A 230,686-nucleotide genomic window follows, 5' to 3' on the forward strand; every position below is an offset into this window, starting at 1 on the left:
GCAGGAGCCCATGACAACCGCGATCTGCGGCACGCCATTGGCCGACAAGGTGGCCTGATTATAGAAGATGCGGCCAAAATGGTCGCGGTCTGGGAAAACTTCGTCCTGGTTAGGCAGGTTCGCCCCGCCACTATCGACCAGATAGACGCAGGGGAGGTTATTCTCCCGCGCGATATCCTGCGCCCGCAGATGCTTCTTCACCGTCAGCGGGTAGTAGGTGCCGCCCTTCACTGTGGCGTCATTGGCCACCACCACGCATTCCTGACCATTGACGCGACCGATGCCGGTGATGATGCCGGCAGCGGGCACGTCATCGGCATAGACCTGATAGGCGGCCAACTGGCTGAATTCCAGGAACGGCGTGCCGGGGTCCAGCAGGGTGCGCACGCGGTCGCGGGGGCTGAGCTTGCCACGGGCCAGATGCTTGGCCATGGCCTTCTCCCCGCCGCCCAGGCTGATCCGCCCGATGGTGGCGCGCAGGTCATCCACCTGCGCCTTCATGGAAGCTGCGTTCTCGGCAAAGGCCGGGCTGCGCGGGTCGATATTGGTGGGAAGGACGGGCATGGGTGCCTCGCGATCGTTTCTCCCCCCATTCCCGTCATCCCGGCGAAAGCCGGGACCCAGGGGCCTAGCGCCCGACATACTGGCGGCGCCGCGCATGGCAAGGGGAAATGGTGGTGCCTGGGACCCCTGGGTCCCGGCTTTCGCCGGGATGACGACAGGGAGAGGAGACGAGCAAGAAAGCGCTTACGCCGTTTCCTTGAACAGCTCACGCCCGATCAGCATACGGCGGATTTCGCTGGTACCGGCGCCGATCTCGTACAGCTTGGCGTCGCGCAGCAGGCGGCCCGTCGGGTATTCGTTGATATAGCCGTTGCCGCCCAGGATCTGGATGGCGTCAAGCGCCAGCTGCGTCGCCTTTTCGGCGGCCAGCAGGATGGCACCGGCGGCGTCCTTGCGGGTGATCTTCTTGGCGTCCGCCGCCCGGCCCACAGCGTAAACGTAAGCGCGGCAGGAATTCAGGGCGACATACATGTCCGCCACCTTGCCCTGGATCAGCTGGAATTCGCCAATCGACTGGCCGAACTGCTTGCGCTCATGGATATAGGGCACAACGATATCCATCGCGGCCTGCATGATGCCCAGCGGGCCAGCGGCCAGCACCGCACGCTCATAATCCAGGCCGGACATCAACACGCCGACGCCGCCATTGACGCGGCCCAGCACATTTTCTTCCGGGATTTCGCAATCCTCGAACACCAGTTCGCCTGTGTGGCTGCCGCGCATGCCCAGCTTGTCCAGCTTTTGCGCGACGGAGAAGCCCTTGAAATCCTTTTCCACCAGGAAGGCGGTGATGCCGCGCGGGCCGGCATCCAGGTCAGTCTTGGCATAGACCACCAGCACATCGGCATCCGGGCCATTTGTGATCCACATCTTGGTGCCGTTCAGGACGTAGCGATCCCCGCGCTTGTCGGCACGCAGGCGCATGGACACCACATCCGACCCGGCACCCGGCTCACTCATCGCCAGCGCACCAACGAAATCCCCGCTGACCAGCTTAGGCAGGAAGCGCTGCTTCTGGTCCTCATTGCCGTTCAGGCGGATCTGATTGACGCACAAGTTGGAATGGGCGCCGTAGCTGAGGCCCACCGAAGCACTGGCACGGGAGATTTCCTCCATCGCCACCATATGCTCGACATAGCCCATACCGGCACCGCCATATTCCTCTCCCACCGTGACGCCAAGCACGCCCAGGTTGCCCATCTTCTTCCACAGGTCCATGGGGAACTGATCGGTGCGGTCGATCTCTGCCGCGCGGGGCGCGATCTCATCCGCCGAAAAGGATGCCACGGCATCGCGCAGCGCGTTCGCCGTCTCACCAAGGCCGAAATCGAACATGGGCAGGCTGTTGCGCAGCATCGCGGGCGTCCTCCATTGGTTTACCAGCCCCACTCAGGGGTCTTTATAGAAACGGTCATACGTTTTTTTATTGGTCATTTCAACAAGGAATCCTGCGGGTCTTGCTGCATGGCGCATGCACGAATTCCGGTTGACGGCACCCCCTTCCCAGCCGCAGTTTGCGCGGAAGATGATTCTGTCAATGAAGAGAGGCCGCTGATGGCCCGTACCGCCGGCAGCCATGGGCCGAAAACCATGGAGGCGATCCGCAAGGCGGCGCTGACCCTGATCTACCGCAAAGGCTATGAGGCGATCACGCTGCGTCAGCTGGCCGATGCTGTCGGCATCCAGCCGGGGTCGCTCTACAACCATGTCCGCAACAAGCAGGACATCCTGTTCGATCTGGTCCATGACCATATGACCACCCTGCTGGCCGAGGTGGATGAGGCCGTGCCAGCCGACGCCGCACCGCGGGCACAGCTTGAAGCCTTCATCGCCTTCCATGTCGGCTACCATATCACCCGGCGGGAGCAGGTGTTCATCGCCAATTCGGAATTGCGCAGCCTGGAAGCCCCCAACCATTCGCTGATCGTGGGGATGCGCAAACAATATGAAGGCGTGCTGATCGACATCCTGCATCGGGGGGGAGAGGACGGCACCCTGCGCGTGGATGAGCCGACCATCGCCGCCTATGCCATCCTGTCCATGCTGACCGGCATCTGCTCCTGGTATCAGCCCTCAGGCCGCAAATCCGCCGAGCAAGTGGCCACCCTGCACCGCGACCTGATCCTGCGCGGCATCGTCGCATGAAAAAGGCCGCGACCCGAAGGTCGCGGCCTGAAGAATAGAAGCGGGGGGCAGCGTGGGTCCGCCCCCGCCCCGTCTGCTTAGAACTTCACATTCACGCCAGCATAGAAGAACCGGCCGCGATTGTCCCAGTTGCCGGACGTCGTGTTGCCCGTGCCCTGATAAACCGTCGGGTGGTTCGGCGGACGATCATTCATCACGTTCTGCACGCCGGCGCGCAGAACCAGATCCTGCGAGACCTTATAAAGCACGCGGACATCATGGTACCAGACGTCGCCCGTATAGAACGGGATACGCGGCAGCGGCTGGCCCTCGGTGATCGGCAAAAGGGTCTCGTCTGCGACCTGATTATCCTCAAACCGGGTCGTCCAGGCGAAGGTGAAGACATCGTCAGAATAGCTGGCGGTACCCGACAGCTTCCAGGACGGGGTGCCGGCGGTACCCGCATACTTGCGTGCCGCCTGCCCAGCCTGGGCAACGAAGTCGTACTGCAGCAGGTGCGTGCCCTGCAGGCTCAGGTCGAGGCGGCTGTCATCCTTGGCAAAATCCACCATATCCTTCAGATCAAAACCATAGGCGACCGAGAAGTCGATACCACGGTTCTTGAAGGAGGCGATATTGGCCTGGGTCAGGGTGACAAAGTCGATACCGCCAGCCGTACCGGTCTTGGCACCCGTGGCGTCACGCGTGATCAGCTGGCAGAGCGAGCTGCCACCCGCCGTGTCATAGCAGGCCTGGAACACGCCCGAAAGCGCCGGCAGGTTGATCGCGTCCTTGATGTCGATATCATAATAATCAACGGTGGCCGCAAAGCCGTCCAGGAAGGTCGGCTGAATAACGGCACCAACCGTGAAGGTCTCTGCCGTTTCCTCGTTCAGGTTGACGTTGCCACCCTGCAGAAGGCGCAGAGAGCCGCGGCCTGTGCCGATATTGCTGTCGAACGTCGCCGGGTTATAGCCGGTGATGTCGCGCGAACAATTGGCGACGCGGATGCTGCGGGCCTCACCGGTCAGCGAGGCGACACGGGAACGATCGCAGGGGTCCTGCTGCGTACCCGTGAAGTTCTCACCCGTCGGTGCGTACAGTTCAATGATGTTCGGCGCGCGAACCGACTCAGAATAGGTGCCGCGGAAACGGATGTCATTGATGGGGGTGTAGTCCAGGCCCACCTTCCACTGGCTGACACCACCCACCGTGCTGTAATCGGCCCAACGGTAAGCACCGTCCAGGGTCAGTTCCTTGACAAGGAACATGTCGGACAGCAGAGGCACCAGGGCTTCGGCATAATATTCGGCAACGTCATACGCACCCTTACGGCGCGGAATGGCGTTGGTGAACAGCAGGCCTTGCGCTGTGGCGCTGTCGGTTTCCTGGTCAGACTTCTCCTCGCGATACTCCGCACCGACCGCGATGCCCAGCGGGCCCGCCGGAAGGTCGAACAGGTCGGTCGTCACATTGAACGCGGCAACCTGCTGGGTCGCCTGACCGATAGTGACCGACGTCGCCTTGGCATAGTCGATCGCGGCCTGGCTCGGACCATTCAGCCAGTCATAGGGGATACAGCCAGCGGCGGCGGCGCGCACGCCCGCGTCGGTCGACAGCAGATCACGGCAGGTCGCACGACCCGTTGCGGGATCGATGACCGCGTCCAGCTGACGGGCATGACGTTCACGGTTGAACTGACCGCGGTTCAGCGACTTACCATCCAGTTGGCCATACTGATAATAGGTATCCCACTTGACGGTGCGATCCGCCGCCTCGAAGTCGCCCTCAAAGCCGATGACAGTGCGGATCATGTCGCGCTGCTGTTCAATCACGCGTTGACCGAATTCCTCGGTGAAACGGTACAGTTCGGCAGTGGCAGTCGGTGCCGTCAGACCGTTGGCGTCGAAAATACGGCGCAGTTCGGCGGCATTGGTGCCAGTCCCAGCCAGGTAGGCATTGTCACGACGGACCAACTGACGGAACGTCGTGCTAGTGAATGCCGGCTGCGCACGCGGGTTCACGCTATCGACACTGGCGGCACCAATTTCCGCAGTCAGCTTGACATAATCGTTCAGCTGGTACGATCCATAGGCGCGGCCCAGAAGACGCTCGCTCTCACCCTGCAGGGTCGTATAGATGGAGGTGTAGTCCAGCGAAGGGTCGTCGCAGAGCGGCGTTGAGGCGTTCGGGTTGTTGCGCGGGTTAAGGCAGTTGGCGTTCAGCCCCTGAACTGACCGCGTCTCAAAATCAATCGATACGCCAGCCGGTGCATTCGCAGCCAGCGGACCCGCACCCGGATTGGCGACCAGCGTGCGGAACACGCCGGCGCGGCCGGTACGGCTCTTCGGATTCTGGACGGACGTGTTGGGCGTTACCAGCGTATTGAAGGTGATGCCAGGGCTGGCCCACTTGCGATCATCAGCCAGGACGCTGTCAACCTTTGTATATTCCACGCCAGCCAGGATATAGCCCTTGCCATCGTCGAACTTGGCACCGAACACGGCGCTGTGCTGCATCTCCTGCCCATCACCATATTCGGTGATGCCATAGGAGCTGTCGACTTCCACACCCTGGAAGTCCTTGCGCAGCAGGACGTTAACCACGCCGGCCACAGCTTCGGAACCGTACACGGCGGAAGCGCCGCCCGTGATGATTTCCGTGCGCTGCACCATGCTGGTCGGGATGGTGTTCAGATCGACGGCGGCGCTGTCGAGAGCGCCCGTGATATGGCGCTTGCCATCAACCAGCACCAGCGTGCGGTTGGTACCCAGGCCACGCAGATCGACGCGACTCTGACCGCCAACGAACAGGAAGCCACCCGACGACTGACCATTCAGGGCCGGCGCCAGCTGGGGGGCGGCGGACACGGCATCGGCCAGATTGGTGAAGCCAGCGAAGCGAATCTCCGTTTCGCCCACCACATTCAACGGCACCGTTGAATTCAGATTGGTGCGCGCGATGCGCGAACCGGTAACGACGATCTCTTCCAGCTGCTCCTGTGCCACGGCCGTGCCCGTCAGGCCGACCGCCGCCCCCAGCATCAAAAGTCCGCGCAGGGCGCGTATGGTCTTGCTGTCCGTCTTTGTCATTGCATGCCTCTCCGTTTGCGCCGCGCCGGTTTTTCTTTGGCGAAGGCGGCTTGAGGCGGCGATTGAGACATCGCTCAGGCATGATGATCAAATAATAATCGTCGTTAAAGAATCCAAATTAAGTGGTCGTGTTATATTTAACACCATTAATTTCATTTTTGCAAAAAAATTAGCAACAATAAGCCAAAGATCATTTATATAAATATATGTTAACTTTTCATTAACCACAGATTCTTATCCATCTCAAAATAGTAAATTTCAATGTATATTTTAGTGGCTATATCTGCCGCCAAAAAGAAAACGGCGGGTCCCGAGGAGCCCGCCGCGAAGTGATGAAGCAGAGATGACGACCGGGATCAGAACTTGACCGAGGTCGAGATAAAGAACCGCTGCCCCAGCGCGTCATACGTGTTGGTGAAGCTGTTCTGCTGGGAACCGATCATGGTGTCGGGCAGCATCGGCGGCTGCTTGTCGAACAGGTTGGTGACGCCGGCCGACACGGAGACACCCTCGACAACCTCATACGAACCGGACAGATCGAACAGGTTGTAGGAACCCACCTTCGGATAGACCAGCGTGGTGGGGTTGGTACCGAACAGGATGGCGTCGTTCTTCCAGGAACCGATATAGTTCCACTGCACCGTCGCCGTCAGCGGGCCGCTCTGATAGGTGAAGGTCGTGGTGGCCTTCCATTCCGGGATCGGCTCGCCGCAAATGTTCTGACCGCCATAGCCAGCGCACTTGTAGATCGTGCCGTTGACAGCCGGCTGCACATCGAACTTGTCACGCCAGGCAACATCCGTCTTCACGCGGAACTGACCATCACCATCGATGGTCAGGCTTTCGGGCAGATCCTGGCGCCAGGTCAGCCCGATATCAACACCGGAGGTCTTCAGACCGGCATTGTTGACCGTCGGGACCTGCACGATGGCCAGATAGCCATCGCCAGTACGGGTGATGGCTTGGCAGGTGGCGCTCTGCAGGTTCTTATTGACGAAGCAGTCGCGAACCACACCGGCAGCGCCGCCACCGAAGCCGCCGATGGCGTCTTCCAGCTTGATCTGCCACCAGTCAACCGTGGCGGTCAGTTCCGGCAGGAACTGCGGCTGCAGGACGGCACCGATGGTCCAGGTCTTGGACTGTTCCTCGGTCAGATTAAAGCCCGCGACGGCCGCACCCTGTGTCAGCTGCTGGAACTGGGTCGGACGGGCATTGTTGAAGGCCGTGGTCCCAACGCTGGCCGCCGGAACACCCTGGCTGCGGCAGAAGGCCGCGTCATAGTTCGAAGCCGTGGAGAGCAGGCAGGGGTCAACCGTGGAATTCAGGGTCGGGAAGCCAACGGCACCACCCTGATACAGCTCCAGAACGTTCGGCGCACGGATAGCCGACTGGAACTGACCGCGGAAGCCGACATCCTTGATCGGCGACCATTCAAGGCCGGCCTTCCAGGTCTGGACGGCACCGACGGAGGAATAGTCAGAGTAGCGGACAGCGGCTTCCGCCGACAGGTTCTCAAAGAACGGCTGATCGGTCACGAGCGGAATATAGGTTTCGGCGAAACCTTCCCAGACGTCGAACGAACCGGCGGACGACAGGGCCGGGTTGAAGCCCAAAATGTCGCCCGTGCGGATGCTGTCATCCACGCGGTCGGAATACTTGTTCTTGCGCCATTCACCACCGAACGCCACACCCACATCACCGGCCGGCAGCTCGAACAGGTTACCGCTGATAGCACCGTTCCAGACCTGCTGCTCAAATTCCTGCACGCGATTGGTATCGGTGCGGATGTACTTGGCGGCGGCTTCGCTGATGCGGCCCGGACCGAAGATATCGATGGGCACGCAACCGGCGGCACGGGCCGTGGCGTCAACGCAGATCGCGGCACCGGAAGCATCGCGGGTAGCATTCAGGGCCTGACGCAAGCGGGCCGACGAGACGTCGTTGCGGACAACCACGTCGCGGGTCACGCGACCGAACGTGAAATAGGTGTCATAGGTGAAGCCAGCGAACAGATCGCCCTTGATACCGGTCGTGCTGTTGAAGGCGTTCTGGTTGTTGTCCTGCTGACGGGCACCCAGTTCCATCATACGGCGGGACAGGGCGTTGGCCGTCGTGATGCTGGCATAGTCGTTGGCGGTAAAGCCGGCCGGTGCCACAAAGGTCGGGTCGGCCGAAGCCGGATACAGGGCACGCAACTGGGCGACTGTCTGGGCCGTCAGCAGCGGGTTGGTCAGGTTGATGCGGATCGGCGGCACGCCGGGACGCGGCTGCGGGATAACAGCCGGCGTTTCAGCCAGCTGCAGCGGCACGCGGTTGGTGACGAAGTTGAACTCTTCGTAAACCTTGAAGTTCTCATTGAACTCATGGTTACCCAACGCGAACAGCGACAGGCGCTCCTGCGGGACGCGCAGATAGTTCACGGGCGAGAAATTGTACAGGTCACCGGCGCTGGTGGCAGTACGGGTGCTGTCGAACGGACGCGGCACACCATTGCTGTCCCAGGTGAGAACCGTCGTGCCACGGGCCAGACGGCCACCCGGTGCCGTGGACGAACCGCTGAACAGGATGGTGGGTACGCCATTGACGACGCCTTCGGTGATCGCTTGCTTGGAATAGTCACGATCGCCGGCCATGACCTCGTCGCGCTTATTATATTCAGCGAACAGGGTCAGGTTGGACTTTCCGTCTTCAGAACCCGTACCAATGGTCAGGTTAACGTTGCGCTCCTTGCCGTCGCCTTCCTTGGTGACGCCGTAGCGGGCGCTGGCCTGCGCACCACGGAAATCATCCTTGAGGATGAAGTTCACGACGCCGGCGATGGCGTCCGAACCGTACACGGCCGACGCGCCACCGGTCAGGACCTGCACCTGCTTAATCAGCGATGCCGGAACGTTGTTCAGATCGACGGTGCCCTGACCGTTAGTGGGAATATAGCGGCGGCCATTCACAAGCACCAGGGTGCGGGTGGCACCGATACCACGCAGATCGACGGTGGCCGAACCGTTACCACCATTGTTGGAGAAGGCACCAAGCGCCGGAATGATCTGCGGCAGTTCGTTCAGCACGCTGTCAACAGTGGCGGCACCGGCCTGCTCAAAGGCAGCGGCATCGACGACCGTGACGGGGCTGGAGCTGGTCAGTTCCGGGCGCGCGATGCGCGAACCGGTCACAACGATTTCCTCAAGCTGCAGTTCCTGTGCGCCGGCGATGCCGGTCGCGGCCAGACCAATGGCGGCACCCAACAGCAGGCCCCGCTGGAAACGGCGCGACGCACGCCCTTGAACCATCTTCATCGTTAATCCCTCTCCGGATTGCTGGGGCCTGCCGTCTTATGTCTATCGGCATAGACCCAATGGACTTCGCAACATGGCGCACCCATTCGACAGTGCAATAGCCGGCAAGACGTGTAACTATTTTGTAGATTTCATGTTGCACAGAAGCAACTTAACTTGATATTGAATAGTTAATATTTATTAACACTTCAAATACTATCTTAAATATTTCAATGTTTCTTTTTGGAATTTTTATATTTTTCTAGGAAACACTTTAAAAGACAGAAGCGTATTTCCAAAAAAATCACTATAAAATTTTCATTGATACATTTTGATACATTTTGGAAAAACTATACAAACGCTTTGGGATAGATCCCCTAGCATAGGCCATTTGATTGAGCTCAATTAGGATTTGTTAATAATTCATTTCATATTTGTAACGGCGATGGATGGGGCACTCGTGCTGCGTCCACATCTGACTTCTGCAGATCTCTCCCGATCAACGCTACCACCTATCCCAAATCCCAACATGTCTGCAGATTGATGCGAATCATCATGGGCAACGCGCGTCCACCGCATGCATAGGAACGAATAAGGGCGGCCTACCAAAGGCCGCCCTTCAAACCGCTGAATATATAGTAATCCCCTTACTTCGGGGCCATGCGAATGGCGCCATCCAGGCGAATGGTCTCGCCATTGATCATGCTGTTGGCAATGATGTGAAGGGCCAGGGAAGCATACTCTTCCGGCTTGCCGAGACGGGACGGGAACGGCACCTGTTTGCCTAGACTATCCTGCGCCTCCTGCGGCAGACCCAGCATCATCGGCGTCAGGAAGATGCCGGGCGCAATGGTGACGACACGAATGCCACTGCGGGCCAGTTCGCGGGCGGCTGGCAGGGTCAGGGCATGAACGCCGCCCTTGGAAGCGCCATAAGCCGCCTGCCCGATCTGCCCGTCAAAGGCCGCAACCGATGCGGTGTTGATGATCACGCCACGTTCACCATCCGCGGTCACCGGCTCCAGACCCTGCATGCCAGCAGCAGCCAGACGCAACATGTTGAAAGTGCCGATCAGGTTGACCTCGATCACCTTGCGGAACAGGTCCAGGTCGTGCGGGCCATCTCGACCGACAATCTTGGCGGGCGGTGCGATGCCGGCACAGTTGACAGCGATACGGGCCGGGCCGTGGGCAGCAGCAGCAGTAGCGACGGCAGCCTGCGCGCTGTCGGCGCTGGTCACATCACACTTGACCGCGATGCCGCCAATCTCCGTCGCGACAGCATTGGCTGCATCCAGATTGACATCCAGCAGCGCCACCTTGGCGCCACCTGCCGCCAACGCGCGTGCCGTTGCGGCCCCCAGGCCGGAACCACCGCCGCTGATGATCGCGGATACGCCCTTGATGTCCATCTCTTCACTCCCTTGCCATCTTTCGGGGCCGACCTGCCCGCTTATCGGATCACGCACTATCCCAGTGCAAAGCCGCACGGGCAATTTGGAACTTCGAACAGTGGAGGTGCATGAATCCCCGCACCTCTAGAGCAGGCGACAGAATCAAAAAGGGGCGACCCTTTACAGGACCGCCCCTCTTCTGTCTAAAACAGATCGCAACCGGATCAGGCGCCGGGTGCCGCCTGACTGGCACGGTCGGAATAGATGTAGAGCGGCTTGGCGCGGCCCTCCACCACTTCTTTATTGACAACAATCTCCTCAACACCCGTCAGGCCCGGCAGGTCATACATGGGATCAAGCAGAATGCTCTCCATGATGGACCGCAGACCACGCGCACCGGTCTTACGCTCGATCGCCTTGCGCGAGATGGCGCGCAACGCCTCCTCATGCACGGTCAGCTTCACGTCTTCCATCTCGAACAGACGCTGATACTGCTTGACCAGGGCGTTCTTCGGCTTGGACAGGATCTCGATCAGGGCGGCTTCGTCCAGATCGTGCAGCGTCGCCAGGACCGGCAGACGACCCACGAATTCGGGAATCAGACCGAACTTCAGCAGATCTTCCGGTTCCACCTCGCGCAGGACGTCGCCCATGCGGCGTTCATCGGGGCCACGGACATCGGCACCGAAGCCAATGGACGTACCCTTGCCGCGCGCAGCAATGATCTTCTCCAGGCCGGCAAAGGCACCGCCGCAGATGAACAGGATGTTTGTCGTGTCCACCTGCAGGAATTCCTGCTGCGGATGCTTACGCCCGCCCTGCGGTGGCACGGAGGCGACCGTTCCTTCCATGATCTTCAGCAGGGCCTGCTGCACGCCCTCACCCGACACGTCACGGGTGATGGACGGGTTGTCAGACTTGCGGCTGATCTTGTCGACCTCGTCGATATAAACGATCCCGCGCTGCGCCCGTTCGACATTGTAGTCGGCGGACTGAAGCAGCTTCAGAATAATGTTCTCGACGTCCTCGCCCACATAACCGGCTTCGGTCAGGGTCGTGGCGTCGGCCATGGTGAAGGGCACGTCGATGATACGGGCCAGCGTCTGGGCCAGCAGCGTCTTGCCCGAACCGGTCGGACCGACCAGCAGGATGTTCGACTTGGCCAGTTCCACATCATTGTGCTTCGCGCCATGCGCCAAGCGCTTGTAGTGATTATGCACGGCCACGGACAGCACGCGTTTGGCATGCTCCTGACCGATCACATAATCATCCAGCACCGTGCTGATATCGCGCGGGGACGGCACACCGTCGCGGGACTTCACCAGCGTGGTCTTGTTTTCCTCGCGGATGATGTCCATGCACAGCTCGACGCATTCATCGCAGATGAACACGGTGGGGCCGGCAATGAGCTTGCGCACCTCGTGCTGGCTCTTTCCGCAGAAGGAGCAGTAGAGGGTATTCTTGCTGTCGCCGCCGGTCGACTTGGTCATTTGCGCTCCGTACATCACCGGATGGCGCATGGAAGGTGGCCCGGCTGGCCCCCGACCGATACGCCCCAACACCCCCTGCGGGATGCCTGCTTCAGGGGGCGTCCTTGCCTTCTCCGGTTCCCGGCACATCCCAGCAACGGGAGGCGGAACCCCAGGGCTGACAATGACGCCCTCTCACACCTATTCAACAACAGCAGAAGCGGCGGGATCAATATATACTTGTTCGCCACCGCCTCCGCTTTAAGCCACCTGGGTAAGACCACCCGGACGGCCAGCGATCACCTCATCGATGATCCCGAAGGCCTTGGCCTCCTCCGGGCTCATGAACTTGTCACGTTCCACAGCCTTTTCAATGACATCCAGGCTCTGGCCCGTGTGCTTCACGAAAATATCGTTCAGCGTTTCACGCAGGCGGAGGATTTCCTGGGCCTGAATCTCAATGTCAGCAGCCTGACCCTGCGCACCGCCCGAGGGCTGGTGGATCATGATTCGGCTGTTGGGCAGCGAGAAACGCTTGCCCTTGGCACCACCGGCCAGCAGCAGGGCACCCATGGAAGAGGCCTGGCCCATACAGATGGTCGCCACGGGGCAGCGGATATACTGCATCGTGTCATAAATCGCCAACCCGGCCGTCACGTAACCACCCGGCGAGTTGATGTAGAAGGAGATTTCCTTGGTCGGATTCTCCGCTTCCAGGAACAGAAGCTGGGCACAGACCAAGCTGGCCACGGCATCGTTCACGCCACCGACCAGGAAAATGATCCGTTCCTTCAGGAGGCGGGAGTAGATGTCGTATGCCCGTTCGCCGCGGTTGGTCTGCTCGACCACCATGGGAACCAGCGCGTTCATCTGCGGTTCAATCATGATCCCTGCTTCGCTCCTAACCAGAAGCCGCGGGGTCCTGGATTGGCCCCCGCGGTACTTTATGACTGCCTCAGGCGGCGGCCACTTCGTCTTCGTCCGGATCGCGCATCAGCTCTTCAACCGACACGGTCACTTCGTTCACCTTAACGGTTCCGAGGACGAAGTCGACAACCTTATCCTCGTAAATCGGCGCGCGGAGGCTTTCAACGGCCTGCGGGTTCTTCTGGAAGAACTCGAAAACCTGCTGCTCCTGGCCCGGATAACGACGAACCTCGTCGAACATTGCCTTCTGCAGCTCCTCACGCGTAACAGTGATATTGTTACGACGACCGATTTCGGAAAGGAGCAAGCCCAGACGAACACGCCGGACAGCAATGTCGCGATACTCGGCCTTCAGGTCGTCCTCGCTCTTGCCTTCGTCCTCGGCGTCCGCACCACCGCGGGCCAGTTCTTCCTGCAAACGCTTCCAGATCTGCTCGAACTCGATCTCGACCATGCCGACCGGGACGTCGAAACTGTGCAGCTCGGCCAGCTTGTCCAGCAGGGCGCGCTTGGCGCGCAGACGCGACGTCTGGCCATATTCGCCTTCGGTGCGCTCCTTGATGGCGGCCTTCAGGGCTTCCATATCGTCAAAGCCGAAGGTCTTGGCCAGATCGTCATTCAGCTCCGCATCCTTACCGACGCGGATTTCCTTGACCTTGACCTCGAAGACAGCGGCCTTACCGGCCAGCTCGGCAGCGTGATATTCAGCCGGGAACGAGACATTGACGGTGACATCGCTGCCGGCCTTGGCACCGACCAGCTGGTCCTCGAAGCCGGGGATGAAGGAACCGGAGCCCAGCTCCAGCTCGTAATCGTCACCCTTCATGCCGGGGCGCTTCTCGCCATCGACGGAACCGTCGAAATCGATCAGCAGGATATCGCCGGTAACGGCAGCGCGGTCTTCATCGACCTTCTCGGTCGTGCGGCGGCCCTTGGACAGACGGCCCAGGGCTTCCGTCACGGTGTCGTCGGCGACGGCGGCCACCGGCTTCTCAATCTCGACGGCGGACAAGTCCGCCGGCTCGATCTCGGGCAGCAGCTCAACCTGCACGGCGAATTCCAGGTCCTGACCCGGATCGAACTTCAGCACTTCAATCTTGGGCTGCAGGGCCGGACGCAGGTTGTTGTCGGAGACGGCCTGCTGGGCGCCGTCATTGACTGCGGCTTCCAGAACTTCGCCCATGACCGACTGGCCATAGCGCTGCTTCAGGATCGGCATCGGGACCTTGCCGGGACGGAAGCCCGGGATCTTCACGGTCTTGCCGACCTCGGTCAGCCGGGTCTGCACCCGCGATTCGATATCCTGGGCCGTGATGACGACCTTGAAGTCGCGGCGGAGGCCTTCAGCGCTGGTCTCGGTGATCTGCATGGGACGAAATGCCTGTCTTCTGTCTGTTCGCCCCAGCCCCCTCTGCCATTACAGGGACCGAAGCTCCCGCGGGTGGGCCGGATTTCCGGCTTCCGCGGTGGGTTGCGGGTCAAAACTCAAAACTCATGGTGCGGGCGAAGGGACTTGAACCCCCACGTCTTTCGACACTGGAACCTAAATCCAGCGCGTCTACCATTCCGCCACGCCCGCCCGTCAGGCAAACCGTCAGGCCGCCCGTGGGAGCGCACCGTATAGCAAGCTGATTGAGGCTCGCCAAGCCCGGAATCTGCCGGGGCAGTCGTGCCGGCAACAAAGGTGCTCCGGCTATTCCAGCAGCACCCGCGCAGCGGCGTCGACAATGGCGTCAGCATCCAGGCGCAGAGCAGCGTAAAGGTCGGGCAGGTCGCCTGATTGACCGAACGTCTCCACCCCCAACGCTGCCACCTTATGCCCCTTCACCCCGCCCAGCCAGGACAGGGCGGACGGGTGACCATCGGTGATGGTGACCAGCCGTGCCGTCGCCGAAAGCGCCGACAACAACCGTTCCACCGGCGCAACAGCCCCCTGCCCCGCCTGCCGTGCCCGCCGGGCCGCCATCCAGCCCTGATACAGTCGGTCCGCCGAAGTGATAGCCAGCAGACCTGCCCCCGGCACATCCTCCAGCAGCTGCGCATGTGCGGCGAGCGCTTCAGGTGCCAGGGCGCCCATATAGATAAGGCTGAGGTCGGCATCGGGAGCCGGCGGGCGCAGCCAATAGCCGCCATCGACGACCGCAACGTGGTCCAGCGTCCGGGACGGCTGCTCCAGGGTGCGCGTGGACAGGCGCAGATAGAGGCTGCCGCCGTCGGGCTTCTGCATATGCTCAAAGCCCCAACGCATGATGGCGGTCAGTTCATCGACATAGGCAGGTTCGAAGCTGGACAGCTTCGGGAGGCCCATACCGATCAGCGGCGTGGCGATGGATTGATGCGCCCCGCCCTCAGGCGCCAAGGTCACGCCGCTGGGGGTGGCCACCAGCATGAAGCGCGAATCCTGGTAAAGCGCGTAGTTGAAAGCATCCAGCCCGCGCATCACGAACGGATCATAAAGCGTACCCACCGGCAGCAGGCGGGCGCCGAACAGATCATGGCTGAGGCCCAGGGCCGCCAGCATCAGGAACAGATTATGTTCGGCGATCCCCAGTTCGATATGCTGGCCCTGCGGATCGCCCTGCCAGCGTTGCGCTGACACCACCTTCTGTTCCTTGAAGGTGTCGTGCCGCTCATGCCGGTCAAACAGGCCCCGCCGGTTGACCCACGCGCCCAGATTGGTCGATACGGTGACATCGGGACTGGTTGTAACGATGCGTGACGCCAGTTCTGTATCACCCTTGGCCAGTTCGGCCAGGACCTTGCCAAACCCTTCCTGTGTACTCATCCGTTCCGTGATCGAAACGTCCAATCGTTCCGGTATCGGTACAAACCCAGCGGACAGGCGACGTGTTGGGGTGAAGGTGAAGGGCACCTCCTCCGCCAGGAAGCGCTTCAGGTCGTCAATATCCACATCCAGGCCCGCAAACGGTTCCCATTCCTGGCCATCGCTGATGCCGCATTGCGCCTTGAAGGCCGCCATCTGGTCCAGGTTCATCAGGCCGGAATGATTATCCTTGTGCCCCTGGAACGGCAGCCCCATGCCCTTCACCGTATAGGCCACGAAACAGGCCGGGCGTTCGGCATCCGGGTCGTTGGCGGCGGCATGGAATGTATCCAGGATCGTGGGCAGATCATGGCCCGCCAGATTGGTCATCAACCGCGCCAGCATCGCATCATCATGACTGTCCAGCAGCCCCCGGATGCCGCTGGTCGTGCCCAGATCGCGGATCAGCGCCTCACGCCATGCCGCCCCACCCTTGAAGCACAGGGCGGCATAGAGCTGGTTCGGACAGGTGTCGATCCAATGGCGCAGCGCCTCACCGCCCGGTTCCCTGAACGCCGCCTCCAGCAGGCGGCCATATTTCATGATCACCACATTCCAGTCGAGCGACCGGAACATGCCGGTGATCGGCTCCCACAGCTTGTCGGAAACAACGCTATCGAGGCTCTGCCGGTTATAATCAATGATCCACCAGGCATTACGCAGGTCATGCTTCCAGCCCTCCAGCATGGCCTCGAAGACATTGCCCTCGTCCATTTCGGCATCGCCGACCAGCGCCACCATGCGGCCTTCCGGCTGATCCGACAGGCCCTTCAGGCGCACATAATCCTGCACCATGCTGGCAAAGGCCGTGACCGCCACGCCCAGGCCGACGGAACCGGTGGAGAAATCCACATCGTCCGTGTCCTTGGTGCGCGACGGGTAGGATTGGGCGCCACCCAAAGCCCGGAACCGTTCCATCTTCTCCCGCGTCTGACGGCCCATCAGATAGTGGATGGCGTGGAAGACGGGGCTGGCATGGGGCTTCACCGCAACCCGGTCCTGCGGGCGCAGCACATCGAAGAACAAAGCCGTCATCAGGCTGACCATCGAGGCGCTGGACGCCTGATGCCCACCCACCTTCAACCCGTCGCGCGACGGACGCAGATGGTTGGCGTTGTGGATCATCCAGGTGGACAGCCATAGCGCCTTCTTCTCCAGCGCGCGCAGATGCGCCAGACGGCGGTCATCGCGGGCGGCACCGGGGGCGGCGGGGCGGATATCGGGCATGGTGGACGTGTCCCTGGCAGAAGGCATCTGGCCGCCCGCCGCCACCCGCCCGGCAAAAGCCGGCCAAAAGGAAAAGCGCCGACGGAAGACCCGCCCGCGTTTATATCAGCAAACTCGTCTCAGGTGAAACGATCAGCCTGCACATGGACTGCCGAACAGCCGCGTGAAACTATCAACGGTCAGGGTGCGCACCGCCCCCTTGTCGCGGCGCAGGCCGTGCGGGTCTGGGCCATCCACCACGTCATTGCGCGCCACATAGCGCACATGGGGCAGCGGAAAACCGTCCTGTGTTACAGACAATACGCGGGCTGTTTCCACCGTGTTAAAAATCACCCGCTGATAGACGGCACCCGGAACAGGCGCCGCCATTGGTTTGGAACGCTTGAACAACGAAACGCTCATCGCAACGCCCCCCATTTCGGTTCGCCTCGGACTTAAGCCTGCTGCTGGCTGTCCGTTTCCCAAAAGTGGTACCGCCTTTCCGGCATATGGAAATTAACGCATTCATTTTAAGGGCGCAATAAGATGTCACAGAATTTTGCGACTATGTTCCCAGGAATTGTCCGGGATTTTAGGCAAATCAACGAAACTTCATCATCATATTACGGCGCGGATAGGACATCATTCTGGCTATACTGGGCGGCAAAATTAACCGTAGACGTTGCCAACGCGAAACTCAGGAGACGCCCCACAGCCTTCCCTTGCTGACGGCAACAACATTACCGGTCTGATTTTCAAAGATTATTCTGTCGTAGAACAGCAGGCATCGCCTCTGTCAGATCTTCCGCGATCAGGCCCCGGCCGCAATAAAGGCCAGCCGCCCCATGCAGCCAGGCACCGGCGCTGGCGGCATCGAACGGGTCCATTCCCTGCGCCAGCAAAGCCAGGATCAAACCCGCCAGCACATCACCGCTGCCGGCGGTAGCCAGATCGGGCGGGGCATTGTGGTTGATACGAACCCGCCCATCGGGATGGGCGATCACTGTATCCGGTCCTTTCAGCAGGATCACCGCCCCCGACTCCGCCGCCGCACGACGCACACGGTCCAGGCGGGAACCGGGCAACGTGCCGAACAGCCGCACGAACTCCCCCTCATGCGGGGTCAGCACCCAACGGTGATTGAGGCCGGCCTGACGGAGTGTCGGAAGGTCACCCGCAAAACTGCTGAAAACATCGGCATCAAGCACGCCCGCCTTCCCGGCGCGCAGGCTGGCCAGCACGGCGACGTGCAACAGCGGCCCCGTCCCGGCACCCGGCCCCAGCAGAACCGCATTGCGGCGCGGATCGGCCAGCAGTTCCGCAAAGCCGCCCGCATCTGCAATGGGCTGCACAATCAGGCTGGGCATGGACAGGCTGTAGACCAGTTGCGCCGCCGGCTCACAAGCCAGCGTCACCAGCCCGCCACCCATGCGCAGAGCGGCGCGCGCCGACAGCCGTGCCGCCCCCGTCATCACCGTCCCGCCCAGTAACAGGGCATGGCCGCGCTGATACTTGTGTCCGGTGACAGAGGGTCTGGGGAATTGTGACCGCCACAGAATTGGGTGATTAGCCTCGATGGTCGGACGGATACCGGTCAGAACCGTGTCCGGGATGCCAATATCGGCAATGGCCAGCCGCCCAACATGGCCGCGTGCCGGATAAAGGTAATGGGCGGGTTTGGGCCGGAAGAAGCTGACGGTGACGTCTGCGACCGGTGCCGCACCCAGAATCACCCCATCATCGCCATTGATGCCGCTGGGCACATCCACGGCCAGGACCGGTGCGCCCTGCCCCGCCATTGCTTGTGCCAGCGCCCCTGCCTGACCGTCCAATGGACGGTTCAAGCCGGCCCCGAACATCGCATCGATCACCAGGCCGGCACCGGACAGCAGATCCGGCGTTGCCGTCTCAACCGCCCCCGTCCAGGTTTCCGCCGCCCAGGCCGCATCGCCGCGCAGCGCCGAACGGTCACCCAACAGCCCGATTTGAACCGGCCAGCCGGCGGCGGACAGATGCCGGGCCGCCACGAACCCATCGCCCCCATTATTGCCGGGACCGCACAGGACCACGACAGGCCGGGGCCGCCCGCCACACAGAATAATGGCCTCACGCGCCACAGCCACGCCCGCGCGTTCCATCAGCAGGGGGCCGGGAATGCCGGCCTGCATGGCGGCGCGGTCGGCCGCATACATCTGTGCTACGGTCAGGATTTCCTGCGCCATGCCCTGTCTTCCACCTTGGGAGAATGCATGGAACTATTCTGCGCCAGAGCGGCAAAGGCCCGGAAATGAAAAAGGCCGCCCGCAGGCAGCCTTTTTTCCAGTTTCTCCGCAAGCGGAGAATGGGGCGATGGACGGGACTCGAACCCGCGACCACTCGGACCACAACCGAGAGCTCTACCAACTGAGCTACCACCGCCGCCGGAGGCCGCCTTATGCAACAACAGCCCCAGGGCGTCAAGCATTCCTTTCACAAAAAATCGCAAGCCCGCCTTGCTTCGAACAAGCCCTGTAAAGAAGCATCATTCTGCCACCGAACCGGGCGCTTCGCTTGGTTAATGCGCAGATTTTTTGCCTGATGGTTAAAAAATAATCACATATCCGCTTATAAATTAATCAGTTCTCGTAAAAACATGGTCAAATACCAGCGATCCCATGCCCGTCCGAACTGGCATGGGGTATGCTTATAGTATGGCCGCGCCGGTCAAGCAGGTATCAGCACGACCGATGCCGAAATTTGGAGCTGCGGGACGCGATGAAGAAGATTGAAGCGATCATCAAGCCCTTCAAGCTGGATGAGGTGAAGGAAGCCCTCCACGAAGTGGGGATCAAGGGCATCACCGTGACCGAAGCCAAGGGCTTTGGCCGCCAGAAGGGCCATACCGAACTCTACCGGGGGGCCGAATATGTCGTCGACTTCCTGCCCAAGGTGAAGATTGAGGTCGTCATGGATGACAGTCTGGTGGAGCGCGCCGTCGAGGCGATCCAGCAGGCCGCCCATACGGGCCGCATCGGCGACGGCAAGATCTTTGTGACCCCGGTGGAAGAGGTTATCCGCATCCGCACCGGCGAACGCGGCCCCGACGCCATCTGACGTTTTTTTCGGGCATCTCGGCAACATCCGAAGCACCCGAAACCAGGGTACAGAATTTTCTTTCAAATGGTCCTTGGATGGAGTAACGCCACCAACCGGCGGCCCCCCAAGCCCGGGACCGGTTCCTTCCACGACAAACCTCAAACCACGGAAGCAGAGGCTATGTCTGATTTGGCCACGTTCTTCGACCTGATCAAGGAAAACGACGTCAAGTATGTCGATTTCCGCTTCACCGACATCAAGGGGAAGGTTCACCACGTTTCCCAGCATATCTGCACCGTCGATGAAGATCTGCTGACCGACGGCGTCATGTTCGACGGTTCGTCCATCGCCGGCTGGAAGGCGATCAACGAGTCCGACATGACCCTGCTGCCGGACCTGTCGACGGCCGTCATGGACCCGTTCTCGGCCCAGCCGCTGCTGACCGTTCTATGCGACGTGCTGGAGCCGTCCACCCGTCAGCCCTACAGCCGCGACCCGCGCTCCATCGCCAAGGCCGCTGAGCGATACATGGCCTCGGCCGGCATCGGCGACACCGCCTATTTCGGTCCGGAAGCTGAGTTCTTCGTGTTCGACGACGTCAAGTTCGAAGTCTCGATGAACAAGGTCATGTACGAGTTCGACAGTGAAGAAGGTCCGTACAATTCGGGCCGTTCCTACGAAGGCGGCAACCTGGGTCATCGTCCAGCCGTCAAGGGCGGCTATTTCCCGGTGGGTCCGGTCGACAGCGCACAGGATCTGCGCGCCGAGATGCTGACCGTTCTGGCGGAAATGGGCGTCGAGGTGGAGAAGCACCACCACGAAGTGGCCGCTTCGCAGCATGAGCTGGGCGTGAAGTTCGGCACGCTGGTCAAGATGGCCGACGGCATGCAGCTGTTCAAGTATGTGGTCCACAATGTGGCCCATCAGTACGGCAAGACCGCGACCTTCATGCCGAAGCCGGTGTTCGGCGACAATGGTTCGGGCATGCACTGCCACCAGTCGATCTGGAAGGACGGCAAGCCGCTGTTCGCCGGCAACCAGTATGCCGACCTGTCGGAAACCGCCCTGTTCTATATCGGCGGCATCATCAAGCATGCCCGCGCCCTGAACGCCTTCACCAACCCGCTGACCAACAGCTACAAGCGTCTGGTCCCGGGCTATGAGGCGCCGGTGCTGCTGGCCTATTCCAGCCGTAACCGTTCGGCCTCCTGCCGTATCCCGCACGTGTCGAGCCCGAAGGGCAAGCGCGTCGAGGTCCGCTTCCCCGATCCGGGCGCGAACCCCTACCTGGCCTTTGCCGCCATGCTGATGGCCGGTCTGGATGGTATCCAGAACAAGATCCATCCGGGCGAAGCCATGGATAAGAACCTGTACGATCTGCCGCCGGAAGAACTGAAGGAAATCCCGACGGTTTGCCGCTCGCTGCGCGAAGCCCTGGAAAGCCTGAATGCCGACCGTGACTTCCTGAAGAAGGGCGACGTCTTCACCGACGACATGATCGACAGCTTCATTGAACTGAAGATGGAAGAAGTGCTGGCGTTCGAAACCTCGCCGCACCCGATCGAATACAAGATGTACTACAGCGTCTGATGCGTTCGGCTCGGTAACGGGCCGGCACTCAGCGACGCTCAGCAGACCCCCGCCGGGCAACCGGCGGGGGTTTCGCATTTCCGGACGGTGCGCTACTCTCCCGTCCGCAATGCAGAACCCGACCACCCTTCCCGATCAAGCCCTTTCCGCCCCTGGCCTCCTGGGCGGATCGCCCCGGCGCATCATGGGCATGGTGATGCGCAACTGGTTCCTGATCCGGCAAAGCTGGCCGCGTGTGCTGGAACTTTGCTACTGGCCCACGGTACAGCTGCTGGTCTGGGGGTTCATGTCGCAGTTTTTGCGTGGTCAGACATCAGCGCTGGCGGGTGCCGCCGGCGTGCTGATCTCCGCCGTGCTGTTGTGGGAAGTGCTGGTCCGCACCCAGATCGGGATGAGCATCACCTTCCTGGAGGAACTATGGTCCCGCAACCTGGGCAACCTGTTCGTCAGCCCGCTGCGCCCCTGGGAATGGGTGGTGTCGCTGGTGGTGATGGGGTTCATCCGCGTCATTCTCGGCGTAGCACCACCGGCCGTGCTGGCCCTTATCTTCTTCGACATCTCCATCTTCGACCTGGGCCTGCCGCTGGCTGGATTCTTCGCCAATCTGATGATGCTGGGCGTGGCGGTCGGCCTGCTGACGACCGGCATCATCCTGCGCCATGGGCTGGGAGCGGAGTCGCTGTGCTGGATGGCGGTGTTCGTGCTGGCCCCCTTCTCCGCCGTCTATTACCCACTCTCTTCCCTGCCGCCGGCGGTGCAGTATTTCTCCATGGCCCTGCCATCAACCCATGTGTTCGAGGGGATGCGCGCCGTCCTGTTCCATGGAACGATGGAATGGCGGATGCTGGGGCTGGCCGTCATTCTTAATCTTTTATATCTGGGGCTGGCTTCCCTATATTTCCTGCGGGCGTTCCGCAATGCGCGGCTGCGCGGCGCGCTGTTGCAGGCGGGCGAGTAGGGTTGGGGCATCACGTGGCGGAACGGAAATACGCGATTCAGCGGCCCAAAGGGGCGAAATGGGAAACCCTTTCCCTGGTCGATGATCTGGGTCAGGGCAAGATGGAATTCCGCAATGCCGTGAACCTGCATGGCACCGGCCCCGTCCGACTGATCCAGGTTGATTTCGTCAGCGATGAGGCCCTGGCTGATTTCGACTGGCGCCTGATCGAACTGCACGACCCGCGCAAGGGCGACCGTCCCAAGCCGACGGTTGTCGCCGGCAGCGAACGCGCGAAACCCAAAACTCAACCCGCTAAAGGCAAGGGCAAAAGCGCTGGCAAAGGCCGCGGCCCCGCTGGCCAGGATGAGAAGGTGCCCGTGCCGGTGAAGACCTATATGCTGGCCTTCCTGTTCGGGGCGGTTTCCCTGGCCGTCTGGGCGTTGTTTTACAGGACCTGAAGCCATGTCCATGCCACGTATCGCGATTGTCGGGGCGGGTGCCATCGGCACCGTTATTGCAGCCCGCCTATCGGCCCGTGGCGGTCTGGATGTAAACCTGTGCCTGCGCAGCGGTGGGTTCAACAGCCTGGAGGTCCAGGGGCCGGATGGCACCGTCGTCGCCACACCAACCCTTTATTCCAATCCGGCCCAGGCCCGCCCCGTCGATTGGGTGATTGCCACCACCAAGGCCTATGACAGCGCCACCATCGCCCGCACCTGGCTGCCCACCCTGATGGGGCCTGACACGCGGCTGGCCGTATTGCAGAACGGGGTGGAGCATGTGGCGAACTTCGCGGCCCATGTCGATCCGACCCATATCCTGCCCGTGATGCTTGACATTCCCGCCGAACGCCTGGGGCCAGGCCGCGTCCTGCAACGTGCATCGGGGATCATGGTTGTGCCCGACGGGCCGGACAGTGCCGACTTCATCACCCTGTTCGATGGCACCAGCATCACCGTAACGGCAGATGCCGATTTCACCAGCGTTGTCTGGCGCAAACTCTGCCTGAATGCCGCCGGTGCTGTCTCGGCCCTGCTGCGCCAACCGGCGGGCATCGTCCATCATGCGGGGGCAGAGCCTGTGATGCGCGCCCTGGTAGCTGAATGCGTCGCCGTCGCCCGCGCCGAAGGGGCGAAGCTGGACGACAATACGGTGGATCAGGTGATGGATGCCTGCCGCGCGGCGGCACCGGCGGGGATCAATTCCCTGCTGGCCGACCGGATGGCTGGGCGACCCATGGAACTGGGTGCCCGCAACGGCGTCATCATCAGGCGTGGTGCGGCCCATGGTATTCCGACACCTGTCAATCAGACCGTCCATGACCTCATCCTGGCCGCCATATCAGCGGAACAGGGTCAACGGTAAAGGCGCGGCACCTCGATCATCGGGCAGCGGTCCATGATCACGGTGCTGCCCAGCGCTTCTGCCCTGGCTGCCGCCGCATCATTGCGAATGCCCAGTTGCATCCAGATGAAGGGGATGCCGCGTTGGGCCGCGTCCACGGCCACCTCTCCCGCCGCATCCGCCCGACGGAAGATATCCACCATGTCGGGCCGTTCCGGCAGGTCGGCCAGACTGGCATAAGCGGTCTGCCCCAGCACGGTGCGCCCCGCCAGCGCGGGGTTCACCGGGATCACCCGGTGACCGCGATCGTGCAGATACTTCATCACGTAAAAGCTGGGCTTGGCCGGATCCGCCGTCGCGCCCACCACCGCAATGATGCGGGCACTATCCAGGACATGGCGGATCAGGACGTCGGGGTAATGATCATGGTTCATCGGTTCGGCTCCATGAGGTAAGGCTTCTGAAGCCGGTTGGCTGCGGCGATGACTGATCCATTCCATGGGCAACCCGATCAGGTCGCCCATGTCACGGGCACCTAAGCCAGCCCCTCCAGCGGGTGAGCCAAAATCATTCCGCCTTCTTCGGCACAGGACCCAGGGCCATCGGCGCTTCCGCCGCCAGCCAGGCAAAGCTGGCAAAGGCCGCCGTGGCCTGGTCCAGCTTCTTTGGGTCGACCTTGTCCAGCGTGTCATCAGCCGTGTGGTGGTAATCGAAATAGTCGGTTCCATCCAGGCCCAAGCCACCCGTCGGCACGCCCTGTGCCGCCAGCGGACCGATATCGGGCCCGCCATGGCTGGACCCGCGTCCCGGCACAATGCCCAGCGGGGCCAGTGCCTTTCCGATGGCGTCAGCCACGGGCTTTGCTTCTGGCCGGAAGTTGGCATTGAAGGTGATGACGGGACCGGCCCCGAAATCCGCTTCCGTACCGGCCTGATGCTTGGGCAGTTCGGCAGCATGCTGCTTGGCATAGGCGTAGGCACCGATCAGCCCCACCTCCTCCGCCCCGAACAGGACGAAGCGGATGGTGCGGCGCGGGGCCTGCGGCATAGATTTGATGATCTTGGCCGCCGCCAGCACAATGCCAACGCCGGCCCCGTCATCCAGCGCGCCGGTACCCAGATCCCAGCTGTCCAGATGCGCGCCGATCACCACGATCTCGTCGGGCAGTTCACGGCCCTTGATCTCCGCCATCACATTGGCATCCGACAGGGGACCCATGGCCTGACTGGAAAGAACCATCTTCACCGAGACCGGCTGCCCCAGCGCCAGCACGCGGTTCAACTGATCGGCGTCCGGGTTGGACAGGGCACCGGCGGGGATGGCCGTCACCCCCTCGGCATAGCGGGTGATACCGGTATGCGGAAAACGGTGGCTGTCGGTACCGATGGACCGGATCAGCAGACCGACCGCGCCCTTACGCGCCGCTGCCTCCGGCCCCTTGCCGCGCACGCCGACGGCTTCACCATAGCCGCCGCCATCCTGCAGGCGGTTCATCTTCTTGTCCACAAAGGCGATCTTGCCCTTCAGGCTGCCTTCGGGTGCGGCTTCCAGGTCTTCCAGCGTATCGAACCGCACGATTGGGGCCGTGATGCCTTCCGGTGGGGTCGTCACGGAATGGCCCAGCGCCGCCACATGCAGATGATGGGCAACAGGGGCGATGATCGACACATCCTCGATCCCGCGTTCCCAACCGTCGACGGTGAAGGGCTCCACCTTGATATTGCTCAGGCCCAGTTCCTTGAACCGCGCTTCTGCCCATTGATGCGACAGTTTGGCGGCGGGCGACCCCGCCAGACGCGGGCCGACCCGCACCGTCAATGATTCGACAAACCCATAGGCGCCAGAGCCGGCCAGGGCCTTGGCCTGGATCTCGCTATTGGCCTTCAGGGTGGCGGCGGTGAAGACATTGGCATCGGCGGCAAACGCCGTCTGCCCCAGGGCCAGCAACGCCACACCGGCGGCCAGCAACAAACCGAAACGCTTCAAGGCACAGGCTCCTTCGACGGACGGCGGGGATGGCAAGCACCCCGGATGCTCAGAAGGGTAACCCAGCATACCCTTGGGGAAACAAGGGATTTGTTACAGGTACAATCGGCGACGCCACCATTGATGGCGTAACAGCTCGCCCGTGCAGGTTCCGCCCTGTCGTGACCTTTGGGATAGGGTACGAAGGTACCCCACAAAAACGCTTGACGCCCATGCGCAACAGGCGCACCATCAAATCGTAACAAAGACACGGAGGGTGATTTTGATGGTACAGACGCCCCCTACGCAGTGGGCGGCCGAATAGAATCGGCGATCGACTGCGCTCCGTAGCCTGGGAGGGTGTGTAGAAACATGACCCCACCGCAGCATAATTTGGCGATTACTTGATATATCGCAGCACCCATCCCGAAACTACGCTTTGACATAGGTCCTTGTAGTTTCGGAATTGAGAAGACCCCCGTAGGCGCATCCAGCTACGGGGGTTTTCTTTTTTTTGATCTTGAGCCTCTCACCATGCCGACACGCCGCCGATGCCTGTGCGGAAATGGGCACGGCAGCACGCCAAGACTGGATCACACACCGTCCAGATTTCACATTCCATTGTATGTCAATTCCTGAAACCTCAGCCCCCTGAAAAGGCTGACGGAACCGGAAGGCACAATGGATTTGGCCGTTACTTCTGCTATCATCGCTTCTGTGATGTTGGGAAGGACCGCCGTATCTTGAATTCATGCGGACCCTTGAAGAGAAGCCGGGACAGCCTCTGCTGGTTCCTTTGCTTACTCTTTAACTGCCTTGTCCTTTCCCTTTCATCCTGGCCAGCGCGGGCGGAACGCTGGGATGCGCTGGCCGATACAGTCTTTCAGAATTATGGCCGATATCAGGGCCTGCCCCATATTGTGCCCACGACTCTGGTGCAGGATCGCCAGGGATTTATCTGGATCGGCACCCAGGGCGGGCTGGCGCGTTGGGACGGGTACAGATTTCACAGCTACCGCGCTGACCCTTCACGCCCGGGCAGCCTGCCGGACGATTGGATACAACGGCTGTTCGTCGATGCGGGCGGGCGTCTGTGGGTCGGCGGCTCCGCGGGTGGCCTGTCGCGCTTTGATGGCGCCACGGACCAGTTCGTACCCATCCCCCTGAAACCACCCGGCCAGCGTACCCATATCGGCGCTTTGGCCAATGATGGCAGTGGCGGCCTGTGGATCGGCACCGATCTGGGGCTGCATCACCTGAACGGACAGAGCGGTGAAATCAGCCATCTGACGGGGGACCGGGCGACCGGCATCGGGCTGCCGGCCGGACGCGTCCTCTCCCTGCTTTACGATGACGGCGGCACGCTGTGGGTGGGCAACGCCCAGGGGCTTGCGCGCAGCCTGGACGGCGGCCGCACCTTCACCGCGTTCCCCATGCAGGGCGAAACTGGCGGCGTCTCCACATTGTTACGTGATGAACAGGGGCGGTTGTGGATCGGTACAAGGCGCGGCGGCCTGTTCATCCTCGCCCCTGGCGACCGCGCGCCACGCCCTGTCGATGCCGGCAGCATGGTCGGACCGGCACGGGGCGTATCATCCCTGTGCCTTGTCCGGCCTGATGAACTCTGGGTGGGGTTGCGCGGCGGCGGCATCTGGGCGGTTGATCTGCGCAGCATGGATATACGCCCCATCCGCCATGATCGCACCTTGCCCAACAGTCTGGTTCATGACGATGTCTGGTCCCTGCTGCGCGACGATGCCGGGTCGGTCTGGGTCGGCACAACAGGGGGCCTCTCCTACCGGCCTTTCGACAGCGGCGTCGTCTCCACCATTTTCGGCGCCACCATGCGTCCGCACGCCCCACGTGGCAGTGATGTCTCCGTCGTGCGTCCAACGCGCGATGGGCGGTTCTGGCTGGGTTACCTGACCGGAGGCGCGGATCTGATTGATCCGGTCAAGGGGCTGATTGAAACCATCACGCCGGAACAGGACAATCCCGAAACCGGCCTGCCCCAGGATGCCATGTTCGCCATCGCGGAGGATGCGGAAGGCCGCATCTATTTCGCGACCCGGCGAGGCCTCTACATCCGAGAACCGGGACGAAAGGATTTGCGTCTGGCCCAAATCCCCGGCCGCAATCGCCACGCGGCGGTGACCACCCTGTCATTCGAGAGCGGGGTGCTATGGATCGGCGGGGAGGATGATGGCATCTGGGGCATCGTTCCCGGTGGCGGTGATACCGCGGGCACCCTGGTGCTGGGACGCTCCGACAATCTGCAATTACCGGATCCGGGTGTGATGATCATACGGCGCGGTAAAGGGGATGATCTCTGGGTCGGCACCCGCAACGGGCTAGTCCTTGTCAACCTTGCCGCCCGCACGACCAGCCTGATCCCCGCCGCGCCCACCGACCCCTCGGGATTGCCGGCACGCTACGTGTCCTGTCTGCTGTTTGATCAGCAGGGGCAGCTATGGGTCGGCACTTTTGGCGGCGGGCTGGCCATGATGACGGGGCGCGATGCTGACGGGCAGCCCCGTTTCCGCCGTCTGGGCACTGCCGACGGCTTGCCCCATGCCAATGTCGACAGTTTGCAGATGGACGGGGCCGGCATGATCTGGGCCGGCACCGATGATGGTCTGGCCCTGGTCGATCCGGTCGCCATGAAGGTCCGCCCCGTGCGCCGGGCCGATGGCGCGCCGCTGGTGGACTATTTCGTGGGGGCGGGGGCTACCAGCCTGCAAGGCGAAGGCCTGTTCGGTGCCAAGGGCGGGATCACGGTGACAAGGCCTGGCACCTTGCCCCCCTGGCGGTTCCGCCCGCCCATCGTCGTCACCGATCTGCGCGTCGGCGGTACGCCTTTGCCGGTCGCCCCCTTCAACCATCCCGCAACACAGGCGCCGCCGGTCATGATCACGCCGGAAGCCAACAGTCTGGCGGTGGAGTTCGCAGCGCTCGACTATACGTCGCCGGAACGCAACCTCTATGCCTACCGTCTGGAAGGCTATGACCGCGACTGGATTACGACCGACGCCAGCCGCCGGCTGGCTGTCTATGCCAACCTGTCGCCCGGTACCTATACGCTGCAACTGCGCGGCAGCAACCGTGAGGGCCTTTGGACCGATCAGACCCTGGCCCTGACCATCCGTGTCCTGCCGGCCTGGTATCAGCTTATTTGGGTACGCTTGCTGGCGCTGCTGGCCCTGATGGCTGGCGTGGCAGGTCTGGTGGGCTGGCGTACCGCCTATCTGCGGCAGAAACAGACGGAGTTGGAACAGCAGATCGCCGACCGCACGGCCGATCTGCGGTCCGCCAATGAAATGCTGGAACAGCTGGTCATGACCGATCCGCTGACCGGCTGCGCCAACCGCCGTCACTTCATGGAACGCGCCGGCCAGACGATCGATCTGGCGCAACGACATGGCACCCCCTTGTCACTGGCGGTGCTGGATCTGGATGAGTTCAAGCGGGTCAACGACACTTATGGTCATCCGGGCGGTGATGCGGCCTTGGCCATGGCCGGCAAGCTGTTGGCGGGCCACATGCGCGGCACCGACCTGATCGGCCGTATCGGGGGAGAGGAATTCGCCCTGTTGATGCCGCACACCAACATCACGGGCGCGGTGCCGCTGGCCGAACGGCTGCGTCAGGCCATTGAACAGGGCGAGGTCGTCGCCGATGGTCGGATGATCCGTGTGACTGCCAGCCTGGGCATCGCCGAGCTGCGTCCGGGGGAAGATTTCGACGGGCTGTACGCCCGCGCCGACTACGCGCTTTATGCCGCCAAGCAGGGCGGGCGGAACCGCGTGGAACGGGCGGGCGGGGACTAGCAGGCTGCGGAAAATCTATCGTCGCGGGCCGCTTCCCCACCGGCCAGGATTTCCCTTAAAGAACAGGCGTCGCCAGTGTCTCTGCCTCGGCCTGGCACCGGGCCGCATCCGGTGTGGTGCCGGCGGCAAGGGCGGATAGTTCCGCCTTCGCGGCGACCATATCCGCCTGGAAGGCAGGGGACGAACGCATGCGCGTCAAGGAAAGTGTGGCCGACAGGCGCCCCGCCTCCACCGCACTGGCATTGTGGACACCGCAGACAATGCGGCTTTCCCCATAGGCGCGGCCACGGGCCAGAATGGCCGACGCCCGTTCCGGCATCAACTCCGCCAGAATCAGCGCCCAGGTCCAGCCATGCGTGGTGTGACCTGACGGGTAGTCAAAGCTCATCACCTCAATCTTGGACTGACAGGTGGGACCGTCATCATATTTGAAGGGCCGCTGCCGCTGAAACTTCTTCTTCACGGCCCGGTTGGCGTCCGACGCACCGTCCGCCGCTGTTTCCAGAAGATGGGTCAGCCTAGGCACTATGGCCTCAGTCAGGTCCCGGCCCATGGAACAGGCATAACCCCGATACATGTCCGCCGGCTGCTCGCTGATATCGCCCATTGCCAGTGTCCAGCGAGGGGTGTTTTCCAGCTTGCGCGTGGCGCGGAAAATGGCGCGGTCGGCCTCGGCCCGTGCGTCGCTCTCCTTGGGGGCGGCTGGCAACACCGACAGCAAGTCAATATCGCCTTCCTTCATATAGGAAGGGGCACCCTCCCGCGCGCCGACCGACGGTATCGCCGCGATCAGGGCACAGGCGAACCCGGCCGCGATAAAACCCTTGCGCATCATCATCATATCCCCGACTGACCATCCACCGCGCCGACGATATCATCATGACGGCACCGTCGGGGTAGGGAAATCAGCCGCGAGAACAGCACTGGCGCAGGCTGGGGATCACCCAACCCGCGACAGTACCGCTTCTCACTCCGCCGCCGCACTGACCGGCGACACCGGACGACGCCAACGGCCCAACAGCTCCGCTTCCTCCGCCTTGGCCTTGTGCAGGTGTTCTTCCTTCACATGACCAAAGCCACGGATTTTTTCCGGAATGCTGGCGATATCCACGGCCAGATGTGTGTTGGCGGGCGACAGGCCGGCCAGCAACTCCTCCACCACCGCGATATAGTCCGTGATCAGCTGCCGCTCCATCACGCGTTCCGGGTTGCGGCCGAAAATGTCCAGGCTGCCACCGCGCAGGCCTTTCATCTTAGCCAGCATCTTGAAGCCCAGCATCATGGCGGGGCCAAATTCCTGCTTCTTCAGATGGCCGGTCACCGGATCACGCGGGGACGTAGCCGGCGGGGCCAGATGGAATTTCAGCTTGTAGTCGCCCTCAAACTGGCTCGCCACCTGCGCCTGGAACCGGCCATCGCTGTAAAGGCGCGCCACCTCATATTCGTCCTTATAGGACATCAGCTTGAACAGGTAGCGGGCGACCGCGCGGGACAGGGCGTCACGACCGGGCGTGCGCTCGGCCTCAACGGCCTGCACCCGGTCCACCACGGCCTTGTAGCGACCGGCATAGGCGGCATCCTGATAGTCGGTCAGGTAGGCGACACGGCGTTCCACCATCTCCGCCAGTGTTTCCGACGCACGACGATGGCCAAACGCACCCGCCTTTTCCTGCTTCGGAATAGCGGCATCAACAACACGGCCCAGATCGATGGCAGCGCGGCGGCCCCAGCGGAAAGCATCGGTGTTCATCTTCACCGCCGCCCCGTTCAGCTCGATCGCCTTTTCAATCGCGGTGGCCGAGGTGGGGACCAGCCCCTGCTGATAGGCATAGCCCAGCATGAACATGTTGGTGGCGATGCTGTCCCCGCACAGGGCCGTAGCGATCTTCTGCGCGTCAATAGCGGAGACGGCATCTGCCCCACCCACGCCCGACGCAATGGTGCGGGTCAGGCTGCCCGACGGTACGGTTGCATCGGCATTGCCGATGAAGGCCGCCGTCATCGTCTCAGCCGTATTCACCACCGCACGGGTGCGGCCCGGTGCCATCTTGGACAGGGCGTCGGCATTGGCCGCCACCACAATGTCGCAGGCCAGGACCAGATCGGCCCCACCCGCCACGATGCGGTTGGCGTGGATGTCGCCGGGCCGTTCGGCAATGCGCAGATGGCTGGTCACCGATCCGCCCTTCTGCGCCAAACCGGCCATGTCCATGGCCGTAAAGCCACGGCCTTCCAGGTGGGTGGCCATGCCCAGGATGGCCCCGATGGTAACCACGCCAGTGCCACCAATGCCCGTGACCAGGATGTTCCAGGGCTTTTCCAGGGTCTGAATCACCGGTTCCGACAGCGCACCCCAATCATCACCCTTGGCCGCCGCCGGCTTCGGCTTCTTCAGGCTCCCGCCTTCGACCGTCACGAAGCTGGGGCAGAAGCCCTTCAGGCAGCTGAAATCCTTGTTGCAGGAAGACTGGTCAATCTGCCGCTTGCGCCCGAACTCCGTCTCTACCGGCACCACGGACAGGCAAGAGGATTTGGCAGAGCAGTCGCCGCAGCCTTCGCAGACCAGCTCGTTGATCACCACGCGCTTTGCGGGATCGGGATACTTATTGCGCTTGCGGCGACGGCGCTTTTCGGCGGCACAGGTCTGTTCATAGATAATGACCGTGACGCCCTTTTCCTGGCGCAGGTCGCGCTGTACCTGATCCAGTTCGTCGCGGTGGAAAATCTTGGTGCCATGCGGCAGGCCCCGGCCCAGGCCATACTTTTCCGGCCCGTCGCTGACCACCACGATGCGCTTGACGCCCTCGGCGTCCAGCTGCTGGGCGATGTCATACACCGACAGGGTGCCGTCCACCGGTTGCCCACCTGTCATGGCGACGGCGTCGTTATAAAGGATCTTGTAGGTCATGTTGACCTTGGCCGACACGGCGGCACGCACCGCCAGCAGGCCGGAATGGAAATAGGTGCCATCTCCCAGATTGGCGAAGACATGCTCTTCACCGGAAAACGGCGACTGCCCGATCCACTGCACCCCTTCGCCGCCCATCTGGCTGAACACTTCCGTGTTGCGGCCCATCCAGGTCACCATGTAGTGGCAACCGATGCCGGCTAGGCCCCGGCTGCCATCGGGCAGGCGGGTGGAGGTATTGTGCGGACAGCCAGAGCAGAAGAAGGGTGTACGCACCGTGGTCGATGACGGCGTGTTCTGCCGCACCCGGTGCTCCATACGGGCCAACCGCTCCGACACGTAGTCGTTCGGGCCGAAAGACAGGATACGCCCGGCCAAAACGCGGGCAATATCCACGGGGTTCAGTTCCGCCTTCTCCGTGAACAGCGGCTTGCCCGTATGGTCGGTCTTGCCCAGCACGCGCGGGCGGCGATCCCAATGGAATAGCTGCTCCTTGATCTGGCTTTCCAGGACGGAGCGCTTTTCCTCCACCACCAGCAATTCTTCGGTGGTCTGGGCAAAGGCGCGCATGCCCTGCGGCTCCAGGGGCCAGGCCATGGCGACCTTATAGATACCCAGGCCCCATTCCCGCGCCATATCCTCGCTGATTTCCAGCTCGTCCAGGGCTTGGCGCACATCCAGGTACGACTTGCCGATAGTGACCAGACCCAGGCGCGGGGCAGTATGCCCGAACACCACCTTGTCCAACCGGTTGGCGCGCGCGAACGCACGGGCGGCGTCCAGCTTCCAATCGATCATGCGCGCTTCCTGAATCAACGGCGTGTCGTGCAGCCGGATATTCAGCCCACCGGGCGGCAGTTCAAAATCGGTCGGCTCCTGAATGATGATGCGGGCTGGGTCGATATCGACGATGGCCGTGGTATCGATCGTGTCGGCGATACAGGTGAAGCCCACCCAGGCACCGGAATAGCGCGACAGGGCAAAGCCGATCAGCCCCAGATCCAGGAATTCCTGTACGCCCGCCGGGTTGATGGTCGGCATGAAGGCATGGATGAAGGCCTGATCCGACTGGTGCGGCAGGGTAGAGGATTTGCAGCTATGGTCGTCACCGGCAAAGGCCAGGACGCCCCCATGCCGGCTTGTGCCCGCGAAATTTGCGTGCTTGATGGCGTCGATGGACCGGTCCACGCCCGGTCCCTTGCCGTACCAGATGCCGAACACGCCATCGACCTTGGCACCCTGCCACAGGTTCACCTGCTGGCTGCCCCACACGGCGGTAGCGCCCAGTTCTTCGTTCACACCGGGCTGAAAATGGATATCGCCCTTGACCAGGAACTTCCGGGCTTGCCACAGCGCCTGATCATAGGCACCCAGCGGCGAGCCGCGATAGCCGGAGATAAAACCCGCCGTCTTCAGGCCTGCCGCCTGATCCCGCTGTCGTTGCAGCATGGGCAGACGCACCAGCGCCTGGGTACCGGTCATGAAGGCCCGGCCCTGCTGGAGGGTGTATTTATCGTCGAGTGCGACGGTCGCAAGCGTGCGGGCGGCGTTGGCCATTCTTAATACCCTCCCCTATCGGACCGTTAGATTAAGCCCGATTATTGACCCTGTCCTGTGCAGACCGTAACCGGGAAAATAGGTCAATGCTACTGACTTATTTTCGATCTGAATTCGGTGCTTTGACGGGTGGATTCGTGCATGGATTTCGCGGGTTTCAGGCGCATTATTACTGCTGCAATGCGGCATCGCATTGCGTCAGACAAAGCCCGATTCGCGGTTAACGCAAAGGCACGGATCAGTCCCTCCGATCTATGCTTTCGGCCATGGGAATCGAACAGGCTGTTAACCGTCATTCGTGGTAATCAGATTTCCATATGGGCATGAATGGCAACCTTGCAGGGAAAGGACAGTGGTGGCGGATTTCGACCTTCAGCAGTCGCTGACCCTGCATCAGCGCTTTCTGGAAGGACGCCCAGGCGGCAAGCGGCTGGAGCTGAAATCCCAGGATTTGCGGGGGGCCAGCCTGCCCAATGCCGATATGCGCAATGCATTGTTGAGCGGCGTGAACCTGGAAGATGCCGTCCTGCGCGTCGCCAACCTGGACGGGACGGATCTGTTCGGGGCCAATTTGGCACGCGCCGACATGGTGGGGGCCAGCCTGGTCAGCGCCGATCTGCGCGGCATCAATCTGGCCGGTGCCAATTTGCGCGGCGCCTGTTTCGACCGGGCCGACCTGCGTCAGGGACAGTTGGTCGTCTGGGTCGGTAAGATCAAGCAAAAGGTGGTGCAGACGGCCAATCTGGCCGGGGCCGACATGTCGAACGCATCCCTTGCCGGGGCCGATCTGTCTGGGGCCGATCTGCGCAATGTCAATCTGGCCGGAGCCAACCTGTCGGGGGCACATCTGTTCGCTGCCAACCTGTCCGGGGCGGACCTGCGCGGCACCAGCTTCGCCGACGCCAAGATGAAGGCAGCGATCCTGGATAATGCACAGGTGACGGGGGCCGATTTCGCGCGCGCCGACCTGCGTGATGCGAGGCTGCGCAATGTCCCGCCCGATGCCGCCAACTTCAAGGCCGCCTACACCGACGGTGCCGTGTTCAGCGCCGATCACGGCAAACTGGCACCCGAGGTGCGTGAAGCCATTGCCCAGCATCAGCGCTGGATCATCAGCAATGGCCGCGAGGGCATGCGTATGGTGTTGCTGAAGCCGGACCTGTCGGGGGCCGACCTCACCGGCTGCGACCTGTCTGGGTCGGAAATCACCTATGGCCGCTTCGACAAGGCGAACCTGCGCGGCTCCATGTGGCGCATGGCCAAACTGACGGGTTCCAGCTTCCGGGGGGCGGAACTGCGCGATGCCGTCTTCGACGGGGCCAATCTGTCGCGCGCCGATCTGCGGGAAGCTAGCCTTCTGGACACTCAGTTCGGACCCGTTCCCCTGCGCGGGGCCGATGGTCAATCCACGGGCCGCGACTGGCCCGCCGATCTGCGGGAGGCCAATCTGGCCGGGGCTGATGCGCGCGGGGCCAATCTGCGCGGTGCCCGGTTGAACAGCGTCAACTTCAGCGACGGCAATTTCGCCGCCGCTGACCTGCGTGGGGCCAGCCTGGACCCCAATGCCGCCAATGCGCCGGAACTGCGCCGCGCCCGCTGGCAATGATGCATCGCGGCAGGTGACGCCGGCCCCGTGGCTGGGCTAGGCTGTGCGCCAACGAATGACAGCGATCCAAAGACCGGAAAATGGCGAAGCACAAGCCCGATCCCAGCACCCTGCCCTACCGTCCCTGCGTCGGCATCATGCTGATCAACAAAGATGGTCATATTTTCGTGGCAAAGCGCACGGACACGCCCAACGCTTGGCAGATGCCGCAGGGCGGCATTGACGAAGGCGAAAGCCCCGCCCAGGCCGCCCTGCGCGAACTGGAGGAAGAAATCGGCACCGCCAAAGCGACGATCCTCGCCGAAAGCGGCCAGTGGCTTTCCTATGATCTGCCGTCGCATCTGGTGGGAAAGGTCTGGGGTGGCCGCTACAGGGGCCAGACCCAGAAATGGGTGGCTTGCCGCTTCACCGGGTACGATGCCGACATCAACATTGAAACCGAGCATCCCGAATTCGACGCCTGGCAATGGGTGCCGATGAACAAGCTGACATCTCTGATCGTACCGTTCAAGCGCGCCACCTATGAACAGGTGGTGGCGGAACTGGGCCATCTGGCTGTTCCGGGATGACGGACAAGCGGGCCGCTGGCCCGCCCCCTTAATCCTGCTGATAGAAGCTGCGCATCGCGCTGGTCGCGGCGCGCACCATGTCCCGCTCCGCCCTTGAAAGCAGCGGATTCCAGACGTCGAAGATCAAAACCACCCGCAACAGGTCACTGTCGTTGCGGGCTTCATGTTCAATCGTGTCATCGAAGACAAGAATCTTGCCCTCGTGCCACTGCCGCCGCTCATACCCTACGCGATAGAGGCAGTTATCGGGGATGATCAGGGGCAGGTGGGCCACCAGACGGGCATTGGTTTCACCATGATGCGGGGGAATGGCGGTGTGCGGGGCCAGGGCGGAATACATGGCATTGGGGCAAAGTCCGCCGATATCCGCCATTTCAACCGCCGCCAGGGCCGCCGCCGTAACGGGGCAGCGGGCCAGATGCTCCGCCACAGGCTCACCCGACCGCCAGAGGGAATAGCTGCTCCACCGGCTGGAATGGTTCAATTCCTGCCACTGGTTCACCGGTTGCCCATCGCGGTACTGGATATAGGGGGCGAAATCCTGGCCGTGACCGCGCATGGCCCCCACAAACTCCTCCCGTATCTGGTCGGTGGCGGCCTCCAGTGCCTCCACCCACGGGAACAATTCGGTATTGAAGAACGGGATGGCCGGCAGGCGCGGCACCTGTAACTGGTTGGCGACGGAGGGATAGGGGGTGCTTTTCCCGGACAGGATGGATACGGCCTCATCCCACCGCTCTAGAACGCCCACCTCCAGCGCCTCACGGCTGCTGCCCAAACTGTCGCGCAGATAGGCGGCGAGTTCTTCCATATGCCGGTCCACCGCCTGCTGCGCCGCAGTCAACGGTGCGCGCAGCCACTCGGGGCAGCGGGCGGGTGGTGGGGCAATCTTCAGGGCATTGCGGAACATCGCTGCCGCCGCGCGCCTCTTGCCCTGCCGCTCCAGGATCTGCCCCTGTCCAAGCAGGGCCGGCATGAAATAGGCATCAATGGCGAGGGCTTTTTGCAGGCAATCCCACTCCCCCTGTTCATCGCCCGCGAGCCGGCAGGCATTGGACAGTTGCAGAAGGATCAGCGGTTCCTTGGGATCTGCCGCGTGGGCTGCCCGCAACATGTCAATGGCGGTCGCCGCGTCCCCCTGGTCCAGAGCCATCTTACCCAGGTTGTAAAGCGCGTCGACATTGCCGGGATGCAGGCGCCGGATGTCAGTCCAGAGTTGGTAGGCTTCCCGCAGACGTCCTTTGGCGGTCGCTTCACCTGCACGGGCAACCAAGGCCTGAAGATTGGGACCAAACAACACGCATCTCCCCGACGCAAATACCAGTCATGTTTGGTTAAGAGAACCTTAATATCGAACTTGGCAAGTAGAAAACGGCGGGCACGTATAGGCCCCTGCCAATCGGTAACCGCCGTCAGGGCAGATGACGGCACCCCAACGGCTGGGGTAGTGTGCAATCCCTACCGGCGATAGCGACCGACAGAACGACCCATGGTACAGAACAGGCCTGATCCCGTAACACATGGCGGCGGCGCATGACGGGCCTGATGGGGTCCGGGGCGCAGCGTATCGGGCAGTTGCTGCAAGCCGGGCTGGCCGCACAGAAGGCCGGGCGGGCGGCACAGGCCGAACAGGCCTATTCTCAGGTCCTGGCCATTGACCCCCGTAATCCCGACGCGTGGCAGCTTTTGGGCCTGCTGGCCAAAAACAATGGCCGGCCTGACCTCGCGATCGATCATATGCGCCGATCTCTGGATGCCAACCCGCGCCAGCCGGGGGTATGGAGCAATCTGGGCAACCTGTACCTGGGCGAACAACGGCCGGCCGACGCTCTGATCTGCTATGATCGCGCCATCGCCCTGATGCCCGGCAATGCAGAGTTCCATTACCATCGGGCCAAGGCGTTGCACGATCTGCGACGCCCGGACGAAGCGGTAAAGGCCTGCACGGCCGCCCTGAAGCTCTCCCCGCAACATGTACCCAGCCTGTTGATGCTGGGCTTGATCCATGGCGATGGTGGGCAACTGGGCGAAGCCGAGACCGTCCTGCGCCGGGCGCAGGCGCTGGCACCCGACCACCCGCTGGTTTTGATCAACCTTGCCTCCATTCTGCGGCGTCTGCATCGCTATGCCGACGCGGAACCATTGGTCCGTCGTGCATTGCAGGCGGCACCGCAGTCAAAGGATGCCTGGCTGTTGCTGGGCAATCTGATGGGGGACCTCAGCCAGCATGAGGAAAGCATCGCAGCTTTTCAGACGACGATTCAACATGACCCGCTGAACCGCGACGCCCACCGCAATCTGGCCCGTCGTCTCTGGACCCTGGGCCGGCTGGACGATGTCTTCACGGCCATCTACGCCGTCATGCGCGCCCATCCGCAATCGGCCCGCGCGCTGGACATAGCGGCGGAGCTGCAGGCCGAATTCGGCTTTGTTGATGCGGCGATGCAGAACTGTGTCCTGGCCCTGGCTCTGGCGCCGAACGACCCTTCCGTCCTGCGTCGGCAATCGGCCTTGCTGCTGCGCGCTGACCGGCCTGCGGAAGCGGTACCGCTGCTGCAACAGCTATCGTCGGACCATCCCGACAATCTGGCCGTGCGCAACGATCTGGCCCTGGCGCTGTTGCGGTCAGGTGATCGGTTGGCGGCACGGCAAGTGGCACTGCGGACGTTGACAACCTTCCCGCAGGACCAGTATGCCCTGGCCTTGCTGGGCACGCTGGATCGGTTGGACGGCGTGGAGAACCATGGCGAGATCGACGCCTGTGTAGCGGTCTTCGATCTTCCTCCGCCTGAGGGCTGGACCGATCAGCAGAGTTTCATCCGCGATTGTCTGGCCGTTCTGGATCGGCTGCACGACACCGTCAATGAACCGATCCACCTGACCCTGCGCAAGGGTACACAGACCAGTGCCAACCTGTTCGCCCAACGCGACGACGCGCCGCTTACCGCTCTGCGGGGGCAGATTTTGGCGGCGGTACGCGGCTATGTCGATGCCATGCCGGCAGACCCGCGCCATCCCTATTTCGGTCGGCGGAGCAAGGGACTGACCTTTGCGGGTTCCTGGTCATCACGGCTGCGCGACGGCGGTTTCCACACGCACCATATCCACCCCGAAGGCTGGATCAGCGGCGTTTATTACCTGCAGGTGCCACCCGCCGCCGACGCCGGTGATCAGTCGGGCTGGCTGACCTTCGGCGTTCCCAATCTGGGACCGGAGACCAGTTTGCCTGCCCTGCATGCGGTACAGCCCAGACCGGGCCGGCTGGTGTTGTTCCCCTCGTATTTTTGGCACGGCACGGTGCCGTTTCAGGACGAGGTTCCACGCATCACTATCGCCTTTGATCTGGTCCCGGGCTGAGATCAGCGGCGACGCCCGATCTCAACGTCCAGCACCAGCGACGGACCCCGGCCATAGTCGCGATAGATGATTGCAGCCGGCGGGCGCGGTGGCGGCGCATAGTAATAGTAATGCACCGGGGGGGGCGGCGGGGGCCGGTGATAATGGTGGTGGTGACGGCCACCACGATGATCATAGCCGCGATCATAATAATGGTGGTGATGGTGGTGCCGGTCACGGTCGTGACGGCCACCAGCCAGCGCGTCCCCAACCGAGGCCAGAGACATCAGCACTGCCGCCAGGGCGGTCAGGGCAAGCATGCGTTTCATCTTCATGTCCTCCTATCCACTGCCATGGACATGAAGACAGGCTGACGCCATATCGCGGCTGGAATGGGGCGGCGGGGCGGCAGGAAAGCGCCAATCCCTGTGACCTTTGCTGACCATTGCCCCCAAAATGAAAATGGCGGGGCTTCGGCCCCGCCATTCCCATACTCACGTCCAAAGAGGACCAGATCAGAACTTGACCTGGGCGCCCATGAACACGTAACGGCCCAGGGAGTCGTAGACGCCCGGATAGGTGTTGCCGTTGCCGACGACAGCGGCCAGCGCGCCAGACAGCGGCGGGTCCTTGTCGAAGACGTTGTTCACACCGGCCGAGAAGGACAGGTTTTCGATCGGGCTGTAGGTGGCGGCCAGATCGAAGTAGTTGAAGGAGTCGAACTTGCGGTTCAGCGCCGCCACGTTGCCCGTCAGGAGCGGGTTGGCAGAAGTGCCTTCCGCATTGATCGAGTCGATGTAGCGCCAGGACATGGAGATGTTGGCATCCCACGGCGTGGCCCAGGTGGCGCGCAGACGGTGACGCCATTCAGGCGTCGGGACGCCGCAGTTGGCACCATGCAGGCCCACGCAGTCATACTTGCCTTCGCCCGGCAGCGGCTCGTCGATGGCCTTGTCCATCCAGGTGCCGACCAGGTTGAACGACAGGGAACCCATCTCGTTCAGACCAACATCGTCCAGGTCGAAGCGATAAGCCAGATCGACGTCGATACCCGAACGGGAACGCGACGCAATGTTGACGTTGGTCGCCAGAACCTGGGCGGTGGTGCCCAGCCACAGCGAACCGGTGACCGGATCACGGGTGATCAGATCGCAGAACGCGCGGTTGCCGGTCGTGCCGCAACGGTTGACGGCCAGGGCCGACGGCACCGTGTCGATCACGTCCTTGATGTCGATCTTGAAGTAATCGACGGTCAGGGTCAGGCCTTCGATAACCGACGGGGTCGCCACGAAGCCGATCGAGTAGGTGTCGGAGGTTTCCGGCTTCAGGTTCGGGTTACCACCATCCAGCGAGTTATACTGGCCAGCGGTGTTGTCGATGATGCGGCCATACTGGGCGGCAGTCACGCCCATATTGGCGCACTGGGCCGCCGTGAAGGTCGGCGTCGCACCGGCGCAGGGATCCTCGTCCATGTTGAACAGGCCCAGACCTTGCGGCGTGAACAGTTCCTGGACGTTCGGCGCGCGGACGGCGCGGTTGTAGCTGCCGCGGAAGCGGAAGTCATCAATCGGTGCCCAGTCACCGGCGATCTTATAGGTGTCGGTACCGCCGAAGTTGGAATAATCGGAGTAACGATAACCCAGGTCCAGGGTCAGCTGCTTGACGAACGGGGCGTCTTCAACCAGCGGAACGCGCAGTTCGCCGAACAGTTCCGTAACATCGAAGCCACCGGCCACGCCCAGCGTCGGGCCGCCCTGACCGGCCAGGTCGCCAGAGGCAAAGGCGGTATCGACAGTACGCTGCAGGAACTCTTCACGATATTCGGCACCCAAAGCGACCGCGATACCGGTGGAAGCGGTCGGCAGGGTCAGACCATAGTCACCCAGGTCCTTCGAGATGCTGCCCGAAGCGATCTTCTGCTCGGTGAAACCGCGCTGGAAGCCCGGCGTCTGCAGGAAGGCCAGAGCCTCCGGCGTCACACCACCCGGCGTAAAGATGTTGTACGGGGCGCAACCATTGGACTCGTCACGGCAGACGATCTGACCAGCGGCGTTGCGGACAGCGTCCAGAGCCTGCGTACCACGGCTGATGGAGAAGTCGTTGTAGTAGGTCTGGGCGAAGTTGACGCGGGCATACTGGCCGAACACGTCATAGTCCCAACCGCCGACATCGCCCTTGAAGCCGCCAACCATGCGCCAGGAGGTGTGCTGCAGATCGGACTGACGACCACCACCTTCGACGTTACGACGCAGCAGCGTCATACCGACAGTGTTGCTGGTGCCGGCGAGCGTACCGCAATAGGCCGTGCGCTGGGCAGCGGTCAGCATGGGGTTATCGCAACGGATGTTGGCGGAGACGCCGAACAGGCCCGACGGGGCGATCTGGGCAACCGTCTGGTTGTCCATGAACATCAGCTGCGTGTAGGCGGTGATGTTCTCGTTGATTTCGTACTTGCCGAACGCACCCAGGGTGTAGCGCTCATCGGGACGCTGATAATAGTTCAGCGGACCGAAATTATAGGCACCGGTCGCGGACGAATAGGCCGAGACGGAGCCGTCAGCGCGGACCTGCGCATCGCCAGGGGCCGTGCCGCCACCAATGGCAGTCGCCAGGATACGGGTCGGGAAGGTCGTGCCGGAACCGGAGCAGTTCCAGACGCCATTCCCAGCGGCAACGGTACAGGCGGAATAGTCACGCTCGGACTGCAGGATGGCGTCGATCTTACGGTAGCCGGCATACAGGGTCACATTGCCCTTGCCGTCTTCCGTGGAGGCACCCATCACGACGGTGCTGTCGCGGGTGAAGCCGTCCGTCACGCTGTCGTCGGGCAGCGGGTAGTTACGTGCGCGAACGGTGTTCTGCACGAAGTCGTTGTCGTTATTGTGCTGGTAGAAGCTGAACTGATAGTCGAAGGCGATGCCTTCGAAGTCGTCCTTCATGATGAAGTTCACGACGCCAGCGACGGCATCCGAACCATACACGGCCGACGCACCACCGGTGGCCAGTTCCACGCGCTCAATCAGCGCGCCGGGGATCTGGTTGATGTCGGGGGCGGAGCCACCCGAACCAGGGGAGCCCGGCGGCAGACGACGACCGTCGACCAGAACCAGCGTACGGGACGGGCCCAGGTTACGCAGGTCGATGGTGGCGGTACCGGTCGAGCCGTTGGACACCTGGCTGCTCTGCGCGGCGAAAGCCTGCGGCAGGCTGTTGACCAGGTCTTCGACGCGGGTCGTGCCTTGGTACTTGATTTCGTCCTGACCGACCACGGTGATCGGGGAGGTCGCGACCAGGTTCGGCGACGCAATGCGCGAGCCGGTCACAACGATCTCTTCAATCTCCTGGGCCATGGCCGGAGCGGCGGTCATGGCGACGGCGCTCACAGCGGCACCGGCCATAAGAAGGCCGCGGATCGACCGCGCGGAATATACGGACTGCTTCATCTATCTCTTTCCCTTTTCCAGGTGCCCGTTGGTGAACACCGATTGGGTTGCCCCAGATTCCAGGCCCCCGTTCAGGGCCGGAACCACCCACCGCTTCCGTCAGGTCAAAGACCAAGGTCCCGATGGGCCGCATAGCTGCTGCCCGCAAATAACAATCTATTCTCTCGCGCTTGCAATAGGTGTTTCACATTGGTGACTCAACATTGCTAAGGACCGTTGCATCTTTGCACTTGCATAGGCCGAAAGGCAGAGATTCCGCGCCTCAGCAACTCAGATCGGTGTGACAGGGCGGCACCGCCGTGTAACAGGCGGGTTTCAAGGGTTCAGAACGCTTACAAAGGGCCTTTCAGGTCATTTTGCGACGCAAAAATCGTTGCCAGCGAAACGTTCAGCATTTCGCGGCCGGACTGTTCGGCATTTGTAATCAATCCCGCCGTATCCGCGGCCCAGCCGGTATCCAGCCGCTCTACCATGGCATTCTCACCACGAATCGCGAGGTCGAGCGCCAGCCGCAGATCGGCCAAGGTAGCGCGGTTCAAATCGCGCGAAACCATCCAGGCACCCCGTCCCGACCGGTCGACCCAATTGGATTTGCGCAAGGATTCCAGCATGTCATCAATGACGGCACCACCCACTGGCACCCGCCGCGCCAGCGCCTCGCGTTTCAATCCCACCCCGTGGCGGCTTGCCTGATACAGCGCGTCGAGAATGGCGAGCGCCACCATCAGGCGCTGTCCCGTGGCCAGCCCCCCCTCCTCTCCGTTCAGACGCCCGGCCCGCCATTCGGGCAGTGACGCCGCCAGTTCCGCACCGAACAGCACAACGGACCAGAGCAGGTAGAGCCACAGCAGGAAAGTGGGGATCACCGACAAGGCGCCATAGATCGCCTCATATGTCGGAAACAGGGTCAGGTAGAAGGAGAAGCCGGTCTTGGCCAGTTCCGTCGCCAGCCCGGCCACGGCCCCGCCGGCCAGCGCGTCTTTCCACGCCACCTCCCGGTTGGGGATGGCCACATACATCAGCGTAAACGCAGCCGTCTCGAACAGGAACGGCACCAGGGACAGGGCGAAGGCCAACCCCGGATCGCCGTCGGCCTTCATCCGGGCTAAGGCACCCAGGCCCAGCGACAGACTGGCCCCCAGCAGCAGCGGTGCCATGGTCAGCACAGCCCAGAAGGATAAGAGCCGCGTCAGCAAGGGGCGTGGTTCAGCCGCCCGCCAGATGGAGTTCAGCGCGCCTTCGATGGCGAAGAACAGCAGAATAGCCGTGATCGTCAGACCAATCACCCCCAGCCCCGTCAAGGCTCCGGCCTTAGCCACGAAGGTGCCGGCATAGGACTGGATCTGATCGCCCACCTGCGGCACCAGGCTCTGGAACAACAAGGTTTCCGCCTGCTGTTTCAAGCGCCGGAAGGCGGGAAAGGCTGTGAAGATGGCAAATATCACTGTCAGCAGCGGCACCAGCGCCAGCAGCGTCGTGTAGGTCAGGGCCGACGCCGACACAAAACCTTTGTCCCGCGCGAACCGACGTGCAGCATGGGCCAGGATAGTGTGTCCGTCGCGCAGCAGCCGCAACAGGTTGCGCATCCTTGTCCCTGAAAACCCTGACCCGCCTGCCATGCGTTTGACCCTCGATTTCGTTCGTGTAGGATGCGCCCCGATTTATGGCCGACCGGCCATGGCGGAGAGAAGAGAATGACGAACAGCGCCACCACCCAGATCAGCAGCGGCCTGATGGCCGGCAAGCGCGGCCTCATCATGGGTGTCGCCAATGACCGTTCCATCGCCTGGGGCATCGCCCAGGTCGCGGCCCAGCATGGCGCCCAGTTGGCCTTCACCTATCAGGGCGATGCGCTGCTGAAGCGCGTGAAGCCGCTGGCGGAACAGGTTGGTTCCGACATCCTGCTGCCCTGTGACGTGACGGATGAGGCCAGCATCGATGCTGCCTTCGAAACGATCAAGGAAAAGTGGGGCGGCCTGGATTTCGTGGTGCATGCCATCGCCTTTTCCGACAAGAACGAGCTGGACGGGCTGTACCTCAATACCACGCGCGGCAACTTCCTGAAGAGCCTGGATATTTCCTGCTACTCCTTCACCGCCGTCGCCCAGCGCGCCGTGCCCCTGATGAAGGAAGGTGGCAGCCTGCTGACCCTGTCCTATTACGGGGCGGAAAAGGTGATGCCGCATTATAATGTCATGGGCGTGGCCAAGGCGGCGCTGGAAGCCAGCGTCAAGTATCTGGCCAACGACCTGGGTCCGCAGGGCATCCGCGTCAATTCCATTTCCGCCGGTCCGATCAAGACGCTCGCCGCCAGCGGTATTGGCGATTTCCGCTATATCCTGAAATGGAATGAGCTGAATTCGCCGCTGCGCCGCAACGTCACGATCAATGAGGTCGGGAATGCCGGCCTGTTCCTGCTGTCCGACCTCGGCAGCGGCGTGACGGGTGAGAACCTGCATGTCGACAGCGGTTACCACACGGTCGGCATGGTGCAGGTCGATGCCGCCGTGGAGACCGGTAAGCTGCTGGCCGGCATGGGCGAGGGCTGATTTCAAAATGGCGGGCAACAGCTTCGGTACCCTGTTCCGGTTCACCACCTTCGGCGAGAGCCATGGCCCCGCCATCGGCTGCATCGTGGATGGGGTGCCGTCGCGCCTGCCCCTGGATGAGGCGTTCATCCAAACCTTTCTGGACAAGCGCAAGCCCGGCCAGAGCAAATATGTGACGCAGCGGCGCGAGTCGGACAGCGTACAGATCAAATCCGGCGTGTTCGAGGGCCTGACCACCGGCACGCCGATCATGCTGTTCATCGAGAACGAGGATCAGCGGTCCAAGGATTACGGGGACATCAAGGACAAGTTCCGCCCCGGTCACGCCGACTTCACCTATGATGCCAAATACGGCATCCGCGATTATCGCGGCGGCGGCCGTTCATCCGCCCGCGAAACGGCCAGCCGCGTGGCCGCCGGCGCCGTCGCCCGCCGTGTCCTGGAAACTGCCCCTGGCGGCGGGATCAGCATCCGCGCCGCCATGGTACAGATGGGACCGCTGAAGGTTGACCGGTCGCGCTGGGATTGGACCCAGGTCGATCAGAACCCGTTCTTCTGTCCCGATCCTGTGATGTCCGAACAATGGGCAGAGTATCTGGACGGTATCCGCAAGGCCGGCTCCTCCGTCGGTGCGGTGATCGAGGTCGTGGTCAGCGGCGTGCCCGCCGGGTGGGGGGAGCCGATCTATGACAAGCTGGACAGCGATCTGGCCCAGGCCATGATGACTATCAATGCCGTCAAGGGCGTGGAAATCGGCGCTGGCTTCGATGCTGCCTCCCTGACCGGTGAGGAGAATGCCGACCAGATGCGGATCGGCCCCGACGGCAAGCCGCACTTCCTGTCCAACCATGCTGGCGGCATCCTAGGCGGTATCTCTACCGGCCAGGATATCGTGGTTCGTTTCGCTGTCAAACCGACCTCCTCCATCCTGACCCCGCGTCAGACGGTGGATCGTTTCGGTAACGAAGCAGATATCCTGACCAAGGGCCGCCACGATCCCTGCGTCGGCATCCGCGCCGTGCCCGTGGGCGAGGCGATGATGGCCACCGTCCTGGCCGACCATTTCCTGCGCGCCCGCGCCCTGGGGCAATGAACATGCCACACCTGACCCAAGACCAGATCGATGCCTATCACCGCGACGGATTTCTGGTATTGCCGGGCTTCGCGTCTGACACGGATTGCGATGCGCTGATGGCGCAGGCGGCCCGGCTGGTCGATGGGTTTGATGCCGAGGCCCATGCATCGGTTTTCTCTACCGTGAACCAGCAGAAGACGTCCGACGATTATTTCATGTCGTCGGGCGACCAGATCCGCTTCTTCTTCGAGGAAGAGGCGTTTGATGCGGCGGGCCGTCTGCGTCAGGAAAAACATCTGTCGATCAACAAGATCGGCCATGCTATGCATGACCGCGACCCTGTGTTCGACCGCTTTTCCCGTGATGCCCGCCTGGGCGCCGTCGCCGGCGATATCGGCATGGAAAAGCCCCTGCTGATGCAGTCCATGTACATCTTCAAGCAGCCGCATATCGGTGGCGAGGTCGTGTGCCATCAGGACAGCACCTTCCTTTACACCGAACCGATGAGCGTCGTTGGTTTCTGGTTCGCGGTGCAGGATGCGACCCTGGAGAATGGCTGCATGTGGGCCCTGCCCGGCGGGCACAAGGCCGGTCTCAAAAAACGGTTCAACCGCAATGCCGACGGCGGCGTTTCGATGGAGGTGCTGGATGACAGCCCCTGGCCCGCCTGCACACCCGAAAATGGCTATGTCCCGCTGCCGGCCAAGCGCGGCACCCTGATCCTGCTGCACGGCCTGCTGCCGCATCTGTCGGGACCGAACCGGTCCGACAGATCGCGCCATGCCTACACGATCCATGTGGTTGATGGTGCCTGCGACTATCCGGCCAGCAACTGGCTGCAACGCCCCGCCCACGACCCGGCACGCGGCTTCGCCTGACCTCTTGCCACTTTGAGAGGGGCGCTTCACAGCCCCCTTGACTCGCACCCAAATATGTAACCTACTGGTTACCTATGAAGGACGATCTGTACCAGCTTGACGAGGCGGCAACCGATGCGGTGTTCCAGGCTCTGGCCAGCCGGGAACGGCGGCGGCTGCTTGACCTGATCCGGGGCAATCCCGGCTGCATCGTCGCCGATCTTCTGTCGGCATTCGAGATGAGCCGAATTGGCGTGCTGAAGCATCTGCGCGTGCTGGAGGAGGCGGATCTGGTCGTGTCGGAAAAGGCGGGGCGGGAGCGGCGGCTGTATGTCAACACCCTGCCGCTACGCGCCATCCACCGTCGTTGGTCGGATGAGTTCGATGATTTCTGGGCCGGCAAACTGCTGGACCTGAAGGAAAAGATCGAAGCGGGTTCATGACAGGGGGATATAATGGGGAATGACAACAAGAAGGTCTTCCGTACCAACATTAAAGGCTCGGTGGAGGCCATCTGGCGCGAACTGACAAAGACCGACAGTCCGCAGCAGGCAGTGTTCAACGCGCTGATGGTCAATACCGGCTTTCACACCGGTGCGGCGGTACAGATGCGCACCGCCGACCGCCGCCGTACCCTGGTGGTGGGGGAGGTACTGGAGTTTGATCCACCCCGCCGCTTCGCCCACACATTCCGCTTCACGCAGTTCGACGACGCCCCCTGCACCGTCATCTATGAGCTGTTTCCGCAAGCCGATGGTGTGGTCGAAGTGACCCTGACGGTGGAGAACATCCCGCACGGCACCCGCACCGCCAAGGAAATGGATCAGGGTGGCACCAACATCCTGGCGAACCTGAAATCTGTGGTGGAGACGGGCACGGTGCCATTCGGCACCCGCCTTATGTACGCGATGTTCGGCGTGATGGGCTTTGTCCTGCCCAAGCGCACGCTGGCGGAAAACTGGCCCTTGCAGGACCGCGACGCCGGCTGAAAGCTTCAACAGACCAAGACAGGGAGAGTGAAGAATGACCATGCGCAACTGGCTGGCGGCCATCGGCCTCATGCTCACCGTGCTGCTGGGAATGACCCCGGCACAGGCGGCGGATGCCGACCCGTTCGCCGATATTGCCGGCATTGTCGGCAAAAGCTGGCGCGGCGAGGGCACCGGCCCCGATGGCAAGCCGATGGTGGATCAGTCCCGCTGGGAATGGGCCCTGGGCGGCAAGGCCGTGCGCATCACCCATATCCTGGGCGATCTGTCCTATGGCGGGGAAACCCTGGTCTTCTGGGACAAGCCGCGTAAGACAATGATCTATCACTATTTCACGACCGCCGGCTTTCACACCCAGGGCGTGATGCGCGCCGATGGTCCGGGCAAGCTGGTGGCCGAGGAAGACGTGGCCGGGCATCCGAAGATCAGCAAGGTGCGCTCCACCCTGACCTTGAAGGACGGCGTCCTGACCAATCAGGCGGAGTTCCTGTCCGACGGCCAATGGGCGCCGGGCCACACCATCACCTATCGCGAGGCGACGACGGCAGAGCTGCCACCCTTCCCCAAGGCGCGGTGAGAGCACGTTACCGGCTGTCGAGCTTCAACTCGATCCGGCGGTTCAACGCCAGGGAGGCCGGGCTGTTGCCCGGCTCCAGCGGTTGAAATTCACCAAAGCCCGTGGCGGCCAGCCGTTCCGGCGGCACACCCATCTGCACCAGGAAGTTCACGACGGAGATGGCGCGCGCCGTCGATAGTTCCCAATTGCTGGCCCAGCGACCGGATTTGATGGGCACCACATCCGTGTGCCCGTCGACGCGCAGGATCCAGTTGATCTCCGGCGGCATCTGCGCCGCCAGTTCCAGTAGGGTCTTGGCCAGCCGACCCAACTGCACCTGTCCCGCTTCGCCCAACTCTGCCGAGCCGCTGTCGAACAGCACTTCCGACTGGAACACGAACCGGTCGCCGACGATGCGCACATCATCCCGGTTGCCCAGAATCTCGCGCAGCCGGCCAAAGAATTCGGACCGGAACCGCGCCAGTTCCGCCACTTTGCCGGCCAGCGCTGCGTTCAGGCGCTTGCCCAGCTCCGCGATCTGCACCTCCTGCTCCTTGGCCTTAGCTTCTGAGGCGTCCAGGCTGGTCACCAGTTGCTGAAGCTGGGCGCGCAGGGCGGCGATCTGCTGGTTCAACAACACCGCATCATTGCGGGCCGCCGCACTGATTCTGCGTTCTTCCTCCAGATCCCTGGTCAGGCCGGCGACCCGTTCATCCGCCGTGGCCGCTGCATCCGCCGTCCCGCCCATGGCATCAAGACGGGCCTGCAGCGCTTCCTTTTCCGCCAGGGTCGCGCGCAGCCGGTCGGTCAACTGCCCGAAATCGGCCTGCATGCGGGCATTACTGTCGCGTTCAAGGGCCAGGGCATCGGCCAGCTGTGCCACCCGGCTTTGCAGATCGGCCAGTTGCCGGTCGCGGCCTTGCAAGGCGCTGGTCAGATAGAACTGGCCCAGCACGAAGACCATCAGCAGGAAGATGACCACCATGGTCAGGCTGGACAGCGCGTCCACCCAGCCGGGCCAGATATCGACCTTCTCCCCCCGTGACCCGCGCCGCCGGACATAGGCCATGGATCAACGCTCCGTATCGCCCAGTGCGGCGACGGTCCGGGCCAGTATCTTGATCTCGCTGCGCAATTCCTGGGTGGATTGGATGCGCCCCTGCGTCGTCTCTTCCAACAGGCGGGCAGTATAAAGTTCCAGATTGCGGATATGGGCGCGCGTCGCCTCGTCAAGGCCCAGGCCGCCCCCATTGGACAGGCTCTCGGCCAGACGCAGCATCACCTGCTGATCGCTACGCATCTGGTCGGTCAGGGCGGCGATGCGTTCGGTCAGCTGCACTAGCTGCTGGTTCTGGAGCTTCCGCCCCTCCTCCGCACCGGCCATGGTGAATTGCAGCCGTTCGATATTCTCCGCCGTCTGTTCCAGAAGAGCCTGGATATAGACCGGTACAGAAGCGCCAACGCCAGCGACACCGCCCGCATCCCCATCGCCCAGCGCGCCACTGGACAGCCGCGTGATGCCAGCCAACCAATCCTCCAGCTCTGTATAGAACCGGTTCTGCGCCTGTCCCGCCTGTAATTCTAGAAATCCCAGGACCAGCGATCCCGCCAGCCCGAACAGGGAGGAGGAGAACGCCATACCCATGCCCGACAGCGGTGCCGACAGGCCGGCCTGCAGGTTCCCGAACACGCCGGCCACATCGGCATTGTCGAAACTGAGGCCGGAAATGACGGAGCCGATGGAAGATACGGTCTGCAAAAGGCCCCAGAAGGTGCCCAGAAGGCCGAGAAAGATCAGCAGGCCGATCAGATACTTCGATATCTCGCGGCCTTCATCCAGGCGCGTGCCGACCCCGTCCAGCAAGGACCGGCTGGCCACCGCCGACAGGGTGAAGCGTCCGCCCTGCCGTTCACCCAGCATGCGGGCCATGGGGGCCAGCAGGCGTGGTTGCCCATCCGCCGCACGGTTTGCGGTGAAGGCCTCCAGCCACGCTACCTCCGGCCCCAGCATGGTCACCTGCCGGAAAATGAACCAGATGCCCAGCAGCAGGGTGAACAGAATCAGGCCGTTCAGCGCCGGATTCGCCATGAAGGCCAGAGCCAGGGACGGCAGCAGCACCGCCGCGATCATCGCCACGGCCAATGTAAACAGGGCCATGCGGGTCAGGAACCGGCGCGGTGGGCTGGCCGGCGGCTCAGCCACGGGCGGTCGTTCCGGCGTTGTCAGGCGGCGGTCGGCGGACAGTGTCATGGGCGGATCACCAGATCGACGCGGTCAGCGGCGGCAACCGGTGCGGCGGCCCCGTCGGCCACCGTCATCCCCTCGGCAAAAACCAGAAGCCGCAGCGGGTCTAGGCCCAGTTGCACCAGCCGGTCGCGCAGGGCCCGGGCGCGCAGCAGCGCCATGCGGCGCGCATCTGTCGGACGGTTGTTCTTGGCACTGGCATAGGCGCGCAATTCAAGCCGTTCCGCGGGATGCGCCTTCAACCGCGCCACGACATCGGCCAGCACCGCATCGGTGCCTGGGGGCAGAACCTCCGCATCCGGTGGATAAAGCAAAGTGCTGCGTTCGGCTGGCATACGGGCCGGCTCTGGACCGGTCACGGATCCGGGAAAGCGGGATGCTGGAAGCTCCGTGACCGGTGACGCTGGAATGTCGCCTTGGTCCGGCGCTGCTGGCGTGGGCGGCAGGACCAGATCGGGCGTGGATGGCACGGCGATGGGTGCGCGTGCCGCCGACGGCGGCGGGCTGGCCGGCAGGGGGCCGATGCTGTTCTGCGCACCAGCACCCGAGATCGGGCCGAGAGCCAGAAACAGCGACAGAAGGGACAAGGAGGGGAAGCGCATGATCATGCCGACCAGGAAAACGGAAGATTATGGCCGCGCCATGTCACAGCAACGGGCCACCGCCGGAACGATAGCGGACAGCGGCGGGTCCGGCCACTCTTGTTGCGGGTCAACCACCGTTGGGCGGCGGCGGCGATGATCCGGCATGGGCGGGTGCCACCTGCTTCACTAACCCGCCGGCCAGTTCCAACAGCCGGTCCGTGGGCGCGCCATCCTTGATGGCCTGATGCAGAACGATCACGTCACCCGCCATGGTCAGCTTATGCTGTTCCACCCGATGATCGGCCTTGGCGCGGGCAATGGCCTCATTGGCGGCAGCCGTATCGGCAGCACCGCCCTTGAACATGGCCTGCACCGTCTCTACCAGCCTTTGCAGCACAGAATTCACCATGCTGGCCGAATAGCCACCCAGCAGGGCCAACAGGGGCTTGCCCAGCGTGGCTGTGCTGCCCGTGGGATTGCCCTGGGCGTCCAACGCCTCCGGCCCGCCCAGCGGCACCAGTTGCGAAATCAGAAGGCCGGCGATGATGCCCAGCACGATCCTAATCCAATAGGAACTATCCAGCCTGGGATCATAGGTGCCGGCCTGGATGAACCAGTAGGCGGTTGATAAAGCGTTGAAACAGGCCCCCAGCCCCGCCGCACTCATCAGGAAGATCAGCACATGCAGCAGATGCTCTGAATCGATTGTGTAAATATCCTGCCTGATGGTGGTGGCGTTGATATGCTCCGAAAGGCTGGCGAAGATGAAGCAGGCCAGGAAGAATATGGCGGCCAGCAGCAGCCGGCGGATATTCGGCAGCGGCCCGAAACTAGACCAGAAACGCCCGGCGAACGGATCATCGGCCAGCAGACGGATGGTGCGTGGGCTGGCCGGTGCCACCAGAGCTGCCAACTGATTATGCAGCTTTGCCAGATCCGCCAGCGGCGGCGGCGCCTCACCATCCAGGATCGACAAACGGGCAATGATATCGGCCGGCACCGGCGTGCCAGCACCAAGGGCATAGCGGATCATTGCGTCCACCTCCCGGCGCAATGACATGCTGATATCCGCCGCCATCCGTGCCGGCACCGCCGTGCCATCCCCATCCGTCATCACGTCCCCCATCCGAAGATAGGACAATCTAACTGTTTAGTTGCAAGCCAGGAAGCAAAACACACAGCCTTTGATACACGATGGAGAAATGACTGAAGTAGGTCAGGGTTGCTTGAACAGGCTTTTCGGATCGACATAGTTCTTCAATTGCCGCTGGCGTTCCCGTTCTTCCCACGCCTGATGCTTCTCGCGCTCACGGCGCTCAATGGCCTCCCAGGTTTGACGCCTTTCCGCCAGAAACTCATTCACTTCCTTGTTGCGCCGGTCCATCTCCCGTTGCCTTTTGCTGGGTTTGTCCCGTTCATAGTCGCAATTGTCGTAATAGCTGTAGTGTTGGTAGCCGCCATATCCCGATCCGTTGAACGCGGAGAGATCTGTTATGCAGCCGCCGCTCAGCATCACGGTGGCAAACGACAGAATGATCGGAACGGCACGCATGGCTGGCTACCTCCAACAGGATCGCCGCTGATTTGGCATACTCCTATTGGACCGTCGGCCTGTGGCGGAATGGCGTCCGAAATCGTCAAAATTAGGGATATCGTGAGCGACATCCCAATCATTCACGCAAAAAGGGCGATGGAAAAATCCATCGCCCCTCATTGCGCATAAAACAGCTTATGCGTCGCCTTCAGGGAATCTGGGTCTCAACACCGGTCTGGTTACGCGGTGGCGGCGGCGCTTCGCGTTCACGCCGTGCCTCCTCCTGTGCCTGACGACGCTGTTCCTGCATCCGGCGAGCATTCTCTTCCGCTGCCTCACGGCGATCATCATCTGCGCGCCGGCGGGCGTCTTCCTCGGCCTGTCGCCTTTGGTCCTGCATACGGCGCTCGTTTTCCTCGGCGGCGCGGCGACGGTCATTATCCGCCTGACGACGTGCCTCACTCTCAGCCTGGCGGCGCTGCTCCTCCATCCGACGGGCACCTTCCTCAGCAGCGCGGCGGCGATCATCATCCGCCTGACGACGCGCCTCACTCTGGGCCTGGCGGCGCTGCTCCTCCATCCGACGGGCGTTTTCCTCAGCAGCGCGGCGGCGGTCATCATCCGCCTGACGACGCGCCTCGCCCTCGGCCTGACGACGCTGCTCTTCAAGGCGACGACCGGCCTCCTCCGCCTCACGGCTGCGGTCATTATCGCGGCGTACTTCCTCCTGCGCACGGCGGCGCTGCTCCTGAAGGCGGCGGGCGGCGTCTTCGGCCTCCCGGCGACGGCGCATATCCTCATCCGACGGGCGCGGCGGTGGCTGCACGATGGGTGGCCGTTCATAACGGCGGCGCTCCTCCTCCGCACGGCGACGATCTTCCTCGGCGCGGCGGCGGGCATCTTCCGCGCGGCGGCGATCCTGCTCGGCGCGTGCCCGGTCACGATCGCGCTCGCGTTCCCATCGGGCGCGATCCCGCTCCCACTCGCGGCGGCGGCGCTCATGCTCCCAGTAAAGTTCGCGACGGCGCTGTTCCCAGAGATAGGCATCCCACCGCGCCCGGTCGCGTTCCATCTCCCAGATCATCCGGTCATAATCCGGATCGCGATAGGTTTCCTCGTAGTAGCCGCCACCGCCGCCACTGGTGCCGCTGTCGCTCCAGATGATGGCACCGCCCGATCCTCCGCCGCTGCCGCGCACAGCCGGAAGGGTGGCCGGCGTGCTGACCATCAGGGACAGCAACTCCTTGCGTTCCTCTGCGGTCAGGGCGCGGGCCGGGGTATTGGTGGCGGGGTCGCCAGCACAGATACGGCGGAACTCCTCCACACGCGGGCTCGACAGGGGGACATTGGGCCAGACATCCGGGGCCAGCGACGACAGTTCAAGGACAAGCCGCAGTTGTTCCGTCGCCTCATCCGCCGTCAGGGCACGACCCGGCACCCCGGCATCGGGATTGCCCATGCAGATCAGGCGCAGTTCGGAGAGGCGCCAGGAACCGGCGGCAATCTGCCGGTTCCGCATCTCCCCCTCCTTGATGGCGGGATTGGCAGCGCAGGCGCCAAGGCCCAACAACAGGGCAGCGGCGAATGAAACGGGCAGGAAACGGCTTCGCATGATTATTGGCCCCGGAAGGCAGTCACCGGCGCTCTCCGCCGGCTACTCCATTTGGCGTGCCACGGATGGCGGAATTGAGACGGAACAGCAGCGTTTCTAAGACGCCGCAAGATGGGTCACGGCGTGAGCAGGCGAATACCCAAATAGACCGCTTCCATCAACAGGATAGCTGCCCCCATCAACCGCAAGGCATTGGCATTTCGCTGCCATGGATAGGCATGGTAGGAGCGCTGCTCACCCAGATAGCGGTCATATCCTTCGCGCATCCGAGCCTCAATGCGCCTGATCTGCCATTGCGGGGCAAACAGACCGAAAAGGGCCGTAATCGTCGACGGAATAAGCAGAGCCAAGTGGGTGTCCATGCGGCACTCCTTGTGGTTGGAAACAGTCCAACAGGCTATCAACACCCGTCGGCGTCCACAGCTTACATATGGGAAAGGGCTATTGCTGCAAACATCATTGCCGCGCCTGTCAATCCACGACGGAAAACTCCCGGGGTCGAACTGCAACAGGCCAGAAGATGGAAGATTTGCCACAACTTGGCAGATTGCCTGCCGGTGTTACAACAATCTTCTACCGCGCAACGGCATAATCTGCTGTTAACGCCCACATGTCTGAATTTGCCGTTTCTATGTCATTCAGGACATGACGAATTAGGCCTATTCTTCCCCCATCACCCCCTGACGGGGCGTATCGGAGAAGAAAATGAGCACGCAGAATTCCAAGGGCACGGCCCTTGTCACGGGCGCATCCGCCGGTATCGGCGCCACCTATGCCGACCGTCTGGCCCGCCGCGGTTATGATCTGATCCTGGTGGCACGCGATGCTGCCCGGCTGGAAGCGCTGGCCTTGCGCCTGCGGGCGGAAACCGGACGCGCGATCGATGTCCTGCCTGGCGATCTGGGCAACGCTGCCGGCCAGGATATCGTTGCCAAACGGCTGGTCAGCGATGCCACCATCACCTTGATTGTGAACAATGCCGGCCTGGGCCCCAATGGCCCGGCACTGTCCAGCGCGCCCACCGCCTATGACGCCATGCTGGCCCTCAATGTCGCGGCATTGCAGCGCCTGACCCTGACCGCCGCCCATGTGTTTGCGGCCAAGGGGGCCGGCACCATCATCAATATCGCGTCTGCAGTCGCCATGCTGCCGGAACGGTTCAATGGCCCCTATGTGGCGACCAAGGCCTTCGTTCTGGCCCTGACACAGGCCCTGGCCGCCGAAACCGCCGGCAAGGGCGTAACCTTCCAGGCCGTCCTGCCCGGCTATACCAGGACGGAGATTTTCGAACGCGCCGGCATCGACCCGTCCGTCCTGCCCCAGGACATGGTGATGGAAGTGGGCGATCTGGTGGATGCCGCCCTGTCCGGGCTGGATCAGGGTGAGTTGGTCACCATCCCCTCCCTGCCCGACCCTGCCGATTGGCAGGCGTTTGAGGCCGCGCGGATGAAGATCGCCGGCAATGCCTCTCGCAACAAGCCTGCCGTCCGCTTCGGTGTGGCGAGCACTTAAGCTGTTCCCACATTCCGTTCATGATCGGCCAGCCGTCGCATCATCTGCGGCGGCTGGCCGAAGCTGCGCAGGAAGGCGCGACGCATGCGTTCGCGGTCGGCAAAGCCGGTCTCGCGCGCGATGATCTCCATCGGCAAGCGGCCTTCCTCCATCATGGCGCGCGCCGCCTCCAGCCGAAGGTTCTCAACGGCTTTCGCGGGCGACTGCCCCGTCTCCTGCCGGAAGACGCGGCTGAACTGCCGGGGTGACAGGCTGGCAGCGTCGGCCAGTTCCTCCACCGACAGCTCGTTGCGCAGATTCTCCTTGGCATAGGTCAGGGCGCGGCGCACCCGGTCTGATTTCGGCTCCAGTTCCAGCAGGGTGGAGAACTGCGATTGCCCGCCGGGCCGGCGCAGATAGACCACCATGGCCCGCGCCACCGACCGCGCCATCTCCCGGCCCAGATCTTCCTCAAGCAGAGCCAGGGCAAGGTCGATCCCCGCACTCATCCCGGCGGAGGTCCAGAGATTGCCGTCCTGGATGAAAATCCGGTCCTCCTCCACGCGAACCTTGGGAAACCGCGTGGCCAGCGACCGTGCATGGCCCCAATGGGTGGTGGCTCGCCTGCCATCCAGCAGCCCAGCCTCGGCCAGCAGGAAGGCGCCAGTACAGATGCCCGCCACCCGCCGCGACCGCGTCGATGCTGTCCGCAGGTAATCCAGCAACGCCGATGGTGCCGACTTAGCCAGCAGTGATCCCGTCGTGATGGTCGTGTCATGGAACACGTCACCCACCGCCGCCGTCTCGATCCCGAAACCCAGGGAATTGCGCACGCGTCCCCCGGTATCCGACAGCATATGGATGTCATAATGGGCCTTGCCGCCCAGCAGATTCGCCAGTTCGAACACCGACAGGGCGGCCAGCCCCATCACCTGGAACCCATCGAACACCAGGAACCCGACAGAACGCATGACCTGAAATCCATATAAACAACAAATCAGGTCATAAATAACCCTGCGCCGCCTTTCCTGTCAACCGACCGCTGCGACCCAGCACCCGGATGACCAGGATCGCCAACGCGATCCCCAGACCCAGCCAATAGACCGGCCCCTGCCCCACGCGCTTGCCCATGGAGACGGTGAAGGCCGTCCAGACGTACCAGCCGCCGATCAGATGCAGCCAACCCCAGGCCTTTGGCCCCAGCAGTGCCATCATCCGGTCAAAGGATGTCAGCGTCATCAGCAGGATCATGACATAGGCCCCGCCGCCGGCCACCACCGTCATCCGGTTGGTCAATTGCAGGAACAGCACATAGTCGAGGTTCATCAGGGCCAGGATGCCCACCAGGTGGATCAGATGCGATACGGCGAACGACACGCCCAGATAGCGACGCTGCCGCCGCAGCCAGCGCGTGGTGGGGGATGGCAACAGCCGCACCAGGCTTGACGCGGTGAAGGCCAGCCCGAATAGCAGCAGCGATGTCCAGGCTGTCAGCTGGATCACCCAGCGCGCTTGATGAACCGGATCGGGCGCGGCCAGCACTGCCCCACCGGACAGCAGCAGAAGCAGGACGGCAATCAAGCCCGTCAGCCCCCATCCGTTCAAAGGCGATCCGTTACTCAAGAGCATGTGGGCCTTCCCCCTTGTTCTTTCCGTTATGACGCCGGCAAGTCAGCGCGGAAACGGAGAAGACTTCTATCAGCACTCATTAATTGTTAACTATGTCTTCCCGATGGCGTTACCCCGGTTGATACGCATGACCACGAACAGCCCTGCTCTTGAAATTCGCAGATTGCGCAAGTCCTACGGCGAGAAGGAGGCGGTCAAGGGCATCGATCTGACAATCCAGCCGGGCGAATTCTATGGTCTGCTGGGGCCCAACGGGGCCGGCAAGACCACAACCCTGAAAATGGTGGTCGGTCTGCTGACCCCGACATCGGGCAGCATCGTTGTGTTCGGCGTGGATAACCAGACCAATCCCGTTGCCGCCAAGCGGCAGATCGCCTGGCTGCCGGATGAGCCGATGCTCTATGACAAGCTGACGCCCCTGGAATATCTGGAATTCGTGGCAGGCCTCTGGGGCATTGACGCCCGCACCGCTGCGTCACGCGCGGAGGAGCTGCTGACCCGGCTGGAGTTGTATGATCATCGCAATGAACGCTGCGAAGGCTTCTCGCGCGGCATGAAGCAGAAGGCGGCCCTGGCCGGTGCCCTGATCCATGATCCCCGCCTGCTGATCCTGGACGAACCCCTGACGGGCCTGGACGCCGCCATCGCGCGCCAGGTGAAGGACCTGCTGGCCGAACGGGCCAGGGCTGGCTGCACCATCATCCTGACCACCCATATCATGGAGGTGGCGGAACGTCTGGTTGACCGTATCGGCATCATCCAGCACGGACAATTGCTGGCCGAGGGCACTCTGGCGGAGCTGCGGCAGCGGCACGGCCGCGACGGCGCTTCGCTGGAGGAACTGTTCCTTGATCTGGTCTCCGGCAAGGCGGTGGCCGCATGATCGCCCTGACACCGGGCAGCATGCCCTGGCTGCTGCGGCATGAACTGCGACTGGCCTTCAGGACGAAGAAGACGGGCCCCTGGGCTTGGGCCATTCTGATTGTCGGTATCCTGTTCATGCATGGCGTCGGTTTCCTTTCCGCCTTCGGGTTCGGAAAGATGAAGCTGTCGTCGGAGAATGTGCAGATGATCTTTGGCGGCATGGGCCTGTTCAGCATGGCGATCATGCTGTCCGTCTCCATGCAATTGACGGTCAATTCCATCTACACACGCGGCGATATGGACCTGCTTTTGTCCTCGCCGATGCGACCGGGGGCGATCCTGCCCATCCGCCTGCTGGCCATCGCCCTGGCGGTGATGGGCACGACGCTGGCTATGGCGGCATGTTTTATGAACCCAAGCGCCATTATGGTCTCGGCCCGCTGGCTGATCGGCTATATCACCCTGCCTGCGCTCTGCCTGCTGGCCGTCACGGTCTCCTTCCTGATCGTTCTAGGTCTGGTGAAGATGATCGGGGCGCGGCGGGCGCGGACCGTAGCCCAGGTGCTGGGTGGCGTTATCGGCATCGGTGCGGCCCTGGCCGCCCAGATCCCCAACATGAACAATGCCGCCGACAAGGCGACAAAGGCCAAGAACTTCCAGGCCATGGCCGAATTGGCTGACAATCCTGCCCTGATGCCGCTGCGCTGGTTCGGCGCTGCCGTGACAGGGGAGCCGGGGCCGCTGCTGCTGCTGGTCCTGCTGTCCTTCGGCGGCTTTCTGCTGGTGACCATCTTGCTGGGTCCGGCTTTCGTGCGCAGCGTGAATGCCGCCGCCGGCACCGACCTGACGGCCCGCCCCAAGCGCGAAACCAAATCTGTTCCCCTGTCCATGCGCGTTCGTGGCGTGACCGGTTCCATTCTCTGGAAGGAATGGCGCCTGATCCTGCGCGACCCCAGCCTGCTTACCCAGGTTGCCTCTATCCTGCTGGTCGCCGCCCCCATCGTGCTGCCCAGCATGGGCAAAAGCATCAGCACCGCGTCCGGTGAGGTCATGGCGCTGGGTTGGATGGGTATTGTTCCCGTGGCGGGCCTGCTGGCCGGCGCGCTGGTCTGGCTGGCTTTCGCGGGTGAAGATGCGCCCGACCTTCTGGGCACCGCCCCGGTCGGCGCGCGGCGCATGCTGCGCGACCGGCTGCTGGCCGCCGCCGTCCCGTCCCTGATCATCGCCACGGGGGTCAGCTTCTATGTGATCACACAGACGCCCTGGTCCGGCCTGATCCTCTGGCTGGTCTGTCTGCTGTCGATCAGCCTCTATCTGCTGATGGACATGCGGCAGGGCCCGGTGCTGGGCGGGCGCAAGGCGTTTCAGAAACGCTACCAAAGCAACATGGTCGCCCTGTTCGGTGAGATGCTGCTGGGTTTCGCTCTGTTCGGCCTGGGCTGGCTGGCCCTGAAATTCCTGGCCCCGCTTTGGGCGATCCCACTGCTTCTGGCCGCAAACGGGGGTGCGCTGGCCGGATTGCTGCTGCAAAAACGCGGAGAAGATTGATAAATGGCGGGCGGTGCCTTACTGGCCCGCCCGCCATCCCCGTCACAGGTTCCGCGCGATCACCAGTCGCTGAATATCGCTGGTCCCCTCATAAATCTGACAGACGCGGACATCCCGATAGATGCGTTCCACCGGGAAATCCTCGACATAGCCATAGCCGCCGAAGGTCTGGATGGCGTCGGAACAGACGCGTTCGGCCATTTCCGATGCGAACAGCTTTGCCATCGATGCTTCCTTCAGACAGGGCTGCCCCGCCCCGCGCAGGCTCGCCGCATGCAGCACCAGCTGGCGCGCCGCCTCGATCCGCGTTGCCATATCGGCCAGACGGAAAGACACGGCCTGATGCTCAATGATGGCGACACCCATTGAGGTCCGGTCACGGGCGTAATCGCGCGCCGCCTCGAACGCCGCCTGCGCCATGCCGACGGCCTGTGACGCGATGCCGATGCGCCCGCCTTCCAGGTTGGCCAGCGCGATGCGGTAGCCTTCCCCCGGATTGCCCAGCATGGAAGATGCCGGCACACGCGCATCCTCCAGCAGGATTTGCGCTGTGTCGGAACTGCGCTGGCCCAGCTTGTGCTCCAGCCGCGCCACCTTGTATCCCGGATTGTCGGTGGGCACCAGGAAGGCGGAAATCCCCTTCTTGCCCGCCGCCGGATCGGTGACGGCAAAGACCAGGGCCACGCCCGCATGCTGACCATTGGTGATGAACTGCTTGGCACCGTTCAGCACATAGTGATCGCCATCCTTCACGGCCCGCGTCTTCAGGGCCGATGCGTCCGACCCCGCCTGCGGCTCCGTCAGGCAGAAAGCACCCAGCATCTGCCCCGCCGCCATGGGGCGCAGATAGCGTTCCTTCTGCGCCGTGTTACCGAACTTCAGGATAGGGGCGCAGCCGACGGAATTATGCACGCTCATGATGGTGGAGATGGCACCATCGCCCGCCGCGATTTCCTCAATCGCCAGGGCGTAGGACACGGCATCGGCCCCGGCCCCGCCCCATTCCTCGGGCACCACCATGCCCAGAAGGCCCAGTTCACCCATCTCTCGCAGCTCTTCTGCGGGAAAACGGCTGTCCCGGTCACGCTCGGCGGCACCGGGGGCCAGCCGTTCGCGGGCGAACTGCCGTGCCATGTCGCGGATCATGGCCTGTTCTTCGGTGAGGATCATGTTCGTTTCCCGCCCTGGCCGCTGCCGTTACACCAGTTCGACCGCCATGGCCGTCGCCTCACCGCCGCCGATGCACAGCGAACCGACGCCGCGCTTCAGCCCGTGCTTCTTCAGCGCATGCAGCAAGGTTACCAGGATACGCGCACCCGACGCACCGATCGGGTGCCCCAGGGCACAGGCTCCACCATGCACGTTCACCTTCTCATGCGGCAGGTCCAGTTCCTTCATGGCCGCCATGGCAACCACGGCAAAGGCCTCATTGATCTCAAACAGGTCCACATCTTTGGCGGTCCAGCCGGTCTTGGCGAACAGGGACTGCATGGCACCAACCGGGGCCGTCGTGAACCAGGCCGGAGCCCGGGCGTGGCTGGCATGACCCACGATGCGGGCCAGCGGCGACAGGCCGCGTTTATCCGCTTCCGACGCGCGCATCAGCACCAGGGCGGCCGCTCCATCGCTGATGGAGCTGCTGTTGGCCGCCGTGACGGTGCCGTCCTTGCGGAAGGCGGGCTTCAGCGTCGGGATCTTGTCCGGACGGCCCTTGCCGGGCTGTTCGTCACGCGACACGATACTGTCACCGCCCCGGCCCTTGACCGTGACCGGAACCACCTCCTTATCGAAGGTGCCATCCTCCACGGCGGCTTTTGCACGGCGCAGGCTTTCCAGGGCATAGGCGTCCTGTGCCTCCCGGGTAAAGCCGAAATGCGCCGCCGTATCCTCGGCATAGGTGCCCATGGCGCGCCCGCGCTCATAGGCGTCTTCCAGACCGTCCAGCGCCATATGGTCATACATGGTGGCATGGCCGTAACGATAGCCGCCGCGCGCCCGGTCCAGAAGGTAAGGCGCGTTCGACATGCTTTCCATGCCCGCCGCCACCACGATATCCGCACTGCCGGCCAGGATCAGATCATGGGCCAGCATGGTGGTCTTCATGCCGCTGCCGCACATCTTGTTGAGCGTGGAGCAGGTGACAGACAAAGGCAGGCCGGCACCCAATGCCGCCTGACGGCCCGGTGCCTGGCCCTGGCCCGCCTGCAGCACATTGCCCATCAGCAGTTCCTGCACGCTGTCGCCGGAAATCCCAGCCCGTTCCACCGCTGCCTTCACGGCAACAGCGCCCAACTGGGCCGCCGTCAGGCCGGACAGGTCGCCCATCATCCCGCCCATGGCGGTACGGGCGGCGGACACGATCACGATGGGGTCGGTCATGGCATTCCTCTGGCGTCGATATTGATTGGTTGGGCACAGCGTAGACTTGTCGCTTCCGATCAGCCATAACCGTTGCGATCAAATTTCCTGATCACTTATGTCAATATTGAATAGGTTGGTAAGGTGGATAAGGGCAGTGTTTCCATCCATTTCGTGGCGGGCGCCCTGCAAGGGGTTATCGCACGTGGAATGGCGGTGGAACCGATCCTGCGCAAGGCAGGGATCGACCCTGCCTTGTTATCCCAGCCCACGGCCCGCGTGCCGGTCCATGCCCATGCCGCCCTGCTGCGCATCCTGGCGCAGGTGCTGGACGATGAATTCTTCGGCCAGGACAGCCGCCGCATGAAGGTCGGCAGTTTCGCACTCTCCTGCCTGCTGGCGTTGGAGGGTGGTGGCGATGTCGGGGGTGCCCTGGGCCTGCTTTGCCGTGCCTATAACACTTTCTTCGATGATCTGCGGGTATCCGTGCGGCGCGACGGGCGACGGGCCGCCCTGGAAATCGCGCCCACCCGGCCGGGCCACACACTTTCGGTCTTCGCCGTCGAAACCCTGTTTGTGTATATGCACGGCATCGCCTGCTGGCTGGCCCGCCGCCGCATCGCGATTGAAGAGGCGATCTTCCCTTTCCCAGAACCGCCGCATGGCTCGGAATATTTCGTGCTATTCAGCACGCAACTGCGCTTTTCACAGGATCATTGCCGCCTGTGGTTTGATGCGGGCATCCTGTCCCTGCCCGTGGCGCAGGACCGGCGATCGGCCAAGAGCTTCCTCAATCAGGCCCCCGAGAGTTTCCTGGTAAAGTACCGCAACCCGGACGGTTTCGGCCGGCGCGTCGCCAATCTGCTGCGCCGCCGCCCCCCCACCGACTGGCCGGGGGCGGATGAAGCGGCGGGACTGCTGCGCTGTTCGCCCGCCACCCTGCGCCGCATGCTGCGCCAGGAGGGCACGTCGTATCAGGCCATCAAGGACCGGCTGCGCCTCGATCTGGCGCGTCAGGCCCTGGCCCGCCCCGAACTGTCCATCGCCGATATCACGGCCCAACTGGGCTTCGCCGAACCCGCCGCCTTCAACCGGGCCTTCCGGCAATGGACAGGGACGACACCGGCGCGGTATCGGCGGGGAGCTTAGATTTCGACGTGACCGCCCAGTTCCACCACGCGGTTCAGCGGCAGGTGGAAGAAGTCGGCGGTGGTGGTGGCGCTGCGCATCAGGAAGGCGAACAGCTCCTCCCGCCACGGGGCCATGCCCGGCTCCGCCGACGGCACCACCGTCTCGCGCGTCAGGAAGTAGGAGAAGCGCAGCGGTTCATAGTCGAAGCCCAGGTCCGTGCGCTTGGCATTGGCAAGGGCCTTGGGCACGTCGGGGTCATCCATGAAACCGCAGAACATGGTGACGCGGAACACGTCGTCGCGCAGCTTCTCCGACACGATCCGTTCGCCGATGGGTACGCGCGGCCGTTCCACCACCTTCACCGTCATCACCACCACCCGCTCATGCAGCACGTGGTTGTGCTTCAGGTTATGCAGCATGGCCAACGGGACGCCGTCCGGGTCGGACGTCAGGAACACGGACGTGCCGGGCACGCGGGAGATGCGGGACGACAGGGTGCCCAGGAATTCCTGTAGGGGCATGGCGCTGTCGCGCAGCTTGGCATGCAGCAGCTTGCGCCCCATCTTCCAAGTGGTCATCAGCGTGAAGGCCAGAAGGCCGGCGGCCAGCGGAAACCAGCCGCCATGCGTGATCTTGGTCGCCGTCGCCAAGAAATAGGCCATATCCACGGCCAGCAACAGCACAAAGAACCCGACCGCGAACTTGCCGTTCCAGCCCCAGCGGTTGAAGGCCAGCAGCGCCACCAGGGTGGTGGTGATCATCATGGTGCCGGTCACGGCCACGCCATAGGCCGAGGCCAGATTGGTCGAACTGCCGAACCCCAGGACCAGCGCCACCACGGCCAGCATCAGCGCCCAGTTGATGAAGGGCATGTAGATCTGCCCCATCTCTTTCTCGGACGTATGGATGATGTTCATGCGCGGCAGATAGCCCAGCTGGATAGCCTGCCGCGTCACGGAGAAGGCGCCCGAAATCACCGCCTGGCTGGCGATGATGGTGGCGAGTGTTGCCAGCATGACCATGGGCATGGCCGACCAGGCCGGCCCCATGAAGAAGAACGGGTTGGACGCCGCCTCCGGGTTGGTCAGCAGCAACGCGCCTTGTCCGAAATAATTCAGCATCAGGGCCGGCCAGACCAGCATGTACCAGGCCAGACGGATCGGCCCGCGCCCGAAATGGCCCATATCGGCGTAAAGCGCCTCCGCCCCCGTCACCGACAGTACCACGGACCCCAGAGCCAGGAACCCGATCCAGCCGTCGTGGGCCAGGAAGGCGACGGCGTAATGCGGCGACAGGGCCGCCAGTACCCCCGGTGCCTTGCCAATATTGCTGATGCCCAGGAATGCCAGCACCAAGAACCAAACCATCATGATAACGCCGAACGCCCCGCCCAGCGCCGCCGAACCTTTTGACTGGATCGCGAACAGGGCCACCAGGATTGCGATGGCGATGGGCACGGTCCACGGGGCCAGATTGGGGGCCGCCACCTGCAGGCCCTCCACCGCCGACAGAACCGAAATGGCGGGCGTAATGGCGCTGTCGCCATAGAACAGGGCCGCTGCGAACACGCCCAGCGTGCCGGCCAGGGCCGTCATCTGTGGGTTGCTGGACAAAGCCTTCTGCAACAGCGCCAGCAGGGCGAACGAACTGCCCTCGCCCTCATTGTCGGCGCGCATGATGATGGCGACATACTTGATCGACACCACCAGCATGACCGTCCAGAAGACCAGCGACAGCACACCCAACACATGCATCCGATCCACCGGCAACGGATGCGGGCCGGCGAAGGCTTCTTTCATCGCGTAAAGCGGGCTGGTGCCGATATCGCCGAACACCACGCCGATCGCAGATAAAAACAGGGCGCCGAAGGAGGAACGCGGCGCGTCATGCGCCGCACTGGCCGAATGCCCCACGGTGAATTACCCCTGTCCCCGTCATGCTGCGCTGCGAACGCTACCCGTTTTGGCATCGCGGCGCAAGAAATCGGCGTCATTGGTTAACAAATGCTTTATAAATTGCGCACAAGAACAGGGGGATAACGGCCATGACCACAGGGGATGATCTGCGGCGGCTGGCGCTGGCGCTGCCGGGGGTGGAGGAACATCCGCACATGGACCGCGCCGCCTTCCGCGTCGCACGTATCTTCGTGACCCTGGGGCCCGACGGGCGAGCCGCGAATTTCAAGTTCACGCCGGAAGAACAGGAACTGAAATGCATGGTGGCGTCTGACGCGTTCGCTGCCATCCCCAATGGCTGGGGCCGGCAGGGCTGGACCCAGGCCACGCTGGGCAACCTGACCGAACCGGAACTGGACGCCGCCCTGCGTATGGCCTGGGCGCATGCCCAACCCACACGGCGTAAGCGCTGAGGGCGTCTGGACGGGCCAGAGCAGGCGGCGTAAGAAAAGGGCATGACGACTGCGCCCTTCCGCCCTGCCCTGTCGCGCCGCGCCCTGTGGGGTCTGGCGGCGGGCGGCCTATGTCTGACCGCTGCACCTGCCCGCGCCTTCACCCTGGCTGGCACGATCTGGGAGGAGACGGGGCGGCTGGCGCAGCTGGACCCCTATCTGCTTTACGCCGTGTCCTATGTTGAAAGCCGGCAGGACCGGAAGGGACGCACGGGCCCCTGGCCCTATGCGGTGCGCACCAAGGCCGAGTCCTATTACCCAGAGGATTTCACGGCGGCCATGGACCTGATCCACCGCCTGCCCGCCGAGGAGGTGAAGGATGCCGATCTGGGCTGGATGCAGGTGAATGTGCGCTGGCACGGCCACCGCGTTGCCGATATCAGCCACCTGCTGCATCCCGGTATCAATCTGCGTATCGGGGCCGGCATCCTGCGCGAGGCGCTGGACAGCCTGCCCGGCGACACGGCCCGCGCCATCGGCCGCTACCATACCTGGATGGATGAGGCCCGGGGCCGCAATTACGGCGAGCGCGTCCTGGCCCTGCGTGAACAATTGCGCCAAGCATAGGTCAGAACAGCGATAATTGCTTCACCGGCGCATCCGGCACCCTGAATCGCGAACAATCCATGTCCCAGCTCCGGCGATCCAGACCCAGCCGCTTGATGGCCAGCCGGAACCGGCTACGCAGCAATTCGGCATAGGCCCCCGTTCCCTTCATACGGGTGGCAAAGTCCGACCGGTACAGCGCCCCTTCCCGCGTCTGCCGGACCAGCGACAGCACCCGTTCCGCCCGGTCGGGATAATGTTCACGCAGCCATTCCCCAAACAGATCGGCGATCTCCAGCGGCAGGCGCAGCAGGATGTAGCTGGCCGCCGTCGCCCCCGCTTCCGCCGCTGCTTCCAGGATCGCCTCCATCTCATGGTCGTTCAGAGCGGGGATCATGGGGCTGGTCAACACCGCAACCGGCACCCCCGCCCCCGACAGCGCCCGCACGGCATCCAAGCGCCTGCCCGGCGTACTGGCGCGCGGTTCCATGGTCCGGGCCAGATCGCGGTCAAGCGTGGTGATGGACATGGCCACCCGCGCCAGCCCCTGCGCCGCCATGGGTGCCAGGATGTCCAGGTCGCGCAGCACATTGGCCGATTTGGTAATGATGCTGACCGGCTGGTTGAAATCACGACAGACGCTCAGGATTTCCCGCGTGATCCCTTCCTCCCGTTCCACCGGCTGATAGGGATCGGTATTGGCACCCAATGCCAGCGGCTTGCAGACATAGGATCGGGAGCGCAATTCACGGGCCAGCAGGGCCGCCGCATCGCGCTTGGCAAACAGCCGCGTCTCAAAATCCAGCCCCGGCGACAGGCCCAGATAGGCATGGGTAGGCCGGGCAAAGCAGTAGACACACCCATGCTCACACCCGCGATACGGGTTGACGGAGCTTTCAAACGGCACATCGGGGCTGTCATTGCGGCTGATGATGCTGCGCGCCGTGTCGGCCATGACAATGGTCCGCACCTTTTCCGGCAGACCGCCATCACAGCCCCAGCCATCATCGACCCGCACCCGTTGTTCCCGGTCAAACCGGGAACCCTGGTTGCTGACCGCCGCCCTGCCCTTCAACGCCTGTGGAGCCAGAACATCCACGGCCATCCGCCCGCTCATGATTGGAACGTATCATGAACATAACAGACATGGGTTGTTTGGCAAGGGTCGCTGACGACCCTGTCCTCAGTTATTGATGCGTGCGAATTCGCGGAAGGTGACGGCGATCTTGTCTTCGACAATCGTCACCTCGCCCCGCGCCACCATGCGGCCGGAAACGACGATGTCGGACAGGTCGTCAATCTTGCGATCCAGTTCCACGATAGCGCCACGGCCCAGCTTCAGCAGGTCACGCACGCGGATGTTGGAGGTGCCAAGCACGACACTCATCTCCACTTCCGTGTCATAGACCGCGGAGATTTCCTGCTGTTCGGGAAGCGAGCGAACGGAACCGCCGCTGGCCATTTCGCCGAACATGGCATCGATATCGTCCTGATCGGGCATGTCCATCTTCCCTGAAAGCAAACTGTTGAACAGATTCTAGCACGCAGAAAAGGGTTCAGCCAATGCCCGTCGCGGCCAAAGCGCGACGGGCCTCTACAAACGCCGCCACCGCCATCCACGGCCCGACGTCAAAGCTGGCTCGCGCCTGTCCCGATGGCGACGGCAACACGAACAGGGCGATCCCTTCCCAGTCGACCGGCTGCCGTCCCCATGGAATCATCGCCTTAGGCCCCAGGAACAGGCGCGCGCCGTTCTTGCTGGTAAAGGCGATGGCGGCGGGGCGGTGAAACCGCATCTTCGCCATGAAGCCCGGAATGTCGAACCCGTCCGGCGTCAGATCGACATCATTCCCGATCTCCACCTTGTTCAGGTCGGTCAGGCCCAGGCCCAATTCGTTCATGCGCACGAAGTCAGCGGCCCGCCAGCCATCCGGCACCAAGCCGATGCGGGCCAGCGTGGGCCAGAAGGCGTTGCCAGGATTGGCATAGTAGGCGCCTTTGGCGGCGGACACGCGCGACGGGGCCGTTCCGCAAAAGACAAGGTGAAGGCCAGGGCACAGGATATCGGGCAGGATCATGATCCCGGCATTATTTGCCGCCCCCTCTACCAGCGCAACCGGAAAGGGCGGATTTCCGCCACTTCCCCAGACTTGGCACGCCCTTTGCTTTTAATTCTGGCAAGCAACGGCCACTGGCCAGCATAAGGAATTCGAGCGATGGAAAATTCACTCTACATCACCCTGTCCCGCCAGGAAGCCCTGCGCCGGCAGTTGGACGTGGTGTCGAATAACATCGCGAACATGAACACCACCGGCTTCAAGTCGCAGCGCATGCTGTTCCTGGAATATCTGGAGCGTCCCGACCGTCAGGGCGACCGGATGAGCTTCGTTCAGGATTTCGGTCTGCAGCGCAACATCGAAGCTGGCCCCATCACCGTGACCAACAATGAACTGGATGTCGCCTTGCGCGGCGACGGTTATTTCGCTGTCGAAACGCTGACCGGCCCCCGCTATACTCGTGGCGGTGCCTTTCAGCTGAACACCAACCGCGAGATCGTGGATCGTTCAGGTCTGCCCGTGCTGGACACAAACAACCAGCGCATCGTCATCCCCGCCGACGCCACCCAGATCCATATCGCCGGCAACGGCGCTGTCTCCACGGAGCAGGGTCAGTTGGGTCAGTTGAAGGTCGTGACCTTCGCGGATGAGCAGCGGATGATGGAACTGGGCGGTGGTCTGTATGAAGCCAACCAGGAAGAAATTGCCGTCGAACAGCCCCAGATCAGCCAGGGCGCCATCGAAGGCAGCAATGTTCAGAGCGTGGTGGAGATGACGCAGATGATCGATGTCCTGCGCACCTACCAGAGCGTCCAGAAGATGATCGACACCGAACATGAACGCATCCGCGGCGCCATCGGCAAGCTCGCCCGCGTTCAGTAATCCAGCCAGCAAGAAGGATTGAGACCATGCGCAGCCTCTCCATTGGTTCCACCGGCATGCTGGCCCAGCAGCTGAATGTCGAAACCATCTCCAACAACATCGCCAACATGACGACGACCGGTTACAAGCGTCAGCGGGCCGAATTCCAGGACCTGCTGTACCAGAACCAGCGTCGTGTCGGCTCCACCTCGTCTGACGCAGGCACCATCGTTCCGTCGGGCATCCAGGTGGGTCTGGGCGTCAAGGCCGCCGCCATCTACCGCATCAACGAACAGGGCAATATCAACCCGACCGGCAACACGCTGGACGTGGCCATCAACGGCCAAGGTTACTTCCAGGTGCAGCTGCCCAACGGCGAAACCGCCTATACCCGCGCCGGTTCCTTCCAGCTGAACGCCGAAGGCACGCTGGTCACCGCCGATGGTTATCAGGTGCAGCCCGGCATCGTGGTGCCGCAGAACACCGTGGATATCACCATCAACCCGAATGGCGAGGTTCTGGCCAAGATCGACGGTCAGACCGTGCCGCAGAATGTGGGCCAGATCCAGCTGGCGGCCTTCCCCAACACCGCCGGCCTGGAAGCCATCGGCGACAACCTGCTGCTGGAAACCCCGGCCTCCGGTCAGGCCATCACCGGCAATCCCGGCGGTCCCGGCTTTGGCCGCGTGATGCAGGGCGCTTTGGAGACCTCCAACGTCAATATCGTGGCCGAGATCACCCAGCTGATCACCGCCCAGCGCGCTTATGAAATGAATTCCCGCGTCATCTCCACCACGGACCAGATGATGCAGTCGGTCAGCCAGCTGCGCTGATCTAAGTTTAGTCACCGCCGGAGCCTGACGGCTCAACTAGGTCATTTCTGCCCACCCCGCTTTCGGAGCCTTCGTCATGACCCGCTTCGCCGCTCTGATGCTCGCCGCCGCCCTGCTGTCCGGCAATGCCGTGCAGGCCGCAACGCTGAAGCCGGCCGCCAGTGTGGCCGATGGGCAAATTCTGCTGGGCGACCTGTTCGACGGGCTGGAACCCGATGTCGCGACCCGTGCAGTGATGGCCGCCCCCGTTCCGGGCCGCCGCGCCAATCTGGACGCCCCCACCCTGTCGCGCATCGCCGCCAGTAATGGCATCGACTGGCGTGCGTCGGGCGGTGCCGACCGGATCGTGGTGGAACGCGCCTCGGTGCAGGTGACGAACGAAGCCATCGTCGATGGGCTGCGTCAGGCGCTGCGCGAAGCTGGGGTTGGTGATCAGGCCGATGTGCTGCTGGATAACCGCACGCTCAGCCTGTTCCTGCCCGCCGGCAACGATGCCTCCGTGCGTGTGGAAAATCTTGCCTATGACGCGGCGCGTGGCCGTGTCACGGCGGAAATCATTGCCCCCGCTTCCGGGCCGGAGGTGGTGCGGCAGAATATCGGCGCCCGTGTCATGGATATGGTGGAACTGCCCGTCCTGGCCCGCCGCATGGCGATGGGCGAGGTGATCAGCGATGGTGACATCACCTATCTGCGGCAGCCGCGCGACCGTGTGCAGGCCGGTGCCGTCATCGAAGCCTCTGAAATGATTGGTAAAACCCTGCGTCGGGCCGTGGCCCCGAACCAGGCGGTGAATGCCCGCGACGTGCGGGAGCCGGTTGTGGTGGGCAAGGGTCAGGCCGTCACCATCCTTCTGCAAAGCACGACAATGACCCTGACGGCATCGGGAAAAGCACTTTCTGATGGTGGCATGGGCGAGTTGGTACGGATTGTGAATACGTCCTCTAACAGAGTGATCGAGGCCGTGGTGGCCGGTCCCAATCTGGTGACCGTCAACCCGTCCAACCCGGTCATCGCCCCTGTCAGCCAAGTGTCGGGCCCCTCCAAGAAGGCGGCCCGGTAAGGAGAACCGAGATGTCCGCCCGTACCCTGACCACCCGCCGTTCCATCCGCACCGCCCTGTTGCTGTCACTGACCGTGCTGCCGCTGACCGGCTGCGTCACGGACAAGCTGGCGGCGGTCGGACAGACCCCGGCCCTGTCGGGTATTGAAGACCCGTCGCGTGATCCCAATTACCGCCCCGTGCGCCTGCCGATGCCGGAAGCGCCGGTGCAGGAACGTCAGGCCAATTCCCTGTGGCGGGCCGGTGCCCGCGCCTTCTTCAAGGATCAGCGCGCGGCCCGTGTCGGCGACATCATGACGGTGACGATCCAGATCAATGACCGCGCCCAGATGCAGAACAACACGACCCGCACCCGGGACGGCAGCGACAGCATCGGCATCCCGAACCTGTTCGGCCTGGAATCCTCAACCAACAACATCCTGCCCAACGCCGTCGATCCCGCCAGCCTGGTCAGCACCACCGGCACCTCCAGCAGCAACGGCACCGGTCAGATTCAGCGTCAGGAACAGATCAACCTGCAAGTGGCGGCCCTGATCGTGCAGGTTCTGCCCAATGGCAACATGGTGGTGAATGGCAAGCAGGAGGTGCGCGTCAATAATGAGGTGCGCGAACTGACCCTGACCGGCATCATCCGGCCCGAAGACATCACGTCCGCCAACACCATCTCCTACGAAAAGATTGCCGAGGCCCGCATCTCCTACGGCGGCCGTGGTCACATCACCGATGTGCAGGCCCCCCGTTGGGGTCAGCAGGTGCTGGAAGCCATCAGCCCGTTCTGATACGGCGGCGATACCGGGCATGACAGAGAACGCCCCCGGATGGGAAACCGTCCGGGGGCTTTGTCATAAAGGGTGGGCCAATGGTCGCATTTGCGCGCGCCAACCGCCCGGCGCATAGTGCTCCCGGATCATTCGGGAGGGTAATGGTGAAGGCGCCGCAGATCGAAGCCGCCTGGAGAGGTGCCGCCGCCTGCCATAGTTGTGGCGTGCGCCATCTGGTGCTGTTCGCCGATTTGCAGGCGGAGGATTTTGCCCATATCCACACGCCGATTGAGGAGGTGCATGTCGAGCCGGGGACCCAGCTTTACGGCATGGGCGATACTGCCGGCTCCATCCTGACCATACGGCGCGGATTGGTAAAGCTGGTCACCCTGTTGCCCGACGGAACCCAGCGCATCGTGCGGCTGGTGCGCGTGGGCGGCGTCGCGGGGCTGGAGGCCTTGGTGAAGTCCAGTTATGACCATATGGCGGTTGCCTTGCAGCCGGTCGAATATTGCCGCATCCCCGTCGCCACCGTGAACCAGCTTCAGGCCCGCACCCCGCGCCTGCATCAGCGCCTGATGGAAAAATGGCATGAGGCGTTAAGCACGGCAGACGGGTTCCTGGCCAATCTTTCAACCGGCAATGCCCGGCAGCGCGTGGCCCGCCTGCTGCTCCTGCTGGCCGATGAAACACCCTATGGGCCCGTGCGCCTGTTCACACGGGAGGATATGGGGGCCATCCTGGCCATCACCCTGGAAACCGCCAGCCGCACCATCTCCGATTTCAAACGCAGCGGCGCCATCCGTGATATCGGCCAGGGTCAAGCCGTCTGCGACACCGACGCCCTGACCCTGATCGCGGATGAGGGCTGATGCTCACACCTCATCCCGGATCAACAGCCGGCGCAGCGCCTTCTCCGTCTCCGCCGGTACGTCCTCAAACCCGACATGCAGGCCGGCGTCGCTGACGGCGCGCACACAGGCCCTGACTGGACCCACCCCATCCAGGTGTAGATTGCCCGCAGTGCCAGGCGCACAATCCACCGTGACGCCATGCAGCAGACAGCCCTCGACCGACAGATCCAAGGTGCGCCCCGTCAGGCGGCTGTCGCCGAATGCCGCTTCGAACCCGATGGACAGGGGAAGGCGCGCGCTGCGTCGTCGGTCACCGGCGGTGGAGGCGCGCAGCACCTCCGTCACGCGGCGGCGCAGACCGGACAGCATGTCATTCACGCCGGCGGCCATGGACCGCACCTCCGCCGCCGTATCCCCCGTCATGCGGGCATGGTCCAGCATCCCACCCGCCCGGTCGGCCAGACGCCGGGCCTGATCGGCGGCTGACAGCGCCCCACGGGAGATTTCAGCCGTCGCCTGACGCTGCTGATCCGTGGCATCGCGGACCTGCCCTGAAATGGCATCGACGCGCCTTATATCTTTCACCATGCCATCCACCGACCGGCCGGTGGCATCGGTGGCCGCCCTGATGTCGCCCGCCTGGACATTGACGGTCCCGATGGCTTCCTCCGTTTGGCGAGCCAGATTTTTCACCTCGCCTGCGACCACGGCAAATCCCCGCCCGGCATCGCCCGCCCGCGCCGCCTCAATATTGGCGTTAAGCGCCAGCAGTTTGGTCTGTGCCGCAATAGCTTGAACCAGCTTCACTACATTGCTGATCCGGGATGTGGCATCCGACAGGCCGGACACGATGGTAGCCGCGTCGCCGGCTTGCCGGGCAACGGTGTCGGTAACATCGGCGCTTTGCGCCACCTGCTCAGCGATGGCACGACTGGCCGCCTCCAATTGCTCCGTCGCGCTCGCGACCGCCTGCACATCCGACAGGGCGTTGGCGGCGGCCTCGGCCATGGCGGCGGCGGCATCATGCAGGTCGCTGGCAATGGCGCCCAAGCGGTCGGCACTTTCGGCCATATGTCCCGCATGTTCGGCCACACCCGACACCGTTTCCTCAATGTCGCGCTCAATCCGGTCCGTCAGTTGCAGCAGTTCCTGCTTGATGCGGGCCGCCTCACCGCTCTGGGCATAGGCGGAAATGGCCAGCTCCATGTCCAGCAGCGTGGCCCGCATCACCGCCGACAGGGCGTCGCGGGTCCGTTCCTTGGGCCAGCGACGGTCCAGCAGGACGGCGAAGATATCGTCCAGGAAATGCGCATAGGCCCCGACATACCAGCGCGGTTCCAACCCGATCCGGTCATGGGCCATGCCGATGCGCCGGGCGCGCGCGAAGTAACTCTCATCGAACCGCCCCTCAAACAATTCACCCCAATGATCGACCTGCGACGAGGTGAGACGGGGAACCTTGCCCTTGGCGGCAATCATCGGGGCCAGACGGGGGATCGTGGCCAGCCGGGCATAGAAGCCGGCAGCCATGTCAGGCAGCGCCGGCATCAGCACCTGACGCACATCGCGCAGGGCCGTGCGGGCCACACCATCCAGACGGAAAAACGCCAGACGCTCTTCAACATTGGGGGTATCGGATGCGCAATCCTTGGGCATGATGGTCGGGCTCTGGCACGGGGTCGGGGAACAATACGCACCATAATCGCCGCCGCGGGGACGGCATTGACCCACCTCAATTGAGTAAACGCTGATGAAAACCTGACATCGTTATCTGATGCTTGCCAAGCGACTGGTTTCCGTGAAATTTGGGGGCCGGGTCGCCGACCTCTGGCCGCCTTCATGCACAGGTGTTCCATCGTGGCAGATCGCAAGCCGACGATCATTGATGTGGCCCGCGCCGCCGGCGCGTCGATCAAGACCGTTTCCCGCGTCATGAACAATGAACGCTATGTCAGCGCGGAAACGCGCGAGCGTGTTCAGCGGGTGATGGCGGAGTTGCAGTTCCAGCCCAACAAGTCGGCGCAGAGCCTGAAGGGCGACAAGTCCTACCTGATCGCCCATGTCTATGGCGATCCCGGCGGCTATTACACGGGCCAGATCCAGATGGGCCTGCTGACGCGTCTGCGCGAACAGGGCTACCATCTGCTAATCGAGGAAATCGATTATCGCGGCGACGATGTGGAGGAGCGTGTCAGCAAGCTGGTCAACCAACTGAACCTGGACGCTGTCGTCGTAACTGCGCCCGTCACCGACAATGATACTGTGATCGGCGTCATCGAACGGGCCAACATTCCCTATGTCCGCGTCACGCCACAGCATGAACGCGACGGTGGATCATCCGTGCGTATCGATGAACGCGCGGCCAGCAATGACATCGCGCTGCATCTCCTGGCTTTCGGCCATCGTCGCATCGGCTTCATCAAGGGGCCGGAACATCATGCTGGCACGCGCCTGCGTTATTCCGGCTTTTGTGACGCCCTACGCGAATATGGGCTGGAACCCGACCCGGAGATCATTGAGCAGGGAGGCTTCACCTACCGTTCCGCCCTGCCCTGCGCCCGCCGCTTGCTGTCTTTGCCGGAACCGCCGACGGCCATCATCGCGTCAAACGATGAAATGGCCGCCGCGGTCCTGTCGGTGGCCCATGACCGGGGCCTGTCGCTGCCGGGTGACCTGTCGGTGGTCGGGTTCGATGATATCGAGCTTGCGGAGATGGTCTGGCCGCCGCTGACCACGGTGAAACAGCCGATCCAGGAACTGGCCGATGCCGCCGCCGAAATCCTGGTCAATATCCTGACGCGTAAGAAGCAGGCGGGCGAACCTGCCCCCATCGCCCACCGCGTCCTGTCCCATCAGATCGTCATCCGCCGGTCCACCGCCCCGCCCGCGCGGCGGTGAACCGGCTTCTCCTACCTCAAAAATCGCGTTCCGCGCGACAATGATCGCGCAGGAACTGCGCGTGGCTGGGCAGGCCCGCAACCTGCGCCTTCAGCAGCGGGGCCGAACGGTCCAGCGTTTCAATAATCACGCTCATCGGAACCTTGTCCACGAACGGCTGATACCGCGCCGGCCGCACGCCCATGCCTTCATAGACCGACTGCCAGCTGGCGGCCCCGAACAATTCCTCCAGCCCCTGACGCAGGATGCCTGTCGCCTTGAACAGATCCATCCGGGCACGCAGGGATGCGGGGATCGGCGTGCGCTGGGCCGCGCGCCAGAACGGCGTATCATCGCGCTGCGTCGTGCAGTAATGCAGGACAATGAAATCGCGCACTTCTTCATATTCTGCCGCCACGCGCCGGTTGAATTCCGCCTGCAGCGACGGATCGACATCGGCGTCGGGGAAGAAGCGGAACAGGTAATCAACGGCGCGATAGACCAGATGGATGGCCGTTGATTCCAGCGGCTCAATGAAGCCGGCAGCCAACCCCAGCGCCACACAGTTCTTCTCCCACATCTTGGCACGCATACCGGTCTTGAAGGGGATGACATTCGGTTCAATCAGGGGGCGACCCTTCACCTGCCGCATCAGGGTCGCCACCGCCTCGTCATCCGACAGGAAACGGCTGGAATAGACATAGCCATTGCCCGCCCGGTGCTGCAGCGGGATACGCCAGCGCCAGCCACAATCCTGTGCCTGGGACAGCGTGTAGGGATGCACATCGGCATCATCCTCGGTGTTTTCCGTCTGCACCGCCACGGCCCGGTCGCACAGCAGCTCATCGGCCCAGCTGACATAGCCCACGCCCAGCGTCTGGCCGATCAGCAGCGCGCGGAAGCCCGTACAATCGATGAAAAAATCGCCATCCACCACCTTGCCATTGGCCAGGTCCAGCCCAGCAATGGACCCGTCGGGATGGGTACGCACCCGGTTGATGCGCCCTTCTGTCCGCGTCACACTACGCTCTTCGGCATAACGGCGCAGATATTGTGCCACCCGCTTGGCATCGACATGCAGCGCATAGGATGCGGACGCGATCATGGTGCGCGGTGCCTTGAAGGGCAGCAGGAACTTCATCTGATCGGCCATCACCGTGGCCGCCGCGAAATCCTGCAACTCCGACGGATGACCCGCTGCCTTGGCCCGCAGCCAGCACTGATAGAATTCGTGATTGTCGATCAGCCCACCCAGCGTGCCGAACGGATGGTAATAATGTTGGTTCTTCTTGAACCAATCCTCGAACCGAATGGCCAGCTTGAAACTAGCATTGGTCGACTTGATAAAATCCTGCTCGTCGATGCCCAGGCTGCGCAACAGCACCACGAAGGGCGGAATGGTACTCTCACCCACGCCGATGGTGCCGATCTCATCGGACTCCACCAGTTCCACACTGGTTGCAGTGCCCTTCGTCATGAAGGCCAGCATGGCAGCGGTGATCCAGCCAGCCGTACCGCCCCCGGCGATGACGATCTTGTTCAACGGCTTCATGACGTTTCCTCTTGTCCGATTATTCTTCGGTTACAGAACGACCTTGGCGTAACGGTCGATGAATTCCTGATGTGTGGGGCAATCGGCCACGGTGTCGGCGATGGCCTTGCGCATCCCGGCCAGCCCGCGCGACAGGCTGGGGATGTCGAACCCGTCCAGGGCCGGGTCATAGCCATCGGGCAGGAAATCGAACCCGGCATAGATGGCAAGCCAGCTGGCCGGCTGGAACATCTCCCAGCGGTAGCGGACCATGTGACCCCGCCGTTTCCACATCTCCACCTTGCGGGTCAGCGTATCGGGCAAGGCGATGGCGCGGCAATCACGCCAGAAGGCGGTATCCTCGCGCCGGTTCAGCCAGTAATGCAGGATGATGAAGTCGCGCACCCGCTCCATCTCCCGCCGGCTCCAGTCATTATACTCGTCGACCAGCAGCGGATCGATGTCCCGCTGCGGAAACAGCTGCTTCAGCTTGTCGATCCCCGTTTCGATCAGGGCGATGGACGTGCTTTCCAGCGGTTCCAGGAACCCCGAAGACAGGCCGATGGCGACACAGTTTCCCTTCCAGGCTTGGCGACGGCGGCCCGGTTTGAAGGCGATGCGGCGCGGTGCCATCTTCAGATCGCTACCTACGGCGGCCAGCAGCTCCGCCTCTGCGTCACTGTCGCTGATATGCCGGCTGGAATAGACATAACCGTGACCGGTCCGGTGCTGAAGCGGGATGGTCCAGCGCCAGCCGGCATTATGTGCCGTCACACGCGTAAAGGGCGGCGGCGGCGTGATGGCATGGCCCTGTGCCGCCAGCGCGCGGTCGCAGAGCAGCCATTGGCTCCAGTCCTCATACCCCGCCTTCATCGCCCCTTCGATCAGCAACCCGTGAAAACCGGAGCAATCGACAAAAAGGTCACCCGCAACCGTGTTGCCGCTGTCCAGCAGCAGCCCCGTGATATGGCCGTTCTCCGGGTTCAGATCGACCTTCTCGATCCTGGCGTCGATCCGTTGAACACCCAGCTTCTCCGCCGTCTGGCGCATCAGCTGCGCAAACAGGCCGGCATCAAAATGCAAGGCCCAGTCAAAGACGGACAGGGTGGAGGGCGGGTTGGGCGACGGGGTCGTGAAGCGCCCGCCACGGGCCAGCGCCACCGCCAGCGAATAATCGCCCAGGTCCGCGTTGTCACCGGCGGCGCGCAGGCGCAGCCAATATTGGTGGAAGGGGATGTCGCGCAGATCCTGGCCATAGACGCCGAACGGATGGATGAAGCTGCTGTCCTTATGCAACCAGCCATCAAACCGGATGCCCAGCTTCACCGTGCCATGCGTGGCCTTCAGCACATCCAGATCGCGTAGACCCAACGCCTGATAGAAACGGCGGATGGTGGGGATCGTCGCCTCCCCCACGCCGATGGTGCCGATGGCGGAGCTTTCGATCAGGGTGATTTTCAGCCCCGTTCCCTGGAAATGGTGCGCCAGCGAGGCGGCCGTCATCCAGCCGGCTGTACCGCCGCCGACAATGACCAGTTCACGGATGCGGTTATCGCTGGGCATCGACATTCTTCCAGGCAAATCTGTTGGGATTGTACAGATGAATGACAAAGAAAAAAGGGCGCCGCCTTGACGTGGATCACGTCCCGGCGGCGCCCCTTACTCAAGCTACACGGCCATTACCACTTGAAGCGGACACCGACGGTGTAGCGGCTTTCATACTCGTTCTGCCAGGCGTACTGGGTGGTGCCGGGCGCGAACTCCACGAAGTAATCCTCGATCTCGCCGGTGATGTTGGAACCGTTGGCGTAAATCGTGATCTTTTCGTTGATGTTGTAGCTCAGGTTCACGTCAACGAACTGCGTGCTGTCCTGATAGACGGGGAAGTCCTTGAACGTATTTTCCAGACGCTTGCTGCGGAAGTTGTACGCAATACGTGCCTGGAAATTATCGTCCTGGTACCAGCCGATCAGGTTGTACTGATGCTTGGAATTGTCAGCGAACGGCAGCTTCTTGCCCGACGACAGGGTCTGTTCGGAGGGCGAGTAGGTGTAGTTCGTGTCGACACCGAAGTTGGAGATGAAGCTGTCATTGTCCAGGAAGTCCTTGAAGGACAGCTTGGCGCCAACTTCAACACCTTCGACGCGGCCACCTTCACCCTGCTGCGGACGGGTCACGTTGACCGTCCGGCGGATCACGCCGTCCTGGTCAGGGTAGCGACCGTCGGCGGTGGTGCGGGTAACGACGTAGCTTTCGATGTTCATGCGGAACACGGCCAAGTTCAGCATGCTGGCATCGCCGATGTAATATTCGACGGCCGCATCCCAGTTGTCCGCACGCCACGGATCCAGATCAGGATTGCCGTTGGCTTCGGCGCTGGTCACGACGCGAATACCCAGGCCCGGATCATCAGCCGTGTTGATCTTCAGAGCGCCACCATACTTCAGCAGGTCCAGCGGCTGCATGGTCTTGCTGTAGCTGAAGCGCAGACGCAGATCGTCAGTGACGTCATACGAGGCGTTCACAGCCGGCAGGTAGTCGTAATAGCTGCGCTTGGAAACAACGTCACCGGCGTCGATGTTCGTGTCGCCATAGTTCAGGGTGTCGCCGGTGATGTTCTGGCGAACCTGCAGCTCGGTGCGGATGATCTTCAGGCCGGCAGTACCGGACAGGCGACCATACTCGAACGTGGTGTTCAGATAGCCGCTGTCTTCCGTCAGATCGACGGCATAGGACTGGCCGGGGATGATGGCGCGGTCGGCACCACCGAACACCTTCTTGTGGAAGGCTTCCGGATCGTCAAAGTCGCGCGGGTCGATAGCCCAGAAGCCGGGCACGCCCTTGGTGATGGAGCCCATATTGTCCACCCAGATCACGTTGTTATACGTGTCGAGGCGGGTCGGGGCATTGACGGTATAGCCCTGGAAAACCTGCTGACCGGTCACCGGGTCGCGAACGAATTCGCCGGCCTGGCACTGGTTCTGGTTCATGACGACGTCGATGGCCTTCCACTGGGCGGAGCAGCCCGACGTATTCGGCTGACCGGCGGCGTTCACGCCCTTGCCCTGGTAGAAGTTCGAGAACAGGTGGAACTGTTCGATCGACACGGAACGATCGCTGCGGCGGATACCCACGTCGATCTTGTTGAGGAAACCACCCAGCGGCTCCTCAAAGTCGTAATGGGTGTCGATGCGATAGACGTTCAGGTCAGACTTCGCCTCGTTATTGCCTTCCGACGAGAAAGCGCCAATGGCGTAGCTGTCCTTATTGGCCATGTAATCGGTCAGCGTCTTGCCAGCGCCCAGGCCACCGGAAATGACGCGATCAAAGCCCGACCAGACCGGGCTGTTGCCCGAGATGTCGTAATGCAGCTGCGGGTTCTGGCCATAGCCCAGCGGGTTCGGGTCGACATAACGACCGCCCAGGCTGCCAACGACATTGTTGGTATAGCGCGAGGCAGGGAAGGTCGAGGCGATGGACGCCGGGTAGAAGGTGCCGCGGGTACGGTCATTGGCGTCGCGGAACAGCGTGAAGCGGCCCGGCGCATAACGCCAGTTCGACAGATCGCCCTGTGCCTGACCATTCATCGACAGACGGTCAGCATCCGAGCGCATGGCCCGAGCTTCCATCTTGAACGGGCCGCCATTGTCGTACTTCAGCTCGGCATTGTAGTTCTTGGACTCGGACTTGTTGACGCGGTTGACCGAGAAGGAGTTCACCCACCAGGCGTCAATGTCGTACTCGTCCACGGCCAGCCAGTTGCTGCCGCTGACCGGCGTGCTGTCGGTCGGCTTGGTCCAGATGCCGAAGGCATCGCCCGACCAGCGGTTGGAGATGTTGAGACCAGCGGCGCGGTTATACTCGTCCATCTTGGTGTAGAAGCCTTCGGCCAGGAAGGTGAAGCCTTCCCCCAGATCGGCTTCAAACGCACCGGACACGGACAGACGATCGCGCTCCGTTTCCTTCTTGAAGCTTTCAAAGCCGTGCGGCGAGATGAACTGATTGGGGGCGGTGCCACCCCAGTCATTGTTGCCGGACAGACCGCCGGTGCCAGGCCCAGGCGCCACACCAGAGTAGTTGTTGCCCAGGTTGGACTGGCTGCCAGCGGCAGACACCAGCACGCCGATGCGGTCGCCGCGATAGGCAACCAAACCGTTGGCCAGGTAATCCTTTTCCTTCGTATCCTTGCCCGTCTGGCCTTCCACAGCGCCCGAGGCCGAGAAGCCGTAGGGCATGTCGGACGGACGACGGGTGCGCAGATCGATCGTGCCGGAAATGCCGGACAGGGCGTTCTTGGTCTCGGTGCTCTTATAGACCACCACCGCGTTCATCAGCTGGGCCGGAACGTCGGTCAGGTTCGGCTTGGCTTCACCCTGGTTGCCGGCGGACAAGTACTGTTCGCCGTTCAGCATGGTGATGACCTGCGGCAGACCGCGGACATTCACCGTGGAGCCTTCGCCGGCATCGCGGCGGATCTGAATGCCAGGGACGCGCTGCAAGCTGTCCGCGATGGTCACGTCCGGCAGCTTGCCGATATCTTCGGACGAGATGGCATCGACGATGGCCGTCTGGTTGCGCTTGACATCGACCGAGCGCTGCTGCGAAGCGCGCACGCCGGTGACAATGATTTCGTCAAGCGTATCGGTGGCTGCCGGTGCGGCCTGGGCCATGGCTGTCGACGCCAGCGCGAAAGGCGACGCGCCTGCCAGCAGGGCCACGGCGAAGCCGCGACCAAGCATTGAATGCATCCCTGTCAAGAGATCCTCCCTCAGAGCAAAGTTTTACGTGTGATTTTTGGCGCCGGAATGCGCGGGGTCATTCGCAGAACACCATGGTATGGCGCCTGACGTCTGACATTTTCCTTCGGGCTATTGAATTAGCCGCTCGGTTTGTTTCCCCACCCATTCGGCGTGTTTCGCCACACGCTCCCATCCTTAGTGGTTCTGAATTTACGACAGGCCGGTTTGATGTCAAGCGCTATATGTCATCGTTGTCATACAAAGTGACAGCGCAGACATGGCCTGTCCGTGATATAAACGCAAAATCTGCATATGATGCGCTTTTTGAAAATTTCCGCGACTGCGAGACGCAAATGCCCAAACCGCAGGATTTCAAGCCTTTCGCAGGGTCATGTCCGGCTCGCGGTGAGCCCAACCTGTCCATTGTTGCCAGGATGTCACGCTGGACAGGTGATTTACGATGGCGTGGCCGGACAGAAACCAGACAACGTTGTCTGTTTTCGCTGGCATGCCGCCACACCGGTGCTAGTATGTTGACCGAACCACCCGCAATCAATGCCGGGGGAACACCTTTTGGGAGGCTCAGCGGAACGCCGATAGGGGCGCTACCGTCATTCTGCCCTGACATAAGGTAACAAACTGACGCGGGAGGGCGCTGGATCATCCGATCCTCGGCCTGTGCCATAAACGACGAAAGAGAAACGCCGATGAATAACAGGAAGATGCGGGCCTTCATGTCCACCCTGCTGCTGGCCACGGCTCTGTCCGCTGGCACCGCGCGGGCCGCCGAAAGCGCGGCACCGGCCACTGCCACCACGGCCCCAGCCGCCCGTCCCTGGATGGACACTTCCCTTTCCGCCGACGCGCGCGCTGATCTGCTGCTGCGCGAAATGACGGTGGACGAGAAGAAGTTGCTGGTCTTCGGCTATTTCGGATCGCCGTTTAAGGAACGTAATTATGTCCCGCCCGCCGGCATCCGCATGGGGTCGGCCGGCTATATCCCCGGCATTGATCGCCTGGGCATCCCAGCGCAGTGGCAGACCGATGCCGGCGTCGGCGTGGCAACCCAGCGGGACTCGAGCGAGCCGATGCGCGAGCGCACCTCCCTGCCCGCCGGCATCGCGACGGTCGCCACCTGGAATCCCGCCCTGGCCCGTCAGGGTGGCGCCATGATCGGCAAGGAGGCCCGGCTGTCGGGTTTCAACATCATGCTGGCCGGCGGCATCAATCTGGTGCGTGAACCCCGCAATGGCCGCAATTTCGAATATGGAACAGAGGACCCACTGCTGGCCGGCATCATGGTCGGCGCACAGATCAGCGGTATCCAGTCCAACAACATCGTCTCCACCATCAAGCATTACGCCCTGAATGCGCAGGAGACGGGCCGTTTCGTTCTGTCCGCCAATATTGATGAGGCGGGTGCGCGCGTGTCGGACCTGCTGGCCTTTGAGATTGCCATGGAGCGGTCGAACCCCGGCTCCGTGATGTGCGCCTATAACCGCTATAATGGCGATTATGCCTGCGAGAACGACTTCCTCCTGAACAAGGTGCTGAAGGGCGACTGGGGCTACAAGGGCTATGTCATGTCCGACTGGGGTGCTGTCCATAGCACCGCCAAGGCTGCCAATAACGGGTTGGATCAGGAGTCTGGCTATATCTTCGATAAGGAGATGTTCTTCGGCGCCGATCTGCTGGGCAAGGCGCTGGCCGATGGCTCCGTGCCCATGGCCCGTCTGGACGACATGAACCGCCGCATTCTGCGCGCGCTCTTCGATCATGGGGTCATGGATAAACCTGTTACGGTCGAAGACCACAAGATCGACTATGACGCCCATGCCAAGATCACGCGCGCCGACGCAGAGGAAGGCATCGTTCTGCTGAAGAATCAGGGCGATCTGCTGCCGCTGGCGGCGAGTGCGAGAAAGATTGCGGTCATCGGCGGCCATGCCGACAAGGGCGTGATGTCGGGTGGCGGCTCCTCCACCGTGTTCGGGCGCGGCGGCAATCCGGTACCCGGCACAGGGCCGAAGAATTTCCCCGGTCCCATCGTCTATCACGCCAACCCACCGCTGGCCGCGATCCAGGCCCGCGCCGCCGGTCAGGTCGCGTTCGATGCCGGCACCGACCCGGCTGCCGCCGCGAAGCTGGCCGCCGACAGCGATCTGGCCATTGTCTTTGTCAACCAATGGACGGGGGAGGCGATGGATTTCGCCCTGACCCTGCCCGACAATCAGGACGCGTTGGTCGCCGCCGTCGCCAAGGCCAACAAGCGCACCATCGTGGTGGTGCAATCGGGCGGTCCTGTCTTCATGCCCTGGCTGAAGGATGTGGGCGCGGTTCTGGCCGCCTGGTATCCTGGCACCGCCGGGGGCGAGGCGATTGCCCGCGTAATCTATGGCGAGGTGGATGCCAGCGGTCGCCTGCCCGTCACCTTCCCCGCCAGCCTGGAACAGCTGCCGCGTCCCAAGCTGGATGGCGAAGGTCTGCCCGACGGCACCAAGTTCGACGTCTCCTACATGGAAGGGGGCACCGTCGGCTATAAATGGTTCGACCAGAAGGGCCACAAGCCACTGTTCCCCTTCGGTTACGGCCTGTCCTACACCGATTTCAGCTATAGCGGCTTGAAGGCAGAGGTCGGTTCTGACGGCACCCTGACGCTGTCCGGCTCCGTCACCAATAAGGGGGCGCGCGTCGGCAAGGCCGTGCCGCAGCTTTATATCGGCCCCGTCGGCGGTGGTTGGGAAGCACCCAAGCGTCTGGCCGGCTGGCAGAAGCTGGAACTGGCCCCCGGTGCCAGCAGCCGCTTCTCCGTTCCGGTTGACGCCCGCCTGCTGGCGACCTTCGACGTGGCGAAAAAGGAGTGGGTGGTAAAGCCCGGCCGTTACAAGGTTTGGCTGGGCGCATCGGCGACTGACCTGCCGGTGACCACGGAGGTCACGCTGAAAGGCAGCAGTTTCAGCGCCGTGAAGGCAAAGTAACCAGCATCAAGGGCCGCCCCACCGGGCGGCCCTTTTTCTTTTTCCCTATTACGCCACAGGTAATCGCGCCGCCCGCACCGGCGCATCATCATCCCCCCATCACAACGCCAAATGATGGAGATGATCATGGGTATCGGTCCCCTCACCCGCCAGCTTCTGCTGATCGACGCCGCCACCTGTCTGGCCTCCGGACTGCTGCTGACCTTTGGTGCCGGCCTGCTGGAGCCGTTGTTGGGCCTGCCCTCCTGGCTGCTGCTGGAAGCGGGCATCATCCTGTTCCCTTGCACCCTGTTCGCGGCCTGGGCCGGGCGGCGGGTGGGCGTCTCGGCGGGTCCCGCCAAGGTGATGATCGCGTTGAACCTGTTCTGGGTCGCGGGCAGCGTCGGTCTGCTGGCGCTGGGCTGGACCACGCCGCTGGGCACCGGCTTCGTCCTGGTACAGGCCGTCGCCGTCGCCGGGATCAGTGCTGCGCAGATCTTCAGCCTGCGCGCCCGCACCACACTGGCGGCGGCCTGATCAAAGCGGTTAGATGGGGCGGCGCTGTCCGCCCCATCGACCGGAGTTTTCATGCCCACCCTCGCCTGCCTGCTGCGCGGCATTAATGTCGGCGGCAATAAGATCGTGAAGATGGCCCTGTGGAAGCAGCTTTATGAGGAATTGGGCTTCACCAATGTCCGCACCCTGCTGCAATCCGGCAACCTGCTGTTCGACACGACCATCGACGAACCCCGCGACGCGCTGCAAGCCCGGCTGGAGACCGCGTTTGCTGCACGGTTCGGCTTTACCGCCGACCATATCCTGCGCGACGCGGCACAGGTGCAGGCCGCCATCGCCGGAAACCCCTTCCCCGACGCCGCCGCCAACGCCCCCAACCATCTGCTGATCTTCTTCCTGTCCAAGGCCCCAGACGCGGCGGGCGCCGCAAAACTGTCGGCCCTGGAAACCGGTCCCGACCGTCTGCACCTGTCCGGCGACCTGCTCTACATGCATTTCATCAACGGGGCTGGCAAGGCCGCCACCGACCCGGTGAAGCTGCTGCGCCTGGCCGGCGTCACCGGCACGTCACGCAACTGGACGACGTTGAATAAGCTGGCGGCGATGATGGTGAGCTGAGGTTCAGCCCCCAAACGCCGCCTTGTGCTGCTCCCGCAGGGCCGCTTTTTGCACCTTGCCCATCTGGTTGCGCGGCAACTCATCCACGAACCAGACCCGCTTGGGCACTTTGAAATTGGCCAATTCGCCCTTCACATGCGCGATGATCGACGCCTCATTCACATCCTCGCGCCCCGGCTTCTTCTGAATGATAGCGGCCACCGCCTCACCGAAATCCGGGTGCGGCAGACCGATGACGGCACTTTCTACGACGCCGTCAATGGCGTCCAGCACCGTCTCAATCTCCTTCGGGTAGACATTGAACCCGCCGCAGATCACCAGATCCTTGGCCCGGCCTACGATATGAACGTATCCGCGTGTATCAATCTTCCCCACATCGCCCGTGATGAAGAACCCATCGGCGCGCATATCCTCCGCCGTCTTTTCCGGCTTGTTCCAGTAACCTTTGAACAGGTTGGGGCCTTTGATCTCGATCTGCCCGATCTCATCGGTGCCCAGCAACACCCCCTTCTCATCCGCGATGCGCAGCGACACGCCCGGCAGGGGAAAGCCGACCGTGCCCGGCACGCGCTCCCCATTCAACGGATTGGACGTGATCATCCCCGCTTCTGTCATGCCATAACGCTCCAGAATGGCGTGGCCGGTCCGGGCAGAGAACTCTGTATGCGTATCGGCCAGCAGCGGGGCGGAACCGCTGATGAACAGCCGCATATGGGCCACCCGTTCCCGCGTGAAACCGGTATGGGTCAGCAGGCGGGTATAGAAGGTGGGCACACCCATCAGGACGGTCGCTTGCCCCAACAGCTCCACCACCCGGTCCGCATCGAATTTCGACAGGAACAGCATGTGCCCGCCATTCAGCAGGGTGGTGTTGGTGGCGACAAACAGCCCATGCACATGGAAGATGGGCAGGGCATGCAGCAGCACATCGCCCGGCACAAAGCCCCACAGCTGATGCAGGGTCAGGGCATTGCTGGCCAGATTGCCATGGCTGGTCATCGCCCCCTTCGACCGGCCTGTGGTGCCGGAGGTGTAGAGGATGGCCGCCAGCTCATCCTCGCCCAACACCACCGTGTCGAACTCATGGCTGAGGTTCAGGGCCATATCTGGCAGGCTGCCATCCGCCGCAATGCCCAAGGTCGCCACCGCCGGCACGCCGCAGCGCGCCGCCAGCTCCTTCATCCCCGCCTCATCCTCCGGCCGGCAGACGAACAAAGCGGGTGCGGCATCTTCCAGGAAGTAACTGACCTCCCCCTTCTGATAGGCGGTATTCAGCGGCAGATAGACCGCCCCCATCCGCAGAGTGGCCAGATAGAGGAACAGGTTCTCCGCGCTCTTCTCCACCTGCACCGCCACGCGGTCACCGCGCTTGACGCCCAGGGCCGCCATGGCATGGGCAAAGCGGGCGGAGATGGAGGCGACGTCGGCGTAGCTATACCAGACGCCCTGGCGCGGCCCGTCCATCAGGGTGATGAAACGGGCCGTGGAATCGGCGGGAAAACGGCTTTCAAACAGATGGTAGAGATTGCCGCTTTCAACGCCCGTCATGTCATTTCCCCTGCAACATCTTCACGATGGCGGAGAAGTCGAGAGCCCCGTTCCCCGCCGCTGAGAACAGCTGATACAGCGCTGCGGCCTGCGCGCCAAGGGGGGTGCTGGCCCCGCTGCTGGATGCTGCCTGCTGCGCCAGCTTCAGATCCTTCAGCATCATGTCCACCGCAAAGCCCGGCGCATAATCGCGGTTGGCGGGCGATGTCGGCACCGGCCCCGGCACCGGGCAATAGCTGGTGAGCGACCAGCACTGCCCAGACGAGGTGCTGGAAATATCAAACAGCTTCTGCCGCTCCAAACCCAGCTTGTCGGCCAACGCAAACGCCTCCGACACGGCGATCATGGAAATGCCCAGCACCATGTTATTGCAGATCTTGGCCGCCTGGCCCGTGCCCGGCCCGCCCGCATGCACGATATTCTTGCCCATCAGCTCCAGATAGGGCTTGGCCTTGGCGAAGGCTGCATCAGCCCCGCCAACCATGAAGGTCAGCGTACCCGCCGCCGCCCCCCCCGTGCCGCCCGACACGGGCGCATCCACCATCAGGTGCCCGGCCTTTTCGGCCTGCGCGATCACGGCGCGGGCACTGTCCACATCGATGGTGGAACTGTCGATGAACAAGGTGCCGGGCCGCGCCCGCTCGATCACCCCGCCCGCATTGCCATAAACGGCGCGTACATGCGGCCCGGCGGGCAGCATGGAGACGACGACATCCGCCACCGCCGCCGCATCCCCCGCCGCCTTCGACGTGTCGATCCCCGCCTCATTGGCCACCGCGATATTGGCGGGCGCCAGATCGACGCCCAGCACTGTATGTCCGCCCCTCAGAAGGTTCTTGGCCATGGGCAGCCCCATATTGCCCAGCCCGATGAACGCAATGGTCGCCATGGTCATTTCCTCCACAGGTTATTGTTTTAGAACGTCAGGTCTCCGCCCGCCGGCACCGCGAAGTAGCGCGCGACATCTGCCGCCGGGACATCGGCCAGTTTGGCCGGGTTCCATTTCGGGCTCTTATCCTTGTCCACCAGAACGGCGCGGATGCCTTCAAAGAAGTCATTGCCGTCCATCACCGCCTGGGTCATGCGGAATTCCAGGCGCATGCAATCATCAAATTCCAGTTCCGCCCCACGCCGCAGCTGCTCGAACGTCACTTTCAGGCTGGTGGGCGACATGGACAGGATGGTCTCCGCCACCTTGTCGGCCCAGCCAGTTCCCTGGGAGATCAGGCCCGCCACAATCCCTTCGACATCATCCGCTTCAAACGCCGCATCGATGGCTGGCCGCAGTGCCGCCAACGGCGCGTCGCTCACAGGGGCGACATGAGCCGCCAACACCGCATCCACATCCTGCCCCTCGGCCAGCGCCGCCTCGATGGCATCCAGCAAAGCCGACGGCACATGATGCGTGCCGATTCCGGTATAGATCAGGTCCGGCGCATGCACCCTGGCACCCGTCAGGCCGAGATACAGGCCCAGCTTGCCCGGCACACGCGGCAGGAAATACGTCCCGCCCACATCCGGGAACAGGCCGATGCCGGTTTCCGGCATAGCCAGCAGGGTCTTTTCCGTCACCACCCGGTGGCTGCCATGCACCGACAGGCCGACACCGCCGCCCATGGTGATGCCATCCATCAGGGCGATATAGGACTTGGGGAAGCGCTTGATCTGCCGGTTCAGGCGATATTCCCCGCCAAAGAAGGCGGCGGTCAGGGCACCGGTGCCCTGACCGCGCTTACGCTCCCACCCGGCATCCCAGACGGCGCGAACATCACCCCCGGCGCAGAAGGCCCGGTCACCGGCCCCCCGGATCACCACCGCTTTGATGGCGGGATCAGCAGCCCAGGCCTCCAGCGCCGGCGCCATCACCTCCACCATGCCCAGCGTCAGGGCGTTCAGCGCCTTGGGCCGGTTCAGCAGAATATGGCCTATGGCACCCTTGACGGTGCAGATGACATCCTCGCTCAAAACCCATCCTCCCTTTCAATCGCCCTGACAGGGGCTGCAACCCGCCCTCTTATACATCGCCACGGCGACGAATTCCGCATCTCAACCAGTACCATTGCGGACATCCGCACATCCATGCGAAGTTCCTCGCCGTTATTGTGCGCAAACTCGCATGGGGTGGGCATGGCCAGCCGGTTTGACTGGGACGATCTGCAATCCTTCCTGGCGGTGGCGCGATCGGGCCGGCTGACCCTGGCCGCCAAGCGCATGGGGGTGGATCACACGACCCTGGGCCGCCGCCTAACCGGCCTGGAACAGGCGCTGGGCACCACACTGTTCGAACGCCACGCCACGGGATACAGCCTGACCCAGGCGGGTGAGACGCTGCTGCAAAGTGCAGAGGTGATGGAGGGCATGGCGCTCACCATCCAGGAGGAATTGTCGGGTGCCGGGGCCAAGCTGTCGGGTGCGGTGCGCATCGGCACACCCGACGGTTTCGGCAGCTTCTTCCTGGCCCCGCGCATCGGCCACCTGGGCGCGCTGCATCCGGACCTGGAGGTGCAGCTGGTCGCCATGCCGCGCCTGTTCAGCCTGTCCAAGCGCGAAGCCGACATCGCGGTGACGCTGGCACAGCCGGAGGCGGGCCGTCTGCATGCCCGCAAGCTGACCGATTATGAGCTGGGGCTTTACGCCTCACGCACTTACTTGGAGACGGCGCCGCCCATCGACGGGCCAGGCGATCTGGCCGCCCACCGCTTCATCTCCTATATTGATGATCTGCTCTATACGCCGGAACTGGATTACGTCCCGCTGGTCTCCCGCGATATCCGCCCTTACTTGAAAAGCGCCAGTCTGGTGGCGCAGTTCCGGGCGGTGCAGGCCGGCAGCGGTGTTGCCATCCTGCCCTGCTTCATGACGGCGGGGGAGAAGGACCTCGTCCGGCTGCTGCCGGCTGAGGTGAAGCTGGTCCGCAGCTTCTGGCTGGTCATGCATTCCGACGTGCGCCACCTCTCCCGCATCCGCGTCACGGCGGAATTCATCGCGGAGGAGGTCAAGCGCAACGCACGGCTGTTCCAGGGATAGGTTTGTCGCATGCAGCTTAAACAGCCTTATGCGACAAAAACCGCAATCAAAACGGCATCTTGAACCCCGGCGGCAGCTTCAGACCGCCCATCATGGCGTTGGTCTGTTCTGCCGTGAAGGCCTCGATCTTGCCCTTGGCGTCGTTATAGGCTGCGGTGATCAGGTCTTCCAGGACCTCGACATCCTCGGGATCGACGATGGACTTGTCGATCTTTAGGCCACGCAGGTCGCCCTTGCCGTTCAGGGTCAGCTTGACCATGCCGCCACCGGACACGCCTGTGGCCTCATGTTCCTGCATCTTGGCCTGCATCTCAGCCATCTTGGACTGCATCTGCTGGGCCTGCTTCATCATCTGGCCGATATTCTTCATGGCTCAGAAGTCTCCTTCATAATCGCCCTCATCCATGGGCGGTGGTGCATCGAAATAAGGGCTGTCGGCCATCTCGTCACCCCCAAAAGCGTCCATCGCTTCGGGAATTTCGGGTTCAACCATGGGAGGCGGGGCCAGGGCCACCTGACTCTGGTCGATGATCTTGTCGATCTTCGCACCCGGAAACGCCTCCAGCACGGCCCTGACCAGCGGATGTTCGGCGGCTTCCGCGCGCTGGCGAAGCTCTGCCTCGCGCTCCTGCTCGGCAATGGTCGGCTCTCCGGCGGCACCAGAAACCGATACGACCCAGCGTTTGCCCGTCCATTCGGTCAGCAGCTGTCCCACCTTGCCGGGCAGGTTCTGCGGACAGGCCGGCAGCATGCGCAGCTCGATCATTCCGCTTTCAAAACGAACCAGATGGACCGACGCACGCAGCATGCCGGCCAGCACGCCTTCCCGCTTGTCAAGAAACAGGTCGGCCACCGCACGGAAACTGGTTGGTTCCGGTACCGTATCGACCTTGCCGACCGGCTGAAGTGCCGCCACGGGAGCCGGTGCCGGGGCGCCGGCAAGGGCCCTGCCGCCCGCCACCATGGCCATGGGCGCACCCTGGGTCGGGGCCGCATGCACCATTGGGCCTGGGCCACCGCCACCGGCGAACCCACCGCCCCCGCCGGGATTGTTCCCGTGCAGGGCACGCGCCGCCGCCTCCACGCCCCCGGCCTCATTGATCTTCCGGATCAGGTCGGCCGGGCTGGGCAGTTCGGACGCATAGGACAGGCGGATCAGCACCATTTCCAATGCCTGCATCGGCACCGGCGCATGCTGAATCTCGCCAAGCCCCTTCAACAGAATCTGCCAGGCCCGCGACAGCGACGCCATGCCCAGCTTCTGGGCCAGCGCCACACCGCGCGTGCGCTCATCCTCTGGGATCGACACATCCTCGGCCGTGCCGGGGATGACGCGCGCACGGGTCAGGAAATGCGCAAAATCCAGCAGGTCCTGGGTGATGACAATCGGATCGGCACCGCAACGATGCAGGTCAGTCAGGATGTCCAGCGCGTCCGCCGGCTTGCCCGTCATGGTCGCCTCGAACAGGTCGATGACGCGGGTGCGGTCGGCCAGGCCCAGCATGTCGCGCACCTGCGCCAGGGTGACGTTGCCACCGCCCAGAGCGATGGCCTGATCCAGCAGCGACAACCCGTCACGCACCGACCCGTCGGCAGCCCGCGCGATCTGCGCGATGGCATCGGGTTCGACCGGCACGCCTTCCTTGCCCGCCACGCGCGTGAAATGGCCCACCAGGGTCGGGTGGTCCACGCGGCGCAGGTCGAATCGCTGGCACCGCGACAGCACCGTCACCGGCACCTTCCTGATCTCGGTCGTGGCGAACACGAATTTCACATGTGGCGGCGGTTCTTCCAGCGTCTTCAGCAGCGCGTTGAAGGCGCTTTTCGACAGCATGTGCACTTCGTCGATGATGTAGAGCTTGTAGCGCGCGGCGGACGGCGCATAGCGCACACCCTCAATGATCTCGCGCACATTATCGACGCCGGTATTGGAGGCGGCGTCCATCTCGATCACATCGACATTGCGATCGGCGGCGATAGACACGCACATCTCGCACACACCACAGGGGCTGATGGTCGGCCCACCCTGCCCGTCCGGCCCGATGCAGTTCAGGGCGCGCGCAATGATGCGCGCCGTCGTCGTCTTGCCCACCCCGCGCACACCGGTCAGCATATAGGCCTGATGGATACGCCCCGACTGGATGGCATTGCGCAGTGTCCGCACCAGCGCGTCCTGCCCCACCAGCTCATCAAAATTCTGCGGCCGGTATTTGCGCGCCAGCACACGATAGGCGGCACCGGCGGCGGAATGGCTGTTCGTCTCGTCGGTCACGGGGCGTCTCGGGTCTACGGCAATAACGGAGGAGAGTTTAGTGATGCCGGCGCACAGACGCCACGGTTTTACGCTACCGCTTTTCGAAAGCAGGCGTCCTGGCAAGAAATATCGGTTGAAGGTGGGAGGCTGGACGAACGACCCGAGCCGAAACTCGTTACGGCTGCTTCCTTCCGGACCTGACCGGGTTGGCGAGGGACCCGCCCGTTGCCAACCTCCCGGTGCCTATATCGGCGAGTGTCGCGGGAAAGACAAGGGAGAAATCCGCCGGGTCCGCCTTGACGCTTGCGCATTGGCGACATGATGTCAGTCATGTCACGGTCGCGAAACCATGATGAGACTGAATTTCTATGCCGGTTCCGGCCTGGATAGGGCCGCCCACCGGCGCAAGGATGAGGACTGGCTTGCCGCCCGTCTGCGCCACCCCCAGGCTGCCCGGATCATCCCGTGGTGGCGGGGTCGGCATCTGGTGGCCGGGGCGGACGATGCGCCACTGCCGGCCTATTTGCCTGTTACCGCCGACTGGTGGGGGTGGCATCTGGCCATGCCACCCATCTATCTGGGCGATGATGGTGGCCATTCCTACTTCGCGGTCGATCTTTCGCCGCTGGAGGATGTCGACACCCACGCCGAGGTGGCGAAGCTGGGCCGGTTCGTGGAGCTAAGGTCGTTGGGCACGCGCATCGGGCAAAGGGCGGGCGGCATGTATGCCTATACCCGCGCCCTGATGCTGTGGCACGGCAAGCATAAATTCTGCGGCACCTGTGGTTCCCCGACCGCTGCCGAGGAGGCGGGCCACAGCCGGCGCTGCACCAATCCCGACTGCGCGGCCCAACATTTTCCCCGCCATGACCCGGCGGTGATCATGCTGGTCCATGATGGCGGCGACCGCTGCCTGCTGGGCCGGCAGGCGCGCTTCCCGCCCGGCATGTATTCCACGCTCGCCGGATTCGTGGAGCCGGGCGAAAGCCTGGAGGAGACGGTGATGCGCGAATGCTTCGAAGAGGCAGGTGTGCGCGTCACCGACGTGAAGTACCATTCCAGCCAGCCCTGGCCCTTCCCCTCCTCCCTGATGCTGGGCTTCCACGCCCGCGCCACCACGCTGGACGTGAAGGCGGATGAGGAGGAACTGGAGGATGTGCGCTGGTTCAGCCGCGATTTCATCCGCAAGCACCAGAATGGTGAGAATTTCCGTCTGCCGCCGTTCGACAGCATTTCCAGACAGTTGATTGAGGCCTGGCTGCGCGGCTAAACGGGCGATCCTTGCCCGTTTAGCCGCGCCCTGCCATTCTGCCCATTGATACTGAACCTGACGGAGCCATCGTCCAAATGTCAGACCTGTCCCTGCCCGCCACCAATGTCGTGGCGGCGGAACTGTCCACGGTGCGTGATTTCATCCGCTATGCCGTCAGCCGCTTCAACCGTGCCGGGCTGGTGCATGGGCACGGGGCCGTCACCGCCTATGATGAGGCGGCGTTCATCGTACTGGAAACGCTCAAGCTGCCGGTGGATCAGCTGGAACCCTATTTCGACGCGAAACTGATCCCGGCCGAACGGCTGGCACTGGCGGAAATCATCCATCAGCGGGTGACCACCCGCAAACCCGCCGCCTATCTGACCAAGCGCACCTATATTCAGGGCGTGCCCTTCTATGTCGATGACCGTGTGATCGTCCCCCGCTCCTTCATCGGGGAGCTGCTGTTTGGTGAGTTGTTCGGCGGCGAGCAGGACTTCACCCTGGTCGATGACGTGACCGACGTGGAAAAGGTGCTGGACCTCTGCACCGGTTCCGGCTGCCTCGCCATCCTGGCCGCCAGCATCTTCCCGCTGGCCGATGTCGACGCCGTGGACCTGTCGCCCGATGCACTGGAAGTGGCGAAGATCAATGTCGGCGACCATGGCCTGGAAGAGCGCGTGAAGCTGTTCCATGGCGACCTGTTCAAGCCGTTGAAGGGCAAGAAATACGACCTGATCATCTCCAACCCCCCCTATGTCGATAAGGAAGCGATGGACAATCTGCCTCCCGAATATCAGGCGGAGCCGCGCATGGCACTGGTCGGCGGCGATGATGACGGCATGGCCATCGTCCACCGCATCCTGAAGGAAGCGCCCAAGTACCTGAACGCGGAAGGTGGCCTGCTGGTGGAGGTCGGCACCGGTCGTGCGGCCCTGGAAGAGGCCTACCCCGACGCGGAGTTCCTGTGGCTGGAAACCGAACATTCCTTCGGCGAGGTATTCTGGATCACGCGCGAACAGCTTTTGGAACTGTAATTGTATCAGGTCGTGGGGGGCGTCACCCCCCCCGGCTCTCACGAATGCGTCAGGATCACATCCAGGAAATATTCGCCATAGCGTTCCAGCTTGCGGGCGCCCACGCCCTGCAACGTGCCCAACTCATCCAGGTCGGTCGGCCTCTCCCGCACCATCTCCATCAGTGTGGCGTCATGGAAGATGACATAGGGCGGAACCCCCTGTTCGCGCGCCAGTTCCAGGCGCAGCGCCTTCAGCGCATGCCACAGCGTATCGTCGGCGGGGGACAGGTCGGCGGTGGAGGTTTTGGGCTTGGAAGCCCCCCCACTGCCCGACCAGGACGCCTTGCCCTTCCCCTTGGCCTCCGTCGCCGGGTCCCGGCGCAGGCGCACCACTTCCTGGCCTTTCAGGACGGCGGGTGCTGTCTCCGTCAGGATCAGGCCGCCATGCCCCTCCGGGTCGGCACAAAGCAGGCCATTGGCGACCAGCTGCCGAAAGACGCTGTGCCATTCCTGCTTGCCCAGTTCGGTGCCGCAGCCAAAGGTTTTCAGCTTGTCATGGCCCTTTTCGGTCACCTTGTCGGTGGCAACCCCGCGCAGCACATCAACCAGATGGCCGACGCCGAACCGCTGCCCCGTGCGGTACACGGCTGACAGCGCCTTCTGGGCAACGACCGTCCCGTCATAGGTTTCGACAGGCTGGAAGCAGGTGTCGCACTTGCCGCAGGGCTTTGGATAATCTTCGTCAAAATAGGTCAGCAGCGTCTGCCGCCGGCACCGCGCCGTCTCGCAGAAGCCCAGCAGCGCCTCCAGCTTCTGCCGTTCGGTGCGTTTGAAGGCGGGCGGGCTGTCGGACCCTTCCACCATCATCTGCATCTGCACCACGTCCGCGAAGCCGTAAAGCATCAGCGCTTCCGCCGGCAGACCGTCGCGTCCCGCACGACCTGTTTCCTGGTAATAGGCCTCCAGGGATCGCGGCGGGTCCATATGCACCACGAACCGCACGTTCGGCTTGTCGATACCCATGCCAAAGGCGACCGTGGCAACCATCACCACGCCTTCGCCCTTGATGAACCGGTCCTGGTTGGCCTGCCGCGTGGCGGGGTCCAGTCCGGCATGATAGGGCAGCGCATCCACCCCCTGTTCGGCCAGATATTGCGCTATGGCATCGACCTTGCCGCGTGACAGGCAATAGACGACACCCGCATCCTCTGGTCGGCGGCGCAGGAAATCCAGCAACTGCCGGCGCTCCTGATCCTTGGGCAGGATGCGGTAGGTGATATTGGGCCGGTCAAAACTGGCCAGGAACAGGCGCGCATCCCCCAGCCCCAGACGCGCCGCGATGTCCGTGCGCGTCTGCGCGTCTGCCGTCGCCGTCAGGGCCACGCGCGGCACGTCCGGGAATTTTTCATGCAGGATGGAAAGCTGAAGATATTCGGGGCGGAAATCATGGCCCCATTGGCTGACGCAGTGCGCCTCATCGAGCGCGAACAGGGCGATGCGCGACCGGTCCAGCAATTCCAGGAAACGTGGCGTCACCAGCCGTTCGGGCGCCACATACAACAGGTCCAGATCACCCCGCTCACACGCCCGCTCCACCTCTTGCGCCTCCCGCCAGTCCAGCGTGGAGTTGAGATAGGCGGCACGCACGCCCAGCTGGCGCAGAGCGTCGACCTGATCGCGCATCAGGGCGATCAGGGGCGAAACGACGATGCCCACCCCCGGCCGCACCAGTGCCGGGATCTGATAGCAAAGTGATTTACCCCCGCCCGTCGGCATCAGCACCAGGGCATCGCCCCCGGCCACCACATGCTCAACAATATCGGCCTGCATGCCGCGAAAGGCGGGATAGCCCCAGACCTTGCGCAACGCATCCTGGGCCGCCTCCAGCGGCGACAGGGCGAAAGTCTCGGCAAGGGCGTCGGGCATGGCGCTACGGCTTGGGGTTATAGATGTTCAAGGCCACCAGATGCGGGAGCCGCCGACAGGTTTACGGCTTTGCAGGCGGCGGGTCCAGGGCTTTGGTGCCGCGTGGCGGTCCTACCGCCCCAGCCAGGCCGCCAGCGCCTTGCGCAAAAGCGGCAGCGGCACCGAATGGCCGCCGTCAAACGGCTCATAGGTCACGGCAAACCCCCTCCGGCGCAAGGCGGGCACGGTATAATCGGCGGTGACCTTTTCCGGCAGAATTCGGTCGGCCCGGCCATGGGTAATGTAAATCTCCGCCCCCGGACCCCGCACAACCTTCGGAATGGTGCTGGGCGCCACGATGAACAGGCGCACGAACAGTTCGGGATTGCGGATGCCAAGGTCCAGACCGAAGGTCGCGCCATCGGAAAAGCCCAGCAGGGCGATGCGTTTCACATCCACCGGCAACAGGGCGAATGTCCGCTCCAGGGCGCGATCGATCCGCCCGACATCGGGGCCGCTGCCCGGCTTTACCCGCGACCCGCTCTGCTGCCGCGTCGGATTCAACCAGTCCCAGGTTCGCCCGCCAGAATCCGGTGCCAGGATGACGATGCCCAGGGCATCCGCCAGACCGGTCAGCATGCCGGCCATCGCCGCCCCACCCTGCCCCGCGCCATGCAGCGCCAGGATCAGCGTCGCGGGCGTATCCATGGGCAGTCCGGGCGGGACATAGACCACACCCAGGTCACCCAACCGCCGCATGCCCGGCTTTACCGCCCCGGCTGGCGGTATGGCCGGCGGGCGGGCCACCAATTCACCTTGCAGGGCAAAGGCTGGCGCACCGGCGGCCACCACCAAAAGGGCCGCCGCCGGCAGGGTCAGCAATTGGCGGCGTGTGGGGCCGCCCATGGATCAGTGATGCCCGTGCCCGCCATGATGGCCATGCCCATGCCCGCCATCGCCCTCCGGGGCCTTTATGGCAGCGATGCAGATCACGGCCAGGACGCTGGCGGCGAAGAACAGGCCAATACCGACGAAGCTCATGTCAAATCCTCCAAACCGAATTCCGGCGGCACAGTAGCGGTGCTGTACGTTGGACGCAACCGGGCCATCACCCCAACAGCCATTCCCGCATCAACCCCGTCACCCGTTCCGGCCGCTCCAGCGGGGCCAGATGGCCGCAGCGGGGCAGCACATGCAGGCTGGCACCCGGCACCGCCGCCGCAATCTCTTCCGAACGGTCGGGCGGCGTCTGCCCGTCATCCGCCCCGACAATGACCAGGGTCGGGACCCTGATGGCGGCAAGTCCGGGGCGGCTGTCGGGCCGCGACAGGATGGCGGCCTGCTGCCGACAGAAGGCGTCGCGTCCCACCCGCTCGGTCATGGCCAGCACAACGCCACCAATCTCCGGCACCGCGACATGGTCGGGATGCACCTGGGTGGACAGGAGACGCGGCGACATGCCCCGGAACTTGCCGATGCGCGCCAGCTTCAGCATCGCCTCCCGCCGCTGCCGCTGTTCCACCGTGTCGGGCCGCGCGGAGCTGTCCACCAGGCACAGGCGCGTCACCCGTTCCGGTGCCTGGCGCAGAATTTCGAACGCCACATAGCCGCCCATCGACAGGCCCGCCAACGCAAACCGGTCCGGCGCCTGGGCCAGAACACTGTTCGCCAATGCGTCCATCGAGTCTGCCTGTGTCAGGTCGGCGACGGTGCAATCGGCAACGTCAGACAGGTTACGGACCTGATGCGCCCACAAGGCTTCGTCGCACAATAGGCCCGGCAACAGAAAGAGGGGCTGCCTTGCGTGCGGCGTGGGGGGTGTCATCGCCCGAAATCCTTGCTCTCAAAGGCCGAAATTGATATCGAAGGCGCGACCGTAATCTATTGTGTTCCGACTGTTCAATTGCAGGGGATGCAGGGTTGCCAGCGGTCGATCCATTATCGCCGCCGACGTCACGGTGTGTTTGTTCGACGTCGCCTCCAGAATGATGAAGGCCTAATGCTGTTCTCGGAACTTGGACTCGGGTCCGAAGTCCTTCGCGCTGTTGAAGAAGTCGGCTATACCACGCCGACGCCGATCCAGGAAAAAGCCATCCCGTGGGTCCTGCAGGGCCGGGATGTGCTGGGCTGTGCCCAGACCGGTACGGGTAAGACCGCCTCCTTTACCCTTCCCATGATCGAGATCCTGGGGCGCGGTCGTGCCAAAGCCCGCATGCCCCGGTCGCTGATCCTGGAGCCGACGCGCGAACTCGCCGCCCAGGTGGCGGAGAATTTTGAGCTGTATGGCAAGTACCACAAGCTGAACATGGCCCTGCTGATCGGCGGCGAGAGCTTCGGCGATCAGATCAAGAAACTGGAACGCGGCGTTGACGTGCTGATCGCCACGCCGGGCCGCATGATGGACCTGTTTGATCGCGGTAACATCCTGCTGACCGACATCAAGGTCCTGGTAATCGACGAGGCGGACCGCATGCTCGACATGGGGTTCATCCCCGATATCGAACGCATCGTCAGCCTGCTGCCGAAGAAGCGTCAGACCCTGTTCTTCAGCGCCACCATGCCGCCGGAGATCAAGCGTCTGGCTGATAAGTTCCTGACGTCGCCGGAAGAGGTGACGGTCAGCGCGCCGGCCAGCACCGCCACCACCGTGGCACAGCATCTGCTGGTCGTGGATGAGCAGGATAAGCGGGAAGCGCTACGCCGCCTGATCGCGACCGACGATGTGAAGAACGCCTTCATCTTCTGCAATCGCAAGAAGGACATCGCTGTCGTCCATGGCTCGCTGGTCAAGCATGGCTTCAATGCCGGGGCCTTGCATGGCGACATGGTGCAGTCCAAGCGCACCGAGACGCTGGAGGCATTCAAGGCCGGCAGCATTGACCTGCTGGTCTGTTCTGACGTGGCGGCGCGCGGCATCGACATTTCCAATGTCAGCCACGTGTTCAATTTCGACACGCCGCACCATTCCGAAGATTACGTCCACCGTATCGGTCGCACGGGCCGCGCGGGCAAGACGGGCCGCGCCTTCACCATCGCCACGCCGGACGATGGCAAGCTGGTCCAGGCCATTGAAAAGCTGATCGGCAAGGAAATCCCTCGCTTCACCATCGAGGGGATCGAGACCGCCGAACTGTCCTTCGACGCCGATCCGCGCCGTCGTGGCCGGGGTGGCCCGAAGAAGGAAGATGGCCGTCGTGGTGGCCGCGACCGGGGTGAGCGTGGCGAGCGCGCGCCCAAGGCTGAACGTCCCGCGCACGTCCATGTGCAGCCGGAAGCTGCCGAGGCAGCCATTGAGGCGCATCAGCAGAAGCGGGAACGTCCCGACAACCGGGGTGAGCGTCACGAGCACCGGGGCGAGCGCAGCCGCGACCGCTATGAAAACAGGGGTGAAAATCGCGGTGAAGCGCGCGGTGAGAACCGTGGCGAAGCACGCGGTGACAACCGGTTCGAAAACCGGGGCGACGGCCGCAGTGAGGGTCGGGGTGAATTCCGCCGCGATGAGCATCGTCGCGATGATTTCCGCCGTGACGAATTCCGTCGCGACCGTCGCCCCCGCCGGGACGAGGATGATGACCGTGGCCCGCCCGTCGTCGGCTTTGGCGATGACGTGCCCGCCTTCATCCTGCGCGCCGCACGCCCGCCCAAGGCACCGGCGGTTGAGGTTGCGGAAGCATCGGAAGACTGAGCCATGCAGACGATCTTCATCATGGTCAAATGCGATCTCGGCCGCGCCTATGACGTGGCCGACCTCGCGGTGCAGAGCGTGCCGGAAGTGTCGGAAGTGCATTCCGTCTCCGGACAGTATGACCTGATGATGAAATGCTTTCTGGAGGATGGGGAGGATATCGGCCATTTCGTAACGGGCCAGATCCAGACCCTGGAAGGGGTGAAGGACACCTTCACCATCATCACCTTCAAGGCGTTCACCTGACGTCTTACGGCAGCAGCTAAAAAGGGGCGGTCCTCAACGGGGACCGCCCCTTTTTCATTTCAGGAACGCTATCCGCTCAGGCCCGCTGTTTCAGCAGGTCCAGCGCCACATCGACGATCATGTCCTCCTGACCGCCCACCATCTTGCGCCGGCCCAGTTCCACCAGGATGGCGCGGGTGTCGATACCATATTCGTTGGCGGCCTTTTCGGCATGGCGCAGGAAGCTGGAATAAACCCCGGCATAGCCCAGGGCCAAGGTCTCCCGGTCCACGCGCACGGGCCGGTCCTGCAGGGGCCGCACCAGATCCTCCGCTGCGTCCATCAGGGCATTGACATCACAGCCATGGTTCCAGCCCTTGCGGTCGGCGGCGGCGATGAACACTTCCAGCGGCGCATTGCCCGCCCCCGCCCCCATGCCCGTCAGGCTGGCATCAATACGCACCGCGCCTTCCTGTGCCGCGACGATGGAGTTCGCCACACCCAGCGACAGATTATGGTGGGCATGGATGCCGCGCTGCGTCTCAGGCTTCAGCACCTTGTCATAGGCGCGAAGCCGCTCACGCACCCCATCCATGTCCAGCGCCCCGCCACTGTCGGTGACATAGACACATTGCGCGCCATAGCTTTCCATCAGCTTGGCTTGCCCTGCCAGCCGCTCCGGCTCGATCATATGGCTCATCATCAGGAAGCCGGCGACATCCATGCCCAGATCGCGGGCGATGCCGATATGCTGCTTGGAGACGTCCGCCTCGGTACAGTGCGTTGCCACCCGCACCGACCGCACGCCCAGATCATAGGCGCGGCGCAGCTCGTCCGCCGTGCCCACACCCGGCAGGATCAGGGTGGTCAGGACGGACCGGGTCAGGACCGACGCCACCGCCTCCAGCCATTCCCAATCCGTATGCGCGCCGAAGCCATAATTGAAGCTGGCGCCCGACAGGCCGTCACCATGCGCCACCTCGATGGCGTCAACGCCGGCCCGGTCCAGCGCCTGGGCAATGGCCTTCACATGATCCAGCCCGTACATATGGCGGATGGCGTGCATGCCGTCGCGCAGGGTGACGTCCTGGATATAAAGCTTGTCCGTCTGGGGGTTGAAGCCGTTCATGCTGCGTTCCTCCGCGCGGTGATCTGACGGGCCAGCATATCGCCCGTCGCCTTGGCCGCCGCCGTCATGATGTCCAGATTGCCGGAATATGTGGCCAGATAGTCGCCGGCCCCTTCCACCTCCAGGAAGATGGAGGTCTTCAGGCCCGTGAACTCGCCCTGGCCGGGGATTTTCAGGCGGTTATTGTCGCCAAAGCGCTCGAACTGCACTTCCTGCTTCAACCGGTATCCCGGCACATAGGCGCGCACCTTCTCCACCATGGCCTGCACGGCGGCGCGGATCGTGTCCTCATCCGCCCCTTCCGACAGGGTGAAGATTGTGTCGCGCATGATCATGGGTGGCTCGGCCGGGTTCAGGATGATGATGGCCTTGCCGCGTACAGCCCCGCCGACCTGTTCGATGGCCCGCGCCGTGGTGCGTGTGAACTCATCGATATTGGCGCGCGTGCCGGGGCCAGCGGATTTGGAGGCGACCGAGGCCACGATCTCCGCATAATGCACCTTGGCGACGCTGGACACGGCGGCCACCATGGGAATGGTCGCCTGCCCACCACAGGTCACCATGTTCATGTTGCTCTGTTCCAGATGTGCATCCAGGTTCACGGGCGGCACCACGAAGGGGCCGATGGCGGCGGGCGTCAGGTCGATCACCTTCTTGCCATCGGCACGGAGCGCCGCATCATGCACCTTGTGCGCATAGGCCGAGGTGGCATCAAACACGATGTCGATCTCGGGATAGCAAGGCAACGCCTTCAGCCCCTCCAGCCCCTCATGCGTGGTCATGACACCGCGTTCGCGCGCCATGGCCAGCCCTTCGGATGCGGCATCAATGCCGACAACCGCCGCCAGTTCCATGTCCTTGGGATATTTCACCATTTTGATCATCAGATCGGTGCCGATATTGCCCGACCCGATGATCGCAGCCTTCACCTTGCCCACGAGGCTTCTCCCTCTGCGATACGGGGGTTCCTGGGCAGGAGGGCGCCTCCCCTGTCCGATAAGCAGACGATAGGGCGGATAGGGATCGTGGGCAAATTTATGAGACCCACCAACTGCCACTGAGTAGCAATTGAGTCCACACAAACAAAAACGCCGGGTCCCATCAGGACCCGGCGTTCGATACAGAACAGACCCGTCAGCAGGGTTCAGATGGCGACAACGTGCCGCCAGCCATGGGCGTCATCCGCCTGCCCACGCTGAATGGCCGTCAGGCCGGCGCGCAGCTTGGTGGTCACCGGCCCCTCGACAGCGCCGCTGATGGTGAATTCACCACCCTTGTGGCGCACGGTGCCGATGGCTGACACGACGGCGGCGGTGCCGCAGGCGAACACTTCGCGCAAGGCACCCGACGCCGCATCTTCCTGCCACTGCTGGAAGGAATAGGGGCCTTCGACCACATTCATGCCCTGCGACCGGGCCAGCGTGATGATGCTGTCACGCGTGATACCGGGCAGGATGGTGCCGGTCAGGCCCGGCGTGCGCACGCGGCCATCCTCGAACACGAAGAAGACATTCATGCCGCCCAGTTCCTCGACCCAGCGCTTCTCGGCCGCGTCCAGGAACACGACCTGATCACAGCCATTGCGGATGGCCTCGGCCTGCGCGATCAGGCTGGCGGCATAATTGCCACCACACTTGGCAGCACCAGTGCCGCCCGCCGCCGCGCGGGTGTAATCCTGGGAGGCCCAGACGGAGACCGGCTTGGCCCCACCCTTGAAGTACGCTCCCACCGGGCAGGCGATGACGCAGAAAATGTAGCTGCCGGCCGGCTTCACGCCCAGGAAGCTTTCATCGGCGAACATGAAGGGGCGCAGATACAGGCTGGCGCCATCGCCACCGGGGATCCAATCCACATCGGCGCGCACCAGGGTTTCCACCGCGTCCAGGAAAATTTCTTCCGGCAGTATGGGCATGGCCATGCGTTCGGCCGAACGCTGGAACCGGCGGGCATTTTCCAGCGGACGGAACAGCAGGACCTGACCATCGGCACCGCGATAGGCCTTCATGCCTTCGAAGATTTCCTGGGCGTAGTGCAAAACGGCGGCGGCGGGATCGAGCGTGAAGGCCTCCCGCGCGCGCAGCTGCGCATCGTGCCAGCCCCTTTCCGCCGACCAGCGTACCGTGACCATATGGTCGGAGAAGATCTTGCCGAAACCGGGATCGGCGATCAGCTTCGCCCGGACATCGGCGGGCGTCGGTGCGGGGTGCGGGACGGAACGGATTTCGATGCTGGCACTCATTTGCCCTTATTCTCCGAAATCTGGGAAGGCGCTAGGGGGAAGGCCGCAGAATGGACCGAACCTGTCCCCGGGTCCATCCCCAGCGCAATCTTTGGGCATGACGCCGTCGCCACCCTGCCATCCGGTGGTGGTAATCGCTATTTCGGAAAGATAATTGCGGTACCCGCAACGATCCCGCCGCGACTCGCCAAAGGGTCGGGGTGAACAGCGGGCAGGACGCGCATCGCCTCACTCCCCCGCGGCGATGCTGGCGCTGCCAGACTTTAACCCCTCACCGGTCACGGTGACCGTGATCTTCCCCTTATCGGCCGTCGCCCGCACCATCACCAGTGCCCGCCCGTTCCAGGCATTGCGCTTGGGGGAGGCAAAGGCCGTGTGATCGGTGGGCGAGCCATTGTCAAAGGCGGTCAGAACGCCCGCCCCCTCCACCCGTACTGACAAGGCATGCGCAGCATCGGGTACACGCACCCCCTTGGTGTCCACCACTTCCACGCGGATAAAGCCGACATGGTCGAAGCCGGGCAGCAGGCGCTTTTGTTCGGGCACCAGCCGCACCGACGCCGGCTTGCCAGCGGTGCGCAACTCATGCTCCGCCACCTTGCGCCCCGCCGTGTCATAGCCGACGGCCCGCAGGCTACCCGGCGCGAATGGCACGTCGAAGCGGATGGCGCTGTCATCTCCATTGCGTGGCTTGCGCCCAAGCGACGTGCCGTTCAGGAACAGTTCGACCAATGGCGTATTGGCCACTACCTCCACCTTCTCCACCTGTCCCGCCTGCTGCGCGGGGGTCCAGTCCTCCAGCACGCCCGGCCCCTTGGGCTGCGGCATGGCGACCCCGACCATGGTGGGCAATTCGGATGTGTCCACCTGTTCCGTCACCCGTCGGCCCAACCGGATCATGGGTGTGTCCAACCACCAGGATGCCCGCTCCCATCCGATGGGCTTCACGATATCGGTGCGGTCCACCAGACCGGACGGATTGGAAATGAAGGGCCAACCGGCCCTGTCCGCCTCACCCAGATAATCGGCCCCCGTCCACAGGAACATGCCGGCATAGGGCGCGTAATCACGCACCGCCAGCCAGGACCCCCGGTTCTTGGAATTCTCCGTGCCGATGATCATGCGCGACGGCTTATCCTTGTGCGCCTGGGTCAGTTCCGCCTCACGGTAATTCTGCCCTACCACATCCAGAAGATCCGCAAGACCGTTCTTATAGTCGCCCGTGGTATTGGGCCGGAACAGGGCCATGGTCACGGGCCGTGTCGGGTCCTCCGCATGGAAAATGGCCTTCAGCCGTTCGATGATCGATTTCGCGACCACGGGATAGGGCGTGTCGTGGATTTCATTGCCGATGGACCAAATGGCTACCGAAGGGTGGTTCCGGTCACGCTTCACAAAGTCGCGCGCATCCAACGACGACCAGTCGGTGAAGAACAGATGGTAATCCTGCGGGTTCTTCGCCACCGTCCACATATCGAACGCTTCATTCATGACCACCAGGCCCAGCCGGTCGCACAGGTCCAGGAATTCCGGGCCAAACGGGTGATGGGCGGTGCGCACGGCATTGACGCCCAACGCCATCATGCCGCGCAGTCGTCGTTCGTAGAAGGATAGCGGCACCGCCATCCCAAAGGCACCGCCATCGGCATGGATGGCCACACCTTTCAGCTTCACATTGCGGCCATTGATCCAAAAGCCGCTATCGGCCTTGAACGCCATCTCCCGCACGCCAAACCGGGCGTTATCGGTCTCCAGAACGCTGCCATCATCGCCGATGATCCGAAGGTCCGCCTTGTACAGGTTCCCCTGACCGATATCCCAGCGGACCGGGTTGGTGATGCGGGCCTGGGCCGAAAGTTTCACAGGCCTGCCCGTCGGCAGGGTCACCGCGTCGCCCCGGCTGGTCGAAACAATCTGCCCGTCCGGCCCCGTGATGGTGACGGCCAGATAGGCCTGCCGGTCCGCCTTGCCCCGGTTAATGATGGCGCTTTCCACGGCCACATCGGCGGCACCTGGCGTGATAACCGGCGTCGATACCCGTGTGCCCCAGCCATCGAGATGCACATCCCCGGTCAGCAGCAGCCGGACATGGCGATAGATGCCACCGCCCGCATACCAGCGCGACGCCGGCTGGTGCGAGGTGTCGGCCCGCACCGCAATGACGTTCTCGCCCTCGAAATTCAGATGGTCGGTGATCTCGTACCGCACGCTGGAATAGCCATTGGGGCGGTGGCCCACATGCTGGCCATTGATCCAGACGCCGCCGCGATCCATCACCCCGTCCAGTTCGATGAAAACCCGTTTGCCCTTGTCCGATGAAGCCAGGGTGAAGCCCTTGCGATACCAGACGACACCGGTGGGCAGGAACCCGCCCGAACCCGTGGCCGGTGCGTACTGGTCGAACGGCCCGGCAATGGCCCAATCATGTGGCAGGTCCACCTTGGTCCAGTCGGCGGCGGCTCCCTCCCGGCTTTCGGCCCCGGCAATGTCGCCCTGGGCAAAGTGCCAGTCGGCGTCAAACACCCGCATCTCGCCTGCGCCAGCGCTGGCAATGCTTAAAACCGCCAGCAAAACGGCCGTTCCGGCCCCCATCAACGTTCCGCGCATTTCCAATCCCCAAGCTATCGGCCGTGCAGATGCCTGCCAGCCCTTATTGTCGTCGTCCCGGACCCGACGGTCAGGGCGTAAGGACCGCACCTCACACATGACAGACGGCCCTGCACTTCCGTCTCACGCATGCGTTGTCGCCCTTGACAGCTCATACTATATGATATTACATCGCACAATATGGGATGTAATGATAAATCATACTAAACCCACCAGCGCCGGAAATGCCGGCTGTCACTAGCATCCCAGTCAGACGCCGACCGAATCCAAGAAAGAACGACCCGGTGGCCCCACCTTCTCCACAACAGACACCGGTATCAAAAACGAAGGAGAGTTGATGGTTCGCGCGCCGCCCCACGCGGCCGCCAGAGACCACCGCCCGCCATCATCGGGCGGCGATGGATCGGAGTGAAAGCCGGAAAGAACAAGCCGAACAAGGTCCCGGTCAAGGGACCACCTGAAGGAACTTTCATAGGGAAAATGGAAATGCTCAAGCACCGTGCCTTCAAGTCCCACTGCCTGGAAGCCTCGCTTCTGGCAATGACAGTCGCCATGGCGGCGGCCCTGCCGGCGACAGCGCAAACCGCACCTGCGCCTGCTACAGACAGTTTGGAAGAAGTTGTCGTCACCGGTTTCCGCGCCTCGCTGAACAGCGCGCTGAACCTGAAACGCAACGAGGCGGCGGCGGTTGACGCCATCGTTGCTGAAGATATCGGCAAGTTCCCCGACAGCAATCTAGCCGAAAGCATGCAGCGCGTGCCCGGCGTGGCCCTGGCGCGCGGCGATGGCGGCGAAGGCCGCAACATCTCGGTGCGCGGCTTGGGCGCCGGCTTCACCCGCGTGCGCGTTAACGGCATGGAAGGCACGTCGCAGACCGGCTCGTCCGACATCTACGGTGCCGGTAATGCCGGCCGTTCCTTCGACTTCAACGTCTTCTCGACCGAGATTTTCTCGGCCCTGGCTGTGCGCAAGACGCCGTCCGCCGATGTGGAGGAAGGGTCGCTGGGCGCCACGGTCGATCTGAGCGCGCCCAAGCCGTTCGATTTCAGACAGGACAGCGTCCTCACCGCCACGGCCAAGGGCGTCTATAATGGCGTTTCCAAGAAGGTGGACCCGCGCGGATCGGTGCTCATCTCGCAGAAGTTCGGGGATGAGGGACAGTTCGGCGTCCTGGGTTCCCTCTCCTATCAGCAGCGCAATATCCGCGAGGTCGGCTATTCCGCCGTGGACCTGCTGTCGGCCAGCGCCAATGGCCTGTTCTGCGCGCCCATCGGCGTCACGCCCGTCTATCCCGCCGTCTCTGCCGCCAAGGGCACAACGGATACGATGTGCTCCACCAACAATCCGCGCACCGGCACCTTGGCCGCCTGGAATACCATCCAGGCCCTGCGCCGCGCGGATCAGCCCAACACGCCCGGTTCCGGCGCCTTCCTGCCGCGCCTGCCACGTTATCTGAATTCCACCCAGGATCAGGAACGCGTCGGTGCCAGCCTGACTTTCCAGTACAAGCCCGATGAAGATACCGATATCTCCATCGATACGCTCTATTCCCGCTTCGACGTGACGCGCCGCGACAATTACATCGCCGCCGTCTCCTTCGCCCGCTCCATCACCAATAATGGCCAGCCCATGGTGTCGGTGCGCGATATCCAGTTCGATCAGAACGGCTCGCTGGTCTATGGCCTGTTTGACGGCGTCGATGTCCGCTCCGAAGGTCTGGTCGATCATTTCGTGTCCAGTTTCAAGCAGGCCAATCTCGATTTCGAACATCGCTTCGGCGACAGTTTCGAAGTGTCGGGCCTGGTCGGCTTCAACCGGTCGGAACTAGACGGCAAGCGCCGGTTCCAGACCTTCATGGACGCCATCGACACCGATAATTTCTCCATCGATTTCCGCGATGGCAGCACCACACCCAAGCTGGGCTTCGGTTTCGACGTCTCCAACCCCGCCAACTTCACCTACGCCCCGTCACAGGCCGACGGCACCGTTCTGGGCGGGTTCAGCCCGCAGGGCCGCCCGTTGATGCAGCGCACCGACAATCTGACCACAGAGCTGAATTTCGCCTGGACCGTCGCCGATGGTTTCGTGATCAAAACGGGCGGCCAGTTCCGTGAAAGTGATTACAACCTCACCTCGCTGCGTGAATATCCGGCCGATGTGACGGTAAGGGCGCTGCCCACGGGCACCAGCCTGTCCTCCATAACCAGGAGCATCAATGGTCTGGACGGTCTGTGGGGCGATAACGCGCCCAATAGCTGGGCCGCCATCGACCCTGCCAAGTTCGCCGATCTGTTCGACACCGACAGCATCCGCACCTGCGACTACACCTGTGGCGGCGTCAACAGCCGGGTGCGCGAACGGGTGAAGAGCGCCTATCTGATGGGCACCTTCGATCTATACAACAGCGCGGACCTGCCGATCCGTGGCGATGCCGGTCTTCGCTATGTGAAGACCAATATGCTGGCGTCCGGCTACATCGCCGTCGCCCCGCCGGCCGGCACCACCTCGCCCACCAATCTGATTGGCCGCTTCTCCGAAGCCAAGAACAGCTATGATGACTGGCTGCCGTCGGCCAATGTCGTATATGAGGCCAGCGATGATCTGCTGCTGCGCCTGTCGGGGGCCAAGGTGCTGGCTCGCCCCGAACTGGGTGTACTGACGCCGACCAGCGGCGTGAACCCGGTCACCCGCATCGGCAATGTCAACAACCCGTTCCTGGACCCGATACGCGCCAATACGTTCGATGTGGCCGCCGAATGGTATTTCCGCCCCGGCTCCCTGCTCTCGGTCGCCTATTTCTATAAGGATATCAAGAGCTTCATCCAGTCGGTCAGCTCCCAGGTGCCCTTCACCGATCTGGGCCTGCCCGACGCGCTGCTGGCCGGGTCCAATACCGCGCCGACGGAAATTTTCACCGTCTCGCGCCCCTTCAACACGCCGGGCGGCCCGCTGAAGGGCTTTGAAATCAACGCGCAGATCCCCTTCACCTTCCTGGACGGTGTCTGGGCCAATTTCGGTGTGCTGGCCAACTACACGCGCGTCACGTCCAAGATCAATTACATCCTGGCGTCCGCTGGCGGTGTGCCCACCGTGACCACGACGGCAGACCTGATCGGCCTGTCCAAGAACACCATGTCGGGCACGCTTTATTACGAGGATGAGGATTTCTCGATCCGCACCACGGCCAATTACCGCGATCGCTTCATCCGCGGCATCCCGGCCTCTCCGGGCAGCGATCTCCAGGGTAACGCCCCCACCCTCTATGTCGATGCCGCCGCGTCCTACAATGTGACGCCGGAGATCAAGCTGATCCTGGAGGCCCAGAACCTGACCGATGAACAGAACCGCCTGTATATCGACAGCAAGCGCCAGGACACCCTGTTCGAAACCAAAATCGGCCGCACCGTCACCGCCGGTGTGAACGTCCGCTTCTGACCGCTCCAATAACTCAACAAAAAATGCCGCCGGCATCACTGCCGGCGGCATTTCTCTTTTCAATGCGTGATCGGTCACATCGCCTTGAACCGTATCGCGACACCACCGCCCGGTGCCATGTCCAGGTCCAGGCTGTCCTTCGACGTCACCACCCGCTTTTCCACCTTCAACGCGGTCGGGTTGGTCTTGTAATCGGCCCCCGCCCCATCGGCATAGATCTGCGCCTCATACCGCTTGCCCGGCGTCAGGAAATCCAGCTTCTGGGTCAGTTTGCGGGCCTCCTCATCGGTGACGCCGCCCAGGAACCAGTCCTTGCCGCCGCGCGGCTGCCGGGCCACCACGACATAATCGCCAACTTCCGCCTGCAGGGTGCGTGACGTTTCCCAGTCCGCCGCGACATCGCGGATGAACTGAAACGCATCGGGCCGGGCCTCGTAATTTTCCGGCAGGTCGGCGGCCATCTGCACGGGGCTGTACAGCACGACATAAAGCGCCAGCTGCGTGGCCAGCGTGGACTGTACCCGTGCCTCCAGCTTGTCCTTGCCATGCACGACATCGAAGATGCCGGGCGTGTAATCCATCGGTCCGGCCAGCATGCGGGTGAAGGGCAGGATGGTCACATGCTCTGGCGGGTTGGTGGGCTTGCCCCAGGCGTTGAATTCCTGACCCCGCGCGCCTTCGCGGCTGACCCAGTTGGGATAGGTGCGGCGCAGGCCTGTATCCTTCACCGGTTCATGTGCATTCACGGCGATCTTGTGCCGGGCTGCCGTCTCCACGACCTTCAGATGGTGGCGCACCATATACTGGCCGGCAAACCATTGCTGGCCGCCCGCTTCGTCCAAGATGGTGCCGCTATGTTTGACATAGCCGGTCTTCACCCGGTCTACGCCCACCTTCTGATACAGCGCCATGGCATCGTCCAACTGACGCTCATAATTGACCACGGCGCCCGCCGTCTCATGATGCCCGATCAGGCCCGCCCCCTTTGCCTTGCCATAGGCGGCGAGCGCTGGCAGGTCGAAATCAGGATAGGCCTGGGTGAAGCTGAACTGGTCGCCATTTGCGATCCAGTCACCGTCCCAGCCCTTGTTCCAGCCCTCCACCAGCACGCCGGTGAACCCGTACTTGGCCGCGAAATCCATATAGCGCTTCACATTGGCGTTATTGGCGCCATGGATCGGCCCGCTGCCCCAGGTCGACTTGTTCAGATGCATCTCCCACCAGATGCCGACATATTTGCCGGGCTTGAACCAGGACACATCGCCCAGCTTGTTGGGTTCATTCAGGTTCAAGGTGATGCGGCTGTCGGCCAGCGCCGCCGCACTGTCGCCGATCAGGACGGTGCGCCAGGGCGTGGTGAACGGCCCCGTCTTGCGGGCCAGAACCCCGTCGGGCCAGGGCATCAGCTTGGCGGTCAGGGTCCCTGCCCCGTCACCCGACAGCAGCATGGAGGGGAAGTCCACCAACGCCGCCTCATGGATCGACAGGTGCAAGCCATTGTCACCCTTCAGGGTCAGGGGCGTTTCGGCGGTGGTGATGCGGCGCGCGTCGGTCTTGGTATAAAGATACTCGTCCCGCTCCTCACCCTGCGCCTGATACCACCAGGCGACCTGATTGCCCACGGGCCGGAACTGCGTGCGCTCGCCCACCACCTCCACGGCCTGGCCCACCGGAATGGCGCTGTAATCATAACGGAAGCCGATACCATCATCGAACAGGCGGAAGCTGACATTGACACTGGCGTTCAGCGCGGTATCCCCTGCCAGCGTCACCGTCATTTCCGTATGATTATCGCGGACCAGCCGCTGTTCGCCCCAGGGCTGTTCCCAGCTTGTGTCCGATGCCGCCCGCTTCACGCCCTTGATGGCGCTGTACCGGACCGGTGCCTCCCCCTTGAAACCCAGGCCCAGTGCGCCGGGTGCCAGCACAGGCGTGCCCTTGCGGCTGACCTCATAGAAGGCCTGCCCCTCCTTCACGAAGACGCACAGCTCAATCAGCTTGCCCGGCGACTGTGCGCATTCACGGTCAGCGGCCAGCGCCGGGTTTGCGGCCCCCAGGGCAACAAGCGAGGAAAACAGCGTCAAGGAACGAAAATGCATCAGGGGGGCCTCTTTGCTGGCATGAAAACTGTCGAAACGCACGTCGTTAACCATTGATCAGATAGGCGTCATGGGTGGGCTGGCGCAAGACCTGGGTCTTCACAAAGCCCAGCATGGCGCGCAGCCTCGCCTTCAACTCCTCCGCCGGGAGCAGATCCAGGGCGGGCGGATAGGTATCAGGCACCAGACCGTGCCCGGCAAAGAAGGCGCGCCAACTGTCGGGGGCCAGGTCATCCTCATCCCACGGGGCCAGTTCACCCCGCGCCCGGAACAGCGACAGGCGATGGAACAGGTCGGGGGACAAAGGCAGGTCGCGCGCCGCATCCCAAAACGGGCCGGTATGGCGCGCCAGATGGTAATGCATCGCCTGGAAATCCCGCAGATGCGTGAAATGCGCCCGCGTCAGCCGGTTATACTCGGCCTGTGCCGCACGGAAGCCGCCATGCCGGGGAAAATGCGCGAGCAGATGCAGCAACCCCTGTTGCAAGGCCAGCAGATCCAGATCATGCAGCGGGTCCAGCCGCACGGCCGCCTGCCCCAGCGCCACGCAGTTCCCGTCCCAGGTGCTGGCGCGCAATCCGGGCGCACTGCCCCGCCCCACCGCATCCTCCGGTGCGAAACCGCAGAGCAGCGGCACGCGGCGGAGCACATCCGCCTCTCCCGGTCCGGACCGCCAGACCGCCGTCAGATAAGTGCCCGACTGTGCCGGGCGCAGCGCGATCCAGCCCTGGTTGAAGCCCCGCACTTCCGCATAGGGCGGTAGCACCTTCATACGCGGTCCCCGCGCCGTCAGCACGCGGTCGGCCGGGAAGTCCCAGGGCTCCAGCCCATTCTTCGGCCCGGCGATCAACTGCGCATCGCTGCCCGTGACATCCAGATAGAAATCCCCTTCGACGCGCTGCCCATCCTCCAGCATCAGGCCGGTGATCAAACCGCCCTCGCGCACCACAGACAGGCCATGCGTCGGTATCACCGCAGCGCCGGCACGAGCGGCCAACTCCTTCAGAACCGCCGCATAGGCCAGTGCTGGCAGGTGATAGCCGTAGTCGCTGCGGCCATATTCCTCGCTCTCCGCGTCGGGAATGAACAGCCGCCCCTGCCGGGCCGCCGCCGCTGTCAGGCTGAAATCTTCCAGCGGCACCGACAAGCCATGGCGGCGGGCGCGCAGCCAATGGGCGAAGAAATCCTGACCCCCGATGGGGGAGCCCAACGCGCCGAACGGGTGCAGGAAGGGTGGAACGGAACCCAGCGCATCGGCGAAGTTCCAGCCCAGCGTATAGCCCCCCCCCACCCGCGCCAGCAGCCCCTTTTCATTCAACCGCAACTGATGGTGCAGGGCCTCCAACGCCGGCAGGCTGGCATGCAGGTCGCCCGGCCCCGCCTTGGCCGGCAGTTCGACAATGGTGATCCGCAGGCCGGACGGCGACAGCGCGCGGGCCAGCGTCGCTGCCGTCAGCCACAGGGGCGCGTCGCGTCCGGCGATGACCAGATGATTGATGGGCTGGTTCATGCGGCATTCCCCCGTGATCCGGCATGATCAGGTGCCGCGCAATGGCGGGCGATGAAATCGGCATGGGCCGGCATGCCCGACAGCCCGTCGCGGATGCGCCCGCGCAAATCAGACAACCGCCTTTCCAGTTCCGGCAATGGCAAATGGTCGGCCAGCCTTGCATAAGCCGTCGGCATCACCCCCTGCCCCTCGAACACCGAAAGCCAGCTGTCGCGCGAAAACAGGCCCAGCTTGTAATCGGGCGCTGCCGCCCCGTCGCGGAACAGGTCCAGCTTGTGCATCAGGCTGTCCGGCATCTCCATGCTGCGCACATGGTCCCACAACGGTTCCCCGTGCCGGCTGTTGGCCATGTAATGCAGGACCAGGAAGTCGCGCACCCGGTCGTAATGGATTTCGAACAGGCGGTTGAACTCCGCCGCCAGACGCGGATCAATCCCGCCACCGGGCCGGGGCATCAGCCCGACCAGATCGAACATCGCCGCCTGGATCAGGAAGATCGACGTGCTTTCCAGCGGTTCCAGGAAGCCGCTGGAAAGTCCCGCCGCAACGCAATTGCCCTCCCAGGCCCGCGCCCGTCGCCCGGCGGCGAAACGCAACAGGCGTGGTTCGGCCAGCGCCGGGCCGGCCAGCGCCGACAGCAACGTCTCCCGCGCCTCCTCCTCCCCGCACCAGCGGCTAGCGAAGACATAGCCATTGCCGATCCGGTGCTGCAACGGGATGCGCCAGGTCCAACCCGCCTTGCGGGCGGTGGCACGGGTGTAGGGGGTCAGCGGCGTAACCGACCCCGACGGCACCGCCAGCGCCCGGTCGCAGGGCAGCCAGTGCGACCAGTCGCACCAGGGCACCTGCATCGCCCCGCCGACCAGCAGGGAGCGGAAGCCACTGCAATCGACAAAGAAATCCCCCTCGATCCCATCGCCCGATGCCAGAGTCAGGCGGGTGACATGCCCGCTCTCCCCGTCGCGCACCACGTCAGTGATCCGCCCCTCCACCCGCGTCACGCCGCGCGCGATGGCCCAAGCACGAAGGAATTCGGCGTATAATCCGGCATCGAAATGATAAGCGTAGGAGAAACTTGATCGTATCGATTGCGTATCGACTACGGGATGATCGAACAAACCAGCCCGGCACAGGGCCACGGCGAAGGAATAATCCTGCAAGGACCCGGCATCGATGCCGGACAGGCGGGCGCGGGCCCAGTGATGCTGAAAATCCACCCCTGCCCAGGGTTCCCCGAACACGCCGAACGGGTGGATGTATCGGTCGCTGGGCTGGTTCCAGCCGACAAACTCAATCCCCAGCTTGATGGTAGCACCGGTGGCGCGCATGAATTCGGCTTCGTCAATGCCCAGCCGGTCATTGAACAGCTTGATATGGGGCAGCGTCGCCTCTCCCACCCCGACCGTCCCGATCTCATCGCTTTCGATCAGGGTCAGGTCATAGGCATCAGCGGGCAACAGCTTGGCCAGACCGGACGCCACCATCCAGCCCGCCGTGCCACCGCCGACAATCACCACCCGCAGGCGCTTTGCCGCTTGTACCCGCATCCGATGACGCTCCGTGCCCCGCCGGGTGATGTATCGCATCAACCGGCCACAATAAAAAAGGGGGCGCCGCGGAGGGAGTGAGAAGCGGCGCCCCTGGGGAGGATCAGAACTTCACGCGGGCACCAACCTGGAACCGGCGGTCGGCCTTGCCCCAGTTGGCATCCTTATAGACAGGCTTGGCCCCTGGCGTGACGGCGCTGTCGCCAAAGATCTGCTGCTGATAGATCGTCTTGGTATCCAGCAGGTTGGTGCCTTCCAGGGCGATTTCCAGGTTCTCGGAAATCGAGTACCGGATGGAGCCGTCCAGGAAGCCCGCCGCCTTCTGGAACACCGGCAAGCCGATGCAGCAATCCAGATTGTTGGTCAGGAAGCGCGACCGCCAGTTATAGGCAAGGCGCAGACCGATCGGCCCCTGCTCATACAGGCCGACAATATTGTAGGTGTGCTTGGAAATCCCGGCCAGCTTGTGGCTATCGATCACCGCGCCGCGCCCACCCGACACGTCCAGACCGGCACCAAAGCCGCCCGTACCGCCGGCATCCAGCGCACCCTGCGTCACCAAATTGGAGTTGCTGATGCCGGATTGTTCGACATAGGTGTAGTTCACCTGCATGCCCAGCCCGTTCCAGAAATCGGGCAGGAAGTCGAAGAAGGTCTGGTACGAGGTTTCGAACCCATACAGTTCGCCCCCGCCCTTCTGGTTGCGCGGCCCCCGCATGATCACGGTCTGGGTGGAGCTGCCATTGGTGAATTCACGCACGAACTCACCGTATGAGATGGAGTTGCGCAGCTTCTTGTAGAAGCCGCCGACAGAGAACAGGCCGCTCTTGCCGATATAATATTCGTAACCCAGGTCGAACTGATCAGCCTTCAGCGGCTTCAGGCCTGCATAGCCGGATTCAGCCCGGAAGACGAAATTATACCCGGTCACCTGTCCCGAAGCGTTCTTCACCAGATAGGGGGAGCTGGCGGTGGTGTCGATCACCGGCGACTGGATGGAGACGAAGTTGCGCAGCAGGCCGAAATCCGGCCGCGCCATGGCGCGGGACGCCGCGAAGCGGATATACTGATCGTCATCCAGACCGAAGCGGACATTGAAGCTGGGAAGGACGTTGGTGTAATCGGTCTTGAAATCATTTTCCGTGCCTGCCCCGTTGGCAAAGGCCAGGATGGCCGGCGTCAGGGAACAGGCCGGATTGACGACAGCGCCCGGCGGAAGGGTCGATCCGCAAGGCGTGCCTTGCAGGGCGCGCAGGGCGGTATCGGTGGGGAAGCCCACGGAACCCTGGCTGTTGATCTTGGTTTCCACGATGCGGGCACCGATATTGCCGTCGACCGTGATGCCGTTGAAAATCGTCATGTCGCCGCCGCCAAAACGCAGCATGGCATAGCCGGCATTGGTCTTTTCCTGCACATGCATCACTTCGGACGGCAGGAAGCAACTGCCCGACGGCAGGCCCGGACGGTCGCAGATCGGCACCCAACCCGGCGAGACGGGGTTGTTGGTGTTGGGACCGGACAGCGACTTCACCAGCCGGTCACGATCCTTCAGGACGTCCCGGCTGAGATAGACCAGATCGCCATTGGGATAGACCTCGCCATTGAAGAAATCATCACCGAGATTGACCGTATCCCAGATGCCGGTGCCATAGCCCTTGAAGGGCTGGCCATTGCCGCAGCCGGCGGGATAGGTGCCGCCCGTGCTGTCGGCATTGAAGCCGGGGCCGTTGCAGTTCCAGCTGGCGGCGACGGGCGTCCAGTTGAAGGTGGAATAGCGCACGGTCTGCTTGCGGTCGGCATGGCGCACACCGACCTTCAACGAATTCAGCCAGCCATCGCCCGCATCCAGATCATAGGTCGCGTCGCCCCGGACGGCCGTCTCCTTGGCCTCATTATCCTCCAGGTGCGCCTGGATGAAGGGGATCCAGTAATTATGCGGGTTGGACAGGCCGCCCGGCGCATAATTCACGTTGGAGCCCGGCTTCATCACAACATTCGGCACCCCGTCCTTGCCGACCGAATATTGCATATCGGCCATGGAACCGGTGGCGACCAGGATATCGTCATTGGTGGTGGACGCCGTGATCCGCTGCACATCGAAGCTGGTGTGCAGGCGATCATTCACATCCCACTTCACATTGAAGGACAGGTCCTTGGTGCCTTCACGATGGTCGAAATTCCGCGCCTCATTCTGGAAATAGAGGCCGTCCTGCAGGGTGGTGCTGCTGCAGGCACCGTTGCCGCAATAATTCACGAACGGTTTGCCGGGCACGGCGGAACCGGTATTGATCGCGTCCTGCAAACTGTCCCACGACCCGCGCCAGCTGCCGTGACCCTGGGTCAGCAGCCCGCTTTCCAGCATGCCATCGGCACCGAATTTCAGGGCCGGTGACCCCGTGGCCGGGCCGATGACGCTGGTGTCGCGCACCCGGAAGGCGGACGAACCATAGGCATTGCCGTCCAGGATCACGTGGCTGGCATTTTCCAGCCAGGCATTATGGTACTTGGAATGGTTATACTGAACAGTGGCCTGGAAGCTGCCATCGTCATTCTCATACTGCCCGGCCAGCGAGGTGCCGCGCCGCGTGCGGTCATAATCGACCAGCGAATAACGGATGCCGTCGGGCATATAGGCCCAGCCGGTGCCCCCGAACGGGTTGCGGGTACAGCCCACCGCGCCGTCGGCCCCGATGATGGCCTTGCCCGAGGCATCGACGGCCCCGGCGGAACAATAGGTGTCGATCTTGTCCATGATGACGCTTTCGGTCCGCGTCACGACATGGGACCGCGCCAGGTTGGCCAGCAGACCGAACTTGCCGGCATTGGTCTCCCAGACATTGCTGATCATGCCGGAATATTCACCCGTCCATTTCTTGGACCGGTCACCGTATGAACCCTTGACGTTGCCGGCAATGGCCAGACCGTCGCTGTCGAACGGCAGGCGCGTGCGCAGATTGACCGTGCCGGCGATGCCGCCTTCGATCATGTCCGCCGTCTGGTTTTTGTAGCTGTCGACGCCGGCCATCAGCTCGGGCGAGACGTCGTTGAAGTTCAGGCCGCGATAGCTGTCGGCGGAGAAACTGTCACGCCCGTTGAATTCGGTGCGAACCTGGGTCAGGCCGCGGATCAGGACGGACGTCCCCTCCCCCGACGGATGCGTGCTGTCATCCGATGATTGCAGGCGGGACACGGTGATGCCCGGCACACGCTGCAGCGCTTCCGACACGGACTTGTCGGGGAAGGCACCGATATCGGTGGCGGTGATGCTATCCACTACCGTGCCGGCATTACGCTTGATGTCGAGCGCGCTTTCCAGGGCGGCGCGCACGCCGACCACGACGATTTCTTCCAGAACCGGGGCCGCTTCGGTCTTGGGTTCTGCGGCGGTCTGGGCCTGGGCGCCATGCGCGCCGACCAGGGCCAGCGCCAGCAGCGACACGCCGCTGCGCAGCCACAGCGCGCGGCTGTGGTTGGTCTTCACATCCTTCACTTCCTGTTTCCTCCCCTTTTCGGATTTTTCCGCCGCCCTTCGCTCCGGCGCATCCAGCGCGCCGACCCGCGATCCTTCCGGACAGCAACCGTCTTGTTTGCGTAATTTTGCGCAAACTTGCGTAAGGCGCAAGCGCAAATTTTCAAGGGCAAAGGATTATTGATAAATAATTGATTTAAATGATATTTTTTAACCAAGAACTCCAGAAAGCCTCAGGATCAAACCTATAATCTGCCTTCAACAATCCCCCAAATCCTTCAATATCAATGCAAATTTTGCGTAAGCAGATGCAGCAAAATCCTGTAGATCAGGCTAGGCTGAAGCCAAGCCCTGACAGCAGAAGCTTTCAATCGATATCGGCCAGGACGCGGCTTCCGCTCATTCCTCGGGAACGAAGACCATGCACAAGGCGGCGATGGCCAGGGAGGCGGCAGCCAGGGTCAGGGCATGGATGGCCTGACCGCCGAACAGGGTGCCCACCAGCGGCCCCAGGATCGTGGCGGCCACCAGCTGCGGCAGGACCAGGAAAATATTGTGGATGCCCATATAGACCCCGGCCTTTTGCGCCGGTACCGCACCCGCCAGCAGGGCATAGGGGATGGAGAGGATCGCCGCCCAGGCACAGCCGATGGCGACCGACGGCAGCCACAGCCAGACCGGATCATCCACCCAGGCGAATCCGGCCAAGCCCAGCGCGCCCAGCAGCAGACAGACGGCATGACAGGCCCGCCGCCCCACCCGCGCCGCCAGGGCCGGCAGCACCAGGGCCGCCAGGGCCGCCACGCCGTTATACCCGGCGAACAGCACGCCGACCCAGTCGGCCCCCTGGTTATAGGCGACGGAGGTGGCATCGCCGTTGCCGAAATGCCGGGCCGCGACGGCGGGGACCGTATAAATCCACATGGCGAACAGCCCGAACCATGTGAAGAACTGCACAAGCGCCAGCCGTCGCAGCAGGCGCGGCATATGCAGGATATCCTCCACGATCTCCAGCATGCCCAGGGACGCCGCCCCCCGCCCGCGCAAGATGGCGGCGGCCACCTGCGCCAGGCCAAAACCGATGGCGATGATGGCGATCAGGTGGATTTCCCGTTCCTGCCCGGTGCCCAGCGCGAACCCGGTCAGCCCCGCCCCACCCAGCGCCCACAGCGCCCCGCTGCGCAAAAGGCCCAGTCCGCCACCGCGTCCAGCCGCCCTGACCGGCACCGGGCCTAACGCCATGTCCAGCGCCTCCGGTTCCGTCGTCGTCACCACGGTCCACAGCACTGCCAGCAGCAGGCACCCCGCCCCGACATAGAAGGCCGCCCGCACCGATGGCGGCAGCGCCTGCCCATCACCGGCCAGATTGACGCCCAGCCCATGGGCCATCAGCCAGGGCAGGATGGAGGCGAAGACGGCCCCCGCACCGATGAAGAACACCTGCACCGCAAAGCCCTTAGTGCGCTGATCATCCGGCAACCGGTCGGCCACCAGGGCGCGGAACGGCTCCATGGCGATATTGATGGAAGCCGTCAGCAGCCACAGCGTCGCCGAACAGGCCCAAAGGGTCCCGGCATTGGGCATGATGCATAAGGCCAGCGCCGACAGCAGGCCACCGGCAATCAGATAAGGCCGCCGCCGGCCCAGCGGCGACCGTGTCCGGTCCGACAGATAACCCACGATGGGCTGTACCAGCAGCCCCGCGATGGGGGCCGCGATCCACAGGATGGGCAGGTCGGCGATCTGCACGCCCAGCGCCTGAAAGATGCGGCTGGTATTGACATTATGCAGGCCCCAGACGATCTGCACGCCGAACAGGCCGGCGCACATATTCCATATCTGGCGGTTGGAAAGGGGCAAGCGGGCGGCGGGCTGGGGGTCGGCGTCGGACGGCGTCACCGCCATCCCCTTTTCACTTGCTTGCAATTTCCCCCCTCCCGTGCGCTATGCTGCGGCACCTTCTTCCCGCCAGCTTCTAACGCGATGGTCGTGTCCAGCAACTCCAAAACCACGCTTGAGGATCTGGCAAAGCTGGCAGGCGTGTCGGTGGCGACCGTTTCGCGCGCGCTAAACGACCATCCTACCATCAGCACGCGCACCAAGCAGCGCATCTGGGCGCTGGCGCGCGAACATGATTATCCGTTCCGCCACTATATGCCGGCCAGCCCCATCGGTGCCGAAGGGTCGATTGTCATCGTCACCCCCTTCGTCCATGGCCGCGCCCTGCCCCTGTCCCACCCGTTCTTCCTGGAACTGCTGGCCAATATCGGAGAGGCGGCGCGCGCCCGCGACTGCGACTTCACCGTCAGTCATGTCGCCCCTGCCGGCTATGACGACCTTGTCGCCACCGTCACCACCAGCCGGGCCAGCGGCGTGATCTTCTTAGGCCAAGGCACCCTGCATGAGGCGTTCAACCGCCTTGCCGCCACGCCCGCCCGCTTCGCCGTCTGGGGGGCGCAACTGCCGGGGCAGGATTACTGCACCATCGGGTCGGACAATCTGCAGGGCGGACGCCGCGCCACCCTGCATCTGGCCCGCCTGGGCCGTCAGCGCATCCTGTTCATCGGCGGGAACGACCCGGAGGCGATGCAGCGCCGCCGCGGCTACTGGGACGCGCTGGCCGAAAGCAACCTGACCGCTGATCCCAAACTGAACATCGCGGCGGAGTTTGAGCTGGAATCGGCGGAGGCCGCCATCGGCCGCCTGCTGCGCAGCGGCGTGAAGTTCGACGGGGTGGTCGCCGCCTCCGACCTGATCGCGCTTGGTGCCATGCGGGCCCTGCGCCGGGCTGGCCTGTCGGTGCCGCGCGACGTCTCTGTGGTTGGTTATGACGACATGCTGTTGGCCCGCCTCTCCACCCCTGCCCTGACCACGGTGCGTCAGGACACGGCGGAGGCGGGGCGCAAGCTGGTCTCCCAGATCCTGGACCCGCTGACCGACCACCGGCCCGAACAGCTGCCCACCGAACTGATCGTGCGGGAAAGCTGCGGGGCCTGAACATCTGTTACGGATTGTGCAGATAGCTGGAAATGGCGTCGGTCAGGCTTTCTGCGCGGGCGACATTGTCGCGGTTGGACAGCATCATGGCCGTCACGAGCGTTTCCACCATCAGCACCGCCGCCGCCATGCTGCTGGACAGAACCGGATGTGCACTGTCGGCCAGCAGCACCGTATCCGCCCGCTGCGCCAGGGGTGAAACCCGGCTGTCGGTGATGGCCACGACATGCGCCTTACGCGACTTGGCGAAGCTGCTCAAATGCAGCGCCGCCTGGGCATAGCGGGGAAAGGCTATGGCGATGACGACATCGCCTTCGCCCAGGTTCATCAACCGCCCCGCCGCGACCTCCGTGCCGCCAAATTCCACGACGTTCACCAGATTGGCGCAGAAGGGCTGCAAGCCCAGGGTCAGCAGCCCCGCCACATGCGCCGACAGGCCGAAACCCATGACATAGATGGTGCGCGCCGCGTTCAGCCGGGTGACCAGTTCCGATAGCTGCGTTCCCCCCGCCAACTGATCGGCCACCCGCGACAGGTGCGACAGCGTCGCCTCCAGCCCTTCATTAATCGCAGCCTGGGTCGGGTCGGCCCGATCGAAACTGCTGCGTAGCTTCTCAACGGGCCGCAACACCGTCTGCAACGTCTCCGCCATCCCGGCCCGCAGGTCGGGATATCCGGCATAGCCGACCGCGCGGGCAAACCGGCTTAAGGTGGCGTTCGACACGCCGATGGCGCTTGCCAGATCCTCAATGCTCCACGCCGTGATCCGCACAGGATTGCGCAGCAGATGCTCGGCAATCGTTCGGTTCGACGCCGTCCCATCCGCCATCACGGCCATCAGTCGGAGGCCCAGGTCGGTATCGGCAAAGGCCACCTCGGTGGAGGGGGCGGATTGGCTTTGCGCGTCGCCCTGGCCCGGGGCGTGAAAATCAGCCTGAGAGGATTTTTTCATGTATTGATCTTATGAAAATTCCGTGTCATTGTCCATTTTATCGAGCCGATCATTGCGAAACGTGCCGGAAGCCAGTTGCCATGATGCGTCTTATGTCCCTGACGGCGGGGTTCGCCGCAAGTCTGTTGCTTCTGACCACAACTGCCGATGCGCAGAACGCCCGCATGCGGGTGGGGGTGGAAGGCAATTATCCGCCCTTTTCGGTGATCGGCCCGGACGGCAAACTGTCTGGCTTTGATATCGACATCGCCAACGCGCTTTGTGCGGAAATGAAGGTCGATTGCACCCTGGTGCAGCAGGAATGGGACGGGATGATCCCGGCGCTCAATACCCGCAAGTTCGACATGATCGTCGCCTCCATGACGATCACCGCCGACCGGGCGAAAATCGTCGATTTCTCCGACGTCTATTATGATGTCCCCTCCCGCTGGGTCGCCAAACAGGGTGCCTTTACGGAGCCTACGCCGGACGCGCTAAAGGGCAAGACGATTATCGTCCTGCGTAACAGCCCCCGCGCCAAACATGCTAAGGAAAAATACCCCGACAGCCGCCTGTTGCTGGTCGCCAAGGAGACGGATGTCTACCTGGAACTGCGCGCGGGGCGCGGGGATATTGCCCTGGGATCGTCGGTCATCGCGGAAGGCCTGTTCCTGAAGCGGCCGGAGGGTGCGGGCTTTGCCACCGTGGGCGAGCCCCTGCGCCTGAAAGGCGACAGTGATGTCGGCATTGCCGTTCGCAAGGGCGACACGGGCTTGCGTGACAAGATCAACGCCGCGCTGAAGGCCATCAAGGCCGATGGCCGGTATCAGCAGATTGCCCAACGTTATTTCACGTTTGATGTCTCTGGCGGGAACTCTTGAGGAATAGGGCGGTCATCCCGCCCTGATCCCTCCCCGCCCATCTCGCCTCTGCCCCTTCTCTTCCATCCCTGGCCCCGCCGGGGGTGAACGCCGGTTGCATGCCCATGCTGATCGAGTATCTGCCTATCCTGCTTGACGGACTTCTGACGACGCTGTCGGTGTCGCTGGTCTCGCTTGCCATCGCTTCGCTGTTCGGTCTGGCGGGCGCACTGGCCAAGCTGTCCTCGGGCCGTGTCGCGCAGGGTTTGGCCGGCACCTACACCACCCTGATCCGTTCCATCCCTGATCTGGTGCTGATGCTGGCCCTGTTCTATGGCGGTCAGGCGCTGGTCAATGATATCGGCCTGCGTCTGGGCTGGGATTATGTCGATGTCGATCCGTTTCTGGCCGGCAGCCTGACCCTGGGCTTCATCTATGGTGCCTACCTGACGGAAACCTTCCGGGGTGCCTTCCTTGCCATCCCCAAGGGGCAGGCAGAGGCAGGCCTTGCCTATGGGATGAGCGTGTTTCAGGTCCTCTGGCACATCACCCTGCCACAGATGATCCGCCACGCCATCCCCGGTTTCGCCAATAACTGGCTGGTCATGGTCAAGGCCTCGGCTCTGGTGTCGATCATCGGTCTGGACGACATGGTCCACCGCGCCAGTCTGGCCACCGCCGCCACGGCCCAGCCCTTCACCTTCTACGCCGCCGTCGCCGCCATTTATCTGACGGTGACGACCGTGTCGATCCTGGCGCTCGGCCAACTGGAAAAGCGTGTGTCTCTGGGCGTTCGCAAGGCGGTGCTGTGATGATCGATCTTCAGATTATCCAGGACAATCTGCCCGCCTTCCTGGACGGTGCGCGCGTCACAATCCTGTTGCTGCTGGCCTCCGCCGCTGCCGGTCTGTCCCTGTCGCTGCCGCTGGCGGTGGCGCGGGTGTCGGCCAACCCGTTCCTGTCGCGGCCCGTCTTCCTGTTCACCTATGTGCTGCGGGGCACGCCGCTGCTGGTACAGCTTTTCATGGTCTATTTCGGACTGGCGCAGTTCGATATGGTCCGGGAAAGCAGCCTGTGGCCGCTGCTGCGTGAACCCTGGTTCTGCGCCTGGATCGCCTTCACGCTGAACACGGCCGCCTACACGACCGAAATGCTGGCCGGCGCGCTGCGCGCCACCCCGGCGGGAGAGGTAGAGGCGGCGCGCAGCCTGGGTATGACCGGCTTTGACATTTACACCCGCATCCTGATCCCGGGCGCAGTCCGCCGCGCCCTGCCGCAATATGGCAATGAGCTGGTGATGCTGATGCACGCCACCTCCATCGCCAGCGCGGTGACCCTGGTGGAGATCACCCGCGTGGCCCGCGACGTCCATGCCAACACCCTGTTGGCGGTGGAAGCGTTCGGGACGGCGGCGCTGTTCTATCTCGCCCTGACCCTGTGCATCACCGGCCTGTTCCGGCTGCTGGAACGCCGCCTGCTGCGGCATCTGGCGCGCCCGGCCGGTGCCTCTTGAGGAGCGGCACCATCGTGCGATCTGAAACCCTGTCCCTACCCGGCACGACCCAAGGCACCCACCGTACCGTGACGGTGCAGCGCTTCGGCACGCCCGGCGGACGCCCCCGCGTGCATATCCAGGCCAGCCTCCATGCCGATGAAATCCCGGCCATGCTGGTCGCCGACAAGCTGCGCCGCCACCTGACGCAGCTGGAGGCAGAAGGCAGGCTAGTGGGTGAGGTGGTGCTGGTCCCCATCGCCAACCCGATCGGCCTGTCCCAGGCGGTGCTGGGCGACATGCTGGGCCGTTTCGATCTGACCGATGGCCGCAATTTCAACCGCGATTTCCCCTGGCTGGCCCCGGCTGCCGCTGCCCGTGTCCAGGGCAGGCTGGGCGATGATCCAGCCGCCAATACGGCCTTGATCCGTGCGGCCCTGGCCGATGCCCTGTCGGAAATGCGCCCGCAATCCCCGGCCCAGCACCTGAAGGTGCTGCTGATGTCGCTGGCGGTGGGTGCCGACTGGGTGCTGGACCTGCATTGCGACCATGAGGCCGTGATGCATCTCTACACTCTGACGCCGCTGGCCGCAGAAATGGAGCCCTTGGCCCGCCTGCTGGGTGCGCAAGCCCTGCTGACGGCGGATGAAAGCGGCGATCACCCGTTTGACGAGGCGGTGAGCCGTCCCTGGACCACCCTGCAAAGACGCTTCCCCGATCATCCCATCCCACTGGCCTGCCGGTCGGTGACCGTGGAACTGCGCGGTCAGGCTGATGTCGACCATGATCTGGCCGACCGTGACGCGCGCGCCCTGGTCGATTTCCTGGCCCATGCTGGCGTTCTGGCCGGCCCTTCCCCTGCCCTGCCGCCGGCACTCTGCGCCTCGACACCGCTGGAAGGGGTGGAACCGCTGATCGCCCCCGCCGCCGGTGTCCTGGTCTATCGCCGCCCCCTGGGGGCGGCGGTGGAGGAAGGGGAGATCGTGGCCGACATCATCGACCCAGTCAGCGGTCAGGCCGTGCCCGTCATCAGCCAGGGCGGCGGCCTGCTGTTCGCCCGTATCGCCACCCGCATGGCCTTCCCCGGCAACCGCCTGGGCAAGCTGGCCGGCACGCGTCTGCGCCGTTCCGGCAACCTGTTGAGCCCGTGAGTCATCCCATGGAAATCAAGCTGCAAGCCGACAATATCGCAAAACGTTACGGCAGCATCGATGTGCTGCATGATGTCTCGCTTCAGGCCAGGGCCGGCGATGTCATCGCCCTGATCGGCGCATCCGGGTCCGGCAAAAGCACCCTGCTGCGCTGCCTGAACCTGCTGGAACGCCCCAATGCCGGTCGCCTGACGGTGGCAGGCGAATGTCTGGCCCTGGCACCCGACCGCACGGGCGAACTGTCCCCCACCGACCCGGCACAGCTGCGCCGTCTGCGCGCCCGCCTGTCGATGGTGTTTCAGCAGTTCAATCTCTGGGGCCACATGACGGTGTTGCGCAACGTTATCGAGGCGCCGATCCGCGTCAACGGCCTGTCCAAGGCAGAGGCGATTGAACGCGCCGACCATTATCTGGCCCGTGTCGGCGTCCTGCACCGCCGCGACGCCTATCCGGCCCATCTGTCGGGTGGTGAGCAGCAGCGCGTTGCCATTGCCCGCGCACTGGCCATGGAACCCGACGTGATGCTGTTCGATGAACCGACCAGCGCGCTCGACCCCGAACTGGTGGGCGAGGTGCTGCGCGTCATGCGCGGTCTGGCGGAAGAAGGGCGGACCATGGTGGTCGTGACCCACGAAATGGCCTTCGCCCGCGATGTCGGCAGTCAGCTTGTCTTCCTGCACAAGGGCCGGATTGAGGAACAGGGAACCCCTGTCGACCTGATGACCAACCCGCAGAGCGACCGCCTGCGCACCTTCCTGGCCAGCAGCCTGCACCGCGCCGGCCACGCCTGACCCTATCGGAACAGCCACCACCAACAGCGATCGGCGCCAGACCCGGAAAACGGGCAGCGCCAACCAGAACACCGGGAGACTTCACGTGAGGGATTTGACCATGAACACCAAGCATCTGCTGGTCACCACCACCGCGCTCGCCCTGCTGGCCGGTCCCGCCCTGGCACAGGACAGCGGGCTGCTGGAAGAGATTGTCGTGACCGGTTCGCGCATCGCGCGCCCGGCCGAACAAAGCCCCGTACCCGTGACGGCACTGGGGGAGGCTGAACTGTCCTCACGCGGCATCACCAGCATTTCTGACGCGTTGAGCCGCCTGCCCGCCCTGCAGAACACCCGCTCGTCGGATCAGCTGTCGTCGGCCTCCCCCGTCCCCACCGCCAACCTGCGCGGTCTGGGTGCGGCCCGCACGCTGGTGCTGGTCAATGGCCGCCGCCATGTAGCCGGCATCGCTGGTGAGGCGTCGGTGGATATCTCCACCATCCCGTCGGCCCTGGTCGAACGCGTGGATGTCCTGACCGGCGGCGCTTCCGCCGTTTACGGTTCCGATGCCGTGACCGGCGTCGTGAACTTCGTCCTGAAGAAGGATTTCGAAGGCCAGGACCTGACCGCGCAATACGGCCTTTCCGAAAAGGGCGATGCCGACCGTCGCTATGTCGCCGCCACGATTGGCCGCAACTTTGATGACGGCAAGGGCAACATCACTCTGTCCCTGTCCTCTGTCGATCAGAAGCCACTGGAATTCGGTGACCGCAAATGGTCACGCAACAATGGCGTCGCAGATGACACGGCCAACCCGGAGCTGTTCATTCAAGAAGCCGATCTGACCCCGGCCCTGCGCGCCGCTGGTGTCACGGCGGGCGCCCGCATCCTGTCCCTGTCCACCGCCAATCAGGCCATCGCCGGTCAGACCCTGATCGCCCGCGCCACGAATGCCAAAGCCCGTGCCTTCGGCACGAACCAGCGTTTTGGCCTGTCGTCGATCTACGGCATCATCGGCTTTGACCCGCGCGGCACGGGCTTCCCCGTGTCGGGCACCAACAGCCGCGCGCCCAACATCGACCTGGATAATAACGGCACCCGCGATTGCGTGCAGAATTATCCGGGCCGCCGTGGTTATGGCTGTCTGGTCATTGATCCCACGACGGGCCGTATCCGCCCGTTCCAGGATGGCATCTTCGCCAATAATGATCAGTTCGGCGGCGACGGCACGCCCGATTACTTGGACCGCGCCACCCTGGTCGGCGATCTGTCCACGCAGACGGCCAATCTGAACGCCCGCTATGAAGTCAGCCCCTACTTCAAGCCGTTCGTAGAGGCCAAATACGTCCGCAATACCAGCCGTCAGGTCGAAAGCATCCGCACCTTCGACGACAGCATTCGCATCAAGCTGGACAATCCCTTCATCCCGCAGCAGCTGCGCGACATTGCCAACGCCCAGATCGCGGCAGAACCCGCCCTGGCCAGCACCTATCAGTTCATCATCACCCGCGACCATGCCGATGTCGTCGATCCCGTCGTGCGCAACACCCGTGACACCTATCGCGGGGTGCTGGGCTTTGAGGGTGAATTCGATAATGGCTGGGCCTATGAGGCGTCGTACAATTACGGTCGCACCGACGCCACCGACAAGCGCCCGACCCGCCTTAATGACCGGTTCTTTGCGGCCATCGACGCGGTGCGGGCACCCAACGGTCAGATCGTCTGCCGCTCTGACCTGAACCCCACCTCGGTCCCCTCGGTATCGGACTTCCCGGTCTTCTCCTGGTCCGGTTACAACACGTTCAAGGCCGGTGACGGCTCGTGCAAGCCCTTGAACCTGTTCGGTCTGGGTGCCCCGTCGGAAGCGGCACAGGATTTCGTCACCTATGACAATCCGGTGAAGTCCACCATCAAGCAGCAAGTCTGGAACGCCAGCATCACGGGCGATCTGGGCGAAACCCTGTCGCTGCCCGGCGGCCCCATCGGCTTTGCCGCGGGTCTGGAACACCGCAAGGAAGACAGCCGCTTTGAAGTGACAGAATGGGAGCGTCTGAACTATACCGACCGTGGCGGTCGCCAGAATGTGGTCGGCGGGTTTGACGTCACCGAAGGCTTCGTGGAACTGAACACCCCACTGCTGGCCGACCTGCCGGGCGTCGAGCTGCTGTCGCTGGACGGTGCCTATCGCTATGGCGATTACAGCACGGTCGGTGGCGTGAATACCTGGAAGGTGGGCGGCGTCTATGCCCCGGTGAAGGATATCCGCGCTCGCGGCGGTTACTCCCGCACGATCCGCGCCCCCAACATTCAGGAACTGTTTGCCCCGCGTTCGTCCACCCTGTTCTCCGTCGTCGATCCCTGCGATGCCGGTCAGATCGGCACCGGCCCCAACCCCGCCAACCGCCGCGCCAATTGCGCCGCCGATGGCATCCCCAATGGCTGGCTGGACACCCGCACGGCCCGCGTACCGGGCTTCACGGGCGGCAACCCGGATCTGGACCCGGAAACCTCCACCAGCTACACGGTCGGTGCTGTGCTGACGCCGACCTTCCTGCCGCGCTTCTCGCTGGCTGTCGATTACTGGAACATCAAGATCGAGGATGCGATCAGCCAGGTCACCGGCCAGAACATCCTGAACGCCTGCTATGACGCGCCCAGCCGGGATAATCCCTTCTGCTCGCAGGTGGGCCGTAACCGCACCAGCACCTCACCCACCTTCCTGGCCGTCAATTCCCTGAACCAGACGACAATCAATTTCGCCCGGTTTGAGGCCAGCGGCATCGATTTCGATCTGGTCTACCCCGTGGAACTGGAGGAAGTGGGCCTGGGTGAGAATGGCCGCGTCACCTTCGGCCTGACGGGCACCTGGAACGAAAAGAACCGTACCTTCCAGACCCCCAGCAACAGCAGCGCCGCCAACAACGCCCTGGGCGAGCGTCTGTTCCCCGAATGGAACCTGAACCCGTCCGTATCGTGGAGCGACGATGTCTGGACGGTCGGCTGGTACGGCTTCTACCAGTCACGCCAGACCCTGACGGGCGTGGAAACGGAAACGGCCAGCACCTTTGTTCAGGCCTATGCGCCCGCCGCCTGGGTGCATGATGCCACCGTGTCCTATCAGGTGACGGACGAAGTGCGGGTGACCGCTGGCGTCAATAACCTGACCAACAAGGGCCAGTTCTATGGCGATATCGGCCGCCCGGCCTCCGCCATCGGCCGGTCCTACTATCTGCGCACCCGTCTGGTCTTCTGATCTGCCGGTTGAGCGCTGCTGCGGTCTTGCGGGAGGGGCACATTTCCCGCAAGACCGCCTTCTATTTTCAATACCCCACCTGGATACGCCCATGCGCCGCCTTATCCTGTGTCTGCTTGCCTTCATCGCCACCGCCCTCCCGACGTTGGCGGAACCGGTGAAGGGATCGCTGCTGATCGCAGGTGGGGATTTCCGGCTGGATAATCCCGGCTGGCCCCGGCTGGTGGAATTGGCTGGCGGCAAGGGAGCCACAATCCTGGTCCTGCCTACAGGCAGCGGCGACCCCGTCGGCAGCGGCGGGCGCATTGTGGACCATCTGCGCAGGTTGGGTGCCAACGCCACCTTGCTGCCCTTGGCCGAAAAGGGCTTCGACCGGCCTGCGGCAGAGATCGTGACCGACCCCGTCTGGATCGACCGCGCCCGCCATGCCGGCGGCTTCTTCCTGGTGGGCGGGGATCAATCGCGCTACACCGCCGCCCTGCTGCGGTCCGATGGCTCCGATACACCGCTGCTGGCCGCGATCCGCACGGCCCACGCCAACGGTGCCGTCATTGCCGGTTCGTCCGCCGGGGCCGCCATTATGTCCGCCACCATGATCAAGGACGCGCCCGAAACGCTGGACCTGTTGGCCGCCGGCCCCATCGCGGGCCGCACCCTGGGTCCCGGCCTGGGCTTCATCGGCCCCGACTGGTTCGTGGATCAGCATTTCCTGGCGCGCGGTCGCTTTGCCCGCACCCTGGTCGCCATGGATGCCGCCGGCTATACGCGCGGCCTGGGTGTCGATGAAAACACCGCCATCATTATCCGCGAACGCAAGATGGCGGAAGTGGTGGGGGTTAGTGGCGTCGTCCTGATCGACGCACGACATGCCAGCCGCCGCCCCGGCTGGCCCTTTGCGCAGACGGGCATCACCGTCTCCCTGCTGCGCGATGGTGACCGGCTAGACCTTTCCAGCCTCGCCGTCACCCCCGCCCCTCACCGCGCGGCACAGGCGATCACACCGGACAGCCCCGGTTTCGAACCCGATCCCGAACTGCCTTCAATCCTGGCGACGGGCGACATCCTGGCCCCGTGGCAGTTTGGCCGCCTGATGGCGCAGATTCTGGAAAGCCGTCAGGGCATCGCCACCGGCCTCGCCTTCGACGCGGCTTCCCCGGCCACTCGCCCCGCCTTCCGCATGCGGCTGACGCGCCAGCCTGACAGCATGGGCTGGGCCGGCGATGGCCTGACGGTATCGCGCTTGAGACTGGATGTCGAACCCGTCCGTATGGCCGATATCCTGGCCAGTACAACGGGTCAATAAAGCGGTTTCCAGTTTATTTGGAAACCTCTCAACCATCCCAAAGAATTGGTTACACCCCGCAGACTACCCTGGCGGCCCCGCCCCGGCGATCACCGGGACTGGGCCGCCGCATAAGGGCAGGAACAGGGGTCAGGTCAGCTTACCCCAGGGCCTCAGTCAGTTCCGGGACGATCTTGAACAGGTCGCCGACGATGCCGTAATCGGCCACCTGGAACATGGGGGCCTCTTCGTCCTTGTTGATGGCGACGATGACCTTGCTGTCCTTCATGCCGGCCAGATGCTGGATAGCGCCCGAGATGCCGACGGCGATGTACAGTTCCGGGGCCACGATCTTGCCGGTCTGGCCGACCTGATAATCGTTGGGCACGAACCCGGCATCGACCGCCGCGCGGGATGCCCCCACCGCCGCCCCCAGCTTGTCCGCCAGCTTGTCCAGCATCGGGAAATTGTCGCCCGACTGCATGCCGCGCCCGCCCGAGACGATGACGCGGGCAGAGGTCAGCTCCGGGCGCTCCGACTTGGTCAGCTCAGCGCTGACAAAGCTGGACAGACCCGCCTCACCCGTGGCGCTCAGCGTCTCGACCACACCGGCCCCACCGGTCTCGCCCGCCGCCTCAAACGCCGTGCCGCGCACGGTAATCACCTTGATGGCGTCCGACGACTTCACCGTGGCGATGGCATTGCCGGCATAGATCGGGCGTTCGAACGTGTCGGCATCGACCACGCCGCTGATCTCGCTGATCTGCTGCACATCCAGCAGGGCCGCCACGCGCGGGGCCAGGTTCTTGCCAAAGGTCGTGGCGGTGAACAGCACATGGCTGTACCCACCGGCCTTCACGGCCGCCACCACCAGCGGCGCGAAATTCTCGGCCAGCGGGTTGGCATATTCGGCACCTTCGGCCACCAGCGCCTTGGCCACGCCGGCGGCAGAGGCGGCCGCCTTCGCGGCCTCGCCCACGCCCGAACCGGCGACCAGCACATGCGTCTGCCCACCGATCTTGGCGGCCGCGCCCAGCGTGGTCAGCGTCGGCTTCTTCACCGCACCCGTGGAGGGCTCGGCAACAACCAGAATGCTCATGTTGCGTATCCTTGGAATGCGTTGCAGATCAGATGACGCGCGCTTCGTCGCGCAGCTTGGCGACCAGCTCAGCCACAGAGGCGACCTTGACGCCGCCCTTGCGCTTGGCCGGCTCCGTCACCTTCAGCGTGGTCAGGCGCGGGGTGATATCCACGCCCAGCGCGTCCGGTGCCACCACCTCGATCGGCTTCTTCTTGGCCTTCATGATGTTGGGCAGCGAGGCATAGCGCGGCTCGTTCAGGCGCAGGTCGGTGGTCACCACCGCCGGCAGCTTCAGCGACAAAGTCTCCAGCCCGCCATCAATCTCCCGCGTCACGGCCACGGCACCGTCGCCCGGCACGACCTTGGACGCAAACGTGCCCTGGCCCCAGCCCAGCAATGCTGCCAGCGCCTGACCCGTCTGGTTGCTGTCATCATCGATGGCCTGCTTACCCAGGATCACCAGATCCGGCGCTTCCTTGGCCACCACGGCCTTCAGCAGCTTGGCCACGGCCAGCGGCTGCACCTCGGCATCGGTCTGCACCAGAACGCCGCGGTCGCCACCCATGGCCAGTGCGGTACGGATCGTCTCCTGCGCCGCCGTCGGGCCGATCGACACGACCACGATCTCCGTCGCCTTACCCGCTTCCTTCAACCGCACGGCTTCCTCAACCGCGATCTCGTCAAACGGGTTCATCGACATCTTCACATTCGCAAGCTCGACACCGCTCTCGTCGGGCTTAACGCGGATCTTGACGTTGTAGTCAACAACACGCTTAACGGCGACTAGGACTTTCATGTCTGGTTCTTCGGCTTTGATGCACAAGGGTGCCAAAGATCAAACAGGACCGATATGATCGTCCATACCGATTCCGGTCAAATGTCCTGATCGGTTTTGACAAAACTGGCCGCAAAAAAGAAACCCCCGCCTATGGAATGGGCGGGGGTTTTGTGAAGTTGCAGCGGTGGGTTTCACGCTGCCGGGAGTAAAGATTACCGGGCCAGCCAGCCGCCATCCACGGGCAGGGTAATGCCATGGACATAGTCGGCAGCGGCAGAGGCCAGGAACACGGCGGCCCCGCCCAGGTCCGACGGCGAACCCCAGCGCGCGGCCGGGATGCGGGCTAGGATGTCGCGGTTGCGGTTCTCGTCGGCGCGCAGCGCCTCGGTATTGTTGGTGGCAAAGTAACCGGGGGCAATGGCATTCACATTGATGCCCTTGGCCGCCCATTCATTGGCCAGCAGCTTGGTCACGCCGGCGATCCCGCTCTTGGATGCCGTATAGGACACGACGCGGATGCCGCCCTGGAAGGACAGCATGCTGGCGATATTGATGATCTTGCCGCCGGACCCTTGCGCGATAAACTTCTTCGCGACCGCCTGGGCCAGGAAGAAGGGCGTCTTCAGATTGACGTCCAGGACATCGTCCCAGTCGGTTTCCGAAAATTCCAGCGCATCGGCACGGCGGATGGTCCCGGCATTATTGACCAGGATGTCGATACGGCCGAAGGCGGCGGCCACCTTCTCCACAATCTCCGCCACCGGCGCGCCGGTGCCCAGATCGGCGGACACAAAGGCGAATTTCGCGCCTGCGGCCTCCACGGCGGCCTGCGTGTCGGTGGGGGTGGACCGGCCCACCGCCACGATGCTGGCCCCGGCCTGGGCCAGCGCCACGGCGATGCCCTGCCCGATGCCGGTATTGGCACCGGTTACCAGGGCCACCTTGCCGGAAAGGTCGAAGGGATTGCTCATGATGGGGTTCCTCTTGGCCGTTCGGCGTTATCTTGGATAGAAGCATTCCATCCATTTTCCGTCACCCCCGCGAAAGCGGGGGCCCAGCGCAAGGCGCGATAGCGCCGATATGACTCTGTCATGTCGCGGCAGACGCCGCTTATGCTGGGTCCCGGCTCAACAAGGGGATGACAGAAGAAATGGAAGAAAGCGGCGGCGCCTCTCACCGCAACTGGCAGATATCGATCACCTTCATATCGGTGTAATCGAGGTTCTCACCGCCCATGGCCCAGATGAAGGAATAGTTGGCCGTACCGCTGCCCATATGGATCGACCAGGGCGGGGACATCACCGCCTCGCCATCGGCCACCACGATGTGGCGGGCCGCCTCCGGCTCGCCCATGAAATGGAAGACGCGGTTATCGCCGGCCAGATCGCAGTACAGATACACTTCCGACCGGCGGTCATGCAGATGCGGCGGCATGGTGTTCCACACCGAACCGGGCTTCAGCATGGTCAGGCCCAGCAGAAGCTGCGCCGACTGGCACGTCGCCGGTACGATATACTGATAGATCGTGCGCTCATTGCTGGTTTCCAGCGCACCGCGCTCCAGCGCCACCGCATCCTTCAGGCCGATCTTCTTGTTGGGGAAGCTGGCATGGGCGGGGGTGGAAACCAGATAGAACTTGGCAGGAGCAGCGGCATCGGCGGACGCGAAGGTCACATCCTTCGCCCCCATGCCGACATACAGGCCGTCCTTGTTGCCCAGCTCATAGACGGTGCCATCCACCGTCACCGAACCCGCACCGCCGATATTGACAATGCCCAGTTCGCGCCGCTCCAGGAACGGGTGACCGGCGGCGGAAGCTGGCTCGGTCTGGTGCGGCAGCACCACCGCACCCGCCACCGGCGTGGCACCGCCCACGACAAAACGCTCATTATGGCTGTAATTCAGCACCACCTGATCGGCCACGAAAAGGCCAGTCATCAGATAACGATTGCGCAGATCGTCATTGCTGGCGCCCTGCATCATGACTGGGTGGGTGGCGTGATAGGTCTTCGCGAACATATTGGAACTCCCCGATTTTTACGTGTCAGCCCGGAATGCCGGTCCTGTTGGCCCCGACTGCGCCGATCACAGTTTATAGGCTTTCTTGGGCAAGTTGTATGACAAATCTACAGCCACTTCGGCTGCGCCATCCTCATCCATGCGATGTTCGGCCACCATGCGCGCCAGGAAGGCGCAGTCCACACGCCGCGCCACATCATGGCGGGCCGGGATGGACAAGAAGGCGCGGGTATCATCATTGAACCCGACGGTATTGTAGAAACCCGCCGTCTCCGTCACCTGCTCGCGGAACCGCATCATGCCTTCCGGGCTGTCATGGAACCACCAGGCGGGGCCCAGCGTCAGGGTCGGGTAATGTCCGGCCAGCGGCGCCAGTTCGCGGGCATAGGTCGTCTCATCCAGGGTGAACAGGATGATCGACAGGCGCTTGTCATTGCCATACCGGTCCAGCAGCGGCTTCAGCGCGCGGATATAGTCGGTGCGCGACGGCACATCCGCCCCCTTGTCGCGCCCGAACCGCTCGAACACCTGACCATTATGGTTGCGGAAGGCACCGGGATGGATCTGCATGACCAGACCATCCTCAATACTCATGCCGGCCATTTCGGTCAGCATCTGGCCCCGGAATGTCTCGGCATCCGCCGCGCTAACATCGCCCTTCAATACCTTCTGGAACAGCTTTTCGGCGTCGGCGGGCGACAGGTTGGCGGTATTGGCCGTGATATGGCCATGGTCGCTGCTGGTCGTGCCGACCTTCATGAAATCCTGGCGGCGCTTGCGGTGCGCGTTCAGATAGCCTTTCCAGCTATAGACATCCTCGCCCGTCACCTCGGCAAAGGCGCGCATGGCCGTGGGGAATTGTTCATGTTCGGGGTCGATCACCGCGTCGGGGCGATAGGCGGAAATGACCCGCCCGCCTTTCCAACCGCTTTCCAGCACCTTGTGATGATGGTCCAGCGTGTCGGTCGGCCCCTCCGTCGTCGCGATCAACTCAATATTGAACCGTTCGAACAGGGCGCGGGGGCGAAACGCCTCCGTCTTCAGCGCTTCATCGATGGTGTCATAGTAATGGTCAGCGGTGTCAGCCGACAGCGCGACATCAATGCCGAACACCTTCGTGAACACGAAATTCATCCACAGCCAGCTGGGCGTGGCGCGGAACAAGTGGAAGTTCGACGCGAAAATCCGCCACGCGGCACGCGGATCGGCCTTGGACGGGCCGGACCGGTCGCCCACGCCCACATCCCCCATGGCAATGCCCTGGCTATAGAGCATGCGGTAAACATAATGGTCAGGCGCCAGCAGCAATTCGGTCGGATTGCCGAAATTGGCATTGCCCGCAAACCAGGACGGGTCTGTATGACCATGCGGGCTGATGATCGGCAGGCCCTTCACCAGCTGATATAGCCGCCGCGCAATGGCGCGCGTGCCGGGCTCAGCGGGAAACAGACGGTCATCATGCAGGGCCAGGGGCTTGGACATCGATAACACCTTAAGGGCGTCAAAATACCGATTTGGTTGCGCTCCCATTAGGTAACCGGTGTCATTAAAGAAGGCAACAAGATTGTCACGCGGGCTGAAGGATTTTTCCCAAGCACCGGTCGCAAAACCAATTTCAAAGGGGAGGATCACCTAACCGTATTGGGTACTCGCCGGACCCAAGCCCTTATTCTGTCACCTCCAGGGCAAGAGAACTGAAGGACCTCAAGAGCGAAGATCGGGGCCTTGGAATGGTTGGGCACTTTCAAGAAATGCCCAACCATCTCCAGTACACATCTCTGATCCCGACAATCAGATACCGCCGCCCATCTGCTGCTGTTCGCGGCGGAAGGGATGGGCCGGATAGACGCCCAGGAACTTGACCTCGCTGGCGAAGAAACCCAGCTCCTCCATGGCCAGCCGCAGGGACCGTTCCTCCGGGTGGCCTTCGACGTCAATATAGAACTGCGCCGCCGTGAAGCGGCCGTCGACCAGATAGCTTTCCAGCTTGGTGATGTTCACGCCATTGGTTGCAAAGCCTCCCAATGCCTTATAAAGGGCCGCAGGCCGTGACCGGACACGGAAAACGAAAGTCGTAACGCTATCCGTTCCCCGCTCCGGCACGCTGGGTTCCCGCGCCAGGATCAGGAAGCGGGTCGTGTTATGGGCCGCGTCCTCGATCCCCTTGGCCAGCACCTGCAACCCATAAATCTCGGCGGCAAGGTCGGAGGATATGGCCCCCTTGGTCGGGTCGTTCCAGCGCGCCACGTCGGCGGCCGCGCCCGCCGTATCGGCGTTGTTCACCGGCTTCAGGCCTCGTTCGCGCAGATAGTTGCGGCACTGGGACAGGGCTTGGATATGGGAATGCACCTCGGTCAGACCCTCCATCGTGGCACCCTGGGGTGCGACCAGACAGTGGATGACGCGCTGGTAATGCTCACCGATGATGTGCAAACCGCCATGGGGCAGCAGATGGTGGATATCGGCAACGCGGCCCGCGACCGAATTCTCCACCGGGATCATGGCCAGCTTGGCCTGTCCCTCATGCACCGCGGCGAACGCATCCTCGAACGAGGCGCAAGGCAGCGTGACCATGTCGGGAAAAACGCTGCGGCAGGCCAGGTCGGAATTGGCACCGGGTGCGCCCTGATAGGCGATGGTGGAGGCGGGCATGGGAGGGCTCTGTCTGTCTGAAAGGCGATGGGCGGGATGCCGTGAATCACGGCGCAGGCGATGGGGCCAGCATATGGCGGGCGCGGTCAAGGTCTTCGATGGTATCCACCCCCAGCGGCACGATGTCCACCCGCGTCAGCGCGATGCTCATGCCATTGGCCAGGGCCCGCAGCTGCTCCAGCTTTTCCCGCTGCTCCAGCTGGGCCGGCGGCAGGGAGACAAACCGTTCCAGTGCGGCGCGGCGATAGGCGTAAAGCCCTATATGGTGGAACAGCGGCCCCTCCCCCCACGGCGCGGTGGCGCGGGTGAAGTAAAGGGCACGCCCCGTATCAGCCCCCGGGGCCATCTCCACCACGGCCTTCACGACATTCGGGTTCGTGCGCTCTCCCGGCTCCGTGATGATGGCGCCCAGGGTGGCGATATCCACGCCCAGGCCGGACAGGGGCGACAGCACAGCGCGGATCGCGGCTGGGTCAATGGTCGGCAGGTCGCCCTGCACATTGACCACGGCATCATGCTGTCCCTCCGGGTCGATGCGGCGGACGGCCTCCCAGACCCGATCAGACCCGGACGGGTGGTCTGGATCGGTCAGAACGGCCGTGCCGCCGGCGGCGGTCACCGCATCGGCGATGGCCTGTTCAGCGGCGGCAACCACCACGGGGCCGATGCCCGCCTCCATGGCGCGCCGCCAGACATGCACAATCATCGGCACCCCATGAATGTCCGCCAATGGCTTGTCCGGCAGGCGTGTGGAGCCCATGCGAGCGGGGATCACCACCAGGGGGCGGACCATGGAAAAGGCGGGTGGGGGACGGTTCGGATCGGTCATGGTTTTCCCGTGCGACATTTGGTCCGCCGGGTCAAGGCGGAAAGCCATGTGCGTTCGTGCATCCTTACGCTAAGTATCGCGCATGGATTTACGCCAAGGCGGGCATGGACGTGCCCGCTTCTTGGCGTTATTGTGCCCGCGCTTGGCGAACCCAAGGGATTAGGACTGATGGCGAGCAGCACCTTCAATAAGATTTTCATGGCGATCCTGACGGCGACGCTGATCGCCCTCCTGGCGGGTTTCGTCTCCAAGAAGCTGGTTCACCCGAACTTCCCGGCCGAACGCGCCTATAAGGTGGAAGTGCCGGAGACCGAAACCGCCGCCGCCGACGCGCCCGCCGCTCCGGCAGAGCCCGATCCGGTGACCCCGCTGATGGCGGCTGCCGATCCGGCCGCCGGTCAGAAGCTGGTCAAGGCCTGCGCGGCCTGCCACAGCTTCGAAAAGGGCGGTGCCAACAAGGTTGGCCCGAATCTGTGGGGCATTGTGGGCAACAAGCACGCGCATGCCGAGGGCTTCGCCTATTCCGACGCCATGAAGGCGCAGGAAGGCAACTGGGACTATGAGCACCTGAACAAGTTCCTGGCAAACCCGAAGGCAGCTGTTCCGGGCACGAAGATGAACTTCGCCGGTATGAAGAAGGTCGAGGATCGCGCCGCGCTGATCGCGTATCTGCGCACGCTGGCCGACAGCCCGGTGCCGCTGCCGTAATCGGCAAGTCACCAATAGCGTGGTATGAAGGGGGCGGCAGCAATGCCGTCCCTTTTTATTTTGCAGGGGCAAAACTGCGCATTCCGGAGTCGCCTGACATGTCCGCCGTTCCCGAATCACTGGTCGATCTCGCCCTGCGTTGCGCCGATGCGGCCGGTGCCGTGGCCCGCCGCCATTATCGCACCCCCGTGGCAGTGGATATCAAGGCGGACGCCTCGCCCGTCACCATCGCCGACCGCGAGGTTGAAAGCGCCATCCGTGCCATTCTCAATGCCGAACGGCCCGAGGACGGCGTGTTAGGTGAGGAACATGGCAGCCAGGACCTGAACGCCGAGTATGTCTGGGTCATTGATCCGATCGACGGGACCAAGTCCTTCATCACGGGCCGTCCGCTTTTCACCACGCTGATTGCCCTTCTGCATCGGGGTGTGCCTGTGCTGGGCATTATTGATCAGCCGGTGGTGGGGGATCGCTGGCTGGGCGTGACCGGGCGGCCCACGACGTTGAACGGCAAGCCCGTGCAGACCCGCGCCTGTGCCGACATTGCGCTGGCGACTCAGGCGGCGACGATGCCCTTCCATCAGGTGGAATTCGCTGTCACCCAGGCGTCCAGCCGCTACATGGTCTGGGGTGGCGACGCCTATGCCTTCGGCCTGCTGGCTGCCGGCTTCATCGACCTGATGGTGGAGGCAGGGTTGCAGCCTTATGACTGGGCCGCCCTGGTGGCCGTGATCGAAGGGGCCGGTGGCCTGATCACTGATTGGGAAGGGCAGCCCCTGCGGTTGGGCTGCACCGGCAATGTCGTGGCGGCGGGGGATCCCGCCTTGCATGCCCATGTGCTGGCAATGTTCAAGGAACGGCGCTGATCCCTCCCTCAGCCGTCCACCGTGACCAGCGCCACGCGGCTTGCCGGCAGCTGCACGGTGACCGTGGTACCGACGGCGGGTGTGCTTTGCATGGTCAGGGACCCGCCATGCGCCTCGGCATAGCCCTTGGCTAATGGCAAACCCAGGCCAGCGCCCGGCTGGCGGCGGTTATGCCCGCCCTCCACCTGCGCGAACGGTTCCAGTGCGATGCGCATGGCATCGACCGTCATGCCGATACCATGGTCGGCCACTTCGATCAGGACATTACCCGTCGGTCCGTCCAAACGCACCGTGACCGTGACAGGTTGACCAGACTCGGAAAAGCGGATGGCGTTGCCCACCAGATTGACAATGATTTGCTTCAACCGCACCTCATCCGCCAGGATGCGCAGGCCGTGCGGGGAAATATCCAGCTTGACGGGCACGCCCCGCTCCGCCGCTTTCTGACGCAACAGGCGCTCGCAGCGTTCAATCAACGGTGCCACATCGACCCAGCCTTCGCGAAGCTCCAGCGTGCCAGCATCCATGCGGGCAATATCCAGCAGATCATTGACCAGCCGCAGCAGATGCAGCCCGCCTTCATGGATGTCCGTGGCATATTCCTTGTACTGCGGCACGCCCAATGGGCCCAGCAGCTCATCCCGCAGGATTTCGGAGAACCCGATGATGGCGTTCAGCGGCGTGCGCAGTTCGTGGCTGATATTGGCCAGGAACTGACCCTTGGCCCGGTCTGCGATGGCGGCCCTGGTTTCAGCCGCGCGCAATGTCTCCCGCCGTGCCAGCTCGGGCCGGCGGTCGCGGGCGACCAGGGTCATTTCGCCCAGCGGCTCCCCCGTTACTGGCAACACGGCCAGTTCGATGGGCACCACCGCACCGGCTTTAGTTTGGATATGCAACGACACCCATTGGGCGCCACCGCGTCCCCGCATCTGCATGGAACGGTGGAACACCAGCCGGTCCGCCTCAACGACAATATCCAGAAAGGGACGCCCGACCACCTGCCCCGCCGCCTCTGCCGACACGCCCAGCATGGACAGGCCGGCACTGTTGATCAGCGACACCCGCCCATCGGCCAGAAGACAGACCATGTCAGGCAGGGCATCGATCAGGGCACGGTAGCGTTCGGACAACTGCCGCAACGCCTCGTTGGTCACCGTCTCTCGTCTGGCTGCGCGCTGTACGCGGGAAAGAATCTGTGCCGTCAATGCGAACAGGACCAGCAGGACCATCGCCAGCACCCAATAGACACCGGCAAGGAACTCCTGTGCCGGTTGCGGCATACGCCAGACGATCCAGCCGGCAGGGTTCTCCCCGGGTCCCATCCCATATTCTCTCAGCGGCAGTGAACCGGCCGCCGCTACCGAGCGGCCAGTGACATCGATATTCTCCAGAAGCAGCGGGTCCAGCAACCGCGCAATGGCCACCCGGTCCAGCTTTTGCAGAAAGACCAGAACCATGCCGTCGGGCCGTGCGTGCCCGCCGGTACTGGGCCTGATATCGGCGCTGCTGACCAAATAAAGCTGGTCGCCCCAGCGGACGATACCGGACACAGCCTCTGTCGGCCCCGGCAGGGCAGCAATGGTGCGGGCATTCATGCTTTGCAGCGCAGCCGGGACCTGCATTTCGCGCATCCGGGCATCGGTCAGCCGCTTGCCATCCTCCATCCCGTAGATGATCCGTCCCTGACGGTCGACCACAAGGCTCATGGACAGGCGATAACCGCCGCTGAGATAGATGCCGATATTCTCATCCGCCCACAACAGATCGAACCTGTCCACGACATGCATGACGGCAGCGTCCCATCCCGCATAGTCGCGCACGACGGTGGCCAGCGACGTCTCGGCGCTAGCCATCATGCGAGCCACACGCTGTTCGGTGCGATGCGCCTCGCCGGCGTCAAAATGCCGGGCCGTCGTGAACAGGATGGCGGCGATGGCCACCACCGCGAAGACCAGCAACAACAGCACCGGCACTGTGGCCAGCGGCAATGACGACCGGTCCGTCGCCTGCGGCGGCAACGGGTCCTCCTGTGTTGGCTGCGGGTCGTGCATCACTTGGATGGCGGCGCTCCGTCGGAATGGAACCCTATCCTCTACCCGAACGGGGTAGGTTGCAACCGTGTTCGGGCACGCCAATTGGCACAGAGACCCGCTGACGGCAGACTACTCAGATGACAGTTTTATGAAAAGATTGCGGTTTTATGAAGCGGTACAGTTCAGCCCGATCCAACGCCGTTACCACTTGGTCGGAACATTCGCACCGACCAAGTGGATTGCATGCTCATGCGTTGCCGTTTATGGATCGAATATACCGCAAGATTACTGCGGAGGCTTCATATCCAGCGGTCGTAACATGGTGGACGGCGCGCTTCCGGAAACGATCAGGACAGCGTCATAATTCCAAAAGAAATCGCGCCCTGTCTCAGGTAGGTGCTTCCATCGGTCGGGTTGTTGCTTCCACGGCCCAAGATCGACGACGACGAACGGCTGATCGCTCAACAACGCACCCAGATCGCCGAACATCTCGGCAAACTTTGCCGTGCAATCTCCAGGAGGGCCAAATATCTGTGCATTCTTGCTTCCCGGCCCGCATAAGGCTAAAAGTGAGAAGGATCTCTCCCCCTCCATTACGGCCAACGCATCCAAGAATCCGCCAAATGATTTGATACCGGTCATGGAGATACCACCCGATAAATGGGTCGCACCCATTTTCAGAAACACGCGTGGACCCTTGCCCTGCTTATCCGTCGCGCTCCGATAGTAAGTCATAAAGTTGCGCTTGATCAGCTCTTCACGCTGATCATTGGAAGCCCATACGCTAAGACCAGAACCTGAAACAAACGGCTGGTAGAGAATAGCCGATTGAATAAGTCCATCTGCGAGCCTGGCCAGCGGTGCGTCCCGCTGGTCTACAAGTTGAGCGCGCAATGTTCGCAAGCGCGCGACATCCACCTTGCCGAGAAAGTCTAGTTTTCCCTGGGACTCTGCCACAAGTGCCGCGGCCGTTGCGCGCGCAGCTGGGTTGATTGCATTGTCTTCGATCTGCCGGAGATGCAAATTGGCCGCGCCGATAAATGCCTGATCGACACCCCATAAGACATTGTCGGGGCCGAGCGACAGCAGTCGTTGCGCCGCCTCTGTCTCCTCCCTCCAGTGGAAGAATGGTAACGCCAATGGCTGATCTGGATAAAGCAAACGCTCCAACCCCTCGACACCGCCTGCACGCAAGGCCGTTTCCATACGGGCACCCATCCACGGGTCAACCTCTACTGTAACGTGGCGATATCCGGCTGATTTCATAATTGGCGCAAGGGCACCAGCGAAATGCGCGATGCCGGCGACCCCGTGATCTTCACCAAGCAGAAAAAACTTCGACTCCTTTGCTTTCCTGGTTAAAAATTCTGCACCAGGCCCGGACAAGTAACCTTCTGTTAGCTTGACTGGCAACAACGAAGCAACAAACAACTCCTCCATCTGCTTCGATTTGTTAGTCTCAATACCTTGTGATTGGACGGGGCCCGTTGACCCCAGCGCAAGTATAATTGTAAATACAATCACAGATTTGGACAAAAACTTCCTTCTCATACACATTTTTTATTCCCCTCATAGTCACCCGCCAGGGTAACGCAATATCATAATACTCAAGCGATGAGGGAGGTCCATTTCTGGAGGGCCAGTTAAGGCCAAATCCACTCCGGATAGGCCCAGGACCCGGGGGCTGGATCAGCACACCGTCAGAAGCTGACAAACGATAGTACCTATAATGCAACAGGTCTGGCGTGTCATGAAGACGTAATAAAACCGCATCAAATCGGCAATACCCCTCTGTTAGCCCTCCGCCGGGGCCTGAGGCACTGTCGATACATACCCGGTGATGGGGATCGGCACGCTGACAGGCTTTGTCGCCCGCGAGATCCCACCGGAGAACAACAATGAGCCTCAAGTCCACCCTGCTGGTCGGCGCCGCCGTCGCCGTTCTGGCCGCCGGCCCGGCCGTGGCCCAGTCCGCCGCCCCGTCCCAGGCCCAGATCGACGCCCTGGCCGCCCAGATCCAGGCCCTGCAGGGCCAGCTGACCTCGCTGAAGGATTCGGTTGCCAAGGAAAGCGCTGCCAACAAGAAGGCGTTGGAGGCGATGCCGAAGGTGACCGCCGATGGTGGCCGCATCCGCGTTCAGACCGCTGACAAGGCCTTTGACGCGGCCATCCGCGCCCGTCTCCACATGGACTATGGCTTCGGCAATGGTGGTAAGAACTTCACCGCCGACGGCACTGATGGCTTCGGCATCCGCCGCGCCTTCCTGGGCGTGGCCGGCAAGGTCTACACTGACTGGACCTATGAAGTGACCGCCAACTTCGCCGGCAATCGTGGCGGCGGCGCGCAGATCCAGGCCGCCAATATCGGCTATACCGGCATCCCGGGCTGGACCCTGGTGGCGGGCGTGATGCAGCCGAAGTTCACGCTGGATGACAGCACGTCCTCCAACGACATCGCTTTCATGGAACGCGCCCCGATCGGCAACATCGTCGTCGGCATCGGTGGTTCCGACAGCCGTACAGCCATCGGCGTGACCAACAAGGGCACCAGCCATTTCGTGGCCGCCTACGTCACCGGCAACTCCACCAACACCACCGGCAGCTTCGACGATCAGGTCAACCTGCTGGGCCGCGCTGCCTACGCCTTCTGGCAGGCCAATGAAGGTTCGGCTGGTATCGGCGTTTCCGGCGTCCTGCAGACCACCCCGCAGGCGACCGCGCGCCCGGTGACCGCTGGCACGGCCACCTCCAACATCGGCTTCGGCGACCGTCCGGGCCTGCGCATCGGCGGCACCGACACCTCCTACCGCCTGACCAACGTCACGGTGAACCAGATCGACAGCGCCTATGCCTATGGCGCCGACCTGGGCGTGAACTATAAGAGCTTCTGGGCCGCCGCCGAGTACTACAATTTCGGCGCTGAATATGCCGACCGCACCGCCTCGGGCGCTGTCCAGACCCTGGCCGATCCGGAGTTCAGCGGCTACTACCTGTCCGCCGGCTACATCCTGACGGGCGAGCGCCGTAACTACAATATCGGCGAATGGTCGGGTGTGAAGCCCTCCTGGCCCGTTGGTCAGAACGGCTTTGGCGCCTGGGAAGTTGCCGCCCGCTACAGCCAGGTTGACCTGATCGACCGGGCCGCCGGCATCAGCACCGGCACTGCCGGCAAGGAAACCAACTGGACGCTGGGCCTGAACTGGTACGTCAACCCGGCCGTGCGCTTCATGCTGAACCACGTCATCAGCAAGACCGAACGCGCCAATGGCCAGGAAGTCGAGCTGGATCTGACCGCCGTCCGCATGCAGTTCCAGTTCTGATCCGCGTCCTGGTTCCACCTTGCTCTCGTCGGGTGGAACTGTTTTCAGTCTCTCGCGTCTACCAGCCCACCGGCTCCCTCAGGGGTCGGTGGGTTTTTTTGTCGATCGGAATCCAGCATATGTGCATGAATATGATTGCTAATGATGCGAACGCTAAAGTTGTTAATGAAATACTAAACTGATGGATCACTACGAGGACATATACGAACGTATATACCTGGTTACCATAATATGTTGCCTTAATATCACAACACGAAAAAGTCGCTGTTTTTCTTTGGAAACCTAACCAGACGGATTATATAGGCCGTAGTGACGCATTGATCCTTTAGTCATACGCATTGTGGAAGGAGCAATTCCTTCCTCCTGCCAAACTGGAGACACAATGCGCGATCTGCGTTCACCGGCACGGCGTGGCCTGATGGCCGGACTGCTGCTGCCGATACTCATTTATGCTGCCCCGGCCATGGCAACGGTCGATGGCCCCACCGCCACTGTCGCTGTGAAGGCCCTGAATTTCCTTCAGCCCAAGCCTGCCAAGCCGACGCCTGTCACCATCGTGACGGCAAGCGGCCAGACAGCCGCGGGCGATGCGGTCAAGTCCGCTCTTGGTGCTGATGTGACGGCTAAGGTCATTGACAGCGCTGGCGACGTGACCGGCGCCATCGCGGTCATCGTGATCGGCGGCGCCGACGTTTCCGGCAAGGCTGCCACAGGCCAACTGGTAATCGGCGACATGGCCTGCATGGAAGCCGGCAAATGCGCCCTCGCGGTGGAACGCCAAGCCTCCGGCGCCGCCAAGTACCATGTCAACACGGCAGCCCTGGCGAAGGCCGGCGTCAGCTTCGACAAGAATTTCCAGATGCTCGTGACCGCGCATTAAGTCGGCGCCAAGACCACCAGGAGTCCTCGTAAATGAAGAAATCTATTCTGCTCGGCGCAACTGCCCTTCTTGCCGTCGGTGCCAACGCTCAGACCATCAACTACACCGCCCTTCAGGATGCGTTCGGCCAGCCCGTGACCACCAGCGTGACGGGCAAGCCGCAGGTTGCCGCCGATGCCCCAGCCGCCCTGCACATCATCACGGTCGAAGACATCAAGGCGACCGGCCTTGATAATCTGCCCGATATTCTGGCCCGCGTCGGCGGTATCGATCTGCTGCGCTGGGGTGCTGGCAGCGTTGATATCGGGATGCGCGGTTACAACCAACCCAACAGTCCGCGCCTGCTGGTCCTGCTGAATGGTCGTCAGGTTTATTCCGACCATTACGCGCTAGTGAACTGGTCGACCATCCCGGTGCAACTGTCGGAAATCAAGCAGATCGAAGTCGTGAAGGGCCCAGTCGGCGCCATCTACGGCTTCAACGCCGTGGCGGGCGTGGTCAATATCATCACCCAGAATCCGCTTTATGACAACGATGGCACCGCCACCGTCCGCTTCGGCAATAATGGCGCCCGCGAAATCGGACTGTCGAAGAATCTGAAGGTTTCCGACAGTTTCGGCCTGCGCTTCTCTGCCGGCTACAAGGAACAGGACGAGTTTAACCAGGGTGCGATTACCGCCGTGGAGCGTGGCCGTCTGCTGGACCCAGAATCGTCCTATGTGGCAGTCGGCGCCCTGGCGCAGCTGACGGACAGCATTCAGGGCGGGTTGGAGTTGACCCGCTCCAAGATGAAGCAGACCGACATGATCGCGACCAATAGCCTGTATGGCGACGATTATCTGGCGAAGTCGGCCAAGCTGGACCTGATCGGCGATGCCGGCGCTGCCGGTCTTGTATCCTTCACCGCCTACCGCAACTGGCTGGATTTCGAGTATTTCGGCATCGGTAAGTCGGACGTGACCACCAGCGTGGTGCAATTGTCGGACCTGATCCAGATCGGCACCGACCACACGGTTAAGATTTCCGGTGAATACCGCCACAACAGCATGGGCCGTTTCCCGGCTCCCGGTGCCACCATCTCCTATGACGTTTGGGCCGTGGCCGGCATGTGGGACTGGCGCCTGACCGACAAGCTGTCCTTCACCAACGCCCTTCGCTCTGACTGGCTGGACCTGAGCTATTCCGGTGCTGCCTCCCCGCCCTATGTCGCCGCTGATTTCGACCGTTCGATCAGCAAGATCAGCGTGAATAGCGGTCTGGTCTACAAGGCGACGGATGTCGATACGCTGCGCGCCACCTATGGCTTGGCCAATCAGCTTCCGTCCATTCTGGAACTGGGTGGCTTCTATCTGCCGACCGTCACCGCAGCCGGCCTCTTCGCTTCGGCGGGCAATCCCCACATCAAGCCCAGTAAGGTACAGAGCTATGAGCTGGGGTATGACCGCGCCCTGGCAGCCATCAATGGCGGGGTGCATCTATCGGTCTTCCGGCAGACCACGGACGATATCAAGTCGTTCCTGGGTTCTGATATCAGCGTCGTGAATGGCCGCCCGGCCTCCATCGTGATCAATGCCGGCGACAGTGCCTCCTGGGGCTTCGAGGCGGCGTTTGATGGACGCACCATGAATGGCGTCCGCTATGGCGCCTCCTATTCCTGGAATGACATCAATGATGATCTGACTGTGAACAAGGGCGCCATCGCCACCCGTCCGGTAAAGTTCGAAGGCGCAGCGCCGCGTCACAAGTTGCAAGGCAATGTAGGCTGGTCGGACGGGGCGCTGTCCACCGACCTGAACCTGTCCTGGCAGTCCAAGCGGACGCTGCTGCGTCCCGTGACCGGTGGTCAGGGCCTGTTCCCAATTGACAGCACTTGGACCGGTACGGCCAGCATCGGCTACCTGTTCGAAACGGGGACAGAGGTCCGCGTCACTGCCAGCGATTTCCTGCGAACGGAAACGGCGCTGGGTTCGGCCCTGGAAACCGAACGCCGCGTCTATGCCAGCGTTTCCCAGAAGTTCTGATACACCAATCTCACAACCCCGTATTATTACGGGGTTGTGAGATTAATAAAATTAATGCCGCTTAATCACATCATAAGAACAGTCATTCATATGCATGTTAAACATTATACCCTTTTGAATATATATCATTTATTTGGAATTTGTATTCAAATTACTCTCTAACGCATTGTCTACTCCCTAAAAAAGGCAGAAGAACGGAAAAGCCATGAAGAACCTGCACGCCAACTTTCTTCGACGCTTCAGTCTGGTAATGTCCTTGCCAGCCTTGCTCTGCACCAGCCCGGCTTTAGCGACCGTAGATGGCCCAACGGCCACCGTCGCGGTCAAAGCCCTTAACTTTCTGCAACCGAAGCCGCAAAAGCCGACCCCGATCACCATCGTTGCTGACAGCGCTCCAGCCGGCGACGCTGTCAAAGCGGCCCTAGGCGCAGATGTAAACGCAAAGGTGGTCACTGGCGCGGGTGGCGACCTTGCGGGGGCCGTTGCGGTGGTTGTCGTGGGCCCTGTGGATGTCTCCGGCAAGGCAGCGCCGGGCCAACTGGTCATTGGGGACATGTCCTGTATGGAAGCCGGCAAATGCGCTCTGGCCGTGGAGCGCCAGGCTTCCGGGGCCGCCAAGTATCACGTGAACACGGCTGCCCTGGCCAAAGCAGGCGTCAGCTTCGACAAAAATTTCCAGATGCTCGTAACGGCGCACTGAGCCCGACGAACCACCAGGAGTGATAAAAATGAAGAAATCCGTACTGTTGGGCGCCACCACGCTCATCGCCGTCGGCGCCAATGCCCAGACGATCAACTATACCGCTCTCCAGGACGCGTTCGGCCAGCCGGTGACAACCAGCGCCACGGGTAAGCCGCAGGTGGCATCCGACGCCCCGGCATCGCTGCGCATCATCAGCGCCGCAGACATCAAGGCTAGCGGCCTGGACAACCTTCCCGACATTCTGAACCGCTATAGCGGTTTGGATGTTCTGCGCTGGGGCACCGGTGCCGCCGATGTGGCCATCCGTGGTTACAACCATGGCCATTACGGACGCCTGCTGGTGCGCGTCAATGGACGCCAAGTGTTCAACGACCATTATGCCATGGTCGTGTGGAACACCATCCCGGTGACCTTGGCCGAAATCAAGCAGATTGAGATCGTCAAGGGTCCGGTTGGGGCCATCTATGGCTTCAATGCCGTGGCCGGCGTGATCAACATCATTACGGTGAACCCGCTGTATGATGAGACGGGTAACGCTACGCTGCGCGCCGGCAATAATGACAAGCGCGAAGCCAATATGGTTAAGACGCTCAAGTTTGGCGACAGCTTGGGACTGAAGCTCTCCGCTGGCTACAAGGAGGCTGATGAGTTCCAGCGCGGGAACCTCACCGCGACAGAGCGTAACCGCCTGCGGGATATGGAGGCCAACCATGTTTCCGCATCTGGTGTGGCGCAGGTGGCCGACAATATTCAGGTGGGCCTTGAGCTGTCTCGTAGCTACTCTCTCCAGGATAACTACACGACGACCAACACCTACTTCGCGATTGACTATGTCGCACGAGCTGCAAAGCTCGATGTCGACGTCGACGCTGGTGAAGTTGGACTGGTAAACCTCTCCGTTTATCGCAATTGGCTGGACTTTGATTACCTTGGTCTTGGCACGGCATCCGACGCGCGCCTCACGGTTGCGCAGATATCTGATCTGATCCAGCTAAACACAGATCACACCGTGAAAATTACCGGTGAATATCGTCGCTCCGAAATGGGACGCTGGCCATCGCCGGGGGGTCGGATCAGCGCTGACATCTTTGCTGGCTCGCTGATGTGGGACTGGAAAGTCTCGGACAATGTCTCCTTCACCAACGCTGCGCGGGTCGATAATTTCAATCTGGGCTACGAAGGTGCAGCGATGACGCCGCGCTTGCTGTCCGAGTTCAACACCAAGATGACGAAGGTCAGCCTCAACAGCGGCTTGGTCTATAAGCCCACATCTGAAGATACGCTTCGCTTCACTTATGGTCTGGCTAATCAATTGCCGGCCATGTTTGAACTTGGTGGCTTCTACGGCGCTGGCACAGTCGGCAATCCGAAGCTGAAACCTGCCAGCATCAGTAGTTTCGAACTGGGGTATGACCATGCGCTGCCGGCGATCAATGGCAGCTTCGGCATCACCGCTTATCGCCAGCAGACCAAGGACGTCAAGGCGACCACTGGCGGCACGGCGGACCGGGTCCTGATCAATGGCACCTTGACCCAGACCTTCATTAATGCCGGTGAATCCTCTTCCTGGGGCATGGAGGCCGACATCAGGGGTGCTATTGCCGGCGGCGTCACCTATAGCGCATCCTACACTTGGACAGACATCGACGATAACCTGACGATTAACAAGGGCCCCCTACCCACCCGGCCTGTCTATTATGAAAAGGCCACCCCCAAACATAAGCTGCAAGGCAATATCGGCTGGACGAGCGGCGCCTTGTCTGCGGATCTGGGTTTGACTTGGCAATCCGGCCGATATCAGTTGCGACCGGGAACCGGTACTCAAACCGGCTTCCTGATACCGACCAAGATCGACTCCTATGTAAGCGGCACTGCTTCGGTTGCCTACACCTTCTCCACGGGCACCGAGGTGCGGGCAACCGCGACAGACTTCCTCCGCGCCAGCACGCAGGCAACGTCGGTGCTTGAAACGGAACGCCGAGTCTATCTGAGCCTGTCTCAGTCGTTCTGATCCGACAACGGGGGTCGGGTCTTCTCCTGAAGGCCCGACTCTCGTCAGCCTTTTTAAACCCGCCGTCCGGGCTGACGCACAAGGATAATAAATATGCATCATACAATTCTCGCTCGTCTGGACCGGTTGTCACTGCTGGCCAAGCTGATGGCCGGTCCCATCGTCGCCGCTCTCGCCATGCTGGTACTGGGCGGGCTTTCCATTATCGAACTGCGTTCGCAGGCGGCGGAAACCCGCGTCCTGGTGGATGAGAAGCTGGCCAGGGCAACCGAGATGCAGAATCTGGTGGCGGAGCTGAAGGGCAGTTTGGGCTCGGCCTATTTCGCGGTTCTGTCGGTGGCGGGCGGCAATCCCGCTGCGGGCGCTATCAAGGAACTGGAATCCGTTAAGACTGCCATCGCCAATGAGGCGCAGCGTCTGACGGTCATTTCCGACACCATCGCCGATCCCAAGCTGAAAGCAACGGTAAAGGCGTCAGCGGCGGAACTGGACGGGTTCAGCGGCGCAGTAGACGTCGTCTCCACCATGCTGGAGGTCGATATCGCCACGGCGGCCGGTGCCGTTCTGCCCTTCAATGAAAAGGTACAGGTCATCGTTGCCGCCCTGGACACGGCGATGGCCCAGATCCAGGCCGACGCCCGTACCAGCGTGGAGCGTCAGGCGCAAAGCGCTGTAACGGCATCATGGCTGCTGGTTCTGGGCCTCCTGATCGCTTTGGCTATCGTATCCCTGCTGGTGTTTTTCATCACCAGACTGGTCCGCAACGGGATCGATGGGATCGCGCAGGCGATGGGTCGGCTCGCCGCCAATGACCTGTCGGTCGATCCGGCTCCGCTGGTTCGCAGTGACGAGTTGAACAGCTTGGTCGATGGCCTGTTTGCCTTCAGAAAAGCCTTGCAGGAAGCTGCCCGCCTGTCAGCCGAACGTGTGGAAGCGGATGCCCGCGCCCGCCGGGCCCTGCTGGCGCTTGCGGACAGTTTCGAGGCGACTGTGCTGGGCTCCGTCCGCACAGTCGGCGAAACAGCAGGCACCGTGTTGAGCGAGGCGGAACGTCTGGGTCTGGTGGCCGAAGATGGGCGCACCGCCGCCAGCCACGTCTCTCGCGCCGCCGAAAGTTCGGACCAGGGCGTGCAGTCGGTCGCCAGCGCTGCGGAAGAACTGGCCGTCTCCTTCAATGACGTCGCCCGTCAGGTTGAAGGCGTCACGGGCAGCACGCGCCAGGCCTCTGCGGCGGTTGAACGGTCCGACGGCCTTGTCCGCAATCTCAGCAGCGAGGCCGAAGGCATCAAGAATGTCGTTGACCTGATTTCCGCCATCGCCAGCCAGACCAACCTGCTGGCCCTGAACGCGACCATCGAGGCCGCCCGCGCCGGAGAGGCCGGTAAAGGTTTCGCCGTGGTGGCGTCGGAGGTCAAGCAACTGGCCGGCCAGACCGCCAAGGCGACGGAAGAAATCGAACGCCGCATCAGCGCCGTCCGCCACGCCGCCAACGCCGTCGTCGGTGCCCTGACCGAGATCACCGACCGGATCGGCGACGTGTCCAGCGTCAGCACAACGGTGGCAGCAGCGGTGGAACAGCAGCGGATGGCCACCCAGGAAATCGCCCGCTCGGTGCAGTCGGCCTCCACCGCCAGCCGCGAGGCGGCCAGCGAGGTGCAGTCCCTGGCCCAGGTTGCCGCCGGCACCGGCGACGCCGCCCGCGGCCTGCGTGAGGCGGCGACGGGGCTGACCAACGGTGCTGCCCGCCTGCGCCAGGAGGTGGATGGCTTCCTGCAGCGGGTCCGCGCCGGCTGATCCGCGTGCGTATAGCCAATAAAAAAGGGCGCCCCCCGACCGGGGGCGCCCTTTTCTCTGTGCAGCCGGTCAGCCCGGTCGCTTGACGGCATTGATCCCCTTGGCCCCGGCCCGCGCCACGACATCGGCCAGCGGCTCCGTCACCACCGCCATGTGGAAGGCATTGGCATGAAGTAGCGTATGGGCGTTGGTCATGATACCGACATGACCGGGGAAGAACACCAGATCGCCCCGGCGATACTCCACGCCTACCCCATCGGCGGAGATCAGGGTGCCGACAGCGGCAGCCTGCTGATCACTGTCGCGCGGGCAATCGACCCCGGCGGCCATCAAGGCCAATTGCACCAGTCCGGAACAATCAATGCCTACGCTGGTGCGACCGCCCCACAGATAGGGCGTGCCCATAAAGCGCTCAGCCACTGCAACAAAGTCAGAAGCAAAGTCATCCATCGGGGCCAGATGGCGGGAATGCACCCAGCCACCGCCCTCGACCTGCAACCATTCCCCCTGTTTACCCGTCACAACGACACAGGCACCCATGGATAACACGTCCAGGAATGGCAGTTTCAGGTCCGGCTCGGGCTGCAAGAAGGTCCGAAGTGCGGTAACCTTGTGCGTCGCTTCGGTCAGGCCTGCTTCCAGCGCCTCAACCCGCAGCCAGCCGACATAGCCATCGGTTTCATTCTGCCCCCAGGCCCAGCCATCCTGCTCGTCCAGCACGGTGAAGCCTTCGCCCAGCAGCAGCTCGGTCGATTGCCGCGCCTCGTAGGACGGCTTCTCCTTCAGGGCGGTGAACCCGCTGTTGATCTGGCAAGGCACGCCATCGATGAAACGGGCGGCGGTTACGCGACCGCGCAGATAGCTGGCGGCCAGGTCATCCCGATAGGGATGGATGCGGGGATCGGGTTTTTCTTGGTCGGTCATGCCGAAGGGGCCAGGGCTTCCGTGCGGGCACCGTCCACCATCACGGGCGGGACGACACCACTGATATCCAGGGCGGGATCGGCAATGACCCCGCCTTCCTCACCGACCACAGGTGCCTTCTCCGCATCGATCACCATCTGGCCGAACTCAGCCAGGAAGACGGACCCTTTGACAGTCCGCTGGACCAGTACGTTACGGCGATCCTCCTGATCGCGCTTGCGCTTGATGTAGCCCAGCCGGCCCAGCCGGTCCAGCGCGCGGGTGATGGCGGGCTTTGACACGTTCAAGGTCGCGGCCAGCCCGCGCACCGTGTGCGGCGGCGGCGTCAGAAACACGGTGAGCAGCAGCGCCAGCTGCCGTGCGGACAGGTCGGGCCCATCCTTGCGCACACTGGCGACCAGTGCGCGTCGCCACAGTTGCAGCGCCTCTAGGTTACGTGACATGCCCCGCCCCCCGAACCCGCGTCCCATACCCGGCACCATGCGATATCCGCAACCGGGCACGGGAAGCGAGTGTGCCGAAGATCAGTCCCTTCGGCAAGCCGGGACAACAAGGATTGTTACTGTTTCGAACCAAAACGTTTGGCAATAACCGCGAACATGGCGCGCAAGGTCATAGCCTCCCCCCCTTCCGGGCGACCCGGACGGTTGGACTGGTTCCAGGAGAACAGGTCCATATGGGCCCAAACCGTGTCCTTCGATACGAACTGTTCCAGATACAGTGCCGCCGTGATGGCACCCGCCATACCGCCGCCCGGCGCATTGTTCAGATCGGCGATCTTGCTGTCCAACTGCGCGCGGTAGCCCTGCCACAGGGGCAGACGCCACAGCGGGTCGTCCGTGGCCGTCCCCGCGGCCAGGATCTCCGCCGCCAGCGCATCATTGTTGGAGAACAGGGCCGGCAGGTCGGGACCCAGCGCCACGCGCGCCGCGCCCGTCAAGGTCGCGAAATCCAGCAGCAGAGCAGGATTCTCGCTGTCCGCCTCAGTCAAGGCATCACACAGGATCAGACGGCCTTCGGCATCCGTATTGCCGATCTCCACAGTCAGGCCCTTGCGGGTGGGGATGATATCCATGGGACGGAAGGCATTGCCGGCAATGGAATTCTCCACCGCCGGGACCAGCACACGCAGCCGCACTGGAAGCTTCGCCTCCATGATCAGCCGCGCCAAGCCCAGCGCATGCGCCGCACCACCCATATCCTTCTTCATCAGCAGCATGCCCGCCGACGGCTTGATATCCAGGCCGCCTGTGTCAAAGCACACGCCCTTGCCGACCAGCGTCACCAGCGGGTGGGCAGCATCGCCCCAGCGCAACTCGACCAGACGTGGCGCACGCGCGGCGGCGCGGCCCACGGCATGGATCATGGGATAGTTCTGGGTCAGCAGGTCATCACCGACAATGGCGCTGAAGCTCGCGCCGAACTCGGCGGCCAGCTTCTGTGCCGCCTCGGCCAGCTGCGGCGGGCCCATATCCTCACAGGGCGTGTTCACCAGATCGCGGACCATGAAGGCCGCCTTGGCAAACCGTACCACCGCCGCCGCATCGGCCTTGGCCGGCAGGACCAGGCTGGCAAATTCCTTGCTGGATTTCTTGTAGCGGGTGAACTGATACGTCGCCAGGACCCAACCGGTGGCCACGGCCGTCGCCGTATCGGCATCCAGATCGGCCTCAATCGCGTAGGACCCGGCGGGCAGGCTGCCCGGCAGACCGGCCAGCGACCAGATATCGATCCGGTCGGCCACCCCGGCCAGCACGCGTGTAATCTGTCCATCGGTACCCGGCAGGATGGCGGTGGCACCGGGGGCGGCCTTGAAACCCAGACGCTTCACCCAGGCGGCATCGGCCGGAGATGCGGTACCCAGCCAGGCATCCAGCCCGGCCTTGGTCACCAGCGTCAGGGGAACGGTATCGGCAGCGGCGGCTGTCAGGAGATGGTCGATCACGAAATCTCGTCCTTGGGCTGTAGCGGTCGTGCATGGGTGCCGCGATTGTCCCCGTGCCAAGTTGGGGCTTTGCGGTCATTCGCCAACAGCCCTACTCTCCCGTCCTCCTCTCCGCAACGGTGAAGCAGAGCCATCGCAATGTCCGACAGAAACTCCGCCCCCCTCACCCTGGTGATCGGCAACAAGGCCTATTCGTCCTGGTCGTTGCGCCCCTGGCTGGCCCTGCGCCATGCCGGCACTGAATTCGCGGAGGTGGTGGTGCCGTTGCGCCAACCGGACACCAAGGCCACCCTTCTCTCCCACGCGCCCAACGGCAAGGCCCCCTCCTTACGCCACGGCGATCTGGTGGTCTGGGACAGTCTGGCCATCTGCGAATATGTGAACGAACTGTTCCCGGCGGCACAACTCTGGCCCGCTGACCCGGCGGTGCGCGCCGTGGCCCGGTCGGTGGCGGCGGAGATGCATTCGGGCTTCCCCGACCTGCGCAAGAACCTGTTCATGGATGTGCGGAACAGCCATCACCGCCCCGACCGTGTGGCGGCGGCCCAATCCGATATCGACCGGGTCCTGGCCCTGTGGGCCGATTGCCGGACCCGATTCGGGGCAGGTGGGCCCTTCCTGTTCGGCGACTTCACCATTGCGGATGCCATGTTTGCCCCCGTCGCGACACGTCTGCGCACCTGGAACGTGCCCCTGGACGGGATTTCCGCCGCTTACGTGGATACGATCTATGCGCTGCCGGCTATGCAGGACTGGCTGCAGGCGGCAGCGGCCGAACCGTGGGTCATTGCCTTCGAAGGCATGTGACATCACAAGAATACCCAGTTCGGCCTATTGCTTTGGTGGGTGACATGTCAGAAAGTGCGCTGCCGTCATCGGCGGCGCGCTTTCGGGGAATTAAGAGGTCGGGTTTGGCGGGCCGGGGGTTTCTGCGTGTGGCGCGGGCAATATTGCTGCCAGCCCTGGCACTGTTGGTTGCGACGGCGGCCGGCGCTGCTGATCTGCGCATCGGCCTGATGAATCTGGCGCGCAGCACTGACCCGCATGTCGGTGCCAACCGCAACGAATATCTGCTGCATGATCAGGTCTATGAGGGCTTGGCCCATGCCGACGCCAGTTTCCAGCCCAAGCCAAGACTTGCCGAAAGCTGGGAACAGTTGCCGGACGGTGCCTGGCTTTTCCATCTGCGCCGTGGTGTCCGCTTTCAGAATGGCCGCTTACTGACCCCGCGCGACGTGATCTACAGCATGTGCCGGACGAGCAAGGTAGGGCCGGAACCCCGCCCCTTCGCGGCGCGTCTGGCGGAGGTAGCGACGATCACCGCACCCGATGCACACAGCATCCTGGTCCGCCATCACAACCCCGTGATGATCTTTCCCAGCGATGTCGCCAATATTCCCATCATCCCGGCTCCACCGGAGAAGAACCAAGTCCCCGTCAGCTACAGTGCGGAGGGTTGCATAGGGTTTATCGACTGGACCGACAGCAGCCGCTTCAACGATCCCGCCTTTCGGGCGGGCACTGGGCCCTATCGGGTTGTTACGTTCGGCGAAAAGGAAATCGTGCTGGAACGTAACCCGAGCTATTGGGGCAGCCCGGGCGATTGGGAACAGGTGCGCCTGATCAAACTGGCGGAGAGCGAGCGGGTCGCTGCCATGATGGAGGGACGGATCGATATCCTGGACGCCGTCTCCCTTGAGGCCCTGCCCTTCTTCGCCAGCCGGCCCGGCGTGACGGTTGTGGAAGGCCCCTCTGCCGCCGTTGCCTATCTTCAAGCCAATCAGCATGCCCCGGCGGAGGGCCAGACAAATCGCTTCCGCGATGTCCGGGTGCGTCGCGCCCTGATGCTGGCCATTCCCGGACAGTTGCTGGCCGATCGGATTGTGCCGGGCTATGGCACCGCCACGGGGCAGATCGCCATGAAGGGCATGCCGGGCTACACCACCGCCATTCCCACCGATGTCTATGACCCGTCGGAGGCCAAGCGTCTGCTGGCCGAGGCTGGGTTGGCCGGGGGCTTTGACACGACCCTGATGGTTACCCCCCTGCAATCCAAGATCGGGGATGCCATCGCCTATTTCCTGGACAAGGTGGGCGTGCGGGCCAAGGTGCAGATCGAACCGATGGAACGCTATACGGAACGGCTGCGCACCGGCGATTTCGAGCTGTTCTATGGCGGCTGGATTTTCAACCCCAGCAACATGCCGGATTCGCTGCGGGCCCTGCTGGGCACCGGTACTGATGGTCGCAACCGCGCCGCCCATAATTATGCCGGCTACTGCAACCCCGTTATCGACCGGCTGCTACGCGCCGCCCTGTCAGAGGCCGATGCCGGCAAACGGGACCTGATGCTGCAGGAAGCGGCCCAGGCCCTTTACAATGACGTGGCCTGGATACCGCTGATGCATGCCCAGGGCCGCTGGGTTGTGCGCAATGGCGTGGAATTGCAACCCCGGCTGGACCGTCTGCTGCTGATACAAGAGATTCGTGGCGAAGCCGCAACCCGTTGACGGTCGCCGACCGAAACCCCACATTCCTTGGTCATTGTGCCATGTCGAATTTGGGGGGTGAGGCAAGGTGCATGCGAGCGAGCAAAGCCGACCACTCAGCCGACGCTAGCGAAAGGCCTCATATGGAGAGCTGGTGGTACGCGCAGAACGGCAAGGCCTATGGACCGGTACAGGTTTCGCATCTGCGCTATTTGCTGGAGATGGGCGATCTGAATGCCCAGCATTGGCTATGGGCACCGGGAATGCCCGCCTGGGCGCAGGCCGGCAGCTTCCCGTCGTTTGCCGATCAATTGCTCACCGCCCGGTCCAGCCAACATGCCTCCGACATGGCACCGGCCCCTGCCGACCTTCCCAACCCAGAAAATCCCAGGCTGGCACCGCCATGGAGCCGATTCTGGGCGCAGGCCTGTGATTATCAGCTGCTCCTGGCAACGTTCACCCTATTGCTGGCACTGGCCGGCTATCGGCTTGAACATGACGGCCTGCGGCTATTGGCGGCCTTCATGCTTCTGCCAGTTGGGCTTCTGCTGCAGGCCGTGCTGCTGTCAGCGACCGGTATGACACCGGGCAAATGGCTTCTGGGTCTGCATCTGCGTTATCAGGACGGAACCCAACCGGGCCTGGGTTGCCTTATCCAGCGACAAAAGCTTCTGTGGAAACAGGGTTTCGCGTTCGGCATCACCCCGATCAGTTGCTTCACGATGCTGGACAGCAAGGCGCTGCTTGAAAGGGCGCGGCCTGTTCCGTGGGACGAACAGACTGGCATGAATGTCTACCAATCACGGCCCAGCATCGGCCGACAGTGGCTCTGTGTAGTCCTGATCGCTTTCCTGATCGTCGGGTCACAGGCACTCGCATCGCATCTGCTGCAAAAGCCGTTCAGCCTCTATCTCTGATCTGGCACTTGGCAACGCCCGGATGTCGGCCTATAGCCGCAACCATGCCGCACCGCCCCTCTTTCTTCTCCTGGTTCCTGCTGCTGGCCGCCTCGCCCCTCTTGTTCGGGTCGAACGTGCTGGCCGCACGGTTTGTGGCGGGGGAGATACCGGCGGTTTCCATGGCGTTCTGGCGCTGGACCCTGGCGCTTTTGATCCTGGCCCCCTTCATCCGCCATGAACTGATCGCCGGCTGGCCGGAATTGCGGCGCGACTGGCGCGGGTTTCTGTTGCTCGGCGCGCTCGGCATGGGCATTTGCGGCGCGCCCGTCTATCTGGCGGGACAAACGACGACAGCCACAAATATCAGCCTGATTTATGCCTCGGCCCCCGTGCTGATCGTGCTCTATGGCCGCCTGTTCTGGCGGGAACGGGTCAGCGCCATCCAGGCCACGGGCGTGGCGGTCAGTCTGGCGGGCGTGGTCACCGTCATCGCCAAGGGCGATCCCAAGGCACTGCTGCATCTGCATTTCACGGCGGGGGATCTCTGGATCGTGCTGGCGGCCAATGGCTGGGCCTTCTACTCGCTGCTGCTGCGCCACCGTGCCTCTGGCCTGACGCCGTTTGCCCGCTTCTCCGGCATCTGTGCCGGCGGGGTGGTGGCGATGCTGCCTTTCTATGGGCTGGAAATGGGCATGGGACAGGTGGCGGACGGATCGTTCCGCACCATCGCCACCCTGCTCTTCCTGGCCCTGGTGCCGGGCCTCGCCTCCTACCTTGTCTATGGGCGGCTGGTGACGGTGTTCGGGCCAGGACGGGCCGGCATGACGCTCTACCTCACCCCGCTCTACAACGCCGCCTTGGCCGCCCTGCTGCTGGGGGAGCGGCTGGAGGGTTTTCATCTGGCGGGCATGGCCCTGGTCCTGCCGGGCATCTGGCTGGCGACCCATCGGCCCGCGCAATAATTCGTCACCGAAACCGCCCCTGCAAGGCAGATCAGCGTTTCCCGAACCCCACTTCGCACAGTAATTGCGCTCCCGAACGCCTATCCTGTGACCACAGTTCTGACCTGCCCATCCGAGGTTCCGATGTCCTTCTTTCAGCCGCTGGCTCAACAGCCCGCCGACACCCTTCTGGCCCTGATCGGCATGTTCCGCAACGATCCCCGTCCGGGCAAGATCGACCTGGGCGTGGGCGTGTTCCGTGACGATGAAGGCCATACGCCCGTCATGCGCTCGGTCAAGGCGGCGGAACGCAAGCTGTGGGAAAGCCAGGACAGCAAGTCCTATCTGGGTCCCGAAGGCAATGTCGCCTTCGCCCGCCACATGGCGCGACTGGCCCTGGGTGATGTGGAGTTGGGCGGCCGCCTGACGGGTGTGCAGACGCCGGGCGGCACCGGCGCCCTGCGTCTGGGCGCGGAACTGATCGCGGCCAGCCGGCCCGGCGTTACCGTCTGGGTGGGCACACCCACCTGGCCCAATCATCCGCCCATCCTGGCCGCTGCCGGCCTGAAGGCCCAGACCTACAAACATTTCGACCCGGCCAGCCAGACCCTGACCTTTGATGCCGTCATGGATGCGCTGAACCGCGCGCAGCCGGGCGATGTCGCCCTGCTGCATGGTTGCTGCCACAACCCGACCGGCGCTGATTTCAGCCTGGAACAGTGGCGGGCAATCGCCGACACCCTTTCATCGCGCAATATCCTGCCCTTCCTGGATCTGGCCTATCAGGGGCTGGGCCTGGGCATGGAGCAGGACGCCGCCGGCGTGCGCATGGTGATGGATGCCTGTCCGGAGGCTGTGCTGGCCTATTCCTGCGACAAGAATTTTGGCGTCTATCGCGACCGTGTCGGCGCGCTGTTCGTACAGACCGGCAGTGCCGCCGATACCGACCGTGTCGGTTCCAACATACTGGCCCTGGCGCGTGCCAACTGGTCTATGCCGCCCGACCATGGCGGGGCCGTCATCGCCACTTTGATGGATGATGCCGCCCTGGTGGCCGACTGGCGGCTGGAACTGGATACAATGCGCGACCGGTTGCTGGGCATCCGCGCCGCGCTGGCCGCCCATGGCGGTGTGCTGGGCCGGGTGGATCAGCAGCGGGGCATGTTCTCCCTGCTGCCGCTCTCACCCGATGTTGTGAAACGCCTGCGCGAGGAACATGCGGTCTACATGGCCGGCTCCGGTCGCATCAATGTCGCCGGTCTGTCGGTGGAAACGGCGGGCCGGTTTGCGGCGGCGCTGGCGGCTTGTCTGTGATCCGTAGCGCGGATTAGCGCAGCGTAATCCGCGGAGCCACGTCGATGTGCTTCCGCGGATTACGGCTTGCGCCTAATCCGCGCTACGCCCAGCAGGGTTGCGCGGGTGGGCCGCCAACTGGTTTGACAGGGCCCCCGCTATCCTCTATACCCGCCACCATTCCTGGGAAGGCGGGCGCCGGTCATTTGGCGCCCCGTCCCTGCTTTTGTCTTTTTGGATAACCCGATGGGCAAAGGGCAGGGAACTACCGGGACAACAGCGCTGTCTGATCATCGGACAGCATAACGGAGTTTGTGATGAGCAAGCGTCAAGAAGCCAAGTATAAGATTGACCGCCGCCTCGGCGTGAACCTGTGGGGCCGCGCCAAGTCCCCGGTCAACAAGCGTGAATATGGCCCCGGCCAGCATGGTCAGCGCCGCAAGAAGCCGTCGGACTTCGGTCTGCAGCTGATGGCCAAGCAGAAGCTGAAGGGCTACTACGGCAATATCGGTGAGAAGCAGTTCCGCAAGCTGTACCAGGAAGCCGTTCGCCGCAAGGGTGACTCGGGCGAGAACCTGATCCAGCTGCTGGAACGCCGCCTGGACGCCGTCGTCTATCGCATGAAGTTCGCTCCGACCCCGTTCTCGGCTCGCCAGATCATTAACCATGGTCACATCCTGGTGAACGGCAAGCGCGTCAACATTCCGTCCTTCCAGGTGAAGGACAATGACGTGGTCGAAGTGCGCGCCAAGGCCAAGAACTTCGCCATCATCATGGAATCGATCCAGTCCGGCGAGCGTGACTTCCCGGATTACGTGACCGTCGACACCGGCAACTTCAAGGGCACCTACCTGCGCGCCCCGAACCTGGCCGACGTTCCGTACCCGACCCAGATGGAACCGAACCTGGTCGTCGAATTCTATTCGCGCTAAGTTTCGGGCCTTCGGGCACAGATCAGGCCGCATCCTTCGGGATGCGGCCTTTTTGTTATCTATATTGTCCCATTTTTCATGACAATTAATCGTATTCAGTGCGCATTGTCGCAATGGTTCGGTGGGTATAGCTTTCAACTCAAGACGACGGCGCCCCATGCCGGCGCCACTCACCTGAAAGCTTCAAGGACCTGATCATGAATACGCTGATCGCCAACAATGCCAAATACTTCCCCGTTGCCGGCCGCGTGCTGCTGGCCGCCATTTTCCTCTCCTCCGGCCTGTCAAAGGTGACGGGTTGGGAGGGCAGCCTCGCCTATGTCGGCTCCGCCGGTCTGCCGCTGCCGTCCGAACTGCTGCTGCTGGCGGCCATCGTGACGGAACTGGTGGGTGGCGCCTTCATCGTCGCAGGCTTCCAGACGCGGGCCGCCGCCCTGGCTTTGGCCGGCTTCTCCGTCCTCTCCGCCATCCTGTTCCATAACTACTGGGCTGTGACGGATGCCCAGATGGCCTATATCCAGTCGATCATGTTCTGGAAGAACTTGTCCATGGCCGGTGGTTTCCTGGTACTGGCCGGCAACGGTGCTGGTGCCCTGGCGGTGGACAATGTGCTGGCCGCCAAGGCTTGATCCGCTCTTCTCTCTTACCTGTATGTGGAAAGGGCCGCTCCGAACGGAGCGGCCCTTTGGCATTGTCGGGAGATCATGAACCTGACGGTCGGGGATTTCCCGGGGCCTGCTTGCTGTACTCATTCAACTGTTTATTGGTGTTCAGCCGCATATCGTCCCATTCCTGCTTGGTCTTACAAACCTTGTTGCGCTTGACGCGCGATCCGGTTTCCTTATCCGTCTTGCAGATCAGGCGGCCGCCATCATTGTCGGCAGGTGCCGTCTGTACGATGGCATTTGATGTCTGCGTCGTGTCTTGCTGCGCGCAAACCGACGACACCCCAAGCAAAAACAATGCGACGATCATTACAACATTACGCATTCCCAACTCCAGATCGATTATTAATCGCCCCGAGGCAAGATATTAACCAAGCCGAGAAAGCTGTATAGTAAATATATTGCAACGATTACTGTTTATCAAATCAATTACAAATATGAAATTAAATACTCCCTGCGCGCAGACATAGAAAAGGGGCCTTCCCTTATGGAAAGGCCCCTTTTCATTAACCCGACAGATCAGGCGGCGTCGGCGAAGGCAACGCCCTTGTCGCGCAGCAAGTCCTGCAACTCGCCCGCCTCGTACATCTCGCGGACGATGTCACAACCGCCCACGAACTCGCCCTTCACATAAAGCTGGGGGATGGTCGGCCAGTTGGTGAATTCCTTGATCCCCTGGCGCAGCGCCGGGTCGACCAGGATGTCGATGCCCTTGAACTTGACGCCCAGGTGGCTCAGCACCTGCACCACGGCGGCAGAGAAGCCGCACTGCGGGAACACGGGCGTGCCCTTCATGTACAACACGACGTCATTGTCGGCGATATCGCGCTTGATGCGCTCGGCAACCGTCTGGTCCATCTTTCACATTTCCTCAAGTCCACACCACAGCGCCGCCCCTGCGGTCCCGTGGGAATCCCTCGACATATAGCGCCGAACCATCCCCCTTAACAGGGGGTTCGTTCGGCAGGCCAATCATGCGTCCTTGGGTGCCGCCGTGGTCAGCATCAGGGCGTGCAGTTCATTGCCCATACGGCCCTTCAGCGCGGCATAGACGGCCTGGTGCTGCGCCACCCGGCTTTTACCCTTAAAGGACGGGCTTTCTACATAAGCCGCATAATGGTCGCCATCGCCGCGCAGGTCGTCGATGCGGACAACGGCGTCTGGGAACGCCTCGCGCAGCAGGGCCTCGATTTCGGATGCGTGCATCGCCATGGGTCGGGTCCTCACATGAAAACGCCCGCCATCCCGGATTGGCACCGGGATGGCGGGCCTGGAACGGGTGAAATCAGTTCACCTTGCCATTCATATAGTTCGGCAGCCAAGCTTCGTTCGCGGCAATCAGGTCCGCAACCGAAATAATGGCCCCCGAAGCCCCCGTCAGGGCGTCGCCGCCCACGGTACCGATGCGGCTCAGGGTGACGCCCGCCTCGGCGGCCTTGGTCTCCACGGCTTCCAGATCGGCCGGCTTCACGGTCAGGACGTAACGGCCCTGGTCCTCGCCGAACAACTCCGCCACGTGCCAGCCATCCAAGCCGGACAGGTCCGCGCCGTTGTTGCCCGCCATGGCCATTTCGGCCAGTGCCACCTGCAGACCACCATCTGAAACGTCATGCGACGCGGTGATCAGTCCGGCCTGGATCGCCTCGCGCACGAAGGTGCCGTGACGCTTCTCGGTTTCCAGATCGACTACCGGCGCCGGACCTTCCTCCAGACCCAGGATTTCGCGCAGGTACAGGCTCTGGCCCAGGTGACCCTCGGTCTCCCCCACCAGCAGAATGACGTCGCCGTCATTCTTGAAGCCCAGACCCACAGCCTTGTGCCCATCGGCCAGAAGGCCGACACCGCCCACCGTCGGGGTCGGCAGGATGCCCACCCCGTTGGTTTCGTTGTAGAGCGAGACGTTGCCCGACACGACCGGGTAGTCCAAGACGCGGCAAGCCTCGGCCATGCCTTCGACGCAGCCGGCGAACTGCCCCATGATGCGGGGCTTTTCGGGATTGCCGAAATTCATGTTGTCGGTGATGGCCAGCGGCAGAGCACCAACGGCGGACACGTTGCGATAGCTCTCCGCCACGGCCTGACGCCCACCCTGCACCGGGTCGGCGAAGCAATAGCGCGGGGTCACGTCGGATGACATGGCCAGCGCCTTGTTGGTGCCATGCACACGCACCACCGCCGCATCGGCCTGACCCGACAGGAAACGGGTATCCGCGCCCACCTGGCTGTCATATTGCTGCCAGATCCAGCGCTTGGAGGCCAGATCGGGGCAGGAAACCAGCTTGGTCAGGATATCGCCCAGCGACAGATCCTCCGGCCACAGCTCATCCTCGTCCAGGTCGAGCGGCGGCTGAGCCGGCGTCTCTTCCGTGGGGCGATGATAGAGCGGGGCCGCGTCGAACAGCGGGGCCAGTTCCAGGTCGCAATAGGTGTCGCCGTTCATCTTCAGGACGAAACGGCCCGTATCGGTCAGATGGCCGATCACGGCGAAATCCAGTTCCCACTTCTCAAAGATAGCGCGGGCGACATCCTCGGAACCGGGCTTCAGGATCATCAGCATGCGTTCCTGGCTTTCCGACAGCATGATCTCATAGGGCGTCATGCCCGTCTCACGCTGCGGCACCTTTTCCAGATGCAGCTCAATCCCCAGACCGCCCTTGCCCGCCATTTCGACGGAGGAGGAGGTGAGACCGGCGGCACCCATGTCCTGGATGGACTGGATGGCGTCGGTGTTCATCAGTTCCAGGCACGCCTCGATCAGCAGCTTTTCCGTGAACGGATCGCCGACCTGCACCGTGGGGCGCTTGGCCTCGCTATCCTCGGTGAACTCCGCCGAGGACATGGTGGCACCATGGATGCCGTCGCGGCCCGTCTTGGACCCGACATAGACCACGGGGTTACCGACGCCGGCCGCCTTGGAATAGAAAATCTTGTCCTGATCGGCGATGCCGACGGTCATGGCATTGACCAGGCAATTGCCATTATAGGCCTTGTGGAAATTGGTCTCGCCGCCCACCGTGGGCACGCCGACGCAATTGCCGTAATGGCCGATGCCCGACACCACACCCGCGACCAGCTGGCGGGTCTTGGGGTGATCCGGCTCCCCGAAACGCAGGGCGTTCAGGTTGGCAATGGGACGGGCGCCCATGGTGAACACGTCGCGCAGAATGCCACCCACGCCCGTCGCCGCACCCTGGAAGGGCTCGATATAGGAGGGGTGGTTATGGCTCTCCATCTTGAAGATGGCGGCCTGACCGTCGCCAATGTCGATGACACCGGCATTTTCACCCGGACCACAGATGACCCAGGGGGCCGTGGTCGGGAACTTCTTCAGCCAGACGCGCGATGATTTGTAGGAGCAATGCTCCGACCACATCACGGAATAGATGCCAAGCTCGGTAAAGGTCGGCTGACGGCCGACGATTTCCAGCAGGCGGACATATTCATCGGCCTTGATGCCGTGTTCGGCGGCCAGGGCCTCGTTGACAACGGGTTCCTTGCGGGCGCTCACGACAGGGTCTCCACCAAACTATCGAAGAAGGCACGGCCATCGGTGTTGCCATGCAGCGGGTCAAAGGCGCGTTCGGGATGAGGCATCATGCCCAGAACATTGCGCGTGGCATTGAAGATGCCGGCAATGTCGTTGGTGGCGCCATTGGGGTTCGCCTGATCGGCGCTTTGGCCCGGCAGTGCGGCATAACGGAAGGCCACCAGCCCCTCGCCTTCCAGACGCTTCAGCGTCTCGTCATCGGCGACATAATTGCCTTCGCCATGGCCGACCGGAATGCCGATCACCTGACCCTTGGCATATTTGCGGGTAAAGTCGCTATCCGTCGTCTCGACGCGCAGGCCCACCGTGCGGCAGACATATTTCAGCGACTTGTTGCGGATCAGGGCACCGGGCAGCAAACCCGCCTCGGTGATGATCTGGAAGCCGTTGCAGATGCCGACGACGCGCACGCCCTTGGATGCCCGTTCCTTCACCACCTTCATGATGGGCGAATGGGCGGCCATGGCCCCACAGCGCAGATAATCGCCATAGGAAAAACCGCCAGGGACGGCGATGACATCGACGTCCGGCAGTTCCGTGTCCTTGTGGAAGGCCATGTGGGGCTTCTTGCCGGAAGCCTGTTCCAAGGCCACCGCAATATCGCGGTCGCAGTTGGAACCAGGGAAGACGATGACGGCGGACTTCATCCCGCGTTACCCGATCCGTTGGTGAAAGGGAGGCGGCAGACCGTCACCGGGACGGCCCCCCGATGCGGCGGGACCCTAATGCCGACAGGGTTTCAATGCAAGGTCGGGGACCACCCGGAGAGGCCATGGCAGGGCGGCGTTATCGGCGGGTGGGGCGCGATGCGCCCCACCCGCCGAACGGGGTTACTTCTGTCCAAACACCTTCTGGAAGAACTGCGCCTGCGCCATCTGCGCCACGAACTGGTTCGACTTCTTGCGGAAGCCGTGACCTTCATCCATGGCCAGCACATAGCCGACCTCGCCGCCATTCTTGCGGATGGCGGCCACCATCTGCTCCGCCTCGCCCACGGGCACGCGCGGATCATTGTAACCCTGGATGACCAGCATGGGCTTGGTGATCTTCGACGCGTTGGTCAGCGGCGAGATTTTCTGCAGGAAGGCGCGCATCTCCGGGTCGCGCTCATCACCATATTCCGGGCGGCGCAGGTCGCGGCGATACTCCGCCGTGGCTTCCAGGAAGGTGATGAAGTTTGAGATGCCGACCGTGTCGGCCCCCCCGGCCAGCTTGTCATTGTAATGGGTCATGGCCGCCAGCGTGGCATAGCCGCCGTATGAACCGCCGGCCACCACGATCTTGTCCTTGTCCAGGTCGGGCTGGGTCGCGACCCAGTCGATCAGGGCGCCGATATCCTTGATGCTATCCTCGCGCTTGAAGCCATTATCCAGGCCCAGATAGGTTTTCCCATAGCCTTCCGACCCACGGATATTGGGCAGCAGCACCGCCGCCCCCAGCTCGTTGGCCCAGAACTGCACCGTGGCGCTGAAATTCGGGCGGCTCTGCCCTTCCGGCCCGCCGTGGATCAGCATGATGACCGGCAGCTTGCCCTTGGCATTCTTTGGCTTGAACAGGAAGGCCGGGATCTGCCGCTGATCAAAGGTGGGGAACTGGATCAGGCTGGCATCGGCGAAATTCTCGGTGTTCAGGCCGCCAACCTCGCTCTTGGTCCACTGCTCCACCTTGCCCTTGCCCAGATCGACGACATGCACGTCGGCGGGCGCGGTCGGGGTGGTTAGCGACAGGGCCAGCTTCGACCCGTCGGGGCTGAAGGCGACGCCACCGATCACACCCTTGGGCAGGGCGGGCATCTTCACCGGCTTCAGTGTCTTGGTATCGATCACCCGCACCGTGGACCAGCCGCCCTCGTTCAGGACATAGGCCAGACGCTTGCCATCCTGCGACAGCACCGCCTCCTCCACGTCCCAGGGGTCATCGGCGGTGATCCATGTCGTCTTGCCCGACGCCAGATCATGCAGGCCCAGGCGCTTGAACTCGCCCTCCTCATCCGACGTCAGGAATACGCCCTTGGCGTCGGGCGTGAAACCGACGCCGGTCAGGGCCACGGTGTCCTTGTCCGGCTTGATGCGGGTCAACTGGCCCGTGGCGACATCGACCACCGACAGATAGGATTTGGTGATGGCGATATACTGCCCGACCAGCAGCTTCTTATCATCTTGGGAGAAGGCGACAGCGCCCCACGACCCGGTCTGCGCCACCAGTGGGGCGACCGTCGCGGCATCCTTCAACCCGCCGACATAGACATCGGTGTTCTTGCCGTCGCGACGCGTGCTGGAAAAGGCGAGCTTGTCGCCCTTATGGTTCCAGACCAGACCCTGGTTGCGCGACTTGCCATCGGTGACCAGCGTGGTCTTGCCCGTGGCGACATCCAGATGGAAGAACTGGAAATTCTCCGACCCGCCCTTGTCCCAGACATAGACCAGATCGGTGGAACCCTTGGCCGGGCTGAACGCGGCGCTGGTAATCGGCTCGGCAGCGAAGGTCAGCTGCTGACGGGCCATCATCGGGCCGTTCACCAGATGCAGCTGTGCGGTTTCCCCGAACCGGGTCGTGATCAGGATGCCCTTGCCGTCGGGCGTCCAGTCCAGCATGCCGGCGGACCGGGCGGACAGATAGGCCGACAGACGCTCACCCAGGGCCACGTCGACGGTGGGGATATTCTCCGTGACGATATTGCCATTTTGCACCCGCTCAATCTTGGCCGGCGCCGTCTGGGCCGACGCCACCCCGGCAGAAAGGGCCAGCACCAGTGCCAGGGCGCTGCCGCGCATGAAATGTCCGATGATCCGCACGTATCCCATCCTTGATTTTTTGCCCGTCAAGGGCTTGTGGATTGCATCGGCAGCGTAGCGCATCCGCTTCCCGCTGCAAGGCCCGGCCCCCCTTTGAAATGATTCAGATACAAATCTCAGTTACCGGTTGCCATCTTCAGATATCAAAGCAGGGAGCGCCACCATGCCCGCCGCCAATGAAACCGCCCTGATCGTCATTGATGTTCAGGAAGCCATCCTGCCCGCCGGCGACGGCCCCCGCATCGCCGCCGCCACCCAGGCGCTGAACAGCGTCGTCGCCCGTCTTGCCGACCTGCAGGCCCGCGCGCGGGCCGCCGGTGTCACCCTGATCCATGTGCAGCATGACGCGCCCGACGATCACCGTCTGGCGAAAGGCACACCCGGCTGGGAAATCCGGCGTGAACTGACACCGCAACCTGGCGAACTGGTGATCCACAAGACCACCTGCGACAGCTTTCTGGAGACGGGCCTGAAGCAGGCGCTGCTGGATGGCGGCATCCGCCATGTCATCATCGGCGGCTGCATGACGCCATTCTGCATCGACACCTCGGTCCGCAGCGCCATCGCCCACGGCTTCGACGTCACGCTGATCGGCGATGGCCACACGACCTGCGACATGGGCGGCCTGACCTTTGAACAGATCATCGACCATCACAATACCGTCCTGGGCTGGTTTGGCACCGCGCAGAACCGGGTGATGGTGAAGAACGCAGCCGACGCCCTGTGACACAAGGCGACACCAGCATAGTGGTCATTTGCGCGCCATTCCCCTAAAGTTGCAATCGCAGCAACTTCAGGGGAGCGGCCATGCTGGGCGCAGAGCATTTCGACCGGATTGTGGATTTCATCCGTGGGGTCGGCCTGCCCCTGGAGGTGGGACCTTTCGGACCTGAAGGTTTCCTGCCCGGCGTAACGATTTCTGCCGGGGTCCTGCGTGTCGATCCCGCCCATCTTTATGTTTCCGGCGACCTGCTGCACGAAGCGGGGCACATGGCGACCGTCCCGGCCCGGCTGCGACCCCATTTGGGCGATAATCTGGAAGCAACGCTGCGTGACGCGATTGGCGATGACCCGGACCCGTTGGCGCAACTGGCCCTGACACAGACGGAAAGCATGGCCATCGCCTGGTCCTACGCCGCGTTAAGGGCATTGGACCTGCCACCGGAAACGATCTTTTTCGCCGGCGGCTACCGCATGGAGACGGAGCAGCAGCAGCGGCATTTCCTGCATCTGCTGGAAGCCGGCAATAACATGGGCATCGGCCACCTGTGCCGCATGGGCATGACGGGACCGACCGGGGTCATGGCCCTGCTGATGCAGAACAACTTGCCGCCCTATCCGGCCATGACCCACTGGGTCATGCTCTGACGGACCGTCACCACCCTATTTGGAGAAAAAAATGGATAACCATAAACTTAGATCAAATATTCCTCGGACGAATTCCGTCTGGACGCGGTTCTTACATCAAAAAGATATTCACTTTTATTTTAATGAAGAATCACTGAGACTAAACTCGGCCAAATCATACCGAGACCAAGCGCGACCAATTGGCGACTGGCATGAAGGACGAACAAAATTCAACATCCCGTCTTTGTACGCCAGCAATAAAGACGAGGCAGGGATCGATAATTTAAGAAAACTTCAAGAATACACTAACGTTGTTAAGATTGAAGGGCCGCAAAGTAAAAACATAACCATCATCATGGATAATTGTTCTCAGTCAACATACATAAATTATCATCTTTTCTGTGTCTCAGAAGGCAGCCCAGAGACTACTTATCCAAACCTAGCAAAACAAATGAAGGATGAAAGCCAACCACCATACGATGCAGCTCTCATAGTCAGAGATATATACGAATTATCAAATCATGTATGGCGACATGGCTATTCCATTCAAGACCGTGAATTTATTCACAATATCTTCGATAGATGCTTTGTTACACCAGTAAAATACGAAGAGACCGAATCAGCATGGAACGATGGCCCTCCGATTGGGCCGCGACCAGATCTCAAAAACAACTACTTCTCTCCCCAAAGAGAATGGAGAATTGTGTTCGAGTCCAATCATGAACTTCGTGACACAATATACATTCACATACCAGGACTACGGCACTTCTTCACCGTGAAAGATATTTCACACCTCACTGCAAGCCTATGACCCTACAATACAATGCACATATATGTTCACCACCCACCCAGGCGTAACCACTCCTCGATCTGATCCATACGGTCGGCACCCCAGAAGGCTTCGCCATCGACAAAGAAGAACGGCGCGCCAAAGACCCCGCGGCTGATCGCGGTTTCTGTTTCCACCCGCAGCCGTTCCTTCACCGAAGCTTCGGCAATTCCAGCCTCCACCGCGTCGCGCTCCAGGCCCAGGCTGGCGGCCACGTCCAGGACATTTTCGGGCAGGGCCATGTCCCGCCCCTCCGCCCAATGGGCGTGGAACAGGGCACGGGCCAGGGCAGCCGGGCTATGCTCCCCGCCCACCTGATCCAACCAGTAAAAGGCGCGCGATGCTGCCAGCGCCGGGAACGGTGCGGGCAAGGGTTGATGCACCGGCACGCCCCACAGCCGGGCGCAGCGGGGCACGTCGTGGCGCAGATAATCGCCCTGCAACGGCTTGTTCAGGTTCGGCACACCGCCGCTGATCTTGAACACCGCGCCAAGCAGGATGGGCCGCCACCGCACCGCCCGGCCCCAGCGTTCGGCCAGTGCATCGATGCGGGCCGACGCCAGATAGGCATAGGGAGAGGCGAAATCGAAATAGAAATCAATGGGTGCGCCACTCATGTCAGGACCTCCGGTACGGGGAGCCTTACCAGGGAATGCGCCGCCCATCATAAGCGAAGAAGCCGCCTGTGTCGTCAGGGCCTGCCGCCGCAATGACCCGGCGCAGGCCAGCCACGCTGTCCGACGGCGTCACCGGTGCCTTGGCCCCGCCCATATCGGTCTGCACCCAACCGGGATGCAGCACGATGCAGGTGATGCCGTCGTCGCGCCAATCAGCGGCCAGGGAGCGGTTACCCATGTTGATGGCGGCCTTGGACGCACGATAGGCATACATGCCGCCGCTTTCATTCTCGGTGACAGAGCCGAGCTGGCTGGACAGAGTCGCCACTTTCGCCCCCGCCGACAGCAGCGGCCGCAGCGCCTGGGCTACCAGGATCGGGGCCAGCGCATTGACCTTCATGGCCTGCATCCAGCCATCGACATCAATGCCATTCTTGGACTGCGCGGCCAGATCGGGCCCCATGATGCCGGCATTATTGACCAGCAGGTCAATGGAGCGGCCCTTCAATGCGCCCGCAAAGGCCGTGATCGACGCCGGGTCGTCTACGGACAGACCGAAAATCTCCACCCCCGCCAGTTCGGAAAGCCCGCCGGGGCTGGCCGGATCGCGGCAGGTGGCAATGACGGTCCAACCATCAGCCGCGTATTGCCGGGCAAATTCCAGGCCGATGCCACGATTGGCGCCGGTAATGACAACGCTGGGCATGCGACCCCTCCCGGGTTTGTTATCTACTCAGGCGGCGATGGCCGCCTTCAACGCCTTGATGTTGTCCTCGCCGGTCGCCACGAACAAGACCAGATCCAGCGCATCCGGGTGCTCGGCGATGAAACCGCGCACTGCCGCCACGGCCACCTGCGCCGCCAACGCCTTGGGGAAGCGGTATGCGCCCGTGGAAATGGCAGGAAATGCTATGGACCGCGCCCCCTTTTCCATCGACAGTTCCAGTGCGCGGCGGTAACAGCGCGCCAGCACCTTGTCCTCCCCCATCTTGCCGGTGACATAGACGGGGCCGACCGCATGCACGACCCAGCGGGCCGTCAGATTGAAACCCGGCGTGATGCCGGCATCGCCGCGCCCCACCGGGTCCAATGCCGTGGCCGCCGCGAACAGCTCGGGTCCGGCGGCATCATGGATGGCCCGCGACACGCCGGTTCCGCCACCAAGGCCGGGGGCCGCCGCATTGACGATGACATCAACATCCAGGGCGGTGATATCGCCCTGATGAACCCGCAATTCGGTCAATTCATGCTCCTTGCAGCGCGGGTCGTCAGACGATGAAGGCCAGCGTGGCGGTACGGCCGCCATCGGTAACGGTCAGTCCGGCCGACATAACGCGCATAATCTCCAGCCCACGCCCGGATTTCGATTCCACATTCACAGGCGGGCGGATGCTGTCGGGATCGTAACCGCCGCCCTGGTCGGCAACGCGAATGTAAAGCCTGCCTTCCGCAACCCAGGCCGACACATCAATGCGGCGCGTCGCCTTGTCCGGGTCGGCCAGGGTCGATGTCAGCCGCTGACAGAAGGCGTCGAACTGGCTGGGATCATCGACTAGGGATCCACCCATGGCCAGATTGCCGTGCAGAACGGCGTTGATGATGGCCTCATGCAGCGACAGTTCGGCATCATGCCGCACCGTGGCCGGCAGAAAACCCCGGATCAGCAGCCCCTCACAAATCTGCGCCGCCGTGTCCAGGGTCCAGGCCAGCCGCGTGGTGAGGGAAATCAGCAGATGCCCGTCCGTCAGGGCCGATTGCAGCTTGTCCGCGGGCATGGTCCCCGGCGGTCCCTGTTCCACAATGGCGGCACAGCCGGATCGCAGCGCGGCGATCAGGTCAGCCGCCGCACCTTCGGCGATCAGGCGGACGGTCGCGCCCTCCTCACGCGGCGCAAGGTCAGCCTCCGGCAATCCCAGCTCGGCGGCGATCCGGGCCCTTTCGGCCTTGTCCAGCGTTTCACCAGCCACCTGGAAATCCATCTTTCCCCCGTCCATCATCCAGCGCCCCCAGACTGGTCTACCGCGACAGACCCGCCCCCGTCATCCGCCAGATCGACGACTTGGGGCGTCCCGATAAGAAATCCGTCGGCGGGGGCATATTCCGCCGCCACCCGCCGTGCCAGATCATCGCCCGATCGGGCGAAACCGTACAGTGTCTTTCCATCCCCCCAGCCGCCCGCACCACCACGGCCGCCACCCAGCGACGGATTGGTGACGGTTACGGACCAGAGACGGTCGAATCGGTTCCATTGTCTATCCAACATGGAAACCACACGGCGGGGAGCCTCGCGCATCCTCTCGATGCGGGTTTCCGCCATGGTGGTGACGCCCTGCATCTGCGTGATGTGGCGTTCGGCGTCTTCCAGCGCCTGGCGGATAGCGGCCTCTTCCTTCTTGGCATGGCGCAGGGCGGCGGCGACCATGTTTTTCTCGTCCACGGCGCGGGACAGTTTGCGTTCCACTTGGCGAATGACGGCCATGATGCGCCGCCCCGCCACGACAAGGCCCGCCCCGGCCAGGGCCAGGGCCAGAAGGCTGATCAGGTTCATCCAGGTTGCGATCATGGGCCTTCCATCCCGCGCCCGGTGGTGATGAAGGTCACCTCTGCAACGGCAAAACCCGAATCGGTGGGAAATTCAGCGGTCAGCATCTGCCGCGCCGGTCGCTCCCCCGCTGCCCAGACGCGCACATTGTTGGTGTAGCGCCAGATGCAGGGGGCGCTGTCGAACTCGCGGTTGGACTGGTCGGCAAGGATGCGGTTGGCGACGCGGGCCGTGTAAAGACTGTCGGCCACGCCCTGCCGCCCCAGTTCATGCCACACCTCAACCCGGTCGCGCTCCACCGCCGCCAGGGTCATTTCCAAACGGGCCAGTTGTGATTTAAGGCGGAACCGTTCGGCACTGCGGCGGTCGCGCAGGGCGCCCTGCTCGCGGTTGCGGGCCATCAGCTTTTCCAGCGCGGCCTGCCCCTCCTTGGTCTCGCGCTTCACCTTGTCGTGATCGGCGACCCATTCATAAATATCGGGAATGACAACGCGCAGCATCTCCAACAGCACAATGGCGACAAGGCACGCGGCGGCCCCCGACAGGACGACCACGTCAGAGGTAGACAAATTCAGATACATCCAGCCTCCAGGCCCGTCGCCCCCGTAGACCGGGGAACAGTTTATCGGTGCTGATGATACGTCGCCCCATACGCCAGGACAGTGAAATTTTTCACCAGTCCCCGGTTTGATGTCCTATCCTGACCCCAACCGCGCGCAGGAATGCGCCAAACTGTCTGATATTTTAAGGATGCTGGTCATGGACAAGGGTTCGCCGAAGGCCATCCTGTTGAAGGATTACGCCGCACCGGCCTGGTGGATCGAAACGGTCGATCTGTCATTCGATCTGCGCGACGGGGGAACGCTTGTCACCTCCCGCCTGGGCCTGCGCCGCAACCTGGATATGGTCCGTGCCCCGCTGGTGCTGGATGGGCAGGAACTGGAACTGGTCTCCGTCACGGTGGGCGACCGCCCGCTGGGCCCCGATGATTACGCGATCACGCCCGACCATCTGACCATCCCCGACCTGCCGGGCGATCAGGTGGAATTGGAGATCGTCACCCGAATCCACCCGGAAAAGAACACGGCCCTGGAAGGCCTGTACAAGTCATCCGGCAATTACTGCACCCAGTGCGAGGCCGAGGGCTTTCGCAAGATCACCTATTTCCAGGACCGGCCCGATGTGATGGCCAGATACCGGGTGCGGGTGGAGGGCGACCGCGCCGCCTATCCCGTGCTGCTGTCCAACGGCAATCTGGTGGATCAGGGCGACGCGGCCGATGGCCGCCACTGGGCGCTGTGGGAGGATCCCTGGCCCAAGCCCTGCTACCTGTTCGCGCTGGTGGCCGGTAATCTGGTCCATATCGAGGACCGTTTCCGTACCCGGTCGGGCCGCGACGTCACCCTGCGCATCTATGTGGAGCCGGGGAACGAGGATAAGTGCGGCCACGCCATGGAAAGCCTGATCAAATCCATGAAGTGGGATGAGGATGTCTATGGTCTGGAATATGACCTTGATATTTTCAACATCGTCGCCGTCGGCGATTTCAACATGGGCGCGATGGAGAACAAGTCCCTCAACGTCTTCAACACCAAATACATCCTGGCCCGCCCCGACACCGCCACCGATACCGATTTCCTCGGCATTGAGGCTGTTGTCGCGCATGAATATTTCCATAATTGGACGGGTAACCGCGTCACCTGCCGCGACTGGTTCCAGTTGAGCCTGAAGGAAGGCCTGACCGTCTTCCGCGATCAGCAATTCAGCGCCGACATGAATTCAGCCCCCGTGAAGCGCATCCAGGACGTCACCCGTCTGCGCCAGGTGCAGTTTGCCGAAGATGCCGGCCCCACGGCCCATCCGGTCCGTCCCGACAGCTATATCGAGATCAACAATTTCTACACGCCCACCGTCTACGAAAAGGGGGCGGAGGTTCTGCGCATGTACCATACGCTGCTGGGGGCAGCGGGGTATCGGCGCGGCATTGATCTTTATTTCGCCCGCCATGATGGACAGGCGGTGACCACCGACGATTTCCTGTCCGCCATGCGCGATGCCAACCCCGATGTCGCGGTCGATTGGGAACAGTTCCGCCGCTGGTACGCGCAGGCCGGCACGCCCGGCGTCAGCGGCGAGGGTGCTTACGACCCGGCCACCCGCACCTACCGCCTGACCCTGCGCCAGTCCCTGGCCCCCACGCCGGGGCAGCCGGTGAAGCTACCCATGCTGATCCCCGTGTCTCTGGGTCTGGTCGGCCCCGACGGCAAGGATCAGCCGCTGAAGCTGTCCGGTGAAGACAGTGCCACCGTCGGCACCCGCGTCCTGGCCCTGAATGCGGCGGAACAGAGCTTCACCTTCACCGACGTGCCTGCCGCCCCCGTCCCGTCGCTGTTCCGGGGCTTCTCCGCCCCCATCAAGCTGGCTTTCGACTATTCCGACGCCGACCTGACCTTCCTGATGGCGAACGACAGCGATCCGTTCAATCGCTGGGAGGCCGGACAGACCCTGGCCTCGCGCCTGCTGCTGGGTCTGGTCGCTGACCGCGCGGCGGGCCGTGACATGGCCGTACCCAAGGGTTTCATCGACGCCATGGGCGCCACACTGGCCCGCGCGTCCGAAGACCCGGCCTTCGCGGCGCTGGCCCTGACCCTGCCATCGGAAAACTACCTGGGGCAGTTGATGGAGGTGATTGATGTGGACGGCATCCATGCTGCCCGCAATCTGGTCCGCGCCTCCATCGGCCGTACCCATCACGCGGCACTGCTGGCCGCCTACCGCGCCAATGCCGAACAGGGCGAATTCAGCGTCAGCCCCGAAGCCATTGGCCGCCGCGCGCTGAAGAACGCTGCCCTGGCCTATCTGATGGCCGCCGACGATGCCGATGGAAAGGCCCTGGCCCTGGCGCAGTACCGCACCGCCACTGGCATGACCGACGTGATCACGGCCCTGGCCCTGATCGCGGACAGCGATATGCCGGAGCGGGCGGACGCCCTGGCCGCCTTCGCCGCCAAATGGAAGGATGAGGCTTTGGTCATGGACAAGTGGTTCATGATCCAGGCCGCGTCCTCCCGCCCCGACACGCTGGCCAATGTCACGGCCCTGCTGTCCCATCCCGGCTTCAATATCCGCAACCCGAACAAGGTCTACTCCCTGGTCGGTAGTTTCACCGGTAACGCCGTGGCCTTCCACGCCGCCGATGGTTCGGGCTATGAATTCCTGGCCGACCGGGTGATTGAGCTGAACAAGCTGAACCCGCAGGTCGCCAGCCGCATGGCCAAATCCTTCGCCCGTTGGCGCAAATATGATGGCGAACGGCAGGCGGCGGCCAAGGTGGCGCTGGAACGCGTGGCCCACACGCCCGACCTGTCGCGCGATGTCTATGAGATCATCGCCCGCAGCCTGGAGGGTTGACGACTGACACCGGCGACCCAGCCTTAAGCGGGTTGGGTTGCCGGTGCCCCGGACCGGATTGGCGATGAGGCCGCCTTGAATTTCCTGCGCAAACTCCTGGCCCCGAATGCCCCCCCGTGAAGAAGCGGGTGCGTCCGGCCTTGCCCCCGCCCCGCCTGATGGCGGTGGAAGGCGTGCCGGTGCCGGTGGAGGTGCGGGTATCGGCGCGGGCACGGCGTCTGTCGATGCGGGTGGATGCCGCCCGCAACATCGTGCGCATCTCCACCCCGCCACGCGTGCCGGACAATGACCTGCATCTGTTCGTGGGCCGTCACCGTGACTGGCTGGAACAGCGGCTGTCGGCGGTGCCGGACAAGGTGGCCTTCGTCCCCGGTGCCATCGTGCCCATCCTGGGCATCGACCATACCATCCGCCATGCCCCCACGGGCCGCCGCACGCCGCAGCCTGTGACCCTGGCCGATGGCACCCGCGAACTGCGCGTGGGTGGAGAGCTGGACTTCGTGCCCCGCCGCGTGGCCGATTTCCTGAAGGCGGAGGCACGCCGTCTGCTGGCTGCGCGGTCTCAGGAAAAGGCCGCCCGGCTGGGTGCCCGCATCGCCGGCATTACCGTCCGCGACACCCGCTCCCGCTGGGGCAGCTGCTCCCCCGACGGGCGGCTGTCCTATTGCTGGCGGCTGGTCATGGCCCCCGACCCGGTGTTCGACTATGTCGTGGCGCATGAGGTGGCGCACTTGCGCGAAATGAACCATTCCGCGCACTTCTGGGCACTCTGCGCCAGTCTGACGGACGGGGTGACCGAACATCGCGACTGGTTGCGCGCCAACGGCGCCCGGCTGCACCGCTATGGCGCCTAGGGCTGTCGGCAGTGCGCTGATCGGGCTGGCCGCCTTGCTGGCCCTGTCGCTGCTGCTGGGCCTGCCTGCCATACCCGGCGACATGCTAACGCCGGACCATCGCGGCCCCGTGCTGGAACTGTCTGTGCTGTTCGCCACAGCATTGCTGCTGCCCCGCCGGCTTGGCAGGGTTGCCATCTGGACCCTTTCCGTCTTCTGCTGGCTGATCCTGCTGCTGCGGCTGGCCGATCTGGTCAGCATCTTGACGGCGGGCCGCCTGTTCGAACCCGCCTTCGATCCGGCCCTGGTGCCGGCCTTGTGGGATGTGCTGGCGCGCGGCCCCGGTGGGTTGCTGGTGGGGGCGGCGTTGCTGGCGGCCCTGGCAGGCCTGCTCTGCCTGTGCCGCTGGCTGATGGGCCTGATGCTGCGCGTATCGCCGCACGCCCTGCCCACCCTAGCCATCCTGGCCCCGCTGACCCTGTTGACCATGCAGCCGCTGACCCACGGCCCCATTGGTGTCTTGTGGGACCAAGGAAAGCGCTGGCAGGCGGCAGCACAGCTGGAAGACGGGATGGCCGAACCGCTCTCCCACGACCCCGTCGCCGGCCTGCCCGATGATCAGATCTTCGCTGCCTTGCGGGGCCGGCCCGTCATCCTGGCCTGGGTCGAATCCTACGGCCAGTCTGCCCTGACCGATCCGCGGCAGGCGGGGGTGGTGGGGGACCGGCTGCGCACCATGCAGCGGGCCCTCACGGAGGCAGGTTTTCATATGCGTTCCGGTCTGGTGGAAAGCCCGGTGATCGGCGGACGCTCCTGGCTGGCCCATGGCACCTTGCGCACCGGCATCCGTCAGGATCAACCCCTGGCCCAGCGCATGGTGCTGACCGCCGGACGCTGCGGGTTGGTCTGTGCGCTGAACCGGGCTGGCTGGCGCACGCAGGCCGCCATGCCGGGTCTGACACTCCCCTGGCTGGAGGGGCCGGCCTGGGGTTTTGACAAGGTGATGAACCGCCCGGCCTTTGCCTATGCCGGTCCCGACTTTGGTTGGTCCCCCATCCCAGATCAGGCGATGCTGGCCGGCCTGTCGCCCGACTGGTCCGGCCCCCGCCCGCTCTATCTGGAAATCGTGCTGACCAGCAGCCACGCCCCCTGGAGTCCCCTTCCTGCCTGGAAACCCTACAGCCAGGGCCTTATCGACGGGTCCGCCTATGCCGGTGATGATCGACGCAGCGACTATAGCGACATGGCCACCGCCTATGGTCGTTCATTGGATTACAGCCTGCGGGCGCTGGGCGACTGGGTGATGCAGGAAGCGCCGGAGGATGCCCTGATCCTCATCCTGGGCGACCACCCCGCCCTGGACTGGATTTCCACCGGCCAGGGGCAACGCGTGCCGATCCATATCCTGTCCCGCGATGGCGCGCTGCTGGACCGTCTGGACGGGCTGGACCTTGCCCCCGGTATGCTGCCCACCGCCGCCGCCACCCCCCTGCCCATGTGGGATGTTTTCCCCGAACTGCTGGCCCGCTTCGGCCCGCTACCCTTGCAAACCCCGCCGATCCATGCCGACATGCAGGAAAAGGCGGGGGAGGCCGCACCGTGATCGACAAGCTGGAACTGTTCCTGGCCCTGGCCCGCGCCCGCCATTTCGGACGTGCTGCGGAAGAGGCCGGTGTCTCGCAGCCCACGCTCTCTGCCGGTGTAAAACAGCTTGAGGAAATGCTGGGCGTGCCCCTGGTGGTGCGCGGATCGCGGTTCCAGGGATTCACAGCAGAGGGGGAACGGCTGCTGGAATGGTCGCGCCGGCTGGTCGGCGACTGGCGCTCCATGCGGCAGGATATTGAGGCGCTGCGCAAGACGGTCTGCGGCCATTTCCGGCTGGCCGCCGTGCCGACCGCACTCGCCATGGTGCCGAAACTGACCATCGCGGTCATCGACAAGCATCCGGGCGTGGATTTCCTGATCCTGGCGTCGAACTCCCAGAAGATCATCGAACAGGTAGAAAACCTGGCCATCGATGCCGGCCTGACCTATCTGGACAATGAACCGGTCGGCAATTTCATTCAGATCCCATTGTACCGGGAGCGGTATCACCTGATCACCGGTCCCGACAGCCGGTTCTCAGGCCGCACAGAGGTGCGCTGGGCAGAATTGCAGGGTGTACCGCTCTGCCTTCTGTCGCCCGACATGCAGAACCGCCGCATCATCGACCGCGCCCTGCATCAGGTGGGGGTGAAGGCGGAGGTGGCGGTGGAAAGCAATTCCATGACGGCACTGGCCGCCCATGTCCGCACGGGCCGCTGGACCAGCATCATGCCGACGGTGCTGATGGAGGCGCTGGGCCTGCCAGCGGAACTGGCCGCCATTCCCCTGGTCGACCCCGTGATCGAACATACGATCGGGCTGGTGATGATGGACCGCGAACCCCATTCCCCCATGGCCGCCGCCATGATCGCGGCGGCCCGGACATTGTCGCAGAAACAGGGGATGTGACGCTCAGCCCAGTATTTCGCCCAGCGCCGACAGCAGCTTGTCCGTCTCCGCATCGGTGCCGATGCTGATGCGCAGGAAGTCGCTGATGCGCGGCTTATTGAAATGCCGGACCAGGATGGCCTTGGCCCGCAGCGCCGCCGCCAGTTCCCCGCCCTTGTGACCCGGATGGCGGGCAAAGACGAAGTTGGCCGATGATGGCAGCACCTCGAACCCCAGTGCGCGCAGGGCACCGGTCATCCGTTCGCGTGTGGCGATGATCATGTCGCGGTGGCGCTCAAACCATTCCTGATCCTGCCACGCTGCCAGCGCGCCGGCCTGGGCCAGCCGATCCAGTGGGTAGGAATTGAAGCTGTCCTTCACGCGTTCCAGCGCGTCGATCAGATGCCGCTGACCCACGGCGAAGCCAACGCGCAACCCGGCTAGCCCGCGCGACTTGGACAGCGTATGGACCACCAGCAGGTTCGGGTATTTCTTGATCAGCGGGATCGCCGTCTCGGCCCCGAAATCGACATAGGCCTCGTCGATCACCACCACCTGATCGGGATGGTCGGCGACCAGCGCCTCAATCCAGCTCAGCGGCTTGGCGATGCCCGTCGGCGCATTCGGGTTGGCCAGGATGATGGCCCCACAGGGCTGCCGGTAATCCTCCAGCCGGATCTCGAACCCGTCATCCAGCGGCACCAGCACCGACTTGATGCCATAGAGCCGGCAATAGGTCGGGTAAAAGCTGTAGGTGATGTCCGGGAACAGCAGCGGCGCTTCATGATTCAGCAGGCCCTGGAACACATGGGCCAACACCTCGTCAGAGCCATTACCGACGAAAACCTCGCCCGCATCCAGCCCATAGGTATCCGCCACGGCCTTGCGCAGATGGATGCCTGTGGGTTCGGGGTAAAGGCGCAGCGCCTCGCCATTGGCCGCCGCGATGGCGGCGGTGGCGTGGGGCGACGGGCCATAGGGGCTTTCATTGGTGTTCAGCTTCACCAGCCCAGAAATCTGGGGCTGCTCCCCGGCGACATAGGGGCTGAGGGTGTGGACGATGGGACTCCAGAAACGGCTCATTCCAGTAACCTGGCTCTCATTTCGGATAAGGTTTACGGACACGAGGATATGGGCTTGCAAGTCGCGCCGCCCATGGCGAAATGCCAGCCCTACCATGCATTCTGTCCGGGCTTGATCAGGATGTGCAATCGCTCAACAAAACAATCCCATTGATCATGGGGGTGAATGGGGGGAACCCTGGCGGGATATCCGCGCTATGGAGTGCCCGATGACCCCGCCCCTGCCCTGGGACGCACGCCAAGCCGCCGAGATCATTGATCGGCATGTGCATCTGGAGGGTCCGACCCTTCCCATCCTGCATGCGCTGCAGGCGGCATTTGGTTACATCCCCGACGATGCCGTACCGATGCTGGCCGACGCGTTGAACCTGTCACGCGCCGAAATCCACGGTGTCGTCACCTTCTATCATGATTTCCGGCAAGTGCCGACGGGCCGCCATGTGATCAAGCTGTGCCGGGCAGAGGCGTGCCAATCGCTGGGGTCGGAAAAGGCGGCAACCGCGCTGCTGGAACGGCTGGGCATCGGCTGGGGTGAAACCACTGCCGATGGAACCGTGACAGTGGAACCCGTCTATTGCCTGGGCCTGTGCGCCTGTGCCCCCGCCGCCCTGATCGACGGTGATCCACTGGGCCGCCTGGATGGCGCAAAGCTGGCGGCGGCGGTGGAGGGGGTGCGCTGGTCATGACCCGGATTTTCATTTCCCAGGACGTGGCGGCCCTGGCCGTCGGTGCTGAAGCGGTGGCAAGGGCCATCTCGGCGCAGGCCGGTGACACCGTCACCATTGTGCGCACCGGTTCGCGCGGCCTGTTCTGGCTGGAACCGCTGGTGGAGGTGGAAACGCCCGCCGGTCGCATCGCCTATGGCCCCGTCACGCCGGCTGATGTGCCGGGCCTGTTCGCGGCCGGGTTCCTGACAGGCGCGTCCCATCCGCTGTGCCTGGGTCCGACAGAGAGCATTCCCTGGCTGGCACGCCAGAACCGCCTGACCTTCGCCCGTTGCGGCATCATTGATCCACTGTCGGTGGAGGATTACCGGGAGCATGGCGGGTTCAAGGGCCTCGCCCGTGCCCTGGAACTGGGACCGCCCAACACGGTGGAAGAGGTCGTAAAATCCGGCCTGCGTGGGCGTGGCGGGGCCGGTTTCCCCACCGGTATCAAATGGCGCACGGTGGCAGCATCCCCCGCCGACCGCCGCTACATCGTCTGCAACGCCGATGAGGGCGACAGCGGCACCTTCGCCGACCGCATGATGATGGAGGGCGACCCCCTGGCCCTGATTGAGGGCATGGTGATCGCCGGTTTCGCGGTCGGGGCGACCAAGGGCTATGTCTATGCCCGCTCTGAATATCCCCACGCCAACCGCACCTTCACCCGCGCCCTGGATGTGGCGCGTCAGGCGGGGTTGCTGGGAACCAGTATCCTGGGCACGGATTTAGGTTTTGACATCGAACTGCGCGTGGGTGCCGGTGCTTATGTCTGTGGCGAGGAAACGGCCTTGCTGGAAAGCCTGGAGGGCAAGCGCGGTGTGGTGCGGGCCAAGCCGCCCTTGCCCGCCATCAAGGGCCTGTTCGGTCGCCCCACGGTCGTGAACAATGTTCTGTCGCTGGCGACCGTGCCCACCATCCTGGCCAATGGGGCGCAGGCATTTGCCGACTACGGCATGGGCCGGTCGCGCGGCACCATGCCGATACAGATTGCCGGCAACGTGAAATTCGGCGGCCTGTTCGAAACCGCCTTCGGCATCACGCTGGGCGAACTGATCACCGATATCGGCGGCGGCACCCTGACGGGTCGTCCCGTGAAGGCGGTACAGTGTGGCGGTCCGCTAGGTGCCTATTTCCCACCCAGCCTGTTCGATACGGCTTACGATTACGAGGCCTTCACCGCACGCGGTGGCCTGATCGGCCATGGCGGCATTGTGGTCTTTGACGACAGCGTCGACCTGTCGGCCCAGGCGCGTTTCGCCATGGAATTCTGCGCCATCGAAAGCTGCGGCAAATGCACCCCCTGCCGCATCGGCTCGACCCGTGGCACGGAGGTCATCGACCGTATCCGCGCAGGGGTGGAGGTGGAGACCAACATCGCCCTGGTCGAAGACCTCTGCCAGACGATGAAATTCGGCTCTCTCTGCGCCCTGGGCGGCTTCACCCCCTACCCGGTGCTGAGCGCCCTTCAGCATTTCCCCGAGGATTTCCGGCGCGGGTCCTTGCCCGTGGCGGCGGAATAAGGTGTCATCATGACCCTCATCCATGAGACCGATTTCGGCACGCCGGCGTCAAAGTCGGAGAAGCTGGTCACCCTTACCATCGACGGGCAGTCGATCACCGTGCCCGAAGGTACCTCCATCATGCGGGCGGCGATGGAGATGGGGACAAAGATCCCCAAGCTCTGCGCCACCGACATGGTTGACGCCTTCGGGTCCTGCCGCCTGTGCCTGGTGGAGATTGAGGGGCGGCCGGGTACACCCGCCTCCTGCACCACCCCCGTCGCCCCCGGCCTGACTGTGAAGACGCAGACGCCACGCCTGAAGCAACTGCGCAAGGGGGTGATGGAGCTCTACATCTCCGACCATCCGCTGGATTGCCTGACCTGTGCGGCCAACGGCGACTGCGAATTGCAGGACATGGCCGGGGCCGTGGGCCTGCGAGAGGTGCGCTATGGCTTGGACGGGGCCAATCATTTCAAGGCCGACAGTCCATTGGCGATGCCCAAGGACGAGAGCAATCCCTATTTCACCTATGACCCCGCCAAATGCATCGTTTGCTCCCGCTGCGTGCGGGCGTGTGAGGAAGTGCAGGGCACCTTCGCCCTGACCATTGAGGGGCGCGGCTTTGACAGCCGTGTATCGCCCGGACAGCATGACAGCTTCCTGGACAGCAATTGCGTCTCCTGCGGTGCCTGTGTTCAGGCCTGCCCCACGGCCACCTTGCAGGAAAAATCGGTCATCGAGATTGGGCAGCCCGAACATTCCGTCGTCACCACCTGCGCCTATTGCGGCGTGGGCTGCGCCTTCAAGGCAGAGATGCGCGGCGATGAGCTGGTGCGCATGGTCCCCTACAAGGATGGCAAGGCTAACCGCGGCCATTCCTGCGTGAAGGGCCGTTTCGCCTGGGGCTATGCCACCCACAAGGAACGCATCCTGTCGCCCATGATCCGCGACAGCATTGATCAGCCCTGGCGGGAGGTCGGCTGGGAAGAAGCCATCACCTTCACCGCCAACCGGCTGAAATCCATTCAGGCCAAGTATGGCAAGGACTCTATCGGCGGCATCACCTCATCACGCTGCACCAATGAGGAAACCTTCCTGGTGCAGAAGCTGATCCGCGCCGGCTTCGGCACCAACAATGTCGATACCTGCGCGCGTGTCTGCCACTCCCCCACCGGATACGGTCTGAAAACCACCTTCGGCACCTCTGCCGGCACCCAGGATTTCGACAGCGTCGAACAGACCGATGTCGTGATCGTCATCGGTGCCAACCCCACCGATGGTCACCCCGTCTTCGCGTCGCGCCTGAAAAAGCGGTTGCGGCAAGGGGCGAAGCTGATCGTCATCGATCCGCGCCGCATCGATCTGGTGAAGTCGCCCCATATCAAGGCGGAGGTGCATCTGCCGCTGCTGCCCGGCACCAATGTCGCCATCGTCACATCGCTGGCCCATGTCATCGTCACCGAAGGGCTGGTGGACGAAGCGTTTGTGCGCGAACGCTGCGACTGGGCGGAGTTCCAGGAATGGGCGGCGTTTGTGTCCGAACCGCGCAACAGCCCGGAAATGGTGGGGCCGATGGCCGGCGTGGAGCCGGACGCCATCCGCCATGCCGCCCGCCTGTTCGCCACGGGCGGCAATGGGGCCATCTATTACGGGCTGGGCGTGACCGAACATTCCCAGGGCACGACCACCGTCATGGCCATCGCGAACCTCGCCATGGCGACCGGCAATATCGGGCGCCCCGGGGTGGGCGTAAATCCGTTGCGGGGTCAGAACAATGTCCAGGGTGCCTGCGACATGGGGTCCTTCCCGCATGAGTTTTCCGGCTATCGCCACGTGTCGGACGATGCCACACGGCAGATGTTTGAGGAATTGTGGGGCGTGCCCCTGTCGGGCGAACCGGGCCTGCGCATTCCCAACATGCTGGACGCTGCCGTCGACGGCACCTTCAAGGGCCTGTATGTGCAGGGCGAGGATATCCTGCAATCCGACCCCAACACCCACCATGTCGCCGCCGGTCTGGCTGCCATGGAATGCGTGATCGTGCAGGACCTGTTCCTGAACGAAACCGCCAATTACGCCCATGTCTTCCTGCCCGGCTGTACCATCCTGGAAAAGGACGGCACCTTCACCAACGCCGAACGCCGGATACAGCGGGTGCGCCGGGTGATGGCGCCCAAAAACGGCTATGCCGATTGGGAGGTGACCATGCTGCTGGCCCGCGCCATGGGCTTTGCCATGAACTACGCCCATCCCAGCCAGATCATGGACGAGATTGCCAAGGTCACGCCCAGCTTCAAGGGCGTGTCCTATCAGCGCCTTGAAGAAATGGGCTCCATCCAGTGGCCCTGCAACGACAAGGCACCCACCGGCACGCCCGTGATGCATATTGACGGGTTCGTGCGCGGTAAGGGCAAGTTCGTGATCACCGAATATATCCCGACGGAGGAGCGCACCGGTGCGCGCTTCCCTCTGCTGCTGACCACGGGCCGCATTCTGTCGCAGTACAATGTCGGTGCCCAAACCCGCCGCACCGCCAATGTGGTCTGGCATGAGGAAGACCGCCTGGAAATCCACCCGCATGATGCGGAGAACCGGGGTATCCGGGATGGTGACTGGGTGAAGCTGCAAAGCCGGGCCGGCGAAACCAGCCTTCGCGCGCTGATCACCGACCGGGTGGCCCCCGGCGTGGTCTACACCACCTTCCACCACCCGGACACGCAGGCCAACGTCATCACCACCGATTATTCCGACTGGGCCACCAACTGCCCGGAATATAAGGTGACCGCCGTCCAGGTCAGTCATTCCAACGGCCCGACCCAGTGGCAGCAGGAATATGAGGCCCAGGCGAAACAGTCCCGCCGGATCGAAGGCCACGCGGTCGAGGCCGCGGAATGAACCAGCCAGCGAAACCTCTGAAACGGCTGGCTTGGCACGACGGCACGATGCGGGACGGAACCCGTATGGTGGTGGATGAGGTGCCCGTGGCCATCGTGCATGATGGTGCCACCTATGCCGTGATGATGGCCAGCCCCAGCGATCTGGAGGATTTCGCCATCGGGTTCAGCCTGACCGAGGGCATTATCGAAACCCAGGATGAGGTGGACGATCTGGAACTGGTCGAAACCGACCTGGGCTGGGTCGCACGTCTCTGGCTCTCCCAACGCCCCCGCACCGCCCTGACCACCCGTCGCCGCCGCCTGACCGGCCCCGCCGGCTGCGGCCTGTGCGGGGTGGAGAGCCTGTCGGAGGCGGTGAAACCCGCTAGGCCCGTCGGCCCTGGCCGGCCGCTGACACCGCTTGCACTGGCGACCGCGTTCGATGCGATGTCGCAACAGCAGGCATTGGGCCGCCTGACCCGCGCCGCCCACGCCGCCGCCTTCCTGGCCCCCGATAGCAGCATGACGGTGCGCGAAGATGTGGGCCGCCACAATGCGCTGGATAAGCTGATCGGTGCCCTGGCCCGCGCCGGGATCGACGCGACGCAGGGTGCCATCCTGATGACCAGCCGCGTGTCGGTGGAACTGGTGCAGAAGGCGGCGATGGCTGGTGCGCCCATCCTGGCCGCTGTCTCCGCCCCCTCCACCCTGGCCGTGAAACTGGCGGATGATGCCGGCATGACCCTGGTGGCGGTAGCCCGTTCCGACGGGTTTGAGATTTTCAGCCACCCGCACCGCATTCAACCTGAGCAGGAGCAGACCCGTGTCGCCTGACAAGCTGGTCATGATGGCCAACCAGATCGGCGCTTTCTTCGCCAGCCAGGGGCCGGGCGGGGTAAAGGGTGTGGCCGACCATATCAAAAGCTTCTGGGACCCGCGCATGCGGGCCGGAATTTTCGACCATCTCGATAACGGTGGCGAGGGCTTGACCCCCATCGTCATCCAGGCCCTGGCCATGCTGCGGCCCAAACCATAGGCCCTGGGAGGGTACCGTTCGGCCAAGGATGTCACGCATCTTGACCCTATCCATAGCGGCTGGGACCTTTTGGCAGCTTGACCAGCCGTCGTCACACCGTATGTCTTAGGTGCCGCGCCTTATTTCCGGCGCTGAAGCCCCCGAGGGAGTATCACGATGAAGTCCCTGATTGCCGCTTTTGCCCTGACGGGCGTCGCCATGCTGTCCGCCGGCACCGCCATGGCGCAGGATGCCGCCAAGGGTGAGGCCGTGTTCAAGAAGTGTATGGCCTGCCACCGCGTCGGTCCCGATGCCAAGAATCTGGTTGGTCCCATCCTGAATGGCGTCGTCGGTCGTACCGCCGGCAAGGTGGAGGGGTACAAGTACTCCGACATCAATCACAATGCTGGTGAGGCCGGTCTGATCTGGACCGAAGACAATATCGTGAAGTACTTGGCCGATCCGCAGGCATTCCTGAAGGGGTACCTGACCGAAAAGGGCAAGGCCGACAAGGCGGTGGGCGCCACCAAGATGATGTTCAAGCTGCCGAACGAGCAGGAGCGCAAGGACGTCGTCGCTTTCCTGAAGACCAAGTAATGGTGATGACCACCGGATCGGGCCTGTTCCCGGTCCGGTGGCCCATTGACGGGCGTCACGGCACACCGTAAGCCTTCTGGCCATCATGACCGACGCCAATGCCCCCCTGATCGAAACCCTGTTCGCAACCCGCCTTTACCGCGCCGAATTGGACGGGACGGAGGGGTTGAACGACGAACTGGCGGCCTGCTGCCGCTCAGCCGCCGAAGATGACGTCGCCGGCCAGAAATGGAGCGCCAAGAACGGCTATACGGGTTACACTTCGTACTCGTCGCTGGATGACCTGCCCTGGCGCTTCCCGGCGGTGAAGGTCCTGAAATCCCATCTCGACCGCCACGCCAAGGCCTTCGCAAAATTGCAGGAATGGCAGTTGGGCGACAAGAAGCTGGAACTGGACAGCCTCTGGATCAACGTGCTGGACCCCGGTGGATTCCATGGCTCCCACATCCATCCCAACTCTGTGATCAGCGGCACCTATTATGTCGATATCCCCGATGGTGCCTCGTCCATCCGGTTTGAAGATCCGCGTCTGGCCCTGATGATGGCGGCTCCCCCGCGCAAGCCGAAGGCGGCGCGTGATCTGCTGCCCTCCATCCCCGTGGCACCCAAGGCAGGCACCCTGTTGATGTGGGAAAGCTGGCTGCGTCATGAAGTGGTGTTGAATCAGGCCGAGAGTGAGCGGATTTCGATCAGCTTCAACTACGCCTGGCGCTGATCAGCAACCGCGCCGCGTCCATCAGGGCGGCCGCCATGCCCGCCCGGCTGTCCAACCGGCGCATGCTGGGAAACCAGGGGCGGACGGCGGTGCCGAGGCTGGTCCAATCGGCCCGGCCTAGCCGCCAGACAGGCACTCCCAGCGCACCCGCCAGTTCCCCCACCGCCGTCGGCACGGTAATGACAAGGTCCAGCGCGGATATCAGCGCCGCCTGCCCCTCCAGATCATCGGTCAGGTCCAGATCATCAAAGCGGATGATGGGGATGCCGGTCGCTTCAACTTCCCCCTCCTTCAACCCGCGCTGTAAACTGACCAAGCTGACACCCGCAATCGCCGCCAGCGGTGCGAAATCGGACAGGCTGGCATAGGACCGCTGGCGCTCCGTCGTCATCATGCCCGACCGCCAGCAGATACCCACCTTCAATCCGGGACCCACAGCGCGCAGCCTGTCCCGCCAGAAATGGACCAGCTCATCGCGGGCAGTAAGATAGGAGGTGGGCGTGACCGCGTTCAGGTCGCGCCAGATATGTCCCCCGACATCACCCGCCGCGACGGCGCAGTCGGCGTCGTCCGGGTCGGACGTGTCAGCGCGGATGGTGGCGGTGGGAAAGGCCCGCGCGAAAAGCCCCGACAGCCTTGCATCCCCCTCGATCACCAGATGGCCGCACCGGGCAATGAGCGCCGGATAAAGGGCAGCGAACATCAACTGATCGCCCAGCCCCTGTTCACCCCAGACCAGCAGGCGGCGGCCCGTCAGGTCACCGCCATCCCAGACCGGCAGCGACAGGCGGCGGCCCCGGATCGTCTCCGTTCCCCGGAACCGCATCGCATACCCGTCCCACCCCAGTGCCAATGCCCCATCGGTCAGGTCCAGCAACCCGCGATTATAAAGGGCGGTCGGCAGGCCCGGCGTGATGGTCAGCGCCTGCGCATAGTCACGGCGGGCGGCGACATTGTCCCCCCGCATTTCCGCCACCCGCCCCAGATTGTTCCAGGCCTCGCCATTGGCGGGATCAAGCCGCAGCGCCTCGCCCAACATATCCGAAGCCTCAGCCAGCTGACCGCGCTGCCGCAGCACCTCCCCCAACCCTGTCAGCAGATGTGTGTCAGGACCACCCAGGGTCAGGGCCTGCCGGTACGCCTGCTCCGCATCCGGCAGCAGGTCCAGTTCCTTCAACGCCACGGCCAGATTGCCATGTGCGGCGGCGCCCCCCTTGTCCAGGTTGATGGACTGGCGATGGGCCTTCACGGCATCCTTCAGACGACCCAGCGCCCGCAAGGCATTGCCCAGGTTGGTCCAGGTGCCGGGATCGGCAGGCCGCAGAGCCAGGGCCCGGCGATACGCCCCCTCGGCGAGTTCGGGCCTGTCCAGCGATTGATAGAGATTGCCCAGATTGACCCAGGCGGCGACATAGTCGGGCGCGGCCTTCAGCGCCCGTTCCATGAAGGGAACGCCATCGCCCCCCTGCCCTGCCTGTTGCAGGGCAAGACCCAGCAGGTGCAGGGCCACCGGCTGTTCCCCCTCCCGCGCGATGACGGCGCGGTAGAAGGACATGGCTCCTGCGGCATCACCCGCCTTCTGCCGGTCAATACCGCGTTCCAGCCAGCCAGACGGATCGCCATCCGGCCCTTCCGCCGGCTTCAACGCCGTCAGCGCTGCCACGACCTGGGGCACCAGCGATGCCATTGCGCCACTGCCGGATGGGGTGAAAACCCGCATGGCGGCAAACCAGGGCCGCACGCCGGTGCCCAGCCGCGTCCAATCCACCGGTCCCGACAAACGCCAGACCGGCACACCCACGGCCCCCGCCATCTCCCCCACCGCCGTCGCGACGGAAATGACGAGATCCAGTTCGGCGGTCAGCGCCAATGTGGTTTCCAGATCATCCCGCAGATCGACCCCATCCCACCGGTGCAGACGCACGCCATGGGCCACCTCCAGGGCGGCGATTTCCGCCTCCGCCCCGTCATATTGCAGCGACACGACCTGCACCCCCGGCATCTGCAACAGGGGCAGCCAGTCCGACAGAAGGGTGTAGGATGCCGCCCGCGCCGCCGTGCGCAATTGACTGCGCCAGCACAGGCCGACGCGCAGGCCGGGCGGCAGGGCCGACAGCCGTTCCCGCCACAGCACCGCCAAATCCGGCCTTGGCGACAGGAACGCCGCCCCCGTCCAGCCGGCGATCTGCGGGGCTAACAACAGGGACAGGCTGCCCGCCGGCACATGGCAATCAACCTCGACCGCCGTGCCTTCGGCCAGGACCCTCGCAAAGGGAAAGGCGCGGGCCAGGATGGAAACCAACCTCGCATCGGTCCAGATGACGATATCGCCGCCCAGGTCCGCCAACCGTTGGTAATGGGCCGCGAACATCAGTTGATCACCCAGCCCCTGCTCCCCCCAGACCAACAGGCGGCGACCGGCCAGCCGGCTACCGTCCCAGCGGGGAACCGGCGGTGGGCTGCCCCATGCCACCTCGCCACTGTCAAACCGCGCCTCATGCCGGGTCCAGCCGGTGGTAAGCTCTCCCTGCCCCAGGGCCAGCAGGGCGTCGTTATATAATGCGCGGGCAAAGCCGGGCCGGATGGTCAGGGCGCGTGACAGCGCCGCCCTGGCCCCACCCACATCGCCCCGGTTCACCATATCCACGGACAGGTTGACCGCCGCCTCGGCATAGGTCGGGTCGACAACCAGCGCCTTCTCCTGGGCCTGCACCCCGCCAGCGGCATCGCCCAGCGCCGTCCGGCACAGACCCAGCTCGCTCCACGCGTCGGGCATATCGGGGGCCAGCGCCAAGGCCTTATGGTGCCAGTCCGCCGCCTCCCGCCAGCGCCCCAGATGGCGCAGGGCCACGCCCAGATTGACCTGTGCGCGGGGATAATCCGACCGCTGCACCAAGGCCCGGCGACAGGCCTTCTCCGCATCGGCATAGCGGCGCAGCTCCACCAGCGTCGCTCCCAGATTGGCCCACGCCTCCGCATAATCCACACGCCGCGCCAGGGCCTGGCGGAAGGCTTTCTCCGCCTCCACGAACCGGCCCAGGCTTTTCAGGATGCTGCCACGCGTATTGTGGGCACCGGCGAATTCCGGGTCCAGCGCCAGGACCTTATCGACCAGCGGCAGGGCATCCGCCGCCCGCCCGGTCTGCAACAATACCTGCGACAGCAGATGCAGCGCGTCCACATCGTCGGGTGCCCCCCGCAGGATGGCGCGGTATCCCGCCTCCGCCGCCCGCAGATCACCCGCCCGCTGCTGTTCCAGCACCTTTTCCAGGGACGGCGGAGCGACCGGCAATGCGGGCATGGACAGCAGACCGGACAGCGTCCGCGCCATGTCCGGCACGACATCCGCAATCGACGGTGCCCGGAACAGCCGCATCGTCGGATACCAGGGGCGCCCGTTGGTGCCCAGGCCTGTCCAGTCACTGCTGTTCTGGAACCGCCAGACGGGCGTGCCCAGCGCCGCCGCCATCTCCCCCACGGCGGTCGGGGCCGTGATGATCAGGTCCAGCCCAGCCATCAACGCCGCCGCCGCCTCCAGATCATTTTTCAGGTCGATATCGGCGAACCGATGCATGATGACGCCATGGGTCGCCTGCAGGGCCGCAACCTCCGGCGCCGCATCGTCATATTGCAGGCAGACCGGCACGATACCGGGCAGGGTCAACAGCGGCAGCAGCGCCGGCAGTGTCAGATACCCCAACTTGCGGTCGCCATCCTGCAATTGCGAGCGCCAGCAGAAGCCGACCCGCAAACCGGGCGGCAGCGTGTCCAGCCGGGCCGTCATCTCCTGCGCCCGACCGGGGTCCGGCACCAGCCAGCCCACGGCCTGCTGCCCGAAATCGGCCAGGGAGGGCCGCAGCAGAGCGGGCAGGTCGCCCAGCGCGCACTGGAAATCCGCATCGCGCGGATCATCCGTTTCCGCCCTAACCACGGTGCCGGGAAAGGACCGTGACAGAAGCCCGACCAAGCGGGCGTCGCATTCCACGATGACCTGGGCACCTCTGGCCTTAAGGTCGGCAATCAGACCGGACCACAGGATTTCATCCCCCAGCCCCTGTTCCCGCCAGATCAGCAGCCGCCGCCCCTTGATCTCCTGCCCCTGCCATTCCGGCAGGGCGAAGCGTCGGGACACGGCCTGCCCCGCCGCAAACCGGGCGCGATAATCGCTGAAACCCCGTGTCAGGTTTCCCTGCGTCAGCAGGATATGGGCGCGGTTCCACCGGGCCAGCGCCTGATCTGGATGGCTTTCCAGCACCCGGTCCAGGATGGGCAGCGCCTCTGCCTGCCGGTTCTGGCTCACCCGTATCTGGGCCAGATCAATCAGCGCCGGTGGGTAGTCCGGGACCACGGCCAGGGCTTGCTCCAGGGCCTTCTCCGCCCCCGCCAGATCACCCAGGCGGAACAGCGCGTAGCCAAGCCCCGTCAAAGCCTCCACCCGATCGGGCGACAGCTCCAGCGCCCGGTTGAAGGCCGTCACCGCTTCCCCGAACCGGTGCGCGGCCCGCAGCGCCCCGCCCAGATTGACCCAGGCCGATAGCAGGCCGGGATCAATCGCCAGTGCCGCCCGATGCGCCTCAATGGCACCGGCATGATCCTCCCGCGCCTGGCGGATCAGGCCCAGCGTGTCCTGCGCATGGGCCGATACCGCCGGCCCCGTCAGCAGGGGCATCAGCTCTGCCTCGGCCCCGGAAAAGTCCCGCATATCCAGCAGGCACAGCGCGATATTAACGATGGTGATCGCATGACCGGGACGCAGCGCCAATGACTGCCGGTACCGAGCACAGGCGGCATCGGCCCGTCCCTGTGTCCGCAACGCCGCACCCAGCCGGGCCAGCAGCAGCGCATCGCCCGGCAGCAGGGTCGCCGCCCGCTCCAGCAGCCTCACCCCTTCATCCACCCGCCCCTCGCGGACCAGGACATGGCCCCGCCGGTGCAGATCGTCCCCATCCTCCGCCATGGCCGGAACTGACCGCAGCGCCGCCAGTTCCCGGGCCATATCCGTGATCAGGGCCGCAAACCCACCGACATTCCGGGTGAAGCAGCGCGTGGTCGGGTACCAGGGCCGGGTACCGGTGCCCAGACGGGTCCAGTCATCATCATCGCCGATGCGCCAGACGGGCACGCCCAATCCGCCGGACAGTTCCGATACGGCGGTTGCCGCCGTGATGACCAGGTCCAGCGCACCCGTCAGGCCGGCAACCGCGTCCAGATCGTTACGCAGGTCGATATCCGGTCGGAACAGCGCCGTCCCCGCCGGCAGATGAGCGGTTAGTTCGGCTTGGGTCGCCGGGTCATCCAGATCATACTGGATCGGCACCCAGCGAATGCCCGGCACGGCAAACAGCGGCGCGAAATCCGCCAGACTGGGATAAAGCCCCTTTCTTTCCGCCGACTTCAACCCGCTGCGCCAGCAAAAGCCGACATTCAGCGCCGGCCCCAGCTCCACCAGCCGCTGCCGCCAGCTTCTGACCACAGCCGGATCGGCGGTCAGCCAGGGCTTGCCCGGAAACCGGGCCAATGTGGGCCGCGCCATGCGGGGCAGGCTGCCCGCCGCGATCTGCCAGTCGGCGGTCGGCGTGCTTCCCGCTGCCGCCACCCGCAGATGCGGGAATGACCGCATGAACAGGGGGGTCAGCCGCGCATCGCACTCCACCGTCACCGGACCGTCCAGACCCTTCAGGTCCGGGAACAGGCTGGAGAACAGGATCTCATCCCCCAACCCCTGCTCCGGCCAGATCAGCAGATGTTTGCCCTCCAGCATGTCGCCCTGCCAGAAGGGAACCTCCAGTTCCCGGCGGGGCTGGCGCTGGCGGGCGCGGAACCGCTCCTCATAGTCAGCCCATCCCTGCTGCAGCCGGCTTTTGGCCAGATGGTCCAGTGACAGGTTGAACCGCGCCACCGGCTGATCCCGGTCCAGTTCCAGTGCCCGCTGAAACAGCGGCACCGCCTCCTCCACCATTCCCTTGCGGCGCAGAAGCGTGCCCAGATTGGCATGGGCCACCGCCAGATCGGGGTTCAGCGACAGGGCCTTGCGCTGGCACTGCTCAGCCTCCTCGAACCGGCCCAGTTCAAGCAGCCCCACGCCCCGGTTGGACCAGGCATCGGCCCGCATCGGCGCCATGGCCAGCGCCTGCCGCGCCACCTTCTCCGCCTCTTCCGGTCGGTTCAGGTCCAACAGGACGGCGGCCAGGTTCGATTGCGCATCAACCAGATCGGGTTTGGCGGCCAATGCTGCGCGAAATGCACGCTCAGCGGCACGAAACCGCCGCACCGCCATCAGCATGCCGCCCAGATTATTCTGGATCGATGCTGATTTCGGTGCTGCATCAGCCGCCGCCATCACCCGACGCAGCCCCTCCTCGGTATTCCCTGACTGCCACAGCGCCAGACCCAGCAGATGGCTGGCATCGACATTCTGCGGCGATTTCGTCAGGATTTGCTGGTACAGGCTCACGGCCCCTGCCATGTCGCCCTGCTGATGTCGGGCAATGGCCGCATCCAGCAAACGGTCGGGCGAGTCGGTCGGGGGCGGAGATTTGCGGTCCATTTCCGGTCCGTCGGGGGCGGGGTCCCGCCACCTTAGCCCAAGCGCACCGCTGCATCCAACAAGCTTGGCAGGAGGTCAAAGCCTCAATCTGCGGAAATACTTAACCACACCCGCTAAACTGGCTAGCATGGGCAGCACGCCCGCCCGTCAGCGAACCGGATTGAGATGAGCACAGAGCCCACCCGCGCCCCCGCCCTGTTCAAGGGCGCATCCGTCCTGATCACCGGCGGCACCGGTTCCTTTGGCCGGCAGTTCACGCGTTTCCTCCTGAAATACGGCAAGCCGCGCCGGCTGGTCATCTTCTCGCGCGATGAATTCAAGCAGTATGAGATGCAGCAGCAATTCGCGGACATGGATAACCGCGACGTGCTGCGCTTCTTCATCGGCGATGTCCGCGATCAGCAGCGCCTGTCCATGGCGATGCGGGAGATTGACTATTGCATCCACGCCGCCGCCCTGAAACATGTGCCGACGGCCGAATACAATCCCATCGAATGTATCCGCACCAATGTGAACGGGGCGGAAAACGTAGTGCAGGCCGCACTGGCCAACAAGGTCAAGAAGGTGGTGGCCCTGTCCACCGACAAGGCCGCCAGCCCCGTGAACCTCTACGGCGCGTCCAAACTGGCATCGGACAAGATTTTCGTCGCCGCCAACAACCTGTCCGGCTCCGTCGGCACCCGCTTTGCCGCCGTGCGCTATGGCAATGTGGTCGGCTCGCGCGGCTCGGTCGTGCCCTTCTTCCGCAAGTTGATCGAGGAGGGGGCGAAGGAACTGCCCATCACTGACGACCGGATGACGCGGTTCTGGATCACCTTGAACAAGGGCGTGGATTTCGTCGCCACCTCCTTTTCCATGATGCAGGGGGGCGAGATTTTCGTGCCAAAAATCCCCTCCATGCGCATTGTCGATCTGGCCCACACCATGGCCCCGGACCTGCCCCACCGCATTGTCGGCATCCGGCCCGGTGAAAAGCTGCATGAGATCATGATCACCGAGGATGATGCCCGGCAGACGGTGGAGCTTCCCGACCGCTACATCATCGAACCCGCCTTCAAATGGTGGGATCGCGGCCCCTATGCCAAACAGGGGGCGGTGCCGGTCCCTGACGGCTTCAGTTATCGCAGCGACACCAACCCCGAATGGTTGTCAGAGGATGCGATGCGCGCCCTGCTGGAGCGGCCTTCGTGAGCAAGGGCCCCTTTCTGCCTTATGGGCGGCAATGGATTGACGAGGCCGACATCGCCGCCGTGGAACAGGTGCTTCGCGGTGACTGGTTGACCCAGGGGCCCAGCATCGGCTGGTTTGAGCGTTCATTCGCGGAAAAGGTGGGGGCGCGCCACGCCATCGCCTGCGCCAACGCCACCGCCGCCTTGCATGTCTCCATGCTGGCGCTTGACCTGAAGCCAAATGACGCCGTGCTGGTGCCCAGCGTCACCTTCCTGGCGACCGCCAATGCCGTCCGCTATGTCGGTGCGCAGGTGGCCTTTACTGATGTCGATCCCGATACCGGCCTGATGCGCCGCCAGGACGCCGAAGACGCAATCAAACGCGCAGAGGCCCGGGGCTGGCGCGTGCGGACCATCGCCCCCGTGCATCTGGCCGGGCAGACCGCCGACCTGGCGGACCTGTCGGCGCTCGCCGCCGAACGCGGGCTGACCATCGTGGAGGATGCGGCCCATGCCGTCGGCACCCGCCTGACCGGGGCTGATGGCAATATGGTGGCCGTCGGTGCCTGCGACCGTTCGGACCTCGCTTGCTTCTCGTTCCACCCCGTCAAGACCATGGCGACGGGTGAGGGCGGTATGGTCACCACCAATGATGACGCGCTGGCAAAGAAGGTGCGCGCCGGGGTTTCCCATGGCATGGCGCGCGACCCGGACGGGTTCACCAACCCCACCGCCGCCCTGGCCGCCGATGGCACGTCTAACCCCTGGTATTATGAGATGCCGGAACCCGGCTTCAATTACCGGATGACGGATATCCAGGCGGCCCTGGGCATCAGCCAATTGGCAAAGCTGGACGCCTTCGTGCGCACCCGCGCCAAACTGGTCGCGGCCTATGATGCGGCGCTCGCCCCGCTCTCCCCCATCTTGAAACCGGCTGGCCGCATGCCGGGGGTGGAGGCGGGCTGGCACCTCTATGTCGCGCTGATCGATTTTGCGGCCCTGGGCATGGACCGGGCCGCCTTTATGGCAGCATTGCGCCAGGATGGCGTGGGTAGTCAGGTCCATTACATCCCCGTCCATACCCAGCCCTATTACCAGCGACTTTATAGCGACCTGCATCTGCCGGGGGCTGCGGGCTGGTATGATCGCTGCCTGTCCCTGCCGCTCTATCCCGCCATGTCCCTGGCCGATCAGGATCGGGTCGTGGACAGCCTGACGCGCATCATCAAGGGTTAAGCCCATGTCCGCCATCATCAATCCAATGGACCTGTCGGGCCGGCACATCCTGGTGACGGGTGCCTCTGCCGGTATCGGTCGCGCCACGGCGATCCTGGCGGCCAAACTGGGCGCGCGCGTCACCGTCACGGGCCGCGATCAGGACCGGTTGGCCGCCACCTTGGCCGACCTGCCCGGCGACGGCCATCGCGCCGACGCCTTCAACCTGTCCGCCATCGACAACATCCCCGGCTGGATGAAAGCGGCGGCACAGGCCAATGGCCCCTTCGACGGTCTGGCCCATTGCGCCGGCATCCAGACCCTGCGCCCCATCCGCATCTTCCAGGCCGATTTCTTTGACGATGTGATGCGCACCAACCTGGGCGCCTCGCTGGCGCTGGCCAAGGGGCTGCGGCAGAAGGGGGTGAAGGCGGACAAGGCCAGCCTTGTCTATATCTCCTCCACCGCCGCCACCGCGTCCTCTCCCGCCAATGTCGTCTACGCGGCGGCCAAGGGCGGGATCATCGCCGCCACCAAGGGCCTGTCGGCGGAACTGCTGCCCGACGCCATCCGCGTCAATTGCGTGGTGCCCAGTATCGTGATGACCGAACTGATCGAACGCGGCTTTGAAAAGCTGAATGCCGATCAGATCACGCATCTGGAAAAGCTGCAGCCTCTGGGCTTCGGCCATCCCGACGATGTAGCGAACGCTATCTGCTTCCTGCTGTCTGATGCGGGCCGTTGGATCACCGGCACCTCGATGGTGGTGGATGGGGGCCGCACTGCATGAGCGGGTGGGTGCTGCTGGCCCATGGCGATGATCTGGCGGCCCATGGATGCTGGGCCACGGGCTGGATCGGTGCCATTCCGGTGCTGGTGCGCAATTTCAACGGCACCCTGCGCGGCTTCCGCAATGTCTGTTCCCACCGTTTCGCCCTGATGCTGACGGAACCCACCGGTAAGGGTCCGCTGCGCTGCCCCTACCATGCCTGGGTCTACGATCAGGACGGCGTGCCCAAAGCCATTCCCTTCAACGACACCGACTTCCACTTGGACGATGCCGCACGTAAGGCCCTGGCCCTGCCTGCCATTGGCGTGGCGGTGGCCGGCGGTCTGGTCTTCGCGCACCTGGACCCGGACGCCAACACCGCCATGCCCGCCAGCTGGATGGAGGGCGGCAACGGGGAGCGCACGCTGCCTGATGGCTCCGTCATCGCCGCAGGCCCCACCATCCGGCACCGGTCCTCTGCACGGCGGGAGGGGGCATGCTGAACTACGACATCTCCCCACCCCGCCGCCGGTTGCTGGCCCCCCGCTGGTTCCATGACCCGGCATCCTTCGCCACCGAACAGGCCGCCCTGGCCACCCGCCTGCCCTGGCGCTTTATCGGATTGGCGGATGAAGGCGTAACGGGTGACGCCGCCTGTGGCGGCTTCCTCTTCCGCCACCAGACGTCCGATGCCCCGCCGCTGGCCGACTGGCTGGGCCCAATGGCCGACCGGCTGCTGCTGCTCTCCACTGCCCTGGACAGCCCCGTCGCCAGCGACAGCATCGATTTCGCGGCCAACTGGAAAATCCTGGTGGAAAACACCCTGGATGATTTCCACGGCTCCACCGTCCACCCACAGACCATCCACCCCGCCGTCGATGCCGATTGGCATCGCCACCTGCACACCGACCATTTTGGCGCCCACAGCCGCTCGCAATGGAAACTATCGGAAGGTACCGCCGCTTGGTGGGAGAAGCTGGTGGCACGCGGGGCCTTGCGCCGTTTCGCGGTGCAGGACCTTTACGACCATTGCTTCATCTTCCCCGACCTGTATATCGCCAGCTTCCATGGCACCATGGTCATCGTCCACCGTGTGGTGCCCTTAGCCGTGGACCGCACCCGCCTGGAATGGCGGACCTTCCTTCCCGCCGCATCGGATGACGCGAAGGCCGCCAGCTTCCGGCGTGGCCTCGTCTCCATGCTCACCGGTTCGGCCCGGCAGGTGATCGCGGAGGACAAGCCCCTGTGCGAACAGGTACAGCAGGCCCGCATCGCCGCCACCGGCCCCGGCATCCTGGGCTGGCGTGAACAGCGCATGGGCGATGTCCATGACGCCCTTGCTGCCCTGCTGCCGCCGGAGGTGACGGAGCCATGACCAGTGCCCTGACCTTCCGCCAACCCACGCCCGACGATGCCGAATTGCTGCTGACCTGGCGTCGCCTGCCGGAGATTGCCGAACAATCCTTCAGCGAGGTGCCCGACGATATCGACCGGCAACGCGCCTGGATCGAACGCTCCAACGCCCGCACCGACTACACCCATCGCATCATTCAGGTCGATGGCATCGATGTCGGCTATGGCAGCATCACCATCACACACGCCGATTGGAAGGTCGGCACCATCGGCGTCTATATGGGTGACCGGCGGGGCCGCACCGGCATCGGCGCGCTCAACTTCGCGCCCATGCTGAACCACTGCTTCTACACCTTGGGCCTGCGTAAACTGGTCAATCAGGTCTTCTCCAGCAATGAGCGTGTCTTGAAGGGGCAGACCATGCTGGGCTACCGCCATGTCGGGGTCCTGCGCGAACATGCTGTGAAGAATGGGGAGGCCAAGGACGTCCATCTGTTCGAAATGCTGGCCGCCGACTGGGCCGCCGTGCGCCACCGCTTCGGCATCTTCTGTGACATGGACGGGCGCGTGTTTGGCGACGTCTGAATTGCCCTAAACCCCTCATTCTGATAGACTTGGTCTCATCACCACCCGACCCGCGCCCACCCCGTTCGAAGCAGACCGCTTTCGGACTCCAAAAGCTATGAACGGTGAAACACACCTTCATTTTATGTTTCACTTGGTTGCACGGGCCGCCAAATTCAGGGGTGCCGACATTCCCAGCCGGTAAGGCCCAAACTCCGAAACATCCGCATTTTCATGTTTCACAGCGTTGCACAGTGCCCGTGAACGTAACCGCAGGTTCCCCCGATGCTGGCCCACCCCGCCGCCCTGATCACCGCCGACTACCGCGATCCTGACCGGTACAAGGCCGAACAGCAGTCCCTGTTCGCCCGGTCCTGGCAATTCGTGGGCTTCGCGGACGAGGTGTCGGAACCCGGTTCCTGGCTGGTGCGGCAGATCGCGGGCCAGTCGGTTCTGATCCAGGATTTTGACGGGGACCTTCGCGCCCTGCGCAATGTCTGTTCCCACCGTTTCGCACAGTTGCGCGCGGGGGAGAGCGGTACAGCCAATGGCCCCCTGCGCTGCCCCTATCATGGCTGGACCTATGACCGGGACGGGGTGCCCGTCGGCATCCCCGGCAATGCCGACTGTTTCGGGCTGGACAAGGCGGGTAAGCAGGCCCTGGCTCTGCCCCGCTATGAACTGGACCGCATCGGCCGGTTCCTGTTCGTGCGGCTGGTCCCCGGCGGGCCGTCCCTGCTGGACAGCGTGGGTCCGCATGCCGACCTGTTGCAGGCCCTGTCCGACGGTATGTCCGCCCCCTTCGCACAGGCGGCACAACCGTGGGAAGCCAACTGGAAGGTCGGGATTGAGAATGTGCTGGAGATCTATCACGTTGACGCCGTGCATGCCGAAAGCTTCCGCACCGTGGTGGACGGCTCCTGGCGCGTGGTCCCCTCCGGCATTCATTCCATCGGCTATGCCGGCATTCGGCCAGAGGCGCAGCGCTGGTGGGACGGGGCCGGCAAACGCCTGGGCCTGATCCCGATCGATGCCGTGGCCGGGGTGGAGGGCTATGTCCACCTGCTGCTGTTCCCCAACCTCGCCATCGGCATCACGGCGGGCCGGATGATGAGTGTGCAGACACTGGAGCCGACGGGCCCTGAAAGCTTCACCCTGCGTTATCGTCTGTGTCTTGCCAAAGCCAGGGATGGGGCCAGCAAGGCAGCCCTGGCCGCCCTGACCAGTCACCTGACCGCCCTCAATGAAAAGCTGCTGTCGGAGGACCGGGCCGTCTGCGCCGCCGTCGGTGCCGGCCTGCGCCATGTCGAAGGGGCAGCCCTGCTGGGCGCGAACGAGGATCGTATCCGTCATTTCCATGCCACGATCCAGACCCTATCTAGGGCCGGTTGAACGCCATTCGGATTCTGTGATGACCCATCGTGATGACCCGGCCCTGGTGGCCGCCGCTGACCTGTTGCGGATTGAGGCCAAGGCCGTTCTGGCACAGCTGGACAGCCTGGATGCCGACTTCCTGGCCACCGTCAGCCATATCGCCAGCGGGGCCGGCAATACGCTGGTGGCCGGCGTGGGCAAATCCGGCCTGATCGCGCGGCTGCTCTCATCCAAACTGGCGTCCGTGGGGGCGCAGGCCTTCTACTATTCCGCCCTCGACGCCCTGCATGGCGAACTGGGCGCGCTGCGCGAAGGCGACCTTGTCATCCTGCTGTCCAACAGCGGTCAGACCCAGGAACTGATCGACCTGGGCAAGGTGGCGGCCCGGCGCGGGGTGAAGGTGGCCGCCATGGTGTCGCGCGTGCCGTCCGGCCTTTCACGGATCGCCGACTGGACCCTGCGCTGCCATGTAGAGCGGGAAGCGACGGAGACCAAGCTGCCCACCGCCAGCACCACCGCCATGCTGGCCCTGGCCGATGCGTTGGTGGTGGCCGTGGCCAAGCGGCGCGGCTTTACCATCAACGATTATGGCGACAACCATCCCGGCGGCACGCTGGGCATTGTGCTGGCCGGCAAGGTGCGCGACCTGATGGTGAAGGCCCCCGAACAGGTGGCGCTTGTCACCGCCGAACAGCCGATCTTTGAGACGCTGCTGGCCATGACCCGCTTCCCCAATGGCGCGGCCCTGGTGGTCGATGGGGCCGGAACGCTGGCGGGCATCGTGACCGAAGGCGATATCCGCCGTGGCCTCGCCGCCCATGGCAAAACCTTCCTGGAAAGGGATACCGGCGCCTGCATGACCGCACCCGTGCGCCGCACGTGCGGCCCCGACGCCACGGCGTTGGAAGCCCTCGAAATCATGGAAACACCGCACCAGATCAATGTGCTGCCGGTGGTGGATGGCGATGGTTCGGTGCTGGGCCTGCTGCGCCTGCACGACATTGCGGGTCTGGAGGTTGAAAAATCGCTGGGTTGACCGGCGAATTTCTGCCTAATGTCGTACAAGGATATGTTGAAGAAACAAGAAGGGTAATCCGGTGAAGGAGATGCGTACCCTGGGTTTCACGGAACGTGAAGCCATACAGGCCATCATCGACTTGATGCGCAAGCAGCGCCTCGAACTGCCTGTCGGTCAGGTCGTGGGGCTGGAACTGCATGAGGAGCCGGTATCGGCCGAGCTGATCATCGAGGACGATGACGGCAACCGCACGCATGTACCCCGCAACGCCCCGGAACTGGCGGCTTCCTTGGTCAATTACTGTATTAATCGCAAAATCCGCCTGCCCTCCATGTCGAACAAATTTGTAGAGGTCATTGCCGGCTCACTCAACCTCATCATCTATCTGGATAATGTGGACAGTCCGGCGGCGAAGAAGATGACGCGACGGGCCTAGGGCCGAACCCCAGCCAGAACGGCGTCCACAATCTTCTGTTCCCATAGGGTTAACGATGATACTGGTCCCTTCACCCGCTCAGAGACCGTTCCCGTCAGCAGATAGACAAAGCCCCAGCACCCACCCGGATCGGCCATGACGGCGCCCAGCAGGCCATAGGCATCGCCAAAATGCCCGCACAGGCGCGGGTCATTGGGTCCCGCACTCCAGCGGTCGCCATCCCCCGGCCCGCCGCCCTGGGTCGTACATTGGATGCCCAGACCCCATTGCCGCAGCAGGCCGCCGTCGGTATCGCCATTGTTGCCGACAGGGTCGTAGGTCCAGTGCGGGGCCAGCATCCGCTCAAACCCTGCCGGGGACAGCACGCGCTGCCCCTCCACCGCCCCCCGACCCAGAAGGAAGCGCAGAAGCCGTTCCAGATCGCGGGCCGACGCCCGCATGCCGCCCTGCGGCGACAGGCTGGTCCCGTTGCGGCCCGGCACGATGCGGGCAAGGTCCATGCCCGCCTTTACACCGAAGATGCTGGGCCGGTTGTCCGGCCGGATGCCGCCATAATCATCGACCTTCGCTACCCAGCTTCCATCCGCCTCCTGGCTATAAACCGGCGCCAGCGCCTGAAAGCGGTCCTCGTCCAGAAGCCGCACATCATAGGCCGCCCGCATGCCCAGCGGCCTCAGTACACGGCTGGTCACGACGGCATCGAACCGCTGCCCCGTCAGCCGCTCGATCAGGGTCGCCATGACGCCATAGTTCAGGTTGGTATAGGTAAAACGGCTGCCCGGCACCTCATCCGCCCAGCGCCGCCCCTCCGGATCAAAGGCACCGCCAGGCCGGACCAGCTCCTCCAGGCTGTAAGGCGGGGGCAGGCCATAGACATCGGCATCGCGTAGGGAGGATGTGTGGGAAAGCAGCATCCGGGTGGTGATGGGCCGGTCGGGATGATGCGGGTTACGGAAGGTAAAGCCCAGCAGCGGCGACAGATCGCCATCCAGGTCCAACCGCCCCTCATCCACCAGCTGCTGGATAGCAATGCCCACCGGCAGCTTGGAGATGGACGCCACCCGGACGGGTGTGTCGAGCGTCAGCGGGCGCTCACGGGCCGGGTCCATGACGGCGCGGCCCGCCGCCTGGGAAAAGACGGTCCTGCCATCCTTGACCACGATGACGGCCACCCCGCTGACCGGCGCGTCCGCCCCCATGGTCAGGCTCTCCATGGCATGGCGCAATCCCTGCCAATCCCCCGCCAGAACGGCAGGTACGGCCCATACCAGACACAGCAGCAATGCCCCGATCCGCCCCACCATGCGCCCCGCTTCCTCTTCGGCCTCCGGCGATGTTACCATACTGGCATCGCTATCCTATCCGGCATCAGGCATGACCCGTTTTCCCGACCAATTCCAGCCCGGCCAGCCGCCTTTCCTGATCGCGGAAATGTCAGGCAACCATAATGGCGATATTGACCGCGCCCGCCGCCTGATCGATGCGGCGCGCGATGCCGGGGCCGATGCCGTCAAGATCCAGACCTACACCGCCGACACCATCACCATGGATGTCGAGCGACCGGAATTCCGGCTGGAGGGCGGACTGTGGGCCGGTAAGACGCTGTACGAGCTGTATCAGGAGGCGCACACCCCCTGGGACTGGCACGAAGCCCTGTTCGCCCACGCCCGCGACGCCGGTATCGCCCTGTTCAGCAGCCCCTTCGACCCTACCGCCATCGACCTGCTGGAAAGCCTGAATACGCCGGCCTACAAGATCGCCAGCTTTGAACTGATCGACCTGCCCCTGATCCGAAAGGCGGCCGCCACTGGCAAGCCGCTGATCATGTCCACCGGCATGGCATCGCTGGGCGAAATCGCAGAGGCCGTGGCCGCCGCGCGGGAGGCGGGCAACGAAAATATTGCCCTGTTGCACTGTGTATCGGGCTATCCCACGCCGGTGGAGGATTGCGACTTGGCGACCATCCCGCACATGGCGCAGGCGTTCGGGCTGCCCGTTGGCCTGTCGGACCATACGATGGGCGTGGCGGTGCCGGTGGCCGCCGTGGCCCTGGGCGCGGTTGTCATTGAGAAGCATTTCACGCTGGCCCGCGCCGATGGCGGCCCGGACTGCGCCTTCTCACTGGAACCGGCGGAATTCAAGGCGATGGCGGAGGCCTGCCGCGTGGCCCATGCCGCCCTGGGTGAGATTTCTTACGCCCTGAAGCCGTCAGAGGCAGGCGGGCGGACCTTTCGCCGCTCGCTCTATGTCAATCGCGACGTGCCGGCGGGGACGCTGCTAACCGACGCCGATGTGCGATCCATCCGCCCCGGCTTGGGCTTGGCACCCAAGCATCTGCCCGATGTCCTGGGCCGTACCGCCGTCCGCGATCTGAAGCGGGGGGAACCGGTAGACTGGACCATGCTGGGCAAGACCCTCTGATGGCCCCCCGGATCATCGGCATCATCCAGGCTCGCATGGGTTCCACCCGCTTGCCCGGCAAGGTGATGATGCAGGTGGCGGGGAAAAGTCTGATCGGCCATCAGATCGACCGTCTGCGCCGATCCCGGCAACTGACGGGCCTGTGCGTGGCGACCAGCGACTTGACCCAGGATGACCCGCTGGCGGCACATGTGGAGGCGCTGGGCATCCCCGTCTTCCGGGGCAGCGAACGCGATGTGCTGGATCGTTTCTACCGGGCAGCCCTTGCCCAGCAGGCCGATATCGCCGTGCGTTTTACCGGCGACTGTCCCCTGATCGACCCGGCTTTGGTGGATGACCTGATCGACCTTTACCACCGCGCTGATCCCCCCCCTGCCTACGCTGCCATCGATGTCGCGTGCTATCCACGCGGTCTGGATGCAGAGATGGTGGGAATGGCGGATTTGCGCACTGCCTGGGATGAGGCGCGGGAGGATTTCGAGCGGGAGCATGTCATGCCCTTCCTCTGGCGCCGGCCCGACCGGTTCCGGCTGGACTGGCTGTCTGACCCCACGCTGAACGCGCCCTGGCGATGGTGTGTGGACACCGAACAGGATTTCATCCTGGTACGGCACTTGCTGGAAACGCTTTTGCCCGTTAAGCCAGCGTTCGGCTGGCGCGACGCCGATGGTGCCATGCGCACCCATCCGGATTGGGCGCTGATCAACCGGGATGTGGTCCAGAAGACCCTTCCCCCGACCTGATGTTAAGGAGTGTGTCATGACGCGCGCTGAATTCCTGGCCGCCCTGGAAGAGATGCTGGAAACGGATGCAGGCAGCCTATCGCCCGACACGGCGCTGGACAGCCTGGACAGCTGGGACAGCCTCGCCGTCATCAGCTTCATCGCTCTGGTGGATGAGCATTTCGACCATGTCGTGGCTGGCGAAGATCTGGCAAAGGCCAAGAGCATCGGCGACCTGCTGGCCCTGACCGGTGCCGACTTCGCCTGATCCCGATGTCGGCCCTGCCCCGCCCTGCCATTCCCATCAGCCGCACCCGGCGGCAGGTGATTGACCTTGGTGGCCGTCCAGCCGCCTGGATCAATGGCGGTCGTCTGGGCATTGGCGAGGGGGATCGACGCCCCCTGGTTCTGCTGCATGGGCTGGCAGGGGATGCGTTGACCTGGCAGTTCAATCTGACGGCCTTGGGCACCAACCGCACCGTTCTAGCGCCCGACCTGCCGGGACATGGGTCCAGTACGTTGGAGGTTGGGTCCGGCCATGTCGATGATCTGGCCCGCTGGGTCGGCGACCTGATCGACGCCTGGGGTCTGTCCCAGGTCGATCTGGTGGGCCATTCATTGGGTGCGCGCATCGCCCTGTCGCTCGCCCACCAGCAGCCGGCAAAGGTGGCGCGGGCGACCCTGATCGCCTGCGCTGGCCTCGGCAGTGACCTGGACCATCAGTTCCTGGACCGGCTGGCCGACGCATCCGACCTGACGCAATCGCGTCTGGCGGCGGCCCGGCTGTTCGCGGAGCCAGGACCCTTGGTGGAGCCGATGGCCCGTGCACTGACACTGCGTCAGTCGGTGCCGGAGAACCGGGCCGCCATCAAGGCGCTGCTGGATGCCAACCGCGCTGACTTGTCCGAACGGCTGGTCACGCGCGATTGGGCACCCGGCGTACCGGTGCAGTTGATCTGGGGGGTGGCGGACAGGATTGTCCCGCCACCGCCAGCCGACTCGATACCTGCCGCCATTCCTTTCCATCTTCTGCCCGGCGCAGGCCACATGCCGCATGTAGAGGCCGCCAGCCGCGTCAACGCCCTGATCGGGAGTTTCCATTGACCGACACCCACACCATGCTGGACCTGATCGCGCGCGAGACCGCCCGCATCCTGGCCGAAAAGGGCGAGCCGGCAACAGCAGCCGTGACGGCTGAGACGGCCTTCCTGGATGGCCCCCTGCCCTTTGATAGCCTGGATCTGGCGACCCTGATCGTGGCGCTGGAGGGACTGACGGGCAAGGACCCGTTCCGGCAGGGCTTCCGACAGTTCAATACCGCTGGTGAACTGGCGGCCTTGTACGCAGTCACGTGATGCCCATGCCTACTACCTGGGAATGGATCGGCGGTGCCGTCCTGGTGTACCTGCTGCTATTGGCCCGCAGCGCCTGGAAGCAGGGGGAGTTCAAGCAGTTCCTGTGGGGAATGGTGATCGTCGCCGGCTTGATCGGCTTTATCGGTGGGTTCATCTGGGCCTGGATTATTTTCGCTCGCAGCTGAAACTCTTGGAATGCCGCACCAGCCTGCCGCATGATGGTGCCATGCCTGCCGCTTCGCACCCACCCTGGGTAAACCCCACCTTCCGCCTGATAGTTGGCAACCGGACATGGACATGGCCGGAGCTGTCGGCCTTGTCCGACAGCCTGCCGACAGGCGCCTTATCTGTGGACGGTCATGACCTTGCACGGCTGGTTGCCACCCTGGTGGCCGGCTGGAACCGGGAAACGCCGGTGGTGCTGCTACGCGGTGGGTTGCCGGCACCGGATGCGATTGCCGATCGGGGACGGGTGCTGTTGTTGGAAACATCGGGCACGACAGGCACCCCCAAGCGTGTTGCCCGACCGTTCAAGGATGTCCTGCGCGGGATCAAAGGCTCCCGGGCTGATAATGGTGCCACCTGGCTGCTTACCTACGATGCCTGTGGTTTCGCCGGGTTACAGGTACTGCTGACCGCCTTGGCCGGCGGCGGGACCATGCTGACTGATCCGGCGGCGGACGCGGCAGGGTTGGCTCGCTTGGCCGTGACTGGCCGCGCAACCCATGTCAGCGCAACGCCCAGCTTCTGGCGTGTGTTGCTTCTATCAGGGGCTGCCCCACCGCTGGCTCGCATCACGCTCGGCGGGGAAGCAGTGGATCAACCGTTGCTGGATGCGCTTTCCGCACGCTTCCCCAATGTGCCTATCCGCTGCATCTACGCCTCGACAGAATTCGGGAGCCTGTTCACAGTCGCCGATGGGCGGGAGGGGTTCCCAGCCGAATGGTTGTTACAGTCACCAACGGAAATATCATTCCGTATCCAGAATGATATCCTTCAAGCCAAGCTGGATGGTGACTGGCAGGATACGGGCGATCTGGTAGAGATCGTTGAAAAGCGGGTTTTGTTCCGTGGCCGGAATGATTTTATCCTCAATGTCGGCGGAACAAAAGTAAACCCGACCTTGGCCGAGCGACGCCTGCTTTCCCTGCCCGGTGTCATCGACGCAACCGTCTATGGCATCGCCAGCCCGATTACCGGTGCCCTGCTGGCAGCGGACATTGTGGCACCAGATTGGCATACAGACGATAGCTGGCGCAGCCGGGTCGCACAGGCCGTGGCCGACCTGCCGGCCCCGGCCAGACCCCGCCGCTTGCGCCTTGTTGAAGGTCTCACCCTGTCAGCCGCCGGCAAGAAGCGCCGCATCGCGGAGGAAGCATGACCCGTACTGTCATCGTCACCGGCGGCAGCCGTGGACTGGGCCTCTCCATCACCAAGGCGCTGCTGGACGCCGGCTACAGCGTCGCCACATGCAGCCGCAGCATCGGCGACGCTTTACCCGGCCTTCTGGCCGCTCATCCCAACCGGCTGTACTGGCAGCAGGCGGAAATTGGTGATCCCATCACTACCCAGGCCTTCATCGACGCCACTGTGCAGCGCTTCGGTGCCCCCTGGGGATTGGTCAATAATGCCGGCATCGCGCGGGAAGGTATCCTGGCCACCTTACCGTTGGTGGAAGTGGACAGCCTGATCCAGACCAACCTGACCGGATCCATTCAGGTGGCGCGTGCCGTTCTGCGCCATATGCTGTCGCGGCCCGGCGGCGGGCGGATCATCAATATCTCGTCCATCATCGGCCAGCGTGGCTATACCGGCCTTGCCGCCTATGCCGCTACCAAAGCCGGGCTGGACGGGCTAACCCGCGCCCTGGCGCGGGAGGTGGGGCGACGGCAAATCACCGTGAACAGCGTTGCCCCCGGCTATCTGGACACGGAGATGTCCGGCACCCTGTCGGCGGGACAGCGCGACCAGATCACGCGGCGCACCCCCATGGGCCGGCTGGGCACGGCCGACGATGTGGCTCCCGCCATCCTGTTCCTGCTGGGCGATGGCGCACGCTATATTACCGGTCAGACCCTGACCATTGACGGCGGCATCACCTGCTGAACGGAAGGTAAGGCGTATGGCCCAGGCCCGCATCAACGGCATCGCCCTTCGCGGCATCGTTTCAGCCCTGCCGGCAGGGGTGGAGGATGTTACCCATATGGCCATTCGGTTCGGCACCGACCAAGCCGAACGAATCGCCGCCGCTACAGGCATCCGCCGCCGCCATATCGCCGCTCCCGGTCAATGCATGTCGGACTTGGCGCTACCGGCAGCACAAGAATTGCTCAGCGACCTGCAATGGGACAGCGGCTCCGTCGACGTGATGATCTGTGTAACCCAGACGCCAGACTATCCGCTTCCGGCCACCGCCTGCCTGCTGCAACAGCGCCTGGGCCTTGGCAAACAATGTGCGGCGTTTGATGTCGGGTTGGGCTGTTCCGGTTATGTCTATGGCCTCTGGCTGGCGGCGTCGCTTCTGTCGGGAATGGGACAGGGCCGGGCGCTGTTGGTGGCTGGCGACACAACCAGCCGAACCATGGACCCGGACGACCGCTCTGTCGCGCCGCTTTTCGGGGATGCAGCCACGGTCACCGCACTGGAATGGGATGCAGAGGCAGGTTGTCTGACCGTGGATACCGGCACAGATGGGGCGGGAGCACCCTATCTGATCCAGCCCGGTTGCGGTACGCGCCAGCCGGACGGTCCTCTGCTGTTTATGGACGGGACCCAGGTCTTCGCGTTCACCCTGCGGGAGGTGCCCAAGGCCATCGCGACAACACTGGCGCTTGCCGACACCGACATCACCGAAATCGACTATGTCGTCCTGCATCAGGCCAATGAAATGATGCTGCGCCGATTGGGTTCCAAGATTGGAGCGCAGGAAGACCAGTTGGTCCTGGCATTGGCGGAACGAGGCAATACCAGTTCTGCAACCATCCCTCTGGCCATCACCGATGCGCTGCAAGGCCCGATGCTGTCCGGCGCGCAAACCCTGCTTCTCTGCGGATTTGGCGTAGGATGGTCCTGGGGTACAGCCATATGGACCACGGGCCCAGCGCGGATTTGCCGGACCATTCTGGTGGATCAGAACGGAGACGTCATTCCGGCTGATTAACGGCCGGACGGCGACGAACCTTGGTCACGACCACGGGCGACTTGGCCTGCTTTTCCGACGCGTCGCCGGGCGCTGCCTCTGCTGGGAACAGTTTCCTGCAGATTTTCAGCGCACGGTAATAATTGCCGGATTGCACCAGCGTATGAACCTCGTCGAACAGAGCCGATTCGGTCGGCTGCGCGAGACGCGCCTCTTCCAGAATGATGCCGAACTTAATGAGGTTCAGCTCCGCATCCTCAGGGAAGATGTAGATCAGCTGGATGATAAAATAGAGCTTCTTCTCAATCGTATCGCAGTTCTCTTCCTTCAGGATCTCCCGACCCCGCAGGAAATTGACCTTGTTATAGAAAAACAGAGACACGGGATGATCGCCGACGCCAAGCACGGCACCATTAACGATCAGCTTCTCTCCAGGACGCAGAACAAGTTTCAAAGGCACGGCAGCATTTCCCGTTCAAGAACGCACGAGCCCGCTCGGCGGCGTCCATACTGCACAAGGAAGTAAGCCAGCCACCCCCCGCCGGTCACGAAAAAACGCACCAGCACACCCGAACATTTTGCCCCAGAAAGGCCGGCACAGGAGGTGAAGACAAACCAGAATCAGGAAAGGCGGGCTTTTGGCCCGCCTTTCCCTTGCCTTACGGCCCCTTGGCTTAGAACAGCCGCAGGATCGACTGCTGAGCCTGATTGGCCAGCGAGAGGGAGATGGTGCCCAGCTGCTGACGGGTCTGCAACAGCAGCAGGTTCGCGCCTTCCTCGTTCTGGTCGGCCTGGACCAGCTTGTTCGCACCTTCAACCAGGACGTTCGAGAATTCGTTAGTGAAGCTCTCGCGGGTCTGGATGACGTTCAGGTTGGTCGACAGAGCCTGAGAGGCGCTGCGCAGCGTGGACGTTGCAAAATCCAGGCTGGCAACGGCCTTGTCGATATCGGCCCGGTCCAGGAAGTTGTTCTGAGCGTAGTCGATACGCAGGCCCTGGCCGTCCGACGTCACGTTCCGGCTCACCACCTGGATGTTGGAGGTGTTGTCGGCATTGAACTGAACAGCCAGATCGTTCTCGGTGTTGGCATCGGTACGCTGAACCGTCGTCAGGTTGGCCGACTTCGCAGTCGAGGCTGCTGCCTTGACAGTAGACGCGTCAACCGTCACACGAACCGTACCGCTATCGAAGGTCAGCGAGTTCTCACCTTCGCTCAGCTTGGCATTGCCGCGGGCGTTAAGGCCCGAACGTTCCACCGTCACACCGTTGAGGTTCGTGGCCGACAAGGTAATGTCGACATTCTTCTCAATGGTCGAGACGCCGTTGGCAGACGTGCCCTTCGCTTCCAGCAGAGCGCGGTCAACCGTGAAAGAAACGGTCGTGCCGGAGGAGAAGGTGAGCGAAATAGCCTTGGTCGCGGCGTTGGAAGAGGTAGCGCCGATCGTGAAGCTGGAGCCGGTGCCGGTCGTCAAATCCGAGCTGACTTCGAAGTAGTCATTGCCGGCATTGTACACCACGTTAAACCGCTCGCCGGTACCGTCGGCCGTAGCGCTGGTACCAACAGCGGAGAAGTCCGAGCCGGCTGCGACTGCATTGGCAAGCTGGCTGGCAATCTGCTCGCGGAGTTCATCCGGCGTACGAGCGACACCACTGTTAACCAGATCCGACGCCTGAACCTTGTAGGAGAAGGACTGACCATTCACCGTCGCGGTGAAGGTATCGCCTTCTTCGATAGAGCCACTGATGGTGACACGGGACGTCTGAGGCGTACCCGAGGACCCGGCAGTGGTCGTGCTGGCAACTGCTGCCTGCGTGTTATCGAAGAACTTGAAGGTACGTGACTCGCCGTTCTCCGTCACAATGGCCGTACGCTCACGACCGCTGTTACCGCGGATTTCAACGCTGATGTCAGAGAAGTTGCCGGAAGTGGCAGAGATGGTGCCTGAAACCTTCAACGAGGCCAGACCGCGGCTATCTTCGGCCTTTGCGATATCTTCCAAATCGGCGCTGATAGCGCCTGTGCCGCTGATCTTAACAGAGTATGTATCAGCGCTGACCACATTCGTGACGCGGCTGTTCGACAGACCCGAAATGCTGTTGACACCCTTACGGCTGTCGGCAGTGCTGTCCAGGGTCAGGCCATTGCCCTTCAACAGGTTCTTGCCCTGATAGCCGCTATCGCCCGCGATCTTGTCGATCTGATCCTTGAGGCGATTGAACTGCTCTGCCAGCGACTTACGAGCCGAGATGGAGGAGGCGTCATTGCCCAGATTGGAGTAAGCGGTTGTGGTCAGACCACGGGCCTGCGCTACCAAGTCCTCAATGGCGGTGATACCCTTGTCACCGGCCTGGATGGTGCTGATGGCCTGGCCCATCGCTTCCTTGAGGCTCGACAAATCGCCCGCGCGAGTGTTCAAACCCTTTGCAGCAAAGAACGAGTTGGGGCCGTCAAGAGCGGAGTTGACCTTATTGCCGGTCGCCAGACGCGACTGGATGGACTCGACCTGCTTGTTGGTCTTCTGCAGGAGCAGAAGGTTATTACGCATACCAGCGGTCAAGCTGACGTCATTAGAAGACATGTGTCTCTCCTTTGGAGGTATGATCCACCCGAATTTTTCGGGTTCAATGAAGCAAACACCGATGAGAGGTCAGAGTCAAGCCGTTTAACGGCAAGCGCGTGAACCTATACGCTTGGACAGATCACGCGCCACATTGGCCAACGGCGTTGACCAGTCCAACGGCTGCTCCTGACGGAACAGCGTGATGGACGGATACCAGGGGCTGCTTGTCCGCCCCAACCCCCAACGCCAGTCGGGAACAGCGGGAATGAGAATGAACGTGGGAACCCCCGCAGCGCCGGCCAGATGCGCCGGCATGGTGCAGCAACTCACCAACAGGTCCACGCAGGAGAGAATCGCCAAGGTATCCGCCAGATCGGTAACCTCTGCCCCCAGATCGATAGCCCCGGGAGGCAATGGTATCGTCGCAAGATCGCGTCGGCCCGGACCAACTTGAAGGCAAACCGGGTCAATGCCAGCCATGGACATCAACGGCAACATTGCCTGTAAGCCCGGAGATCTGTCGCGATCCAGGGCATAGTCGGGATTCCCTGCCCAAACAAATCCCACTCGTAACCCCTTGGTGCCAGCCAGTCGTTTCTCCCACCGCGCGGCCAAAGCCGGATCAGGACGCAAATAGGGAACAGTCCCTGGGACATGTTGGTCATTCGCGACAAACAGGGAAGGCAGCGTCATGCAGTGCAGCACGCCATCCACATCGGGTACTGGCATGCCATCGTCCAGAAACGACTCGACGCCTGGAAAGGCAGTCAGCATCCGTCGAAAGGGCTCGGGACGCTGTAAGATGATATGAACACCCTCCTGCGCCAGTAGCGGCAGGAACCGCAATACCATCACGACATCGCCCAAACCCTGTTCAATGGTCACAAGGACGCGCATGCCTGCGCTTGGCCTGCCTGCTATGACAGGCAGACCAAAGGGAGCGGTGTGGCCACCAAGCGGGCCTGTGCGACGATAGGCATGCAGCGACCAGCCTCGGGTCATGTCCCCGGTAAGCAGATAAAGCAGCGACTGGTTCCAACGGGCGCGCGCACCTTCCCTGCAAGTGACGGATGCCAGACGCGCCGCCTCGGTGAAGGCACACAGCGCCTGGTGCGGTGCCCCCGTGGCGTGCAAGGCGGCTCCGAGAGAGTTCCAACCTGCCGCCGCGTCAGGTTCCAATGCGCAAGCGCGACGCAACGCCTTCACCGCACGCCCGACATCACCCGTTCCCAGCAAGGCCAAGCCAAAATTCCGCCACGCCCCGCCCATGTCCGACGCACGCTGTATGGCCTCACCATAGGCAATTGCGGCAAGGTGATTGTCATCCGCCGCCCGATATGCATTGCCTAGTAACAGATGAAGGGCCGGGATTTCGGGATTGGAGGCCAACGCCGCCTGAAATGCCGAGGCAGCCTCCAAAGGACGCCCCAGCCGCATCAGAGCCTGACCATGCTGAGCCTGTGCATGAGAATCTGTCGGATCCAGAACCACAGCCTGCGCTGCGATCACCAAAGCAGCCGCCGCATCATCATGTGCCAGATGCTTCTCCGCCTGCTCAGCGAGGGCGCGCACCCGCTCCTGCTCTACCTGCTGATGGATCATGTGCGCATTTCACCATGCCGCATCATACAGATGTCAAATAATTCGCATCGGAAAGCCAGGACAATCCCCGTAAGAATTAAATAAAATGCCGGAGACCTCATCGGCACTCCGGCATTCGAAATGCCGCGCTTGAACTTAATCAGATCAAGCCACGAAGTTGACCGTGCCCACAACATTCCCGCCGCCCGCAATTGCAACGGTCGGAGAGGCCGCCACGGTTGGGGAAACCGCCGGGGTACCCGTCGATCCAAAACCTCGAGCAGGGGAGGAACTGATTGCGTCAATGTTCCCGCGCGCCAAAGCCAGAAGCCGCTGACTACCCGAACGCTCATCGCCGGCACCGCTGGCTTCAGAAGAGCCCAGCTCACGGCCACGGAGTTGGTACTCGCGGACAACACGCTTCGACGGGTACTGCGTCTCGACATCACCGCTGCCGCCATCGCGGAACAGCAAAACCGCGACCGCTGCATCGCTATCATATTGAAGAACAGGGCTAATGTAGGGGAGCTGCGAGGCCCGGGCTGGTTGGTCCGCAGGCAAACGCTCTTCAGCTGCGGCGCTGCTTTGCGTCACCGCAGATACATATGGCACTGCTGCGCCCCTAATCCCCTCAATCTGCATGGCCGTGAGCCTTCTGATAGACGAGATTACAATAGCGCAATTAGACAAGACCAGCAATCGGATTCTTCAGGGCTCTTAAGTAGGCTGAATCATAGAGGGGCTTCAGAACGATGCCTCTCTATGGCCCACGGCATTTTCATTTTCGCAGTGGGGAATCGATCAGAAGTTTATCTTCAAAATTTTCTATTCGGCTTTGCCTACTCTTAGGGATGATTCCTCCGCCAAGGCATTAACCAATTCGGCGATTGCTATGCGCCAATCCCCCCAGTCAGTTTGTCGAAACAGGCGCAACCCTGGATACCAGGGGTTGTCCGAACGATGCCGAAGCCAGCGCCAGCAGCCGTCAAAGCGGGACAGAACCCAGGTTGGCCGTGCAAGCGCGCCCGACAAGTGGATCACCGCCGTATCAACGCCGATGACCATGTCCAATTCGGACACCAGTGCCGCAGTGTCTGCGAAATCAGCCAATTCCTCTGTCCAGTCGTGAATTGGAAAGGGCGCGTCACCAGAGGCCAAGGCCTTTGGTCCCTTCTGCAGGCTGACATAGCTGACGCCCGGCACTGTACCTAACAAGGTCAGTTGTGAGAGGGACAGGCTGCGCCGTTTATCTATGGCTGCCGCACGGGGATCCCCTACCCGACCATCCCCCGCCCACACCAGGCCGACTTTCACCCCAGGAAGCTCCCGCAGTCGATCCCGCCAGAGCTTCCGACGCGCCTCAGGCACCTGGAGATAGGGTGTATTGGAGGGAATAGCGGCCGGGGTCACTGTCCCCATACGCAGAGGAAGACCCAGCAAGGGGCATCGGCAGTCTACCGCATCAGGAGGCGGCAACCCAATGGGCTCCACATGGATATCGGATGGCAGACTCTCACGGAAAAGCCTGACCAGTGCCGGCTGCACCTGGAGAAGCGGGGTCAGACCTTGGTTGCGCAAAAGCGGCAGATACCGGACAAATTGTAAGCTGTCGCCATGCCCTTGTTCAGCGTGAATCAACAGCGTCCTACCAGCCGGCAACACGCTGCCATCCCATAAAGGCAGTCGCCGCAATGGCGCAGGCACATTGAAACCCGGCATACCCCAACGCCATTCATATTCGCGCCAACCTTCCGCGAAGTCGCCAGCCATCAGTCGAGCCTGCGCCCGCTGCCAGTGCACAACGGGATGAGATGGCGCCAGGGTCAGAGAGCGCTGATAAGATTGTTCGGCACCATCATCATCTCCCATATCGCGCAACAGGGTCCCTAGATCGAGCTGAGCCGGCAAGCTATTCGGATCAGCCCGTACCGCGGCCCGCAGAACCTGCAGTGCCTTATCCAGGGCTCCCATGCCATGCCATGCGACACCGAGAGCAACCAAGGGGGCCGCCACCCCTGGAGCCAGCTTCGTCGCTCTTTCAGCTGCCCCTGCCGCTTCCTCGTAACGCCCCAGTACGGACAATGCATCAGACCACGCAAGCAAGGCCGTACAGTTGTCTGGTTCCCGCGCCAAAATCGGTTCGATTGCCATTAGCGCTTCAGCCGGCCGTTCTGCCCGAAGCAGGGCGAGACCATATCGCAAGCGGATAGACATATTATTGGGTGCCAGGTTGGCAGCCTCCCCCAATGAAACCAGAGCATCGGGATGGTTCAGCCGCTTATCATCGATGAAGCGGTTGAACAGCAGCGCAGCCAAGTTGCCTGAGGCGGACGGCAAGCCCGGAACTAGCCCTATCGCTTGGCGCAATATTACTTCCGCGCCTGGATCGCCAAGTGACGCCAGCAGCGCCCCCCATTCCGCCAGCACCTCGGCACGCCGATCCGACGCCCCTTCCAACCGGGAGGACGCGTTAGAAAAGGCTTGTATGGCGTTGGGCAACTCACCCGTCTGACGGAGTGCGAGGCCCAAGGCGTGCCACCACTCCCCCTGTCCGTCCTTCATGCGCACCGCCGTGCGTAATGCTTTGACGGCGGCGTCCGGTTTGCCCTGGCTCAAACAAGCCATGCCCAGCAAATAATGGATGTCCGCCAGCGCCGGCGCAGCGACCAGAATATTCCGATAGGCACCTTCTGCTGCAACCAGATCACCCGCCTGATGAAGCGCAATGGCCTGATCGATCAATTCATTGATGCCCATGTCAGCTGCCCGCCTTCACTGCGGCGGTTGGCCTGGCTGGCGGAGGTGGTGGCTTGGCCGTTGATGGCACGGCTGATGACGAGGCCGCCGGCACTGTCGGAACAGGTGTGGCTGCCGGAGCAGGCACAGAAACAGCATGCGGCGATGCCTCTGGCACCGGCACCGGAGGCCGTGAGGGAACGTACATATAATTGTCATTCACTTGATTTTCGTGACTGGCACACCCGGCCAATCCCATCACAAAAATCAAAGCTCCAGCGATTTTCCCCAAAGACGCCTTGTCCACGCCACGCCACCATTCTGCCGGTCCATCTGGGCAGACTACGCCTAGCGTGCAACCTGATCCAGGAAGCTTTCGTCCTGAACTACTATGAAGCCATTGCGGTAGATGATCGCGCCAGCCGTCTGGAAGTTTTTCAGCGTCTTGTTCACGCTCTCCCGGGAAACACCCAGCATATTTGCCAGATCTTCCTGGCTGACAAAGGTCGTGATACGGGTACCCGTGTCAGTGGTACGCCCATATGACTGCGCCAGCATTAAAATACGCTTTGCCAAGCGTCGAGGGACGTTCAAGAACACCGTGTCTTCAATGATCGCACTGGTCCAGCGTACCCGCTCACACAACACGCCCATCAGGCGAATGCACAAATCAGCACGCTGCGCTAGGAACGGCATGAAGTCGCGCCGATCAATGCGCAGCAATTCCGTCGGCTCCTGTGCCACGACGGTGGCTGTGCGTTCGCCACCGTCCAACATGGCGATTTCTCCGAATAGCGCCCCGGTATCCAGGATATTCAGAAGCATGACCTTTGCTTCATCCGACTCGGTCTGCACCGCGACGCGGCCACGCAAGATGACATAGAGACTGTCGCCTGGGTCACCTTTGGTGAAGATACGCTCTTCTGCCACAGCACGCCGCAATCGTCCAAATTCCAGCACGGCATCCATCTCGGTGTCACTCAACACCGCGAAAAGACTGTTACGCCGAAGAAGGGCGGTATCAACAGCAGGCGACACAAATAACTCCCGATCTAGGCGGCGGGAATGACTATCTCCCATTCCCCGACAATACCAGGATTGACGCGGCGTCCAAATATTACAATTCACACGCGCATTGCATGCACAGGACGGGCCACCGCTTCCCACATGGCGGTATGTTCAAACGCATAAAGCGGTCGAACAGAAAGCGCACCGTCTGTCTGTCTCTCTTGAACCTGCTTCAGCAGAGCAACAGCGTCTTCTCGCTTCTGATCAGCCCGACCAATCGGCAGCCATTCACGAAAAGCTGAAAGCTCAAAGGGATCAACTCCCTCCTCGGCTTCGCGAAGAATACGCCCGTAATTGCGATCGCGATAGCAAAGATCCTTCGCGATCTCCTCCAAGCGGCGTCGCAGAGGCACCGATAAAATGCCAGCTGCATGGGCGTCGGACAAGGTGCGTCGGATATTAACCATGGCCTCCGACAAGGAAGGGTACCCTAATTCAGCCGGACCGTGCGTAACCGCCACCTCGTCATCATCTTCGAGGCGCCCATCAGCATAAGCCTGGAATACCGAACCCACTCCTTCCATACCGAAGGCATGCAACTCTGCGGCTCGCAAAGCCCCCATGCTGGCCGCCCCCAGAACCGGGATGCCTTTCGACATGGCAAACAGGATCTCCTTGTGCCAAACGGCGGGGACATTGCCGAAGTAGCCATCAATGATGGCAATTGCAGCCGGGCGATCCTCTACAGCTCGCAGCACGTCTCCCTGGGCAACGGGGGCGCGGTAGTCAGCGGCCAGTATCTGGCGAGCAGCAGAAAGCGGCAGTGTCGGTCCCAAAAAAACGACAACGGGATTGTTCATGACCAGCCCCCCAACTGTATCAGGCCAACCCGGCCGCGCGACGACCGCGCAGGCCCAGGCAATATTGCGACGTCGCATCCACGCCTTCCAGGTCCGGCACCACAACACGCACAACGGGAATGCCAATTTCCGGGCGCGTCAAATCAACAACAACCACATCGTTGATACCGACATTGGCCAGACGCTGGCGCAGCTCAACCAGATCCCCCCGCAGCGACTGACCACGCCATCCCTTGACCTGATTGAAGTCACGAACAGTCGCGCCAAGCCGAATGCGATTCAGCCAAAGCATCTGCTGTTCTTCGGCCAGGAAGTGGTCGTATTCCTCGCGGCGCATATCGTCGCGAGCGCCGGAAATGAATGTAAGCCTGCTCTGTGCCGCTTCTGTCAGGGCGCGCGCTAAGGCAATCTCGGGAACGAGGTTGGTACCATAACCGGCAGCCGGGCGGATTGTGGTGCCCAATCCCGCATCTGCCTGAACAATTCGGGCAAGAAATGTCGGAACACCGACATCGGACGTCATGTCCCACACACCAACCGCAACACCCGCCTTAGCAAACCGCGCAAGCAGCATCCGGCATGCAGGATCAGCTATGGTTTCCAAATCGACACGCGTGTCTTCCTGCGCCTCTTCTGACATCAGGTTCCACAACGTCCGGGCATCGCGTTCGATCACCTCCGACAATCCGTGGATTACAGCCTCAACCCAGTGATTGCCTGAGGCCAAGCCATTCGAGGTTGCCTGAAAGCATCCGTGTCCCGTGGGCAAAGGCAGCGTGTAGTTGCTGTGCACCATTTCATAGGGAATCCATAGGCAGTTACCATCCCGGAGGTTGGTACCTTCGGCCCATAGCAGTTGATGGTGAGGAGTATAGACGCTGTCCATATTGCAAGGCAGACGATCAGGAGCGACCACCGGCAACGAATACCGCAAGTCCTCGTAGGAGCCGATCCGCAACGATAGGTGCGACGCCCGTTCGGCGTGCCAACTCTCAATGCTCTCCATCACCGCCGACGCCTTGGCTGCGGCCAGTGTCACACCCTTGCCCTGTGAAACAGCCAGTCCACGGGAATTAGGACGATTAACCATTACAACAGGAATACCGATCGTGTCCAAGCCTGTGACATTCGCTACGCGCGTGATGCCGAATAAAGAAAAGAACGGCTTTACGCGGGTCAGTGTGTCCTCCGCTGAAACCAACCGACGCCACTGCGGCGCTTCCAGGTTATCCCAGTCGGTCAAACGGACCTGATCCATTGCCGATCCCCCTCAGACTTGTTTACTGTTGTGATGTTTGCCGGCCGGTACCGGCCCAAAACTATCTGGACCGGTACCCGGCATCGAATCAGAGCTTAGCGGAGTAGATATCCGCACTGGCGGAGTAGATATCCGCACTGGCACCCTTCTCCATCACGTTATGCCCGGCGTCACGACTGCGGACCGTGCTGGGCTCTTCATGGATAACATCGACCGTCCCGGCAGGACCGATACGGTACAGGCGACCATCCGCACCACGAGCAAGCATTGGTGTCTCCTTTAATGATTACATTTGTAACTCAACGTCCCGGCAACCTAGTTGCCAGTGTATTCATGTCGTTGAGCAAGCGAGCTGAGCGTAATCCAGTCTCAGGTCTTTGCTGTGTGAACCACTTCACAACGATGTATGCAGAGAGAACGCTATGGTGTGTCCGCCATCCGCAGTTCGGAGCGCCCTGTTCCGAACACGACACACGATCCAGCAAGGCGAGGTCGCCGATGAACGCTCCGCAATCCCGTAACGACATCACGGTCTATGAACCCCACGACTTGGAGGTCGATGGGCAACTCATCAGCCACAATGTCTGGGTGGACGGTCACCGGACTAGCGTCCGCCTAGAAGCGGTGATGTGGCAGGCCCTGCATGAGATTGCAGAAAAAGAGAGCCTGAGCATTCATCAGGTTATTACGATCGTTTCACGTCGGCAGCATCAGAATGCTTCTCTAACGGCAACAATCAGGGCTTTCCTTGTTGCCTACTATCGCGCGGTCTCAAAAGGTGCATCGACGATATTACTGCGAGACCTGTACGATATTCCCTCTGACGATAAGAATTAACTCAAAGGCTTATATTGGTTTGAGGCGACTTCCCTGATAAGGAAGTCGCCTTTTTTACTTGTACTCAATGCAACATTGTAGACAGGGATACCGGCATTCCACCGGTCGGCAGTTGTCGGGCCATCGCGGTAAAATCCGACTCCGCAGGAATGAAGCGACGGAGCAAGCCATATTGCCTCTCTTCCACAAGAGACAGGACTTGTTCACGTTCTCGGAGCGCATCCTCCAATCGGCCAGCAAGCGCCAAAGCCACGGCGCGGGCGTGGCGGGCCCAAGCAATGTGTAGGATCGCTCCCTGCGCGTGTGCGTGGCGCAAACTGTTTTCGATATCCACCAGCCCGCCAGCGACCCGCCCCATATGGGCCAGCGCCAAGCCTCGTCTCGCAAGATTGAGAGAGTCCATGAGGCTAGAGCCCGTTGCGCGAGAGATGGTCAGTCCCTCGGAACTGAATGCCAACACATCGCCAAACCGGCGCTGGCGCATACGGATTTCAGCCGCATATGCCCTTACGTAAATACGGTTGAACGGATGGATACTGGCGTCTGCCATTTCCAAGGCCATTTGGATCAGAGGTTCAGCATCCTCATCCTGCCCCAACAAGGAGAGACATTTTGCCCGGATAATGGACCAGAGCATCTTGGGGTCCATGACCGTATAACGACCCGAAATATGTTCCGGGCCTGCCTGCTTCGCCAAATCTAACAGTTTCAGAGCTTTGTCAGGCTCCCCCAGATCGACATGGCTTGCCGCCGCAATGACCAGAAGTTCCGGATGAGCGCGTGGCGCCCCCCCCGACAAGCGCAGCGCTGTCTCTGCCAATGCAACGGCTCGGTCAACGTAACCATAGACACGTTCAAAATTAACTTGCTGCACCAAGCCGTTCAGGGCCCGTCGGTCATCGCCAAGCGATTGCGCCTGACGAACGGCCAGTTCCAGTTCAACCATGGCACGTTCGCCCTGCCCCGCCGGCATAGCCGCACGGGCCAAAGCCACTCTCAGGTCAATACCATTGTCACGACTTTGCGGGTCGTCGCCAAGCTTCTCATTCGCCTGAAGTGCGATGGATAACAAAGATACGGCTTCGGGAGCCAAAGACCTGACTAGGGCTTCCATCGCCGCATCCCGCCCGGCATTGACAGCCATCGACCACAATTCGCCTCTGAACGCATGCCGCGTCTGCGCTGCCAGCCGGCCAGGCAATCCGGCCTGCTCCGGCCGATCAAGCAATTCCGCCAACTGGGCATTGAGATGACGCAGGGACCACCGGGTTACGCCAGCGTGAACCGTTTCGTACAGAAGGGCGTGATGGAAGCTGTACTCCTGGCGCGGCAGAAGACGCGTTTCGTCAATCAGCCCAACCCGAACGAGATCGGGTACACGTCGCCGCATAAGGTCATTACCGACCAGCGACGACAACAGACCCGCGTCAAAGGTTTGTCCGATCACAGATGCGGCCCGCAACAGATCACGGGCTTCTTCATCCAGCAGATCAATCCTCACCGCCAACAAAGTCTGCACCGTATCGGGCAGCGTATACTCGGTCACGGTGCCAGGCATCATGCCCCCGACATCGCCAAGCAACGTACCGTTCATCAACAGGACACGAATGCATTCGACCAGGAAAAGAGGGTTGCCACGGCTGCGACGGGCCAGGTCTGCCTTGATTGCATCAAGGACCGGGGCACGGCCCATCCACAAATCCAGCAGCAGTGCGACATCCGGCCCACTTAGAGGCGCCAATGAATGGCGTCGCAAGCGGGGGTGATCGACAAAGGTTGCGTCTGTTCCCCCGTCGCGACGTGACATGACAAGCATCACGCGGGTTTCTTCAGGAAGTGACAGCAGGGTAGAAAGAACCGCCTGAACTGCACTGTCCGCCCATTGCACATCCTCCACCAGCAGCAGCAACGGCCGCCGACTCGCGGCAGCCCCCACCAACGCCGCCAATGCCCTCATGGCAACCGTCAATACCGTAGAACCGCCGCCCCCTTCCCACTCATCAGAAGCAGGAAGCAGGATGCGCGCCAGGGCATCGGCCTCTTCACCGGCGGCACCAGCAGCACGAAGCATCGCGGAAATGCCAGCAACGGTGCGCGGCAAAGGCCCATCCAGCAACTCAACGACTAATTGGTGCAACGGATTGAGCGCACCCACCGGTTCCACCAGCGGGACCTGCCACTCAATGACCCTGAAGCCATACGAGCGGGTGGTATCCGCCAATGCCCGCATCAAGCGGGTCTTGCCCAAGCCTGGCGCTCCTAGCACCAGATGCGCTGTGAAAGCCTGTCGCCCCCCCGTCTCCACATTCGCAAGTGCGGATAACAGTTGCTTGCGAACATGCTCACGCCCAACCATCGGCAAATCATCGTCACTATGTCGACGACGACCACGCAGACCCAACAACTCATGGCTCTGAGTCGGTTCGGCACCACCTAAGGCCAGCACCTTTGAAGGTCTGGTGTCAACCCAGTCGATGACAAGACGCGCCGTACTATCGGCAAGGCGCGCGGCATTCGGTGGAGATGACTGCTGCATCTTTGCGGCAATGTGAATTGCAGCACCTGTCGCCGGATTTGACGATTGACGCCCAGCCAAGGCGTGATCCCACAATACCTCGCCCGAACAGATGCCAATGCGCACAGCCCGAGTACCGCGCGCAACCTCCCTCAGGATCGCATCGGCAGCGTAGCACGCGCGGACGGCATGGTTTTCCAGAGCGACCGGAGCACCAAAAACCGCATAAATTCCATCGCCCAGTGTCTGACAGATTGTGCCGCCGAAAGTCTGCACATGCCGTTGCATAATATCGATCAGGCCAGATAGCTGGTCGTATGCATCTTCCGGATCCTGCGGAATCACCAGTTTGGAAGATTCAACAACATCGCAGAAGAAGGCCGTGACCATACGGCGATCAGCCCGCGCCAATCCTGGCCGCAGGGCAACATTTGATGCAGTCATGCCCTCATGAGGGTAAACCACGATTTCGCCACCCGCCGCCGACATATTTGCCGTCCGCCAAAGCCAACTGTTGGTAACGGAACATTAATGAAAAGCCGATGTTTCAAGTCTCCAGCACATCCAAACACCGACAACCACGCATACGATAGCATCACGTTTCGACGCTGAAAACTGGTTACAAACAAAATATCAGCTATGCGACGACAAAATTCGCTTAAGAAATCGTATAACTTCTCCCAGGCCTGCGGCGGCACCTGATGAATGTAAGAATAGGCGCATAGACGAGAACCAAGGCCTGATCCTCGTACCAAGGGTTGACCAGTCTCTATCCCCTGCAACACGCCAAACTGGCGTGCCGACCGCACCGGCAATCTCCCCAACCGCCGTCGGCGCCGTAATCACGAGGTCCAAGTTTGCGATCAACGCCGCCAGCCCTTCCAGATCGTCGGAGAGGTCAAGGTCAGGCATCCCATGCAACCTTAAGCCTCCAGCCTGGAGCACATCAATTTCTTCCGATCGCGCCGTATATTGCAGATTGATAACTTGAATTCCGGGGATCCCAAGCAACGGCACCCATTCGGACACCGATGCATAATTGTGTCGCCGGCGGGCCGTAACCAAGCGGGATCGCCAGCAAATGCCGATCTTCAGGCCCGCTGGCAGGCTGTCCAGCCATTCCCGCGCTTTTGCCGACCGGCCCCGATCCACAACAAGATAGGGTGCCCCCCCTAAACCACTGACCTTTTCAGGGGAAAGGAGACTCGGCAGATCGCCAGCTGGTACATGGAAGTCTTCGTCCGGCTGCTCAGGTGCATCAATGCTGCCAGGTGGTAGTTTCTGTGCCCGTATGACCGCTTTGGGAAAACTACGTGTGAACAGCCCTACCAATCGAGGGTCGCATTCAATAGTTGCCACGCTCACCTGAGCGAGTGCCTGTGCGTACATGCTGGCAAACATCAACTCATCACCTAGCCCCTGTTCTCGCCAGATCAACAATTTCTTATCGGGCAATTTGTCACCTCGCCAAACAGGAATGGCAAAGCGACGATCAGGCAGCGCTTCTCCGGCGGCGAAACGCCAAGCGTAGTCGGCCCACCCGTCTCGTAGGCACCCATCCTCCAGACTGAGCAGAGCGCGCGACATGCGAACACGCGGCAAGTCCGGATCAATCTCAAGGGCCCGATTCAATGCCGAAAGACCTCGCGCCCGGTCTCCCTGCGCCAGCCGACAGAGGCCGATATTTCCCCAGACGTCGGCTGATGCCGGAGCCATGGCCAGTGCTTGAGACAGCACCGCCTCCGCCTCGGTAAGCTTACCGATAAGCTCTAGGGCCGCACCAAGATTGGTCAGTCCGCTCAAATTGTCAGGTTCAAGGCGGAGAGCGAGGCGATAGGTGTCGATAGCAGCCTCGACATGATCAAGTTCTTGCAGTGCGACACCTAGGAAGACCAAGGCCTCCGCGCTATCCGGCGCCGAGCCCACCGCGGCGCGGTGAAAGCCCAGCGCCTCTCCCAGCTTACCGCGTTCCACTAAGACATTACCAAGATTGGATAGGGTTTCAGCATGCGTGGGCCGGATGGCCACGGACCGTCTGTAGGCTTGTTCGGCGCCGGCGAGCTCCCCTTGCTGCGCAAGCACGGCCCCCAGGTTGTTCCAGGCCTGGGCGTGAGTAGGATCGACCCTCAACAGTTCCCGGTAATTTGCCTTTGCTGCGTCAAGGTCACCGATCGACCGTAGGCTGTTGGCCATATTGAAAAGGGCACCGTTATGGCCCGGCCGCATATCCAGTGATCGCCGGTAAGCATCAATAGCAAGAAGATGTGTACCCATGGCAGCGAGAGCATTACCAAGGTTGAAAAGGTACGGTGCATGGCCCGGACGTAGTTTTAATGCCTGCCTGTGCGCTTCCACGGCGGGAGCCGGATGGCCGGCAGCGCGCAAAGCGCTGCCCAGATTGTCGTGTATGTCCGATGCGTCCGGACGCCGCCGGACCGCATTCCGAAGCAATTCTACCGCCTCGGCCGAATTGCCGAGTTGCAGCGTCGCCACGCCCAGCAAATTGAGAAGTTGCGCATCACGAGGACTCCTGGCTAACAGAGCACGATAGGCAGCAGCAGCTCCCGCGATATCACCGGCCTGATGCATCCGCACCGCGTGTTCGGCCGTCACCGCCCCTTCCGCACCCATCATCTGCTCCCAATCCAACCCTATGCGAATGCACCACGCTGAGGCGGTACCCTAACCAGCCCCAGTCTAGGCCATTATCCTTGTCGGGCGTACCCCGATGTGAAATACTGTCTTCATGGTTTTACCGTTCAAAGGGCACGGCAACTGTTATGAAGCCTGCGGCGGGTTACAGCAATCGTCCCACTTCCGATGATCCTCGTGACGTCGAAGCCTGGGGTTTGACAGAAGCGGCACGCCGCTTGATCCATGCCCGGCAAACGCCGGAGAACTCGGATCTGCTGCGTCAGGCGCTTTCACTCAATCAACGGCTATGGACCATCTTTCAGACGTCCATGGTTGATCCGGAATGTCCGTTGCCAAAGGATATCCGTGATAATGTTCTGGCATTGTCGATCATCGTTGATCGCCAGACATTTGATCGGCTGATTGATCTCGACGTCAATAAGCTTGACCGTTTGATCGATATCAACCGTGCAGTTGCAACGGGTTTGTCGCAGCGTCCGACCGCCACCGCAGCACCCGCAACGGTGACGCAAGCCCCTCCGCCGGCAGCTGCTATGGCAAAGCCGCAGGCGGCGCCAGCGCCAACTCCCGGTAAACTCAGTATTTCGATTTGAGTTTGGATGCATGTGCATCGGCCAGGACGTTTCTTTGGAGATTCTTCGAAGAAACGTCCTGGCCGATAGATTGCATTTTATCAAATCATCTGTTATCGTGGTTGGTGGAAGGGGCGTTGGCGGCTGTCCGGTTTCCGGGCGCCACAAGATAGAGGGAGACTCGCAATGGTCTCGTCCGTGAGCGGATCAGGTTCGGTTTTGACTTCCAGCAACACGCCGCTGGTCAGTACCCCTGCGACCACTGCATCCGGTACCGCTTCCGCCTCCAGCGTTATCGCCGAGACGACCAAAAAGCTCTCCAACATTGAGCAGCAGCTGGCTGACTTTGCACAATCGACGGCTAAAGCCAATAAAAAAGCTGAAGCACAATCGAAGATTCAGGTGCAGACCTTTGAGAAGCAGGTGCGCAAGTCGCCCTACTCCACAAACGGCGCAGCGACAGACATCGGGACCCTGATCAAGGACACGACCCGTCTTAACGTCTATTCGAATATCAAGAAGGACGACAAAGGCGACGTCTTTAAAGTCCGTGTTCAGACCTCTGGCGAGGCACAAATCGGTGTACTGGGTGATCCTGGTTTGCGTGTCCAGGTAATGTCCCGTTTCGGTGCTGTCGTGGCCGACAGCAAGGAAGGTCTTGGTTCTACCAGCGACAATTACAAGGCGCTGCAAAAAGGCGAGTTTAAGCTGGGCTCTGGTGACTATTACATCAAGGTCACCAATGATGGCTCTGGCCCCGCCAAGGACAGCAAGGGCAATGTCCTGACATCGAAGAACTACGCCATACAGATGTCGATGGGCGTCTACCGCAAAGATTACGACACGGTAGCGCAGCAGCCGCGGGCTGGCGATGGCGTACCTCAGCAGTCGGCCGGGCAATTGGAACTGCAGAGCATGCTGACAGCCGCGCAGAATTTCGACACAGGCCTGTCGGGAACGGCGAAACTTAACAACGCGCTGTTCGGCTAAGAATC

Annotated in this window: 189 protein-coding genes, 2 tRNA genes and 1 other RNA gene (1 of these 192 running past the window's edge); 95 read left to right on the forward strand and 97 right to left on the reverse strand. The window is 62.9% G+C overall.

The window, feature by feature from the left end:
- Both ABC729_RS19595 and ABC729_RS19600 read right to left on the reverse strand, forming a co-directional pair.
- Positions 1–564 carry the start of a carboxyl transferase domain-containing protein gene (locus ABC729_RS19595; protein WP_495609289.1) on the reverse strand. Its footprint begins 1,044 nt before the window's first position, so 564 of the gene's 1,608 nt are visible here — the first part of the coding sequence; it begins with the start codon at positions 562–564; its stop codon lies off the left edge, out of view.
- Between the two features lie 183 nt (positions 565–747).
- Positions 748–1,920 carry an isovaleryl-CoA dehydrogenase gene (locus ABC729_RS19600; RefSeq protein ID WP_495609290.1) on the reverse strand — a complete coding sequence of 391 codons (1,173 nt, stop codon included), beginning with the start codon at positions 1,918–1,920 and terminating at the stop codon, positions 748–750.
- Positions 1,921–2,118: 198 nt separating this feature from the next.
- Between ABC729_RS19600 and ABC729_RS19605 the strand changes: the two genes are divergently transcribed.
- Positions 2,119–2,709, forward strand: a complete 591-nt coding sequence (locus tag ABC729_RS19605) for a TetR/AcrR family transcriptional regulator (RefSeq protein WP_495609291.1) — start codon at positions 2,119–2,121, stop codon at positions 2,707–2,709.
- A 77-nt stretch (positions 2,710–2,786) separates the two neighbouring features.
- On the opposite strand, the gene ABC729_RS19610 is transcribed toward ABC729_RS19605, so the two are convergent.
- The 11 genes from ABC729_RS19610 to ABC729_RS19660 form a co-directional block, all read right to left on the reverse strand.
- A complete protein-coding gene (locus ABC729_RS19610) occupies positions 2,787–5,780 on the reverse strand; it encodes a TonB-dependent receptor plug domain-containing protein (RefSeq protein ID WP_495609292.1) in 2,994 nt (997 codons plus the stop codon).
- Between the two features lie 356 nt (positions 5,781–6,136).
- A complete protein-coding gene (locus tag ABC729_RS19615) occupies positions 6,137–9,073 on the reverse strand; it encodes a TonB-dependent receptor plug domain-containing protein (RefSeq protein ID WP_495609293.1) in 2,937 nt (978 codons plus the stop codon).
- Positions 9,074–9,699: 626 nt separating this feature from the next.
- Entirely contained in the window at positions 9,700–10,464 is a 765-nt protein-coding gene (locus ABC729_RS19620; RefSeq protein WP_495609294.1) for an SDR family NAD(P)-dependent oxidoreductase, read from the reverse strand.
- Positions 10,465–10,670: 206 nt separating this feature from the next.
- The gene (gene clpX / locus ABC729_RS19625) at positions 10,671–11,936 is read right to left on the reverse strand and encodes an ATP-dependent Clp protease ATP-binding subunit ClpX (RefSeq protein ID WP_495609295.1); all 1,266 of its coding nucleotides are present in this window, start codon (positions 11,934–11,936) and stop codon (positions 10,671–10,673) included.
- A gap of 240 nt (positions 11,937–12,176) precedes the next feature.
- Positions 12,177–12,800 carry an ATP-dependent Clp endopeptidase proteolytic subunit ClpP gene (clpP, locus tag ABC729_RS19630; RefSeq protein WP_495609296.1) on the reverse strand — a complete coding sequence of 208 codons (624 nt, stop codon included), beginning with the start codon at positions 12,798–12,800 and terminating at the stop codon, positions 12,177–12,179.
- 70 nt (positions 12,801–12,870) lie between these two features.
- On the reverse strand, positions 12,871–14,211 hold the full coding sequence (gene tig / locus ABC729_RS19635; protein ID WP_495609297.1) for a trigger factor: 1,341 nt from the start codon (positions 14,209–14,211) through the stop codon (positions 12,871–12,873).
- Positions 14,212–14,337: 126 nt separating this feature from the next.
- Positions 14,338–14,421, reverse strand: a tRNA-Leu gene (locus tag ABC729_RS19640).
- A gap of 114 nt (positions 14,422–14,535) precedes the next feature.
- Positions 14,536–16,893, reverse strand: a complete 2,358-nt coding sequence (locus tag ABC729_RS19645) for a thiamine pyrophosphate-binding protein (protein WP_495609298.1) — start codon at positions 16,891–16,893, stop codon at positions 14,536–14,538.
- Between the two features lie 132 nt (positions 16,894–17,025).
- Positions 17,026–17,295, reverse strand: a complete 270-nt coding sequence (locus tag ABC729_RS19650) for a hypothetical protein (protein WP_495609299.1) — start codon at positions 17,293–17,295, stop codon at positions 17,026–17,028.
- Between the two features lie 332 nt (positions 17,296–17,627).
- Positions 17,628–19,094 (reverse strand): NAD(P)H-hydrate dehydratase, encoded by a 1,467-nt coding sequence (locus ABC729_RS19655; protein WP_495609300.1) that lies wholly within the window; start codon positions 19,092–19,094, stop codon positions 17,628–17,630.
- A gap of 120 nt (positions 19,095–19,214) precedes the next feature.
- Positions 19,215–19,290 (reverse strand) — tRNA-His (locus ABC729_RS19660).
- 336 nt (positions 19,291–19,626) lie between these two features.
- Between ABC729_RS19660 and ABC729_RS19665 the strand changes: the two genes are divergently transcribed.
- The 5 genes from ABC729_RS19665 to ABC729_RS19685 all read left to right on the forward strand — a co-directional run bounded on the left by ABC729_RS19665 (position 19,627) and on the right by ABC729_RS19685 (position 23,842).
- Positions 19,627–19,965, forward strand: a complete 339-nt coding sequence (locus ABC729_RS19665) for a P-II family nitrogen regulator (protein ID WP_416575147.1) — start codon at positions 19,627–19,629, stop codon at positions 19,963–19,965.
- 162 nt (positions 19,966–20,127) lie between these two features.
- Positions 20,128–21,537 carry a type I glutamate--ammonia ligase gene (glnA, locus tag ABC729_RS19670; protein ID WP_495609301.1) on the forward strand — a complete coding sequence of 470 codons (1,410 nt, stop codon included), beginning with the start codon at positions 20,128–20,130 and terminating at the stop codon, positions 21,535–21,537.
- Between the two features lie 184 nt (positions 21,538–21,721).
- Positions 21,722–22,495, forward strand: coding sequence for an ABC transporter permease (locus ABC729_RS19675; protein ID WP_495609302.1), 774 nt, complete (start codon positions 21,722–21,724; stop codon positions 22,493–22,495).
- A gap of 14 nt (positions 22,496–22,509) precedes the next feature.
- Positions 22,510–22,935: a hypothetical protein gene (locus ABC729_RS19680; RefSeq protein WP_495609303.1), complete on the forward strand. Its 426-nt coding sequence runs from the start codon at positions 22,510–22,512 to the stop codon at positions 22,933–22,935.
- 4 nt (positions 22,936–22,939) lie between these two features.
- The gene (locus tag ABC729_RS19685; RefSeq protein WP_495609304.1) at positions 22,940–23,842 is read left to right on the forward strand and encodes a 2-dehydropantoate 2-reductase; all 903 of its coding nucleotides are present in this window, start codon (positions 22,940–22,942) and stop codon (positions 23,840–23,842) included.
- On the opposite strand, the gene ABC729_RS19690 is transcribed toward ABC729_RS19685, so the two are convergent.
- Together ABC729_RS19690 and ABC729_RS19695 are read right to left on the reverse strand one after the other, a co-directional pair.
- Positions 23,833–24,255: a CoA-binding protein gene (locus ABC729_RS19690; protein ID WP_495609305.1), complete on the reverse strand. Its 423-nt coding sequence runs from the start codon at positions 24,253–24,255 to the stop codon at positions 23,833–23,835. The two genes, ABC729_RS19685 and ABC729_RS19690, sit on opposite strands and share 10 nt — an antisense overlap.
- 133 nt (positions 24,256–24,388) lie before the next feature.
- A complete protein-coding gene (locus tag ABC729_RS19695; RefSeq protein ID WP_495609306.1) occupies positions 24,389–25,807 on the reverse strand; it encodes a M20/M25/M40 family metallo-hydrolase in 1,419 nt (472 codons plus the stop codon).
- 530 nt (positions 25,808–26,337) lie between these two features.
- Between ABC729_RS19695 and ABC729_RS19700 the strand changes: the two genes are divergently transcribed.
- Positions 26,338–29,613: a ligand-binding sensor domain-containing diguanylate cyclase gene (locus ABC729_RS19700; RefSeq protein WP_495609307.1), complete on the forward strand. Its 3,276-nt coding sequence runs from the start codon at positions 26,338–26,340 to the stop codon at positions 29,611–29,613.
- Positions 29,614–29,668: 55 nt separating this feature from the next.
- On the opposite strand, the gene ABC729_RS19705 is transcribed toward ABC729_RS19700, so the two are convergent.
- Positions 29,669–30,454: an acid phosphatase gene (locus ABC729_RS19705; RefSeq protein ID WP_495609308.1), complete on the reverse strand. Its 786-nt coding sequence runs from the start codon at positions 30,452–30,454 to the stop codon at positions 29,669–29,671.
- Between the two features lie 126 nt (positions 30,455–30,580).
- The gene (locus ABC729_RS19710; RefSeq protein ID WP_495609309.1) at positions 30,581–34,078 is read right to left on the reverse strand and encodes an indolepyruvate ferredoxin oxidoreductase family protein; all 3,498 of its coding nucleotides are present in this window, start codon (positions 34,076–34,078) and stop codon (positions 30,581–30,583) included.
- Positions 34,079–34,433: 355 nt separating this feature from the next.
- Between ABC729_RS19710 and ABC729_RS19715 the strand changes: the two genes are divergently transcribed.
- Both ABC729_RS19715 and ABC729_RS19720 read left to right on the forward strand, forming a co-directional pair.
- Positions 34,434–35,684 (forward strand): pentapeptide repeat-containing protein, encoded by a 1,251-nt coding sequence (locus ABC729_RS19715; RefSeq protein ID WP_495609310.1) that lies wholly within the window; start codon positions 34,434–34,436, stop codon positions 35,682–35,684.
- A gap of 80 nt (positions 35,685–35,764) precedes the next feature.
- Entirely contained in the window at positions 35,765–36,253 is a 489-nt protein-coding gene (locus ABC729_RS19720) for an RNA pyrophosphohydrolase (protein ID WP_495609311.1), read from the forward strand.
- Between the two features lie 28 nt (positions 36,254–36,281).
- Here the strand turns inward: ABC729_RS19720 and ABC729_RS19725 are convergent, their stop codons facing one another.
- Positions 36,282–37,550 (reverse strand): aspartyl/asparaginyl beta-hydroxylase domain-containing protein, encoded by a 1,269-nt coding sequence (locus ABC729_RS19725; protein WP_495609312.1) that lies wholly within the window; start codon positions 37,548–37,550, stop codon positions 36,282–36,284.
- 236 nt (positions 37,551–37,786) lie between these two features.
- Between ABC729_RS19725 and ABC729_RS19730 the strand changes: the two genes are divergently transcribed.
- On the forward strand, positions 37,787–39,610 hold the full coding sequence (locus ABC729_RS19730; RefSeq protein WP_495609313.1) for a tetratricopeptide repeat protein: 1,824 nt from the start codon (positions 37,787–37,789) through the stop codon (positions 39,608–39,610).
- Positions 39,611–39,612: 2 nt separating this feature from the next.
- On the opposite strand, the gene ABC729_RS19735 is transcribed toward ABC729_RS19730, so the two are convergent.
- The 3 genes from ABC729_RS19735 to ABC729_RS19745 form a co-directional block, all read right to left on the reverse strand.
- Positions 39,613–39,918 carry a hypothetical protein gene (locus ABC729_RS19735; protein ID WP_495609314.1) on the reverse strand — a complete coding sequence of 102 codons (306 nt, stop codon included), beginning with the start codon at positions 39,916–39,918 and terminating at the stop codon, positions 39,613–39,615.
- A 186-nt stretch (positions 39,919–40,104) separates the two neighbouring features.
- Positions 40,105–43,032 (reverse strand): TonB-dependent receptor plug domain-containing protein, encoded by a 2,928-nt coding sequence (locus tag ABC729_RS19740; RefSeq protein WP_495609315.1) that lies wholly within the window; start codon positions 43,030–43,032, stop codon positions 40,105–40,107.
- Between the two features lie 332 nt (positions 43,033–43,364).
- Positions 43,365–44,618 (reverse strand): YihY family inner membrane protein, encoded by a 1,254-nt coding sequence (locus ABC729_RS19745; protein ID WP_495609316.1) that lies wholly within the window; start codon positions 44,616–44,618, stop codon positions 43,365–43,367.
- A 108-nt stretch (positions 44,619–44,726) separates the two neighbouring features.
- Here ABC729_RS19745 and fabI point away from each other — a divergent pair, with 108 nt between their 5' ends.
- The 6 genes from fabI (at position 44,727) to ABC729_RS19775 (ending at position 49,079) form a co-directional block, all read left to right on the forward strand.
- Positions 44,727–45,581 carry an enoyl-ACP reductase FabI gene (gene fabI / locus ABC729_RS19750; RefSeq protein ID WP_495609317.1) on the forward strand — a complete coding sequence of 285 codons (855 nt, stop codon included), beginning with the start codon at positions 44,727–44,729 and terminating at the stop codon, positions 45,579–45,581.
- Between the two features lie 7 nt (positions 45,582–45,588).
- The gene (aroC, locus tag ABC729_RS19755; RefSeq protein WP_495609318.1) at positions 45,589–46,674 is read left to right on the forward strand and encodes a chorismate synthase; all 1,086 of its coding nucleotides are present in this window, start codon (positions 45,589–45,591) and stop codon (positions 46,672–46,674) included.
- A 2-nt stretch (positions 46,675–46,676) separates the two neighbouring features.
- Complete coding sequence (locus ABC729_RS19760; RefSeq protein ID WP_495609319.1) at positions 46,677–47,534, forward strand: phytanoyl-CoA dioxygenase family protein; 858 nt, start codon at positions 46,677–46,679, stop codon at positions 47,532–47,534.
- Between the two features lie 74 nt (positions 47,535–47,608).
- On the forward strand, positions 47,609–47,956 hold the full coding sequence (locus tag ABC729_RS19765) for an ArsR/SmtB family transcription factor (protein ID WP_495609320.1): 348 nt from the start codon (positions 47,609–47,611) through the stop codon (positions 47,954–47,956).
- 12 nt (positions 47,957–47,968) lie between these two features.
- Complete coding sequence (locus ABC729_RS19770) at positions 47,969–48,502, forward strand: SRPBCC domain-containing protein (RefSeq protein WP_495609321.1); 534 nt, start codon at positions 47,969–47,971, stop codon at positions 48,500–48,502.
- A gap of 34 nt (positions 48,503–48,536) precedes the next feature.
- The gene (locus tag ABC729_RS19775) at positions 48,537–49,079 is read left to right on the forward strand and encodes a hypothetical protein (RefSeq protein WP_495609322.1); all 543 of its coding nucleotides are present in this window, start codon (positions 48,537–48,539) and stop codon (positions 49,077–49,079) included.
- Between the two features lie 7 nt (positions 49,080–49,086).
- Here ABC729_RS19775 and ABC729_RS19780 read toward each other — a convergent pair whose 3' ends face one another.
- The 7 genes from ABC729_RS19780 to ABC729_RS19810 form a co-directional block, all read right to left on the reverse strand.
- On the reverse strand, positions 49,087–50,127 hold the full coding sequence (locus ABC729_RS19780; protein WP_495609323.1) for a peptidoglycan -binding protein: 1,041 nt from the start codon (positions 50,125–50,127) through the stop codon (positions 49,087–49,089).
- A gap of 3 nt (positions 50,128–50,130) precedes the next feature.
- A complete protein-coding gene (locus ABC729_RS19785) occupies positions 50,131–51,309 on the reverse strand; it encodes a flagellar motor protein MotA (RefSeq protein WP_495609324.1) in 1,179 nt (392 codons plus the stop codon).
- Entirely contained in the window at positions 51,306–51,905 is a 600-nt protein-coding gene (locus ABC729_RS19790) for an OmpA family protein (RefSeq protein WP_495609325.1), read from the reverse strand. Before ABC729_RS19790 ends, ABC729_RS19785 begins: the two co-directional genes overlap by 4 nt.
- Before the next feature lie 109 nt (positions 51,906–52,014).
- Positions 52,015–53,001 (reverse strand): hypothetical protein, encoded by a 987-nt coding sequence (locus ABC729_RS19795; RefSeq protein WP_495609326.1) that lies wholly within the window; start codon positions 52,999–53,001, stop codon positions 52,015–52,017.
- Positions 53,002–53,103: 102 nt separating this feature from the next.
- On the reverse strand, positions 53,104–53,439 hold the full coding sequence (locus ABC729_RS19800) for a hypothetical protein (RefSeq protein ID WP_495609327.1): 336 nt from the start codon (positions 53,437–53,439) through the stop codon (positions 53,104–53,106).
- Between the two features lie 190 nt (positions 53,440–53,629).
- The gene (locus ABC729_RS19805) at positions 53,630–55,033 is read right to left on the reverse strand and encodes a hypothetical protein (protein WP_495609328.1); all 1,404 of its coding nucleotides are present in this window, start codon (positions 55,031–55,033) and stop codon (positions 53,630–53,632) included.
- A 116-nt stretch (positions 55,034–55,149) separates the two neighbouring features.
- A complete protein-coding gene (locus ABC729_RS19810) occupies positions 55,150–55,395 on the reverse strand; it encodes a hypothetical protein (RefSeq protein ID WP_495609329.1) in 246 nt (81 codons plus the stop codon).
- A 343-nt stretch (positions 55,396–55,738) separates the two neighbouring features.
- On the opposite strand from ABC729_RS19810, the gene ABC729_RS19815 reads away from it, so the two are divergent.
- Positions 55,739–56,545, forward strand: coding sequence for an SDR family NAD(P)-dependent oxidoreductase (locus ABC729_RS19815; RefSeq protein ID WP_495609330.1), 807 nt, complete (start codon positions 55,739–55,741; stop codon positions 56,543–56,545).
- On the opposite strand, the gene ABC729_RS19820 is transcribed toward ABC729_RS19815, so the two are convergent.
- Both ABC729_RS19820 and ABC729_RS19825 read right to left on the reverse strand, forming a co-directional pair.
- On the reverse strand, positions 56,542–57,495 hold the full coding sequence (locus tag ABC729_RS19820; protein WP_495609331.1) for a GlxA family transcriptional regulator: 954 nt from the start codon (positions 57,493–57,495) through the stop codon (positions 56,542–56,544). The two genes, ABC729_RS19815 and ABC729_RS19820, sit on opposite strands and share 4 nt — an antisense overlap.
- Before the next feature lie 31 nt (positions 57,496–57,526).
- Complete coding sequence (locus ABC729_RS19825; protein ID WP_495609332.1) at positions 57,527–58,153, reverse strand: hypothetical protein; 627 nt, start codon at positions 58,151–58,153, stop codon at positions 57,527–57,529.
- Positions 58,154–58,280: 127 nt separating this feature from the next.
- Between ABC729_RS19825 and ABC729_RS19830 the strand changes: the two genes are divergently transcribed.
- Positions 58,281–59,036, forward strand: a complete 756-nt coding sequence (locus ABC729_RS19830; RefSeq protein WP_495609333.1) for an ABC transporter ATP-binding protein — start codon at positions 58,281–58,283, stop codon at positions 59,034–59,036.
- Positions 59,033–60,565, forward strand: a complete 1,533-nt coding sequence (locus tag ABC729_RS19835) for an ABC transporter permease (protein ID WP_495609334.1) — start codon at positions 59,033–59,035, stop codon at positions 60,563–60,565. Before ABC729_RS19830 ends, ABC729_RS19835 begins: the two co-directional genes overlap by 4 nt.
- 42 nt (positions 60,566–60,607) lie before the next feature.
- Here ABC729_RS19835 and ABC729_RS19840 read toward each other — a convergent pair whose 3' ends face one another.
- Both ABC729_RS19840 and ABC729_RS19845 read right to left on the reverse strand, forming a co-directional pair.
- On the reverse strand, positions 60,608–61,735 hold the full coding sequence (locus ABC729_RS19840) for an acyl-CoA dehydrogenase family protein (RefSeq protein WP_495609335.1): 1,128 nt from the start codon (positions 61,733–61,735) through the stop codon (positions 60,608–60,610).
- A 27-nt stretch (positions 61,736–61,762) separates the two neighbouring features.
- The gene (locus ABC729_RS19845) at positions 61,763–62,944 is read right to left on the reverse strand and encodes an acetyl-CoA C-acyltransferase (protein WP_495609336.1); all 1,182 of its coding nucleotides are present in this window, start codon (positions 62,942–62,944) and stop codon (positions 61,763–61,765) included.
- 123 nt (positions 62,945–63,067) lie between these two features.
- Here ABC729_RS19845 and ABC729_RS19850 point away from each other — a divergent pair, with 123 nt between their 5' ends.
- Positions 63,068–64,072 carry an AraC family transcriptional regulator gene (locus tag ABC729_RS19850; RefSeq protein WP_495609337.1) on the forward strand — a complete coding sequence of 335 codons (1,005 nt, stop codon included), beginning with the start codon at positions 63,068–63,070 and terminating at the stop codon, positions 64,070–64,072.
- On the opposite strand, the gene ABC729_RS19855 is transcribed toward ABC729_RS19850, so the two are convergent.
- Positions 64,069–65,967, reverse strand: a complete 1,899-nt coding sequence (locus ABC729_RS19855; protein WP_495609338.1) for a potassium transporter Kup — start codon at positions 65,965–65,967, stop codon at positions 64,069–64,071. The genes ABC729_RS19850 and ABC729_RS19855 overlap by 4 nt on opposite strands.
- A 131-nt stretch (positions 65,968–66,098) precedes the next feature.
- On the opposite strand from ABC729_RS19855, the gene ABC729_RS19860 reads away from it, so the two are divergent.
- Entirely contained in the window at positions 66,099–66,422 is a 324-nt protein-coding gene (locus ABC729_RS19860) for an MmcQ/YjbR family DNA-binding protein (RefSeq protein ID WP_495609339.1), read from the forward strand.
- 42 nt (positions 66,423–66,464) lie between these two features.
- Entirely contained in the window at positions 66,465–67,028 is a 564-nt protein-coding gene (locus ABC729_RS19865) for a transglycosylase SLT domain-containing protein (protein ID WP_495609340.1), read from the forward strand.
- 1 nt (position 67,029) lies between these two features.
- Here ABC729_RS19865 and ABC729_RS19870 read toward each other — a convergent pair whose 3' ends face one another.
- The 3 genes from ABC729_RS19870 to ABC729_RS19880 all read right to left on the reverse strand — a co-directional run bounded on the left by ABC729_RS19870 (position 67,030) and on the right by ABC729_RS19880 (position 69,085).
- Positions 67,030–68,124 (reverse strand): PA0069 family radical SAM protein, encoded by a 1,095-nt coding sequence (locus ABC729_RS19870; protein ID WP_495609341.1) that lies wholly within the window; start codon positions 68,122–68,124, stop codon positions 67,030–67,032.
- 66 nt (positions 68,125–68,190) lie between these two features.
- Positions 68,191–68,508, reverse strand: a complete 318-nt coding sequence (gene fliN, locus ABC729_RS19875; RefSeq protein ID WP_495609342.1) for a flagellar motor switch protein FliN — start codon at positions 68,506–68,508, stop codon at positions 68,191–68,193.
- A 55-nt stretch (positions 68,509–68,563) separates the two neighbouring features.
- Positions 68,564–69,085: a mismatch-specific DNA-glycosylase gene (locus ABC729_RS19880; RefSeq protein ID WP_495609343.1), complete on the reverse strand. Its 522-nt coding sequence runs from the start codon at positions 69,083–69,085 to the stop codon at positions 68,564–68,566.
- Positions 69,086–69,223: 138 nt separating this feature from the next.
- On the opposite strand from ABC729_RS19880, the gene flgF reads away from it, so the two are divergent.
- From flgF to ABC729_RS19905, 5 genes are all read left to right on the forward strand, one after another.
- Positions 69,224–69,946 (forward strand): flagellar basal-body rod protein FlgF, encoded by a 723-nt coding sequence (gene flgF, locus ABC729_RS19885; protein ID WP_495609344.1) that lies wholly within the window; start codon positions 69,224–69,226, stop codon positions 69,944–69,946.
- Between the two features lie 26 nt (positions 69,947–69,972).
- Positions 69,973–70,758 carry a flagellar basal-body rod protein FlgG gene (gene flgG, locus ABC729_RS19890; RefSeq protein ID WP_054169299.1) on the forward strand — a complete coding sequence of 262 codons (786 nt, stop codon included), beginning with the start codon at positions 69,973–69,975 and terminating at the stop codon, positions 70,756–70,758.
- A gap of 76 nt (positions 70,759–70,834) precedes the next feature.
- Positions 70,835–71,818 carry a flagellar basal body P-ring formation chaperone FlgA gene (gene flgA / locus ABC729_RS19895; RefSeq protein WP_495609345.1) on the forward strand — a complete coding sequence of 328 codons (984 nt, stop codon included), beginning with the start codon at positions 70,835–70,837 and terminating at the stop codon, positions 71,816–71,818.
- 11 nt (positions 71,819–71,829) lie between these two features.
- The gene (gene flgH, locus ABC729_RS19900; protein WP_495609346.1) at positions 71,830–72,597 is read left to right on the forward strand and encodes a flagellar basal body L-ring protein FlgH; all 768 of its coding nucleotides are present in this window, start codon (positions 71,830–71,832) and stop codon (positions 72,595–72,597) included.
- A gap of 143 nt (positions 72,598–72,740) precedes the next feature.
- Positions 72,741–73,451: a Crp/Fnr family transcriptional regulator gene (locus tag ABC729_RS19905; RefSeq protein WP_495609347.1), complete on the forward strand. Its 711-nt coding sequence runs from the start codon at positions 72,741–72,743 to the stop codon at positions 73,449–73,451.
- Between the two features lie 3 nt (positions 73,452–73,454).
- Here ABC729_RS19905 and ABC729_RS19910 read toward each other — a convergent pair whose 3' ends face one another.
- Positions 73,455–75,089: a protoglobin domain-containing protein gene (locus tag ABC729_RS19910; protein WP_495609348.1), complete on the reverse strand. Its 1,635-nt coding sequence runs from the start codon at positions 75,087–75,089 to the stop codon at positions 73,455–73,457.
- Positions 75,090–75,290: 201 nt separating this feature from the next.
- Here ABC729_RS19910 and ABC729_RS19915 point away from each other — a divergent pair, with 201 nt between their 5' ends.
- A complete protein-coding gene (locus ABC729_RS19915; RefSeq protein ID WP_495609349.1) occupies positions 75,291–76,331 on the forward strand; it encodes a LacI family DNA-binding transcriptional regulator in 1,041 nt (346 codons plus the stop codon).
- A gap of 16 nt (positions 76,332–76,347) precedes the next feature.
- On the opposite strand, the gene ABC729_RS19920 is transcribed toward ABC729_RS19915, so the two are convergent.
- The 3 genes from ABC729_RS19920 to ABC729_RS19930 form a co-directional block, all read right to left on the reverse strand.
- The gene (locus ABC729_RS19920; RefSeq protein ID WP_495609350.1) at positions 76,348–77,862 is read right to left on the reverse strand and encodes a tryptophan halogenase family protein; all 1,515 of its coding nucleotides are present in this window, start codon (positions 77,860–77,862) and stop codon (positions 76,348–76,350) included.
- Positions 77,863–77,892: 30 nt separating this feature from the next.
- The gene (locus ABC729_RS19925) at positions 77,893–79,404 is read right to left on the reverse strand and encodes a tryptophan halogenase family protein (protein WP_495609351.1); all 1,512 of its coding nucleotides are present in this window, start codon (positions 79,402–79,404) and stop codon (positions 77,893–77,895) included.
- A 116-nt stretch (positions 79,405–79,520) separates the two neighbouring features.
- Positions 79,521–82,580, reverse strand: a complete 3,060-nt coding sequence (locus tag ABC729_RS19930; RefSeq protein WP_495609352.1) for a TonB-dependent receptor — start codon at positions 82,578–82,580, stop codon at positions 79,521–79,523.
- A gap of 707 nt (positions 82,581–83,287) precedes the next feature.
- Between ABC729_RS19930 and ABC729_RS19935 the strand changes: the two genes are divergently transcribed.
- The 3 genes from ABC729_RS19935 (at position 83,288) to ABC729_RS19945 (ending at position 86,671) form a co-directional block, all read left to right on the forward strand.
- Positions 83,288–85,558 (forward strand): beta-glucosidase family protein, encoded by a 2,271-nt coding sequence (locus ABC729_RS19935; protein ID WP_495609353.1) that lies wholly within the window; start codon positions 83,288–83,290, stop codon positions 85,556–85,558.
- Between the two features lie 126 nt (positions 85,559–85,684).
- The gene (locus ABC729_RS19940; protein WP_495609354.1) at positions 85,685–86,074 is read left to right on the forward strand and encodes a hypothetical protein; all 390 of its coding nucleotides are present in this window, start codon (positions 85,685–85,687) and stop codon (positions 86,072–86,074) included.
- A gap of 51 nt (positions 86,075–86,125) precedes the next feature.
- A complete protein-coding gene (locus ABC729_RS19945) occupies positions 86,126–86,671 on the forward strand; it encodes a DUF1697 domain-containing protein (protein WP_495609355.1) in 546 nt (181 codons plus the stop codon).
- A 3-nt stretch (positions 86,672–86,674) separates the two neighbouring features.
- On the opposite strand, the gene ABC729_RS19950 is transcribed toward ABC729_RS19945, so the two are convergent.
- From ABC729_RS19950 to ABC729_RS19960, 3 genes are read right to left on the reverse strand one after another with little or no spacing between them, the layout of a single operon-like run.
- Positions 86,675–88,219 carry a malonate--CoA ligase gene (locus ABC729_RS19950; RefSeq protein WP_495609356.1) on the reverse strand — a complete coding sequence of 515 codons (1,545 nt, stop codon included), beginning with the start codon at positions 88,217–88,219 and terminating at the stop codon, positions 86,675–86,677.
- 1 nt (position 88,220) lies between these two features.
- Entirely contained in the window at positions 88,221–89,108 is an 888-nt protein-coding gene (gene mmsB / locus ABC729_RS19955; protein WP_495609357.1) for a 3-hydroxyisobutyrate dehydrogenase, read from the reverse strand.
- A gap of 26 nt (positions 89,109–89,134) precedes the next feature.
- The gene (locus ABC729_RS19960; protein ID WP_495609358.1) at positions 89,135–90,184 is read right to left on the reverse strand and encodes an enoyl-CoA hydratase/isomerase family protein; all 1,050 of its coding nucleotides are present in this window, start codon (positions 90,182–90,184) and stop codon (positions 89,135–89,137) included.
- Positions 90,185–90,346: 162 nt separating this feature from the next.
- On the opposite strand from ABC729_RS19960, the gene ABC729_RS19965 reads away from it, so the two are divergent.
- Complete coding sequence (locus ABC729_RS19965; RefSeq protein WP_495609359.1) at positions 90,347–91,246, forward strand: LysR family transcriptional regulator; 900 nt, start codon at positions 90,347–90,349, stop codon at positions 91,244–91,246.
- Positions 91,247–91,292: 46 nt separating this feature from the next.
- On the opposite strand, the gene ABC729_RS19970 is transcribed toward ABC729_RS19965, so the two are convergent.
- The 3 genes from ABC729_RS19970 to ffs all read right to left on the reverse strand — a co-directional run bounded on the left by ABC729_RS19970 (position 91,293) and on the right by ffs (position 93,737).
- Positions 91,293–91,616 carry a YbaB/EbfC family nucleoid-associated protein gene (locus tag ABC729_RS19970; protein WP_054169286.1) on the reverse strand — a complete coding sequence of 108 codons (324 nt, stop codon included), beginning with the start codon at positions 91,614–91,616 and terminating at the stop codon, positions 91,293–91,295.
- 3 nt (positions 91,617–91,619) lie between these two features.
- On the reverse strand, positions 91,620–93,518 hold the full coding sequence (locus ABC729_RS19975) for a DNA polymerase III subunit gamma/tau (RefSeq protein WP_495609360.1): 1,899 nt from the start codon (positions 93,516–93,518) through the stop codon (positions 91,620–91,622).
- Between the two features lie 121 nt (positions 93,519–93,639).
- An RNA gene (gene ffs / locus ABC729_RS19980) (signal recognition particle sRNA small type) lies at positions 93,640–93,737 on the reverse strand.
- Positions 93,738–93,849: 112 nt separating this feature from the next.
- On the opposite strand from ffs, the gene nudC reads away from it, so the two are divergent.
- Positions 93,850–94,770, forward strand: coding sequence for an NAD(+) diphosphatase (gene nudC / locus ABC729_RS19985; RefSeq protein WP_495609361.1), 921 nt, complete (start codon positions 93,850–93,852; stop codon positions 94,768–94,770).
- A gap of 77 nt (positions 94,771–94,847) precedes the next feature.
- Positions 94,848–95,789, forward strand: a complete 942-nt coding sequence (gene prmB, locus ABC729_RS19990) for a 50S ribosomal protein L3 N(5)-glutamine methyltransferase (protein ID WP_495609362.1) — start codon at positions 94,848–94,850, stop codon at positions 95,787–95,789.
- Between the two features lie 38 nt (positions 95,790–95,827).
- Here the strand turns inward: prmB and recQ are convergent, their stop codons facing one another.
- From recQ to ABC729_RS20010, 4 genes are all read right to left on the reverse strand, one after another.
- Positions 95,828–97,696 (reverse strand): DNA helicase RecQ, encoded by a 1,869-nt coding sequence (gene recQ / locus ABC729_RS19995; protein ID WP_495609363.1) that lies wholly within the window; start codon positions 97,694–97,696, stop codon positions 95,828–95,830.
- 111 nt (positions 97,697–97,807) lie between these two features.
- Entirely contained in the window at positions 97,808–98,581 is a 774-nt protein-coding gene (locus ABC729_RS20000) for an alpha/beta hydrolase (protein WP_495609364.1), read from the reverse strand.
- A gap of 3 nt (positions 98,582–98,584) precedes the next feature.
- Positions 98,585–98,716 carry a hypothetical protein gene (locus ABC729_RS20005; RefSeq protein ID WP_495609365.1) on the reverse strand — a complete coding sequence of 44 codons (132 nt, stop codon included), beginning with the start codon at positions 98,714–98,716 and terminating at the stop codon, positions 98,585–98,587.
- Between the two features lie 67 nt (positions 98,717–98,783).
- A complete protein-coding gene (locus ABC729_RS20010) occupies positions 98,784–99,500 on the reverse strand; it encodes an alpha/beta fold hydrolase (RefSeq protein ID WP_495609366.1) in 717 nt (238 codons plus the stop codon).
- A gap of 174 nt (positions 99,501–99,674) precedes the next feature.
- Between ABC729_RS20010 and ABC729_RS20015 the strand changes: the two genes are divergently transcribed.
- Both ABC729_RS20015 and ABC729_RS20020 read left to right on the forward strand, forming a co-directional pair.
- A complete protein-coding gene (locus ABC729_RS20015; RefSeq protein ID WP_495609367.1) occupies positions 99,675–101,360 on the forward strand; it encodes a DEAD/DEAH box helicase in 1,686 nt (561 codons plus the stop codon).
- A 3-nt stretch (positions 101,361–101,363) separates the two neighbouring features.
- Positions 101,364–101,606, forward strand: coding sequence for an Lrp/AsnC ligand binding domain-containing protein (locus tag ABC729_RS20020; RefSeq protein ID WP_495609368.1), 243 nt, complete (start codon positions 101,364–101,366; stop codon positions 101,604–101,606).
- Positions 101,607–101,682: 76 nt separating this feature from the next.
- Here the strand turns inward: ABC729_RS20020 and dmpG are convergent, their stop codons facing one another.
- The 4 genes from dmpG to ABC729_RS20040 all read right to left on the reverse strand — a co-directional run bounded on the left by dmpG (position 101,683) and on the right by ABC729_RS20040 (position 107,560).
- Positions 101,683–102,714, reverse strand: a complete 1,032-nt coding sequence (gene dmpG / locus ABC729_RS20025; protein WP_495609369.1) for a 4-hydroxy-2-oxovalerate aldolase — start codon at positions 102,712–102,714, stop codon at positions 101,683–101,685.
- Complete coding sequence (locus ABC729_RS20030; protein WP_495609370.1) at positions 102,711–103,652, reverse strand: acetaldehyde dehydrogenase (acetylating); 942 nt, start codon at positions 103,650–103,652, stop codon at positions 102,711–102,713. Before ABC729_RS20030 ends, dmpG begins: the two co-directional genes overlap by 4 nt.
- A 206-nt stretch (positions 103,653–103,858) precedes the next feature.
- Positions 103,859–104,953, reverse strand: a complete 1,095-nt coding sequence (locus ABC729_RS20035) for a branched-chain amino acid aminotransferase (RefSeq protein ID WP_495609371.1) — start codon at positions 104,951–104,953, stop codon at positions 103,859–103,861.
- A 228-nt stretch (positions 104,954–105,181) separates the two neighbouring features.
- Positions 105,182–107,560, reverse strand: a complete 2,379-nt coding sequence (locus ABC729_RS20040) for a glycoside hydrolase family 2 TIM barrel-domain containing protein (RefSeq protein ID WP_495609372.1) — start codon at positions 107,558–107,560, stop codon at positions 105,182–105,184.
- Positions 107,561–108,046: 486 nt separating this feature from the next.
- Here ABC729_RS20040 and ABC729_RS20045 point away from each other — a divergent pair, with 486 nt between their 5' ends.
- Entirely contained in the window at positions 108,047–110,995 is a 2,949-nt protein-coding gene (locus ABC729_RS20045; protein ID WP_495609373.1) for a TonB-dependent receptor, read from the forward strand.
- A gap of 74 nt (positions 110,996–111,069) precedes the next feature.
- Here the strand turns inward: ABC729_RS20045 and ABC729_RS20050 are convergent, their stop codons facing one another.
- The 5 genes from ABC729_RS20050 to ABC729_RS20070 all read right to left on the reverse strand — a co-directional run bounded on the left by ABC729_RS20050 (position 111,070) and on the right by ABC729_RS20070 (position 121,546).
- Positions 111,070–113,094, reverse strand: coding sequence for a glycoside hydrolase family 97 protein (locus tag ABC729_RS20050; protein ID WP_495609374.1), 2,025 nt, complete (start codon positions 113,092–113,094; stop codon positions 111,070–111,072).
- Positions 113,095–113,140: 46 nt separating this feature from the next.
- Positions 113,141–114,604 carry a tryptophan 7-halogenase gene (locus ABC729_RS20055; RefSeq protein WP_495609375.1) on the reverse strand — a complete coding sequence of 488 codons (1,464 nt, stop codon included), beginning with the start codon at positions 114,602–114,604 and terminating at the stop codon, positions 113,141–113,143.
- The gene (locus ABC729_RS20060; protein ID WP_495609376.1) at positions 114,601–116,151 is read right to left on the reverse strand and encodes a tryptophan 7-halogenase; all 1,551 of its coding nucleotides are present in this window, start codon (positions 116,149–116,151) and stop codon (positions 114,601–114,603) included. Before ABC729_RS20060 ends, ABC729_RS20055 begins: the two co-directional genes overlap by 4 nt.
- A 103-nt stretch (positions 116,152–116,254) precedes the next feature.
- The gene (locus tag ABC729_RS20065) at positions 116,255–119,641 is read right to left on the reverse strand and encodes a TonB-dependent receptor (protein ID WP_495609377.1); all 3,387 of its coding nucleotides are present in this window, start codon (positions 119,639–119,641) and stop codon (positions 116,255–116,257) included.
- A 378-nt stretch (positions 119,642–120,019) separates the two neighbouring features.
- The gene (locus ABC729_RS20070) at positions 120,020–121,546 is read right to left on the reverse strand and encodes an MFS transporter (RefSeq protein ID WP_495609378.1); all 1,527 of its coding nucleotides are present in this window, start codon (positions 121,544–121,546) and stop codon (positions 120,020–120,022) included.
- A 57-nt stretch (positions 121,547–121,603) separates the two neighbouring features.
- On the opposite strand from ABC729_RS20070, the gene ABC729_RS20075 reads away from it, so the two are divergent.
- Complete coding sequence (locus tag ABC729_RS20075) at positions 121,604–122,617, forward strand: substrate-binding domain-containing protein (protein WP_495609379.1); 1,014 nt, start codon at positions 121,604–121,606, stop codon at positions 122,615–122,617.
- A gap of 7 nt (positions 122,618–122,624) precedes the next feature.
- On the opposite strand, the gene ABC729_RS20080 is transcribed toward ABC729_RS20075, so the two are convergent.
- The gene (locus tag ABC729_RS20080; RefSeq protein WP_495609380.1) at positions 122,625–123,569 is read right to left on the reverse strand and encodes a MurR/RpiR family transcriptional regulator; all 945 of its coding nucleotides are present in this window, start codon (positions 123,567–123,569) and stop codon (positions 122,625–122,627) included.
- A gap of 80 nt (positions 123,570–123,649) precedes the next feature.
- On the opposite strand from ABC729_RS20080, the gene ABC729_RS20085 reads away from it, so the two are divergent.
- From ABC729_RS20085 to ABC729_RS20115, 7 genes are all read left to right on the forward strand, one after another.
- Positions 123,650–124,429, forward strand: coding sequence for a transporter substrate-binding domain-containing protein (locus tag ABC729_RS20085; protein WP_495609381.1), 780 nt, complete (start codon positions 123,650–123,652; stop codon positions 124,427–124,429).
- A 98-nt stretch (positions 124,430–124,527) separates the two neighbouring features.
- Positions 124,528–125,220, forward strand: coding sequence for an ABC transporter permease (locus ABC729_RS20090; RefSeq protein ID WP_495609382.1), 693 nt, complete (start codon positions 124,528–124,530; stop codon positions 125,218–125,220).
- Positions 125,220–125,921, forward strand: a complete 702-nt coding sequence (locus tag ABC729_RS20095; protein ID WP_495609383.1) for an ABC transporter permease — start codon at positions 125,220–125,222, stop codon at positions 125,919–125,921. Before ABC729_RS20090 ends, ABC729_RS20095 begins: the two co-directional genes overlap by 1 nt.
- 14 nt (positions 125,922–125,935) lie before the next feature.
- Positions 125,936–127,051 (forward strand): succinylglutamate desuccinylase/aspartoacylase family protein, encoded by a 1,116-nt coding sequence (locus ABC729_RS20100; protein WP_495609384.1) that lies wholly within the window; start codon positions 125,936–125,938, stop codon positions 127,049–127,051.
- A gap of 8 nt (positions 127,052–127,059) precedes the next feature.
- Positions 127,060–127,842, forward strand: a complete 783-nt coding sequence (locus tag ABC729_RS20105) for an ABC transporter ATP-binding protein (RefSeq protein ID WP_495609385.1) — start codon at positions 127,060–127,062, stop codon at positions 127,840–127,842.
- A 100-nt stretch (positions 127,843–127,942) separates the two neighbouring features.
- On the forward strand, positions 127,943–131,074 hold the full coding sequence (locus tag ABC729_RS20110; RefSeq protein ID WP_495609386.1) for a TonB-dependent receptor domain-containing protein: 3,132 nt from the start codon (positions 127,943–127,945) through the stop codon (positions 131,072–131,074).
- 91 nt (positions 131,075–131,165) lie between these two features.
- Complete coding sequence (locus ABC729_RS20115; RefSeq protein ID WP_495609387.1) at positions 131,166–132,377, forward strand: cyanophycinase; 1,212 nt, start codon at positions 131,166–131,168, stop codon at positions 132,375–132,377.
- 139 nt (positions 132,378–132,516) lie between these two features.
- On the opposite strand, the gene ABC729_RS20120 is transcribed toward ABC729_RS20115, so the two are convergent.
- The 7 genes from ABC729_RS20120 to ABC729_RS20150 form a co-directional block, all read right to left on the reverse strand.
- Positions 132,517–133,455: an electron transfer flavoprotein subunit alpha/FixB family protein gene (locus ABC729_RS20120; RefSeq protein WP_495608242.1), complete on the reverse strand. Its 939-nt coding sequence runs from the start codon at positions 133,453–133,455 to the stop codon at positions 132,517–132,519.
- A 28-nt stretch (positions 133,456–133,483) separates the two neighbouring features.
- On the reverse strand, positions 133,484–134,233 hold the full coding sequence (locus ABC729_RS20125; protein ID WP_495608241.1) for an electron transfer flavoprotein subunit beta/FixA family protein: 750 nt from the start codon (positions 134,231–134,233) through the stop codon (positions 133,484–133,486).
- A gap of 194 nt (positions 134,234–134,427) precedes the next feature.
- On the reverse strand, positions 134,428–135,186 hold the full coding sequence (gene kduD, locus ABC729_RS20130; RefSeq protein ID WP_495609388.1) for a 2-dehydro-3-deoxy-D-gluconate 5-dehydrogenase KduD: 759 nt from the start codon (positions 135,184–135,186) through the stop codon (positions 134,428–134,430).
- A gap of 202 nt (positions 135,187–135,388) precedes the next feature.
- Positions 135,389–136,234: a 5-dehydro-4-deoxy-D-glucuronate isomerase gene (gene kduI, locus ABC729_RS20135; protein ID WP_495609389.1), complete on the reverse strand. Its 846-nt coding sequence runs from the start codon at positions 136,232–136,234 to the stop codon at positions 135,389–135,391.
- A gap of 66 nt (positions 136,235–136,300) precedes the next feature.
- On the reverse strand, positions 136,301–137,716 hold the full coding sequence (gene uxaC / locus ABC729_RS20140) for a glucuronate isomerase (RefSeq protein ID WP_495609390.1): 1,416 nt from the start codon (positions 137,714–137,716) through the stop codon (positions 136,301–136,303).
- 309 nt (positions 137,717–138,025) lie between these two features.
- Positions 138,026–138,886, reverse strand: a complete 861-nt coding sequence (locus ABC729_RS20145; protein ID WP_495609391.1) for a prephenate dehydratase — start codon at positions 138,884–138,886, stop codon at positions 138,026–138,028.
- Between the two features lie 46 nt (positions 138,887–138,932).
- Positions 138,933–139,679 carry a 3-deoxy-manno-octulosonate cytidylyltransferase gene (locus ABC729_RS20150; protein WP_495609525.1) on the reverse strand — a complete coding sequence of 249 codons (747 nt, stop codon included), beginning with the start codon at positions 139,677–139,679 and terminating at the stop codon, positions 138,933–138,935.
- A 234-nt stretch (positions 139,680–139,913) separates the two neighbouring features.
- On the opposite strand from ABC729_RS20150, the gene ABC729_RS20155 reads away from it, so the two are divergent.
- Together ABC729_RS20155 and ABC729_RS20160 are read left to right on the forward strand one after the other, a co-directional pair.
- Positions 139,914–140,423: a c-type cytochrome gene (locus tag ABC729_RS20155; RefSeq protein ID WP_495609392.1), complete on the forward strand. Its 510-nt coding sequence runs from the start codon at positions 139,914–139,916 to the stop codon at positions 140,421–140,423.
- 98 nt (positions 140,424–140,521) lie between these two features.
- Positions 140,522–141,289 carry an inositol monophosphatase family protein gene (locus ABC729_RS20160; protein ID WP_495609393.1) on the forward strand — a complete coding sequence of 256 codons (768 nt, stop codon included), beginning with the start codon at positions 140,522–140,524 and terminating at the stop codon, positions 141,287–141,289.
- A gap of 8 nt (positions 141,290–141,297) precedes the next feature.
- Here the strand turns inward: ABC729_RS20160 and ABC729_RS20165 are convergent, their stop codons facing one another.
- A complete protein-coding gene (locus ABC729_RS20165; protein ID WP_495609394.1) occupies positions 141,298–143,307 on the reverse strand; it encodes an ATP-binding protein in 2,010 nt (669 codons plus the stop codon).
- A 300-nt stretch (positions 143,308–143,607) separates the two neighbouring features.
- On the reverse strand, positions 143,608–144,858 hold the full coding sequence (locus ABC729_RS20170) for a hypothetical protein (protein WP_495609395.1): 1,251 nt from the start codon (positions 144,856–144,858) through the stop codon (positions 143,608–143,610).
- A gap of 362 nt (positions 144,859–145,220) precedes the next feature.
- On the opposite strand from ABC729_RS20170, the gene ABC729_RS20175 reads away from it, so the two are divergent.
- From ABC729_RS20175 to ABC729_RS20200, 6 genes are all read left to right on the forward strand, one after another.
- Entirely contained in the window at positions 145,221–146,642 is a 1,422-nt protein-coding gene (locus ABC729_RS20175) for a porin (RefSeq protein ID WP_495609396.1), read from the forward strand.
- A gap of 418 nt (positions 146,643–147,060) precedes the next feature.
- Positions 147,061–147,522: a hypothetical protein gene (locus ABC729_RS20180; RefSeq protein ID WP_495609397.1), complete on the forward strand. Its 462-nt coding sequence runs from the start codon at positions 147,061–147,063 to the stop codon at positions 147,520–147,522.
- Positions 147,523–147,554: 32 nt separating this feature from the next.
- A complete protein-coding gene (locus ABC729_RS20185) occupies positions 147,555–149,543 on the forward strand; it encodes a TonB-dependent receptor plug domain-containing protein (RefSeq protein ID WP_495609398.1) in 1,989 nt (662 codons plus the stop codon).
- Between the two features lie 205 nt (positions 149,544–149,748).
- Positions 149,749–150,243 (forward strand): hypothetical protein, encoded by a 495-nt coding sequence (locus ABC729_RS20190; protein ID WP_495609399.1) that lies wholly within the window; start codon positions 149,749–149,751, stop codon positions 150,241–150,243.
- A gap of 28 nt (positions 150,244–150,271) precedes the next feature.
- Positions 150,272–152,257 carry a TonB-dependent receptor plug domain-containing protein gene (locus ABC729_RS20195; RefSeq protein WP_495609400.1) on the forward strand — a complete coding sequence of 662 codons (1,986 nt, stop codon included), beginning with the start codon at positions 150,272–150,274 and terminating at the stop codon, positions 152,255–152,257.
- A gap of 93 nt (positions 152,258–152,350) precedes the next feature.
- Positions 152,351–154,051 (forward strand): methyl-accepting chemotaxis protein, encoded by a 1,701-nt coding sequence (locus tag ABC729_RS20200; protein ID WP_495609401.1) that lies wholly within the window; start codon positions 152,351–152,353, stop codon positions 154,049–154,051.
- A 69-nt stretch (positions 154,052–154,120) separates the two neighbouring features.
- On the opposite strand, the gene ABC729_RS20205 is transcribed toward ABC729_RS20200, so the two are convergent.
- The 3 genes from ABC729_RS20205 to ABC729_RS20215 form a co-directional block, all read right to left on the reverse strand.
- Positions 154,121–154,975 carry a C40 family peptidase gene (locus tag ABC729_RS20205; protein WP_495609402.1) on the reverse strand — a complete coding sequence of 285 codons (855 nt, stop codon included), beginning with the start codon at positions 154,973–154,975 and terminating at the stop codon, positions 154,121–154,123.
- Positions 154,972–155,418, reverse strand: a complete 447-nt coding sequence (locus ABC729_RS20210; protein WP_495609403.1) for a MarR family transcriptional regulator — start codon at positions 155,416–155,418, stop codon at positions 154,972–154,974. Before ABC729_RS20210 ends, ABC729_RS20205 begins: the two co-directional genes overlap by 4 nt.
- Positions 155,419–155,534: 116 nt before the next feature.
- Positions 155,535–156,920 (reverse strand): leucyl aminopeptidase family protein, encoded by a 1,386-nt coding sequence (locus ABC729_RS20215; protein WP_495609404.1) that lies wholly within the window; start codon positions 156,918–156,920, stop codon positions 155,535–155,537.
- 138 nt (positions 156,921–157,058) lie between these two features.
- Here ABC729_RS20215 and ABC729_RS20220 point away from each other — a divergent pair, with 138 nt between their 5' ends.
- From ABC729_RS20220 to ABC729_RS20250, 7 genes are all read left to right on the forward strand, one after another.
- Entirely contained in the window at positions 157,059–157,727 is a 669-nt protein-coding gene (locus ABC729_RS20220; protein WP_495609405.1) for a glutathione S-transferase family protein, read from the forward strand.
- 128 nt (positions 157,728–157,855) lie between these two features.
- On the forward strand, positions 157,856–159,430 hold the full coding sequence (locus ABC729_RS20225) for an ABC transporter substrate-binding protein (protein WP_495609406.1): 1,575 nt from the start codon (positions 157,856–157,858) through the stop codon (positions 159,428–159,430).
- Positions 159,427–160,326, forward strand: coding sequence for an RDD family protein (locus ABC729_RS20230; protein WP_495609407.1), 900 nt, complete (start codon positions 159,427–159,429; stop codon positions 160,324–160,326). Before ABC729_RS20225 ends, ABC729_RS20230 begins: the two co-directional genes overlap by 4 nt.
- 44 nt (positions 160,327–160,370) lie before the next feature.
- Positions 160,371–161,270: a DMT family transporter gene (locus tag ABC729_RS20235; RefSeq protein WP_495609408.1), complete on the forward strand. Its 900-nt coding sequence runs from the start codon at positions 160,371–160,373 to the stop codon at positions 161,268–161,270.
- Positions 161,271–161,393: 123 nt separating this feature from the next.
- Positions 161,394–162,563 (forward strand): amino acid aminotransferase, encoded by a 1,170-nt coding sequence (locus ABC729_RS20240; protein ID WP_495609409.1) that lies wholly within the window; start codon positions 161,394–161,396, stop codon positions 162,561–162,563.
- 296 nt (positions 162,564–162,859) lie between these two features.
- Entirely contained in the window at positions 162,860–163,474 is a 615-nt protein-coding gene (gene rpsD / locus ABC729_RS20245; protein ID WP_054169038.1) for a 30S ribosomal protein S4, read from the forward strand.
- Positions 163,475–163,671: 197 nt separating this feature from the next.
- Positions 163,672–164,103 carry a DoxX family protein gene (locus ABC729_RS20250; RefSeq protein WP_495609410.1) on the forward strand — a complete coding sequence of 144 codons (432 nt, stop codon included), beginning with the start codon at positions 163,672–163,674 and terminating at the stop codon, positions 164,101–164,103.
- Positions 164,104–164,176: 73 nt separating this feature from the next.
- On the opposite strand, the gene ABC729_RS20255 is transcribed toward ABC729_RS20250, so the two are convergent.
- From ABC729_RS20255 to ABC729_RS20280, 6 genes are all read right to left on the reverse strand, one after another.
- Positions 164,177–164,464: a hypothetical protein gene (locus ABC729_RS20255; RefSeq protein ID WP_495609411.1), complete on the reverse strand. Its 288-nt coding sequence runs from the start codon at positions 164,462–164,464 to the stop codon at positions 164,177–164,179.
- A 194-nt stretch (positions 164,465–164,658) separates the two neighbouring features.
- Positions 164,659–164,997, reverse strand: a complete 339-nt coding sequence (gene grxD, locus ABC729_RS20260) for a Grx4 family monothiol glutaredoxin (RefSeq protein WP_094456324.1) — start codon at positions 164,995–164,997, stop codon at positions 164,659–164,661.
- 114 nt (positions 164,998–165,111) lie between these two features.
- Entirely contained in the window at positions 165,112–165,351 is a 240-nt protein-coding gene (locus ABC729_RS20265; RefSeq protein ID WP_102113638.1) for a BolA/IbaG family iron-sulfur metabolism protein, read from the reverse strand.
- 73 nt (positions 165,352–165,424) lie between these two features.
- On the reverse strand, positions 165,425–167,647 hold the full coding sequence (purL, locus tag ABC729_RS20270) for a phosphoribosylformylglycinamidine synthase subunit PurL (protein WP_495609412.1): 2,223 nt from the start codon (positions 167,645–167,647) through the stop codon (positions 165,425–165,427).
- A complete protein-coding gene (purQ, locus tag ABC729_RS20275) occupies positions 167,644–168,333 on the reverse strand; it encodes a phosphoribosylformylglycinamidine synthase subunit PurQ (RefSeq protein WP_495609413.1) in 690 nt (229 codons plus the stop codon). The genes purL and purQ overlap by 4 nt, the downstream gene beginning before the upstream one ends.
- A 183-nt stretch (positions 168,334–168,516) precedes the next feature.
- Positions 168,517–170,481, reverse strand: coding sequence for a S9 family peptidase (locus ABC729_RS20280; protein WP_495609414.1), 1,965 nt, complete (start codon positions 170,479–170,481; stop codon positions 168,517–168,519).
- Positions 170,482–170,644: 163 nt separating this feature from the next.
- Here ABC729_RS20280 and ABC729_RS20285 point away from each other — a divergent pair, with 163 nt between their 5' ends.
- From ABC729_RS20285 to ABC729_RS20295, 3 genes are all read left to right on the forward strand, one after another.
- Positions 170,645–171,208, forward strand: coding sequence for a cysteine hydrolase family protein (locus tag ABC729_RS20285; RefSeq protein ID WP_495609415.1), 564 nt, complete (start codon positions 170,645–170,647; stop codon positions 171,206–171,208).
- An 80-nt stretch (positions 171,209–171,288) separates the two neighbouring features.
- Positions 171,289–171,849, forward strand: a complete 561-nt coding sequence (locus ABC729_RS20290) for a hypothetical protein (RefSeq protein ID WP_495609416.1) — start codon at positions 171,289–171,291, stop codon at positions 171,847–171,849.
- Between the two features lie 31 nt (positions 171,850–171,880).
- On the forward strand, positions 171,881–172,639 hold the full coding sequence (locus tag ABC729_RS20295) for a hypothetical protein (RefSeq protein ID WP_495609417.1): 759 nt from the start codon (positions 171,881–171,883) through the stop codon (positions 172,637–172,639).
- Between the two features lie 26 nt (positions 172,640–172,665).
- Here ABC729_RS20295 and ABC729_RS20300 read toward each other — a convergent pair whose 3' ends face one another.
- From ABC729_RS20300 to ABC729_RS20325, 6 genes are read right to left on the reverse strand one after another with little or no spacing between them, the layout of a single operon-like run.
- Positions 172,666–173,274, reverse strand: a complete 609-nt coding sequence (locus tag ABC729_RS20300) for a 2-hydroxychromene-2-carboxylate isomerase (protein ID WP_495609418.1) — start codon at positions 173,272–173,274, stop codon at positions 172,666–172,668.
- A 25-nt stretch (positions 173,275–173,299) separates the two neighbouring features.
- A complete protein-coding gene (locus ABC729_RS20305; protein ID WP_495609419.1) occupies positions 173,300–173,980 on the reverse strand; it encodes an SDR family oxidoreductase in 681 nt (226 codons plus the stop codon).
- 27 nt (positions 173,981–174,007) lie between these two features.
- Entirely contained in the window at positions 174,008–174,517 is a 510-nt protein-coding gene (locus tag ABC729_RS20310; protein WP_495609420.1) for a macro domain-containing protein, read from the reverse strand.
- A gap of 25 nt (positions 174,518–174,542) precedes the next feature.
- Complete coding sequence (locus tag ABC729_RS20315) at positions 174,543–175,271, reverse strand: ATP-binding protein (RefSeq protein WP_495609421.1); 729 nt, start codon at positions 175,269–175,271, stop codon at positions 174,543–174,545.
- A complete protein-coding gene (locus ABC729_RS20320) occupies positions 175,268–175,837 on the reverse strand; it encodes a hypothetical protein (RefSeq protein WP_495609422.1) in 570 nt (189 codons plus the stop codon). Before ABC729_RS20320 ends, ABC729_RS20315 begins: the two co-directional genes overlap by 4 nt.
- The gene (locus ABC729_RS20325; protein ID WP_495609423.1) at positions 175,834–176,397 is read right to left on the reverse strand and encodes a hypothetical protein; all 564 of its coding nucleotides are present in this window, start codon (positions 176,395–176,397) and stop codon (positions 175,834–175,836) included. The genes ABC729_RS20320 and ABC729_RS20325 overlap by 4 nt, the downstream gene beginning before the upstream one ends.
- Positions 176,398–176,575: 178 nt before the next feature.
- Here ABC729_RS20325 and pepN point away from each other — a divergent pair, with 178 nt between their 5' ends.
- From pepN to ABC729_RS20345, 4 genes are all read left to right on the forward strand, one after another.
- Complete coding sequence (gene pepN / locus ABC729_RS20330; protein WP_495609424.1) at positions 176,576–179,227, forward strand: aminopeptidase N; 2,652 nt, start codon at positions 176,576–176,578, stop codon at positions 179,225–179,227.
- Positions 179,228–179,343: 116 nt separating this feature from the next.
- Positions 179,344–180,081, forward strand: coding sequence for a M48 family metallopeptidase (locus ABC729_RS20335; protein ID WP_495609425.1), 738 nt, complete (start codon positions 179,344–179,346; stop codon positions 180,079–180,081).
- Positions 180,071–181,663 carry an alkaline phosphatase family protein gene (locus tag ABC729_RS20340; protein WP_495609426.1) on the forward strand — a complete coding sequence of 531 codons (1,593 nt, stop codon included), beginning with the start codon at positions 180,071–180,073 and terminating at the stop codon, positions 181,661–181,663. The genes ABC729_RS20335 and ABC729_RS20340 overlap by 11 nt, the downstream gene beginning before the upstream one ends.
- Positions 181,660–182,553 carry a LysR family transcriptional regulator gene (locus ABC729_RS20345; RefSeq protein WP_495609427.1) on the forward strand — a complete coding sequence of 298 codons (894 nt, stop codon included), beginning with the start codon at positions 181,660–181,662 and terminating at the stop codon, positions 182,551–182,553. The genes ABC729_RS20340 and ABC729_RS20345 overlap by 4 nt, the downstream gene beginning before the upstream one ends.
- Before the next feature lie 3 nt (positions 182,554–182,556).
- Here the strand turns inward: ABC729_RS20345 and hisC are convergent, their stop codons facing one another.
- Complete coding sequence (hisC, locus tag ABC729_RS20350) at positions 182,557–183,615, reverse strand: histidinol-phosphate transaminase (protein WP_495609428.1); 1,059 nt, start codon at positions 183,613–183,615, stop codon at positions 182,557–182,559.
- Between the two features lie 208 nt (positions 183,616–183,823).
- Between hisC and ABC729_RS20355 the strand changes: the two genes are divergently transcribed.
- From ABC729_RS20355 to ABC729_RS20385, 7 genes are all read left to right on the forward strand, one after another.
- Positions 183,824–184,300 (forward strand): formate dehydrogenase subunit gamma, encoded by a 477-nt coding sequence (locus ABC729_RS20355; protein WP_495609429.1) that lies wholly within the window; start codon positions 183,824–183,826, stop codon positions 184,298–184,300.
- On the forward strand, positions 184,297–185,841 hold the full coding sequence (locus ABC729_RS20360) for a formate dehydrogenase beta subunit (protein ID WP_495609430.1): 1,545 nt from the start codon (positions 184,297–184,299) through the stop codon (positions 185,839–185,841). Before ABC729_RS20355 ends, ABC729_RS20360 begins: the two co-directional genes overlap by 4 nt.
- A gap of 9 nt (positions 185,842–185,850) precedes the next feature.
- Complete coding sequence (gene fdhF / locus ABC729_RS20365) at positions 185,851–188,718, forward strand: formate dehydrogenase subunit alpha (protein ID WP_495609431.1); 2,868 nt, start codon at positions 185,851–185,853, stop codon at positions 188,716–188,718.
- Positions 188,715–189,533, forward strand: coding sequence for a formate dehydrogenase accessory sulfurtransferase FdhD (gene fdhD, locus ABC729_RS20370; RefSeq protein WP_495609432.1), 819 nt, complete (start codon positions 188,715–188,717; stop codon positions 189,531–189,533). Before fdhF ends, fdhD begins: the two co-directional genes overlap by 4 nt.
- Positions 189,523–189,735, forward strand: coding sequence for a formate dehydrogenase subunit delta (locus ABC729_RS20375; protein WP_495609433.1), 213 nt, complete (start codon positions 189,523–189,525; stop codon positions 189,733–189,735). Before fdhD ends, ABC729_RS20375 begins: the two co-directional genes overlap by 11 nt.
- 156 nt (positions 189,736–189,891) lie before the next feature.
- Positions 189,892–190,311 carry a c-type cytochrome gene (locus ABC729_RS20380; RefSeq protein ID WP_495609434.1) on the forward strand — a complete coding sequence of 140 codons (420 nt, stop codon included), beginning with the start codon at positions 189,892–189,894 and terminating at the stop codon, positions 190,309–190,311.
- Positions 190,312–190,396: 85 nt separating this feature from the next.
- Positions 190,397–191,026, forward strand: a complete 630-nt coding sequence (locus ABC729_RS20385) for a TIGR02466 family protein (protein ID WP_495609435.1) — start codon at positions 190,397–190,399, stop codon at positions 191,024–191,026.
- Here ABC729_RS20385 and ABC729_RS20390 read toward each other — a convergent pair.
- Positions 191,007–197,573, reverse strand: a complete 6,567-nt coding sequence (locus tag ABC729_RS20390; RefSeq protein WP_495609436.1) for a tetratricopeptide repeat protein — start codon at positions 197,571–197,573, stop codon at positions 191,007–191,009. The two genes, ABC729_RS20385 and ABC729_RS20390, sit on opposite strands and share 20 nt — an antisense overlap.
- A 165-nt stretch (positions 197,574–197,738) precedes the next feature.
- Here ABC729_RS20390 and pseB point away from each other — a divergent pair, with 165 nt between their 5' ends.
- From pseB to ABC729_RS20435, 9 genes are all read left to right on the forward strand, one after another.
- The gene (gene pseB, locus ABC729_RS20395) at positions 197,739–198,764 is read left to right on the forward strand and encodes a UDP-N-acetylglucosamine 4,6-dehydratase (inverting) (protein WP_495609437.1); all 1,026 of its coding nucleotides are present in this window, start codon (positions 197,739–197,741) and stop codon (positions 198,762–198,764) included.
- Entirely contained in the window at positions 198,761–199,978 is a 1,218-nt protein-coding gene (gene pseC / locus ABC729_RS20400) for a UDP-4-amino-4,6-dideoxy-N-acetyl-beta-L-altrosamine transaminase (RefSeq protein ID WP_495609438.1), read from the forward strand. The genes pseB and pseC overlap by 4 nt, the downstream gene beginning before the upstream one ends.
- Positions 199,979–199,982: 4 nt before the next feature.
- Entirely contained in the window at positions 199,983–200,747 is a 765-nt protein-coding gene (locus ABC729_RS20405) for an SDR family NAD(P)-dependent oxidoreductase (protein ID WP_495609439.1), read from the forward strand.
- Positions 200,744–201,229 carry a Rieske 2Fe-2S domain-containing protein gene (locus ABC729_RS20410; protein ID WP_495609440.1) on the forward strand — a complete coding sequence of 162 codons (486 nt, stop codon included), beginning with the start codon at positions 200,744–200,746 and terminating at the stop codon, positions 201,227–201,229. Before ABC729_RS20405 ends, ABC729_RS20410 begins: the two co-directional genes overlap by 4 nt.
- A complete protein-coding gene (locus tag ABC729_RS20415; RefSeq protein WP_495609441.1) occupies positions 201,223–202,101 on the forward strand; it encodes an RHO alpha subunit C-terminal catalytic domain-containing protein in 879 nt (292 codons plus the stop codon). The genes ABC729_RS20410 and ABC729_RS20415 overlap by 7 nt, the downstream gene beginning before the upstream one ends.
- Positions 202,098–202,664, forward strand: coding sequence for a GNAT family N-acetyltransferase (locus tag ABC729_RS20420; protein ID WP_495609442.1), 567 nt, complete (start codon positions 202,098–202,100; stop codon positions 202,662–202,664). The genes ABC729_RS20415 and ABC729_RS20420 overlap by 4 nt, the downstream gene beginning before the upstream one ends.
- Positions 202,665–202,928: 264 nt before the next feature.
- Positions 202,929–204,035: an aromatic ring-hydroxylating oxygenase subunit alpha gene (locus tag ABC729_RS20425; protein ID WP_495609443.1), complete on the forward strand. Its 1,107-nt coding sequence runs from the start codon at positions 202,929–202,931 to the stop codon at positions 204,033–204,035.
- Positions 204,036–204,054: 19 nt separating this feature from the next.
- Positions 204,055–205,053, forward strand: a complete 999-nt coding sequence (locus ABC729_RS20430) for a KpsF/GutQ family sugar-phosphate isomerase (protein WP_495609444.1) — start codon at positions 204,055–204,057, stop codon at positions 205,051–205,053.
- A gap of 70 nt (positions 205,054–205,123) precedes the next feature.
- Positions 205,124–205,471, forward strand: a complete 348-nt coding sequence (locus tag ABC729_RS20435; protein WP_495609445.1) for a hypothetical protein — start codon at positions 205,124–205,126, stop codon at positions 205,469–205,471.
- Here ABC729_RS20435 and ABC729_RS20440 read toward each other — a convergent pair.
- Positions 205,468–206,814: a serine hydrolase domain-containing protein gene (locus ABC729_RS20440; protein ID WP_495609446.1), complete on the reverse strand. Its 1,347-nt coding sequence runs from the start codon at positions 206,812–206,814 to the stop codon at positions 205,468–205,470. The genes ABC729_RS20435 and ABC729_RS20440 overlap by 4 nt on opposite strands.
- A gap of 31 nt (positions 206,815–206,845) precedes the next feature.
- Between ABC729_RS20440 and pseI the strand changes: the two genes are divergently transcribed.
- The 9 genes from pseI to ABC729_RS20485 all read left to right on the forward strand — a co-directional run bounded on the left by pseI (position 206,846) and on the right by ABC729_RS20485 (position 213,129).
- Positions 206,846–207,892, forward strand: a complete 1,047-nt coding sequence (pseI, locus tag ABC729_RS20445) for a pseudaminic acid synthase (RefSeq protein WP_495609447.1) — start codon at positions 206,846–206,848, stop codon at positions 207,890–207,892.
- Positions 207,892–208,635, forward strand: coding sequence for a cytidylyltransferase domain-containing protein (locus tag ABC729_RS20450; protein WP_495609448.1), 744 nt, complete (start codon positions 207,892–207,894; stop codon positions 208,633–208,635). Before pseI ends, ABC729_RS20450 begins: the two co-directional genes overlap by 1 nt.
- 16 nt (positions 208,636–208,651) lie before the next feature.
- Positions 208,652–208,882: an acyl carrier protein gene (locus ABC729_RS20455; RefSeq protein ID WP_495609449.1), complete on the forward strand. Its 231-nt coding sequence runs from the start codon at positions 208,652–208,654 to the stop codon at positions 208,880–208,882.
- Between the two features lie 5 nt (positions 208,883–208,887).
- A complete protein-coding gene (locus ABC729_RS20460) occupies positions 208,888–209,718 on the forward strand; it encodes an alpha/beta fold hydrolase (protein WP_495609450.1) in 831 nt (276 codons plus the stop codon).
- Entirely contained in the window at positions 209,715–209,969 is a 255-nt protein-coding gene (locus ABC729_RS20465) for an acyl carrier protein (protein WP_495609451.1), read from the forward strand. The genes ABC729_RS20460 and ABC729_RS20465 overlap by 4 nt, the downstream gene beginning before the upstream one ends.
- On the forward strand, positions 209,969–210,154 hold the full coding sequence (locus ABC729_RS20470; RefSeq protein ID WP_495609452.1) for a hypothetical protein: 186 nt from the start codon (positions 209,969–209,971) through the stop codon (positions 210,152–210,154). Before ABC729_RS20465 ends, ABC729_RS20470 begins: the two co-directional genes overlap by 1 nt.
- 131 nt (positions 210,155–210,285) lie before the next feature.
- Entirely contained in the window at positions 210,286–211,350 is a 1,065-nt protein-coding gene (locus ABC729_RS20475; RefSeq protein WP_495609453.1) for an AMP-binding protein, read from the forward strand.
- Complete coding sequence (locus ABC729_RS20480; protein WP_495609454.1) at positions 211,347–212,075, forward strand: SDR family NAD(P)-dependent oxidoreductase; 729 nt, start codon at positions 211,347–211,349, stop codon at positions 212,073–212,075. Before ABC729_RS20475 ends, ABC729_RS20480 begins: the two co-directional genes overlap by 4 nt.
- Positions 212,076–212,091: 16 nt before the next feature.
- Positions 212,092–213,129, forward strand: a complete 1,038-nt coding sequence (locus tag ABC729_RS20485; protein ID WP_495609455.1) for a 3-oxoacyl-ACP synthase III family protein — start codon at positions 212,092–212,094, stop codon at positions 213,127–213,129.
- Here ABC729_RS20485 and ABC729_RS20490 read toward each other — a convergent pair.
- The 8 genes from ABC729_RS20490 to ABC729_RS20525 all read right to left on the reverse strand — a co-directional run bounded on the left by ABC729_RS20490 (position 213,113) and on the right by ABC729_RS20525 (position 223,380).
- Positions 213,113–213,568: a flagellar biosynthesis repressor FlbT gene (locus ABC729_RS20490; RefSeq protein WP_495609456.1), complete on the reverse strand. Its 456-nt coding sequence runs from the start codon at positions 213,566–213,568 to the stop codon at positions 213,113–213,115. The genes ABC729_RS20485 and ABC729_RS20490 overlap by 17 nt on opposite strands.
- 214 nt (positions 213,569–213,782) lie before the next feature.
- A complete protein-coding gene (locus ABC729_RS20495) occupies positions 213,783–215,687 on the reverse strand; it encodes a flagellin N-terminal helical domain-containing protein (protein WP_495609457.1) in 1,905 nt (634 codons plus the stop codon).
- Positions 215,688–215,771: 84 nt separating this feature from the next.
- Positions 215,772–217,271 (reverse strand): glycosyltransferase family 9 protein, encoded by a 1,500-nt coding sequence (locus ABC729_RS20500; protein ID WP_495609458.1) that lies wholly within the window; start codon positions 217,269–217,271, stop codon positions 215,772–215,774.
- An 804-nt stretch (positions 217,272–218,075) separates the two neighbouring features.
- Positions 218,076–220,007, reverse strand: a complete 1,932-nt coding sequence (locus tag ABC729_RS20505; protein WP_495609459.1) for a tetratricopeptide repeat protein — start codon at positions 220,005–220,007, stop codon at positions 218,076–218,078.
- Positions 220,008–220,334: 327 nt separating this feature from the next.
- Entirely contained in the window at positions 220,335–221,024 is a 690-nt protein-coding gene (locus tag ABC729_RS20510) for a Crp/Fnr family transcriptional regulator (protein ID WP_495609460.1), read from the reverse strand.
- A gap of 86 nt (positions 221,025–221,110) precedes the next feature.
- Positions 221,111–221,854 carry a TfuA-like protein gene (locus ABC729_RS20515; protein WP_495609461.1) on the reverse strand — a complete coding sequence of 248 codons (744 nt, stop codon included), beginning with the start codon at positions 221,852–221,854 and terminating at the stop codon, positions 221,111–221,113.
- Positions 221,855–221,873: 19 nt separating this feature from the next.
- Positions 221,874–223,112, reverse strand: a complete 1,239-nt coding sequence (locus ABC729_RS20520) for a YcaO-like family protein (protein WP_495609462.1) — start codon at positions 223,110–223,112, stop codon at positions 221,874–221,876.
- A gap of 88 nt (positions 223,113–223,200) precedes the next feature.
- On the reverse strand, positions 223,201–223,380 hold the full coding sequence (locus ABC729_RS20525; protein ID WP_495609463.1) for a hypothetical protein: 180 nt from the start codon (positions 223,378–223,380) through the stop codon (positions 223,201–223,203).
- A 230-nt stretch (positions 223,381–223,610) separates the two neighbouring features.
- Here ABC729_RS20525 and ABC729_RS20530 point away from each other — a divergent pair, with 230 nt between their 5' ends.
- The gene (locus ABC729_RS20530; RefSeq protein ID WP_495609464.1) at positions 223,611–223,949 is read left to right on the forward strand and encodes a ribbon-helix-helix domain-containing protein; all 339 of its coding nucleotides are present in this window, start codon (positions 223,611–223,613) and stop codon (positions 223,947–223,949) included.
- A gap of 64 nt (positions 223,950–224,013) precedes the next feature.
- Here ABC729_RS20530 and ABC729_RS20535 read toward each other — a convergent pair whose 3' ends face one another.
- Both ABC729_RS20535 and ABC729_RS20540 read right to left on the reverse strand, forming a co-directional pair.
- Positions 224,014–226,953 carry an ATP-binding protein gene (locus ABC729_RS20535; RefSeq protein WP_495609465.1) on the reverse strand — a complete coding sequence of 980 codons (2,940 nt, stop codon included), beginning with the start codon at positions 226,951–226,953 and terminating at the stop codon, positions 224,014–224,016.
- Positions 226,954–227,097: 144 nt separating this feature from the next.
- Complete coding sequence (locus ABC729_RS20540) at positions 227,098–229,098, reverse strand: tetratricopeptide repeat protein (RefSeq protein WP_495609466.1); 2,001 nt, start codon at positions 229,096–229,098, stop codon at positions 227,098–227,100.
- Between the two features lie 146 nt (positions 229,099–229,244).
- Between ABC729_RS20540 and ABC729_RS20545 the strand changes: the two genes are divergently transcribed.
- Together ABC729_RS20545 and ABC729_RS20550 are read left to right on the forward strand one after the other, a co-directional pair.
- Positions 229,245–229,712: a flagellar biosynthesis regulator FlaF gene (locus ABC729_RS20545; protein WP_495609467.1), complete on the forward strand. Its 468-nt coding sequence runs from the start codon at positions 229,245–229,247 to the stop codon at positions 229,710–229,712.
- Positions 229,713–229,877: 165 nt separating this feature from the next.
- Complete coding sequence (locus ABC729_RS20550; protein WP_495609468.1) at positions 229,878–230,681, forward strand: hypothetical protein; 804 nt, start codon at positions 229,878–229,880, stop codon at positions 230,679–230,681.
- Positions 230,682–230,686: the final 5 nt, after the last annotated feature.

This window comes from Niveispirillum sp. CC-CTL257 (assembly GCF_059489915.1).

Excerpts from the sequence above, each read along its gene's own strand:
- grxD (WP_094456324.1), bottom strand. The coding sequence starts at position 164,997 with ATGGACCAGACGGTTGCCGAGCGCATCAAGCGCGATATCGCCGACAAT.
- fabI (WP_495609317.1), top strand. The coding sequence starts at position 44,727 with ATGACGAACAGCGCCACCACCCAGATCAGCAGCGGCCTGATGGCCGGC.
- recQ (WP_495609363.1), bottom strand. The coding sequence starts at position 97,696 with ATGCCCGACGCCCTTGCCGAGACTTTCGCCCTGTCGCCGCTGGAGGCG.
- ABC729_RS20250 (WP_495609410.1), top strand. The coding sequence starts at position 163,672 with ATGAATACGCTGATCGCCAACAATGCCAAATACTTCCCCGTTGCCGGC.
- fliN (WP_495609342.1), bottom strand. The coding sequence starts at position 68,508 with ATGCCCGATCAGGACGATATCGATGCCATGTTCGGCGAAATGGCCAGC.
- ABC729_RS20430 (WP_495609444.1), top strand. The coding sequence starts at position 204,055 with ATGACCCATCGTGATGACCCGGCCCTGGTGGCCGCCGCTGACCTGTTG.
- ABC729_RS19965 (WP_495609359.1), top strand. The coding sequence starts at position 90,347 with ATGGCCAGCCGGTTTGACTGGGACGATCTGCAATCCTTCCTGGCGGTG.
- ABC729_RS20305 (WP_495609419.1), bottom strand. The coding sequence starts at position 173,980 with ATGCCCAGCGTTGTCATTACCGGCGCCAATCGTGGCATCGGCCTGGAA.
- ABC729_RS20045 (WP_495609373.1), top strand. The coding sequence starts at position 108,047 with ATGCTCAAGCACCGTGCCTTCAAGTCCCACTGCCTGGAAGCCTCGCTT.
- ABC729_RS20285 (WP_495609415.1), top strand. The coding sequence starts at position 170,645 with ATGCCCGCCGCCAATGAAACCGCCCTGATCGTCATTGATGTTCAGGAA.
- ABC729_RS19705 (WP_495609308.1), bottom strand. The coding sequence starts at position 30,454 with ATGATGATGATGCGCAAGGGTTTTATCGCGGCCGGGTTCGCCTGTGCC.
- ABC729_RS19830 (WP_495609333.1), top strand. The coding sequence starts at position 58,281 with ATGACCACGAACAGCCCTGCTCTTGAAATTCGCAGATTGCGCAAGTCC.
- ABC729_RS20000 (WP_495609364.1), bottom strand. The coding sequence starts at position 98,581 with ATGGGCGGCCCCACACGCCGCCAATTGCTGACCCTGCCGGCGGCGGCC.
- ABC729_RS20110 (WP_495609386.1), top strand. The coding sequence starts at position 127,943 with ATGAACACCAAGCATCTGCTGGTCACCACCACCGCGCTCGCCCTGCTG.
- ABC729_RS19790 (WP_495609325.1), bottom strand. The coding sequence starts at position 51,905 with ATGCGCTTCCCCTCCTTGTCCCTTCTGTCGCTGTTTCTGGCTCTCGGC.
- ABC729_RS20095 (WP_495609383.1), top strand. The coding sequence starts at position 125,220 with ATGATCGATCTTCAGATTATCCAGGACAATCTGCCCGCCTTCCTGGAC.
- ABC729_RS20525 (WP_495609463.1), bottom strand. The coding sequence starts at position 223,380 with ATGCTTGCTCGTGGTGCGGATGGTCGCCTGTACCGTATCGGTCCTGCC.
- ABC729_RS19665 (WP_416575147.1), top strand. The coding sequence starts at position 19,627 with ATGAAGAAGATTGAAGCGATCATCAAGCCCTTCAAGCTGGATGAGGTG.
- ABC729_RS20190 (WP_495609399.1), top strand. The coding sequence starts at position 149,749 with ATGAAGAACCTGCACGCCAACTTTCTTCGACGCTTCAGTCTGGTAATG.
- tig (WP_495609297.1), bottom strand. The coding sequence starts at position 14,211 with ATGCAGATCACCGAGACCAGCGCTGAAGGCCTCCGCCGCGACTTCAAG.
- ABC729_RS19870 (WP_495609341.1), bottom strand. The coding sequence starts at position 68,124 with ATGAGCGGGCGGATGGCCGTGGATGTTCTGGCTCCACAGGCGTTGAAG.
- ABC729_RS20440 (WP_495609446.1), bottom strand. The coding sequence starts at position 206,814 with ATGGTAACATCGCCGGAGGCCGAAGAGGAAGCGGGGCGCATGGTGGGG.
- ABC729_RS20500 (WP_495609458.1), bottom strand. The coding sequence starts at position 217,271 with ATGATCCATCAGCAGGTAGAGCAGGAGCGGGTGCGCGCCCTCGCTGAG.
- pseB (WP_495609437.1), top strand. The coding sequence starts at position 197,739 with ATGAGCACAGAGCCCACCCGCGCCCCCGCCCTGTTCAAGGGCGCATCC.
- ABC729_RS20080 (WP_495609380.1), bottom strand. The coding sequence starts at position 123,569 with ATGAAAAAATCCTCTCAGGCTGATTTTCACGCCCCGGGCCAGGGCGAC.
- uxaC (WP_495609390.1), bottom strand. The coding sequence starts at position 137,716 with ATGTCCAAGCCCCTGGCCCTGCATGATGACCGTCTGTTTCCCGCTGAG.
- ABC729_RS20180 (WP_495609397.1), top strand. The coding sequence starts at position 147,061 with ATGGCCGGACTGCTGCTGCCGATACTCATTTATGCTGCCCCGGCCATG.
- ABC729_RS20125 (WP_495608241.1), bottom strand. The coding sequence starts at position 134,233 with ATGAAAGTCCTAGTCGCCGTTAAGCGTGTTGTTGACTACAACGTCAAG.
- flgG (WP_054169299.1), top strand. The coding sequence starts at position 69,973 with ATGCGCAGCCTCTCCATTGGTTCCACCGGCATGCTGGCCCAGCAGCTG.
- ABC729_RS19920 (WP_495609350.1), bottom strand. The coding sequence starts at position 77,862 with ATGAAGCCGTTGAACAAGATCGTCATCGCCGGGGGCGGTACGGCTGGC.
- ABC729_RS19610 (WP_495609292.1), bottom strand. The coding sequence starts at position 5,780 with ATGACAAAGACGGACAGCAAGACCATACGCGCCCTGCGCGGACTTTTG.
- ABC729_RS19700 (WP_495609307.1), top strand. The coding sequence starts at position 26,338 with ATGCCTGTGCGGAAATGGGCACGGCAGCACGCCAAGACTGGATCACAC.
- ABC729_RS20005 (WP_495609365.1), bottom strand. The coding sequence starts at position 98,716 with ATGAGCTTCGTCGGTATTGGCCTGTTCTTCGCCGCCAGCGTCCTGGCC.
- ABC729_RS20235 (WP_495609408.1), top strand. The coding sequence starts at position 160,371 with ATGCCGCACCGCCCCTCTTTCTTCTCCTGGTTCCTGCTGCTGGCCGCC.
- ABC729_RS20010 (WP_495609366.1), bottom strand. The coding sequence starts at position 99,500 with ATGACACCCCCCACGCCGCACGCAAGGCAGCCCCTCTTTCTGTTGCCG.
- ABC729_RS20505 (WP_495609459.1), bottom strand. The coding sequence starts at position 220,007 with ATGGGCATCAATGAATTGATCGATCAGGCCATTGCGCTTCATCAGGCG.
- ABC729_RS19745 (WP_495609316.1), bottom strand. The coding sequence starts at position 44,618 with ATGCGCAACCTGTTGCGGCTGCTGCGCGACGGACACACTATCCTGGCC.
- ABC729_RS20145 (WP_495609391.1), bottom strand. The coding sequence starts at position 138,886 with ATGCCCGCCTCCACCATCGCCTATCAGGGCGCACCCGGTGCCAATTCC.
- ABC729_RS19825 (WP_495609332.1), bottom strand. The coding sequence starts at position 58,153 with ATGCTCTTGAGTAACGGATCGCCTTTGAACGGATGGGGGCTGACGGGC.
- ABC729_RS20060 (WP_495609376.1), bottom strand. The coding sequence starts at position 116,151 with ATGCGGGTACAAGCGGCAAAGCGCCTGCGGGTGGTGATTGTCGGCGGT.
- ABC729_RS20295 (WP_495609417.1), top strand. The coding sequence starts at position 171,881 with ATGGATAACCATAAACTTAGATCAAATATTCCTCGGACGAATTCCGTC.
- ABC729_RS20495 (WP_495609457.1), bottom strand. The coding sequence starts at position 215,687 with ATGTCTTCTAATGACGTCAGCTTGACCGCTGGTATGCGTAATAACCTT.
- ABC729_RS19735 (WP_495609314.1), bottom strand. The coding sequence starts at position 39,918 with ATGAAACGCATGCTTGCCCTGACCGCCCTGGCGGCAGTGCTGATGTCT.
- hisC (WP_495609428.1), bottom strand. The coding sequence starts at position 183,615 with ATGAGCCGTTTCTGGAGTCCCATCGTCCACACCCTCAGCCCCTATGTC.
- ABC729_RS19880 (WP_495609343.1), bottom strand. The coding sequence starts at position 69,085 with ATGATCCTGCCCGATATCCTGTGCCCTGGCCTTCACCTTGTCTTTTGC.
- ABC729_RS20255 (WP_495609411.1), bottom strand. The coding sequence starts at position 164,464 with ATGCGTAATGTTGTAATGATCGTCGCATTGTTTTTGCTTGGGGTGTCG.
- ABC729_RS20470 (WP_495609452.1), top strand. The coding sequence starts at position 209,969 with ATGCCCATGCCTACTACCTGGGAATGGATCGGCGGTGCCGTCCTGGTG.
- ABC729_RS19650 (WP_495609299.1), bottom strand. The coding sequence starts at position 17,295 with ATGAGCGTTTCGTTGTTCAAGCGTTCCAAACCAATGGCGGCGCCTGTT.
- ABC729_RS19810 (WP_495609329.1), bottom strand. The coding sequence starts at position 55,395 with ATGGACACCCACTTGGCTCTGCTTATTCCGTCGACGATTACGGCCCTT.
- glnA (WP_495609301.1), top strand. The coding sequence starts at position 20,128 with ATGTCTGATTTGGCCACGTTCTTCGACCTGATCAAGGAAAACGACGTC.
- ABC729_RS20530 (WP_495609464.1), top strand. The coding sequence starts at position 223,611 with ATGAACGCTCCGCAATCCCGTAACGACATCACGGTCTATGAACCCCAC.
- ABC729_RS20405 (WP_495609439.1), top strand. The coding sequence starts at position 199,983 with ATGTCCGCCATCATCAATCCAATGGACCTGTCGGGCCGGCACATCCTG.
- ABC729_RS20460 (WP_495609450.1), top strand. The coding sequence starts at position 208,888 with ATGTCGGCCCTGCCCCGCCCTGCCATTCCCATCAGCCGCACCCGGCGG.
- ABC729_RS20325 (WP_495609423.1), bottom strand. The coding sequence starts at position 176,397 with ATGTATCTGAATTTGTCTACCTCTGACGTGGTCGTCCTGTCGGGGGCC.
- ABC729_RS19970 (WP_054169286.1), bottom strand. The coding sequence starts at position 91,616 with ATGAAGAATATCGGCCAGATGATGAAGCAGGCCCAGCAGATGCAGTCC.
- ABC729_RS20205 (WP_495609402.1), bottom strand. The coding sequence starts at position 154,975 with ATGACCGACCAAGAAAAACCCGATCCCCGCATCCATCCCTATCGGGAT.
- ABC729_RS20175 (WP_495609396.1), top strand. The coding sequence starts at position 145,221 with ATGAGCCTCAAGTCCACCCTGCTGGTCGGCGCCGCCGTCGCCGTTCTG.
- ABC729_RS20320 (WP_495609422.1), bottom strand. The coding sequence starts at position 175,837 with ATGATCGCAACCTGGATGAACCTGATCAGCCTTCTGGCCCTGGCCCTG.
- ABC729_RS20450 (WP_495609448.1), top strand. The coding sequence starts at position 207,892 with ATGGCCCCCCGGATCATCGGCATCATCCAGGCTCGCATGGGTTCCACC.
- ABC729_RS20200 (WP_495609401.1), top strand. The coding sequence starts at position 152,351 with ATGCATCATACAATTCTCGCTCGTCTGGACCGGTTGTCACTGCTGGCC.
- ABC729_RS19785 (WP_495609324.1), bottom strand. The coding sequence starts at position 51,309 with ATGACACTGTCCGCCGACCGCCGCCTGACAACGCCGGAACGACCGCCC.
- ABC729_RS20090 (WP_495609382.1), top strand. The coding sequence starts at position 124,528 with ATGCCCATGCTGATCGAGTATCTGCCTATCCTGCTTGACGGACTTCTG.
- ABC729_RS20340 (WP_495609426.1), top strand. The coding sequence starts at position 180,071 with ATGGCGCCTAGGGCTGTCGGCAGTGCGCTGATCGGGCTGGCCGCCTTG.
- ABC729_RS19805 (WP_495609328.1), bottom strand. The coding sequence starts at position 55,033 with ATGCGAAGCCGTTTCCTGCCCGTTTCATTCGCCGCTGCCCTGTTGTTG.
- ABC729_RS19840 (WP_495609335.1), bottom strand. The coding sequence starts at position 61,735 with ATGATCCTCACCGAAGAACAGGCCATGATCCGCGACATGGCACGGCAG.
- purQ (WP_495609413.1), bottom strand. The coding sequence starts at position 168,333 with ATGAAGTCCGCCGTCATCGTCTTCCCTGGTTCCAACTGCGACCGCGAT.
- ABC729_RS19600 (WP_495609290.1), bottom strand. The coding sequence starts at position 1,920 with ATGCTGCGCAACAGCCTGCCCATGTTCGATTTCGGCCTTGGTGAGACG.
- fdhF (WP_495609431.1), top strand. The coding sequence starts at position 185,851 with ATGACCCTCATCCATGAGACCGATTTCGGCACGCCGGCGTCAAAGTCG.
- ABC729_RS19835 (WP_495609334.1), top strand. The coding sequence starts at position 59,033 with ATGATCGCCCTGACACCGGGCAGCATGCCCTGGCTGCTGCGGCATGAA.
- ABC729_RS19710 (WP_495609309.1), bottom strand. The coding sequence starts at position 34,078 with ATGGCCAACGCCGCCCGCACGCTTGCGACCGTCGCACTCGACGATAAA.
- ABC729_RS20015 (WP_495609367.1), top strand. The coding sequence starts at position 99,675 with ATGCTGTTCTCGGAACTTGGACTCGGGTCCGAAGTCCTTCGCGCTGTT.
- ABC729_RS20155 (WP_495609392.1), top strand. The coding sequence starts at position 139,914 with ATGGCGATCCTGACGGCGACGCTGATCGCCCTCCTGGCGGGTTTCGTC.
- ABC729_RS19860 (WP_495609339.1), top strand. The coding sequence starts at position 66,099 with ATGACCACAGGGGATGATCTGCGGCGGCTGGCGCTGGCGCTGCCGGGG.
- kduI (WP_495609389.1), bottom strand. The coding sequence starts at position 136,234 with ATGTTCGCGAAGACCTATCACGCCACCCACCCAGTCATGATGCAGGGC.
- ABC729_RS20415 (WP_495609441.1), top strand. The coding sequence starts at position 201,223 with ATGCTGAACTACGACATCTCCCCACCCCGCCGCCGGTTGCTGGCCCCC.
- dmpG (WP_495609369.1), bottom strand. The coding sequence starts at position 102,714 with ATGAACGGCTTCAACCCCCAGACGGACAAGCTTTATATCCAGGACGTC.
- ABC729_RS20300 (WP_495609418.1), bottom strand. The coding sequence starts at position 173,274 with ATGAGTGGCGCACCCATTGATTTCTATTTCGATTTCGCCTCTCCCTAT.
- ABC729_RS19945 (WP_495609355.1), top strand. The coding sequence starts at position 86,126 with ATGCCCACCCTCGCCTGCCTGCTGCGCGGCATTAATGTCGGCGGCAAT.
- ABC729_RS19800 (WP_495609327.1), bottom strand. The coding sequence starts at position 53,439 with ATGCGTGCCGTTCCGATCATTCTGTCGTTTGCCACCGTGATGCTGAGC.
- ABC729_RS19655 (WP_495609300.1), bottom strand. The coding sequence starts at position 19,094 with ATGGCGCAGGAAATCCTGACCGTAGCACAGATGTATGCGGCCGACCGC.
- clpP (WP_495609296.1), bottom strand. The coding sequence starts at position 12,800 with ATGATTGAACCGCAGATGAACGCGCTGGTTCCCATGGTGGTCGAGCAG.
- ABC729_RS20540 (WP_495609466.1), bottom strand. The coding sequence starts at position 229,098 with ATGATGGGTGCGGAAGGGGCGGTGACGGCCGAACACGCGGTGCGGATG.
- ABC729_RS20425 (WP_495609443.1), top strand. The coding sequence starts at position 202,929 with ATGCTGGCCCACCCCGCCGCCCTGATCACCGCCGACTACCGCGATCCT.
- ABC729_RS19865 (WP_495609340.1), top strand. The coding sequence starts at position 66,465 with ATGACGACTGCGCCCTTCCGCCCTGCCCTGTCGCGCCGCGCCCTGTGG.
- ABC729_RS20115 (WP_495609387.1), top strand. The coding sequence starts at position 131,166 with ATGCGCCGCCTTATCCTGTGTCTGCTTGCCTTCATCGCCACCGCCCTC.
- ABC729_RS19765 (WP_495609320.1), top strand. The coding sequence starts at position 47,609 with ATGAAGGACGATCTGTACCAGCTTGACGAGGCGGCAACCGATGCGGTG.
- ABC729_RS19950 (WP_495609356.1), bottom strand. The coding sequence starts at position 88,219 with ATGACGGGCGTTGAAAGCGGCAATCTCTACCATCTGTTTGAAAGCCGT.
- ABC729_RS19675 (WP_495609302.1), top strand. The coding sequence starts at position 21,722 with ATGGGCATGGTGATGCGCAACTGGTTCCTGATCCGGCAAAGCTGGCCG.
- ABC729_RS20385 (WP_495609435.1), top strand. The coding sequence starts at position 190,397 with ATGACCGACGCCAATGCCCCCCTGATCGAAACCCTGTTCGCAACCCGC.
- ABC729_RS20380 (WP_495609434.1), top strand. The coding sequence starts at position 189,892 with ATGAAGTCCCTGATTGCCGCTTTTGCCCTGACGGGCGTCGCCATGCTG.
- ABC729_RS20160 (WP_495609393.1), top strand. The coding sequence starts at position 140,522 with ATGTCCGCCGTTCCCGAATCACTGGTCGATCTCGCCCTGCGTTGCGCC.
- ABC729_RS19685 (WP_495609304.1), top strand. The coding sequence starts at position 22,940 with ATGTCCATGCCACGTATCGCGATTGTCGGGGCGGGTGCCATCGGCACC.
- mmsB (WP_495609357.1), bottom strand. The coding sequence starts at position 89,108 with ATGGCGACCATTGCGTTCATCGGGCTGGGCAATATGGGGCTGCCCATG.
- ABC729_RS20150 (WP_495609525.1), bottom strand. The coding sequence starts at position 139,679 with ATGGTCCGCCCCCTGGTGGTGATCCCCGCTCGCATGGGCTCCACACGC.
- ABC729_RS20050 (WP_495609374.1), bottom strand. The coding sequence starts at position 113,094 with ATGCATTTTCGTTCCTTGACGCTGTTTTCCTCGCTTGTTGCCCTGGGG.
- ABC729_RS20315 (WP_495609421.1), bottom strand. The coding sequence starts at position 175,271 with ATGATGGACGGGGGAAAGATGGATTTCCAGGTGGCTGGTGAAACGCTG.
- ABC729_RS20290 (WP_495609416.1), top strand. The coding sequence starts at position 171,289 with ATGCTGGGCGCAGAGCATTTCGACCGGATTGTGGATTTCATCCGTGGG.
- ABC729_RS19720 (WP_495609311.1), top strand. The coding sequence starts at position 35,765 with ATGGCGAAGCACAAGCCCGATCCCAGCACCCTGCCCTACCGTCCCTGC.
- ABC729_RS19645 (WP_495609298.1), bottom strand. The coding sequence starts at position 16,893 with ATGCCCGATATCCGCCCCGCCGCCCCCGGTGCCGCCCGCGATGACCGC.
- ABC729_RS19845 (WP_495609336.1), bottom strand. The coding sequence starts at position 62,944 with ATGACCGACCCCATCGTGATCGTGTCCGCCGCCCGTACCGCCATGGGC.
- ABC729_RS20185 (WP_495609398.1), top strand. The coding sequence starts at position 147,555 with ATGAAGAAATCTATTCTGCTCGGCGCAACTGCCCTTCTTGCCGTCGGT.
- ABC729_RS20265 (WP_102113638.1), bottom strand. The coding sequence starts at position 165,351 with ATGGCGATGCACGCATCCGAAATCGAGGCCCTGCTGCGCGAGGCGTTC.
- ABC729_RS20360 (WP_495609430.1), top strand. The coding sequence starts at position 184,297 with ATGACCCGGATTTTCATTTCCCAGGACGTGGCGGCCCTGGCCGTCGGT.
- ABC729_RS20210 (WP_495609403.1), bottom strand. The coding sequence starts at position 155,418 with ATGTCACGTAACCTAGAGGCGCTGCAACTGTGGCGACGCGCACTGGTC.
- kduD (WP_495609388.1), bottom strand. The coding sequence starts at position 135,186 with ATGAGCAATCCCTTCGACCTTTCCGGCAAGGTGGCCCTGGTAACCGGT.
- ABC729_RS20105 (WP_495609385.1), top strand. The coding sequence starts at position 127,060 with ATGGAAATCAAGCTGCAAGCCGACAATATCGCAAAACGTTACGGCAGC.
- fdhD (WP_495609432.1), top strand. The coding sequence starts at position 188,715 with ATGAACCAGCCAGCGAAACCTCTGAAACGGCTGGCTTGGCACGACGGC.
- ABC729_RS19770 (WP_495609321.1), top strand. The coding sequence starts at position 47,969 with ATGGGGAATGACAACAAGAAGGTCTTCCGTACCAACATTAAAGGCTCG.
- ABC729_RS19815 (WP_495609330.1), top strand. The coding sequence starts at position 55,739 with ATGAGCACGCAGAATTCCAAGGGCACGGCCCTTGTCACGGGCGCATCC.
- aroC (WP_495609318.1), top strand. The coding sequence starts at position 45,589 with ATGGCGGGCAACAGCTTCGGTACCCTGTTCCGGTTCACCACCTTCGGC.
- ABC729_RS20195 (WP_495609400.1), top strand. The coding sequence starts at position 150,272 with ATGAAGAAATCCGTACTGTTGGGCGCCACCACGCTCATCGCCGTCGGC.
- ABC729_RS20435 (WP_495609445.1), top strand. The coding sequence starts at position 205,124 with ATGCGTACCCTGGGTTTCACGGAACGTGAAGCCATACAGGCCATCATC.
- ABC729_RS19775 (WP_495609322.1), top strand. The coding sequence starts at position 48,537 with ATGACCATGCGCAACTGGCTGGCGGCCATCGGCCTCATGCTCACCGTG.
- ABC729_RS19930 (WP_495609352.1), bottom strand. The coding sequence starts at position 82,580 with ATGCTTGGTCGCGGCTTCGCCGTGGCCCTGCTGGCAGGCGCGTCGCCT.
- ABC729_RS20055 (WP_495609375.1), bottom strand. The coding sequence starts at position 114,604 with ATGAACCAGCCCATCAATCATCTGGTCATCGCCGGACGCGACGCGCCC.
- ABC729_RS19760 (WP_495609319.1), top strand. The coding sequence starts at position 46,677 with ATGCCACACCTGACCCAAGACCAGATCGATGCCTATCACCGCGACGGA.
- ABC729_RS20075 (WP_495609379.1), top strand. The coding sequence starts at position 121,604 with ATGGTCGTGTCCAGCAACTCCAAAACCACGCTTGAGGATCTGGCAAAG.
- ABC729_RS20535 (WP_495609465.1), bottom strand. The coding sequence starts at position 226,953 with ATGTCGGCGGCGGGTGGCGAAATCGTGGTTTACCCTCATGAGGGCATG.
- ABC729_RS20240 (WP_495609409.1), top strand. The coding sequence starts at position 161,394 with ATGTCCTTCTTTCAGCCGCTGGCTCAACAGCCCGCCGACACCCTTCTG.
- ABC729_RS20520 (WP_495609462.1), bottom strand. The coding sequence starts at position 223,112 with ATGGATCAGGTCCGTTTGACCGACTGGGATAACCTGGAAGCGCCGCAG.
- pseI (WP_495609447.1), top strand. The coding sequence starts at position 206,846 with ATGACCCGTTTTCCCGACCAATTCCAGCCCGGCCAGCCGCCTTTCCTG.
- pepN (WP_495609424.1), top strand. The coding sequence starts at position 176,576 with ATGGACAAGGGTTCGCCGAAGGCCATCCTGTTGAAGGATTACGCCGCA.
- flgA (WP_495609345.1), top strand. The coding sequence starts at position 70,835 with ATGACCCGCTTCGCCGCTCTGATGCTCGCCGCCGCCCTGCTGTCCGGC.
- ABC729_RS20550 (WP_495609468.1), top strand. The coding sequence starts at position 229,878 with ATGGTCTCGTCCGTGAGCGGATCAGGTTCGGTTTTGACTTCCAGCAAC.
- ABC729_RS19615 (WP_495609293.1), bottom strand. The coding sequence starts at position 9,073 with ATGAAGATGGTTCAAGGGCGTGCGTCGCGCCGTTTCCAGCGGGGCCTG.
- ABC729_RS19780 (WP_495609323.1), bottom strand. The coding sequence starts at position 50,127 with ATGGCCTATGTCCGGCGGCGCGGGTCACGGGGGGAGAAGGTCGATATC.
- ABC729_RS19795 (WP_495609326.1), bottom strand. The coding sequence starts at position 53,001 with ATGACGGATGGGGATGGCACGGCGGTGCCGGCACGGATGGCGGCGGAT.
- ABC729_RS20420 (WP_495609442.1), top strand. The coding sequence starts at position 202,098 with ATGACCAGTGCCCTGACCTTCCGCCAACCCACGCCCGACGATGCCGAA.
- flgF (WP_495609344.1), top strand. The coding sequence starts at position 69,224 with ATGGAAAATTCACTCTACATCACCCTGTCCCGCCAGGAAGCCCTGCGC.
- flgH (WP_495609346.1), top strand. The coding sequence starts at position 71,830 with ATGTCCGCCCGTACCCTGACCACCCGCCGTTCCATCCGCACCGCCCTG.
- rpsD (WP_054169038.1), top strand. The coding sequence starts at position 162,860 with ATGAGCAAGCGTCAAGAAGCCAAGTATAAGATTGACCGCCGCCTCGGC.
- ABC729_RS20455 (WP_495609449.1), top strand. The coding sequence starts at position 208,652 with ATGACGCGCGCTGAATTCCTGGCCGCCCTGGAAGAGATGCTGGAAACG.
- ABC729_RS19940 (WP_495609354.1), top strand. The coding sequence starts at position 85,685 with ATGGGTATCGGTCCCCTCACCCGCCAGCTTCTGCTGATCGACGCCGCC.
- nudC (WP_495609361.1), top strand. The coding sequence starts at position 93,850 with ATGATGAGACTGAATTTCTATGCCGGTTCCGGCCTGGATAGGGCCGCC.
- ABC729_RS20485 (WP_495609455.1), top strand. The coding sequence starts at position 212,092 with ATGGCCCAGGCCCGCATCAACGGCATCGCCCTTCGCGGCATCGTTTCA.
- ABC729_RS19910 (WP_495609348.1), bottom strand. The coding sequence starts at position 75,089 with ATGCCCAAGGATTGCGCATCCGATACCCCCAATGTTGAAGAGCGTCTG.
- ABC729_RS19935 (WP_495609353.1), top strand. The coding sequence starts at position 83,288 with ATGAATAACAGGAAGATGCGGGCCTTCATGTCCACCCTGCTGCTGGCC.
- ABC729_RS19605 (WP_495609291.1), top strand. The coding sequence starts at position 2,119 with ATGGCCCGTACCGCCGGCAGCCATGGGCCGAAAACCATGGAGGCGATC.
- ABC729_RS20545 (WP_495609467.1), top strand. The coding sequence starts at position 229,245 with ATGAAGCCTGCGGCGGGTTACAGCAATCGTCCCACTTCCGATGATCCT.
- ABC729_RS20035 (WP_495609371.1), bottom strand. The coding sequence starts at position 104,953 with ATGAGTGCCAGCATCGAAATCCGTTCCGTCCCGCACCCCGCACCGACG.
- ABC729_RS20085 (WP_495609381.1), top strand. The coding sequence starts at position 123,650 with ATGATGCGTCTTATGTCCCTGACGGCGGGGTTCGCCGCAAGTCTGTTG.
- ABC729_RS19925 (WP_495609351.1), bottom strand. The coding sequence starts at position 79,404 with ATGCCCAGCGATAACCGCATCCGTGAACTGGTCATTGTCGGCGGCGGT.
- ABC729_RS20355 (WP_495609429.1), top strand. The coding sequence starts at position 183,824 with ATGACCCCGCCCCTGCCCTGGGACGCACGCCAAGCCGCCGAGATCATT.
- ABC729_RS20220 (WP_495609405.1), top strand. The coding sequence starts at position 157,059 with ATGTCCGACAGAAACTCCGCCCCCCTCACCCTGGTGATCGGCAACAAG.
- ABC729_RS19730 (WP_495609313.1), top strand. The coding sequence starts at position 37,787 with ATGACGGGCCTGATGGGGTCCGGGGCGCAGCGTATCGGGCAGTTGCTG.
- ABC729_RS20480 (WP_495609454.1), top strand. The coding sequence starts at position 211,347 with ATGACCCGTACTGTCATCGTCACCGGCGGCAGCCGTGGACTGGGCCTC.
- ABC729_RS19905 (WP_495609347.1), top strand. The coding sequence starts at position 72,741 with ATGGTGAAGGCGCCGCAGATCGAAGCCGCCTGGAGAGGTGCCGCCGCC.
- ABC729_RS20120 (WP_495608242.1), bottom strand. The coding sequence starts at position 133,455 with ATGAGCATTCTGGTTGTTGCCGAGCCCTCCACGGGTGCGGTGAAGAAG.
- ABC729_RS20515 (WP_495609461.1), bottom strand. The coding sequence starts at position 221,854 with ATGAACAATCCCGTTGTCGTTTTTTTGGGACCGACACTGCCGCTTTCT.
- prmB (WP_495609362.1), top strand. The coding sequence starts at position 94,848 with ATGTCAGACCTGTCCCTGCCCGCCACCAATGTCGTGGCGGCGGAACTG.
- ABC729_RS19740 (WP_495609315.1), bottom strand. The coding sequence starts at position 43,032 with ATGAAGCAGTCCGTATATTCCGCGCGGTCGATCCGCGGCCTTCTTATG.
- ABC729_RS19820 (WP_495609331.1), bottom strand. The coding sequence starts at position 57,495 with ATGCGTTCTGTCGGGTTCCTGGTGTTCGATGGGTTCCAGGTGATGGGG.
- ABC729_RS19620 (WP_495609294.1), bottom strand. The coding sequence starts at position 10,464 with ATGGACATCAAGGGCGTATCCGCGATCATCAGCGGCGGTGGTTCCGGC.
- ABC729_RS20410 (WP_495609440.1), top strand. The coding sequence starts at position 200,744 with ATGAGCGGGTGGGTGCTGCTGGCCCATGGCGATGATCTGGCGGCCCAT.
- ABC729_RS19690 (WP_495609305.1), bottom strand. The coding sequence starts at position 24,255 with ATGAACCATGATCATTACCCCGACGTCCTGATCCGCCATGTCCTGGAT.
- ABC729_RS20040 (WP_495609372.1), bottom strand. The coding sequence starts at position 107,560 with ATGCGCGGAACGTTGATGGGGGCCGGAACGGCCGTTTTGCTGGCGGTT.
- ABC729_RS20390 (WP_495609436.1), bottom strand. The coding sequence starts at position 197,573 with ATGGACCGCAAATCTCCGCCCCCGACCGACTCGCCCGACCGTTTGCTG.
- ABC729_RS20020 (WP_495609368.1), top strand. The coding sequence starts at position 101,364 with ATGCAGACGATCTTCATCATGGTCAAATGCGATCTCGGCCGCGCCTAT.
- clpX (WP_495609295.1), bottom strand. The coding sequence starts at position 11,936 with ATGACCAAGTCGACCGGCGGCGACAGCAAGAATACCCTCTACTGCTCC.